This window comes from Psychromonas sp. KJ10-5, assembly GCF_055808325.1.
Genome location: NZ_CM147864.1, coordinates 57,672 through 288,357 on the forward strand (window position 1 = coordinate 57,672; position 230,686 = coordinate 288,357).

The following is a 230,686-nucleotide window of genomic DNA, read 5'->3' on the forward strand; positions in this document are numbered from 1 at the left end:
AGCGGCAACAGGCTGGTTATATTGCTTGGCGATAAACACTTGTTTAGGAGTCGCGTCACCTAATAACTGATTGTCGACAACGGTAAAGCAACTTTCAATGATGTTATTATCATAACGATCAGGTTTGATTAATTCATTAATATTGTTTTGTAAGGCAATTTGTTCCTGTTGTTGAATCACAGGTTGCGTTAATACATTTACTAGGGCGATTGCACCTGTACAAAGTACTGCAAATATACCGAGTAATAGCGCGTTACGGCTAATTGCTGGCATCATCATGAGCGTCTTCTCCCATAAACTTTAGGTTTGGTGTAATAATCAATTAATGGCACACATATGTTTGCTAATAAAACTGCAAAAGCTACTGCGTCAGGGTAACCACCAAAATCACGAATAATCACCACTAATAATGCACATAATAAACCATAGGCGATGCGTCCTTTCACTGTTGTGCTGGCGGTGACAGGGTCGGTTAAAATGAAGAAGGCACCTAACATGGTCGCCCCTGAGAATAAATGATAAAGCGGAGAAGGGAACAACTCAGGATCCGTTGCAAAAGGAATGAAAGAGAAAACAATCATACCCACTAAGAAACTCGCTGGAATGTACCATAAAATCACTTGTTTTTTGAGCAGGTAAAGTCCGCCTACTAAGAAGGCTAAGTTAACCCATTGACTCCCTTGTAATGAATCTGGACTGAATAATGTGGTTTTCAGTGTTTCAGAAATCGTGTCACCTACGTGTAGGGCATTACGGATAGTTTCTAATGGCGTCGCTAAGGTAAAACCATCAATTGATGTCTTAATTTGCGTGACGCTATACCCATCAATACTGTAACCAGTGAAGATTAAACTCAATGTATCCTTGATGGTCACTGGAAATGCTTGCATTGATTCAATAGGCAACCAAGCTGTCATTTGTACTGGAAATGAAATTAATAATAAGACATAACCAGCCATGGCTGGGTTAAAAATATTTTGCCCAAGCCCACCGTAGAGTTGTTTTACTATGATAATAGAAAAGGCTGTACCAATAACGATCACCCACCATGGTGCAAGCGAAGGGATAGAGATCGCTAATAACATGGCGGTGACAATCGCTGTATAATCCTTAATGCTATTAATAAAAGGGCGCTTACGTAATGTAAGAAAAATAGCTTCTGATGCAACGGCTGTCGCAATAGCCAGCGCGATCTGCACATAGATACCTAACCCAAACAAGTAACTATGCACAAGGACGCCAGGCAATAAGGCCAACACAACCATTTTCATGATTTCAGGCGTACGGCGTTTTATGCGCTGGTGTGGTGAGGTCGAACTGAAAAATGCCATAACTTATTGATCCTTCTCTGCCTGTTTTTTCGCTTTTGCTTTGGCAATGGCTGCCGCTATTCTGGATTTTTTGTCGTCCACAGTTTTTTCTTCTGCTGACTCTGTTGGTACAGAGTCCCTTTGTGATGCGGCTTCTGCTGCCGCCTGTTTCTTGGCTTTAGCACGAGCAACTGCTGCAGCGATTGCGGCTTTTTTGGGATCGACTTCTGCTTCAACTTTAACGTCATTTTCTGGCGCATCGGTTGTGACTTGTTGATCTTTAGTTTCTGCTGCTTGTTTTTTAGCTTTAGCACGAGCAACTGCTGCAGCGATTGCGGCTTTTTTGGGATCGGCTTCTGCTTCAACTTTAACGTCATTTTCTGGCGCATCTGTTGTTACTTGTTGTTCTTTAGCTTCTGCTGCTTGTTTTTTAGCTTTAGCGCGAGCAACTGCTGCCGCGATTGCAGCTTTTTTTGGATCGGCTTCTGCTTCAACTTTAACATCATTTTCTGGCGCATCTGTTGTCACTTGTTGATCTTTAGTTTCTGCTGCTTGTTTTTTAGCTTTAGCGCGAGCAACTGCTGCCGCGATTGCAGCTTTTTTCGGATCTACTTCAGTTTCTGTTGCTGTAGATTCTGTAGCAGCTTGTTTCTTGGCTTTAGCGCGAGCAATGGCTGCGGCAACTGCTGCTTTTTTCGGATCTGCTTCAGCTTCTGTTGCTGTAGATTCTGCAGCAGCTTGTTTCTTGGCTTTAGCGCGCTCAATGGCCGCGGCAACTGCAGCTTTTTTCGGATCTGCTTCAGTTTCAGCAGGTGTTGATTCTGCAGCGGCTTGTTTTTTAGCTTTAGCGCGGGCAATGGCTGCTGCCACTTGACTATTAGCTGCCGTCGGTTTGCTGCTTGACTCTGCTGAAGCTTCATTATTCGCTTGTTTTTTGGCTTTAGCACGGGCTAGGGCTGCGGCTACTAAGTCTTCGCCACCAGTCTTATCTTGCATTTGTTGTTTACGTTTTTCAGCTGCTAATTTGTGTTTTAATTGACGTTGCTGTTTTTCAGTCTCTAAACGTAACTCTCTATCTTCATGGCGTTTACGTGCAATAGCAGCCTTTTCTGCTTCGAACTTAGCGGCTTTAATTTGTGATTTAGAGACGCGGTAATATTCAACTAATGGAATATGACTTGGGCAAACAAAAGCACAGGCTCCACATTCGATACAGGCAGATAAATCATATTCTTCTAACTTTTTATGGTCTTCGCTCTGTGAGTACCAAAGTAACTGCTGTGGTAATAGTTCTACTGGGCAGGCTTCAGCACATTCACTACAACGAATACAGTTCATTTCAGGCTCTGGCTGAGGTAACTCTTTCTCAGTAGGAGCAAGAATGCAGTTACAGGTTTTTGACACTGGCATACCTGGATCGCTGACGGTAAAGCCCATCATCGGGCCGCCAATGATCAGTTGTTGATGATGCAGTGCATTCAACCAGTAAGTATCTAGCAAATGTTGAATTGGTGTACCAATGCGCACGCTAGCATTGCCTTTACGTGCAAAAGCATCGCCGGTAATGGTGACAATACGAGAAACGAGTGGTTTACCATTGATGATCGCTTCTTTAACGGCAAAGGCTGTTCCTACGTTAAACATAGAGATGCCTAACTCTGAAGAGTGTTTATTGATTGGCGTTTGCTCTCCCGTTAACACTTCAATCAGTTGTTTAGCACTACCCGATGGATAGCGAGTTGGAATAACACGTAATAGGATATTATCAGCAGCACCGGGTATGCTCTGCAATGACTTAGTGAATGCTTCAATGGCTTCCGGTTTATTATCTTCCACTGCAAATATCGTTAATTTAGGCTGCAATATGTGTTGCAGTATATTAATGCCTTCAATTATTTCGTCAGCATGTTCTTGAATTAAACGATCATCGGCAGTGATGTAAGGTTCACATTCAATGGCATTGATGATTAACAGGCGATTTTCACTGTGTGCTAATTTTAAATGTGTAGCAAAACCTGCACCACCCAAGCCAACAATACCGGCTTGTTGAGTTGCTTCGATTAAGGTTGCTGCCATCTCTTGGCGATAGTCACTAAATCCTTGAGTAGGGAAAGGTCTATCTAAACCATCGGTCTCAATCACTATTGATAACACAGGCAGACCAGAAGGGTGGCAGTCAGTTCTTGGTTCAATGGCTTTGACCACACCAGAGCTACTAGCATGTTGTACTACTAACGCGCCGTATACTTTAGTTAAGGGTTGGCCTTTTAATACCGTATCGCCTATTTCTACTAGTAATTGGGGAATATGACCTTTTTGCTCAACAGCAATGATCAACTCTTCAGGAATACCTGCGTCGGTAATTGCACTTTGGTTACTTTGTAATTTGTTTTGTTCAGGGTGCACACCACCATGAAAGTCCCACATTTTACCAGCCGCAATCTGCTCTAATTTTTTGTCACTTAATAAATTGCTTTTTTGTGTCATGTTACGGCTCGTTGCTACTGTCGGTTGAGATAGTTTTTGTTGGGATAGTTTGTAAATTCCACTGCCAGTTTTGTGTGGTAATTTGGATAGGTAGCATATCAATACAATCTGTTGGGCATGGTGCAACACACAACTCACAGCCGGTACATTCGTCTGTGATTACTGTGTGCATTTGTCGAGTTGCCCCTAAAATGGCGTCAACAGGGCACGCTTGAATACACTTGGTACAGCCGATACATTCATCTTCACGAATAAATGCGATCATTTTAGGCTTTTCTTCGCCTTCTAATTGCTTAGGCTCAATCCCCATGCGATCTGCAAGTTGTTGCATAACGGCTTCACCACCAGGAGGACATTTATTAATATCGTCGCCTTCTGCGATGGCTTTGGCATAAGGCTTACAACCAGGGTAACCACATTGTCCACATTGTGTTTGTGGCAGCATGGCATCCAACTCTTCTACAATTGGATCTTCTTTTACTTTAAAGCGAATCGATGAGTAGCCCAAAAGAGAACCAAAAATGAGCCCTAAAACACCTAAGGTTACAATGGCAATAATAATACTGATGATCATTTAATTAACCCAGTAAAGCCCATGAATGCTAACGACATTAAACCTGCTGTAATCATAGCGATAGATGCTCCTTTAAAAGGTAATGGAATATCCGCGGCGCTGAGACGCTCACGAATAGAAGAAAATAAAATAAGCACTAAGGAAAAACCTACGCCTGCACCTAATCCATAAATTACTGACTGCGCAAAATTATGTTGCTCAGTTAAGTTTAATAAAGCTAAGCCTAAAATGGCACAGTTAGTGGTGATTAGCGGCAGGAATATGCCCAGCAAACGATATAGTGTTGGGCTGGTTTTATTCATGACCATTTCGGTAAATTGTACTACTACGGCGATAACTAAGATAAAGCTCAATGTTTGCAAATAATGTAAGCCTAGTGGCTCAAGTAAGTAATTATTTACAATATAAGAAAGTGCCGCTGTTAAGGTTAAAACAAAAGTGGTTGCCAAAGACATACCAACGGCTGTTTCAATTTTATTAGATACCCCTAAGAATGGGCATAGACCTAAAAACTTTACTAGCACAAAGTTGTTCACTAATACTGTGCCAAAAAAGAGTAAAAAGTAATCGCTCATAAATAATAATTCCACTACTGACCGTAGGTTATTTTATGCATAAAAAAAGAGAGGTATTGTAACAACAAAATCAGCCTATTTCAGTGTGAAAATGAAGTCAATTTTGGTGATTTATTCATTTATCTTACGATTCAAGTCAGCAAAAGGTTTTTTTGTTGCTTAATCTTCTACTTTTTTACTATTGTCGATGCTCCTTTTACAAACTTGATTTGCATCAATAATCTATATCTGGTGTTAAGTATAGTAATTTATCACTATATATTGTGTTTTGGAGTGGTTAATGAAACCTGTTGTGATCAAGCGAGATGGTAGCCAAGTTCCCTTTGACGGATCGCGTATTAAAGCGGCGATAAGTAAAGCTGCATTGGTAATTAAAGATAATAAAATACAACCTGATCTTATTGTAAAGGAAGTAAGTAAGTCCTTGTCAATGTTGGAAGAAGTAGACATTCACCATATTCAAGATGCAGTTGAAGCCAGTTTAATGAAAAATGGTCATATTGAATTGGCGCGGATTTATATTGAATATCGCCATGATAGAGATATTGCACGTGAACGAAAAAGTCAGTTAAACCATGAAATAAACGGGTTAATTGAACAGAGTAATGCCTCTTTGTTGAATGAAAATGCTAATAAGGACGGCAAAGTCATCCCCACTCAACGTGATTTATTAGCCGGCATTATTGCTAAGCATTATGCTAAATCTTATATGTTGCCACGAGAGGTAGTGCAAGCGCATGATCGTGGTGAAATTCATTATCATGACTTAGATTATGCACCATTTTTTCCGATGTTTAATTGCATGTTGATCGATATTAAGGGGATGTTTACCCAGGGCTTTAAAATGGGAAATGCGGAAATTGAAGAGCCCAAGTCAATTTCAACGGCAACCGCAGTGACCGCTCAAATCATTGCACAGGTGGCCAGTCATATTTATGGTGGAACCACGATTAATGCTATCGATACTATTTTGGCGCCCTATGTGACAAAAAGCTTTGAAAAGCATTTATTGACTGCGAAACAGTGGGGGATCGAAGATGCTCACGCCTATGCAACACAACAAACAGAAATTGAATGTTACAACGCATTTCAATCATTAGAATACGAAGTGAATACTCTACATACCGCTAATGGGCAGACTCCTTTTGTCACTTTTGGTTTTGGTTTAGGAGTTGATTGGCAGTCGCGTTTGATTCAACGCGCTATTTTAAAAAACCGTATTGCTGGATTAGGGAAAAATAGAAAAACGGCTATATTTCCGAAGTTGGTATTTGCTATTAAAGACGGCATCAATTTAAAAGAAGATGACCAAAACTACGATATTAAGCAATTGGCTTTACGTTGTGCATCAAAGCGAATGTATCCTGATATTTTAAATTATGACAAAGTGGTTGAGGTGACTGGCTCCTTTAAAACCCCAATGGGGTGTCGAAGCTTTCTCGACCGTTATCAACAGACTTCTGTTACTGATGATGGCGAAATAGATTCAGAATTGATTCATGATGGCAGAGGTAATTTAGGGGTTGTAAGTATTAACTTACCTCGAATCGCCTTGCAAGCAAAGGGTGAGCAAAAGGTGTTTGATGAATTATTAGCTGAACGGCTACATTTACTTAAAAAAGCCTTAGATACCCGTATTGAGCGATTGAGTGACGTTAAAGCAAGTGTGGCACCTATTTTATATATGGAAGGCGCTTGTGGGGTCAGATTAAAAGCAGATGATTGTGTGGCTGATGTATTTAAGCATGGCCGTGCTTCAATCTCTCTGGGCTATATTGGCTTGCATGAAACGGTAAATGCTTTATTTGGTCATGATCAGCATATTTTTGATAATGAAGTTAAGCAACAAAAGTCTCAACAAATACTCCAGGTATTAAAACAAGCTGTGCAAGACTGGTCTACGCAATCTGGTTATGCCTTTAGTTTATATTCCACTCCTTCTGAAAATTTATGTGATCGTTTTTGTCGATTAGATACAAAGGAGTTTGGTGTGATTAGCGGTGTAACAGACAAAGGTTATTACACTAATTCATTTCATTTAGATGTTGAAAAGTCGGTAAACCCTTACGATAAAATTGATTTTGAAATGGTTTACCCTGCCATTAGTAACGGTGGTTTTATCTGTTATGGCGAATACCCGAATATGCAACATAACTTAAAAGCCTTAGAAAATGTTTGGGACTATAGCTACAACAGGGTTCCCTATTATGGGACAAACACGCCTATTGATGAGTGTTATGAGTGTGGTTTCACAGGCGAGTTTGATTGTACCAGTAAAGGTTTTGTGTGCCCGAGTTGTGGTAATTCCGATCCTGAAAAAGTCGCTGTGACACGCCGTGTTTGTGGGTATTTAGGTAGTCCAGATGCCAGACCTTTTAATCAAGGAAAACAAGAAGAGGTAAAGCGCAGAGTGAAGCATTTATAACAATTTATAATTACCACTGAGGCATCAGTTATGCATTATTCTAAATATTACCCAGTCGACGTGGTTAATGGCGAAGGTACTCGTTGTACCTTATTTGTTTCTGGTTGTGTACATCAGTGTAAAGGCTGTTATAACCAATCAACTTGGTCTTTAACTGCGGGGCAGTTATTTACCGAGCAGCTTGAACAGCAGATTATTGATGATTTAAATGATCAACGTATTGTAAAGCAGGGGCTTACCTTGTCTGGGGGAGACCCCTTACACCCTGCGAACGTTGATCAAGTTTTAGCACTTTTAAAACGGGTCAAACGTGAATGTGAAGGTAAGGATATTTGGATGTGGACTGGATATTTGTTAGCGGAGCTTAATGTTAAACAGAAACAAGTTATTGAGCTGGTGGATGTATTGATCGATGGTAAGTTTGAAAAAGATCTTGCTGATCCTTCATTGGCTTGGCGCGGCAGTTCGAACCAAGTTATTCATTATTTATAAGTCATTCAGCAGCAAAAACAAAAGAAGAGCTTAATAAGCTCTTCTTTTTCATTTAATCTGGCTAAATGGTTAATTACTGTAGTTTGAATTGTTTAACTATATCAGCAAGATGCAAATTTGCATCGGCGAGGTTGATGGCTTCGTGATTTACATCGTCACCACTGGTTGCAATTCGCTCCACCATCTCGCTAATTTTTGCCATATTCTTATTTATCTCATGGGATACGGCGCTTTGCTCTTCTGCTGCTGTAGCTATTTGCACATTAATCGCGTTTAACTCTTCAACGGACAAGCTAATATCATCTAGATCTGTAACCACTAAGTTGATCTGTAATGAGGTTTCTTCACAACTGGTTCGTGTTGCTTTCATGGTCTGCGTCACTGTGTTACCGCTGGTGGTGAGTCGGTTAATGGTGTGTTGAATTTCCGTAGTACTTTGTTGTGTTCTTGAAGCCAACGCACGTACTTCATCGGCAACGACCGCAAACCCTCGACCATGCTCGCCTGCTCTAGCTGCTTCAATCGCCGCATTCAAGGCAAGCAGATTAGTTTGGTCGGCTATTTCACCAATAATCCCTAATACTTTTGAGATTTCAGATATTTGTAATCCCATTTCAGAGATGTTTTTAGATACATCATCAACACTTTTAACGAGTTCTGTTACTGTTTGTGTTGCGTTACGAACTACTACTTTCGACTGTTCTGTTTGGGTATTGGTTTTACTGGTAAATTCAACGGCACCTGATGTATTTTTAGCGACATCTTGGGAAGTGGCATTCATCTCTTCCAAGGCTGTAACGGCTTGCTCTGTTTCAATTTTATGTTGATTAAAGGTCTGTTTGTTCTCTTCGGTTAATGTTTGTAAACCATGGATGCTCGAGTCAATACGAGAAGATGCTTTAGCGATATCTAGCATCATATGTTGGAGGTTATCAATAAAGGTATTAATGTTTGCTGATATTTGCCCTAGGTCGTCCTGGCTCGTCACAGGTAAACGTTTAGTTAAATCACCGTGGCCACTTGAGAGTGCTTGTACGGTATTCTTTAGTGCAATCATAGGTCTGTAGGTGTAACTCAGTAATAAGTATATGACCAATGAACCAATCAGAATTAAGGCAATAGTGCTAAGCAAGCTGGTTTTTAAAGACTGATCTACAACTTGGTAAACCACTGATTCATCCAATGTGATTAATAGGTGCCAATGGGTATTGTCATCAATCTTAATTGATTCAAAGTAATTAACGTTATTTTGGCCATTACCACGGTATGAGAAAGACCCTTGTTGTTCATTCAATAACTGATTTTTAAAAGGTAATAAGGCTTTAGTATCTGCAATGCGACTTTTACCTGAGATTAAAGTGCGATTAGAAGAAGCTAATACTAATCCTTTATCAGTATAAAGTGTTGCTGTCGCGTCTGAAAATACGGTGTTATCAACCATTAGCTGTAATCCGTTCAGCTCAACGTCAGCCAGTAATACACCTTGCATCACATTGTTACTGTAAAAAGGTGCTGCAATACTGACCATTAAACGGCCTGTACTACTGCCTGTATAAATATCTGTGATAATCGTCGTGCCTTTACGTTTTGCTTGTTGATACCAGCCACGAGTGCGAGGGTCATAACTGGCCGCATATTTTCCTTTATTACTGTTAAAAGCTAAGCCATCTTCATATCCCACTACGATGGCAGAGGCTTCTGTGGAACGTTGTAATAACATTAGACTAGTAATGGTATTAATATCATCACTTCTTGTTGAAAAAAGTTCTGCAGAGGTACTGATGCTTCTATTAATTCTATCGATAAACTCATGAATTTTATCACCGTTACTGGATAGGTTTAGCATAGAGTAACGATCAACATTGTCTATGGTGATGTTTGATTGTTGAGTGTAGGAGATAAAAGAGAGTGTGGCTGTTGCAACGGTTAACATTATAATCGCAGCAGAAACGATTCGACCTTTGAAGTTAAGATACATGTAATGGCTCTTGAGTGGGTTGAAGATTAAAATTGGTATTAATAAAAATAAGTTATCAATACTAGTATCTACCTTAGTAAGGTAGATAAAGAATGCGCGGGATAGTAACATTGTTATAAGTCTCTTTTCTATCTCTAATGAGGTGTTTTTTGCGTGGTTTTTTGGTTTAATAGGGTGATAGTGGAGTGGTAGATAAAAAACAGGTTTGTATTGGTCTAGGAGATGCTGACTTTACTTTTGCTGTGTATATTCAAAATCAACCGAATATGCCGCAATGGCAAGCGTTAAGTAGAGTGACTCCTTTGCAATCCACTGATGTTGATAGCATTGGTAAAGTATGTGGAAATGGTTGGAGGAAGGTGTTTAATGTTTACGCCAAATTACTTTATGCCTTAAACCCAGAGCACTTTAAGTTTTCTTTATCTGCACCAACTTGGCAATCTTATCGAGATCAATATTTATTGCAGGAAGGGAGCCAAACAGCGTTACTATTTAATGCATCAAGTTTAGTGATTGATAATGACTATGATGGTAAAAGAAGATCTCAAACTGTACATATTATCTGTGGTAGAACTTATGCAAAGCAGTTAATAAAAACAGAGCAATTAAAAGACCCGTTATTGTGGCTAGATGAAGAGTTTGCAATCAATGTAAGTCAACGAGTGATCGTTTGTCCTTACTTTGATTACAGGCAGTTATCGAACATAAAAATTCAGCGATTATCTACTTTGTTAAGTGGGTTATCAAAGGGCAACATATAATATAAACAGCTGTGTTGACATGATAAGGTGCTGAATAGCAGCCACTTTGATCCATCGCCGCTATAATTATTGTAATTGGTATAAGTAGACCGTTTATTATCTCAGTATTTTAGTGATTATATTAAACGTGATAATGATTAAATACACGACTTGTTTTATAGGGATATAAATATGACTAACTTATTGGAAAATATCGATAAGCGCACCAATCTAGTGGGTGAAAACCGTTTAGAGTTATTACTGTTTCATTTGTCTGGGCGACAGCTTTTTGCACTGAATGTGTTTAAGGTAAAAGAGGTCGTTAAGTTGCCTCGCTTCAATAAACTACCCAATTCTCACCCGCATATTGATGGTGTTGTTGCTATCCGTGGTGAGTCCATTCCTGTGATTAATTTAAAAGCAGCCATTGGTTTGCAGCCTTTAGTGCCTGATAGCGAATCTAATCTTATTATTACTGAATACAACCGAACCATTCAGGGGTTTTTAGTAGGTAAGGTTGAGCATATTGTTAACATGACTTGGGGCGAAATAATGGAGCCTCCTTCAACGGTTGGTCGATACCATTACTTAACGGCTATTACCAAACTTAAAGAAGAAACAAGATCCGATTTAACTGGGTTAATTGAAATTATTGATGTCGAAAAGGTGCTTGCAGAGATCCTCAATTATAAGGTTGATATTTCTGAAGGTATTGTAGACCCGGATATTTTGCCAGAATTTGTTGGACAACGTATCTTACATGTCGACGATTCATATACGGCACGTAAACAAGTTGCGAATACACTAGAGCAACTTGGTGTTGAGATTATCCCTGCCAAGAATGGCCTTGAAGCATTAAATCTATTAAAGGGGTGGTTAGACCAAGGGAAGTGTATCGAAGATGAGATCCTAATGGTGATCACCGATGCTGAAATGCCTATGATGGATGGTTATAAACTCACCTCAGAGATTCGTAATGACCCTCGTATGTCAGATATGTTTGTAGTGCTTAATACTTCTTTGAGTGGTGACTTTAATAAAGCCATGGTAGAAAAAGTAGGGTGTAATGAATTTTTATCTAAATTCCAGCCTGACCGTTTAGTTGAAGTCGTACAAAGCCGTTTGAAAGCAAAAATCGAATCATAAATACGTACAGTTGATCAATCTAGTTATCACAGTCGTATAGAGTAAAAGTAATATATTAGTGTTTTAGGCACTGCTGTTTGCACTCTACAGGATTAAGCTTTACTCTAAGGTTTGTTAGTATAATAAGAGGTGATAACTGCTTCTTATATCAGCAGATTACATAGTAGGAAAATATTTTTCTTCCCTAGTTATTATGTACTGCGTATATTTAATATGGTTAGTGTGACATATAAATGACTAGCTTTATGTCTTCCTATATGATTAATATTGAGAAGCTCATAACGTTATTTGAATAAAAAGACTAATTATTTCAACAACCTTAATAATGAAGACTAGACTAAAAAATGAGTGATAAAAATTCTCCAAAAACTGGCAATGAATCGGCAACAATTGAGTCTGAACAAACAAAGTTAGTGCCGCCGTCTATGTATAATGTGTTATTACATAATGATGATTATTCGCCAATGGACTTCGTTATTGATGTGTTACAACGTTTTTTTCGATTAGATCATGAAGCAGCCACAGAAGTGATGTTGAACGTTCACTATAAAGGGATTGGTATTTGTGGGACCTTTACAGCTGAAATTGCTGAGACAAAAGTGATGCAAGTTGTTCAATATGCTAAAGACAATCAACACCCACTAAAATGTACAATGGAAAAAGAGAGTTAACAATTTTACGAGATTATTCATTTACACTCTCATAAGGAGTCTCCATGCTAGATAAACCTTTAGAACATAGCCTTGATTTAGCTTTCCGAATTGCTTATGAAAAATATCATGAGTTCATGACATTAGAGCATCTATTATTAGCCTTATTAGAAAATGAAGAAGTAAAGAAAATTCTACAGGCTTGCTCTGTCGATATCGTCTCTTTACACATTGAATTAACTAACTTTTTAGAGACTAACCCTAGCCTGTCTGAAGTAAAAACAGAGAAACTAGAAGTTCAGCCTACTATTGCCTTTGAGCGAGTTTTACAACGCGCTATTTTCCATGTTCAATCTTCAGGTAAATCAGAAGTTAGTGCATCTAATGTGCTGGTGGCTATTTTTAGTGAACAAGAGTCACAGGCTACTTTCCTACTTAAAAAATCTAACTTATCTCGCTTAGATGTTGTTAATTATTTATCCCATGGTACTGAAAAGCATCCAGATAGCATTACTTTCCATGAGCCTGAACAAGCTGAAATGACTGAAGAGGAAAGCAATGAAATGCCTTTCACTGTCAACCTTAATGAACAGGTTGTTGCAGGGAGCATTGACCCTCTAATTGGGCGTGAAAAAGAGGTGGAACGTTGTGTTCAAATTCTTTGTCGCCGTCGTAAAAATAATCCGCTGTTAGTGGGGGAGTCTGGTGTTGGTAAAACGGCTATTGCCGAAGGCTTAGCGTATCAAATAGTACATAATAATGTGCCCGACGTTATTGAAGACCATATTATCTATTCATTGGATATGGGAGCATTGCTTGCTGGTACAAAATACCGTGGAGAGTTTGAGCAACGCTTTAAAGATGTATTAAATAAATTGCAGTCACAGGACAATGCGATTCTATTTATCGATGAAATTCACACCATCATAGGTGCGGGTGCTGCAACGGGGGGACAACTTGATGCTGCTAACCTATTAAAACCTTTGTTGAGTAGCGGCAAATTACGTTGTATTGGCTCTACAACTTATAAAGAGTTTGGACAAATATTTGAAAAAGAACATGCCTTAGCGCGCCGTTTCCAAAAAATTGATGTACTTGAGCCGTCTATTAAAGAAACGGGGCAAATTCTATTAGGGTTACGCACTCGTTATGAAGAACATCATAATATTCGTTATACCAACAAAGCTTTGATTGCTGCGGCAGAGTTGAGTGCTAAATATATCAATGATCGACACTTACCGGATAAAGCGATCGATGTTATTGACGAAGCAGGTTCGCAAATGCGTTTGTTGCCAGTTAGCAAACGTAAGAAAACCATTGGTGTGACTGAAATTGAAAACATCATTGCTAAAATTGCCCGTATCCCACAAAAATCAGTTTCTAGCTCAGACAAAGATGCACTAGCTAAGCTACATCAACGTCTGAAGATGACGGTGTTTGGACAAGATAGCGCGATCGAAGCATTAACCGATGCAATTCATTTAAATCGCTCTGGCTTATCCGACGAGTTGAAACCGATTGGATCATTCCTCTTTGCCGGTCCAACAGGGGTAGGTAAAACAGAAGTAACACAACAACTAGCCAAAGCACTAGGTATTGAACTATTACGTTTTGATATGTCTGAATACATGGAAAAACATACGGTATCACGTTTAATTGGTGCTCCACCTGGTTATGTAGGTTATGAGCAAGCAGGGCTATTAACCGATGCGGTTGTGAAACATCCTTACTCTGTGGTGTTATTGGATGAAATAGAAAAAGCACATAGTGATGTCTATAACATCTTGTTACAAGTTATGGACCACGGTACGTTAACCGATAGCAATGGTCGTAAAGTTGACTTTAGAAATGTTATTTTGGTGATGACAACGAATGCTGGTGTTCAAGAAACAGTGAAACAAAGCATTGGTTTCAAAGAGCAAAAAGAGGGCGCTAAAGCGATGGATGAGATCAATAAGATTTTCTCTCCTGAGTTTAGAAACCGCCTTGATAATATTATTTGGTTCAATCACTTGGATCTTAACGTTATTAGTCAAGTTGTTGATAAGTTTATTGTCCAGTTACAAGTACAATTGGATAAAAAACAAGTGTCACTTGAAGTGGGTAGCGATGCTAGAAACTGGTTAGCTGAGCATGGCTATGATAAAGCAATGGGCGCTCGACCAATGGGACGATTAATTCAAGAGAAACTGAAAAAGCCATTAGCAAACGAGATCTTATTTGGTAGTTTACAGGACGGTGGTAGTGTTCGCGTGATACTAAATAGTAACGGCGATGGTATTGAGTTTAATTACGAGAAAAAACTAGAGATGAGTAATTAATACCAACCATACTAATTAACTGATCATTTTTCCTACGTGAAATTGAGATTAGTTATTTAATATAATGATCATCTTTTTACAAAGATAAAAAAACCAGCGTTAAGCTGGTTTTTTTATGGCTAATGAAAGCCTGGTTTGTTACCGGCTAGTAATTAACGAGCACGGAAAACAATACGACCTTTAGATAAGTCATAAGGTGTAAGCTGAACTGTCACTTTATCGCCAGTTAGAATACGGATGTAGTTTTTACGCATTTTTCCTGAGATATGTGCAGTAACAACGTGACCGTTCTCTAATTCCACACGGAACATTGTATTAGGCAGCGTATCTAAGATAGTGCCTTGCATTTCAATACTGTCTTCTTTTGCCATTGGCGATGGATCCTTTGTAATAGGTAAGTAGTGCTAATTTCAATCGGCGCATAATGCCAGAATAATTGAGAGTGGTAAAGGATTGTTGTTCATAATTCACACTAAAAAGCTAATCAAAGTCCTTCCACTGCTGGTTTATGAAACGTTGGTGCGGATTAAATTGATTTTTATAATTCATTTTTTGACAGTTTTTTATGTAATAGCCTAAGTATAAAAAATCAATATTGTGTTTTTTAGCCAGATCTAACTGCTGTAAAACTGCATATTTTCCTAATGAAGCATAATGGTAGTCGGGATCATAAAAGCAATAAAAAGCACTCCATACACTCGATTGACCACTCGTTAATACATCGGTCACACTCACTGAAATAAGTTTTTCCCCATCATAGACTTCAATAAATAAAATATCTCCCCAGGTACAGGCAACAAAAGAGTCAAATTGAGCTTGTGTGGCTGGGAACATAACTCCATCAGGGTGAACCTGATTAATGTATCTTTCGTATAAAGGATAGTAGGATTCAGAGATGGTATTGGAAATGGCTATTGTGAAATGTTTATTTTTATTGATTAAGCGTTTTTGACTTTTAGATAACTTAAATTGTTGGCTGTTAATACGCAATGATTCACACCCATTACAAGCAGGGCAATGGGGGCGGTATACTTGTTCACCGCTACGCCTAAAGCCTATAGCCATTAAAGAGGCATAATGTTGTTTAGCGTTTTCTTCAGGATCTAGCAACATAATTAACTGTTCTTCTTTATCTGCTAAGTACGAGCAGGGGAAAGTAGCTGTCATGCCAACTTTTAGTTCTGAAGTTTGGGACACAATTTACCTTTATAATTTTTGGATGTTAGTTAAATGTATAGGCTCAGAAACAATGGTTAAGGCCTCGTTTCTATTAGGGTAATAATATTCGACTTGCTTGTCTATCGGCGAGTTTGCTTATCTCTTATGGAGAGCTAAGCGTCGGTTGTATTATGGTGATAATAGCTGATAAAAAAATGTAAATTATTGGCTGAATATTAAAAAGTAAATTAAATGTTAAAATTCTGGAAAAAAAGCTGAAAAATACGGTAACATATGCGTCCCATCTAATTAAGTTGTACGAATTTAGCTTTCCCTAAGCCAATGTACACCGTCAATAGAGGTAATATGATCGTTCAAAAAACTATCCAAGATAAGTTGGTAGCGCGTTTCCAAGCGGATTACCTGCAAGTTATAAACGAAAGTCATAATCATTCTGTACCACCAAATTCTGAGACTCATTTTAAGGTTACTATTGTTTGTGAGGAATTTGAGGGGCTTCGTTTAATTATGCGCCACCGTTTAATTAATGAATTACTTGCTGAAGAAATTGCTGGCCCTGTCCATGCATTAGCTTTACATACTTACACACCTACTCAATGGGCTGAAAAAAATCAGTTGTCACCTGAATCAGCAAAATGTTTAGGCGGTGGAAAGTAAGAAATAACAACAAGAGACGGTCTGTTCGATAAATCAACTAATCACAATTTAAAATGTGAATGCTTTTTGCAAACTTTGTTTTCTTTTTTTATTTAAATTTGAACTAACTGCAGTAAGCTTTTTGATTTGATATAGCAATTAACCCCTCTCTAATGTTAATATTTCACCGAATTTTTTAGTGTACATGTTAATCAATTGTTAACCTCAATTTATTGCGTGTAATGTTTTATCGCCGAAAGGCATTTAACTTTTTCCTCCCGTAACATAGTGCAAGAGAATATGATTACTATAAAAAAAGGACTGGACCTCCCGATTTCAGGAGCGCCAGAGCAAGTCATTCAAAATGGTCCTGCCATTTCTGAAGTTGCTATACTGGGTGAAGAATATGTTGGAATGCGCCCGTCAATGGCTGTTAAAGTCGGAGACGTGGTGAAGAAAGGACAAACTTTATTTTCTGATAAGAAAAATGAAGGTGTGCTTTTTACCGCTCCAGCATCTGGTGTAGTTAAAGAAGTCAACCGTGGTGCTAAACGTGTGCTGCAATCTGTGGTTATTTCAATACAAGGCAATGATAGTGTGCAATTTGCTAAGTATGAAAGCCAGCAACTAGCTAGCATTGAGCGTAGCAAAGTCGTTGAAAACCTAGTTGCATCAGGCGCTTGGACTGCATTACGCACTCGCCCATTTAGTAAAGTGCCAGCAATTGATGCTCAGCCCGCTTCTATTTTCGTTACTGCAATGGATACTAATCCATTAGCAGCCGACGCAAGTCTTATCATTAATGATAACCAAGAAGCATTCACTGACGGTTTGGCTATTTTATCTCAGCTAACTGAAGGTAAGGTTTATGTTTGTAAAGATCAAACGACATTGCCTACTTCTGATGTTGCTAGCGTTGAAGAAAAAGTCTTCACTGGCGTGCATCCTGCTGGATTAGCGGGAACTCACATACATTTCATTGACCCTGTGTCTGCTACTAAGCAAGTTTGGTCAATTAACTACCAAGATGTGATCGCATTCGGTAAGTTATTTGTAACGGGTGAAGTTTACAGTGAAAAAGTGATCTCTTTAGCTGGTCCTGCTGTAACAAAACCACGTTTAGTGCGAACAGTTCTAGGTGCTTCTACTGCTCAATTAACTGCTGATCAACTTATCGCTGGTCAAGTGCGTGTTATTTCGGGTTCAGTGCTGTGTGGTGTTACTGCTACAGGGCCTCATGCTTATTTAGGTCGTTACCATAATCAAGTATCTGCATTAATTGAAGGTTACGATAAAGAGTTATTTGGTTGGGGCGCTCCTGGCTTAAATAAACACTCAGTTTCTCGTGCGTTCTTATCTGCGTTAAGTAGTGCTAAAAAGTTTGCGTTCACTACAACTACAGGTGGTAGTAAGCGTGCAATGGTGCCAATCGGTCAATATGAACGAGTAATGCCATTAGATATCTTACCGACTGTATTATTACGTGACTTAATCGTAGGTGATACAGATGGTGCACAAACGTTAGGCTGCTTAGAGCTAGATGAAGAAGATTTAGCTTTATGTACTTACGCTTGCCCAGGTAAATACGAATACGGTTCAATCTTGCGTGATTGTCTAAGTAAAATTGAGAAGGAAGGCTAATAATGAGTCTTAAGAACTTAATTGAAAAAATGGAACCGCACTTCGAAGCAGGGGGCCGTTATGAAAAATGGTACGCTCTGTATGAAGCTGCTGCGACATTTTTCTATACTCCTGGTTATGTGACCAAAGGTATTACGCACGTACGTGACAGTATTGACCTTAAACGCATGATGATTTTTGTTTGGTTAGCAACGTTTCCTGCGATGTTCTACGGTATGTATAACACAGGTGTGCAAGCTAATGATGCAATTGTTGCGGGTTATTCTGCATTAGAAGATTGGCGTGTAGCCTTGTTAAATACATTTGGTGTGACTTTAGGGTCTGGCGCTAGTGTATTTGATAACTTCTTATTCGGTGCTGCTTACTTCTTACCAATTTATGCTGTGACATTTGTCGTAGGTGGTTTCTGGGAAGTGTTATTTGCAAGTGTACGTAAACATGAAGTAAATGAAGGTTTCTTCGTTTCTTCTGTACTGTTTGCATTGATTGTACCGGCAACGATTCCACTATGGCAAGTCGCTCTAGGTATTACTTTCGGTGTCGTTGTTGCCAAAGAAATCTTTGGTGGAACAGGTCGTAACTTCTTAAACCCTGCATTAGCTGGCCGTGCTTTCCTATTCTTTGCTTACCCAACAGATATCTCTGGTGATGCAGTGTGGACAGCAGTAGATGGCTTCTCTGGTGCGACTTCATTAAGTGTGATGTCTCAAGGTGGTCTAGATGCAGTTCACGCACAATTAACTTGGGTAGATGCTTTCCTAGGTAACATGCAAGGTAGTATCGGTGAGGTTTCTACATTAGCTATCTTAATCGGTGGTGCTTTCATTGTAATTACTGGTATTGCATCGTGGCGTATCATTTCTGGTGTGATGATCGGTATGATTGCAACATCATTACTATTTAATGTGATTGGTAGCGATACTAACCATATGTTCCAATTACCTTGGTATTGGCATTTAGTAATGGGTGGCTTTGCATTTGGTATGATCTTCATGGCAACTGATCCCGTATCGGCTTCATTTACTAACAAAGGTAAATGGTATTACGGTATTTTGATTGGTTTGATGGTGGTATTGATTCGTGTTGTAAATCCAGCCTTCCCAGAAGGTATGATGTTAGCAATTCTATTCGCTAACTTATTTGCACCGTTATTCGATTACTTCGTCGTTCAAGGTAACATCAAACGGAGGCTAGCTCGTAATGTCTAACCAACAAGAAACATTTGGCAAAACGATGATTGTCGTACTAGCAGTTTGTCTAGTATGTTCAATTATTGTAGCAGGCGCAGCCGTTGGCTTACGTCCACTACAGATCGAAAATAAAGCGATTGATAAGCAAAATAAAATTCTTGATGTTGCTGGTTTAACAACTAATAAAACAGTGTCTGAAATTTTTAATTCTAACATTGAAACAAAGTTAGTTGATTTAGCAACTGGTGAGTTTGTTTCAACTGCTGATCCAATTACTTATGACCAACGTAAAGCAGCTAAAGACCCTGAAACGAGCATTAAGCTTAGTGCAGAAGATAATATTGCTAAAATTGGTCGTCGTGCAAACCTTGCTACGGTTTATCTAGTGTCTAATGACCAAGGTGAGCTACAACGTATTATCTTACCTGTACACGGTGCTGGTTTATGGTCAACGATGTATGCATTTGTTGCAATACAACCTGACGGTAATACGATTGAAGCGATTACTTATTACGAGCAAGGTGAAACACCTGGGTTAGGTGGTGAAGTTCAAAACCCTCGTTGGACCAACTTGTTTAAAGGTAAAGAGTTGTTCGATGAGAATGGTGACCCTGCTATTGAAATCGTTAAAGGTCAAGCACCTGCTGGCTCTAAACATAAAATTGATGGTCTATCAGGCGCAACACTAACTAGTGTTGGGGTTGAGCATACCTTTACTTTCTGGTTAGGTGAGCAAGGGTTTGGTCCATTTCTTAGCAAAGTTCGTGAAGGAGCGCTAAACAATGGCTAAATCAACTGAATTAAAAGAAGTACTTACCTCTCCGGTTGTAAGTAATAACCCGATTGCATTGCAAATTCTTGGTGTCTGTTCTGCGTTAGCGGTAACGGCAACATTACAAACTGCTGTAGTAATGACATTAGCGGTATTATTTGTAACGGCTTTCTCTAACTTGTTCATTTCGATGATTCGTAACTACATTCCAAATAGTGTACGTATCATTGTACAAATGGCGATTATCGCTTCATTGGTAATCGTTGTTGACCAAGTATTAAGAGCTTATGCATATGGACTGTCTACACAGTTATCGGTTTATGTTGGTCTTATTATTACTAACTGTATCGTTATGGGACGTGCAGAAGCATTTGCTATGAAGAATGCGCCATTCCCAAGCTTTATGGATGGTATCGGTAATGGTTTAGGTTACGGCTTAATCCTTGTTTTAGTTGGTGGTTTCCGTGAGTTGTTCGGTTCAGGTGCTTTATTTGGATTCGAAATCTTACCGTTAATCTCTAATGGTGGTTGGTACCAAAGTAATGGTCTATTGCTATTACCTCCTAGTGCTTTCTTTATTATTGGTGGCATTATCTGGGCTATTCGCGTTATTAAACCAGAACAAGTTGAGCCAAAGGAGTAATTTGAATGGAACATTATCTTAGTTTATTTGTGCGTTCTATTTTCATGGAAAATATGGCACTGGCTTTCTTCTTAGGCATGTGTACTTTCCTTGCTGTTTCTAAGAAAGTGAAAACGTCAATCGGTCTAGGTATTGCGGTAATCGTGGTATTAGGTATTTCGGTACCTGTTAACCAAGTTATCTACTTTAACCTACTAGCACCTGGTGCGCTTGGTTGGGCAGGATTTCCAGACGCTGATTTAAGCTTCTTAGGCTTTATCACTTTCATTGGTGTTATTGCTGCGTTAGTACAAATCTTGGAAATGATTTTAGATAAATATTTTCCAGCGTTATACCAAGCACTTGGTATCTTCCTACCACTTATTACTGTTAACTGTGCCATCTTCGGTGGTGTATCGTTTATGGTTCAACGTGAATACAACTTATTAGAGTCTGTTGTTTACGGTGTGGGTAGTGGTGTTGGTTGGACATTAGCAATTGTCGCATTAGCGGGTATCCGTGAAAAAATGAAATACTCTGACGTACCAGATGGTTTACGTGGTTTAGGTATTACATTTGTAACGGCTGGATTAATGGCATTAGGTTTTATGTCATTCTCTGGTATCCAGCTGTAGTTGTTACTGTTTTAGCTTAGATGAATTCGAGGGAATTTATTTCCCTCCCAAAACAAGGAAAAAGTCGATGGAAATCTTTCTCGGCGTTGCCATGTTTACAATTATCGTTTTAGCTCTAGTCGTTATTATTTTATCGGCAAAAGCAAAACTTGTAAGCACGGGTGATATTACAATTTCTATTAATGATGATGCAGACAAAAGCATCAAAACCCAAGCGGGTGGTAAGTTATTAGGTGCATTAGCAAATGCTGGTGTATTTGTCTCTTCTGCTTGTGGCGGTGGTGGTACTTGTGGCCAGTGTCGTGTGAAAATCAAATCAGGTGGTGGTGATATCCTACCGACAGAGCTTGACCACATTACTAAACGTGAAGCAAAAGAAGGCGAACGTTTATCATGTCAGGTTAATGTTAAAGAAGACATGGATATCGAACTTCCAGAAGAGATATTTGGCGTTAAGAAGTGGGAATGTACCGTTATCTCTAACGGCAATGAAGCTACATTCATTAAAGAGCTTAAACTACAAATTCCTGATGGTGAGTCTGTACCGTTTAAAGCCGGTGGTTACATTCAAATCGAAGCACCTGCACACCATATCAAATATAAAGATTTTGATATTGAAGAGCAGTACCGTGGCGATTGGGAACACTTCAAGTTCTTTGATCTAGAGTCAAAAGTTGATGAAGAGACTATTCGTGCTTACTCAATGGCTAACTACCCAGGTGAAGAAGGTATCATCATGTTGAATGTGCGTATCGCTACGCCACCGCCACGTGATCTATCATTACCTTGTGGTAAAATGTCATCGTTTATCTTTAGCCTGAAAGAGGGTGATAAAGTAACGATTTCAGGTCCATTTGGTGAGTTTTTTGCTAAAGAAACTGAAAACGAAATGGTATTTGTTGGTGGTGGTGCGGGTATGGCGCCAATGCGTTCTCATATCTTCGATCAATTCCGTCGTTTAAAAACTAAACGTAAAGCAAGCTTCTGGTATGGTGCTCGTTCTAAACGTGAAATGTTCTACGTTGAAGATTTTGATGCTATTGCAGCTGAAAATGAAAACTTTGAATGGCATGTTGCACTAAGTGACCCTCAGCCTGAAGATGATTGGGATGGCTACACTGGATTTATTCATAACGTATTGTATGAAAACTACCTGAAAGATCATGAGGCTCCAGAGGATTGTGAGTTCTACATGTGTGGTCCACCAGTGATGAATGCTGCGGTTATTGCTATGCTTAAAGATTTAGGTGTAGAAGACGAAAACATCTTACTTGATGACTTCGGTGGTTAACCCCGATGATTAACGCATCGATTAAATGGCTAGCCTTAATAGGGCTAGCCTTTTTTATTTCATCGTGCACTAAACCTGAGCCTGCATTATTAAAAGTTCAGGGACAAACCATGGGCACTTATTATCAAGTGACTTATGTATTGTCGAGTGAACAAACGTCTAACAAACAACTATTAAGTAATGCACTAAAAGAGTTAATTGATCAGCAACTAGAATTAGTGAATGATCAAATGTCGACTTACCGACCTAATTCTGAATTGTCTTTATTTAACAAAAGTGAATCTTCACAAGAAGTATCAGACGCAACAATAAAAGTAGTTTCTGAAGCACTTAAGATATATCAGCAAAGCGGTGGTGCTTTTGACGTCACAGTAGGGCCTTTAGTTAATTTATGGGGATTTGGTCCAGATAAAAAACCTAATAAGATTCCTGATGCTGAACTAATTGAAAAAACTAAGCAAAATATTGGTAGTCAATATTTGTCTATTGAAGGCAATAAACTGATTAAAACCAAACCGGGTTTATATGTCGACTTATCATCGATTGCTAAAGGTTATGGTGTTGATGCCATTGCTGAGTTTATGGAAGCAAAAGGCATCAATAATTACTTGGTGGATATTGGTGGTGAGTTAAGAGCCAGTGGAACTAAGTTAAACCAACAGCCTTGGACTTTAGCCATTGAACGCCCTGGATTAGGTCAAAACGTACAGCGTTTATTGCATATTGGTGATAGTGCCATTGCCACTTCAGGTGATTACCGCAATTACTTTGAAGCAGATGGTATACGTTATTCCCATACGATTGATCCAAAAACTGGTCGTCCTATCAATCATAAGTTAGTATCTGTTACTGTGATTGACGAAAGTAGTATGGTTGCAGACGGATTAGCTACTGCGATTACTGTATTAGGACCTAAAGACGGCTTAGAATTTGCAACTAAATTAAAACAGCCTGTTTTTTTATTGACCAAGCAGGGCGATGGATTTATTGAATCTTTCACTCCTGAGTTTGAACAATACCTTGTAGAGGAAAAATAATGATCTATTTTATTGCTACCTTTGTTGTTTTCTTATTAGTTATCGTTGCGATGGCAATTGGTTACATTGTTAATCAAAAAACCATTGGCGGTAGCTGTGGTGGACTTGCATCTGTAGGCATCGATAAAGAGTGTGACTGCCCAGATCCTTGTGATACACGTAAGAAGAAGGAAGCAGAAGAACTTAGATTAAAGAAATTACAAGCTGAAACTCGTATTATCTAATACCAATTATATAAATGATTGGTATGAGTTTAAGCTTATAAGATTTCTTTTATTACAAAGGTAAGTCAAGGCTTACCTTTTTGCTTTTTGAAGCCATTTATCTAATGAGTTTGCAAAGTTTTGTTTATCTTTATCTGAAAACTTATTAGGCCCGCCACTAATTTGCCCTATACTTCTTAATTCTTCAGCCATATTACGCATTGCTAGGCGTTGTCTTACGTTATCTGGGGTATAAAGTTCACCTCTAGGATTAAGTGCTATTATTCCTTTCTCAACTAGTTCCGCGGCGAGGGGGATATCCTGAGTCACGACTAAATCTTTTAACTCTACATGTTGACTAATGTAGTTGTCGGCTACATCAAAACCTTGTGAAACTTGTACTGTTTTTACTAGAGGTGTTCTACGAACTGGTAATGGAGAGTTCGCAACAAATACCAAGGGTGTTTGGGTCCTTGTGCTTGCTCTTAATACCATTTCTCTTACTGCCACTGGGCAGGCATCTGCATCAATCCAAATTGTCATATTTACCTCGATTTTTAAAGGCTAAATATAACAAATATTAAAGTGTTAATTAATCGTTAAATTCTAAAGTAGTTATAACTAATTGAAAAATATATGGATGCTTAAAAGTTGATGTCTAAATTAATATTTTTTTTATATTAAAGTTAAATAGCTGTTGACAGCGAAATAAACCTATATATAATATTTTTTAGCTTGAAAGTTCGTTTGATATTTATGTTCTTTGTTCCGTATTTATGTACCGAATCCTATACATCATAAGTAATAGCAACACTTCTAGCCAACTGCCTTAATTTTTAAGGTTAAATTACTCAAATATATTAGGATATACACATGTCTACTACTACTGGTACAGTTAAATGGTTCAACGAATCTAAAGGTTTTGGTTTCATCGAGCAAGAAAACGGTCCTGACGTTTTCGCACATTTCTCTGCTATCGCAAGCACTGGTTTTAAAACTCTTGCTGAAGGCCAAAAAGTACAGTTCACTGTAACTCAAGGTCAAAAAGGTCCTCAAGCAGAAAACATCGTAGCTCTTTAATATTGCTTCGATGAGCATGTAAGTGCTCATTCTGATTGAAAAAAAGGTAGGTTATGACTTGCCTTTTTTTATGCGTTTATAAAAAATATATTTGTAGATTTACCCTAGTAACAACTCTCCTAAGCTACACCCAAATCAAATCATCCTAATTACATGCTTGTGTTATGTGTTAAAACATATAATCAGTAAAGCTATTGCTGCTCATTAGGATGATAGTGATTTATCACTCACTTCACTATCCAATTCAATTTTAACTTCTTTTATCATTTCTAACATTACAGATAACACAATTAATAGTGTTATACGTTTTAATTTAAACTAGCTTTTGGTTTCTCAAAAGGAAGGATTACAGTAAACACACTGCCATGGCCTATTTCACTAGATACCTTAATGTGACCTTGGTGTTGATGAATAATCGAGTAACTAATCGATAGCCCTAATCCAGTCCCTTTTCCTAGTGGTTTAGTCGTGTAAAACGGGGTGAAAATATCGTTGACTTTACTAGGATCAATACCTGTTCCTGAATCGGAAATTTGAATATACAGTTTATGATCTTGAGCGTGGGCTTTGAAAAAAACGACCTTTCTTTCCGAGGTTTCAACAGAATCCTTAGCATTAATTAAGAGGTTAACTAATACTTGCTCTATTTGTGTTTTATTACAAAATAGTAGGGGAAGCGAACTAGGGATAACTTGTCTAAGTTCTACTTGGTCCTGTTTGTATTGGTTAATAACGATTGAAATAACGTTGTTAAAGAGTCGGTTCGGCTCTTCATGCTGATAATTGTCCAATTCACTGTCACGTCCAAAACTACCTACTTGTTTAACGATATTTTCAATGCGCTCACTTTGTGTAGTGATGGCTTTAAAGCTCTTTTCAATTAAATGATAATTGCCATTTTTAATATTTTCTTGGCAAATATCGGTATGGATACAAATAACCTGTAAAGGTTGATTAATTTCATGCGCGATTCCTGCTGCAATCTCACCCAATGAAGCCAGCTTATTTGATTGGATAAGCTTAGCTTGACTGCTTTTACATTCATCATCTACCTGTCTAATTAAATGCTTATTTTTAAGATCATTTTTATACAAAGTATGGTTTAACATACCCAGCTTAACGACAATAGCTGCAAGTAAAGAAACGAGTAATGATAGAATTAAAAAGAGGCCTTTTTCTTGGTGGATTATATTAGACCAAACCATTAATTTCCAAGTGTGTCCAAAAACATGAATGGTAGACTCTTTGGTAATGTTATTGATGTGCAATCTTTCAGGTAGATAATTAAATAATACAGTACCATTTTCCGATATCGCAAAAGGCTTGGTAATTTGGTAAGTGTCAAGTTTATGGTTCAATAACATACCTAATTGCATTGGGACTTCAACATAGGCGATAAGTTGGTCATTAATCACAATTGGAAACTGTAGTTTTAACTCAATATTATTATCTGGCAGATAAGATGCACGGGTAGTATAAACAAAATTCGATACCACCTGGTTTGCGTTTTTAGGTAGGTGGTCACGAGCTCGTAACTGCCTTCTTTTTTCTATCTCATTAGCGGCTTTAATTAAAGTTTGTGGAGGTAAATCAAACAGAGATTCATCGACCATGGGAAATAGCTTAATGGTTGTAAGAAATCGATTTCTATTAATCAGTAGGTTGGTGTCCATTTCCCAATGACCATTGAGATCTTCAATCGAAGTCCAATGGCTAATTAATAGCTGGATTTGTTCGGCGTTACTTTCAATGCTGTTACGAATATTAAAAGCAATGCTCTTACTTTCAAGCAATATATTTTGTTGTTGCTGTATTTTTTCTTTTTCTGTCAGGTGTACAGAAATGAAGTAAGAAAACGCTAACCCCAATAAAAAAACCAAAACACTGTATATATTTGACTTCAATTTATTTCCTTAATACACCTAATGCTAAATCCGTCTAGATTAGGCATAATACGTTAAATTTACGACATTTTAGATCAAAGCGATCATTATTGAGAATAAAAGCAAGGAATTTAAATGACAGCGTTAGGTTTTACCACAAAAATAGTGCATTCAGATCATCAGTTGGGCCTAGAAGCAGGTGCCGTTCATGCTCCAATACATAATTCTGTGCCATACGGGTTTAAAGATGTACAAGGATTGATCGATGTTTTCCAAGGGCAACCTGGCCACGCGTACGCACGATCTTCAACGCCAACCCTAGATGCTTTATGTAAAAAAATTCAAAAAATGGATAATGGTGTTGCAACCGCTGTTTTCTCTTGTGGCATGTCAGCTATCGTCGCTACGTTTTTAACTTTATTAAAATCTGGCGATCACCTTATTTGTAGCCGCTTTTTATTTGGTAATACCACTTCTTTATTAGGCACATTAGAAGGTTACGGTATTGAAGTGACTTTAGTTGATGCTACTGATGTTAATGATGTAACGGCTGCTTTAAAAAGTAATACTAAAATGGTCTTCGTAGAAACCATCGCCAACCCTGTAACTCAAGTAAGTGCACTAGATGAAATTGGCGAGTTCTGTTCAGAAAATGAGCTTGTTTATGTGATTGATAATACCATTACTTCGAGCTATTTATTCGATGCTAAAGATGTTAAAGCGAGTTTAATTGTTACTTCACTCTCTAAATATGTAGCGGGTCATGGTAATGCCATGGGCGGTTCAGTAACCGATACTGGTTTGTTTAACTGGGAAAAATACCCAAATATCTATGAAGGTTATCGTAAAGGTGACAGTAACCTATGGGGTATTAGTCAGATTAAGAAAAAAGGCTTACGTGATATGGGCGCTTGTTTAAGTTCTCAAGGAGCACACCTTATCTCTGTTGGTAGTGAAACAATGGAACTACGTATGGAGCGTCAAGCGGTGAACAGCATGGCTTTAGCTGAGTTATTACAAGCGCACCCTAAAGTCGCTAAAGTTTATTACCCTGGCTTAAGTGAGCACCCACAGCATCAACGTGCAAAATCATTATTCAGGGGGTTCGGTGCTCTTTTAAGTTTTGATTTAGTTGATGGAATTGATTGCTGCGAGTTTTTAAATAAATTAAATCTAGTGATTAGTGCAACCCATTTAGGTGATAACCGTACATTGGCATTACCTGTTGCACCTACTATCTACTTTGAAATGGGGTTACAGCTACGCCAGGAGATGGGGATTAGTGAAAACATGATCCGTTGCTCGATTGGTATTGAAAATACGGCGGATCTCATTGCTGACTTTGAACAAGCTTTAGCTTAAGTAATCAAGGGGAAACTCCTTGTTGTTTGGTGTTAATGTCGATGAAATATTCCATTGTATTGTTATTTTCTTTATTTAGCTTCTTTGCTTTGGCAAAGGAGCAACCCGTATTGCCGAATCAAGAAACTTTAAAAAGTATTGGCGATGCGTTAGCTAACTATGAGAAATGTCAGGGTTTAGCTGAGAGTGAAGGTGACTCTGTGATGGCTTATTATTATCAAGATATCAAACAAACGACATTAGCCGAAAATACTGCTTATAGTGAGGCTGAACTGGCTTATATTAACAGTGAATATGAGAAAGGGACTTTGTTGTTAAGTTATATAAACAGTGCTGGTTTATACCAGCTCTGTTTAAATCGATTCGACTCAGTATCTCGCCAATACTATAAAGCCAAGCTTAATAGCACTAAAGACTAGTAATCAGTGCTATTAAGTTCTTTGAGCTCAAAGCGAATATTTACATTATTCTTTTATTTCATCCTTTACTTCACCCCAGACTTTTGCCGGATCAACCATTTCAGCTGTTTCAATTGAGTCTGTCTCTGCAGTTTTCTTTACCGCCTCTGTTTTTGGTGCTGGAGTTTCCGGTGCTGCTTCTTTTTTTGTATCTGCTTTTTTAACTCGAATTAAATTACCCGCTAATTTATAGCTATTTAATTGTTTAATAGCCGCTTTCGCTTCACCTACTTTAGGCATCTCAACAAAAGCAAAACCTTTTGATGCACCTGTTTCTTTATCTAGAACAAGATTACAAGATTGAACGTTGCCGTACTCTTTAAATAAATTCAGTAATTTTTCTTCTGTTGTTGCTTTGGCAAGGTTACGTACTAATAATTTCATGGGAACTCACTTCATTGAATAATTTTCTATATTTTAACAGGAACTCGTATTGATTGCTGTTTAAAGGGGAAGGAATTAACAAATAGATAATAAAAATAAGCTATCAACTAATTATTAATTAATAAGAGTAGCTCATTAAGCAACTCTTGAAAAAATGGAATAGGTTGCTTTCCTCTCTTTTACTCATACTTAAGCCATTGTAGTGGTATATTCATCCCAATAAAAAGTTAAGGGAAAAGAATGGAAATATCATTACAGATCATCATGTTATTGGTTGCAGTTGCAACTCTAGCTGGCTTTATAGATGCGATGGCGGGTGGTGGAGGTTTATTAACCGTTCCTGCTTTGCTGGCTGCGGGGATTCCTCCTGCTCAAGCATTAGCCACTAATAAACTACAAAGCTCATTTGGGAGTTTTTCTGCAAGCTGGTACTTTATTCGTTCTGGAGCAGTACAGATAAAGTCGATGCGTCTATCCATTTTTTGTACTTTTACAGGAGCTGCCTTAGGTGCGATAACAGTTCAGCATGTTAATCCAGACCTGTTGATGAGTGTTATTCCAATTATGCTGATCGCCATCTCAAGTTATTTTCTTTTTTCTTCATCGATTACACCACACCCTGAAGATAAAGCGAAATTGTCAGAAGCTACTTTTGCTTTTGTGATTGGAGGAAGTATAGGCTTTTATGACGGTTTTCTCGGTCCCGGTACAGGTTCTATTTTCACTGTTTGTTTTGTTGCGATAGGCCGTTATGGTTTAGTTGCCGCAACTGCTCGTACTAAAGTATTGAATTTTACTTCTAATATTGCAGCACTGAGTTTTTTTATTTTTGCTGGGCTTCCTCTATGGGAACTGGGTTTAGCTATGGCTTGCGGTGGTTTTATTGGTGCAAGGATGGGGGCAAAAGTTGTATTAGGAAGAGGCCAAAAATTAATTCGACCTCTGGTCATCGTTATGTCAATGACGATGGCTATTAAATTACTTTGGGAATAACATTGGCAATGGCTTCAAGGAGCTTTTTAACTCGAGTATTATGATAAGTATTAGGGCGTAAGCAAAGATGGACGGGTCTGAATAGCGGCTGTAATTCAGTAAAGTTAAAGCAGTATTGCTCTTCTATTTTTAGAGTATTAACAATAGAAAGAGGCACTAAGGCTGCGGCAATACCATTTAGCGCTAGTTGAGCTGAAGCGGTATAGGAATCCATTTCCATTAGTGGCTCAATGCCAAGTGATGATAAAATATCTAACTGGTAACGGTTGGCAGGGTTAGTTAAGTCGTTTGTTAATATGTGAGTAGGTAGAGCTGATAGTGGTGTTTGACTAACTAATACAAAAGGCTCTTTCCATAGGAAAATAGCTTTAAGGCCATGATGTGGTGGTAAATGACCAGCACAAAAACCAATTGTAGCTTTACCTGATTGCACCTTTTCTATGATTCTTGGAGTGTGGTCTGTACTGATCTTTATTGATGAATCATGCTGAAAATAATCACCCATCATAGATGATAAATAACCTGCAACTAAAGTTTCTGAACAATTTAATGTGATAATAGTTTGGTCTTGTAATGCATGTTGCTCATAGATTCGTCCTTGTAATTCATGAAAAGTTGGCCCTACACTCGCGATTAATTCATTTGCTGCGGCAGTAAGACGAACATGTCGACCGTCTGGGACAATCAGCTTTTTACCTAACTTCTTTTCTAGTAATGCGATACGTTTACTGACCGCAGATTGGCTAATATATAACTGGCTGCCAACTCGGCTCATGGTTTTCTCATTGCTAAGTACCAATAATGTTTCAATCCCTTCTAGCAACATAGCTTAAAGCTTCTCCGTGGTGAATATGTTCGTTAGTTTTTATCATGCCATTAATTACGATAGTAACTTACCTTATTACAGCCGATTCAGGTAGTGACTATTTAATATGGTAAAAGCTATATTGGTAAGCGCTCGTTTATTTTTATTTATAAGCTCGTTTATCTGATTGATAATTTAAAGTGTTGATTGAAAACTATACATTAAGTAATGTCTAGATAAGAAGTGATAAACAGGTTAGATTATTTTAAGGGTAAGTATGAATATAGATTATAAGCTAAATACGGTTATCTCCGTTACGCAGTTTAAGGCGCTATTAAGTAATACTTCCTTAGGAGAAAGAAGACCCTTAGAAGATGAGGAGTGCCTACAAGGAATGCTTAATAATAGTAATCTTGTAATCAGTGCTTGGCAGGGTGAGCAGTTAATTGGCATTGCTAGAAGTGTGACCGATTTTCACTTTTGCTGTTATTTATCAGACTTGGCTGTTGATGAAAGCTTTCAACAACTTGGTATAGGCAAGCAATTACAAATTAAAACGCAACAACAGCTGGGAGCAAAATGTAAGCTAATTTTATTAGCAGCGCCAGCAGCTAACTTATATTACGAAAAAATTGGGTTTAATCATAACCCTCGCTGCTGGGTGCTAGAGCCCCATGAAACTATTGGTTAGTGCCAAAGTTTTAAATTTATTATTTTAATTTATTAATTATAACGAGTTATAAAATGGAGAAGTTAAATGGATTTAGGCGTTTGGAGTGTGTTCGTCGCGGCTTGTGTCATATTTAGTTTAGCGCCAGGCGCTGGTACTATTGCCTCAATTAATAACTCAATGATGGGGGGCTTGAAGTCTGCTTTACAAGGGCTTATTGGTTTACAGTTAGCACTAGCATTACACATCATTATCGTTTCATGTGGTCTGGGGGCTTTACTGGCTTCTTCAGCGGTGTTTTTTGAGGTTGTTAAATACACTGGTGCTGCTTATTTAATATATTTGGGTATAAAAAAGTGGCGTGATAAGGGAGTGCTCAATACTCAAGAGGTATCTAGGGGCAAAGGTTACAGCAAGTTAATAAAGCAAGGTTTTGTCGTCAACTTAATGAATCCAAAATCTATTGTTTTTCTTGCTGCATTTTTGCCTCAATTCATTAGCACACAGCAACCTTTATTTGAACAATATTCAATATTAGGCCTAACAGTAGTGAGTATCGATAGCCTAGTAATGCTTGGTTATGCTTTGTTGGGTGTTGTTATGAAACCCTATTTAACGAGCCAAAAAATAATGGAATTTGTAAATAAAGTGTTTGGTACTCTGTTCATAGGGATGGGGATCGCTTTATCTAGATCTGAAGCTTAGGTTTAAACAAAGCTAGATATCATTATTGGCAACTAGTCTATTCACAGTGAGTGATGGAGATTGGAGGGTGTTATGGTAGTAGGATATAAAATCAGTTCTGATACAAAGCAGATGGATTTATCTGTTATACATGGCTATTTATCTGACTCTTATTGGGCGAAAGGTGTTTCTTTATCGACAATGCAAACTGCGGTTAGTAACTCATTTTGCTTTGGTGTTTTTACTGATGCAGGGCAGCAAGTCGCTTTTGCGCGTATGATTACTGATTACGCAACTTTTGCTTATTTGGCTGATGTGTTTGTGTTACCCGAACATCGCGGTAAAGGGGTAAGTAAATGGCTTGTACAAACTATTATTGATGACCCAAAGTTACAGAAGTTACGTCAGGTACTACTCGCCACCAATGATGCACATAATTTATATAAACAATTTGGCTTTTCGGCCTTAGCATCACCGGCGCTTTTTATGGAATTACACCGACCTGATATTTATCAGAAAAAATGTAATACATGAAATAATATACTTAATAAAGAGTATAAAAAATCAAGTGATTAGATGATCTATTGGCAGCAATAATAAATTTGGATACGTTAGTATATTTAAAGGTAAAGCGTTAATTAAAGAGGGAATATGGAAGCATTTGGCGTAGTTAATTATATTACTTATTTTTTTGGGGCATTGTTTGTTATTTTATTACCAGGCCCGAATTCTTTATATGTTTTAGCATTGGCAGCACAACAGGGTAGACGTATAGGGTGGGCTGCAGTTGCCGCGGTATTAATTGGTGACTCGTTATTGATTATTGCTACTGCGTTAGGGGCGGTAACTATATTGACCTCTTACCCTGCTGTTTTTATGTTTATTAAATATGCGGGGGCTGGTTATCTTGTATATATAGGATATCAGTTAATTAGCGGGGCAATAAGATCTTGGCGCCAATTAGGTCAAGTTAATCTAGAGGAAACGGTTGAGATAAAAAAAACCAGTGCTTCACAAGCCTTTAGAAAAGCATTGTTAGTTAGTTTATTAAATCCCAAAGCGATTTTGTTCTTCTTATCGTTTTTTGCACAGTTTGTTGACCCCACTTACCCGCAACCTGTCGTACCTTTTTTAATACTTGCAGTCACCATTCAAGTATTTAGTTTACTGTACTTAGCGACCTTAATTTACGCGGGCTCAACATTGGCTGCTGGCTTTAGAAAACGTAAAAGAGTCAGTGCTGTTTCTGGTGGTACTGTAGGCGTCGGATTTGTTGGCTTTGCGGTTAAATTAGCGTTAGCCAGTGCCACCTGATTTTAGGGGGAAGGAGCTATACGGATTCAATATTCAATATTAAATGGTGTATCTTTTTGAACGAAATATAAACAACAAATTTATACTTAAGATAATAGGAAATGAATTCATCTAGGCAATTTGCTATAGTTCTGCCAAATTTATAAATCACTCATTTCGTAGAAAAAATATTGTGCGCAGTTTAATGCGCATATAAAGAGAAAACTAAATATGGCAGACGCTAAATTTCTAGAGGCAGTCAATTCTAGACGCACATTCGCAATCATCTCTCACCCTGATGCGGGTAAAACAACCATTACTGAGAAAGTATTATTATTCGGAAACGCGCTACAAAAAGCGGGTACAGTAAAAGGTAAAAAATCAGGTCAACATGCTAAGTCTGACTGGATGGAGATGGAAAAAGATCGTGGTATCTCGATCACTACATCGGTAATGCAGTTCCCATACAATGATGGTCTAGTAAACTTACTGGACACACCTGGACATGAAGATTTCTCGGAAGATACTTACCGTACGTTAACTGCTGTTGACTCTTGTTTAATGGTGATTGACGCCGCAAAAGGTGTTGAACAACGTACCATCAAGTTAATGGAAGTAACACGTCTACGTGATACACCTATTATTACTTTTATGAACAAATGTGACCGTGATACTCGTGACCCAATCGAATTGATGGATGAAGTTGAAGACGTCCTTAATATTGCTTGTGCGCCTATTACTTGGCCAATTGGCATGGGCAAAGAATTTAAAGGTGTTTACCACATTTTACGTGATGAAGTGATTTTATATGAATCAGGTCAAGGTCACACAATTCAAGAAGTTCGTATTATTAAAGGGCTAGATAACCCTGAATTAGATAAAGCCTTACCAAACCATGCCGACGATCTACGTGATGAGATGGAGTTAGTGGTAGGCGCTTCTAATGAATTTGATGAAGATATGTTTTTATCAGGTGAATTAACGCCCGTTTATTTTGGTACTGCATTAGGTAACTTTGGTGTCGACCATGTACTCGATGGATTAGTGGAATGGGCACCAAAACCATTACCACGAGCAACAGTACAGCGCGTTGTTGAGCCGACAGAAGAAGTTTTCTCTGGTTTTGTGTTTAAAATTCAAGCGAACATGGACCCAAAACATCGTGACCGTATTGCTTTCATGCGTATCTGTTCAGGTAAGTATGAAAAAGGCATGAAAATGCATCATGTGCGTACGGGTAAAATGGTCAGTATTTCTGATGCTGTAACCTTTATGGCTGGGGACAGAACAGCTTCTGATGAATCATTCTCTGGTGATATTATTGGTTTGCATAATCACGGCACGATTCAAATCGGTGATACTTTTACCGTAGGTGAAGACTTGAAATTTACTGGTATTCCTAACTTCGCACCAGAAATGTTCCGTCGTATCCGTTTAAAAGATCCGTTAAAACAAAAACAACTGTTGAAAGGGTTAATGCAGCTATCGGAAGAGGGGGCTGTACAAGTATTTCGTCCTTTACGTAGTAATGACCTGATTGTTGGTGCGGTTGGTGTTCTACAGTTTGAAGTGGTTGTACAACGTTTAAAATCTGAATACAAAGTAGATGCTATCTATGAAGGTATCAGTGTAGCAACAGCACTTTGGGTTGATTGTGAAGATCCAATTAAAATGGCTGAGTTTGAGAAAAAAGCTTACGATAACCTAGCATTAGATGGAAGTAACAATTTAACTTACGTAGCGCCTACTATGGTTAATTTAAATCTAGCGATGGAACGTTACCCAGACGTTAAGTTCCGTAAAACACGCGAACATTAATCGTTATTATTATGCGTTAAGTGTTTATAATTAAGCGTCTTCGGACGCTTTTTTTATATGCTTGGGATAATAATATGTTTATAGATAGCCATTGCCATTTAAATTTTGACTGCTTTAAAAAAGATCTTAACCATTTATTAGTTGATTTAAAGCAGGCTCATATCAATCACGTTATTATTCCTGCAACCGATGCGCAGCATTGGTCTGGTATCATTGCCCTTTGTGAACAATATCCTGAATTGTATTTTGCATTAGGCATTCATCCGCATTTTTTAACAAGTATTAAAGAGGGTGACCTTGCATTGCTTGAATCGACCCTTGATAACTTACAGCGGCAACCTGGGAGTCATTGTGTTGCTTTGGGAGAAATTGGGTTAGATAAGTTGATTGAAACTAGTATGGAAACCCAAGAGTCGCTGTTTTTAGCTCAGCTAGCCATTGCACAGCGTTTGCAACTGCCTGTTATTTTACATGTGGTAAAAACTCAATCTCGTATTTTACAGTTATTAAAACAAACAAAATTCTCATATGGTGGGGTTTACCATGCTTTCTCGGGCAGTGAAGAAATTGCTAATGAATTTATTAAATTAGGTTTTAAGTTAGGTATTGGTGGTGTGATCACTCACCCTACGGCTAAGAAAACTCAAAGTACGCTGAAAAACTTACCTTTAAGCAGTTTATTGTTAGAAACAGATGCGCCAGATATGCCTATTTATCAACAGCAAACTGTGTATAACTCACCTTTAAATATCCCCTTAATTTTTGATGCATTATGTGCTCTGCGTGAAGAGCCTCGAGACGTGATCGCACAGCAAATTTATAACAATAGCAAAAGCATTTTTTCTATAATAAATGACTAATGCCAGTAATTAGCGTAAAATAATCGCTTTTCCAAATATAGTTAGTGAAACATTTTTTCCAGAATAAGGTGATGGTTAATGACTCAATACCCAATGACAGCAAAAGGCGCTGAAATTTTACGTGCTGAATTAGAGCAGTTAAAAACAGTTAAGCGTCCAGAGATTGTACATGCTATTGCTGAAGCTCGTGAACATGGCGATTTAAAAGAAAATGCAGAGTACCATGCAGCTCGTGAGCAACAAGGTTTTTGTGAAGGTCGTATTCAAGATATCGAAGCTAAACTTTCAAATGCACAAATAATCGATGTGACTAAAATTGCCAACAACGGTAAAGTTATATTCGGTGCAACAGTGACAATTGTTAATGTTGATACTGAAGAAGAAGTGACATATCAAATTGTTGGTGATGATGAATCAGATATTAAGAGTAATCTTATCTCTATCAATTCACCGATTGCACGTGGCTTAATAGGTAAAAAATTAGACGATGAAATCTCAATTACGACACCTGGTGGCGTGATTGATTATGATATTACTAAAGTTGAATACATCGCTTAGTTCACAAAACTGAACAAAATCAAGATAATAAAAAGCCCAGATTTACTGGGCTTTTTATTTAAAATAAGATTAAAACGTAATTATTTACGTGGTAATTCTATTTTCTTAGCTTCGCTTGGGCGGTATAGAACAACAATATGACCGATTTTTGCAATCGCTAACGCTTCTGTTTCGCGTACGATAGCATCAATAATAAGTTGTTTAGTTTCACGGTCATCCGTTGCTACTTTTACTTTAATTAATTCGTGGAAGCTGATCGCATTTTCGATCTCAGCTAATACACCTTCGGTTAAGCCATTTTGTCCTAGTAGTACTACTGGTTTCAAAGGATGTGCTAAACCTTTTAAAAATTGTTTCTGTTTGTTTGATAATTTCATGCAAATATCTTTCATTAAGGGTTGAAAACGGTTCATTCTACCCTTAAATATTAACCTTTACTATTTAGATTATTATTTATCCTAATATTCGTTCGCTAAGGAAGTCATTGTGGCAAAACCAGACAGTACAAATCGTCTTAAAAAAAGTGCATCAGGCAGTTCAAAACGTTGGATGCAGGAACATGTGAATGATAAGTACGTGAAAGAAGCTAACAAGCAAGGACTTCGCTCTCGTGCCGTATTTAAACTCGATGAAATTAACGGTAAAGATAAATTGATCCGCCCTGGTATGACCGTGGTTGATTTAGGGGCTGCGCCGGGTAGTTGGTCACAATGGGCCGTTGATAAAGTAGGAATGAAAGGCAAAGTGATTGCTTGTGATATTTTACCTATGGATTCAATCGCTGGTGTGGACTTTTTACAAGGTGATTTCCGCGAGGAAGTGGTCTTAAATGCTTTATTGCAACGTATTGGGGATAATAAAGTTGATGTAGTGTTATCGGATATGGCTCCTAATATGAGTGGTAACGCAGGTATTGATCAACCTAAATCAATGTATTTGGTCGAGCTTGCTTTAGATATGTGTCGAGATGTTTTAGTGAAAGATGGCAGCTTTATCGTTAAAGTTTTCATGGGAGCAGAATACGAATCTTACCTAAGCGAAGTACGAAAATTATTCAAATCAGTTAAAACACGAAAACCCGATTCTTCAAGAGCGAGATCTCGCGAAGTTTATTTAGTGGCGACCGGTTTTAAACTGTAGTAATCTGATTTACTATTATATTCTATTCATTTTAAACATGAGGTTTACATCTTGAACGATATGGCAAAAAACCTGATATTGTGGTTAGTCATCGCAGTAGTCTTAATGTCTTTATTCCAAGGCTTTGGATCAGACGATACGAATAAATCACAAATCGACTATACCAGTTTTAACAAAGAAGTAAGCCAAGGGCTGATCCAACAAGTACAAATTAATGGTCAAGAAATTAAGGGGTTAAAAAGTAATCAAACACCATTTGTTACATATATCCCAGCACCAGACTTGGATTTAGTTAACTACCTTATTAAAAATGATGTAAAGGTAGAAGGTACGCCTCCAGAGGAAACTAGTTTCCTAGCGTCTATTTTTGTTTCATGGTTCCCAATGCTGCTATTAATCGGTGTTTGGATCTTCTTTATGCGTAATATGCAAGGTGGTGGTAAAGGCGGTGCTATGTCGTTTGGTAAGAGTAAAGCCAAATTGATGAGCGAAGACCAAATTAAAACAACGTTTGCAGATGTTGCAGGTTGTGATGAAGCTAAAGAAGATGTTGTTGAATTAGTTGATTACTTAAAAGATTCAAGCAAATTCCAAAAGCTTGGTGGACGTATTCCTACTGGTGTATTACTAGTGGGGCCTCCAGGTACAGGTAAAACATTATTAGCAAAAGCGATTGCTGGTGAAGCAAAAGTACCATTCTTCTCAATTTCCGGTTCTGATTTCGTAGAGATGTTTGTGGGTGTTGGTGCTTCACGTGTGCGTGATATGTTTGAACAAGCTAAAAAATCAGCTCCTTGTATTATCTTTATCGATGAAATCGATGCTGTAGGTCGCCAACGTGGCGCAGGTATGGGTGGTGGTAATGATGAGCGCGAACAAACATTAAACCAAATGCTAGTTGAAATGGATGGTTTCGAAGGCAATGAAGGTATTATCGTTATTGCTGCGACGAACCGCCCAGACGTACTTGATGCAGCACTACTTCGTCCTGGTCGTTTTGACCGTCAAGTTGTGGTTGGTTTGCCGGATGTACGTGGTCGTGAACAAATCTTAAAAGTACACATGCGTAAAATTCCATTGGACGACACTGTGAAAGCCTCTGTGTTAGCACGTGGTACACCTGGTTTCTCTGGTGCTGATTTATCAAACCTAGTGAATGAAGCTGCATTATTTGCTGCACGTGGCAATAAACGTACTGTATCAAGAGAAGACTTTGAGCAAGCGCGCGATAAAATCCTAATGGGGGCAGAGCGTCGTAGCTTAGTCATGACAGATAAAGATAAAGAGTCAACGGCTTACCATGAAGCAGGGCATGCCATTGTTGCTAAATTAGTACCACAGCATCACCCAATTCATAAAGTAACGATCATTCCGCGTGGGCGCGCTTTAGGTGTAACTCAGTTCTTGCCTGAAGGGGATCAGATTTCGCAAAATAAAGATGAGTTAGAAAGCAGTATTTCGGTTGCTTATGGTGGCCGTATTGCTGAAGAGCTTATTTATGGTGCACAAAAAGTATCAACTGGCGCATCGCAGGATATTAAACAAGCTTCGGCAATTGCCCGTGCAATGGTAACGGAATGGGGTTTCTCTGAAAAACTTGGTCCAATTCTATTAACTGGTGAGCAAGGTAGTTTACGTTCTAATGTTGTTTCGCACGAAACAGGTAAAGTTATCGATGATGAAGTAAAAGTCCTTATCGATACTAACTACAAACGTGCGTATCAGCTATTAACTGATAACATAGATATCTTACATGCAATGAAAGATGCATTGGTTAAATATGAAACCATTGATACTGATCAAGTTGACGATTTGATGGCTCGCGTTACTGTTCGTCCACCAAGTGATTGGGACGATGAGAAAGAGCTAGAGTCAGTTAAAGATCCTGTGACCGCTGACAAAGTTGAAGATTTTGTTGAGCAAGAGAAAACAGAAACGACAACGGAAACTGAATCGACAGAAAGTGAGCAAGACAAAGACAATAAATAATTATATTGTTTATACTCTCCCACTAAAAAAACCTAAGCTTGCTTAGGTTTTTTTTATTAACCAATTAAGTGTAAAGCCATGATATTAACCAGCCGACATAAACACCTCGATCTTAGCCAGCCACAAATTATGGGGATTTTAAATGTAACTCCAGATTCATTCTCAGATGGCGGTAAGTTTGCGCAAGTAGAGCAAGCAGTGGAACGTGCCAAGGTGATGCTAGAGCAAGGTGCCACCATTATTGACATTGGTGGTGAGTCGACACGTCCTGGTGCCGATGATGTCGTGTTAGCCGATGAATTAGGGAGAGTTATACCTGTTATTAAAGCGATCAAGCAACAGTTAGACTGCTGGATCTCTATTGATACTAGTAAAGCAGAAGTGATGCGTGAAGCAGTAAAAGCGGGTGCTAATATTATTAATGATGTGCGAGCGCTGCAAGAAGAGGGAGCATTGGCCGCAGCAGTTGAAGCTGATGTGCCCGTTTGTTTAATGCATATGCAAGGTCAACCAAGAAGTATGCAAAGCGCGCCAGACTATAAAGACGTTGTTGCAGAAGTAAAAGCGTTTTTAGTTGAACGTAGTGAACAGTGTATTGACCAAGGTATCAAGCGAGAAAATATTATTATTGACCTAGGTTTTGGTTTTGGTAAGTCCTTACAACATAATTTTGACCTACTGAATGCTACTCAAGGTTTCATAGACTTAGGATTTCCGGTGTTAACCGGTGTTTCTCGTAAATCAATGTTTGGTCAACTACTAAATCGTGATATAAATGACCGTTTAGCAGGAAGTTTAGCTGGGGCAATGATCGCCATGCAGCAAGGCTCAAAAATTATCCGTGTTCACGATGTCCGAGAAACTGTTGATGTCATGAAAGTATTACAGCAAATAAATACCTTCAAATAGTAAAGGTATCTCCGATGATGGTAAAAGTTATTTTATGAATAAAAAGTATTTTGGTACCGATGGTATTCGCGGCAAAGTAGGTGAGTCTTTAATTACACCTGAATTTGCTTTAAAGCTAGGTTGGGCTGCGGGCCGTGTATTAGCTAAATCGGGCAATAAACAAGTATTAATTGGTAAAGACCCACGTATATCTGGTTACATGTTAGAAGCTGCATTACAAGCTGGTTTAACTTCTGCCGGTATTATTCCTGTATTGATGGGGCCAATGCCAACACCTGCTATCGCTTATTTGACTCATACTTTCCGTGCAACGGCTGGTATCGTGATCAGTGCATCTCATAACCCGTATTACGATAACGGTATAAAATTCTTTTCACATGAAGGAATTAAATTATCTGAGAAAGTTGAATTAGAAATAGAAGCTGAAATAGATAAAGAATTGAAGTGTGTTGATAGTAGTGAAATGGGTAAAGCTTACCGTATCAATGATGCAGCAGGTCGTTATATAGAGTTTTGTAAGAGTACTTTCCCTTCTGAGTTTAGTCTTGCTGGTCTAAAGGTTGTTGTCGATTGTGCTAATGGTGCGACTTATCATATTGCTCCTTCAGTCATTAGTGAGTTAGGTGCTGAGGTCATTGCTATGGGCGTTGAGCCAAATGGTGTAAATATTAACCTTAATTGTGGTGCGACCAGTATGGACGCCATTTCAAAACGTGTTATTGAAGAAAAAGCGGACTTTGGTGTCGCTTTTGATGGTGATGGTGATCGAGTAATGATGGTCGATCACACTGGTTATGTCTTAGATGGTGATGAATTATTGTATATTATCGCCCGTGATAAACTACGTAAAGGTACCTTAAACGGTGGTGCGGTTGGGACTAAAATGTCTAACCTAGGTTTAGAGCAAGCACTTAAAACTTTAGGCATTCCATTTGACCGTTCTGATGTTGGTGATCGCCATGTAATGGAGTTAATGAAGAAAAATGGTTGGACGATTGGCGCTGAAAATTCAGGTCATGTTATTTGTGCAGAGCATTTAGCGACAGGTGACGGTATTGTGTCTGGTTTACAAGTAATGGGGGCAATGCAAGGTAGCCGTATGAATCTACACGATTTACGTCAAGGCATGAGAAAGTACCCTCAAATACTAGAAAGTATCCGTTATAATAATGAAATTGATCCACTGCAAGATGAAGATGTACTAAAAGAGTTAGCTCGAATAGAAGCTTTATTAGGTGAAAAAGGCCGTGTTTTACTACGTAAATCCGGCACTGAGCCAGTCTTTAGGGTTATGGTTGAAGCCGATGAAAGCGAAGAGAAGGTATTGGGTTATGCTAAATCTCTTGCAAGTAAAGTAAAGGTTTAAACTAGATTGTAGAGTAAGCCTGATGAAATGGTTTAATGCAGGCTTACTTTATATGTAAAACTATTTGATGTTTTTTTAAACGGTTTAGTCTGTTGTAATAACAAGTAATTAATTTGTATCAATATTCACTTGTGATCTGCACCAGCATTGGGTAGTATTCGTCCGCTTCTTTGTGGGAGCACAGGAAGTTTTAATAAGTTAAATTAGGTAATGTGAATATGTATGAAATACTGTTAGTTGTTTATTTAATTGTTTCAATTATTTTAGTTGGTTTTGTATTAATCCAACAAGGTAAAGGAGCAGGCATGGGCGCATCTTTTGGCTCTGGTGGTTCTAACACAGTATTTGGTGCAAGTGGTTCAGGCAACTTTATGACTCGTACTACTGGTATCTTAGCGTTAGTCTTCTTTGTATTAAGCTTAGTATTAGGTAACCTGTCATCACATCACGTATCAACAAACGAAGAGTTCTCAAACTTAGCAGTTGAACAAGTTGAACAAGCTTCAGAAGTACCTGTTGAAGTTGATACCTCTACTCAAATTCCTGAGTAATATTTTAAAGCGGATATGGTGGAATTGGTAGACACGCAGCCTTGAGGGGGCTGTGGCTTAGGCCGTGAGAGTTCAAGTCTCTCTATCCGCACCAAATTATGTTTTTTGATTGCGCTAATATGACTAATTCGCTATAATGTGCGCGTTTTCAAGGCAATCAATTAAACAAAAAGTAAGACTCTTTGTTTAAGCCTCAAATAAAAGATTTTAGTTTAAATGTTTTTAACAACATTTAAACAATAGTTCGGACGCGAGATGGAGCAGCTTGGTAGAAGTTAGTCGGGCTCTTTCTTAGCGGTAAAAAGGCGAAGGTCGTTGGTTCAAATCCTGCTTTCGTAACAAGTAATTCATTACTTAATTAAAGTTTCAGTTTGAATGTTATTATAATGTTTAAACAATAGTTCGGACGCGAGATGGAGCAGCTTGGTAGCTCGTCGGGCTCATAACCCGAAGGTCGTTGGTTCAAATCCAGCTCTCGCAACCACATTCAAGTGTATGTTTTAAGAAAAGCTCGTCGGGCTCAACTCTTAATAAAACACTGGCGAAGGTCGTTGGTTCAAATCCAGCTCTCGCAACCACATTCAAGTGTATGTTTTAAGAAAAGCTTATCGGGCTCAACTCTTAATAAAACACTGGCGAAGGTCGTTGGTTTAAATTCAGCTCTCGCAACCACTTTCTACAAGGTAATTTATAATTAGCTTGTTAAGGTGAATAAAGTGATTTTTACTTTATTACTACATTCGATATTGCAGTGCTCAATAGCAATATCTTGTTTGATTTAATCAAACAAAAAGAATGAAGCTCCAATTTATTGGGGCTTTTTTGTTATTTGCGTATTTGATTTTTTAAATTGGTACGCTTTCTAACAACTTATGTTTATGAAAAATAAACATAAGTTGTTATTTAAATAGGGCTATATGCCCTTTTTTTGTTTCTGAAAGGGGATAGATTTGGCAAGTTTAGAAGAGCGTCTAACGGAAATGTTAGCGCCAAGTGTGGAAGATCTTGGCTACGAATTGGTTGGTATTGAATATGTTCGTGCGGGTAAGCACTCAACATTACGTATTTATATTGATCAAGAAGAAGGTATTTTAGTTGATGACTGTGCCGCGGTAAGTCGTCAGGTAAGTGCGATTATGGATGTTGAAGATCCAATCACCAATGAATACACATTAGAAGTATCATCTCCAGGTATGGAAAGACCCTTATTTAATGCTGCTCAATATGCTGCATTTATAGGTGAAGAAGTGAAAATCCAATTGCGTATGCCGATACAAAATCGCCGCAGATGGAAAGGTGTAATTAGTAATGTGGATGGAGAAATTGTTTCCATCTCTGTTGAGGGTAAAGAAGAGCGCTTCGCGCTGAGTAATATCCAGAAAGCGAATATAGTTCCAAAATTTGATTAATTAAGGCGTTAAAAATGAATAATAAAGAAATTTTATTGGTTGTTGAAGCGGTTTCAAATGAAAAAGGCTTACCGAGAGAAGCAATTTTTGAAGCATTAGAAAGTGCATTGTCTATCGCAACTAAAAAGAAATACGAATTAGAAATTGAAGTACGTGTTGATATTGATCGTGAAACGGGACATTTTGATACATACCGTCGTTGGTTAGTGCTTGAGTCTGATGCTGAAATGGAAAACCCAGCAAAAGAGATGACTTTTGAAGCTGCACAATATGATAACCCAGAAATTCAAGTGGGCGAATTTATTGAAGATGAAATCGATTCAGTAACATTTGACCGTATTACAACACAAACAGCAAAACAAGTTATCGTACAAAAAGTACGTGAAGCAGAACGTGCACAAGTTGTTGCACAGTATGCTGAAAAAGAAGGTGAGTTAATCACTGGTGTAGTTAAACGTATGACTCGTGATAGTATTTTATTAGATCTCGGTAACAATGCTGAAGCAGTTATTTTCCGTGATGAAATGTTACCACGTGAAAACTTCCGCCCAGGTGATCGTCTACGTGGTTTATTATTTAAGGTAAGCCCTGAAGCACGTGGAGCACAATTATTCATGACGCGTACACAGCCAGATGTATTGGTTGAATTGTTCCGTTTAGAAGTGCCTGAAATTGCTGAAGAGATGATTGACTTAATGGGTGCTGCTCGTGACCCAGGTTCTCGTGCGAAGATTGCTGTTAAATCAAACGACCAACGTATTGATCCAATCGGTGCATGTGTTGGTATGCGTGGTGCTCGTGTTCAAGCTGTATCAAATGAGCTAGGTGGTGAGCGTGTTGATATTATCCTATGGGATGAGAACCCAGCACAATTTGCTATTAACGCAATGGCACCTGCTGAAGTAGCTTCTATCGTTGTTGATGAAGACTCACACAGCATGGATATCGCAGTAGAAGAAGATAACCTAGCACAAGCTATTGGTCGTAATGGTCAAAACATTCGTTTAGCATCACAACTAACTGGTTGGGTATTAAATGTAATGACAGTTGCAGAGTTACAAGCTAAACATCAAGCTGAAACTGATAATGTAATTTCAGTGTTTACATCTGCATTAGAAATTGATGAAGACTTTGCTGGTGTATTGGTTGAGGAAGGGTTTAGTTCTCTAGAAGAGATTGCTTACGTTCCTGCTGAGGAGTTACTTGCTATCGACGGTCTTGATGAAGAGATGGTTGAAGAGTTACGTACTCGCGCGAAAGATGTATTAGCAACAAAAGCGCTTGCTGAAGAAGAAAGCCTTGAGGGTGTAAAACCAGCTGATGATTTATTAGCACTTGAAGGCTTAGAAGCTCACCTTGCATTTGTAATGGCAAGTAAAGGTGTAGTTACGTTAGAAGACTTAGCAGAACAAGCTGTTGATGATCTACTAGAGATTGATGAAAAACTAGATGCAGAAAAAGCAGCGGCACTGATCATGTCAGCTCGTAATATCTGTTGGTTTAGTGAAGATGCGTAATAGCGTCAGTATGGAGAAATAAATAATGTCAGAAATTCTATTAAAAGACCTCGCTAAAGACTTAAATAAATCTGAAGATGCGTTAGTTCAGCAGTTTGCGGCTGCCGGTATTACTAAAAAAGCTAGCGACACAGTAAGCGTTGAAGAAAAAGAGAAATTAACGACTCATCTACAAAAGCAACACGGTGGTGAGCAAAAACAAAAAATGACTTTACAACGTAAAACAAAAACGACGTTAAACGTAAAAGGTCAATCAAACGCAGTCAATGTAGAAGTGCGTAAAAAACGTACTTTTGTTAAGCGTACTGATGAAGAGATTCAAGCTGAAAAAGCGGCAGAGCAAGCAATCAAAGCAGAAGCTGAAGCAAAAATTCAAGCTGAGTTAGATGCGAAGAAAGAGCAAGCTGAAAAAGTACTAGCTGAAAAATTAGCGGCTAAGAAAGAAGCAGAAGCAAAAGCGAAAGCAGCAGCTGCAGCAAACAAACAAAAACAAGCTGCATCTAAATCAACTAAAACAGAAGAGCAACTTCAATTAGAAAAAGAAGCGGCTGACTTGCAGAAAAAAGCAGAAGCTGAAGCTTTAGCTAAAGTTGAGAAAGAAGCCGCATTACAAGCTGAAAACGCTAAAAAATTAGCTGAAGAAAATGCAGCGCGTTGGGCAAAAGAAGAAGCTGACCGTAAAGCAGCTGAAGGTGCTGATTACCACGTAACAACTTCTTCGGAAGCACGTGCAGCTGAAGATTCTGTTGATGCAAAAGCGGAAGGTCCAACTCACCGTAAAAAGAAAAAGAAAGCAGTAGCTGATAAGCCTCTTGAAACACCTTACTCTCGTCGCAATGGTCGTAACAACCGTCGTGGTAAGAAAGGCGCAACAGCAACTCCTTCTGCACTTCAACAAGCATTTGAAAAACCTGCTGCTAAAGTTGAACGTGACGTTAAAATTGGTGAAACAATTTCAGTTGCAGAGCTAGCAAGTAAAATGGCTGTAAAAGCAACTGAAGTCATTAAAGTGATGATGAAGATGGGCGCAATGGCAACCATCAACCAAGTGATCGACCAAGAAACAGCAACTATCGTTGCTGAAGAAATGGGTCACAAAGTTATCCTAACAAAAGAAAATGAGTTAGAAGAATCAGTACTAGCTGAAGCACAACAAGGTGGAGCGAAAACATCTCGTGCACCAGTGGTAACTATCATGGGTCATGTTGACCACGGTAAAACGTCACTACTTGATTACATTCGTCGTGCAAAAGTTGCTGACGGCGAAGCCGGCGGTATTACACAGCATATCGGTGCTTACCATGTAGACACAGATAAAGGTATGATTTCGTTCTTAGATACACCAGGACACGCGGCGTTTACGTCAATGCGTTCACGTGGTGCTAAAGCAACGGATATCGTTATCCTTGTAGTTGCAGCAGATGATGGTGTTATGCCACAAACTGTTGAAGCGATTCAACATGCTAAAGCAGCTGGTGTTCCGCTAATGGTTGCAGTGAACAAAATCGATAAAGAAGGTGTTGATTTTGACCGTGTTAAAACGGAACTTTCACAACATGACGTTATTTCAGAAGAATGGGGTGGTGAAAACATCTTCTCATACGTTTCTGCAAAAGTAGGTACTGGTGTTGATGAGTTATTAGATAGCATCTTACTTCAAGCTGAAATGCTAGATTTAGAAGCGGTTTCTACAGGCCCTGCGTCTGGTGTAGTTATTGAATCTCGTCTTGATAAAGGTCGTGGTCCAGTTGCTTCTATCTTGGTACAACAAGGTGAACTTAAACAAGGCGATATCGTATTATGTGGTCTTGAGTACGGACGTGTTCGTGCAATGCGTGATGAAAACGGTAAACCAATTGAGTCTGCTGGTCCATCTATTCCTGTTGAAGTACTTGGTTTATCAGGTGTTCCACAAGCGGGTGATGAAGCGACAGTTGTTAAAGATGAGAAAAAAGCGCGTGAAGTTGCATTATACCGTCAAGGTAAATTCCGTGATATCAAACTAGCTCGTCAACAGAAAGCGAAACTTGAAAACATGTTCTCTAACATGGAAGCGGGTGAAGTATCTGAACTTAACGTTGTACTTAAGTCTGACGTTCAAGGTTCACTTGAAGCAATTTGCGAATCATTAAACAAATTATCTACTGATGAAGTTAAAGTGAACATTATCGGTCGTGGTGTTGGTGGTATTACTGAAACTGATGCATCTCTTGCTTCAGCTTCTGGTGCAATCGTAATCGGCTTTAACGTACGTGCTGATGCATCTGCGCGTAAATTAATTGATAACGAAGCGGTTGAATTACGTTACTACAGCATCATCTATGATCTAATTGATGAAGTACGCTCTGCAATGAGTGGTTTATTAGCACCTGAGTTTAAACAAGAAATCACAGGTATTGCTGATGTACGTGAAGTATTTAAATCACCTAAGATTGGTGCAATCGCTGGTTGTATGGTGACTGAAGGTACGATTAAACGTAATAACCCAATTCGTGTATTACGTGAAAACGTGGTTATCTACGAAGGTGTACTTGAATCATTACGTCGCTTTAAAGATGACGCAAACGAAGTTCGTAACGGTGTTGAGTGTGGTATCGGTGTTAAGAACTACAACGATGTACGCGTAGGCGACCAAATCGAAGTATTTGAAACTATTGAAGTTAAACGTACTCTTTAGTTTTAATATCTGAATGATGATGACGAATGGGGGCTTTTGCCTCCATTCTTATTTAAACAGCACTTAAAAGGGTGCTGATTAGGAGTTAAAAATGGCAAAAGAATATAGCCGTACTTCTCGAGTTTCTCAGCAAGTACAAAAAGAACTTGCTCGAATTCTACAACAAGAAGTAAAAGATCCACGTATTGGCATGGTAACTATCTCTGGTGTTGATATCACTCGAGACCTTGCTTACGCAACCGTATTTGTTACCTTTTTAACCATTGGTGACCAAACGAATGAAGAATCGTTAAAAGGCTTAAACGCTGCTTCTGGTTACATTCGTCGTTTATTAGGTAAAGCAATGCGTTTACGTATTGTGCCGGAAATCCGTTTTACCTTTGATGAAACACTAACGGAAGGCTTACGTATTTCAGAATTAGTTAGTGGTGCAGTGAAAAACGATAAAGTTAAATTGAAAGAAGCGGGTCGTGAAGAAGAGCAAGAAGAGGATGCAAAGTAATGGCAAAACGTGGAAAGGGTCGCCCGATTAATGGCATCGTTTTATTAGATAAACCTACGGACATCAGTTCCAATCATGCATTACAACGTGTTAAACGTATCTTCTTTGCACAAAAAGCAGGACATACTGGTGCTTTAGACCCTCTAGCGACTGGTATGTTGCCTGTTTGTTTAGGAGAGGCTACTAAGTTTTCACAGTTTTTATTAGACTCTGATAAACGTTACACGGTAACGGCTACGCTGGGTGTTAGAACAGACACAAGTGACTCACAAGGTGACGTTGTGTGTGAAAAGCCTGTATCAGTGACGCAAAAACAGCTTGATGCAGCTTTGGATACATTCCGTGGTGATATTGAGCAAGTTCCTTCTATGTATTCAGCCTTGAAGTTTGAAGGTAAACCTCTATATAAATATGCACGTGAAGGGATTACCATCGATCGTCCTGCTCGTCCGATTACTGTTTATGAAATCAACCAATTGCGCTTTGAAGGCAATGAAGTTGATTTAGATATACATGTAAGCAAAGGTACTTATATTCGTACTATTGTAGATGATTTAGGGGAATTACTAGGCTGTGGCGCACATGTTTCTATGTTACGTCGTACGCAAGTTGCTGATTATCCATATCAACGTATGGTCACTATTGAAGAGCTTGAAGCATTGATTGTAAAAGCGAAAACTGAAGATATTAGCCCATACGACTTATTAGATCCGTTGTTATTAGAGATGGATACGGCAGTGAAAAACTATCCAGAAGTCAACATTTCAGATGAGATGGGGGCTTATGTATTGTACGGCCAACCGGTACAAGTCTTTGGCGCACCAGACAATACAATTGTTAGAATCACAGTAGGCGATCAAAAAACCTTTATTGGTGTCGGGCAAATGAACGATGATGGATTAATTGCTCCGAAACGATTAGCAAACTTAGATCTTTCTTAATTGTATTTCTAGTGAATGGGTATCAATATGACTAAAATAGACTTTTCTCAAATTAATAAAACTACTGCAGATTCCTTTAACGAGCAGCGTAACGTGATAAAACGCATTGCAAAAGGACAGACGGTACTTTGTGAAACCTGTGATAAGCCATTAACTTTAACGGTACTTAGCGAAGGCGAAAGTGGCGTACAATGCAGTAAAGGTTGTACCCAGATTAATTTAGAACTCGAACAATAAAAGTCCGAGTAAAGGTAATATATATGAGTTCAGAACTATATTTTATTTACGACTCTCATTGTCCATGGAGTTATGCAGCAACACCGTTAGTGTTTGCACTGGAAAATGCATTTCCTGATATGGAAATAAATGCATGGCACTGTGCGCATTATGATGGTGGTAATAGCGTTGGATTTAATACCCTTAAATCAGTAGAGCAAGAGAGTGATGTTGTTTTTTCACAGGATTATGTGCGTTTTGTAGATAGCCCTAAAAATAGCATAATCAGTGCAAATTTATTAACTTGGATTGCTGCTAAGCAACCAGAAAAGTTATTGCCTGTATTACAAGCGTTACAGCATGCTCATTTTGTTGAAGGTAATTCTTTAGGCAAAAAAATTGATTTTACAGAACTGGCTGAAACCCTAAAACTGTCGATACCCAATAAGGTATTTAAAGAAGAGCTAAGTAAAGATGCTATGTATGTTCAGTCAGACATCAGTGAATTACAAGGCTTTATGGGCACAGCTTCTTTCCCTGCTTTATTGTTGGTGCACAATGATAATGCCGTACTGTTAAATCATGCTCAATATTTGAGTAACCCACAAAGCATTGTGGTCGATGTAGAAAAACAGCTACAAGGTTAAGCTATATCAACCTGCTACTTTAAAGGGAATGTGCTAATACCAATCACATTCCCTTTTTATTTTGTTAACAGTTACTTATTGCACTTCCTAATACCTAAACGCATACTGTATTTTTATCAACTGTTTCAGTGAGAATACAAGATGGCCGATAGCTTCCTGCTTTTTGATATTGAACAAAAAGATCAGCTTGCTGATAATGTGTTGCCCTATTTTAAAGAAAGTGTGTTACCTCGAGCGTGGGACGGTCAAGCCTTAACCTTTTCCGAAGGGGCCCGTGTGTATGCTTATCTTAATGATCAGCAAGTACCTGCTTTGATTGAAGCTGCGATTGAAGGCAGCTGGCACTTGGCTATCTTACCTCATCCTGATGCTTTATATGCCAAGCGCGGATTTTGTGCTCAGAGTAATCTTAAAAAAGCGATTCAAGATGCTGAACAAAGTGAAGTAAAGAAAGTAGATATCGTCCGGTGTAATGGTGATATTCTATTATCTTCATTGGTGTTAGGGGAAAGCTTTAACTTAATTCCTACCGCTAAAAGCTTAGGCTTTATAGAAAGAGTCAAATTAGGCTGGCATAACATCACTAAAATTCGTCGTGCTTGCCCTAAAAAAATGACGTTTATTACTGCAAATGAAAGTACAGTGACCACAGCAGCGTTAGGCGTGGTGGTGGTCGGGCATGTACATGACTCTTGGTTATCAAAACATATTTTACCTAATAGCCATATTAATGATGGTATGTGCCATGCAATGATTATTGCACCTCGTAGTGTAATGGAGTTATTGCGCTTTTTTATTATGACGTCGGTGATTAAGTACTATTCCTTACCGAGTTTTCTAGGTTTAATAAAAAGCACTGCACTAACGATCACTAATGGCGATAAATTTGAATATTCAATTGACGGTCAAACTCGTGAAGCTCAAACGCTGGCCATTGAAACTGAGCCCGAACAATTAGCATTATTAGTGGGTGAATCATTACCTATCATAGATGCATCAAGTGCTCAAAAAGAGCAGGTTAAAACTACTCGTTTACCTTCAGGTGGTGCAGTGTCTGAGATTGCCTCTAAACCATTGGCATTTATTGCGCATGCTGCAACTGATGAGTTTAAAGATTTATATCAACTGCTAAGAGACAATGCGACCGCATCTTCTGCTTTTCTAACCTTGATGGCATTATCTACCTTATTGGCCAGCGTCGGGTTATTTGCTAGTTCTGCACCTGTCATTATTGGCGCGATGATTTTAGCGCCCTTAATGGCACCGATTATCTCTCTATCAATGGCACTTGCTCGACAGGATCCTTCGTTATTAACTGCCAGTGCGCGGACCCTAAGTATCGGTATATTAGTCTCGCTAGGTTTCTCCTCCGTCGCTAGTTTTATTATCCCAATGGAGATTACTACACCTGAAATTGCGGCACGATTAAGCCCCAGCTTATTAGATTTAGGGGTGGCGGTTATTTCAGGTATTGCTGGTGCTTATGCTCATGCAAGAGTCGATGCGGCTAAGAGTCTAGCGGGTGTTGCCATAGCCGTTGCTTTAGTGCCTCCATTATCGGTAACAGGTATTGGTATTGGTTGGATGGACTCACACGTTGCTTGGGGGGCCATGTTATTATTTCTTACTAACTTAGCTGGTATCGTTTTTGCTGCTGCTTTAACGTTTCTAGCACTTGGTTTTGCTCCCTTTACTCGCGCAAAAAAAGGCTTGATGATCGCTTTTATTGGCGTTGCTTTAGTGTCAATTCCTTTAGTATTTAGTTTCTTACGTTTATCGCAGGAAGCAAAAATAATGCAACAGTTAGAAGGTAAGGAGATAGGGCAAGTGGTACTCCGTGAAGTCTATGCAAGAGCCTTAGCCCCTATTGAAGTGTCATTGAAAATAGTGACACCAGAAACTCTAAATAGCGAAAAACTAGATAAAATTAAAGGCAGTATCGAATCCCAGTTACAACAAAAAGTGGTGATGGAAGCACAAGTAGTTATTCGCAGGGAATAAATAAAGTAAGTGTTTACTCGCCTCTAAAGCTTCTGATACTAAGCTAATTTAAAGGGCAGTAAATCATGTTAAACTTCTCTTTTATTAATGATTTATAACGGTTCTTTATGTTTACACTTCGTCCTTATCAGCAAGATGCTGTGAATGCGACTTTGCATTATTTTCGTCGCTTTAGTTCACCGGCTGTGTTGGCTTTATCTACAGGAGCAGGTAAGAGCCTGATCATTGCAGAGCTAGCAAGAATAGCCAAAGGACGTGTGTTAGTACTTGCTCACGTTAAAGAGCTGGTAGAGCAAAATCATGCTAAATACGAAAGCTATGGCGTTGAAGCTTCTATTTTCTCAGCTGGACTAGGACGTAAAGAAACCTCGCAACAAGTGGTCTTTGCATCGGTACAGTCGATAGTGAATAACTTGGATCTATTTGATGATGCTTTCTCACTTTTAGTAATTGATGAGTGCCATCGAGTGCCTATGCAAGGTGATTCAAGCTATCAAAAAGTGATTAAACACTTACAATCTATCAATCCAAACCTAAAGGTTTTAGGGTTAACTGCAACACCGTACCGATTAGGCTTGGGGTGGATTTATCAATACCATACTCGGGGCCAAGTACGCAGCGAAGCACCGCGTTTTTTCCGTGATTGCATTTTTGATTTACCGATTCGCTTCTTATTAGATGAAAAGTTTTTAACTGAACCCAAAGTGATGGATATGGCGGTATTAAGCTATGATTTCTCACAAATTTCTCCCGCTAATACAGGCGCATATAAAGAATCAGATTTAAATAAAGTCATCGAAAAATCCGGTCGAGCTACACCTGAAATTATTAAGTCTGTCATTGCACATGCTGAAGATCGTCAAGGGGTCATGATTTTTGCATCAACAGTAAAGCATGCACAGGAGATTATGGGCTATTTATCAGAGCAAAGCGCCGCTTTGATTATCGGTGATACTGCGAGCAAAGATCGCGACCAAATAATCCAAGACTTTAAACTTAAAAAGATTAAATACTTGGTAAATGTTTCCGTGTTAACCACAGGTTTTGATGCACCACATGTCGACCTCATCGCTATTTTACGGCCTACTGAATCAATTAGTTTATACCAGCAAATTGTTGGGCGAGGATTACGCTTATCAGAAGGTAAAACAGATTGTTTAGTGATGGAGTTTGCAGGGAATTGCTACGACTTATATCAACCTGAAGTAGGGCAAGAAAAACCAGAGAGTGGCAGTGAGATAGTGACTATTCCCTGTCCAGCTTGCCAGTTTAATAATAACTTTTGGGGAAAGCTTGATCCAGCCGGTTTTGTGATTGAGCATTATGGTCGTAAATGCCAAGGTTATTCCTTAAAAATAACCGAAGATGATCAGGGTAATAAGTTTGAAGAACGAGTACATTGTGATTATCGTTTTCGTGCTAAATTTTGTGACCAGTGCGGTTTAGATAATGATATTGCTGCTCGAGTATGCGGACACTGCGAAGCGGTATTAGTTGACCCCGATAAAAAATTACGTGAAGCGTTGAAGCTAAAAGATGCAATGATTATTCGTTGTGATGATATGCAACTCGAAGGTACAAAAAATAAACATGGTAAAAACCAGTTGAAGGTGACCTATCATGGTGGTCAAGGACAGATCAGTGAATTCTGGCAGTTAACCACGGCAAAACAAAAAGCGATGTTTTTACAGCGTTTTATTCAACCACATTTAATTGATCGTTTTCGTCCTTTTACCGATTCGTCGGTGACCAAAGTGATTCAAAATGAACATAGATTACAAGCGCCAGAAATCGTGATTGCCCATAAAGTAGGGCGATTTTGGCAAGTGAGAGATAAACTGTTCAATATCGAGCAGTTCCCCAAGGCAGTTGAAATTTTAGAGCAAATAGAGTCATAAAATAAGGGGGGGAGCGGTGATCTTTCAAGCATCAACACACATATTGAAATTTAAATATAGTTATCAAATAAGGTTAATATTATGAATAAGTTACTCTATATCCTGATTGCAATTGCTGTGATTATAGTTATCGCATTTTTTGTGTTGGGCATGATCTCTAAAAAAGGCCAAGCATTAGGGCTAAAAGAAGGGCATTTACAAGCTTGTATTAGCACTGAGAATTGTGTGATCAGTGAAGTTATTGATAACCACCCAGCGACCATTGAACCCTTAACTTTTAGCCAAGAAAAACCGGTGTTTATGGATAAACTTAAAACGGCTATTGAGGCAATGGGCGGAGAAATTGTAACGTCTGATTCATCCTATATCGCCAGCACTTTTACGTCGGGAGTGTTTGGTTTTGTGGATGACGTAGAGTTTAGAATTACCGATGACCAACAACTACATTTCAGATCGTCATCACGCGTAGGGCGTAAAGATTTTGGTGCAAATAAAAAACGTATTGAGCAACTTAAGGCTTTATTAGCTGACCAATAGTAGAGAAAAGGAACTATCTTGGATAAAAATATTGAGCAACTATTAACATTAGTGGCAGAAACAAACGATCAGCTAATAGATAAATATCCTGACTTATCGAGTACTGTTGGGTTGTTAGAGCAAAGCTTACAAGCTTCTAATGCAGTGACGATTAATAACATTAAACGTAATCTTAAATTGATGTTTATCATTTTAGATGCACACCCAGAGATAGTTGGTGTTGGGACAGGCGAAGCAGGCACTGAAGCGTTTACTTTTATTGACCAGTACTCGCTATCGAATCTATCTAATGAATTGGTCATGCAGCTAGCTGAAAAATATATCGTTTAATAATGCAGAAAGAACGACATTTTAATTACCTCATCATCGGAGAAGCACATGAATAGAAAGAAAATGACCTTACCAGTTTTTATGAGCGCGTTATTAGCAGGTGTGCTAACTAGTAGTTATGTTCATGCTGAATCTGAGCACCAACACGGCCCTGATGCTGAACATGGGCATCCTCCATCACCTGAAAATACCGCTGAAAATGCCGCGATACAGGCTCGTTTAGGTGATACTGGGACACTGATGGGGACTATTGCTATTCCTGAGTCCGTAGAAACCTGTGGCGACCAACCAGGTGTGACTCGATTACTTTGTTTAATTGATCTTTTGAAATCAAGCGTTTCCGATGATGCATTAGCATTAATGCAATTAGATTATTCTGTTGCCGAAGCTAAAAAGTGGAGCAATCTGCCTGCAGGGGCTTTTCCTTCTCGTCCTGGTATCTTTTTAGGTGAGTTAAAGGTTGAGCAACGTGGCGTGGTAAAAGCTATCTTAATGGAAGCAACAGGCATTGAAGAAAATGAAGGTTTTGATGAGTTATTACAAACGCTGAATGCAGATGATTATATCGGTACGGTGAGCGATGATTATAAAGCGGGTTATTCTTCGTTTAATAGTAAACTGGCCTTTTTAGGTACACCCTCTAAAACAGGTCTCTGGGAACTTTATTACGGAGGTCATCACTTAGCTTTATCAAACACATACAAAGATGGTGAGTTAATTGGTGCAACACCTTCGTTTAGAGGCATAGAGCCTTTCCATGCTTTTGAAATGAATGGAAGAACCAACATTCCGATGTTACAAGAAAGAGATACTTTTGCCGCTTTACTTAACTCGTTAACACCCGAGCAGCTTAAAGAAGCTGAATTAGAAGGTACTTACCGCGATATACTTGCCGGCCCGCAGGCTGATGATGCCATTCCTGATCAACAAGAAGGGATGAGTGTTAAAAAACTCAGTGACACTCAAAAGGTATTGTTGCTAAAAGCAATTGCCACCTATGTTGACGATATTAATGCAATCGATGCTAAAAAGTATATGGATAAATACCGTTCGGAAATGGATGGCACAGTAATCGGCTACTCAGGCACAACCGATTTAAACAGTGAAGATGATTACGTACGAGTTGATGGCCCATCTCTGTGGATTGAGTTTTCGTTACAATCTAATAAATCAACCAATGAAAAAGGTAACCATCCCCATTCTGTTTGGCGTGATAAAACGGATGATTACGGTGGTCAAACTGAATGATCTTGAGTAAAGCAATACACATTAATTTACTCGCATTATTGTGCTTATTTTGCGCCAGTGCGACACATGCTCATTCGCTACCTGGCAGTGTTGTAACCTTATCGGAACAAACAGACCAAGCGTTGAGTGTCAGTATTAGCTTTCCTTTGGAAGACTTGTTGATCGCAGCACCAGAGCTCAAGGCGTTAAGTCAGGTTGACGTCGATCAAAAGCTATCGGATAAGCTGTTAGAGGAACTAGCAGCTTATTTACAACAGCATCTATCTTTACAACGTGCTGGAGAAAAGTTACCGATCAAGGCGCAACAAGCTGAAGTTGATGTGGTTTACAATGAACACTTGGGTTACTTTAAGTCAGTATTTGTAACGCTGTTAGTTACCCATAAAGCACCGGAAAAATGGTTTCCATTACAACTTAGTTACGATGTAATAATGCATGAAATACGAAATCACAGAGCAACGGTATATTGGCAAGAAGCGGATAAAAGCTTAACTAAATTAACTAACTTTGGGTTTAAGAAGTCTCAGGGAAAACCTGTTGTTCATCGTCTAAATCACTAACAAATTTAGCTAACCAATTGTGTTAGTGAATAAAGTTAGTTAATTAAAGCAATAATTAATATTCAACTAAAAATAATAATAAAAAGAGAAGGTTAATATGAACGTAAATAAAATAGCATTAATCATCGGAATAATCTGTATTCTGCTTGGCACCACCGTTTCTGTATTAGGTATCTGGGGATATATTGGCGATTCAGGTCTGGTATGGCGCGCATTATCGACACTAGTCGTTGTATTACTAGGTGTCATCTTAACGGTCACCATCAATAATATGACTTCCGGAAAAGATAAGTAGTTTTCTTATCGCTTGAAACTAAGTAAATCAGAGAGCTGTATGGCTCTCTATTGTATTAATCCAGCTAAATAATATTTAACTAGCCCTTTATAATGAACTTCAAGGTTGGATAAAAACGCGAGTTAACATCACTATTTATTATAGGATTGCTCCATTAAATTATGTCTCTAACCAGTTACAGCTGCAATAATTTTCCTGAACTATGTACAACTAGCAATATTGTTTCATAAATGATTTAACTATCTCATTTTATATAATGTTTCGTTTCTATTAACCAGAACTGAGATTAAACAAGCTAGCTAAGGTGAAAACACTTAGCTAAAAATCTATACGTTATTGAAACCATGTAAGGGTAACGTCTTAGCCTGTAACCAATTCTCAGAGGCATACTCACTTTTACCGTCAGTCACATGTAGAGTAAATGCTTGTCGAGATTTTGCAGAGCGATTAGGCGCGCTGTAATGCGGTAAGCGTCCTTGAAATACCACTAAACTACCTGCTTTTACTTCAACACTTTGCCCGCTTTGTTCTGTTGGCCATGGTGTCTCATCTAAATTAACCATAGTAGTTTGTGTGCCATGTAAGTTAAAGCGTTCGCGTAAAGGCCCTAAATGACCAGTAGGCTCTACCCACAAACAGCCATTTTCAATGGTGGCATCTTCAATGGCAAACCACAGGGTAATAACACTTTGTGGCGTAGTAAAAAAGAAGCTCGCATCTTGATGCCAGTTAACCTCTCCACCGATATTTGGCTGCTTAAAAATATACATGGATTGACGAATTTGCGGGGATACCATACCAAGGTCAGTGACAATATCACCTAATACTTTTTGATGGCTAAACTCTCTAAAAACCGGATCGAGCTGATGTAAAGCATGGCCTATTTTATTGATGCACAGGGCGCGATCTTGTACTAGTTTACCTTGTTCATTAAATGCCTCTTCTTCAAAGAAACATCTTATTTTCTCTGCCGATTCCAAAAAGTAATTGTTATCGCTACGGTCGTTATCTTTGGTAGTAAAAACATGGTCAGGACTATCTTCAGCCCATTGCATTACTAATTTGTTAGCCTGTTGTTTAATACTTTCAATTTTATGTAAAGGAATAAGGTCGTTTAAGATAATGTAACCTTGTTGTTCATAGTGTTGTATTTGTTTAGCTGATAACATGATTATATTCCTTTACGTTGAATGTCCATCAATGATTATTTTTTAGTTGATAACGAGAGAATTATTAATATAAGGGGAACAATCAATAAAGTGAATTAAATAAACACTAAAAGTCTCTTTATCCTTTGTTAAATAAGAGATGTTTGAATCGTAAGATAGTTGTTCTTCCTAACTAAAAGCCTATACGAATAAGATGAGTTAACACAATGAATGAGTTTTACCCTGAAATAGAGCCTTATAATCACTTCTTAATTAATGTTGATAATCAACACCAAGTTTATGTTGAAGAGTGTGGTAACCCAAATGGGCAAGTTGTGTTATTTATTCACGGTGGTCCCGGTGGTGGTTGCTCTAAAAATGACAGGCGTTTCTTTGACCCTGAAAAGTACCGTATTGTTTTATTTGATCAACGAGGTTGCGGGCGTTCTTTACCTCACGGTTGTTTAGACAATAATGAAACAGGGCTTTTAGTCAGTGATATTGAGGTAATTCGTCAAGCATTAGGTATTCAATATTGGCATGTTTTTGGTGGTTCATGGGGATCGACCTTAGCATTAGTTTATGCTCAAACTCATCCTATTAGAGTCTTAAGTCTGGTCTTACGTGGTATTTTTTTAGGTCGAGCACAGGATACTGATTGGACTTTTTCTGGTGGTGGCGCAACACGTATCTACCCTGATTATTGGCAAGAATACCTCGATGTTTTACCTGATGGAAAAGCATCGGTACAAGCAGCTTACAATTTGATGCTCGGAGATGATAAGAAATTGGCGATGAGAGTAGCGAAAGCATGGTGTATTTGGGAAATTCGTTGTTGTACATTGATTCCTAATCAAGCCTTTGTTGATGCAGCAACAGCGGATGATCAGGCTTGGACTATGGCGCGCCATGAAGCTCATTTTATGATTAATAATTGTTTCTTATCAGACAACCAGATATTAGTAAACTGCCATCATATTAAAGATATTCCGGTCACAATCGTGCACGGAAGATTCGATATTGTTTGCCCATTTGATAACGCTTGGCAACTGCATCAAGCATTACCTCAATCAAAATTGGTTGTAAGCGAAGCCTCTGGTCATGCATCAATTGAAACGAATACCAAACATCATTTGATTGAAGCGACAAAGGAAATGCTATTGTTAAATTCATATAAGTGAATCAGGTAATGAGAGCGTCTCGACTACACGGATAACAAAAAATAAGTTTAATTGTATTACTTATCTTTATGGTAGGTTATTTTTATATTTAGCCTCTAGCTCAGATTCTTCTTTTCATTCTAAATTTTAATTGTTATTGGAATTACTTTTGTCTTTAAATTCAATATTTTATTTTATTTCTTTGTCTCCCTGTTCTGTTTTGTCTTGTTGTGCTGTCGATAATAAAAACACTTCCCTTGATTTTCCTCAATGAAAGCTTTAATTTATATTAATATAATACAAATAAATAAAGTGTTTGTTTTTGAGTTGAAATTCATACTAGAACTTATAGGGGAAACTAATGAAAGTATTAACATTTGGCGAAATGATGTTGCGCCTAAAACCAGTCGCATTTGAACGTATTTTACAAACTAATACCTTTGAAGCGGCTTATGGTGGTGCTGAGGCGAACGTTGCTGTCTCGCTTGCACAATTAGGGCACGACTCTGCTTATCTATCCAAGTTTCCTGAAAATGCCTTGGGAGAAGCTGCTGTTGGTACTTTAAGAAAGTTTGGCGTAGATACTAGTCGCTCTTTACGCGGTGGTCCAAGACTGGGATTATATTTCTTTGAAAAGGGTAACGGTGCACGTGGTACTGGCGTTGTTTATGACCGTGCAGGCAGCTCTATTGCAGAGGCAGAAACGGATGAATTCGACTGGGCTGTTATCTTAAAAGATGTCGAAGTCTTTTATTTCTCAGGTATTACTCCTGCCATTTCTAAAGCATTAGAGGCGGCATTAAAAAGCGCATTAGATTACTGTAAAGCTAATAACATTACAGTGGTATGTGATCTAAATTATCGCGGTAAAATGTGGAAACCAGAACAAGCTCAAGTTGTGATGCATGAGTTAATGCCATTTGTTGATGTTTGTATTGCAAACGATGAAGATTTTGAAGCAATGCTTGGCATTAAAGCATTTGATGGTGATCTTTCACATGGTATTGAACAGATAGATGATTTTCGTGAGGGTATGAAAGAGGTCACTAGACGCTACCCAAATTGTAAAGTCGTAGCGAGTGTTTTGCGTAATATTAACTCGGTTGAACAAAGCGATTGGATGGCTATTTTATACCAAGATGAGCAGTTCTATGACACACCTATACATAATGTTAATGTTATGGAAGGAGTTGCTGCAGGTGATGCGTTTGGTGCAGGTTTATTACATGGACTGATTAACAAATTTGAAGCACAAGAAACCATTGAGTTTGCCATTGCCGCAAGTGTATTAAAATTATCTATTAGCGGTGATTTAAATCTTGTGACTGAATCAGAGATTCGTACTGCGATGCAAAAAGGCAGTAATGCACGATTAAGTCGTTAAGCCTATAAAAATAGAGCCGGTTAAACTTAAATATTAATCGGCTCTATTTTCTAATCCTAATCTTGATGGTTATGTAGCACTTTGCGTTATCCTGAGTGTTATTGACAGTCTAAGCAATCTCTTCCAATCTCTTCTATTACAGACTCATCAACTACCTTAACCCTGAGTTACCCAGATCTAGGCAAGCTTTCCTATAGGGTCAACTGACCACTTTATTTCTACCGTTAGATTTAGCTTCATAAAGTAATGCATCGGCATTGCTAAACCAAGTATTAAAATGTGTAGGAGAGTCATCTTCAAATGCGTAAAGCCCAATACTTGCTGTGCATTGGATAGTCTTCTGCTGATACTCGATAACCACTGATTCAATTTGTTGACGAATGCTTTCTGCAATGTTTTCTGCTTGTGTTTTAGAGACGTTATGTAACCAAATTAGGAACTCTTCACCACCAATCCTCGCCGTCCAATCACTGTCTCGAACTTCAGATTTAATGCACTTTGCAATGGTTTGGATCACTACATCACCTGCTGCATGACCATAATTATCATTCACCTTCTTAAATTTATCGATATCAAGAATCAGGATAGCACCACTTACATTTCCTTCTATATTGTTAATTTTGTTGTACATGTTTCGTCTATTCATGCAGCCGGTCATCGGGTCAGTATTCGCTAATGTTTTAAGTTGTTTAGCTAAAAGGATTTGATGTCTAATGAAGATAAAGCAATAGAGGACTGTAATTACAGTCAAAAAGATTAATATGCTAAGCAACAATGCTTCATTGCTGGCATCTTTTAATTGTTGTTGAATATTCTTCTCAACAACTTGCGCGCCCATCAAATCACCGACTTTCCATTGCTCTGAACCAGTTAACCCTAGAATCTTATTATGGCAATTTACACAAGTGCTATCTTTGGCGTAAAACGGCCATACTGAGCGTAAGATAGTTTGTCCATCTCGGATGAACAGGCTAGTCTTCATCTTTTTATCTTTATGGGTTTGTAGCGCAGTCATTTGTTCACGCATTAGGTCGTCTTTAGGCTCCAACCTCACTGCTTTTCCCGGAAAACCAACGACCTCGGAAGCTAGTGAGCCACCAAATAGAGAGTTTAAGTCTGTTAATTTTAACGCATGTGCTCTAAAAAGAGCTGGGTTAGGTAGCAGCCCACTAGCGTATTGTGCTTCAAAATCTGAATAAGCACGGACAAAGCCATGGCTTAGCTTAATGACTAAACCACCTTCATTACTGGCAGCTGAGATGATTGTTTCTCGATGCTGTTGAGAAAATAAGTAGTAGGAGGAGATCGCAGAGAGTATTGCTAATATAAAAATAATAATGCTACATAATGGCGTTAAACAATTAATACGCTTTGTGATATTCCCTTCATCTTGTTCCACATTGGTATCCTTTCAATGGTGCTTATATTTGCTTATGCGCCTGTTTATATATTAGTTTATTTAAAATAGATTAAAATTATTAATATCATTTATCTTTGATGTTCCTTATATCACCTCTTAATGGGTGTTTTTGATAGGTGGTTAATGAGAAGTTGCTTTTACTTTTAACTTTAAACACGTAACATTTTGTGTACTTTATGTTTGTCACAGAGAAATAAGATGTTTAGTCAATATCAACAACAATGCAAAGCGTTTATTGTTGAGCATATGAAAACCGATTTAGCGCATGACCTTTTACATGTGCAGCGAGTGGTGAAATTAGCCACTGAAATAGCAGAAAGTGAACATGCCGAATTAAATGTAGTATTACCAGCTGCTTGGTTACATGATTGTTTGAGTTATCCTAAAAATCATGCTTTACGTGCTTTAAGTTCATTACATGCCGCCGATAAAGCGATAGTTTTCTTACGCTCTATCAATTATCCAGATCAATATTTATTAGCTATTCATCATGCTATTGCTGCACATAGCGTAAGCGGTGGAATTAAGGCTGAAAGTATTGAAGCTAAAATAGTACAAGATGCTGATCGTTTAGATGCATTAGGAGCGATTGGGGTAGCACGTTGTATTCAAGTGAGCAGCCAATTACAACGTCCTTTATATTCAGAGTTAGATACCTTTGCCGAACAACGTTTATTAGATGATCAGCAATTCACCATTGATCACTTCTATACCAAGCTGCTTAAATTAGTTGATACCATGAATACTAAAATGGGCAAGAAAATCGCCTTACAACGAACCCAATGGATGGAAGGTTACCTTGAGCAACTTGCCTTAGAAGTTTAATCTAATTATTCATCTTACTTCCATTAAGCCAACCAATATCATCATAGTATTAGATAAGACTGACTTTTTACCTAACAGGTAATGAGTTTTTACCTTGATATATGGCTCACTCGTTTATTAAATAATCACCTCATTATAAATTGACATTTTACTTGCCTAGGCAGTAAAATATTTTTGTCAATTAATTGCCTAGGCAATTAGTTTATTTGTATTAAAGCGAGCTATAGATGTTAACTATCCAACCAAAATCTCCAGGGATCCCATTAGCTAAATTAATTGGTTTAGCACATTTACATAAAGAGCAGTTAATGAATCAGTACTTAGCACCGATTGGGCTTAGTTCTGCACAATTTAAGGTGCTAGCTGCGATTCATTTTTATGATATGAATGCGCCAGTAGATATATGCAAATATTTGAGTATCAATGGTGGTTCGATGACGCGAATGGTAGATCGCTTAGTAAAGAAAGAGCTGCTTGAAAAGCAACCGAATCCAGAAGACAAACGTGGTGTATTACTGAACTTAACAAATACCGGTGAGTCTTTACTGCAACAATGTATGGATACAATGGAAAATCAAGTGGGGCCGCTTTTGTTAGGCGATCTTTCCGTACAAGAAGTAGAGCAGTTGAGCGGGTTATTGATGCGTTTATTACCTGCAGAGTCAGTCTAAATAACGGGTTATTATCGCCAGTTCATTTGGTTTGGTAGCAAGATTCAATTTAGCTCTTCACTTTTTCATGTTTTTTAAATAATGAGCAAACACAGCATGTCAAATACACAAACAAACAGTATTAATTCAAGCAGAAGTAAACGCAAAACGTCCTTTTTAGTTCTATTTATAATATTGCTGGTAATAGGCGGTGGCTGGTTTGCTTATTATGAGCTATACGCAAAGTTTTCTGAAGAAACCGATGATGCTTATGTTAATGGAGATCTTGTTACTTTATCGCCAGAAATATCAGGCACAGTTAGCAAGGTGGTGGTTGATGAAGGTGATTATGTAGAAAAAGGCCAAGTGTTAGTGACCTTAGATAATAGCGATGCCAAGGTCGCGCTGCAGGAAGCGGAGGCAAAATTAGGCGTTGCTGTCAGACAAGTACGTAGCTTATTTGCTATGTCTGATTATACAAAGGCAAAATTAGATACGAGTAAAGTTGAATATAATCAGGCGATTAATGATTATAAACGCCGTAAAGATATTGTGAGATCGGGGGCTATTTCAGAAGAAGATCTCACTCACTATAGTGACCAAGTAGAGACGACTAAAAGCCAGTATATTGCGGCACAAGAAGAGTTTAAAATGTCGACCTCGCTGGTGGATAATACAGTGATTGAAACACATCCAGCCATTAAAGCTGCTGTAGCAGGGGTACGTAAAAGCTACTTGAGTTATATGCGCACTCAAATCATCGCGCCAATTAGTGGTTATGTGGCAAAGCGTTCGGTGCAGTTAGGTAGCCGTGTTCAACCAAGTAGTCAATTAATGGTGATTGTACCGCTACACCAAGTGTGGGTTGATGCAAACTTTAAAGAAAGCCAAATGAAAGATATGCGCCTTGGACAGCCGGTTATTTTAACCTCAGACTTGTATGGTGAAGAAGTTGAATATAAAGGTGAAATTGAAAGTTTAGGTATTGGTACTGGTAGTGCTTTTTCACTTTTACCTGCGCAAAATGCGAGTGGTAACTGGATTAAAATCGTGCAACGTTTACCTGTTAAAATTCGTTTGCAACCTGATAACCAAGAACAGTATCCACTTCGTATTGGTTTATCCATGGTGGCTAAAGTTGATATTGAAGATACCAGCGGTAAAGTACTTGAGCAGGAACCACAAGTTGAAGCACGTTTCGATACGGATGTGTATCAGAATACCTTAAAAGATGCGGACCAATTGGTGGCCAAAATTCTTCGCGAAAACATCGGTACTAGCTTAACAGAAGCTAAGTAGAGGCGGTTATGCAGGATCAGACTTATACACCACCCAGTGTTGTATTAGCGACTATTGCTTTGGCAATGGCGACCTTTATGCAAGTGTTAGATAGCACCATTGCAAATGTTGCATTGCCTACTATTGCTGGTAACCTCGGAGTTAGTTCAGAGCAAAGTACTTGGATTATTACCTCATTTGCAGTGAGTAATGCGATTGCCTTGCCTTTAACTGGTTGGCTTTCTCGTCGATTTGGACAACTCAAGTTATTTATCATCTCGGTTTCTTTATTTACTTTTACCTCTTTTTTATGTGGTATTGCCACCAGTATGCCTGAGCTGATTACCTTTCGCGCCCTACAAGGTTTTTTTGCAGGGCCTATGTTTCCAATGTGCCAAACGCTATTACTGGCGATTTTCCCCACTGTAAAACGTGGTGCTGCATTAGCTTTGATCTCCATGGTGACTGTGGTTGCCCCGATTGTTGGTCCGATAACTGGAGGATGGATCACCGATAATTACTCATGGCCTTGGATCTTCTTTATCAATATTCCCATTGGTATTTTTTGTTGTGTGATTGTGTGGCAACAGCTGAAAGGGCGTATTGACACTACGGCTAAATTGCCTATCGATTTTATCGGTATTGCATTGTTAGTGTTAGGTGTTGGCATGCTACAGGTGGTTTTGGATCTTGGTAATAATGCCGATTGGTTTGAGTCTACGCAGATTGTGATCATGACGATTATCTCAGTGATTGCATTGATCTCCTTTGTTATTTGGGAGTTAACTGAAAAGAATCCGATTGTGAATTTATACTTGTTTAAAGATCGTAATTATACCTTTGGTACGATTGCTCTCGTAGTCAGTTATGCGGCATTTTTTGCAATTAATGTTATCTTGCCTCAATGGTTACAAATCTACATGGGATATACGGCTATTTGGGCTGGTTTAGCTTCTGCACCAATGGGCATTCTACCATTGATTTTAGCCCCTTTAATTGGTAACTATGCACACAAAACAGATTTACGATTATTAGCGAGTATCTCCTTTGTAGTGATTGGTGTGTCATGCTTCTTGCGTGCACACTTTAATAGCTTTGTTGATTTTGCGTCAGTGGCAGAAGTACAACTGTTTATGGGGATTGGTATTGCCTTTATGTTTATGCCATTAACCACCATCTTTTTATCCAATTTGGATCATAAGCAAGTCGCAGATGCATCGGGATTGACTACCTTTTTACGTGTATTAGGTTCAAGTTTTGCTTCATCATTAACGACTTGGATTTGGAATCGTCGTGCCGACTTCCATCATGCTAACTTAACAGAACATGTCAGCATTTATAATCCTGGTGCTGTAGAGTATTTGGATAAAATGGGCGGAGTAACTCAAGCTAACCTTTCTGCGGTGAATACCTTAACTAATTCACAGTCTTATTTAATGTCCTTAAACGATTACTTTTATATGCTAGGTTGGTTGTTCTTTGCATTAATTGTAGTGGTGTGGTTTGCCAAAGGGCCGTTTATAAAATCATCGAAATCGCCTGAAGCAGTAGGTGGGCATTAACCTAGATAACTTATTCAATGAATAATCCTAAATACAGGAATTAAAATATGACAGATTTACAGCAACAATTAGCCTTCATTATAGAAATTGATAAATTAAAAGCAGTGTATCGTCAAACGACGGTAAAGGAAGATAATGATCGCCAGGAAAATAGCGCGGAGCATAGCTGGCATATCACTTTAGTTGCTCAGCTATTACAAGATTATGCAGAGCAACCAATCGACATTACTCGAGTGGTTAAAATGCTGTTGATTCACGATATTATTGAAATTGATGCGGGTGATCTTTTTGCCTTTGCTGAAACAAAAGATCACCAACAACAAGCGCTAAAAGAAGAACAAGCGGCACAACGATTGTTTGGTTTATTACCTGAAGCACAACACCAAGAATATAAAAGCCTATGGTTTGAGTTTGAACAGGCCGAAACCAACGACGCACAGTTTGCCAAAGGCATGGACAGGATTTTACCACTGGTGCAAAACATGAATAATCAGGGGGGCAGTTGGGCTAAACATAAGATTAGTCGGTCTCAAGTCTTAGCGCGTAATAGCTATTTAGAAAAGAGTGCGCCCAAATTGTGGCAATATGTTGTTGAGCAAACTGAACTGGCCGTAGCTAACGGTTGGCTAAAATAACCTATTACTTGTCATAAATTTTAACGTTTAATGGTTAATTCAGTGGTCATTAAACGTTACTTACTTACTTTACTTACTTCCTAACATTCCTCATAACTTCTCTTATTTGGTAGCTTTCATTCTTGGTCCGCGTTATTGTTGTTTGTCGTTTTGCTACTTCATCATGAACAGCCTAAAAGAGAGAGAATATGACCCAGAAAGTCGACCTTGTGATCCCTACTGCTGCTATTAAGCCACATGTGCATGAAACTCACGGTCATCAACGTCAAGATAATTATTTTTGGTTACGTGATGACAACCGTAAAGATCCTGCTGTATTAGCTTATTTAGAAGAAGAGAATAGTTATACAGAAAAGGTGATGGCTCCATTATCTGATCTTCAAAAAATGTTATACGATGAAATGGTAGCGAAACAAGAGCCTGAATTAGCATCCGTTCCCTATTTTAAAAAAGGCTTTTGGTATACCTCCCGTTACGACGAAGGTGAAGATTATAGTGTTTACTCTCGTCAAAAAGGTAGCCAAGATGGCGAGGAGAAGGGCGAAGAAGAGATATTTTTCGATTGTAATCAGCGCGCGGAAGGTTTTGCCTATTATCAATTAGGGGCCTTGAGTTTACCCCCTAACTCAATGTTATTGGCGTTTACCGAAGATACTGTTAGTCGTCGCCAATATACATTGCGCTTTAAAAACTTAGCGACAAATGAACTGTTCGATGAAAGTATTGAAGATGTTACCGATGTAGTATGGGCAAACGATAACCAAACATTGTTTTATGTAAAACAAGATCAACAAACTTTATTGCCTTACCAAGTTTATCGCCATAAATTAGGCGATGATCCTCGGCATGATCAATTGATTTACGAAGAGCTAGATGACACCTTCTATTTGAATTTATATAAAACACGTTCTGAAGACTACTTAGTGATTTGTGCGGACAGCACGATGACCTCGGAATGTTTAATTTTAGATGCTAATACCCCAGAGCAAGCATTCACTTGTTTCTTACCAAGACAACGAGACCATGAATACAGCGTTGATCATTTCCAAGGAAAGTTCTTCATTCGCAGTAATATCAATGGTAAAAACTTCGCATTACATACGTTAACTTGTTCGGCAGAAAGCTTTATGGTGACTGAGCCAAGTGAGTGGCAAACCTTAGTGCCAGCAAGAGAAACTGTGCTATTGGAAGGGTACGAGTTAATGGATGATTGGCTGGTGGTTGAAGAGCGGGAACTAGGCTTACCTGTATTACGCCAAATTAGTTTTAAAACAGGTGAGTCTAAAGTATTAAGCTTTAATGATCCTGTTTACACAGTGTTTAGCCATTACAATCCACAATCAAATAGCAGTAAATTTCGTTATCAATATACCTCTTTCACTACTCCATCAACTGTGTATGAATTAGATTTAGAAACAGGTGAAACGACCCTATTAAAGCAAAGCCAAGTGATGGGGGATTTTGCGAGTGAAGATTATCAAAGTGAACGAGTTTGGGTAACTGCTCGTGATGGCGTAGAAGTACCAGTATCTTTGGTCTATAAGCGTGACTTATTTAATAAGCAAAACCCGTTATTAATTTATGCTTATGGATCTTATGGGCATAGTTTAGATATCGGCTTTAGTTCGGCTAATTTAAGCTTGCTAGACCGGGGTTTTGTATATGCAGTTGCACACGTCCGTGGTGGTGAAGAATTAGGTCGAGAATGGTATGAACAAGGTAAATTACTGCAAAAGAAAAACACCTTTAACGATTTTGTAGATGTGTCTAAAGCTCTTGTTGAAAAAGGCTATGGTGCAAAAGAGAAAGTCTTTGCCATGGGAGGCAGTGCTGGCGGCTTATTAATGGGAGGAATTATTAACCAAGCCCCTGAGTTATATAAAGGGGTTGTTGCTGCAGTGCCTTTTGTTGACGTAGTATCAACTATGTTGGATGACACTATTCCACTGACTACTGGTGAGTATGATGAATGGGGGAACCCTAATGATCCAAAATATTATGAGTATATTTTAAGTTATAGCCCTTATGATCAAGTGGTTGCTCAAGATTACCCGCATATGTTGGTCACTACGGGTTTACATGACTCACAGGTGCAGTATTGGGAGCCTGCTAAATGGGTTGCTAAGTTACGTGAATTAAAAATCGATGATAACCAGCTATTATTGTATACGGATATGGAAGCTGGACACGGTGGTAAATCAGGGCGATTTAAACACTTTGAAGATATCGCAAGAGAGTTTGCTTTTTTAATTAATCTCGCTGATTAAAAAGACAAATTAAACAAGAAAGTAGTAACGTTTATTGCATGTCGATGAAGGTTAGTAAAGCTGATTATTCATCATAAATAATCAGCTGTCTATTGTATCAATTTAGTGGTTATTATTGACCGTAAATATCAAAACTAAAGTATTTTGCAGCAATTTTATCGTAGGTGCCGTTAGCACGAATCTCAGCAATCGCTTTATTAAATTGCTCTGCTAGTTTCTTATCTTGCTTACGCAGTGCTAAGGCCGTCCCTTCACCCACATAAGCTTTATCAGTAACTAGTTTGCCTTTTAGTGCAAAGTTAGCGCCTGCTTGTTTTTCTAAGAAAGCTAATACTAGTTGATCAGAGTTTGCAAAAGCGGCATCTAGACGACCATTTTCTAAATCAATATAAACCTGATCTTGCCCTGTATAACGTTTTATTTCAGCAACATCTCCATACATATCTGTTACATAATTGTCGTGAATAGTACCTACTTGTACACCAATCACTTTATCTTTTAAGCCGGCTTTATCAATACTAAAAGTTGCATCTTTTGCTGCTACAAAACTAGCTGGTGTTTGGTAATACTTGTCTGTGAATAACACGCGTTTTTTACGCTCTTCTGTAATACGCATTGACGCCATGATCACATCTGACTTTCTCGATAGCAAACCTGGAATAAGACCATCCCAAGCTAAAGTCACCCACTCACAGTTTAACGCTGCTTGTGCACATAATGCATCGGCAATTTCAATATCAAAACCAACAGGCGTGCCCGTTGCATCTTTGTAGTTAAAAGGCGGGTAAGTAAAGTCAGAGGATAGACGTACTGTTTTTGAGCTAGCCGCATGTAGTGGTGCAATCAACATGGTTGATAATAATAGTGCCGCTATTTTTAATGATTTCATGATAAGTTCCTTTTAGTTATTTTAATGTTTTAAGCGCATTTAATGTTTCAAGCATGCTCTCTTTAGAGCCAATAGTAATTCGCACGCAATCCTTTAATATCTCTTCGTGTGCCTGATTTCTTGTCACAATACCTCGTGTAATAAGATGTTGATAGGTATCAAGATGATCCTTGAAGCGGATTAACACAAAATTTGTTTCGCTGCCAAATACATGTTGTACAGAGTCCAATAACATCAGTTGTGATTTAAACCATTCTCGTATTTGAATTAATTGATTTGTTTGTTTGTGCATAATCTCTAGTCCATTAGAAGATAGTGCCTTTAATGCTATCTCAGCCGTGGGATCTGCAATCGGGTAAGGAGCAATAAGGCGGTTAATATAAGTCATGACGCTACTATCTGCGAGTAAAAAACCGCAACGAATAGCGGCTAAACCAAAAGCCTTTGAAAGTGTTCTTATAACAATAAGATGTGGATATTTATGCATTAGATGTAAGGCACTTTGCTGCGATGAAAACTCAATATAAGCTTCATCAACTACTACCAATGTGGAATCCTTGCTCGCTTCTAATAGGCTGATAATATCTGTTTCATCAATGCTATTTCCCGTCGGGTTATTAGGCGAACATAAAAACAATAATGGGCTGCTAGGTAGTTGCTTTTTAATCTGTTCAACATCTAATTGGAAGTCTGCTAATAGTGGTATTTTATAAGTATCCACAGAAAACGAATCAGAGCAGAATTCATACATACCGTAGGTTGGAGGACAAATAATTATGCTGTCTTTTCCTGGGTGACAAAAAGTACGGATAAGCAGGTCGATAGCTTCATCTGCACCGCGCACTGTGACAGCCTCACAGTTTAGTGGGCCTGAACTTTGTTGACAGTATTCAAGGTATGCTTTTGCAGTATCGTGAGGCAGGAAATCAGGATAGCGATTGTAATGGCTATTATCACCTTCACTTAAATCACCATAGTGTACCGGTCGCTCTAATTCATTAGCATTTAACCATAGGTGGCCTTGCCCACCAATGCGGCGAGCAGATTGATAGGGAATAAGCTTTTCAACTGCTCTAGGGACTAATTTTGATGCGAGAGATTGCATTAACAAACTTCCATTTAATAAATTACAAAATGAATATTTAATCTTTAACTTAGAATAAATATGCATTTTTTATGTGAGGCGATTTAAGCAAATCTAATTTGAAAGGTGAAACGAAAAATAGGTATACTAGCTATGCTAAAAATTCATAGCTAAGTGCGTTACAATTTTTCACTTTAAATACGAGATATCGATGAGTATTCGTTTACCCTCTACCACTGAGATGCAAGCTTTTATCGTTACTGCTGATCACCTCAAATTCACCCTAGCGGCGCAACGTTTAAATGTGACGCAGGGGGCTGTTAGCCGACAAATTATCTCTTTGGAGAAAAAGCTGGATATCCAATTGTTTCACCGTCATGCTCGTGGGTTAAGCCTCACTGAAAAAGGCGAGCAATTTTTACCCCTAGTAAAGCAAGTGATTAATCAGATGAAGAGTGCAGTGGCTGAGGTATCCAGCGTTAACCCTGTGGTAAGATTAAAAGCACCTAGCTGTATTAGTAACTGGCTATTACCTAAAATCATGGCTTTTCAACAGACTTTTCCGGATATCACTGTTGAGTTAACATCTTCCATTAAACATGATATTAACTTTTCTTCAGAGGCTTTTGATGCTGCTATTTGTTATTGCGAACAGGTTAGCGATAAAAGTTTAACTAGCCAATGTCTATTTGAAGAAGTGCTAACACCGGTTTGCGCGCCTTCGCTATTACCAGAGGGGATTGCTGAGCTCAGTATTGAGGAGATGCGAAAGTTTCCTTGGTTGCACTCTACCCCACAACAACATGACTGGAAGCAATGGCTTGCGTTAGCTGGGAGCGACAATTTACCGGTTAAACATCAACAGCATTTTGCCACTTTAGATTTAGCTGTGAGTGCTGCGAAACAAGGGTTTGGTATTAGTATTGGAGATGTGGTGTTAGCGTCTTCTGATGTGCAATCAGGGCAACTAATAATGCCTCACGCAGTGCAGTTACGATCAGGAAAATCCTATTATTTAGTTTATCCCCAAAAGAGTAATCATTTACCATTACAAACACTATTAACTTGGTTAGCTTGATATAAGGGTAGGCACAAAAAAACCGAGAGAAGTAGTATGCTAGTCTCGGTTTTTTATATTTCTATTGAAATAAGTTATTCAGCAGTTTCTTTACGAGGAGCACGTTCGTTGGCTTCTCTTACTTTTAATGAACGTTCTTGGAACTCTTGTTCATTTAAAGCTTCAATTGCATTGGCTGCATCGCTTTCTGGCATTTCAACAAATCCAAATCCACGGCGTTTACCGGTATGTTTGTCTTTCATTAAGCGTACTGAAATTACTTTACCATGCTCTGCAAATAACGTACGAATAGCCATTTCGTTAGCACGGTACGGTAAGTTACCAACGTAAAGTGTTGTTGTTGCAAAATCAACTTCTGCAGCGCTTTCTGGTGAAGCACTTTTCGCTGAGTTTGCAAATTGGATAAGAAAACCACTTATTACAGCACCGGCTGCAAATAAAAGGGCGCCATCTAGGCTGATTTGGAGTAAAGCAATGGCAGCTGCACCAATAATAGCAACTACAACAGAAAGCAACACTGGAGTGTTTGACTTCATAATTTAATAACCTCAAAAATAAGAAAAGAATAGAAACGTAAGCGTAAATCCATTATCTATGAAAATAGCTCATGAAGCTTTTGAGAATGGGTGGCATAATCCTTGCCATTATCAATCCATTAAAAGCAAGGTCTATTGTATGTCAAAAAACAGTAATAGCGTTAATAGATTGCTTGATCCGCTTTGATCTTGTTTAAGAAAAGTTAAAAATGTGAAGCAAGCCTCGCTGTTTGTGCTTGAAATGTGAACGCTAGGTGCTCGTTTTTTATACTTAAAGTGTTTTTTTAAGTGAATGTTAAATTTTTCTTACCGTTAAAAATAACATTAAAAAACTGCGCAAAGATCCATTTGCTTGATAGCGCTATAAAGATGGAGATTAAAACAGAAATTCGCTAGAATGCACGGCAATTAATGTACTCAAAATAGACAAATTAACAACAAACATAAAAATTTAGCATTAAAGCGACTTAAAACCTCTTTCAAAAGGGCTTAAGTCAGCTGTGATAAAGACGATTAACCTGTATCACGATGCAAAGTGTAGTCACTAATAAGGTATTTAACGTATTCATGAAAAACATTCGTAACTTTTCAATCATTGCTCACATTGACCATGGTAAGTCGACATTGTCAGACCGTTTAATCAGCACCTGTGGAGGGCTGACTGAACGTGAAATGGCAGCACAAGTAACTGATTCTATGGATATAGAGCGTGAACGTGGTATTACCATCAAAGCACAAAGCGTTACCTTGGACTATAAAGCCAAAGATGGCGAAACCTATCAGTTAAACTTCATCGATACACCGGGACACGTGGATTTCTCTTACGAAGTATCGCGTTCTTTAGCTGCTTGTGAAGGAGCTTTATTGGTTGTTGATGCCGGTCAGGGCGTTGAAGCGCAAACATTAGCAAACTGTTACACCGCCCTAGAGATGGACTTAGAAGTTGTCCCGATCTTAAATAAAATTGATTTGCCTGCTGCTGAGCCTGAGCGTGTTGCTGAAGAGATCGAAGATATCGTAGGGATCGATGCAACTGAAGCGGTACGTTGTTCTGCTAAAACAGGTGTAGGTATTGACCTTGTGTTAGAAGAGATCGTGAAAATGATCCCACCGCCAGAAGGCAACCTTGATGGACCATTGCAGGCGCTAATCATTGATTCATGGTTTGATAACTACCAAGGCGTAGTGTCATTGGTGCGTATCAAACACGGTCAAATTAAAGTCGGTGATAAAATGAAAGTAATGACCACAGGTCAAGTTCATTTAGTGACTAAAGTGGGTTACTTTACACCTAAACAAAAAGAAACAGGTATCTTAAAAGCTGGCGAAGTAGGCTATGTTATTTCTGGTATTAAAGATATTTTAGGTGCACCTGTAGGTGATACCTTAACATTAGCTGATAATCCATCACCAGAAGTGTTACCTGGATTTAAACGCGTTCAACCGCAGGTTTATGCTGGTTTATTCCCAGTAAGTTCAGATGATTATGAAAACTTCCGTGATGCGCTAGGTAAATTAAGTATTAATGATGCATCATTATTGTATGAGCCAGAAAACTCATCTGCTTTAGGCTTTGGTTTCCGTTGTGGTTTCCTTGGTTTATTACACATGGAAATCATTCAAGAGCGTTTAGAGCGTGAATATGATATTGATTTAATTACCACTGCACCAACAGTAATCTACGAAGTAGAAAAAAATGGTGGAGAAATTGAATATGTAGATAGCCCAGCTAAATTGCCACCAACTAATGATATTAATGAAATTCGTGAACCCATCGCAGAATGTAATATTCTTGTTCCACAAGACTACCTAGGCAATGTTATTACCCTATGTATTAATAAGCGTGGTGTTCAAACTAAGATGGCTTATCACGGCAATCAAGTCGCATTGACTTACGAAATCCCAATGGGTGAAGTGGTAATGGATCTGTTTGACCGATTAAAATCAACCAGTCGTGGATACGCTTCACTTGAATATAACTTTGTTCGTTATGAAGCTTCTGACATGGTACGTGTAGACGTTATGATCAATGGTGATCGTGTTGATGCATTAGCATTAATTACGCACCGTGATAATTCAGAAAGTTACGGTCGTGACTTAGTTGAAAAAATGAAAGAACTGATCCCTCGTCAAATGTTTAACATTGCAATTCAAGCAGCGATAGGTAGCAAGATTATTGCGCGTTCAACGGTTAAGCAATTGACTAAGAACGTATTAGCAAAATGTTACGGTGGTGATATCAGCCGTAAGAAAAAACTACTGAAGAAACAGAAAGAAGGTAAAAAACGTATGAAATCTGTTGGTAATGTTGATGTACCACAGGAAGCGTTTTTAGCCGTGTTACACATAGGTAAAGATAAGTAGTTTTTGATTGCTATTTAGTCAGGAAAAGTAATCATTATTTAAGGGAATGCGCTGATTAACCGATCAGCGCATTTTGTATTTTAAACGAGTCATATTAGTTAAATACATTAATTAATATGATTTACATTTATTAGGAAAAAAAATGGCAAACTCATTTGCATTAATATTAGTCATCTTAACGTTAGTAACTGGGATTATTTGGGTTATTGATAAAATAAAATGGGCAAAAAAGCGTAAGCAAGCTTATGCAGAGTTACAGGCTAAATCTGAGATTAAATTAGACGATAAAAAGCTTGCTAAAATGTATCCAGAAAACCCAATTATTGAAAATGCACGTGGCCTTTTTCCAGTCATTGCAACGGTATTTATTCTGCGTTCATTTATTTATGAACCATTTCAAATCCCATCGGGGTCGATGATGCCAACTTTATTGGTGGGTGATTTTATCTTAGTTGAGAAATTCTCATACGGCATTAAAGAGCCAGTTTGGCAGAATACACTGATTCCAACAGGTCACCCTGAACGTGGTGATGTTGCAGTATTTAAATACCCAGAAGATCAACGTGTAGACTTTATCAAACGAGTGGTTGGTTTACCTGGTGACCGTATCGTTTATAAAGATAAAGCACTCTATATAGCCCCTGCTTGTGGTGATAATAGTTGTGGTGATTACAAAAAATTAGACACGTCTTTCTTAGGCGAGCAAGACTTTAAACATGAGAGTAATACAGTTAAAGTTTATTCTGAAGTATTAGGTGATGTGGAACACCAATTATTAATTAACCCTTTACGTAGAGAGCAAGTTGAAGCTTACTATCAACAAAAAGATGTATCGACTTATACCTATGAGTGGGTTGTACCTGAGGGTAATTATTTTGTGATGGGTGATAACCGCGATAACAGCCGTGATAGCCGTTTCTGGGGATTTGTTCCTGAGCGTAATCTGGTGGGGAAAGCCGTAGCAAAATGGATTAGTTTTGAGTTTGACCGAGGCGCAGAGGACTTTTTACCAAGTTGGGTACCAAGTAATGTGCGTTTTGAGCGTATAGGTAGTATTAAATGAAGATGAAAGAACAAGAGTTAAAACGTTTAGAGAAACGTATTGGTTACCAATTCTCAGATTTTGGATTATTAAAGCAAGCATTAACGCATAGAAGTGCGTTAGGGTTGCACAATGAACGCTTAGAGTTTCTAGGTGATTCAATTTTAAGTTTCGCTATTTCAACTGACTTATATAAACGTTTCCCAAAAGTTGATGAGGGTGATTTAAGCCGCATGCGTGCAACCTTAGTGTGTGGGAAAATGCTATCAGAAGTTGGCCGTGAATTTGTATTAAGTGACTGTTTAATTCTCGGTCCTGGTGAGCTAAAAAGTGGTGGTTTCCGCCGTGACTCTATTATTGCCGATGGCGTAGAAGCTATCATTGGTGCGGTATTCTTAGATTCAGATATCGATACGGTGAATAAATTAGTATTAAGCTGGTTTGATAGCCGATTAAAAACCATTAAACCTGGTATTACGCAGAAAGATCCTAAAACACGTCTACAGGAACACCTTCAATCTCGTAAGCAAGCATTACCTGTTTACGAAGTCTTAGATGTGAAAGGCGAAGCACATAACCAACAATTTACCATGAGTTGTCAAATTGAAGGTATGCAACCTGTACAAGGGAAAGGCACTAGTCGCCGTAAGGCTGAACAACTGGCTGCACAAACTATGTTAACTGCACTGTTAGGTGATCAATAATGTTACTTCACACTGCATTCTATATTTTACTATCATTAACCTTCTTAGGAGCTAAATAATGACTCAAAAATGTGGCTTAGTAGCCATCGTCGGACGCCCTAATGTAGGTAAGTCGACGTTAATCAATGCCTTACTTGGGCAAAAAGTAAGTATTACTTCACGCAAAGCGCAAACTACTCGTCACCGTATTTTAGGGATTGATACCGATGGTGATTATCAAACTATTTTTGTTGATACACCGGGGTTACATATTGAAGAAAAGCGCGCTATTAACCGTTTAATGAACCGTGCAGCATCAAGTTCAATCAATGATGTTGAAATGGTGGTTTTTGTTGTTGAAGGTACTAACTGGAACGATGATGATGAGATGGTGCTAAAGAAACTAACACATCAAAAATGCCCAGTTATTTTGGCTGTTAATAAAATTGATAATGTCGAAGATAAAGAACTGTTACTACCGCATCTTCAACAATTAGGTGAGCGTTTTAACTTTGCTCATATCTTACCTATGTCAGCTAAATCTGGCGATAACGTAGAAAAAATTAGACAGTGGGCTAAAGATATTTTACCTGAGTCTGAATTCTATTTTCCAGATGATTACATTACTGATCGCTCTTCACGCTTTATGGCTTCAGAGATCGTTCGTGAAAAGCTGATGCGCTTTTTAGGTGACGAGTTACCTTATTCAGTAACTGTTGAGATTGAGCAGTTCAAACAGAAAGCTAATGGTGTATTACATATCAATGCGCTTATTTTGGTGGAACGAGATGGCCAAAAACGCATGGTAATTGGTAACAAAGGTGAAAAGTTAAAAGCCATTGGTAAACAAGCTCGAATCGATATGGAAGAGTTATTCGATTCAAAAGTATTCTTAGAAATCTGGGTGAAAGTGAAGTCAGGTTGGGCTGACGATGATCGTGCATTGCGCTCATTGGGTTATGGTGATGATTACAGCGGCTAATAGTCGTGAGCATGTTGCTTATAGGGGTTTTTGAATGTCTATTGAGTGTCACAATGCGTTTATATTGCATCGTCGTCCCTATGGAGAAACAAGTCAAATCGTTGACTTGTTTTGCCAAGATATAGGTAAAGTTAGTCTTATTTTCAAAGGGGGCAGAAGTAGTACACGTATGAGACGTGGCATGGCTCAACCCTTTACTTTATTGCTTGCTAGTTATTTTGGACGTGGCAGCTTAAAAACTGTTAAGTCACTCGAAGCGCAAACTCAAGTGGTTCCACTACACGGTCAACGTCTTTACATTGCCATGTATATCAACGAGCTATTATATCGTTTGTTGCAAGCTGAAACCGCCTGTGATGGTCTTTTTGAATGCTATCAACGTACCCTAATTAGTGTTGCCCGAGATGAAGACCCACAAAAGTCATTACGTTTGTTTGAACTAACTCTATTAGAGACATTAGGATACGGCGTTAATTTTGAACAAGATGTATATAGCGAAGAGTTAATTGAAGCTGGCTTTCAATATCAATACCAGCAACAACTTGGTTTTTTTGCTAAGCAGGCAATTTGTAAACCCGAACAAGTTTATGATGGCCAAGATATTATTAATCTATCGCAACGCAAGCTCGATAGTGAAGCCACGCTTAAGATGGCAAAACGCTTTTGCCGTCAAGCATTAGCTAATTTATTAGGTGACAAGCCATTACATAGCCGCAGTTTATTTGCCGCTAAGTAATACAGTACAGATAAAGGAAAGAAGATGAGCAAAATATTATTAGGTGTGAACATTGACCACGTAGCAACACTGCGTAATGCACGTGGTACTTGTTACCCTGAACCTGCACATTTAGCAGCAGTGGCTGAAACCTCTGGTGCAGATGGTATTACTATTCACCTACGTGAAGATCGTCGTCATATTCATGATCGTGATGTAGCGGTATTAGCGCAAACATTACAGACTCGCATGAATTTAGAAATGGCAGTGACTGATGAAATGGTTGAGATCGCCTTAAAAACGAAACCTGCTTTTGTTTGTTTAGTACCAGAAAAGCGCGAAGAGTTAACCACTGAAGGTGGGTTAGATGTGGTCGGTAATTACGATAAAATTGCTGATGCAGTGAGCCGTTTAAACGCAGCTAATATTCAAGTTAGTTTATTTATTGACCCTGAAGCTGCGCAAATCGATGCAGCTGTGAAAATGAAAGCCGCTTATGTGGAGCTTCATACTGGGCAGTATGCAGACGCTGAAAGTGATGCGATTCAAGAAGCTGAGTTAGCACGTGTTGCTAAAGCGGCGACTTATGGTCAACAAGCAGGCATTAAAGTGAATGCGGGTCATGGTTTGAATTACCATAATGTTAAACCGATTGCTGCTTTACCTGAAATCATCGAACTAAACATTGGGCATGCGATTGTAGCTCGTGCATTAGTAGATGGCTTTGCTGTCGCGGTAAGTGAAATGAAACGTTTAATGGTTGAAGGGCGCAATCAAAGTCTATAAATAACCCATTAACGGCAATTAAACGCGTTAATTGTATTAGCGATTAACGCGTTGTTTTATGTTATGCGGTATCACCTTGAGTTCAGATCCCTATATTGAACAACTTCGCAATCAATTCCCCATTCTAAAGCAACGAGTTAATCAACATTCTTTGGTCTATTTTGATCATGCTGCGACTACCTAAAAACCACAGTCGGTGATCGATGCTATTTGTGATTATTATCAAACTAGTAATGCCAACGTACATCGAGCGAGCCATGCCTTAAGTAATCAAGCAACAGAATTATTTGAAGCCAGTCGTTTGAAAGTACAACAGCTCCTTAATGCACAGTATTCAGAAGAAATTATTTGGACAAAAGGCACCACTGAGGGAATTAATCTATTAGCGAATATTGTGCCTTGGCAAATGATTGCTCAACGTACTGGTGCTGTATTAAAAGTAGTTCCATTAACTGCTGAGTTCACTTTAGATATTGATGCGTTTAAAGCACTTTTATCAGAGCGTACTAAAATCGTTTCAATCGCACATGTTTCTAACGCTTTAGGTATTGTTAATCCAATACAAAGCATGACCAAACTCGCACATTAGTTTGATGCGAAAGTCATCATTAATGGTGCGCAAGCTATTGCTCATCTTGAAGTTGATGTGCAAGTATTAGATTGTGACTTTTACCTATTTTCCGGCCATAAACTATTTGGTCCGACGCGCATTGGTGTGTTGTACGGGAAGAAAACGCTGCTAGAGACTTTACCTCCATGGCAAGGCGGTGGTGAAATGATTGACACGGTAAAAGTACCTTTCACCAACTCCCCTTTAAGTTTGAAGCTGGTACACCAAATATAGCAGGTGCTATTGGGTTAGGCGCTGCGTTAGACTTTATAAACAGCTTAGACCAAACGCGTTGTCTGCAACATGAACAACAACTTATCAACTATACACAACAAGCCTTACAGCAAATACCGGATATAACTGTGTTTGCTAGTGAAACGCAGAAATCTGGATCGAACAGCCTTGTTGTAAAAGGTGAGCATAATAGTGATATTGCTATGTTATTAGATGCGCAAGGAATTGCTGTGCGAAGTGGGACGCATTGCGCCATGCCCTTGATGTCGAGTTTACAATGCAATGGTACGATTAGAGCTTCGTTTTCAATATACAATACGCTTGAAGAAGCCGCTGCATTTATTACGGCATTAAAAAACGTTATTCTTATGCTACAAGAATAACGTTTTATCCCACCATCTAGCCATTAAGTATTCTTAAAATACCGGGTGGTGGGTTCTTACTGTCTATGAGTAGATTGATTTGTGACTTGTTTAGGACTTAATTTAAATGCCTTATTAATCTCTTTTTTATCACCTAACAAGCGCGACGTAATTGTCTCTGCTGTCATTGCTCTACTCACGTTCAACGCTGTTCGTGCCATATCAATTAAAGGTTCAATTGAAATAAGCAAAGCTGCTATCGTTACTGGTAAACCCATTGCCGGTAATACAATTAAAGCAGCGAAAGTCGCACCGCCACCCACGCCTGCGATACCAAATGAGCTAATCGCCATAATCACTACTAATTTATTAAACAAACTTTATGTTTTTTGCCTATTTTAGTTAAAGCTTGGTATAAATATAGTTGATATGATTACTTAATAAATTTATTTTTATCATTTTGGGGGGCTTTCATGTCAGCAAACTTAACGCAATTACTTTCTATTATGCAGCAACTTCGTACGCCAGAAACAGGCTGCCCTTGGGACCTAAAACAAACTTTTGATAGCGTTGTACCACATACTATAGAAGAAGCCTATGAAGTGGCGGATGCGATTGCCAATAAAGACTTTGATGATCTAAAAGGCGAACTAGGAGACTTACTGTTTCAAGTAGTGTTCTATGCACAAATGGCCAAAGAGCAGGGGTTATTTGAATTTGATGATATTTTAGCGGTATTAAACGAGAAATTAATTCGTCGTCATCCTCATGTTTTTGCTAACTCAGAGCTAAAAACTGATGCTGAAATTAATGCAAACTGGGAAGCTGAAAAAGAGAAAGAGCGTCAGAAAAAAGCACAATCTCAAAATAAACAAGAGAGTATTTTAGACAATATTCCTCTTGCATTACCTGCGTTAACGCGAGCTTACAAAATTCAAAAGCGCGCTGCTAGTGTTGGGTTTGATTGGGCTGAGTTAGGGCCTGTAGTCGCCAAAATCCATGAAGAAATTGATGAAGTTATGGTGGAAGTTAAGCGTACAGACCTCAATGAAACTGAACAAAAAGAACGTATTGTCGATGAGTTAGGCGATCTGTTATTTGCTAACGTTAATCTTATTCGTCATCTTAAGGCAAACCCAGAGCAAGTATTAACTCAAGCAAATAATAAGTTTTCATCTCGTTTTAAGCGTGTTGAAGCACATGTTAAATCTCTAGGAAAAGAGATGGGAGATTGCACATTGAATGAGTTAGATGCCATTTGGAATGATATTAAGCATTTGCCTAAATAGATAAAAATTGGATAAAGCAACATGGTTTTGATTAAATTTTAAACATGTTAGCTGCTTTTTATGCCTTTTTAGAATTTTATTTTAATAAATTTTTAATGACAGCTTACGGCTTTAATTTGTTCATTTATTTTCTTCCCTTTAAATTCAGGAGGAGCCTATTACCATAGGCTTCTTTGCGTGTTAACTCCTCTGTCAAAATACATTTCTATTAGTGAATAATTTACGGTATTTAATGTGTTAATTGTTGAGCAAAAGGTGTTGATGTTTTGTACAACTAAGAATCGCTGATTTATTTATGATATGTTAATAAATATGCAAATATGCATTTGGGTATTAGATTCGAACACCCAAAATACTGAACAAGTTCAATAACAGCTGTTAATTGATGTGGCAGTATAAAATTTATTGTTTGTAAAACTCACGGAGGAAGTATGAAGTTAGTTAAGAAAATCTCGATGGTTGTTGCTTCAATGGCGGCATTAGGTGCTTTATCAACAGCCAATGCAGATGCCTTAGATACGGTGATTGAGAGAGGCGCACTAAATTGTGGTGTCGTGCTTGATTTCCCACCTATGGGCTACACTGATAAAGACAACCAACCAGCAGGTTTTGATGTTGATTACTGTAATGATTTAGCAGAAGCATTAGGCGTAAAATCTAACGTTATTAATTTAACCTGGGCAGACAGAATCCCTTCTTTAATCTCTTCAAAAACCGATGTAGTTATCGGTTCGACTTCAGACACATTAGAGCGTGCTAAGTCAGTTGGTTTCACTTATCCTTACTTTGTTTTTAAATTCCAAGTGTTATCTAAAAAAGGCGTGAAAATCGATTCTTTCGATGACCTTAAAAACGTTAAAGTGGGTGCTGCGATTGGTACCACTTACGAAACAGAGTACTTTAAATATGCCGATGAAAAAGGCTGGGGAAGAGACAATTACACCTCTTTTAAATCTGAAAATGATGCATTCCTAGGATTATACCAAGGTAAAATCGATGCACTTGTTTCTACTAATACTAACATTGCCACTAAATTAGCCTCTGGCCAATTTGATGACTTTGTTGCTGGTCCTTATGTACCTAACTACGATGATGTAGTTGGTATTATTGCTAAGCGTGATGAGTTAGCTTGGATCAATTACTTAAATCTATTCTTAATCCACCAAGTGCGTGATGGTAAGTTAAACGACTTACATGTTAAACATTTCGGTTCTCCTGTATCAGAAGATATGGTGAAAGCGTTAATTGAAAATCGATAATCTTTAATATCATTGTGTAATGGTCTACTTTTATTTTAAATAAAGTAGGCCATTTGTTTTTATGGTATAGAGACCCTATGTACAGGGCAGTTTTTCACTTTCGTAATATCAAAAATTCAAACAGATCTTAATAGAACGCTTATTAGGAGATGGATAAAGTAGCGTTTGAGTCTGGCTCACTGCAGTTTGAATTATTTAAAGAGGGTATATGGATAGTTATAACTTTCATTGGAATGTGGTATTTGATGCTTTCCCGCAATTATTAGGCGGCGCATTTACCACATTACACGTCTCTGTTTTATCAATGTTAGTGGGGATCGTTGCGGCGGTTTTCTTGGCATTAGGTAAAATGTCTAACTCTAAGATTTTATCTTTTTTATCCAGTGTATGGATTGAGCTTTCAAGAAATACGCCGGCATTATTCCTCATTTATATGGCATATTTTGGCTTAGGTGCTTACGGTATCCATTTAAGCCCTTACTTATCTGTTTTTGCTGCCTTGGTCTTTGTAAATGGTGGGTACTTAGCAGAAACATTTCGTGGTGGTTTTCAATCTATCCCGCCTACACAATACAACGCGGCACGGTCTTTGGGCATGAATAGTGTGCAGGCATATCGCCACATTATCTTACCGCAAATGTTCAGACGAATTTACCACCCAATGACCAATCAATTTATCTGGTCAATTTTAATGAGTTCATTAGGAATATTAGTGGGAATGAATGATTTGTCTGGCGAAACACAGCGTTTGCAATCCAGCTCTTTTAGAACTTTAGAATTCTTTATTGTTGCCGCTGCCATGTACTACGTTATTGCCAAATTAGTGTTATTTGCCGCACATTTTGTGTCGAAGCGCGTCTTTAAAGGGGAGTTATCATAATGAACTTATTTACCCCTATATCTTGGAACGATGCAGGTTTCATTCTAACTGGTGTATTAAACACCGTTTATATCTCAGTGATTGCTATTTTCTTCGGTACTGTTCTAGGTTTAATACTGGGCTTTGCTAGAGCGGAGTCTAACAAGATAGTGAATATGTGTTTAGGTGGTGTACTCGACATTTTAAAATCAGTTCCATTAATCATTCAACTTATCTTATTCAGTACTTTTATAGGCGCAATGGGTTACCCACTTGATCCGTTTGTTGCTGGCTCGATTATTTTATCACTGTATACCATGGCCTTTATGGTTGAGGTGTTTAGAAGTGGTTTTGATAATGTTCCTCATGCCACCAAAAAAGCAGCACGTTCATTAGGTATGAGTTATTGGCAAACAGTACGACATATCAGTATTCCGATTGGTATGAGATCGGTCTTACCATCATGGATAGGCGTTGGTTTGAGTGTTATTAAAGACTCCGCGTTAGTGTCGGTGATTGGTTATATGGAGTTGTTAAGAACTGCAGAGCAGTTGATATCACGCTCACAACAGGCCGTGATGATTTTAGTCGGCGTAGGGTTATTTTATTTTTTGATCTCTTACCCATTGTCGCTTTATGGTAAATACATAGAAAGGAAAATGACAAGATGATAGAAATCAAAGGTGTTCATAAATCTTTTGGTGATTTAGAAGTATTAAAAGGCATTGACCTAGACGTTAAAAAAGGCGAAGTGGTCAGTATTATTGGTGCCAGTGGTAGTGGTAAATCAACGCTTTTATATTGTATTAATGCTATTGAAGCGATTAATGGTGGACAAATACTAGTGGATGGCGTGGATGTTCATGATAAAAATACCGATAAAAACCAACTAAGACAAAATTTAGGTATGGTATTCCAACAATGGAACTCTTTTCCACACTTAACGGTATTGGAAAATGCGGCATTAGCACCACAAGTGGTGAAAGGCTTTAGTAAAGAAAAAGCCGAAGAGATAGCAACAAAAGAGCTCACCCATGTTGGTTTAGGGGATAAGTTACATGAGTACCCAACTAAAATGTCCGGTGGCCAGCAGCAACGTTTAGCGATTGCTCGTGCGTTAGCGATGGATCCTCCCTATATGTTGTTTGATGAAGTGACTTCTGCATTAGACCCTGAACTAGTGGGGGAGGTGTTGGATACTCTCAGGTTATTACGTGATGATGGCATGACCATGATTTGTGTAACTCATGAAATCGCCTTTGCCAAAGAGGTTTCTGATAAGGTTGCCTTTTTCCATAAAGGTTTAATTGAAGAGATGGGCACACCACAACAAGTGTTAGAGAACCCACAAAAAGAGCGTACTAAGCAGTTTTTAAGTAAAGTGCTTTAATTAGTTCAACGAAAACGGCGCAAATAGCGCCTTTTTTTATATCTGGATTTGAAAGTTAAATCATTTAATGAAGCAGCTTAATGTGCAGAGAGAGTAAGGGTAATGGGTCTGAAAGGGTCTATAGACCCATACCAAGTGAAAATTGCAACGATAGCTTTACCCTCAAAAAAATACCATTTATGCATTAAAGTGCTTTTATCGTTTGTCGGGAATAGCGGTACTTGTTATACTGCTGTCCCATCTAAATGTTCAATTTTCTTCCATTTTGATAAAGCAGTCACACTTTAAAAATCTTAACTTTAATAATTAACAAGTTAGGCTCTTTTAGCGTGTGATTTTTTTATTGGTGAATAAAATTAGCACTCTTTTTCTCTCTTAATGGCTCAGGGTTATTATGACAACAAAATATATATTCGTAACTGGTGGTGTTGTTTCATCGCTTGGTAAAGGTATTGCAGCAGGCTCTCTTGCAGCAATTTTAGAAGCGCGTGGTTTAGACGTAACGATTCTAAAACTTGACCCATATATTAACGTTGACCCGGGTACAATGAGCCCAATTCAGCACGGTGAAGTATTTGTGACTGACGACGGTGCGGAAACGGATCTTGACTTAGGTCACTACGAACGTTTCATTCGTACCAAAATGACTAAACGTAATAACTTTACAACGGGCCGTATCTATTCTGACGTACTAGCAAAAGAGCGTCGTGGTGATTACTTAGGTGCGACTATTCAAGTCATCCCTCATATCACAAATGAAATTCAAGCTCGTGTTATCGCTGGTGGTGAAGGACATGACGTTGCTATCGTTGAATTAGGTGGAACAGTTGGTGATATTGAATCACAACCATTCCTTGAAGCGATTCGTCAATTAGGGTTAAAAGTAGGCCGTGAAAATGCCATGTTTATGCATTTAACGTTATTACCTTATTTAAAAACAGCTGGTGAAGTAAAAACTAAACCAACACAACATTCTGTAAAAGAGTTACGTAGTTTAGGTATTCAACCAGATATTCTTGTTTGTCGTAGTGAAGTGAGCTTCCCTGCGAATGAGCGCGCTAAGATCGCATTATTCTGTAATGTACAAGAGAAATCAGTTATCTCATTACGCGATGTCGATTCTATCTATAAAATTCCTGCATTATTAAAACAACAGGGGTTAGATCAAATTTGTGTTGAGCGTTTTGGTTTAGATTGTCCTGAAGCTGATTTAAGTGAATGGTCAAAGGTTGTTGCAGAAGAAGCGAATACAACGAGTGAAGTTGTGATTGGTATGGTTGGTAAATACATTGAATTACCAGATGCATACAAATCAGTGAATGAAGCACTGAAACACGGTGGTTTGAAAAACGCAGCAACAGTGAAAATTAAATACATTGATTCACAAGATGTAGAGATTAAAGGCTTATCTCTACTTGAAGGGGTTGATGCTATCTTAATCCCTGGTGGATTTGGTGAACGTGGTGTTGAAGGTAAAATCCTTGCAGCACAATATGCACGTGAAAATAAGATCCCTTACTTAGGTATCTGTTTAGGTATGCAAGTAGCATTAATTGAGTTTGCTCGTAATGTAGCGGGTCTGAAAAATGCACATTCAACAGAATTTGATGAGAAATCCGAAAACCCAGTCGTTGGTTTAATTACTGAGTGGATTGACAAATCAGGTGAAGTTGAACAACGTACTGAAGATTCTGACTTAGGTGGTACAATGCGCGTAGGTTCGCAGAAGTGTCATTTAGCGAACAACTCTAAAGTATTGGAAATGTACGGTAGCAAGGAAATATTTGAGCGCCACCGTCATCGTTATGAAGTAAATAACAACCTATTACCAGCAATTAAGAAAGCGGGTTTACTGATCACTGGTTTATCAGAAGATAAGAAACTAGTAGAAATCATTGAAAACCCAAATCATCCTTGGTTTGTTGCAGCGCAATTCCATCCAGAATTCACTTCAACACCTCGCGATGGTCACCCTTTATTTAAAGGGTTTATAAAAGCTGCGATAGATCATCAACAAGGTCGTTTTTCATAGTTTTTGTTGACCCGATCGCATTAGTTTGTTAAAAAATTACACATTAAAAGGCTGTGGTCACAAATCTCAGCTTGTAATGAAGAATTTTTAAAATTTATTTTTATTAAAACAAAGGAAAAATCATGTCAAACATCGTTAAAGTACTTGGTCGTGAAATCATGGATTCACGTGGTAACCCAACTGTAGAAGCTGAAGTTCATCTAGCAGACGGTTCTATCGGTATGGCTGCTGCTCCATCTGGCGCATCTACTGGTTCTCGTGAAGCACTTGAATTACGTGACGGCGACAAAGCACGTTACCTAGGTAAAGGTGTACTTAAAGCTGTTGAAGCTGTAAACGGTCCAATCGCTGAAGCACTAGCTGGTAAAGATGCACTAGCACAAGCTGAGCTTGACCAAATCATGATCGACCTAGACGGAACAGAAAACAAAGCTAAATTTGGCGCAAACGCTATCCTAGCTGTTTCTCTAGCTGCTGCTAAAGCTGCTGCAATCTCTAAAAAAGTACCTTTATACGCCCACATCGCTGACCTAAACGGTACTTCTGGTGTTTACTCTATGCCTCTTCCAATGATGAACATCATCAATGGTGGTGAGCATGCAGATAACTCTGTAGATATCCAAGAATTCATGATCCAACCTGTTGGCGCTGCAAACTTCCGTGAAGGTCTACGTATGGGTGCTGAAGTATTCCATAGCCTTGCTAAAGTACTTAAAGCTGACGGTCATTCAACTGCTGTTGGTGACGAAGGTGGTTTCGCACCAAACCTTGCATCTAACGAAGCTGCACTTGCTGCAATCAAAGTTGCTGTTGCAAACGCTGGTTACGAGCTAGGTAAAGACATCACATTAGCGATGGACTGTGCAGCATCTGAGTTCTACGACAAAGAAGCAAACATCTACGACCTTAAAGGTGAAGGCAAAAAATTCACTTCAGAAGAGTTCAACTTCTTCCTTAAAGATCTTACTGAACAGTACCCAATCGTTTCTATCGAAGATGGTCTTGACGAGTCTGACTGGGATGGTTTCGCACACCAAACTAAACTAATGGGTGATAAAATCCAATTAGTTGGTGACGATCTATTCGTAACAAACACTAAGATTCTTAAGCGTGGTATCGACAACGGTATTGCTAACTCAATCTTAATCAAATTCAACCAAATCGGTTCTTTAACTGAAACTTTAGCTGCAATCAAAATGGCTAAAGATGCTGGTTTCACAGTTGTTATCTCTCACCGTTCAGGTGAAACTGAAGATGCAACTATCGCTGACTTAGCTGTTGGTACAGCTGCTGGCCAAATCAAAACTGGTTCTTTAAGCCGTTCTGATCGTGTTGCTAAGTACAACCAACTTCTACGTATCGAAGAAGCGCTAGGTTCAAAAGCACCTTACAACGGTCTTAAAGAAGTTAAAGGTCAGTAATATTATTTCTTAATTTCGGTTAAGGAAAGTATTCTACTTTGACTTATAAATCCTCACTTCGGTGGGGATTTTTTTTGCCTGTTATTTGGTGCAACGACAGATGCAAAGCACCTCCATAACTTCAGTCTTAAAGTAGTTAAAGGTCAGTAATTCTGATTTTTAAGTTTTAAGATTTAAATCCTCACTTCGGTGGGGATTTTTTTGCCTGTTATTTGGTGCAACGACAGATGCAAAGCACCTCCATAACTTCAGTCTTAAAGCAGTTAAAGGTCAGTAATTCTGATTTTTAAGTTTTAAGATTTAAATCCTCACTTCGGTGGGGATTTTTTTTGCCTGTTATTTGGTGCAACGACAGATGCAAAGCACCTCCATAACTTCAGTCTTAAAGAAGTTAAAGGTCTGTCATTTTTTAAATAGAATATGATTTTTAAACTTTAAGAATTACCCCCTCACTTTAGTGCTAATTTTCCCCTTATTATTAATGTGCTTTAATGGTGAAAAGGCTAATCCCCATAGCTACAAATAATCCTCCACTAATACGATGGAACCATTTCACATTATTAACATTAGATAAAAAACCTTTAGCTCGATTTGCTAAGTATCCATAAGTTGATAAAGATAAAAATGAAAAGCACATAAATATTAGCGTCATAATGAAGAACTGATTGAAAATTGGCTGATCAGTATTGAGAAATTGAGGGAACAAAGCTGTAAAAAATATAATAGGTTTGGGGTTAGTAACAGAGACAAAAAAACCTTCTTTAAAATATGAGAAAAGGTTTTTGTATCGGTTATTACCTTTTTCAGATTCCTTTACATTGTGATTATTGCTTGTGAGAATTTGTTTAATACCTAAATAGATTAGGTAGATTGCTCCAATGATTTTAACAACCATAAACAAAATTGATGAGGCTAATAAAATAGCACTCAAACCACTGATAGAAAGAGTTGATAGGAACATTAGACCAACAATGTTACCTAAAGCAGAAACTGTGACACATTTTAAGCCATTAACTGCACCATTATAAACTGCTAAAAAAATAGCAGGGCCAGGGCTTATGATGTAAAAGAATGAAACCAAAATATAGACTAACAAGGTATCGTAATTCATAACTTATAATTTCCTTATTTTATTTATGTAATCTTTAAGCCGACGAACAGCTTTTGGGAACGATTATATCCAGGTTAATTAAACAGTACTCTAAAGCTATACTTTAAATACATTTTTTTATTATTGATTATGTTTTTAACCTTAAGGTGATGAGCGAGCATTATTGCCTTATCTACTATTAAGCCACAATCATAGTTAAACCGTATCTTATTTACTTAACACAGCGTAAAATGCGCGTTTTTATTTAGTGTTTGGAATTATCATGCCTTTAATTATTGAGATCCTTGGTTGGACGAGTGTGTTCTTTTACATTTTTTTAATGGTGTTTAACGGCATGAAGAATATACGACTCGCTTCGTTTCTTTCTGTTATTAATGACGTATCTTGGGGGATTTTGATCGGTGTCATGCCGAAAGTCTTATTAAACCTAGTTGTTGGTAGTGTTACCCTTTATCGCTATTTATGTGATTTTACTGAGTTATCTACTCGAATAACTAAGCTTATCTTAGTTATCATGATTGCCTTTTTGACCTATGCGACTTATTTCTCAGTTAACGACTACCTTGCTAACCCATCTTTAGGTTTATTATTAACTTGGGTTGATTTTGCAGTTATTTTAACCGCATTAAGTGTTAAAAAAATACGCCTTTTTCAGGGCTTTATGTGGCTGTCTGCCTTTGTTGGTGGGTATGCTTATTATTTATTAGGCATCGATCAGATGGTGGTCATTAAAATGATTGTTGGGTTAATCATGACCCATAAATTATTCATTCATCCCTTATTCCCTCAAGTAGAGAGCAAGTTACTTTTCTGGAAAAGATAGTATTCACTTAAATTAAGGGCTAACAACCCAATTTAGCATGGTTGGGTTGATTTTAATTTTAAGCGTAATGTGGGATGATTAGCTTTTTATTATTGAGTCTACTTATCATGCGCTTATTGTTATTTGTGTTTGTTTTCCTCTTCTCTCTATTGCAGTATCATTTATGGTTCGGTAAAAATGGATTGCAAGATAATCGTGAATATAGAAAAGCCGTTGATCTCGCTACAGCAAGTAATACAGAGCTCACTACACGTAATCAAATGATGTTCTCTGAAATTGATAATTTAAAAACAGGTACTGAAGCAATAGAAGAGCGTGCCCGCAATGAACTAGGGCTAATTAAAGAAGGCGAAACATTTTTCCGTATCGTTCCTAAAGGCGGTGAGTTAGATGAATAAGCCATGTTTTTCTGTGGTGATACCTGCTGCCGGTATCGGAAAGCGTGTTGGTTCGGATATTCCTAAGCAATATTTAACTATTTTAAATAAAGCAATTATTGAATATAGCCTTGCCCCTTTTTTAGCACATCCTGACATTAATCAAGTCATTGTTTCAATTGCTGAGAATGACCAATGGTTCAACAACTTAAGTGTTGCTAAACATCCTAAATTGAGCATTGTTCAAGGCGGTAAAGAGCGTGTAGATTCAGTGTTAAGTGCATTAAAGTCTTTACCTGCCACTGATTATGTTTTGGTGCATGATGCTGCTCGTCCTTGTATACGAACAACTGATATTGATAAGCTGATCGATCATGCTCAACAACATGATAGTGGTGCAATGTTGGCTTATCGAGTGCGTGATACGATGAAACGTAGTGACCCTGAACAACAGATTAAACATACTGTAGATCGCGATAATTTGTGGCATGCATTAACGCCGCAGATGTTTCAAAACCAACAACTAATTAATGCCATCACAGGCATCGAAGCACAACACCTTATTACAGATGAAGCTTCTGCGATAGAGTTGTCTGGTGGGACTGTTTCAATTATTGAAGGCCGCAGTGATAATATTAAAGTCACACAAGCAGAAGACTTATTATTAGCGGAATTCTATCTCTCAAAAATTTAATACACACTGTTAATTTTAGACACATTGTTAAGGAAAATTTATGATCCGTATTGGGCATGGTTATGATGTACACAAATTTGGTGGCGAAGGGCCAATTACCATTGCAGGTGTGAAGATCCCTTATACTCAAGGTTTATTAGCTCACTCTGATGGCGACGTTGCGATTCATGCACTGTGTGATGCAATACTAGGTGCGTTAGCGTTAGGTGATATAGGCCGCCACTTTCCTGATAACGATGATGCTTTTAAAGGTATTGATAGTCGTGAATTATTGGTAAATGTATATGAACAGGCAAAACAGAAAGGTTATCGCTTAGGTAATGCAGATATTACTATTATAGCTCAAGCTCCTAAAATGGCGCCGCATATTGCAGATATGTGCGCAGAGCTAACTCGTTTACTTGAAACAGATTTAGGCAATATCAATGTTAAAGCGACAACAACAGAAAAGTTAGGACCGATGGGGCGTAAAGAAGGTATCTCTTCACATGCTGTGGTTATTCTATTAAAGGACTCAGAATGAGTGAGCTTCAGCCTGAAAAAAAGGTTTACCCGTTAGATTTTAGTTACCTTTATGGCAAACCAACTTGTACAGGTCGTTTTAAACAACATTGTGAAGATTTTCGTGTAGAAGAACAGTTAGACTTTGAATTAACTGGTGAAGGCGAGCATGTTTGTTTATGGGTAAAAAAAATAGGCGAAAATACTGATTACCTAGCCAGACAACTGGCAAAATTTGCTGGAATTGCTGCAAAGAATGTAAGCTATGCGGGTTTAAAAGATCGCCAAGCTGAGACTTACCAATGGTTCTCTTTGTATATTCCAGGAAAAGTAACACCCGACTTTAGTACCTTTGAGTCACCTGGTGTGAGTATTTTAAAAGTCATTCGCCATAATAAAAAACTGCGTACGGGCTGTTTATCTGGTAATAATTTTACGATTACTTTGCGTGATATTTCAGATAAAGCGCAATTACAGACGGTATTAGATCAAGTTCAACACGGGGTTCCTAACTACTTTGGTAACCAACGTTTTGGATTCGATGGGCATAATGTTAATGCGGCATTGCAAATGTTTAACGGTCGTAAAATAAAAGATAGATTCAAGCGAGGCATGTATATTAGCGCGGCTAGAAGTTACCTTTTTAATCGTGTTATATCACAACGCATTGATGATAACTTGCAAGCTTCTCCAATGCTTGGTGATTGTGTGCAATTCGTGGCTAACCGTTCTTTTTTCCCATTACCCGATTTATCGGAACAAACCTTGCAACGTTTATCTTGTAGAGAGGTCTGTTTAACCGCACCTTTATGGGGGAAAGGCGAACTAACCTCTAGCGATGATGCTCAACAATATGAGTTAAACTGTTTACAAGCTTACACTGACCTTCAATCTGGTTTAGCGAAAGAGGGCTTAAAACAAGAACGACGCCCATTGTTATTGATACCAGAGCAATTTAGTTATCAGTGGAATGACCAAACAACATTAACACTTTCATTCTATTTACCGTCTGGGTGTTACGCAACAAGTGTGATCCGAGAACTTATTGAGATAAATATATGATGCTATTACTGAGTAATGACGACGGTGTTCTAGCACCAGGTTTATCTGCGCTACATAAACACTTAAGTCAAATTGATGACACTGAAACGATGGTTGTTGCTCCTGAACGTAACCATAGTGGTGCCAGTAACTCGTTGACATTAGAGCAACCATTAAGAAAGAACTTATTAGATAACGGTTTTATATCAGTAAATGGTACGCCTACCGACTGCGTTCATTTAGCACTTAATAAACTTTGCTCAACACCACCTAAATTAGTGGTGTCAGGTATTAATGCTGGTGCGAACATGGGGGATGATGTTCTGTATTCAGGAACTGTTGCTGCTGCTATGGAAGGGCGCTTTTTAGGATTACCTGCTGTTGCTGTTTCATTAGATGGGACTGAGCATTATGAAAGTGCTGCTCGCTATGCTAAAAAATTAGTAGAACATTTGTTGGCTTCACCTTTAGCGCAACATCAAGTACTCAATATTAATGTGCCCGACTTACCCTTTGAGCAGATTAAAGGAATTAAAGTCACGCGTTTGGGTAAACGTCATCAAGCTGAGATGATAGAAGAAAGCATTGATCCACGAGGTCGCGAAATATTTTGGGTCGGTCCTCCTGGCCATATTGCAGACGCGGGTGAGGGGACTGACTTTCATGCTGTTGAGCACGGTTATGTTTCTATCACACCGATAAAAGTAGATTTAACTGCCATCGAACAATTGCCTATTGTAGATAAATGGTTAAACAATATTTAACTAAGTCATGTTTTATTAAACCAAATAGAATTAAGTTACATTTAATCAAAAAAACAAAGAGAAATTAAGTGAAAATATTTGCTCCCCTTTATGAAAAAGTAATGCTTTGGTCAAAACATAAACACGCTCCATTTTATCTTTATGTGACGGCATTTATTGAATCTATTTTTTGGCCTATTCCTGTGGATATTATGCTGGCACCAATGGCATTAGCTAAACGGGAAAAGGCGTGGCAGTTTGCTTTCGGGGCAACACTTTTTTCTGTATTAGGGGGCGCACTAGGTTATTACTTGGGGAGTGCATTATATGACCCTGTGGTACTGCCTTTTATTGAAGCAATGCATTACCAAGATAAAATGATCACAGCTCAGTCGTGGTTTAGTGAATGGGGGGTATTAGTGATTTTTATTGCGAGTTTTACACCTATTCCATTCAAAGTGTTTACCGTGACTGCTGGTGTTATGAGCATGGCATTTTGGCCATTTATGTTAACTGCATTAATAGGCCGTGCGATGCGTTTTTTCCTAGTCGCTGGTCTAATGGTTCTAGGGGGGGAGAAAATGGAAACTAAGTTAAGTAAATACATCGATGTATTAGGTTGGATAACCATTTTGGCTGCCGTTATTTTATATTTTACAATAAAGCATTAAATGACAGTGAAATATCTGTTATCTACCTCTTTTGTACTGTTAACGGCTTGCTCTAGCCACAGTGGTCGAGCGCCTATTTACGATGCGACTTCGACACCTAAGCCCTATGTGGCAACAGGACAGAGTATTACGCCGGGTCAAACAACGTATATAGTGGAGAAAGGCGATACGCTATATTCGATCGCTTGGCGTGCAAAAATGAACGTAAATACACTTATTAAGCGAAATAACCTCAAAAAACCTTATATAATTAGACAAGGAGAGGTATTAAAGCTCAAAAATAATACAGAAAAAGCCTCGACTGTTTCACAAAATAAGCAAAAAACAAGCTCAAACAGTTGTGCAACGCAAAGCTGTCAGCAAAACAGTAAAGTAAAGGTTGTCAAAAAATCAACAAAAGCATATCCTGCTAAAGTTGTTGATAAAAAAGTGACTAAAAAGCCTGTTTCACAACCAGTTGCTAAGAAAGTATCGGATTGGCGTTGGCCAAGTGAAGGGAAATTAATTAAAACATTTGCAAATTCAACACAGGGTATGAAAGGCATATCCATAGCAAATGATCGAGGCTCGTCAATTTATGCGGCGGCCAACGGTCAAGTTGTATACGCAGGGAGTGGTTTAAGAGGATATGGAAACCTCGTGATCATTAAGCATAACTACGATTATTTAAGTGCTTATGCGCATAATGACAAACTACTCGTTAAAGAGAATGAACAAGTTAAGATGGGCCAAAAAATAGCTGTTATGGGAGATAGTGGCACAGATAGTGTTTATTTACATTTTGATATTCGTTATCGAGGTAAGTCAGTGGACCCTTTGCGTTATCTACCAAAAAGGTGATGAGGCAAATATAAATACACGACAGCATTAGTTGTTTAAAGGTATAAACAATGAATGTGGAACATCTTAATTGAGTTCATCAATATTAAGCAGTAAAAGGAGTCTAACCATGGTAGGAACGGCCTCAGTTAATATAGATAAGCTTGAATATAATACTCATATGCACCAGGAAGGTGAACAGCTCGATAATAACGTGCAACATTTTTCTGGATCAGATAGCAAAGGAGCTACTACAGGTTCCTTTGAATCAAGCCAGAAATACAAAGTAATGGATGCCACACAGCTTTATTTAGGAGAGATCGGCTATTCCCCGTTATTAACAGCACCAGAAGAAGTTTATTACGCTCGCCGTTTACAACGAGGTGACCAAGTCGCTCGTAAACGTATGATCGAAAGTAACTTACGACTAGTGGTGAAAATATCTCGTCGCTATAACAATCGTGGATTATCACTTCTAGATCTTGTTGAAGAAGGTAATTTAGGATTGATCCGCGCAGTGGAAAAGTTCGATCCTGAAAAAGGTTTCCGTTTTTCAACTTACGCTACTTGGTGGGTACGCCAAACCATTGAGCGTGCCATTATGAACCAAACTCGCACTATTCGTTTACCTATTCATATCGTTAAAAAGCTCAATGTCTATTTACGTACAGCTCGTGAATTAACACACAAATTAGCCTATGAACCAACACCTGAAGATATCGCTAAAGAACTAGACGTGTCAGCTAAAGAAGTGGCTAAGATCTTAAAGCTAAATGAACGTATTAGCTCAGTTGATAGCCCGATTGGTAATACAGCAGATAAAGATTTATTAGACATTATCCCAGATAGCACCGACTCTACACCTGAAAATAGCTTACAGACCAGTGATATGAAGTTGCGCATTGTGGATTGGCTGGAAGATCTGCAACCTAAACAGCGTGAAGTATTAGCAAGACGTTTTGGACTGTTAGGTTATGAAGCAGATACCCTAGAAAACGTAGGTAAAGAGATAGGTTTAACGCGTGAAAGGGTGCGTCAAATCCAAGTCGAAGCCTTGAAGTCTTTGCATGATGTTTTATCGGCGCAGGGATTGTCTATAGACTCTTTATTCCAAGTATAAAATACCTTAACTCAGTAAAGACAACTTCTTCTCTCACCTAAATAAAAACGCATCCTAGGATGCGTTTTTTATGTTTATTATTACATTAATTCGGATTGGGAAAAGCTAAAGGAAGGGTCTATTTCTCGTAACTCTTTAGCTAATAAAAGTTGTGCTTTTGCATTTTCAATTTCACGCCATTTACGTGGTTTTGATTTACGCTTTGCTGGAGTTGCTAATAAACTATCTAGTGTCATTTCTGTATCGTTCAACTGAGCTTGCTGCATGTTATCTCCTTTACTTTCCAGTGTTTATTTCATGTTAAACACAATAATGTCGCTTCATTACGTTTTTATGACACAAATATTTTTATTTAAATAATAAAAATTACTCCTTTAGATAGAAGGTCAGAAGTTATTTTGTAACCTATGCTAGTTAGCTCACCTTAAAATAATCAAGGTGGCTGATACCAAGGAGAGGGTTATGATTATTCTAAAAGGTAAAGGATTTACCTTAGTAGAGTTGGTAGTTACGTTAGCATTATTAAGTATTGTGATTGCTATTTCTGCATCTTCATATCAAACGTTACTAGCGAATCAAGCCTTATCGAGTGCAGCTAGCAAGCTGTATTACACTTTACAGCTAGCGAAAACAGAAGCCATTAAACGTAATGTAAAAGTGTATGTTCAATTTTGTCAGCAAGGAGAGCAATGGTCAGTAGGAATGAGTGAGGCGTCTGGTTGTGACTGCTTTACCGCAAACTCTTGCCAGTTAGATGACGTGGATAATGTACAGCCCTTAGTTGACGGTGAAGAAGTGATGCTTAGCCAAGCCAATATGAAATTTAATGGTGACCAAGCATCCTATGGCGCATTACGATTTACGGTAAAAACCGGCTCAGTGACTTTAACCAATCAATATCAAGGTGCTTTATCTGTTATACAAAGTGCGATGCGTTTACGGGTTTGTTCTCCCGATAAAGCTGCATTAGGTTATAAAAAATGTTAGCCAAACATCACACTGAAAGTGGCTTTACCTTAGTCGAAATATTGATTTGCTTATTATTAGGTGCGTTATTACTAGCAATGGTGATTGGCTCATACGTATCTAATGTTGGGACAACTAACAAATCCTTAATCCATTCTCGTTTACGCACCGATTTACAGGCGTTGATTGCAATCATGGAGAATGATTTGCGTCGTGCTGGATTCGGTGGAAATGCATTTCTAGTAGGAGAGGAGAGCGATAAGGTGTTTGAACTTAGTCACAATGTTGACCAACAATGTGTTGTTTACGCTTATAATTTTGATCATTCAGCCACATCTCAAGCGCAGCATTTCATGGCATTTAGGTATTCCGTGAACAACCAAAGTATCCAATTTGGACGTAAAGTCGATAAGCAAGCGAGTAACTGCTTTTCTAGCGGTTATTGGGTTAATCTAACAGACCCTAACTTTTTAAAAATAACCTCATTAAGTTTTTCAGATAGTGATGTTGCTAACACGCAAATGGCTATGCGAAGTCTCGAAGTTAATATAAATGTCGAATGGGTGAAAGATACAGACTATAAGCATCAGGTCAGTACATTGATACAAACCAGACGTCCTGAGTAGCAGTCCTTCTTTGCATAATAAATAGCGGTCACCTTAGCGGGATACATAATGGATAACCTTGCTGTTACTCTAATAGCGATTAACTATTATTGTTAAACAAAAAAATAGACTATTTATAAACCTTTAATAAATATAAAATAATCCGTATATATCTATTATAAGGAAGTAATACGTTGAACTTACCAGCTAAATCATGGATAACCAGTTATTTTGCTTGCTTCTTCTTTATCTGGGGAATCTTCTTACCTTTTTGGGGAGTGTGGTTAGCTGATAAAGGAATTAGCCCAGAGCAAATTGGGACATTATTTTCATTAGGGTTAGTCTTACGCTTTGTGAGTAATATTAGCCTTTTGCCGCGACTTAAAACCGCTAACGCACCGATAACTATGGTCTGTTATCTAACCTTTTTTACTTTACTCTGTTTATTGTCGTTAATGTTTTTTCAAGGCTGGTATGTCTTGGCTGCAGCCACTTTGCTGCTTAATTTTTTATTAGCGCCCATGGTCCCTCTCGGGGACATAATCGGTACTCGATTAGTTAAACAGATACAGATGAATTATGGCAAGGTGCGCTTGTGGGGATCGGTTAGTTTTATTGTAGGATCAACCTTTGTCGGTTGGACAATTGGTGAATTTGGTCATGACAGTATTTTATGGCTAATCATTTTAGCCGTTTTTTTTAATTACAGCTTAAGCCTGATTAAGCTTAATCCGCAATTACAGGAGCAAAGTCGTCCTAATCCAGGTACTACAAATAACTTAATGACGTTATTGAAAAAGCCTAATGTTATTTACTTCATTTTAGTGATGGGCTTAATTCAAGGTAGTCATGCCGCTTATTACTCTTTTAGTGCTTTGTATTGGAAGTCTATGGGGATCACCGAGTTTAATATTGCTATTCTGTGGGGGCTCAGTGTTTTTGCTGAAGTGATACTGATGCGCTTCAATGACCGATTATTTAATAAATGGTCAGTAAAGCAGATGTGTTTATTAGCCGTATTAGCAGGCCTTGTTCGCTGGGGGACGCTATACCAAACTGCGGATTTCATGTGGTTACTTTTGGTACAAACCTTTCATGCCTTTACCTTTGCTTTAGCTCATCTAGCGGCGATGCGCTTTATTGCAATGCAAGATGAGCATTTAATGGTTGGTTATCAAACCCTGTATTCTGGTGTTGCACTGGGATTAGTGATGGCAGTATTAACCTTTATATCCGGCTGGATATATGCTCCCCAAGATAGCTCCTTATTTCTTTGGATGGCACTCATTCTCCTACCTGTTTTATTACTATTAAAGCAATGGAAATGCGATCCATCATCCCATTAGTTTAATGCTTAAGCCGTTGAGAAATAGATCTAATTTGAACTTCTCAACGTACTAAAGCTCTAATAACTTGAAATAAATAAAAGTATCCCCATATATAAAGTGTATTCATTATATTTATTGAGGTTCCTATGTTTGCTCGGTTATTTTTAATTTTCACTGGCGTATCGTTACTAGAAATATTTGTATTAGTGAAAGTAGGTGGCTTCATTGGGGCTTGGCCAACTATTTCATTGGTTATCTTAACGGCATTAATTGGCTCAGCTTTAGTGCGCAGCCAAGGTTTACAACTAATACAAAAAGTACAGCAACGTATGGCCGAAGGTGAAATGCCTGGTCAGCAGTTAATTGAAGGAATGATGTTAATTGTTACAGGGATCTTATTAGTAACACCTGGGTTTGTGACTGACATAACAGGTTTGCTGTTATTACAACCGACTATTCGCGGTAATATAGCCAAGTTAATTCTAGCGAATGTTAAATTTGCACCACAGGGAACAATGGGGGGCTTTTCAAGCCAAGGTTTTACTCGACAATCTGCTTCTGATGACACAATTATTGAGGGTGAATTCGAACGCAGAGAAGAGAAAAAACTAGATTAATTATTTTCAAGCACTCAGTGAGTCATAAAATTGTCATACAATGAAGGCATTATGTTGGCAGTTTTTATTACACGATACTAGAAACAGTAAAATAAGAATAAAAAGGGAGGCACGATGAAAATGAATCGTCCTAGCACGTTGAGAATTTTCAAAAAATATCAGCCACGACAAATTGCTAAATTTGCAAAAGGCTTCTTTAATGGGCGTATTTTTATTGCAGGTTTAGGTCGCTTTAGAGTAATAGAAGGCAAAGTGGTTGCTTATCAATGCTTAAAAGCAGAGCAAAAAGTACTTATCGCTGCTAGTGAAATCAACAAAATGGTTTCGGAATTATCTAACCCTAAAACCATTCCTGCATAACTTTTCCTGGTTTTAACGCTAAAGGCTTATTTGTAATCGGCAGTAATGTTGATAATGAATAAGCTTTTTTATTGCCTGTTTGAAACTATTTTCATTTTTTTTCATTGATTCTCTTGAATCGTACCTTTTTGACCCCATCACTTAATCAACCAATTCTGTTAACTATTACTATTAAAGGAAGTCACAATGTCTATTCGTCCTCTACACGATCGCGTTATTCTAAAACGTACTGAGCAAGAAACTAAATCTGCGGGCGGTATTGTTTTAACTGGAAGCGCTGCTGAAAAATCAACACGCGGAGAAGTTATTGCAGTAGGTAATGGCCGTATTCTAGAAAATGGTGAAGTAAGACCATTAGATGTAAAAGTAGGTGATACTGTTATCTTCAGTGAAGGTTACGGTCTAAAAACAGAAAAGATTGAAGGCGAAGAAGTGCTTATCTTAAGTGAGAATGACATTCTAGCGATCGTTGAATAATCGTTATTATTTTATTTTAAAGAACACAGTAAAAGGAAAATATAATGTCTGCTAAAGAAGTTCAATTTGGTAATGATGCACGAATTAAAATGCTTGAAGGTGTTAACGTATTAGCAAATGCTGTACGTGTAACACTAGGTCCTAAAGGCCGTAACGTTGTTATCGATAAAAGTTTTGGTGCACCGCACATCACTAAAGATGGTGTGACAGTGGCAAAAGAGATCGAACTTGCTGATAAGTTTGAAAACATGGGCGCACAAATGGTTAAAGAAGTAGCGTCTCAAACTAATGATGCTGCAGGTGACGGAACAACAACCGCAACTGTATTAGCACAATCAATCATCACTGAAGGTTTGAAAGCGGTTGCTGCGGGTATGAACCCAATGGACCTTAAACGTGGTATCGATAAAACAGTGAAAGCAGCGGTTGAAGAGCTTAAAAAACTATCAACACCATGTTCTGATTCAAAAGCAATCACACAAGTAGGGACTATCTCTGCTAACTCTGATGTTGAAATCGGTGAAATCATCGCGACTGCTATGCAAAAAGTAGGTAACGAAGGTGTTATCACAGTTGAAGAAGGTCAAGGTCTAGAAAACGAACTAGACGTAGTTGAAGGTATGCAGTTTGACCGTGGTTACCTATCTCCTTACTTCATGACTAACCAAGAAGCAGGTACGGTTGAGCTTGATAGCCCATTCATCCTAATCGTTGATAAAAAAATCGGTAACATCCGTGAACTACTACCAACATTAGAAGCAGTAGCAAAAGCATCAAAACCACTAATGATTATTGCTGAAGACGTTGAAGGCGAAGCACTAGCTACATTAGTAGTAAACAACATGCGTGGTATCGTGAAAGTAGCTGCTGTTAAAGCACCTGGCTTTGGTGACCGTCGTAAAGCAATGCTACAAGACATCGCAATCTTAACAGCTGGTACAGTTATCTCTGAAGAGATTGGCTTAGACCTAGAAAAAGTAACACTAGAAGATTTAGGTCAAGCAAAACGCGTTGTAATCAATAAAGATGAAACAACGATTATCGATGGTGCGGGTGAGCAACAAGCAATCCTAGCGCGTGTTGGTCAAATCAAACAACAAATCGAAGCATCTTCTTCAGACTACGATAAAGAAAAACTACAAGAGCGTTCTGCTAAATTAGCAGGCGGTGTAGCGGTAATTAAAGTAGGCGCATCAACAGAAGTTGAAATGAAAGAGAAAAAAGACCGTGTAGATGATGCATTACATGCGACTCGTGCGGCAGTTGAAGAAGGCGTTGTTGCTGGTGGTGGTGTTGCACTAGTTCGTGTAGCTGGTTTACTTAAAGGCTTAACTGGCGATAACGACGACCAAAACGTAGGTATTCGTGTTGCACTACGCGCAATGGAATCTCCATTACGTCAAATCGTATCAAACTGTGGTGAAGAAGCATCTGTGGTAGCAAACAATGTACAACAAGGTACTGCTAACTACGGTTACAACGCAACAACAGGCGAATACGGCGATATGTTAGAAATGGGTATTCTTGACCCAACTAAAGTAACACGTAGCGCACTACAATTTGCAGCATCTGTTGCAGGCTTAATGATCACAACTGAATGTATGATCACAGATTTACCAGTAGATGCACCAGCGTCTGCACCTATGCCTGATATGGGTGGGATGGGCGGAATGATGTAATTCTGGCTGCATAAATCGTCTACTTCAGCGTTGCATTGCCACTCGTTTAAGAAACACTAAACGTCGTGGCAAAGCGCCTGAATTAAACAATTTCTGCTATTCATAAAGCATCTAAAAAACTCACTTCGGTGAGTTTTTTTGTATCTGGTTAACTGTCACATAAATAATCTACTTCAGCGTTGGGTTGCCACTCGTTTAAGAAAACACTAAACGTCGTGGCAAAGCGCCTTCAATTAAGCAATTTCTGCTATCCAGAATGCTACTCATGAAGCATTTAAAAAAGCTCACTTCGATGAGTTTTTTGTTTTTGGAATTTATTAAATAAGTGCTTACTTGATCGTTTCGTTGTCATTTATTAAGAAACACTAAAGGTGGTAGCAAAGCGCCTTGAATTAAATGATTCTAGATAACACGTTTTATTTTTGAGGTGGGGTATCAGTAAAAATACTGCGTTTCTTGATTGATATATAGCGTACCAAGTAGGGGATTTTCACGCTCTTAGAGCGACATGTATTAATTATTGGGCTGAAAATCAGTTTAGAATCGTATTTTTTTATCACTTCATTAAAAAATTATTTTTAATATAGAATTTTTTGCATTTTCTTAAAATCAATACTTTCCGTTAGTTTTACAGTAAACCTTTAGTCATTACGCCTCATAATATTGCATAAATAAATTTTATTGCACATGTCTAGTGCATGTTTTTATTCATAGTTTTTTCCTTGTTAGTTGTAACAAATAACATGCTATACACTTTGAATAGTAGCTCTTAGACTAATTTTAACAATTAATTAGTCGTTAGTAGTTTTGACCAAAACCGACTAGGGAATGTCTTTATAACGCTACAGGAGTACTACCATGAAAAAGCTTGTTAATAACACATTAGCTGCAACTATCTCTGCAATATGTTTACTTTCTACTTCTCTTTCTGTGACTGCTGCACCTAAAAAAGTTGATATCTTAATATCACCTTCGGGTTCAGGTCCTTACCTTGCTTGGGCAACTATGCAAAATTATGCTGGTGATTATACAGATAAAATAGCACCTACTGCAGTAGAAACACCGGGGTTTACTTACAATGTTAGATATTTGGCCTCTTCACCTCACCTTTGGGAAAACACAATTATTGGTTCTGGGCAAGTCGTTGAGTGGGCAGCAAAAAAAGGGATATCTCCTTTCTTTCCTAAGCCAATGGAAGCGGTTAAAGATTTTAGAGCGTTAGGGGTAATGAGTAGAACAAGTAATATGTTTGTTACTTTAGACCCATCGATTAATAGTAAAGATGATTTTGTTGGCAAGCGTGTTGCTGTTGGTTTATTGAGTCAAAATGAATGGGGGATGCATCAACGCATGATGCTTGATGGTTGGGGGATGACTGAAAAGTTGAAGTCATTCGATGCGTTAGGTCCTGCTCAAAATATTAATGCAATCTTAGATGGCAAAGCTGATATTGGGACACTTGTAACCCATAGTAACCATGATTTTAGCGTTACCTTGGAAGCCGGCCCATTCAAAACATTAGAAAGCTCCGGTAGACCTTATGCGTATATCGATATCAATAAAGAAGATATCCAATCTTATATTGATAAAACAGGGGCTCCTTTTAGCGTACAAGTCTTACCTGCTAATACGGTTGCGAATCAACCAAAACCCGTCACTAGTTTTGGTAATTACACCTTATTGTCGGTACACAAATCTTTCCCTGAAGAAGATGCTTATGAGATGACCAAGTTATGGTTAAAAGCTGGGCTTGAATTAGGTAAATATAGTGCAGTAGCAAAAATATGGGACAAAGAAACTGTAGCGACAATTGCTAAAATTGGACCTGAAAATATCCATCCTGGCGCGTTACGAGCGTACAAAGAATTAGGCCTTATAGAATAGTTTTTTGTAAATGTTGTTCGATTAAAGACAAGCTAAAGGAATGGATATGTTAGAAAACAAATCAAAAATCATGAGCATTAGCCATTGGGCTTTATGTTTGGTAGGTGGCTGTCTTCTCATCTATCACATGATCACTCTCTGGGCGAGTGTTCATGGCGCAATGAAGCACTACACTATGCACCTTACTGCGGTACTGATCATTGGTGCTTTATTGATCATGGGGAATCGCTCAGCAGATAAGTCATCGAGCTCTAGACTGATCGATATTATTACCTCCCTTGTAAGTTTAGTGTTAGCAACTGGAGCAGGTATTTATCTCTACGCAAATGCAGAAATATTAGAGGTTACTCAACCTTTTGTTGAGAATGATGCTTTGATTGCTGGAGCCTGCATTATTGCTGCCGTTATTTTAATTACATGGCGTATGTGGGGAGCAACTATTGCTGTTGTTTGCCTTGTGGGTGCGGCTTATATGACATTTGGTCATTTACTACCAGAGTCTTTGGCATCACGCCAACAACCCCTTAATGTCGCAATTAGCTTTCTGGGAGGGATTGGTGGTCCGCGTGGAGTACTTAATTACATGCCGCTATCTGCAGATATGATTTTCTTATTGCTAGTTTACGGCGGTTTACTTCATGGAACACGTGTTATTGATACCTTTGGTGAGCTAGGCCAAGCGATTGGATTGTTGGTTAAAGGTGGTGTTGCTTATTCCGCTGTTGTTGCTAGTACATTGATAGGTATGGTGACAGGTCAAGCAATTAGTAATATTGCCTTATCGGGTGTCATGACTATCCCTACAATGAAAAAGAATGGATTTACTGCGGATGAAGCAGGGGCCATTGAAGTGATGTCTTCAACTGGAAGCCAATTATTACCGCCTATTATGGGGTTAGGTGCCTTTTTAATGGCAGTAATATTGGGTGTTTCTTATATTGAAGTTGTTGTTGCCGGGCTTATTCCGGGCTTACTTTATATGTTTGCCATTAGTATTGCTCTTTATAGTTTAGTAGGCCATAAACCGCGTAATCTTTCACAAAAATATAAAATTAACTGGCAAAAGATTAAATGGACACTGCCGTCATTTATCTTATCTTTTACCGTGCTAATCGTATTATTGGTACTGCGCTATTCTCCTGCTATGGCTGGCTTTTGGGGAGGACTCATTGTTGTTTTACTTTCTTTTGTTCGTCCTGCTAAATACCGTCCAAACTTTAAAGAGTTGTGGAAAGGTTGTTTAACAGGTTTAGAAACAGCGGTGCAATTGACTGTAGTGCTAGCTGCCATTGGACTGGTTGTGCAAACCCTTACAACAACAGGTCTTGGTGTATCAGCGGGGCATCTGATCTCAGTTTACACTGACGGTAATATTGTTATTGCGCTGATGATTGGGATGGCAGTGTCTCTGATCGTAGGGATGGGGCTACCTACTCCTGCCGCTTATGCACTGATTGCTATCATTGTTGTACCTGGTTTAATTGATGCTGGATTACCACCTATTGCAGCAAATATGTATGGCTTTTATTTTGCAATCTTCTCAGCTCTTACTCCCCCTGTTGCTGTCGGTATTTTAGTGGCCGTTAGAATATCTGGAGGTAGTTTTATACGCAGTGCACTTGAAGCAGCGAAATTGGGATGCTGTGCTTTGCTTGTACCCTTTGTATTTGTTTCTATTCCTAGTGTATTGGACCCTGAAAATATTACTTCACAAGCGGTGCTTGGGATTGTCGTTTTCTTATGTGCATCTATTTTAACCGCTGGTGTTGTTTACGGGGCTATTGGTCGAAAACTAAGTTCATGTGAGCGTCTAGTGTATTTGTTCGCAGGGCCATTATCGCTAATCGTTTATTTATTAACTCATAATGTTTGGGTAGGGCTAGTGCCAATTCTCACCATAATTATTCGAGTGGTATTAACGCGTCGTGACAAGGTTAAAAGCAAAAAGGTAACGGAGTCAAAAACATCTAATGATAACGAACCTGTTCTTCAAAATTAATTTATCGACCTAATACCGATATTTAATAGAAAAATTATTTAATTTTAAAATTTAAGAATATGAGAAGGAAAGTCCTATGACTTCAAGTACTAACAAAAATAATACCGTCCGAGTGGCTGCTGCACATGTTTCTTCAGAGTTTTTTGATCCTGAAGCGGGGGTAAGAAAAGCAATTAAATATCTAACTGAAGCGGCTAAAGCAGGTGTTGACCTTATTGTTTTTCCGGAGAGTTTTATTCCTGGTTTTCCAATCTGGAATGCATTATCAAGCCCAATAAAGGGACATGAAAATTTTGTTAAATTTGCTGCTTCATCGCTGCGTGTTGATGGACCTGAAATTAAGGCGATTGCTAGCGCTGCTGCACAACAGAAAATATCAGTTTCGCTTGGTTTTTCAGAAGTGGCTTCATACTCCGCAGGGTGTTTATGGAACTCCATGGTATTGATTAACGCACAAGGTATTATTGTTAATCACCACCGTAAACTAGTACCAACTTTTTATGAAAAGTTAACGTGGAGCCGTGGTGATGGAGCTGGGTTAACGGTTGTTGATATGCCGTTCGGTCGAGTGGGTGGCTTGATTTGTGGAGAAAATGGTAATCCTTTATCACGCTATGCTCTTATGGCGCAAGGTGAAGAGATTCACTGTGCTAACTATCCGCCAATTTGGCCATTTAAAGATCCTCGCAATTCAGAACCTTATGATTTAGCTGATGCAATTCGTGTACGTGCTGCTGCGCATTGTTTTGAAGCGAAAGTGTTTTCTATTGTTTCAGCAGGTTTTATAACAGATGAAAATATCGCTTTGTTGTGTGATGACGATGAAGCTAGAGCAATTTTAGAAGGCTCTCCAAGGTCTGCTTCTATGATTGTCACTCCTAGCGGAACAACATTAGGTGAAACGTTATCTGACCGTGAAGGGCTTGTAATAGCTGATATAGATGTTAGCAGCCTCGTAGAATTAAAGCAGCATCATGATATGGCTGGTTATTATAATAGACATGATGTGTTTAATGTATCGGTTAATCGCTCTCGACAAAAACCATTGCATGACATAGTCATTAATAGTGCGTCAAATTCTGTATCAGATGTTAATACAACATTAGAAGAGAGTTTGGAGCTGATTAATTATACTTAAAGTTTTTTAAGCAGTTTATGAGGCTGCTTCAAAAAAAGATTCAATATGGGCTGAAAATATATCTGCAATGCGTCGAGGTTCTAATCGACTGTAATGTACCAACACAATATTGAGTGGATCGACCTTATCTTTGATCGGTTTAATCACGACCTGATTACCATTATAGGTGACTGGAGATTTTGGTTTTAAGTTTAATACTGATACACCTAAACCACTCGCAACAAAGGTGCGAACAGTCTCAAATGAGTTAGTACGGTAACGTATATTGGGAGATAACTTATGTTTTGCAAAAAGCGAAATAAAGTAATCATTAGTATAAGGTAAATCCATTAAAATATAAGGACGCTGTACCAGGTCTTTTAGCTCAACTTCCTCTTGTTGAGCAAGCGGATCGTCGAGTGGTAACAGCGCATAGGGCTCTCTAGTTGCGATATATTTTGCTTTCATTGATTTGGGGATATTTAAATCAAATGTTAATGCTAGTTCTACTTTCCCGCTACTGAGTGCATCGAAAATAGCTGCTTGATCTAAGTCGTGAATATGAACATTAATATCGGGATATTTTTCTTTAAAGGTTCGAATAATTTCAGATAAATAATTGGATCCTAAGTTCATAAAGAAAGCGATAGAAATATTACCGATTAGTTGTGATTTAACAGCGCTTGTTGCCACGCGAAATGATTCTGCATGTCTTATCAGGATTCTTGCTTCTTCTAAGACTTTCATGCCCTGAGTGGTTAATCGGATACCTTTAGATGGATAGCGTACAAACAATTGAAGATCGAGTGTTTTCTCTATTTCTATAATTGCAGCAGAAATACTCGGTTGTGATATGTGGAGTTTATTAGCTGCCTCAGATAAGCTGCCACATTCTGCCGCCGCTATAAAATAACGAATAGGTCGTAGTTTTATATCCATGGTTTTTATCCTAATTATTGACGGGAATATAGCTAAATCCTATATGAAATGTTATTTAGTATAAACAACAATCACAATATATTGATTAAAGTTGAGATGTTTTGTGAGTTTTAGAAATAGCTGATTTAAGGTAGTAAATTCTGCTATTCATAACACTACTCATATGTACCAAAAGCTGAGAGCATTAAACTCATGCTTATTATACGAAAGCGTTTGATTTTAGACGATTTCTTACATATCACTCTGATCTTTAGTCAGGCGATATTATGGGTAAAAAATAAACTATTTACTTTTAATTTTTTAATTGAGTTTTTATGAATGATGTTTCTTTATGGCTTCTGTTAGCCTTTATCGTCGCAAGTTACGTACAAAGCATAACAGGGTTTGCGTTTGGCTTAATCGCAATGAGTATTGCAGGTGTATTCTCCTTAGTACCGATAGAAATTGCAGCATTTTCTGTGAGTGTGTTAAGTATGGTGAATGCGGGCACAAGTTTGTATGGTGGAGTGTGGAGGCAGGTAAATGCAAAGAATTTTTTGATCTTTTTTATTGGCTCTACTCCAATGATTGCCGTTGGTGTTTATCTATTAACTTTTTTTGGCGAAAACGCACTGCATTGGTTGCAACTCTTATTGGGAGTAAGCATTATTTTGGCGTGTCTAATGAGCTTAGTAAAGCCTAAGAAAGACGTTAAACCTTCCAGGTCTTGGGTGTATTTTGTATTTGGTGGTATTTCTGGAGTCTTTGGTGGTTTATTTGCTACTTCTGGGCCTCCTATCTCTTATTTAATGTACCGTCAGCCAATAGCTTTAAGTGTCATCCGAGCGACATTACTCAGTGTTTTCTTTCTTTCCTCTCTATTACGAATTGTTATTATGGGCGTGAGTAATCAAATTACAACACCAATGGTATGGTGTAGTTTAGCTGGGTTACCTTGTGTTTTTATTGTCGCAATGTTGGCTAAACGTTACCCACCTAATATTTCTCCACAAGTGATCAAGCGTATTGCACTTATATTATTGTTTTTATCCGGAGTTAGCTTGTCGTTAAAAGCATTACTTTAATAACTTATTTAAAAATATTGAAAAAACTTGGATATTAGCTTGGAAAAGTAGGGGACTAGAGCCACTATTTAATAATAAAGGAGAGGCTCACTTTCAAAAATAAGTTAGATTATTTTTCATGAATACTGAGAGCCATCTAGTTTATCTACTTTTCTAATCAAAGGTCGTGGACACCCATAAACTTTTATAATTATTTGGCTGCCCATAAACAAGGTTAAGCGACTCACGGTTATTTAGGATAAAGGCTCATACCTATTGTAAGCATGTGGCACATAAACACGACAGAGGTCAGTACAAAACGCATCTTTTGATAATCTTTGTGATAGGTTTTCCATTGCGCTGTGGTCTTTTCAAATATAAGTACCAACCAAAAGCTTGCTCCTAACCAAGCAAGCGTCCATTCAACAGGCAAAAATGATAAAAATGGTACCGGAATAACGGGGGCTACTGCTTTTATCGCACCGCTATAACTTTGTTCACCAGCGCGCCACAGATTACCAGCCATAAAAGCAAGTATGGCAATACTATAAAAAGTAAAAAATGCTAAGTTCGCACTATTACTTCCAAACATTATCGGCCAGGCTACGCAGCCTAAAAATGGCAATAATCCTAAATAGCCAAGTTGAATATGGTTAATGAATTTTCTCATTGTGGCATGCCTTATGTGTAAGTGTTTTAAGCTGGGGATTGTAGTAGCGATTTGAAAATATGAATAAAGTAACGATTTATAAGTTAGTTACGAAAAGTACTAATGAATAGTTCAATCTCCGAAATTGATTGTTTTAATCTAAACAATCAATTTTATTTAACTTCTTTGGGTTCTGGCTGTATTAATCAGCTAACGAGAAAACCCATATATTTAGGCTGTTTGAGTTACTTTGATAAATATTTTTAAAACAAATGATGAATACTATGAGCACTGCATTAATCAGTACAAAAGCTCAAGGTTTCAACGCAATTGCATACCACAATGATAAAGGTAGTGAATAGCCACTAACTTTTATAGTTATTTGCCTGTCTAGCGATTTCACAGCTATTTTACTAAATTATCTAGGTTGATTTTTGCTCCTAGGCACGCGAAAAGATCAATACGTCTCTACCCTGATGGCGGCTTACTACCGCTGAACAAGTCAATAGGACTTGTGGCTACTTGGGGAAAATAAAGATAACAAAGGTTACATTCAGTAGCCTTTCATTTAATTGTGTTTAATAGGAAGTATGATTTGTCGTTTAGTCACTCAGCAACTAATATAAACTTAAAAAATAGCTTTAAGGCACTTTGCATTACAAAGTGAGCTAGAACAGGCTAACTTATATCTACAACCAGAAGTGCTGTTTCGAGTAACTTCTTTACTTAATTTTAATAGATCAATATTAATAATATTTCACAGAATTATGTGATGAAGAAATAGTATGACTCCTCAGTAAAACTTAAGTCTTGTAGTGCATAATTTAATTTTACAAAAACACGAGACTATTTATATGAAATTACTCTTAGTTGAAGACTCTGAATCACTTAGAAATAGCCTAAAAGTGGGCTTAGGAAATTTAGGTTTTACTGTTGATGCAACTGGTGATGGAGCTGAGGGGTTAACCATGGCGACAATGGGAAACTATGATCTTATGATTTTAGACCTTATGTTGCCTAGTGTTGATGGTTTAACGGTATTAAAAACAATTAGGCGTAAAAAAAGTGAATTAAAAGTGCTTATTCTATCAGCTAAGGGCGAGACGGAAGATCGAATTGAAGGCTTAGTCTCAGGCGCTGATGATTATCTAGCGAAACCTTTCTCTTTTGATGAGTTACACGTTCGTTTACAAGCTCTATCTAGAAGAGGCGCTTTGCTAATAGATGAAAATATTATTGAGGTTAATGATTTTATTTTAAATACTCAATTATTTACTCTTTCATTTCATGGAAAAAATATTAATTTAACACCAAATGAATATAAGTTAATTGAATGTATTTTTAAGCAAAGAAAACTGGTTTTTTCTCCAGAAAAATTGAGTGAGTACCTGGCTGGGCAATATGATTCTATGTCTAAAAATACAATAGAGGCTCATTTATCCTCAGCGAGAAAAAAAGCAAAAGCAGCTGGAGGAATATTACCAATTATTAATAAACGTGGTTTTGGTTACATGGTTGATCAAACTTTATGATGTCTATCAGAAATAATTTAGTTAAAAGCCTATCGATTTCACTTTCGCTTGTTTTTGCTTTAGTGATGCTAATTATAGATGTCGTACTCGATAATTGGGTCGATAAAGAATTTGAACAGTCACTTATGAGTAAAGCTTCATTATTAGTTGCTTTAGTATCAGAAGATGAGCGCGGTGTTGAGTTTGAATTTTCTGGTGAGTTTATGCCTGAATTTGAGAGGCAAAATAACGCGGAATATTTTCAATTATGGATAGGTGATGAAGTCTATGAAAAATCAGATTCATTAGATTTTCAATTAAATAATAGTTTGCCTTTTGTACCTTTATTGGAAGGTAAAAAGAAAATTATTGAGACTCGCTTACCCGATGGGCGTGACGGGTTAATTATTTATTACTCTTTTAAGGCACAAGTCGATACTGCCAAAAGATCTGGGTTTTACACACATTTAAAAGAGGCTGGTGTAACTCAACCTACAATGCTCTTAGCTTATGCGGCTTCTACAGAAGATACAGAGGGGATACTAGTTTTTCTAGACTTTTTGTTTGTTCTGGCGACGTTTATTGTTGTTTTTTTAGTTGTATATGTGGTGAGAAATAAGGTTGATCTAGGGTTAATTCCACTGAATGAATTAAATAATGAGCTTAAAAAAATTAAAATAAGCGATGAAAATTTAAAGCTATCAAATAAAAACTTGTCGCTAGAATTAGTGCCTTTTATAGATAGTATTAATAGCTTTATTGATCAGAATAAAACGTTATATGAAAAAGAAAAACGGTTAACTTCAGACATTGCACATGAATTAAAAACCCCTATTACAGAGTTGATTAACCTTACTGAAGTTGTTATCAAATTCCCTCAAGATAAAATATCCAAAGCTGATTACCCACAGCAAGTGTTAGGTATTTCTTGGCGCTTAAAAAATGTTATCTCAAATCTTTTATTGTTAAATAAGTTATCTGGTAATGGACTTCCTAAGGATGATATTTTTGATTATCAACAAATTATTCATGCACTATATGCTCCTTATGAAAGTCGCATCATTTTGAATTTTCAAACTGAGCTTCCTCCTTTAGAAAATAATTTATTTGCAGTAGAAACCGTTTTGAAAAACTTAATCAATAATGCTATTCAATATAGTCCTAAGGAGTCTGTGATATTGCTTACTTTAGAGTCAGTGGGCGAGTTACCTCATGTCTCAATCTCTAATGAAGTATCTGAAGCATTATCTGTTGAAGATTTAGAGAATATGTTTGAGCCTATGTGGCAAAAAGATATTTCTCGTAGCTCTAGTGAAAATTTTGGCCTGGGGTTGGCCATTGTTGCTTCTCTTTGTGATGCCATTGATGCAGACATTAAAGTTACATTAACTCAAAAAACGATTACGTTTGATGTGCTATTTAACTAGCGGCTAGATAGCGGTATTTTAATTATCTATATTAAACATTCAGTTTATATTAAGTGAACCTTAAGTCTTCCATGAAATAGTGTTTCCTATCTTAACTTAGGAAACTTTATATGATCTTACATACCTCTAATGATACTACGCAGAAAAATGCAGGGGCTTGCTCTATTGTTGTCCCAATTTATAACGAAGAAAATGTAATTCCCCAATTCCATTCTAGATTAAATCGTGTTGTAAAGTTATTGGATATGCAAGTCCATGTTATTTATGTGAATGACGGAAGCTATGATAAAAGCACTCAAATAATTGAAAACTTAACCAATTTAGAATACGACTTTACATTAATTAATTTAAGTCGAAACTTTGGTAAAGAGGCTGCTATGTCAGCTGGGTTAAGTAAAGCGGAGGGTGATTTCACTATTATTCTTGATGTAGATCTGCAAGATCCACCTGAGTTGATTCCTTCTATGATTGATAAATGGAAAGAGGGGGCGGATATTGTTTGCATGCAGCGTAATAAAAGATATGGGGAGTCATGGTTTAAAAAAGTCTCTGCCTTTTTGTTTTATAAAATAATTAATCGTTTAGCTGATTGCGATATTCCAGAAAACGTTGGCGACTTTAGGTTGTTAGATAAAAAAGTCGTGAGGGAGTTAATTCAATTACGAGAAAAAAATATATACATGAAAGGCTTATTGGCCTGGCCGGGGTTTAATCAAGTTATTTTAAGTTTTGATAGAGATCAGCGGTTTAGCGGAGAGTCAAAATGGCCGTTACAAAAATTACTCGCTTTGGCGATGGATGGTATAACTTCGTTTAGTACAAAACCATTACAAATAGCGACCTACCTTGGGGCTGCAATTGCTAGTGGATCATTCTTTTATGCTGTTTTTACTGTTTTAAAAACATTCATCTTAGGTGAAACGGTGACAGGATTCCCTACCATTATTGTTGCTATTACTGGGTTAGGGGGAGTGCAGTTACTGTCGATTGGCTTAATAGGTGCATATGTAGGGAGAATTTATAATGAGGTTAAGAATCGACCTCGATTTATTGTTGCGTCTGAAGTGAATAAAGCAGCAGCAGAAACGAGTAAGGTCATTTCAATCTCATGCTCTCGAAAGGAGGTCATATAATGCAGAAGTTACCTATCCGCATTACCATTTTTATCTCCGTTATCATGCTTATTCGGTTAGCTTCACTTCAATTATATCCTTTAATGGATACCACAGAGGCCAGGTATGGAGAAATGGCTCGTTTGATGGTGGAAACCAATAATTGGATCACTCCTTTATTTAACTATGATGTGCCTTTTTGGGGTAAGCCTCCTATGCAGACGTGGGTAAGTGCATTATCAGGAAAAATATTAGGAATAAGTGAGTTTTCATTACGTTTTCCTCATTTTATCAGTGGCATACTAACCATCTTTATTGTTGGGTATTTTGCTTATAGAAAACGTATGTCGCCATCACTGAGTATGTTTGTGTTACTTACTTGCGCTGGGTTTTATATCGCAAGTGGTGCGATTATGACTGATTCATTGTTAACACTTTCAATGACCTTATCTATGTTTGGTTTTTATTTTGGATGGCAAAACCATAGTAAAAAATATGCTTATTTAGGGTTCGTTGGAATAGGTCTTGGTCTATTGATTAAAGGACCACTTATTATTGTGTTGATTGGCTTATCTATTCTTCCTTGGATCATTATTAATTATGGAGTGTTAGAAGGGGCGAAACAATTTTGGTTGCGTATTCCCATTTTTTCAGGGTTCTTACTATCGTTAATAATTGCTGGTCCATGGTATATAGTTGCAGAACAAACAACGCCAGGTTTTCTTCATTACTTCTTAGTTGGTGAGCATTGGTCACGATTTACTGTTAGTGGTTGGAATGGAGACCTTTATGGTAATGCACATGACGAGCCTAGAGGAATGATCTGGTTGTTTTGGCTATACACCGCATTTCCTTGGTCTTTGGTTCTCTTATATCGACTAATCAAAAGCTCAAAACAGAGAATGCTTTTTACAGATAGTGAAAGTAAAAACTGGCATACTTTTTTGCTCTGTTGGTTAATTTCTCCCATGTTATTATTTACATTTTCGGGCAATATTTTACCTATGTATGTATTACCTGGTTTACCTGCATTGGCTTTGTTATTAACTTCGAGAAAGCAAACATTGAGTCGAGGTGAAATATCCATTGGTTGTTTTGCACCTGTTGTTGTCGTCTGCTTACTAATATTTGGAAAACCAATCTTTGAAGCAAAAAGTGATGCTGTTTTAATAGAAGCAACAAATAAAAAATTTCCAGTCTATTATATTAATAACTACAGTTTTTCTGGAAGATTTTACACCCAAGGACAAGCTAAAATCTGGAGGGAAGAGAATCAAAAAACTACGTTACCCTACTACATTGTGACAGCTGATAATCAAATCAAAAATAATATGAAAATATTAAATAACTGTAGTTTCAAAACTAAAAATAGAAAGCGCTCTCTGTATTTTTGTTCGAATAACCAAAATGAATAAAAAACTCTGCTTTTTAACCGTTGGGGCAATTGCGTTCTGTATTGACGCCAGTGTTTTTTGGTTCTTATTTGACGTAGTGAGTATTGAAATGTATTGCTCTAGAATTACAGCATTTATTTTTGCTGTGTTAGTTACTTGGTATGGGAACCGAACATTTACTTTTCAAGAGCGAAAGCAATTACCAATATATAAACAACTTAGAAGAGCTTTTGTTAGCTCTCTTTGCTCGCTATTACCAAATATAACGTTTTTTTATCTTTTAACTTCCGTTTTACCACAACCTAATTTTATTCATATAGCATTTATAGGAGGAGTGATTGCAGGAACAATTAGTAATTTTATATTCAGTGATAAGTTCGTTTACAAGGAATGCTAACTCTTGGTGTTCACTTATTTACCAGACTATCTGATTAATATTTCTATATCAGTTCGTACCTGGATTGAGTTATTGAAGTTCTGTGAAGTTCTGGACGCCCAATAGTTAATTGCAATAAAATCAAAATTTTGCGATTTAAAACCTTTGGGTGTTCTGTCATTCTATATTAAAACCTCAACAAAGTACGAGGGTGTCGGTTAAACTCTCTAGTCATAATGCTAATTGGATCAAACACATGACTCTCAACTATATGCCTACCGTTAAAGACTGGCTTTCTCTGCTGTTACTCATTCTGTTGTGGGGAACATCATTTATGTTTACCGCTGTCTCACTTCAAAGCTTTAGTCCTGTGGCTATCGTCTCTCTTAGAGTTTTGATTGCAGCGATTATTCTCACTCTCTTTATGTATGGCAAGGGGTGGCGTTTGCCTGTGGAGCCCTTGGCTTGGGCGATCTTTTTACTGTTAGGTATCATGGGTAATTTGTTGCCTTTTTTTCTTATCTCAACAGGCCAGAAAGATATTAGCTCGGGCATTACGGGGTTATTGATGGCATTTATGCCGTTAGCGACAATGATTTTGGCGCATTATTTTGTGTCTGGAGAAAGCCTTAATCGCTTTAAAGTTTTTGGTTTTATATTAGGCATTACTGGTGTGGTGATTGTGCTTTGGCCGTCACTTGTAGGTGCCCACAGTAGTTTGCTGAGTGGTCTATTGATTTTATTCGCAACTTTTAGTTATGCGATAAATGCCATTTTAGTGAGACGATTACCCTCCTATAATCCTGTTGTTACGGCAGCGGGTGTGATGATTATTTCTAGTATCGTTATAGTGCCATTGTGGTTGTGGCAAGATTTACCGTGGCAACAAAGTTATTCTTTAAAAGCCTCGTTATCCATGTTGTGGTTAGGTGTTGGCCCGACTGCATTTGCCACCATTCTTTTGTTTGCCGTTATTGGTTCGGCAGGTCCTACATTTCTTTCCTATATAAATTATGTGATTCCTGTTGTGGCGTATTTTACTGGCGCACTTCTTTTAGGCGAAACTATTGATTGGCACAGCCTGGTAGCAATGTTATTTATTATTTCTGGAATAGCACTAACGCGCAAACGGGTAGCTAATTGAATAACTACAGAGTTCTGACGGGCCATTATTGTTTTCTACCTTTGAGTATGCGGTTTTATATGCGAAGAGGTCGTTGTTATAACACCGTTTCGCCAACCTTGAGTATTGTTTCCGATACGCCTTATTAACTAATGAAGAAGTATGTGAACGATGTTGTCAGTTATATTCTAAATCTGTTTTAGTGGAAAGGCGGCAAAGCTTACAAACAAGCTCAATCATAAAAAATAAAGCGGTGTTAGCGGTTATTAATGAGTATTAATAACCAGTAAGCTTATCTACTTTTTATGATCTTTTGTTGTGCCAAGATTTTGCTCTGCACGAAGGGCTTTTTGTGCGCGTTCATCAAGTGGTACGCAACAGCGTTTATTTTCTGGGGTTAACCCCATTTCATCTAGCCAATTACAGTAGTGTTGCCACGTTTTAGTGATTATGTTCATGAAACCTCGATTCTTGTTGATAATCTAGTTATTAGCGAGATACATACTGCAAGACAGTTTATGAATACTCGACAAAGAGGCTATCATACTCTGCTGACTTTATAGCTCACCATTTTTAACTGCTTAACGAGATTTTAAGGTTAAGTGGCGCGCCTACTCAGTAAATCCATTTATAAATTGACTGCTCAACCTCGAAGATATATTAATATCTTCGAGTTTTTTTATATCTATTGAATATTGAGATAAGCATCGGAGTAAGCTATGAGTACACAGCAGCTAGAGCAACTGATTGCATTAATTGATGATGCAAATAATCAAGATCCTAATATAGTTTCGCTTGAAGGTGTTGAATGGCCTAAAGAGCGATTGTATTCACAGCGAATGACTGAGATGTTGTCTCGCTTTAAACCTGATGCCAGTGACATAATACAGATCGCCGTGCGAGGGCAGCATATTCAACGCTGGCAATCATTACGTAGCGATTACCCAGAAGGTAAGCAAGGATATCACCAGTGGCGAACTAACCTTTATACGTTTCATGCCAACCGTGTGGCTGAACTAATGCAACAAGCTGGTTATCAAGCAGATACAATAGAGCAAGTTAAAAATGCAGTGGGGAAAAAGTCTATTAAGCGTAACCCTGATAGTCAATTACTTGAAGATATAGCTGGCTTAGTGTTTGTTGAATACTACATGCTTGAGTTTGCCAATAAGCATCCTGAATACAGCGAAGAAAAGTGGATGGGGATTATCCTTAAAACTTGGAAGAAAATGTCTGATGATGCCCACCAGTTTGCATTAGCAGGAGGCATTACTTTACCCGTGCCTCTACAAAGCTTAATTGTTAAAGCCATTAGTTAATTTGTAATCCTTTATAATTTTTTTTCTAGTTTTTCGTTGGGCTTAGAAAAGCTATAAATAAACTAGGCTCAAACCTCAAACCTCAAACCTCAAACCTCAAACTAAGCAATTAAGTTACTTTCTATCTATGAGTGATTTTGCATCAAAATCATAACTCACTTTAATAGGGACAGATCTATTCTTACCTACTACCGTATTTATAAATCGCCCCTCTTCAATATTAATCCTAATTATTATGTCTACTTTATTTTTTTAATTAATCTTATTTAACTTCATTTGTGCTGTATTTTAATTTTATTGTCTTCTATGTTGACACTTTTGTTGGGGTGTTTTAATGTGTTTACAGCTGATAAGGAGTAGTCAATTGAATAAGCAACCTAATAATATTACCAATGAGTTAGTTCACCTCGGCCGAGATAGTGTCACCAATGGGCGCTCGGTGAATTTACCTGTTCATCAAACCTCTACGATTCTTTTTAATTCACTGGAAGAGTTTGAAGCAGCACGAAATGATCGCTATGAAAAAGGGACCCTTTATTACGGTCGCTATGGCAATCCAGCTACTTTTGAACTTGAAAATATGATCAGTGAACTAGAAGAAGGCGCTGGCTGTGTGGCGGTTTCTTCTGGATTAACTGCTTGTGCTGTATCGCTGATGACCTTTGTTTCTGCAGGTTCGCATATTTTAATTGCAGACACAGTTTATGGTCCAACCCGTATGTTTTGCGAAAATGTATTAAAAACCTATGGGGTGGCTGTTACCTATTTTGATCCGATGATTGGAACTGGTATTGAGCAGCTAGTACAGGAAAATACCAGTGTCATTTTCTTGGAAGCCCCTGGTTCAGGTACTTTTGAAGTGCCAGATATCCCCGCTATTACTAAAGTAGCCAAGGACAAGGGGCTGACTTCTATCATTGATGGTACATGGTCAACGCCTTTGTTTTGTAAGCCAATAACCTTAGGCGTTGATGTGGTTGTGCATTCTGGATCTAAATATATCAGTGGTCATTCTGATGCGATGTTAGGGTTTATTGTGACGGCAACAGAAGCGCAGTATAACCAAGCTCGGAAAATGAGTTTAGCCTTTGGTGACCGAGCGGGAGCGAATGATGTTTTCCTTGCTTTGAGAGGGTTACGCACCTTAGAAATAAGGTTAAAGCAACACCAAGAAAGCACCTTAAAGATCATTGATTGGTTAAAAGCACAGCCATCGGTTTCACGTGTTCTACATCCAGCTTCATCTGATTGTCCTGGTCATGAATTTTGGTGTCGAGATTTCAAAGGTGCTGCAGGTCTATTCAGTATTGAATTAACTAACATTCCAGAGCAAAAAGTCAGAAACATGATTAATAGCTTATCGCTATTTGCTATTGGATTGAGTTGGGGTGGCTTTGAAAGTCTTATTTTACCTGTTGATCCTGCTGCATTCCGTGTAGCCACTGAATGGAAAGAGCGAGGGCCATTAATCAGGTTAAATATTGGTTTAGAGAATACTCAGTCTTTAATTGATGATTTAGCAGCCGGCTTTAGTCATCTTAATGAATAATTATTTAAAGGAATAATCATGACAGTTAAAAATAAAATAGATCACATTGTGATCGGTGCTAATGACCTAGAACAGGGTGTTGCTTTCATTAAAGAAAAGTTGAATGTGATACTCCCTAAAGCCAGTAAACATGCAGACATGAGTACTCATAACTGCGTTGCACCCACAGGTAATGACTCTTTCATTGAGATTTTATCGGTAGATCCCGAGGCTCCAACACCACCAAGAGCTCGTTGGTTCGATATGGATAATCCTACTATTGCTGAGAAGTTTAAACAGTCACCTTGTGCTTATCATTGGGTTGTTGGTACAACAGATTTAGATGTGGTTATTGCAAATAGTCCGATACCGCTCGGAGAGGTGGTTAAATTCACTCGTGGAGATCGCAGTTGGCGATTGACTATTCCCACTGACGGCAGCTTACAAGAAAATGGCTTGATCCCTACCTTTATTGAATGGTCTCCTGGTGCACATCCATCGTCGGGTATGGCGGATTTAGGGCTTGAGTTACAAGAAGTGATGTTGACGCATCCAAAACCTGCTTGGTTAATAGATATTTTACTAAAATTGAATGTTGCCCATTTAGCGACGGTTATTGCTGGTGAAGATAAAGCGATTACTTTCAATATTGCTGTTAATAACCAAGCCCCAGTTCAAATCAGTTAATCCCACTTATTATTCAAAAATACTGTTTATGTTGTTATCTCCTTGTAACAACATAATTTTTTCATGCCTGCCTGTTTGTTTATTTCTTTCTGTCATTAAATTTTATTTTAAATATTTATTAATTAGCTTCTGGATCTTTATTTTATTTTCGTATAATGTTTTATTATATAAAACATTAATACCGTAATTCAGCACAAAGTTTTGTTGTAATTTAAAGAGGGATTTGAAATGACTAGTAAGAGTGGGTCTATATCTTCGCAAGAAGAAATATCGTTATGGGATATCTCTGCTCCTGAAGCGATTGAATATGCGCCATTAGATGGTGATGTTGAGACTGAGGTTGCCATTATTGGTGCTGGATTTAGCGGGCTTTCAACTGCTTTGCACCTAGCTGAAAAAGGTATTAGCTGTCGTGTATTAGATGCTAACAAGGTTGGGTTTGGTGGTTCAGGTAGAAACTGTGGCATGGTTAACCCTGGTATTTGGTTACCTCCTCAAGATGTACGCAAAGTACTCGGTGAAGATAATGCAACAACATTCCTTAATGCGATGGGCGATGCTCCTGATTACATTTTTTCATTAATCGAAAGGTTTAATATCGATTGTGAAGCGACTAGAAACGGCACAATCCACGCAGCTCATTCTAAGTCTGGCTTTAAAGAATTAACGGGACGTGCTGCAGAATGGATCCGTCGTGGACGTTCTGTTGAACTGCTTGATGCTAACAAAGCAAAAGAGATGATCGGGACAGCACGTTTCCATGGTGGTTTATTAGATTGCCAAGCAGGTACGGTAAACCCAATGGGCTATGCAAGAGGGCTAGCTGCTGCCGCTGACAGTACTGGCGCGATGATTCATGAAAAAACCGAAGTGACTAAGTTAACTCAACAGGGTGACAAATGGTTGGTGAAAACGAATCAAGGTGATGTGCTAGCGAATAAAGTCTTACTTGCTACGAATGCTTATAGCGGTGACCTATGGCCTGGTCTTAAACAAACACTGACACATATTCACTTCTATCAAGTTGCTACAGAGCCACTAGGTCGTTTAGCCGACAAAATCCTACCTGGCGGTCAAAGTGTGTGGGATACAGGTTTAGTGATGTTTTCTGTGCGTAAAGATAAGTTTGGACGACTGATTGTTGGCAGCATGGGCAAATTAGCTGGCAAGAACGATTGTGGCTCTGAATATTGGGCACAAAAACAGTTAACAAAAATGTTCCCTGAGCTAGGCCAAGTTAAGTTTGAGAAATCATGGCATGGCGTGATTGGCTTAACACCGGATCACTTACCAAGAATTCATAACCCTGCACCTAATTTATATGCATTGGCTGGTTTTAATGGTCGAGGCATTACTACTGGAACCATCTTTGGGAAGTCAATGGCTGACTTTTTCACAGGCATGCCTGAGGGCGATTTATTAGTCCCTATCACCAAGATTAAACCCGATAAAGGTGCGCTGATTAGAGAGCCTGTTTACGAAGGTTGTTTTAAAGCATGGCGTTTTTATAAAAGTATTTAATACAAGATAAACAAATTGGAGAGTTGAAATGACACAGAAGAATGCTCGGATTGGTGTAGACATTGGCGGTACGTTTACTGATGTTGCCTTAGATCTTGATGGTACCTTATTCACCGGTAAGGTTTTAACAAATTACGCTCAACCAGAACAAGCTATTATTGATGGCATTAACGTGGTGTGCGAAAAAGCAGGGATTGACCCTAAAGAGGTGACCACGGTTATTCATGGCACCACATTAGTGACTAACTCATTAATCGAAAGACGTGGAGCGAACACTGCTTTTATTACTACGGAAGGGTTTCGTGATGTTGTTGAAATGCGTACCGAAAACCGTTTTGAACAATATGATTTAAACCTGACATTACCGACGCCATTAGTCAGTAGAACCTCTCGTTACGCGCTTAATGAAAGAATAGGGGCTTCTGGTGAAATATTAACACCCTTGGATAAAGAAGAGTTATACGCGCTGGTTAAAAAAGTAGTGGCAGCCGGTTATGAAGCGGTAGCAGTTGGTTTTATTCATTCTTACACAAATGACGCACATGAAGTGCAAGTTGCAAAGGCATTCGCTGAGATTGCTCCTGAGTTATCAGTGTCAATTTCTAGCCATGTATCACCACAGATTCGTGAGTTTCAACGCTTTAATACGGTGATCGCTAATGCTTATGTTCGTCCACAAGTGTCTGACTACCTAGGTCGATTACTATCACGTTTAAATGAAATGGGCATTAATTGCCCTGTCTTTATGATGCACTCGGCAGGTGGGTTGATCAGTGTGGAAACTGCCTCTGAATTTCCAGTTCGTTTACTAGAGTCGGGCCCTGCTGGCGGTGCTATTTTTGCCGCTAAATTGGCAACAAGTTATGGCGAGGATCAAGTGGTTTCATTTGATATGGGTGGAACGACTGCAAAAATCTGTCTCATTGAAAATGGTAAACCAAAAACAGCAAATACCTTTGAAGTAGCACGCACCTACCGTTTTGCTAAAGGGTCTGGTATGCCGTTATCAACACCGGTTGTTGAAATGGTTGAGATTGGTGCTGGTGGTGGATCTATTGCTCATGTTGATGATATGAAACAAATTCGAGTTGGTCCTAAATCAGCAGCTTCTGAGCCGGGTCCTGCATGTTATATGCGTGGTGGTGAAAACCCAACGGTAACAGATGCTAACTTGTTACTTGGTCGTTTAGATCCTGACTTTTTTGCGGGTGGAGCAATTCCTTTATCTGTCGATTTCGCTACTCAAGCAATGCATAACAAAGTCGCTGAAAAAGTGGCCCTAGATGAGAAACAAGCGGCATTTGGTGTTACCGAAGTTGTTGATGAAAACATGGCAAACGCTGCGCGTGTTCATACGGTAGAAAACGGTAAAGAAATTGCTAAATTCACCATGATAGCTTTTGGTGGTGGTGCACCGTTACATGCTTGTCGTTTATGTGAAAAATTAAGTATTAATTCATTACTTATTCCTTCTGGTGCTGGTGTTGGTTCGGCGATTGGATTCTTAAACGCTCCATTCTCTTATGAAGCAACCTTAGGCATGTATCAGCGTTTAAACAGTTTTGATGCTAGCAAGGTGAATGACGTCTTAGATGCATTAAGAAAAGAAGCCATTGCCTTTGTTCAAAAGGGCGCAGGGGAAGTAGAAACGACTACTCAAGTTCAAGCCTTTATGCGTTACACAGGCCAAGGTGCAGAAGTGGCGGTGGATATTCCTTACCAAGCCTATACAGATGCCGATGTGGCAATGTTTAAAGAGAAATTTGAAGCAAGCTATAACGAATTATTCGGGCGTGTGATTGATGGATTAGCTATTGAAATCACTAACTGGTCAATTACGGTTGCATCAAAACTGGAAGCAGCTACTCGTATTAATCTACGTCATAAGGGCAACGCCGTTGAGGTAACTAAAACACGTGAGTTCTTTGATGCAGCATTACGTGAAACGGTTACCGCGAGTGAGGTTGAGCGAAAATCGCTGAACGCCGGTGATTTAATTGCTGGACCAGCGGTGATAGTAGAAGAAGAAACATCGATTGTAGTGACATCTGGATATGCGGCAATTGCACAGGACGATAAGTCAATATTGCTGGTAAATAAACAAACAATGGAGACGGAATAATGAAACTGAATAATGTTGATTATCAAATTATGTGGGCTCGTTTGGTAGCCGTTGTTGAAGAGCAAGCGACGACCTTAATTCGTACGGCTTTTTCAACGTCAGTTCGTGAAGCTGGTGATTTATCGGCGGGGGTGTTTGACCATCAAGGACGAATGATTGCTCAAGCTGTGACTGGTACACCTGGACATGTTAACGCGATGGCAGAATCGGTCACGCATTTCATTAATGAGATTGGCCAAGATAATATTAAAGAGGGTGATGTTTATTTAACCAATGATCCTTGGAAAGGAACGGGTCATCTCCATGACTTTACCATGGTGTCACCTTCATTTTATCAAGGTAAACATATTGGTTTCTTTGCTGCAACAGCGCACGTGGTTGATATCGGTGGTCGTGGGTTCGGGCCTGATGCGAATGAAGTATATGAAGAAGGGTTATTAATCCCTATCATGAAGTTTGTTGTTGAAGGTGAAGTGAATAAAGGGCTAGTTAATATTATTCGTAACAATGTACGTGAACAAGACCAAGTGATTGGTGATTTATATTCATTGGCCGCGTGTAATGCCACTGGTGATGACCGATTAATGAGTATGATGGCCGAGTTTTCATTAACCGAATTGGATGACCTGTCTGACTTTATTATCGATAGCAGCCGAGCAGCGACTCTAGCTCGTATTGCTGACTTACCTGATGGTACTTACCATAATGCAATGAGTGTTGATGGCTACGAAAAACAAGTTGATATGAAGGTTGCTTTAACTATTAAAGATGACACCTTGTTAGCTGACTTTGATGGCACTTCAGGCCTGAGTAAATTTGGTGTGAATGTACCTATGGTGTATACCCGAGCTTATGCTTGTTATGGATTGAAGTGTGCCATTGCACCTGATATTCCAAATAATACTGGTTCATTATTACCTTTCTCTGTTACGGCTCCCGAAGGTTGTATTTTAAATGCGCCACACCCAGCACCGGTTTCAGTGCGTCATGTAATAGGACACTTGATCCCAGATGTGGTGTTAGGTGCATTACATCATTGTATTCCAGGTGTATCACCTGCTGAAGGATCAAGTGCTTTATGGAATGTATTGATCAGTGCTAGACCGGTTGATCCTGCATCGGGTCTACCGCCAGCAGAAATTTTAATGTTTAACTCTGGTGGCATGGGCGCTCGCGCAACCTTAGACGGGTTAAGTGCAACTGCATTCCCTTCTGGCGTAAGTACTATGTCTAGTGAAGCTACAGAGCATGTAGGGCCGCTGACAGTATGGCGTAAAGAGTTACGTGGAGGCTCTGGTGGTAGTGGTGAGTTCCGTGGCGGGTTAGGGCAAACCATTGAAATTAGCGCGACGCAAGGATATGAGCTGTATTTTAATGCGATGTTTGACCGTATTAAGTTCCCTGCGCGAGGGCTAAATGGTGGTGGCAGTGGTGGGGCAGGTTGTGCTTCATTAGATGATGGCACTGTGCTTAAAGGCAAAGGGCGTCAAAAAGTGCCTACTGGTGTTAAGTTAATTCTTCAGTTGCCTGGCGGTGGTGGATATGGAGACCCTAAAAAACGTAACCGTGATGCGGTGAAAGCAGATTTAGCGGCAGGATATATTACAGAGAAACAAGCCATTGAAGATTATGGTTTAGCTATCTAAGTAGCTGTTTATCTAAATAACTTTTTTATGGCATTTAAAGCTGGTACGTAACCAGCTTTATTAATTATATTAAATAATTGATGGTTAACTTTCTGCTATTTTAGCTGACACAATAATACCTGCATCACGAACGGCAATACATATCTTCTCTAGGTCGCCATCTTTTAAGTTGATGTCTGGAATAGACACACCTAACGCCCCTAATACTTCGCCATTGGGCGCCTTAATCGCTGCACCAAAACTCATGATACGTTCACGGTATTCGCCTGTATCAATAGAATAACCACGCTCAAGGGTTGCGGCCATATCTTTATCTAACTGTTGCAGAGTAGTGATGGTTTTATCCGTATATTGCACCAACTCGCCTTTGAGTTGCTCGCGGAGTAACTTGTATTGTTCCGCTAAAATTGCCTTACCTGGACCAACACAATACAGTGGAGCCATACCGCCTTTTAAAGACCATGAGCGGATAGGTTGTGTACTATCTATTTTATCAATGTATAAAACAGATAAACCATCGCGTACAGCAAGATAAATAGTTGCGCCGGTTACTTGAGATAACTTACGCATTTGTGAAGCTGCGATAGCAGGTAAGTCTAGGTGGTCCATAATACGTTGGCCTAATTGCCACGCTTTCATGGTACAAGAGTAGTTTTTACCATCAGGCTGATGAACATAACCTAAAATACTTAATGAGCGCAGTAATCGGAAGGTATTCGACTTGGTCATTTCACATTCTAGTGATAATTCTGTTACGCCTTTTTCTGTTGGGGAGTTTGCTAATGTTTCAAGAATCTTTAGCCCTTTTAAAAGTGTAGAGTCTACTTTTACGGCTGCTTTGCTTTTTTCGTCTTCATTTTTCATTGAGGTAAACTTCTTATTTTTAAAATGGTTTATATTTAAAAAAGTGTACCTATATACTAATATAATGCAAAGATATTATTGATTTAATGTGCCATTTATTGGCACATGTATCATTTATAATGAATAATTTATGTTGTCTTGTTTTTATTTATGATTCTATAATTTCTTTGAGTTTAGTTTCTCTTCTTTCCATGCGAATTAACAGTAAAATTAACAGAGCCCCAAAGCTTAAAATCCCCCCAGCTATATATAACCCTTGGTCATAACTACCGGCATTTTGTGCCATCACACCAGTTAACGCAGGAGCAATAATTTGTGCAAAACCATAGGTTAAGGTGAGTTTGCCCATTAATTTCGCTGGTTTACCTGGGTAAAAACGGCCTGCCATGGTTAATACTAGGCTGACGCAGCCAATGAAGGTGCTACCGTATAATAATGCACTGATAATCGCGCCTGTTAAACTATGATTAAACACGGGTAAGGTAATGCCAACAACCTGTATAGCGTAAGCGAGAAAGATAGCGTTAAGGTAACCCCATCGGTGTGCAATTCTGTCCCAAATAAGTGCGGCAGGTAATGCTGCTAAACCAACTAGCATAAAGACCATTGGCCCTTGCCCTTGCAGTGAGGCTTGGCTTTCAATGATGTCGACCATAAAAGTGGCGCTAATAACGTAGCCATAACCAGCACAGAAATAAGCTGCAAGCATGATCCATAAAAAGGGTTTACTTGGTGGGTTATCTTTAACATGCTCGGGCTTTATGGCATTCGTTGCTTCTTTAGTGCTAGGGAACCACAGCCAAGCTGGAATACTTAGTATTAGCGCAACAACAGCAAACCATATCCATTGTTCCTGCCAAGTGAACAGATAATGAAGCATTAATTCTACTAACGCAGAGGCTAAAATAATACCAAGCCCCATGCCTGCAAAGTGGATGCCTAACTCGCCTCGGTGGCCATTTTTCATCAACCAATTTAGGATGATCCCTGACGCAATTAGCATTCCACCTGAGCTACTTAACCCAGATAAAAAGCGCAATATAGACCAAATTATTACATTCTCAGTCCAGGCCATTGCTAAGGTTGTGAGGACGGCTAGGACTAAGTAAACACGGTATAAAATGCCCTTTAATGCGAGGTTATTGATAGAAGCGACCAAAATGGCACCACACATATAACCTGCATAGTTAGCGGCTGCTAGCCAACCGCCACCTGATTCAGAGAGTGCAGTTTGGCTTTGCATCAAAGGGAGGAGAGGAGTGTAAGAAAAGCGAGCAATACCAAGAGTTACAATCATACTGAATATACCAGCTGCCAATACTTTATAGCGTTGCAGATCTGTTGCCATGTTCACTGTTTGAGTTCCTTGAATTGCCATGGTTTCTATTCCTCTCTTTTAGCTTAACAGGTGTAGTTCATGCCTAATCTACCGCCATCTACATAGATGGTTTCGCCTGTAATATAACTTGCTTTATCACTGGCAAGAAACGCCACTACACTACCAATTTCACTTGGTTTACCAACGCGTTTTAAAGGAGTACGCGACATAACCATTTGCATCGCTTTTGGATTGGCATTTACCCCAGCCATCATCTCTGTATTAATAGAGCCTGGGCCAACAGCATTCACTCGAATGTTATTAGGCGCTAACGATAAAGCCATTGCTTTAGTTAACTGCATAACGCCACCTTTAGAGGCACAATAAGCTGAAATAGTAGGGATTGCGACTTGGGCATTAACAGAGCTCATATTAATAATGGAACCGGCTATGCCTTTATCAACCATGGTTTGGGCAACGCGTTGAGAAGCGATAAAGGTTCCAGTTAAGTTGACGTTAATCACTGAAGTGAACTGCTCAATAGTGGTATCTAAAAAATTACCAGGACTAGCAAAACCTGCATTGTTGACTAATACAGAAACAGGGCCGTATTCAGCTTCAACAATATCAAAGGTATTTAGTATGGCTTTGCTATCACCCATATCACAAGGTAAAAAAACAGCATCATTAGCAAGTTCTTTAGCGGCTTGCTCACCAGCTTTAGTATCAATATCAGTAATAACAATGCGGAATCCATCTTCAGCTAACGCCTGCGCACAAGCTAAGCCAATGCCTTTAGCACCACCAGTAATTAATGCGATTAATTTGTCACTCATAATTTCTCCTTGGTATATTTTTGTTAAATAGTGATTGGTTTTGTTTCAAACATCATGCCTAAGTTAATATTTTGAGTCAATATGTAAAACAATTGTTTTGTATTTTGGCACTTTGTTGTTGGTTTAGTTGGTGGCTGTGTTGTTAATTTGATTGGTAGTTGTGTTGCTGCTTGTATTAATAGTTGGCTGGTGGAATGATGGCAATCAAAAATAAAATGTGATTGATTGCCATTTATGGAAGCTAAAATGTTTATTAGTTTGTTAGTTCATTAATTGGCAATAGGCGAATCAAATGCTGTGATGCTTGGTGCTACTTCTGTAAATCTTTCAACATTAACCAAGGTGCTATGTGCCGCTGTTCCCTGTGATAATCGAGATGTTCGACCATCATGGGTTAATACATTAGGGTTGCCGTGTTTATCTAATGAGCCTACTTTTCCGGGTTGTTCTGGGTCATACCAAGCTCCTGTCCATAAAAAGATAACCTGCTCTCTTACATCATTAGTTACGACTGCACCAGCGAGGCAAGTGCCACGTTGATTATGTAACTTAATAATATCGCCATCCTTAATACCTAGTTTTTCAGCATCAATAGGGTTGATTAACGCGGGTTCTCGCCCTTGTACTTTTTTACTTCGGCTATATTCACCTGGGTCTAATTGGCTATGTAACCTGGTTTTAGGCTGTCCTGAAATCAAATGGAATTGATATTGGTTAGATTTCTCACCTCCTAACCACTCCTTAGGTTTTAACCAGGTCGCGTGTCCAGGGCAGTCTTGATAATTAAAACTCGCTATTTTTTCCGAGTAGATTTCTATTTTGCCACTGGGTGTCGGCAGTGCATTAGCAACGGGGTCTGAACGAAACTCACTTAAAAAAACATGCTCAGGATCGGGATCATGAAATTCAATAATGTCACCCGATAAGAAACTGTCTAAGTTGGGCAGGGTATAATTAAATTGGGATGCGGTATCCTGCATTTGTAACCACATTTTCTCCAACCATTGTCTAGAGGTGCGGCCTTCGGTGAATTGTTCTTTAAAGCCGAGCTTTTCAGAAAGTGCGGTGAAAATATCGTATTCATCACGTGCTTCGCCTATTGGCGACAAAACTCTGGGCATAGGAATAATACTGGTATCCTGTGTTCCTGCGCCAATATCTTCCCGCTCTAACGTTGAGGTTGCAGGTAGAACGATATCAGCGTGTTTTGCCGTTGCTGTCCAATATATTTCATTAACGATAATAGTTTCAGGCTGTTGGAATGCTTTTAATAATTGGTTTAAGTCCTGATGATGGTGAAAAGGATTACCACCAGCCCACCAAACTAAACGTATTTCGGGGTAAGTTAAGGTTTGACCATTGTACTCATACTGAGTATTAGGCTTGAGTAACATATCGGTTATTGTTGCTACAGGGATAAAGGTATCAACTGGGTTTTTACCCTGTGGGAAAGAAGGCCAACGCATTGGGCGATCTGTGGTGCCTATACTCGCATCTCCACCATAACCAATACCGTAACCACCACCAGGTGTACCTATTTGTCCTAAAATAGCCGCTAAGGTGACTGTCATCCAAAGTGGTTGCTCGCCATACTCCGCACGTTGTAAACCAACGGCGGTACAAATAATGGTTGAAGATTTAGCCATACGACGTGATAAATCCTGAATAGTATCAGCAGGTACACCTGATAATTCACTGGCCCAACAAGCATCCTTCACAATACTGTCCTTGTCACCCATCAAATAAGCTTTAAAACGATCAAACCCTGTGGTGTATTGGTCTAAAAAAGCTTGGTCATGCAAACCTTCATCAAGCAAGGTATGTGCAATCCCCATCATGATCGCGGTATCTGAACCTGGTTTTGCTGCTATCCATTGCGCATCTAACTCTGCTAATGAATCAGTCTTTAAGGGGCTAAAGTTAACAAAATTAACACCGGCTTCTTTACAGGAAATAAGGTCATCACGTAATCGATGGCGAGATAAACCACCACCACCCACTTGCCCGTTTCTCACTGGGATACCACCAAACATCACTACAAGCTCACCATGTTTGGCGATTGAACTCCAGCGTGTTGCTTGTTTAACATGGTCTCTGAAATTTCCTACTATATAAGGTAATAAAGTCAGTGCCGCGTTATAACTATAATTACCTTCGCTTCTCACAAAACCACCAGCACAATTTAAAAAGCGTTTTAATTGGCTTTGAGCATGATGAAATCGACCTGCGCTACTCCATCCATAAGAACCACCAAAAATAGCTTCATTACCATAGTTATCTCGTACTCGGTTCATCTCTTTAGCGATTAACTCGAGCGCCGTTTCCCATGACACCTCTACAAAAGGGTCTTCTCCTCGTGGTGAGCCTCCACTTTGATAGCTATTTTCTAAGTAACTTTTACGTACTGCTGGACTGCGGATACGTGTTTTTCCATCTACCACACCAATCAGGTTGTTATTGATTTTAGAGGGATCATTATCATTGGGGTGCCCTTTAACCGTGGTGATTTTATCGTTTGAAGTTTCTATTACTGAAGCACCCCAATGGTTCGCCGTAATAAACTGACTAGATTGTTTTGTTTTTTCTGAAGGCATGACCAATATTCCTTTTTAATCGATAACTAATAAATTGACTGTATTGATATGTGGTTCTAGTGTTTCATATAGAAGCATTTTATTTTAAAGGTGTCCACTGCATTATAGTTTCTTCATCTTGTTGTTTGTTATTTTTTACAAGCAATATTATGACCAGTCTGGACAAGGTAAAAATGTATAGCCGGCGGTTTAGTCAGTACAGCTTAACCGCTTACTTTTGGTGCGAATTTATTGATTTAGATCAATTGTGGTGCATTCCTGTGCTATGTGATGTGTTGATAATAAAGCAGTCTTGTATTGCTTATGAAGGTTTTTTAAAAATCTTAAAAGCGAATCACTAGGCTAGGCATGCGCTTACGGTGATTTACTGATTGCCATTAATATCATTTCAATAGCTTGGCATAAAAAATGCTATATATTAAACACCTTGTGCCGAATTAAGATACAAGCGTGCTGAAAAATAAACTAACGTAAAATGGAGTGTTACGATGATTAAACCACTAAAACTTCTTGTAGCGGCAGCGACAACTACCTGTGCTCTTTCTTTTTCTCAAATGGCAATGGCAAAAAGTCCAACTGTACAAGCTATTCAAGATCGCGGTTCACTACTATGTAGTGGTCATAACGGTAGTTATTTCGGATTTGTTGAGGTTAATGACAAAAACGAATGGAAAGGGTTAGATATTGATTTATGTAAAGCATTAACGACGGCGATCCTTGGGTCCCCTGACAAAGTAAAAATTATCCCTTTAAGTTGGGCTCAACGCTTTACTTCATTGCAATCAGGTGATGTTGATATCGTGATTAAAGCAACGGGTTGGACAATGGGGCGCGATACAGAGCTAGGTTTACAGTTTAGCTTGCCTTACTTTTTTGCAGGTGCACAGCTGATGGCTCACAAAGAGTTGGGTATTACCGATGCAACTGGTTTAGAAGGTGGAACTGTTTGTGTTGAAGCAGGTACAACGATTGAAAGGGTAGTTGCCGATTACCTAAAAACTAAAAATGTGAAACACACTATGGTGGCTTATGAAAAAGCATCGGAATTACGTGCAGCTTACTTAGCTGAACGCTGTGATGCTTTTGCTGCTTGGGGACCAAGTTTAGCCGTATTACGTGCTACGGGTGTAGATGATGCTGATAAGCATGTCATTTTAAACGATGTACTTTCTAGCGAGCCTATTGCTGCTGCAATGCGTCAGGGTGATGAAGAGTTTGTCGATGTGATGAACTGGGCGCTAGCGAGTTTGTTATTGGCTGAAGAGTACGGCGTTACTAAGGCGAATATTGAGGAGATGGTAGCAAATCCACCGAACCCAACGGTAGCAAGATTATTAGGTGTGACACCAGGTATCGGTAAACGTTTAGGTTTACGTGAAACATGGGCGCGCGAAATGATTGCGGAAGTAGGTAATTATAGCGAAATTTACGAACGTAACTTAGGCAAAGAATCCCCTTATAAATTAGCTCGTGGGTTAAATAATTTATGGAGTCATGGTGGTGTGTTGTATTCACCAATCCTTGATTAAGCCTATTTATTAGATAACGACGGAGACTGTAGTATGGAACAGACTAAACCACCAAGTGAGCTCGATATTAAAGGTATTATCATTCAAGCTCTTTTTTTGATTGCTGTCGCAGTGCTTATTACTAGCGCTTACTCTAGTGGACAGACTAACTTGAGTAAAATGGGGCTCACTAATGGCTTTAGCTTTTTAGAGCGAGCAACGGGATGGTCATATTCATTTAGCATGATTGATCACTCTACCGATGACCCATACTACAGGACTCTATTTTCAGGGTTTTTAAATACCTTTGTATTAGGTATTGCTGCCATTGTTTTTTCGACTATTTTTGGCTTTGCTATTGGTACTGCAAGGGATGCGAAAAATTTGGCAGTTCAGGGCTCTGCAGCTATTTTTATCCAAATATTTCGTAACATTCCGCTTATTTTACAATTGATATTTTGGTATGCCGTATTAATCCATTTACCTAGTCCGAGACAAGCAATGGGCTTTTATGACACCATTTTTATGTCTAATAGAGGGGTCATGATACCCACTTTAAATATGTCCCTTTATACCTGGTTAATGGTGGTTGCTATTGCTATCGGGGCTTATTTTGCCATCAATAAATTTTGTAAACAAAAAAAGCCTATTAAGCTTTTGGCTTGGGTAACGATTGTGGCGGTGAGTGTGTTGCTACTAGGTAATCTATTTGTACCTGAAAATGAACATCTCTTATCAGTTCCTGAATTAAAAGGGTTACGCTTTGTCGGTGGCGTGACATTGAATATCGAATTGGTCGCTATGTTGATTGCCATTATTTTATATGGCAGTTCATACATTGCAGAAGTTGTCCGAGGCGGTCTTCAAGAGGTGCCAAAAGGGCTGGCTGAAGCGGGTAACTCGCTTGGTTTAAGTGACCGTCAAATTTGGTTCAAAATTAAAATGCCGATGGCCTTGCGTACTATTATCCCACCATTAGGCAACCAATGGATATTTCTAATCAAAGCTACCACGATCGGTGTTGCTATTGGCTATAGCGACCTATTTATGATTATTTCAACTTCTATTACACAGTCAGGCCAAACACTAGAGTTAATCGGCATCTTAATGGGCGCGTTTTTATTGATTAACTTCTCTCTTGCGCGATTAATTAATCTGTTGAATAAAAAGCTACAACTAAAGGGACATTAGTATGACTACGACGACTATACCTATCAACTCAAAACCAAGAGCAGTTAAACCAGTGATGAAATATGCTTGGTTTAAAGAACGCGCTTTTTCTACTTCCTTAGACACCTTAATGACCTTAGTTTTTTTAAGTGTGATCTGTTATTTAGGGTATTTAATTGTTGATTGGGCATTTCTTAACGCTGTTTGGACAGAAGAGAATGTTGCCATGTGCCAAGAAGCAGCGGGAGCTTGTTGGTCGGTTGTTGATGCTCGCCATCGCTTAATATTATTTGGCTTGTATCCATACGAGTTGCAATGGCGTGCGACACTGGCTTGTGCCTCAATCATTTTAGCTATTGTGCTGTCTTGCTTTTCATTCTTTTGGACTATTTGGCGATTAAGCTGGTTATGGTTAGTTGGCTTTGCTAGTTATTACTTATTAATGGAAGGCAGTTTATTAGGGTTACAACAAGTGACAACCGATGAGTGGGGCGGATTAGCGTTAACCTTGTTTCTGTTTTCATCTGTGGTACTTGCTGGGATCCCAACCGGCTTACTTTTTGCGATGTTAAGACGCTCTAAGTTGCCCGTTATCTCCTATGGCATCTCTATTTTTATCGATGTGATTCGTTCACTACCTTTATTAGCGACCTTATTTACCGCTGCTGTTGTTATACCTATTTTACTGCCTGAATGGTTGCATGGAGATAAAATTTGGCGAGTGATTGTTGCCTTTACTTTGTTCTTTGCTTGTTATCAGGCTGAAGTGTTTCGCGGTGGTTTTCAAGGCGTGCCTAAAGGTCAATTAGAAGCAGGGCAAGCGCTTGGTTTGTCATCTTGGCACATCTTTACTCGTATCGTTTTACCGCAAGTGTTCCGTCATTCATTACCAGGCACCATCAATATGGTGGTGATGACCTTTAAAGAAACTGCGATTGTGATCATTATTGGTTTCTTTGATGTGATTGCTTCTGCAAATGCGGCTATCGGTACTGCTCAGTGGGCGCCATATTATATGGAGGTTTACGCATTTGTTGGCTTTATCTATTGGGGCTTTATTTTCTTACTTGGCCAATATGGCTCTTACTTAAAACGTCGTTTGAGTAATACCAGCCACTAATTATGTGATGTATTGAAATAGGGGATATTGGTGAATTTTGGATTACCCGATAACCCTATTAAATTATAACGTTATAAAAGGGATTATATAAGATGAGTTTAACAACTAATGACCAAAATAGTGCAGATGAAGTTGCTATTCAAATTACTGATATGAATAAGTGGTATGGCGATTTTCATGTTTTAAAAGGCATTGACTTAACAGTGAAAAGAGGTGAAAAAATTGTTGTCTGTGGTCCGTCTGGATCAGGTAAGTCAACCATGATCCGTTGTATTAACGACCTAGAAAAACATCAGTCCGGTAAAATAGAAGTGTTAGGCACCATACTCGATCGCAACCCTAAAAACATACAGGCGATCAGAAAAGATGTTGGCATGTGCTTTCAACACTTCAACCTATTTCCACATATGACGGTGTTAGAGAATTGCATGTTAGCACCGACCTTGGTGCAAGGTGCATCTGAAAGCAAAGCGAAAGAGACTGCATTAAAATATTTAGATAAAGTGAAAATACGTAATCAAGCGGATAAATATCCAGGGCAATTATCCGGTGGACAGCAGCAGCGTGTGGCAATCGCTCGCTCACTTTGTATGAATCCATCTGTGATGTTATTTGATGAACCCACTTCCGCTTTAGATCCTGAAGTAATTGCAGAAGTATTAGATGTCATGGTGAGTTTAGCTGAGATGGGGATGACCATGATATGTGTTACTCATGAAATGGGCTTTGCTCGCAAAGTGGCAGATAGAATTATCTTTATGGATGCAGGAGAAATTATCGAAGATGATGAGCCTAATTCATTTTTTGATAACCCTAAATCCGAGCGAACTAAGTTGTTTTTAAGCCAAGTATTGGAACACTAGTCAGGCTATTGGCCAAGCTTATTGTTTAGCGCATGTGCTGTTTAATTAACAGCGCATGACTTGTTTATTTAAATAGAGTTTTATAGCCGTTTTTTAAACTGGTTTTATCTCACTTTAATGCTATTCAGAAACTCCATTAATATATTAAAAAGCGTTAGTTAATATTCAATGATCTGTGATTAATGTAATTTAATATTTCAACTTCCTGTCTGTATCTTCATCAGTAAAAAGTGGCTTCACAATTTCATCCAATTAATTACCATATTTAGTGATTTTTTGTGTGCTAATAAGCGCTTCTTAATTTATTGTATTGTTTATTTAATTCTTTTTACTTAGCCTTAAGTTATGTAGTTACTCTTCAATAGTAGGTAGGTGTACATGAATAGCAAAATGAGCCAAAAGTTAGACATTCTCGAGCAAGTATTCACTCAATTAAAAGCACACTTCCCGGTGCGAGAACAACCTTTATTAGAAAATTTTATTTCCGGTATTTATCGTGATGTTAGCATTGTAGATTTAGCTACTATTAGTCCTGACGATTTAGCGGGCCTAACGGTTTCATTATGGAGAGAGGTGCACGTTTGGAAAGGGCAAGCGGCAAAGGTTAAAGTATTCAATCCAGATGTAGAGCAAGACGAGTGGCAATCCACTCATACCATTATCAGTATTCTAAGCCGTAACATTCCCTTTGTTATTGATACTATCAAAATAACTTTAAACAAATTAAATACTAAATTACACCGAATTTTTTACAGTGAAATATGTAGTGAGCGTACCGTCAGTGGTAAATTAAAAAAACTCAATACCGATGATATTAAAGTTAATGATTTAAATACTGAGTTACTGTTATATATTGAAATCGACCAAACTAGTTCTGCTACTGAGCGCGCTAAAATTCAAAGTAGTTTAGAGCAAGCTTTAGCTAATGTGTCATTAGTGGTTGATGATTACCTAACTATTCAAAGCAAAGTAAAGTCAGCTATTCAAAAAAGTAAAAAAGAAAGCGCAGTTATCACGGAAAAAGATGGTTTTGACGAGCAGCAAACTTATTTGAGTTGGATGTTAGATGATCATTTTACTTTTTTAGCGTGTGATGAATTTAAAGTTAAAGATGATGTGATCAGTATTACAGAAGGCAGTGCGTTAGGGTTATTTAAACATAATAAGTTTATGTCTGATCAAGAGCACTTTGATTGTTTACATGAGCTGAAAAATAGCTCGCTTCTGCATTTTAGTAAAGTATCGCAGCGAGCATTAGTTCATCGTATTGCTTATCCTGATGTGGTCTATATTAAACAATTCGATAAGCAGGGTAATTTGATTGGTGGGATTCGTTTAATCGGTCTTTACACATCTTCTGTATACAGTGGCAGCCCATTAGGTATTCCGGTTATTCGCCATAAAATAAGCAATATCTTAGCGCAATCAGGTTTAAGTTTAGGCAGTCATTACTACAAAGAGCTCTCACAAATATTATCCACTTATGCGGTGGAGGATTTATTGCTATGTGATGAGGAGACCTTGCTTAACAATGTGATTGAAGTGTTACATGCCCAAGAAAGAAAGCAGCTTAAATTATTCCTAAGAACAGACGGTAATAAACGTTTTGTGACCGCTCTGTTATACGTACCACGCGACCTATACAATACAGAAGTAAGATTGAAATTTGTTGAGCTGTTGTCGCGCACTATGGATATTGCGGATAGTGACTTTCAAACTTACTTAAGTGAGTCCAATCTAGCTCGTCTGCGTTTGGTGATTCATCTAGATAAGCCTTATCAAGGTGACTTAGAAACTAACGCTATTCAATTACGTATGCAGCAGATAACTAAAGCGTGGAGTGAGGAACTACAAGAGTCGTTAATTGAAAACTACGGTGAAGAAACAGCTGTGAAACTGGCTCGTAAGTATGCATCAGCTTTTCCTACTAGCTACCAAGATAGCTTTAGTTCTCGTGTTGCGGTAACCGACATTGCACGTATTGAGTCGTTATTTAAATCCCCTGAACGTTCAATGGGATTACGTTTCTACCGTTCTATTGAAGCGAATAACAGTGGTTTAAAACTAAAACTATTCCACCAAGACGGCGCATTGCTGCTATCCGATTTAATCCCTATTTTAGAAAATTTAGGATTAAAAGTGGCGCAAGAATACCCATTCCAAGTTTGTCCAGCTGGTGAAAGTACCTTCTGGTTATATGACTTTACTTTATTGTATGGAGATGATGCCGGTTTTGACCCTGAAAGTTACCGTCATTTGTTCTCCGATGCTTTTTTAGCAATTTGGTATGCACAAACCGATAATGACCCATTTAATAAACTTATCTTAGGGGCTGGTATCGCTTGGCGTGATATTGCGATGTTGCGTGCATATGCTAAATATTTAAAACAGATCCGCTTTGGTTTCAGCCATTATGCTATCGCTAAAATTCTGCTAGATCACAGTGGCTTTGTTAAACAAATTGTTGAGTTATTCCATGCGCGCTTTAATCCTGAAAAGCAGATGAGTCTCGAAAAACAAACCGCAATGGAAAATAATATTTTAGAAGGGCTAAACGAAGTGAGTAACCTCAATGAAGATCGAGTGTTACGCAAATATGTTGAGCTAATTATGGCGACGATTCGTAGTAATTATTTCCAACAACAAGATGGACAATTTAAAGAATATATTAGCTTTAAATTTGATCACAAAAAAATAAGCGAAATACCACTGCCCCGTTTAAGTTACGAGGTGTTTGTTTATTCACCACGTTTTGAAGGTGTGCATCTTCGTGGCGGTAATGTTGCTCGTGGAGGTTTACGTTGGTCTGACCGTGGTGAAGATTACCGTACAGAGGTCTTAGGTTTAGTAAAAGCACAACAAGTAAAAAACTCGGTGATTGTACCGGTAGGTGCTAAAGGAGGCTTTGTTGCTAAGCACCTTAACCCTTCAATGGATAGAGATACCTTCATGCAAGAAGGGATTACTTGTTACAAAATGTTCATCAGTGCGCTATTGGATATTACTGATAATTTAGAAGCCGGTAATCTATTACCGCCACAACAAGTGGTGCGTTACGACAATGATGACCCATATTTAGTGGTTGCAGCTGACAAAGGGACAGCGACCTTCTCTGACATTGCTAATGAGTTAGCAACGGATCGTAATTTCTGGCTAAACGATGCTTTTGCATCGGGAGGCAGTAATGGTTATGACCATAAGAAAATGGGGATTACCGCTAAAGGTGCGTGGATAAGTGTTCAGCGTCACTTCAGAGAATTAGGTATTGATGTTCAAGCGCAACCTATTTCAGTGATTGGTATTGGTGATATGGCTGGAGATGTATTCGGTAACGGAATGCTGTGTTCTAAGAAGATTAAGTTAATGGCTGCATTTAACCATTTACACATCTTCATCGATCCAAATCCAAGTAATTTAGATGCATGCTTTGAAGAGCGTCAACGTCTATTTGATACTCCAAGAACGAGTTGGGCGGATTATAACACTAAGTTAATTTCTGCTGGTGGCGGTATCTTTGAGCGCTCTGCTAAGTCGATAGCCGTTTCGCCGGAAATGGCAAAAGCCTTTGATATTAAAAAAGCAAAGGTTACACCAACAGAGCTGATTTCATTATTGCTTAAAGCACAAGTTGATCTACTGTGGAATGGCGGCATTGGTACTTATGTTAAGAGCAGTAAAGAGAGCCATGCTGATGTTGGCGATAAAGCGAATGACATCTTACGTGTTAATGGTAAGGAGTTGCGTTGTAAAGTGATTGGTGAAGGCGGTAATTTGGGGATGACTCAGAGTGCCCGTATTGAGTTTGCTAATCATGGAGGTCAATGTTTCACTGATGCGATTGACAATGCTGCTGGCGTAAACTGTTCAGATTTAGAAGTGAATATTAAAATCCTCCTGGATAAACTAGTTTCAAAGGGAGATTTAACCGTTAAGCAGCGTAATGTTTGGTTACAGAATATGACCGATCAAGTTTCTGATTTAGTGTTGCATAACAATTACCGCCAAGCGCAAAGTATTAGCTTATCTTTCCTTCAAGGACATAAAAGTATTGAGTCGTTACGTGGCTTAATTAATAGCCAAGAAGAAAAAGGCAAGTTAAATAGAAGCTTAGAGTTTATCCCAAGCGATGAGGAAATCACGGAACGCAAAAATGCTGGCTTAGGGCTAACACGCCCAGTTATTTCAGTGATGATCTCTTATGCTAAAAATGAGATGAAAGAAGAATTAGCTAAAGCACGTATTGCAGAAGATGGCTATTTAGCTAAAGAGGCTGAAAAGGTTTTTCCTGCTGAGTTAGTTAAAGCGTACAAAGCTGAAATTCATGAGCACTCTTTATTGTCAGAACTTGTTGCGACTAAAGTAAGTAATGATCTCTTTAATATTATGGGCGCTTCTTTTGCTTATCGTATTATGTCCAGTACTGGTTGTTCATTCCTAGAGCTAGCAAAAGCTTGGGTTGCTGCGCGTGATATCTTTGATTTACCTGAGTTGTTAGCTGAAATTGAGTCATTAGACAATAAGATAGCCAGTGCCGTACAAGCGGAGTTAATTAATAAGTTAAAACGTATGGTGCGCCATGCTTCACGCTGGATAATTAGAAGTCATAGAGAGCAGTTGGATTGTGCTTCTTTAATTAAGAAATACCGTACGTCATTGCAAGAAGTGAAGGCTAATTTACCTAAACTATTAAGTGAGCAAAGCTTAAAACAACGTCAAGCTGAGTTAGACAAGGCTGAAAAAGAGGGGGTACCTGCGATACTTGCAGAAAAACTCTGTAATACAGAGCAATCTTATGCGTTGCTTAATATTATTGATGTTGCGAGTAAATTAAAACTAGACCCACAACTTGCTGCGAGTGTTTATTTTTACTCAGAAGAGAATCTCAAGCTAGCAGATATTTCTGCACAGCTAAACTTGTTACCTGTTGATAGTCATTGGCAGTTATTAGCGAGAGAAGCGATGCGAGATGACTTAGAGTGGCAACAAAAACGCATTACCAGAGCAATCTTATTAATGATTGAAGGTAAAGAGTTTGTAAAAGCTTATGACGATTGGTTAGAGCTACATAAAAATCTAGCTACTCGCTGGCACAAGATGACAGAGGCTTTATCAGCAGTGAGCACGCCCGAGTTTAGTATGTGTCAAGTTGCGCTAAGAGAGTTACTTGACCTATCTAAGAGTTAAATAATCGTTGATATTTAAACCTAAAAAGCGATGTTAGTTATAGCATCGCTTTTTTATTAGCTGTGATTTAATCGTGAGGTGCTGTATTAAATTTATGAGGATGCTTTTTCTGCTATCTTCTTCAGCATAAATGCAGTACCTACAAACGCAAAGCTTGCAGTGACCATGGTAGACGCGCCAAAACCACTGGCGCAATCCATCTTCATATTACCGTCTGATTCTGCTTTCTCTTTACATACTTCACCGTTTAAATCTGGGTAGCTGAGCTGCTCTGTAGAAAACACGCAGTTAATTCTAAATTTACGTTTAGGGTTGGTAGTAAAATTAAAGTGCCGACGTAGTTCAGAGCGCACTTTAGCAGCTAGTGGATCTTGAATGGTGCGTGCTAAATCAGTGACTTGGATTTGTGTCGGATCTAATTGTCCACCAGCGCCTCCGCAGGTAAGTAAAGGGTATTTATTACGTTTACAATGTGCGACTAAAGCCACTTTTGCATGGATACTATCGATGGCATCAAAGATATAATCCATATCACTAGACAGATAATCAAAACAATTTTGTTTATCGATAAAGTCATCAATACAATTAACGATGATCTCTGGATTAATTTGTTTACAACGCGCCGCCATCACTTCAATCTTTTGTTGTCCAACCGTGTCGGCTAAAGCATGTACCTGACGATTAGTGTTGGTGACACATAAGTCATCCATATCGATTAAAGTAAGTTGACCAATACCTGATCGAGCTAATGATTCAACTACCCAAGAGCCCACGCCACCAATACCTACAACGCAGACATGGCTATCTTTAAATTTTTTTAATGCGGTCGTGCCATATAAGCGTTTAATACCACCAAAGCGGTTTTCATATTGTTCGTTCATGGGCTAACTCATGTTGATTTTGGAAGCAGGATTATACTGTCTGATAATAAATATGCAAAAACACAGATGAGATTTTTTCTAGTTTGTGATTATTCATTTTGAATTAATTTGAACTGTTAGTAAAAGGATAACAATGCGAACACTTCAGAATAAAATAGTGAATATTACGTGATAAGTTCGTGAGATCTCCCCGCCATACTCTCCACATCAACTAATTACAGCACAATAACTTAACTAAGATAAAAGGGAGTTTCTACATGTCAAACAAGCACCTAATTGCCGCAGGCCTATTTGGTTTATTTTCCGCAACGGCTCAAGCACAAGACTTAACACTTACTTTAACTAACTTAACTCATAATATTTATTTTACACCAGTTGTTGCTGGTGCACATGATTCAAGCACTGAAATATTTGAAACAACGGTTGCAGCATCTGAAGAGCTAGAAGTTTTAGCGGAAGAAGGGGACTTCACTGGTGTAAGTGGCTTATTAGGTAATGCAGGTGCGGATGTTGTTGATAACCCTGCTGGTGGTTTATTAGCATCAGGTGAATCAACAAGTTTTACATTAACCAATGCTAGCGGTAACGATTACCTATCAATTGCAGCAATGATGTTACCTACTAATGATGCTTTTATTGGTTTAGATAGCTGGGAAATTCCAAGTGAAGCGGGCACCTACACTGTCTACCTTAATGCATATGATGCAGGTACAGAAGCAAATGATGAACTAGCAGCAAGCATTCCAGCCTTCCCTGGTGGTGATGCTGGAACAGGTGGTTCAGGGGTAACGACAGAAATCAGTAATGCAACCGTACACATTCACCCTGGTGTGGTTGGAGATGCTGACTTAGAAGGTGGTATTAGTGATTTAAACAATAGTACACATCGTTGGTTAAATCCTGTGGCTAAATTGACTGTTGTTGTTGAATAGGGGGCTTTATGATTAAATTTTCTAAAGTCGCTATTGCTACCGTTGGCGCGTTAACGTTAGCGGCATGTAATGATGATTCTGACACAGTGACTGTCATCGAAACTCCAGTTGAGTACGAAGTTGTACTGAAAAATTTAACTAACGGACAGCCTATTTCACCACCGTCATTACTATTACATGATACAGGTGCTCTGTTTACTGTTGGTGAGTCTGCTTCTGAGGCATTAGAACTATTAGCAGAGTCAGGAGATGCAAGTGGCATATTAAGTGACACTCGTTTTATTCTCAGTTCAGCTAGTGCTAGTGGCGGTATTACTTATGGGACATCTACGACAATTACAGTGAGTTATACTGATAATGTAAAATATTTGTCATTTGTGAGCATGTTAGGAAATAGTAATGATGCTTTCACCGGTCTCAACCAAGTGGACTTAACAGATTTAGCGCTGAATGATTCTGTAACTTATCAAACAGTTGCTTATGATGCAGGTACTGAAGCAAATACAGAAACTGTAGATACTGTTCCTGGTCCCGCTTCTAATGCAGCCTCTCCTGATGGTACTGCTGGCGAAGCCTTTAATGCTGAGCGAGATGATATAGATATAGTGACAATGCACCCAGGGATTGTGAGTAGTGATGATGGCCTAAGTACATCAGCGTTAACCTACCAACAAAAGTTCGATAACCCTGTTATGTCCGTTACTATCACTCGTACCAGATAAACTAGTATGACTTATTGATTGTTATAAGCTTAATTGGTGATTAGCCTTCAATAAGTCTTTTTCTTAGAGAGTTGAAAATGGCAGATAGTATTTTAATTGTAGAAGATGACCAAGATATTGCAGAGTTAATCAAGGTCAATATGCAAGACCTTGGGTTAGAAGTAACACATTGTGATAATGGCGAAGACGCGATTCAACAAGCTTTAGAAAATGACTACTCATTATTGATGTTAGACCTTAATTTACCTGGCTGTAGTGGCTTAGATGTCTGTCGTAAAGTAAGGGAAGCAAAGCAAGAGCAAGCTATTTTAATGCTCACCGCTAGAACCTCTGAATTAGACCGTGTATTAGGCCTCGAATTAGGAGCCGATGATTACATGGCAAAACCCTTCAGCGTGAGAGAGTTACAAGCTCGAGTACATGCCTTATTACGCCGTGTTCATCTATTACAAAATAATCAAGCGCAAGATCCAGTGGTAGAAAGCAGTGTAATTTGTCATGGTCAGTTGATGATAAATCAACGCACTCATGAAGTGGTGTTGCGGGAACAGAGTTTAGATCTTACTTCTACAGAATTTGACCTATTAAGCTTTATGGCTCAACACCCTGGGCAAGTTTTTTCCCGTACTCAATTGTTGGATAAAGTGTGGGGATATCAACACAGTGGTTATGAACACACAGTGAATTCACATATTAACCGACTACGTAATAAATTAGTGGCTGGGCAACCCAACTCAAACAACAAAGTGTTTCCGCATATCATCCAAACTGTTTTTGGTGTCGGTTATAAATTTAGTCCGGAAGGTGTCGCTTAATGAAGGTGTCACTTTATCAACGCATGACCCTTGCTTTGGTACTGCTGTTTATTGCGATCACTTGTGTGGTTTCTTGGTGGTCTGCTACATTAGAAAAAACCTCTCACCATGAAGCTGAACAGCGCCTTCACTTAGAGCTTGCCGAACATCTAGGTCATGATAACCCGTTGTTAAAAGAGGGAGTTTATGACCAAGATGCTTTAAAAAACCTATTTCATAGTTTAATGATTTTAGGGCCTAGCTTTGAATTTTATTTCATTTCTCCAAGTGGCCAGTTAGTTAGTTATTCTGCTGAAAAGAGTGCCATTAAGCGTCAGAATATTAATGTCGCGCCGTTAGTGGATTTTATAAATCGTAAAAAATCATTGCCTATCTATGGTGATGATCCCCGTGATAGTGAACAACAAAAAATATTCTCAGCCGCACCGATTTATAACGGTGAAAATCTACAAGGGTATTTATATGTGATCATCGGCGGTCAAGCCTATGACTCAGCTTTTGCAGATGTAGAGTCTGACTTACTTCGCTCACAATCTGTAATTTTTATATTAGGTGTAGTGGTTTCTTTCTTTTTAGTCTCGATTATTTTATTACGTATTTTAACTAATCCTTTGAAACAATTAACCAATAACATTCGTGCTTTTAAAAAAGCCGGTTTTGAAAAGAACAAAGTAGAGTTACAGCAATGGCCAGCAGCAAAGCATAATGAGATCCATGAACTTGGTGATGCCTTTAACGAGATGGCTGAGCAAATTAATTATCAATTTGTGCAGCTGCAGTCCATTGATAAAACCCGAAGAGAGATGCTAACGGATCTTTCCCACGATTTACGTACGCCATTAGCAGCTTTGCAAGGTTACTTAGAAACCATTCAGTTACGCGGTGATACGTTAGATAAAGAACAACATCAGCGCTTTATTGATATTGCGTTTAAAAATGCCAATCAACTAAAAAAGTTGGTTGATCAAATCTTTGAGTTAGCACATTTAGATGGTGGGCAGGTCACGTTGCAGTTAGAGAGTTTCCCGTTACCTGAATTGTTACATGATATTGTGGCTAAGTTTCAACATCGCTTGCAAGACAAACAATTGAAATTAACCATTGCGCCTGAGCAGTGTGATCATATGGTATATACGGATATTGGTAAATTAGAGCGTGTGTTAAGTAACTTGATTGATAATGCTATTCGCCATAGCCATCAAGGTGGTTGCATTAGTATTGAAGTCAGTGAAGAGGAAAATAATAAGCTACACCTTGCTGTGATCGATAATGGTACAGGGATTCATGAGCATGAATTAGCTTATATTTTTGATGCACGTTATCGAGCAAGTAATGCCATCTTTGATAAAAAAGAACATGGTGGTTTAGGGTTAGCAATCACCCAAAAGTTATTACGTTTATTGCACTCTGAAATTAGTGTAGAAAGCCAAATCGGCAAAGGTACTTCTTTCCACTTCAGTTTAAATAGAAGTTAATACGCTTAATTAACTCCTACTTTCCTACCAGTGCTTACGTTTATATTTGGCGTAAGCACTGTTATTTTGTGTGGATTAATTATTCTGAACGAATATTCTCATTAAAGTGTTCAATAGCTTCAACTACTCGAATTGCCCCATTTTGTATATCAACAATAGTCACACCTGCCTCTGTTGAGAACTCTAAAGCATTACTTGCTTCTCTTTTACATTGTTCGATTAAAGCGACGGCTTCAGCCATTTGTTGCACATTATCATTGACCACTTTGCTGATCTCTTCTGTGGTCGCATTGGTACGTGAAGCAAGGCTTCTTACTTCATCTGCAACTACCGCAAACCCACGCCCTTGTTCACCAGCTCTAGCTGCTTCTATCGCTGCATTAAGTGCTAATAAGTTGGTTTGTTCTGCAATGCCTTTTACACTACCTGCTAGGTTACTAATATGCTCTGAATGTACATTTAAAAACTTGATGTTCTCACTCACTTTTTCCATTTGAGCCGTTAATTGTTGCATGCCGTTAATGGTATCTTGGATGATTTCTTTACATTTTTCAGATTGCTCTTGTGTTTCACCAGAGACTTGATGAGCGATTTGTGAAGCTTCAATTGCAGCTTGTTCTTGTTCTATTTGCGAAGTAATTAAAGTCGCAAATTTAATGATTTTGTAAAGTTCACCACGGTCATTATGAATTGGATTATAAGAAGCTTCTAACCAGATTTCTCGACCGCCACTATCTATTCGTTTAAAGCGATTAGAGACAGCTTCACCACTACCTAATTTTTCCCAGAATAAACGATATTGCTCCGTGTTTGTTTCTGCAGGATCACAAAACATACGGTGGTGATGACCTTTAATATCTTCTAGTCGGTATCCCATACCTTGTAAGAAGTTACTATTGGCTGTGATCACTTCTCCATTAGGGGTAAATTCGATAGTCGACATAGAGCGATTAATGGCTGCTAAAGTATCTTGCTGTTGGCGTGAGTGTTCAATGGTACGTGTCAGTTCAGTACAGAATACTACAAATGAAGATAAGTTATTTTGTTCATCGACAATGGGCTCAACCATAGATCTCAGCCAAGTTAATTCACCATTGTTTTTATCGGCCTGTACTGCTCCGTGCCATTTACTACCAGTCTGCAATGCCGCTTTTAAAGCTTGAAAGTGACCTGTATCTCGGTAGTACTCGGGGACCATTTCGGTAAAATGCTTACCATGAATATCATTTTTATTAAAGCCAAGTTCTTTCTCAGCCATCTGGTTGATAGAAGTTATTTTTCCACTTTTATCTAATGAAAAATGAATCATGTCTTTTTCAAGGCTTTGACCAACTTGTTTAAGAACAAAAAGTTCATCCTTGAGTTTTTGATTTTCTTCCTTTAATGCTTTGCTCTTAAACATTTAGCTTCTCTCTATAATATTTGTTTCAACGAATAGGTTATAAAAATATACAGTAAGTAATAGTGTAGTTAAATTAATTAAAAGGTGGTAGTTAAATGAGGATAAATTAGTGTTTTTGTGCGGGGCTTATAAATTAAAGACAGTCTTGAAGGTGTCATCGCAACACAGGTTGTTTTTTAGGTGCTTTGTAAGGGAGGTAAAGCGTATTCATTTTTTATTTAATACTTTAATGGTTATAGAGACAAAAAAGCCAAGCAAATGCTTGGCTTATATTAAAAGTTATCAAAGCGACTTTTAGTTAGACGCTTCAACGATAGTTTTCATGTCCTTCGTGATTTCATCTGGCACGTATTTTCTTAGCTCATCGCAGGTACAAAAAAGCCAAGCAAATGCTTGGCTTATATTAAACTTATCAAAGCGACTTTTAGTTAGACGCTTCAACGATAGTTTTCATGTCCTTCGTGTTTTCATCTGGCACGTATTTTCTTAGCTCATCGCAGGTACAAAAAAGCCAAGCAAATGCTTGGCTTATATTAAACTTATCAAAGCGACTTTTAGTTAGACGCTTCAACGATAGTTTTCATGTCCTTCGTGTTTTCATCTGGCACGTAGTTTCTTAGCTAATCGCAGGTATAAAAAAGCCAAGCAAATGCTTGGCTTATATTAAAACTTATCAAAGCGACTTTTAGTTAGATGCTTCAACGATAGTTTTCATGTCTTTCATGTAGCCGCGTAGTTTCTTACCTACGATTTCTACAGGGTGGTTACGAATTTCTTCGTTGATTTCGATTAAGCGAGCGTTATCAACAGAGTTAGACTTAACTGTTAATGGCTTACCTAGGAACTCAGGGCTCATTGCTTTAACGAAGTCTGCAAGTAATGGTTTTGCAGCGTGGTCGAATAGGTAACAACCGTATTCAGCTGTATCAGAGATAACAACATTCATTTCGTAAAGTTTCTTACGAGCGATTGTGTTAGCAATTAGTGGTGTTTCATGTAGAGACTCGTAGTATGCAGACTCTTCGATGATACCTGATGCAGTCATTGCTTCAAACGCAAGCTCAACACCCGCTTTAACCATTGCAACTAAGAAGATACCGTGGTCGTAGAACTCTTGCTCGTCAATTTCCATGTCGCCAGCTGGTTGCTTTTCAAAACCAGTTTCAGCTGTTGCTGCACGCCATTTAAGTAGGTTAACGTCATCGTTTGCCCAGTCAGCCATCATAGTTGCAGAAAACTCGCCTTCGATGATGTCATCCATGTGCTTGTTGAATAGCGGACGTAAGATATCTTTAAGTTCTAAAGACATATCGAATGCTTTGATTTTAGCTGGATTAGATAGACGATCCATCATGTTGGTGATGCCGCCGTATTTAAGACCTTCAGTTACTGTTTCCCAACCGTATTGGATAAGTTTAACTGCGTAAGATGGCTCTAAACCGTCAGCAACCATTTTTTCATAGCCTAAGATAGCACCTGTTTGTAACATACCACATAGGATAGTTTGCTCACCCATTAGGTCAGATTTAACTTCGGCTACGAAAGAAGACATAAGTACACCAGCACGGTCACCACCAGTTGCAGATGCATATGCTTTAGCCCATGCTAAACCGTGGTTTTGCGGGTCATTTGCAGGGTGAACAGCGATTAGTGTTGGTACACCGAAACCACGTTTGTATTCTTCACGTACTTCTGAACCAGGACATTTAGGTGCACACATGATAACAGTGATATCTTCACGTACTTGCATACCTTCTTCAACGATGTTGAAACCGTGAGAGTAAGCTAGTGTAGAACCTTCTTTCATTAATGGCATTACTGCGCCAACAACTGCTGTGTGTTGTTTGTCAGGTGTTAGGTTACATAGTAAATCTGCTTGTGGAATTAGTTCTTCGTAAGTACCTACTGTAAAACCGTTTTCCGTTGCGTTTTTCCAAGATTGACGTTTTTCAGCAATGGCTTCAGCACGTAATGTGTAAGAAACGTCAAGACCTGAATCACGCATGTTAAGACCTTGGTTAAGACCTTGCGCACCACAACCGATGATAACTACTTTTTTGCCTTTTAATGCTTCACAACCGTCAGCAAATTCGCTGCGATCCATAAAACGACATTGACCTAGTTGATGTAACTTCTCACGTAGAGGAAGAGTATTAAAGTAGTTAGCCATGTTAGCTGCACTCCGAAATAAATTAATAGGGAAAATGACATTTTAATAAGTGGTCATTTGAATTCGGGAGTCACTATAACGCATAAGGCGTATTGCGCAAAATGATATATTAGCAATGTTACGTTGCGTAAAATGAAATGATACAATAACTATATTGCGTTTATTGAAAGTGAGAATCACTTTTATCATACAAATGTGAGCATCACGATATTATGACAAATGATTTACTATTATGATGTGCTTTATGATGGTAATTCTATTTTTACCTATAGTTGTTAACTTATTGTATATAAAGGAGCTTTTATGCCTTCACTGGTATTGCCAGGAGAGTTAGTCTCTAGCCAATGGTTAGCCGAGCATAGGGACCATCCGGAGTTAATCTTACTAGATGCCAGTTGGCACATGCCATTAACACAACGCAATGGTTATCAAGAATGGTTAAATGAACGTATCGATAATGCGCGTTTTTTTGACTTTGATCGTGAAGTTTGTGATCAAGAGTCAGCTTTTCCGCACATGATGCCGACGCCACAACATTTTGAGCTCTCTGCTCAGCTACTTGGTATTAACAATAATAGCGTGATTGTGGTTTATGACAGCTTAGGTATTTTTTCTAGCCCACGTGTTTGGTGGATGTTTAAAACCATGGGCTTTACACAAGTTTCGGTTTTAGATGGAGGCTTACCAGCTTGGAAAGAAGCGGGGTTACCTTTAAATACGCAACCACCTGAGAAAGTTGCTCACCAAGGTGATTTTAAAGCGGTTTATCATGCTGATTTGATTAGCGATGCTAAGCAGGTTGTTGATGCAATAAATGATAAGCAGACTGCCATTATTGACGCAAGAGCAAGAAATCGCTTTTTAGGTGAGGTACCTGAAGCAAGAAAAGGTTTGCGATCTGGACATATGCCATCAGCAATTAACTTGCCTATTAGTGAAGTGTTACATAACCAAACAATGAAAAATGCTTATCAATTAGCACAAATTTTTGAAGCTCTAATGCCACAAAAGCAGCGTATGGTATTTAGTTGTGGATCTGGGGTAACTGCTTGTATTTTAGCACTAGCAGCTAAACTCGCCGGATATGATGCATTAAGTGTTTATGATGGTTCTTGGAGTGAATGGGGCGCGAATCAAACCTTACCTGTTGTGCAATCAAAATAAAGTAGGATCATGGATAATAAATCGTTACAAATATTTGTGCATCTCAGCCAGAGTTTACACTTTTCTAAAACCGCTTTGGCGATGCATGTTAGCCCCTCAACCCTAAGCCGTTTAATTCAACGATTGGAAGATGAATTAGGGGCAAGTTTATTGATTCGTGATAATCGTTCTGTGGTGTTAACCGATGCTGGTGTCGCTTTTAAGCAGTTTGCGTTACAGCAAATTGAGCAATGGGAATTATTAAAACATGCTATTTTGAAAGACACTAATGAGTTGGAAGGTGAAATTAACCTATATTGTTCAGTAACTGCTGCATACAGTCATTTACCTCCAATATTAGAGCGCTTTAGACGCAACCATCCTCATGTGGATATTAAATTAACGACCGGGGATAGTGCGGTGGCTATTGAGCAAGTGATGCAACATCAAGTGGACTTTGCAATCACAGCTTATCCTGATAACTTCCCTAATCGAATGCACTTTATTCCTTTGGCCGAAATTCCATTATCATTAATTGCGCCTACGATCCCTTGTGCCGTTACTAAATTAATTAGTCAAACGCCTATTGACTGGAAGAATATTCCCTTTATTTTACCTGAGCATGGAGCGATAAGACGACGCTTTGATACTTGGTTTCGTTCAAATAGAACAGGTAAACCCCATATTTATGCAAAAGTAGCCGGCCATGAAGCCTTAATTAGCATGGTGGCATTGGGTTGTGGCGTTGGCGTAGCCCCAGATGTTGTTGTGGAAAATAGTCCAGTGCGAGACCGGGTGCAAAGTTTGTCTTATAGCGGAGAACTTGCTTCTTTTAATCTCGGTGTGTGTTGTTATAAAAACCGATTAAATGAACCTTTGATTGAAGCCTTTTTAAAGTGTGTCGAAGCTTAATCATTTCCTAACAAAAACCAAGTTTGTTGATATTCCCATAGAATTTATTTGGGGTGCGGTTTACAATGCATTAATAATTGAAGGAGCTTTTTTATGTTAAATCCACAGAAGTTAGAAGAAATCGCAAAGCAAGTAAGTGACGCAATGCCTGAAGGTGTAAAAAGCTTTGGTAATGAAATAGATCGTAAAATCAAACAAGTATTACAAGCCCAATTAGGCAAGCTTGATATGGTGAGCCGCGAAGAGTTTGACGTTCAAACTCAAGTATTACTTCGTACTCGTGAGAAGCTTAATGCAATGGAAGAAAAGTTTGCAGAGCTAGAAAAGAAATTAGATGCAACGAGCGAAGACAAGTAGAGAACTTAATGAAAGAACAGTATTTAAAGAACGCAGAGTTATTTGTAGAGCAAGTAGCGGCACAGGGTGAGTTATTTGGTTTATTTGAAGAAAACCAAGGCTGGGCAAATTGCCACGCTCATGATAATAAAGATGCAACAGCTGTTTACTTATTTTGGTCTGATGCTAAACAAGCCGCTAAATTACAAAACGAAGAGTGGGCTGATTACCAAGTGCAAAGTATCGCATTGGATGTTTTTTTTGAATCTTGGTTAGATGGCATGCAAAAACAACAAGTGTTTGCAGGTGTGAATTGGGATCAAGAGTTGTGTGGTTTAGAAATTGAAGCAATGGTACTTAAAAACGCTTTAGTAGAAAACTTTCAACAAAAAGATGTTGAAACGGCTGAAGTTGAATAATATCAATCCTCTGTTTAGTAGACATAAAAAAACCAAGCTTTTAGCTTGGTTTTTTTATGTCATTTTTTCGTTTCTTATTTCTTTATTGTTGCGCAATTAAAGGAATAGATAAAACTATGATCATTCTGTAATAATTGTAGCTCTAGTGCTTTATTCCTGATGATATTCACGCCTTCAATCGTTTCAGGTTGATAATTAACTAAGAAAAACCGTTCACATACACGTGCTTTATCTTTTGCAGCGATCATTATGGATTGCCAAATAGAAGCATATTGTTGTGGAGTTGCATAGGATGAAAAATCAGAAATAGAAAAAGCATCAATTGAATTTGGATAGGTTTTTAAGCATTCGTCCAATGCCATTGTTACTGGTTGAATCTTACCAATGGATGCTTTGATAGTATCAAAATACTGCGCTTGCAAATGTAGCGGTAAAAACTGCTCGTTGTATTTTCCAAAGATAATTAAATTCAAAAATGGGTTTTTATTTACCTTTTGCGTGCTGACAATATGCTCAAGACGCTGATCAAGGTAGTGCCCAATATGTAGTTCTGGATCAATTAAATCAATACCCGGTTCTTTTAGTAAATACTTCCAAATCCAACGCACGTTTAATATTTTGACAAACTGCTTCCATAAAAATCCATTCCATTGTGTTTTGAATAGCTTTTTCTGTGTTTGCAGTGAATCGGCATTAAAAAGCTGTTTGATTAGCTTGGAGCGATAACGAGTTAACCACGATAACTTTAAAAGGTAAGACTCCCAGACGCCGCAATATAGAATACCGTTAGCTATTTTCTTAGGCTCTGCTTGCCAATATCGTTGAGCTTCTTCTGTTAAATCACCTTTTAGTGTTCCATAAACTGTTAAACGTTGATTGCAGTTTTTAAGCCCAATAAATTTTTTAAAAGCTGGGTAGTTGAGGTTTTTATAAGCGCTACATTTTAATTCTAATAAAAAGTTTTGGGTTTTATTCATATCAACACTGATTATTTTTTTAGGATTGGCAATTAGTAAGTCCAATGCTCTTGCACCACTACCGGTAATAGTTAATACAGTATCGTCAGCGGTTAACTGTAAAGTTGTTAATTCAGAGTTAGGGTCTTCATTGGCAGCTGAGTAAATAATGGTAGAAAAAAAATTGTTCATTATAAAACCTACAATTTTAATGACGTTTGGTGAATTGAGGTAAGTAAACCATGTGCGGCTTGTTTGTTTTTGGCTTGTTCGCGTAATAGCTTTACTTGATAGCTGTAAATATCATAAGGAATAAATTGGCCGTTAAAGTGTGTCAATTTTGAAAGGTTGTTAGCCTGTAAAGCAACGATCTTTTTATCCTGTTTTAAGATAATAGGTAAAAAGCATTTAAGACCAAATCGAATAATAGGGTTGAAGCGTTTGAATTGACTGCTGACTTTAAAGAAAGCGCGCGTGGTGTGCGGGTCAATAGGACAGATGCTTATTTGCGTTCTAAAGTTGGTTTTATTTTTTTCAAATTGATATTGAATATCTACATGAGCTGGCGTTACAAAAATATCTTGATGGTGAATTGGATTATTTTGAGGATTAATAAACCAATTAAATGGTCCAAGTGATTCCTTACTTGGTAAATGATCGACGTACAGCGTTTGTTGTTTATCTAAATAAATAGCAATGTCGCGGACTTTTAATTTTTGTTGCTTTCGTATTAAGCCTGAATGAATAAAATTGGTATGTGGCGAGTCCATGAAGTTTTCAATCAAAGCTTGTTCATTACATTCAAACACTTCTGTTTTAATGAGATCTTTAGGCAAATATTGCCAGTGTGGTTGTGTGCTTTTATTAATCTCTGCATTGGGCGTATTTCCATTTGGAAAGAACCAAACAAGTTGACCTTCAACCTTTGATGGAATTGTTAATAATTGTTTATTGCTACAATCGCTCGGATCATTAGAGTAGGGAATATTGATACAAATACCTTGATGATCAAATTGCCAGCCATGATAAGGGCAAGTTAATGTTTCTTTTGCCAAATGTCCGACACTGAGTGGGGATTGTTTATGGATGCAGGTATCTAAAAATACACTAACCTTACCTTGCTCATTTTTCCAGACAAGGTAATTAACATTAAAGGCTTGTACCTTGGTGATTGATTTTTTATCTAAGGTTTTCACTTCAATCAACGGATACCAGTAATCAACTAAATGTCCCCATTGAGCATTCATTCTTTGTTGATAAGCCTCTTTGATGTTCATAGATTAACCTTTTTGACGATATAAATTAATAACTCGTCTTTTTTTACTATTTAAGTCCCATTTAGGGGCTGTTTTCTGAATAAAGATAGTATGCTTAATACCTTGTTTTAAAAAGAGGGTTGATAAACCTTGTTTAATTTCTTCAAACCAATGTTCCGTTTCAATTTCAATAGTATTTGAGTTCGTCTGTGTCACTTTATAATCGATCAATTCATCGCTTATGTAACTCACGGTGCGATAGATTAAGTCTGGTAATATCGAGGCAGATTGATTGCCTTCTTGTAAATGTAAAATATCAGAACTGCGGCCCATAATACTTTTGATAGGTTCAAAAACACCTTTTTCATCACCCACTTCGATAATATCATCAAGTAGGTAACGTACTACAGGCTGTGTTTTACGCCTAAAATCAGTGATGATTGGTGAGAAGAGTGTTTTTTCTGCATTTAACCAATGATGCTCTATGTAGATATTATCTTCATTCCAACGCATGACATTGTTGGCATCACTGCACGCTAAAAAACCTTCTGTACATTGATAAACTTGCTTAACTGGGCGATTAAAGGCTTGTTCAATAAAGTGTTCATCCTCTTTTGTTAGCACTTCTGCGGCAGAGATAATTGTGCGGGGTGTTAAACCTTGATGATGTGCTGCGCAAAGTTGAATCGCTTGTGCGCTACCAATAAGTATTGTTGGGTTAAACGCTTTTAATTCATTTAACCATTGATCTGTTGATTGTGTAATATCTGCATAATGAAATTGAATGCGCCCTTTATTAGCCGTTTGATACAAAGGACTATCGGCTCTTAATAACAGTGCAATACGATGTTTTTGTGTAATGCAGGGTAATAGTTTTGCAAGAATAGTACCTGTCCAAGTAACACGCTCATTTTTTGACGCGAGAAATAGACCTCGTTGCCCTGAAGTACCAGTAGATAAACCGACGGCGATATTGTTGATACTCGATTGCTCAAACTGTCTTGTTTCTTCAGCTGTTAAGGCGAGTTTGAATAAGGTGTCACGATCTAAATTTTCAGTATTTAAAGCGTTAAAGTTTTCCATCATTAATGATTTATTCATGATCGGAAATTCACTTAAGGGTTTACCTTGATAGCTTTTATAAAAATCGGAATGTTGACATAACCATGTTAAATGTCGCTTTAACTGTTTCTGTTGCCACCTCAATAGCTTTTCTCTTGAAGAAAAGCGACGACATTTAGTTTGTAAAAAATAAAAGAGTATCAGTAACCTTTCCATTAACTGATCCATTTTTGTGAGATCAATTGTTCAATGGTTTCTTCACAATGAGAGGGCACAAAGGTCACTGATTCATTGCTTAATTCAAAGCAACGCCTTAGTTTTTGTAAGGTGTCTTTATAGGCTTTATGATCATCACTTAGTATATTGGCAATCCAATGTTGATCTCGCTTTTCACTTAAACTGCTTTTTAACCAGCAAGCATCGGCTAATAAAAAAATGAAGGTGTTTTCGAGACGAATTAATAAGCCAATATGCCCTGCTGCATGACCGGGTAAATTTACAATAAAAATAGATTGATCAGCAAACCAATCTTTAGCATATAAACCGATCTTCTCTGGTAATCCTAATATATCTGCAATATCTAGTGTGAAAGTATCAATGAATGAAAATTGTTTATGTGCTTGCTCTGGCACGAGTTTATTTAAGTAACCTTTTCTAATACGATTGATGCGGTTGGATTGTTGCATGTAATTTAAACCTGCACGATGGCAGTGAATAATTGAGTCAGGGAAGTCAACCATACCTGCAATATGGTCTGCATGGAAATGTGATAATAGTAAATGCTTAATCTCACTTTTGTCGATACTGAGTGCATTGATTTGGTCGAAAATAGTGTCACCTTGTTCTAAATGGCAAGGTGTTAACATGGCATAAAATCGTTCAGGGAAAGGGCGTGTACTTTTATGAAAGTCAGGGTGATAGCCTGTATCAAATAAAATATAACCTTCTGTTAGGTGTTTTATTAACGCAATACCTGCGGGAAATTTTTGAGGTTTGATGCCAGCTCCGGGTTGTACAATAAACCCAGGATGAGTACAAAAGCCTGCTTTAAATAGTCGGATTTTTATGCCATTTCGCATAACGTATAATCCCTTCTTCAATGGTTATTTTAGGTTGATAGCCAAGCTCTTTTTGAGCTTTTGTTATGTCCAGTGTTTGATCATAATGTAATAGTGCGGCGCTGTAGTCGGTTAATCTAGGCTCTTTATTATTTAATATAAATCGATGTACTCGCTGATTGAGTTTTACTAATACGCTTACTGCGTAATAATTTAATCCTTTAATCTTGGTATTTGGCGCTAGTGCATCTAATAAAACTGTTAATAGACTTTGGATATGTGCAGGTTGTCCATTAGTAATATTAAAGATTGAACCACTTTTACAGTTAGACTTTATGGCTAATATAATTGCGTCGGCAACGTTATCAACATAGGTTAAATCAACTAACGGATCTCTTGTCGAAGGTAACATCAAGGTCTTATTTTTAATGAAGTTTAATAAGCGAGGTGCGATAGCCCGATCTTGTGGTCCAAAAATACCCCTGGGTCTTAAAATAACTGATGTTAAGGAGCTATTTAGTACGCATTGTTCAGCTTGTGCTTTAGTTGTAGCATAGTCATTACAAAATGTATTTGGTAGTGGTTGCGTTTCTTTAATCGCTATGTGGCTTTTAAAATCAAAGTACAGACTGGGGGTTGAGATATGTATAAACTTTTTTACCTTGGCTTTTTCTGCCGCTAATAATATGTTTTGAGTACCTTTAACATTAGCTATTTCAAAGTCTGATTTTTTACCCCATGGACTTGATAAGGCAGCACAATGCACCACAACATCTATGTGTTGGCAGCTTGTTTTTAATGCTTCAATATCTGATAAATCAATCGCTAAAAAAGTGGCGTTATATTGTTTAGCAATTTGCTCGCCTAAGGTTTGGTTTCTGCCTAAAAAAAGGATGTCGTATTGTGAGGAGTACAAACGAATAAGGGCTTGGCCTAACATGCCTGTTCCACCAGTGATAAGCATGTTTTTCAAATCGATAATACCGCCATACCTAAGGATAATCCTGCTCCAGTACCTAAAATCATAATTTTATTGCCTTGCTCAATAGTATGATTTTTTAATAGATAATCTAAGGTAATAGGTATTGATGTGGCTATTTGATTGCCCATTTTTGCAATGATGTTAATCATCTGCGTTTTTTCGAAACCTAAACGTGTTTCTATATGTTTTAAGGCTAAGTAACTGGCTTGATGTGGCACGATAAATTGGATGTCATTTTTATGTGCTTTTGCTTTCTCTAATCCTTCATCGACAAAGCCTGAAATAAGTGAAGAGACTTGTTTGAATATTTTACGCCCATTCATTTGAAAGTAACTGCCAGCCATAAAAGTCTCTAAATTTGTTTTTGAAGGGTGCAAAAAACTCCCTCCAGATTTAATTTGGCAATATTCGTAACCTTTAGGGTAAGTTTTAAAGTGACTTGAAATGAGACCTAATGAATTAGAGTCTGCTTCTAGAATAAAAGCGGCTGCACCATCTGCAAATAAAGAAGATATTTCTGGGTTATCGTAAGTAATACCCACACGAGAGACTTCACTTGAAACAATTAAAATACGTTGATAACGACCTGTTGATAAAGCGCAGTGTGCCATTTCTAGGGCAGATAAAAAAGATAAACAACTACTGTTAATATCCATGCTAGCAATATGGTTGGGATCATCTAACTCAGCTAATATGCTAGCTGCATTGTAGGGTAAAACTTGATGGCTGGTGGCACTGGCATTGATCAATAAATCAATATCCGCTAAACATAGTTCTGCATCATTTAATGCTTTTTTAATGGTTTCGCAAGCCATGTAAACAGAGCTTTCTTTTTCATTTGCAAAATGACGATACTCCACACCATATCTTTTTGAACAAGTGCCTTGTTTTAAATTTAGACGCTTATCTAGCTCAGAGGCAGACACGGTTGATTCTGGTAAGTAGGTGGCACTGGAAATGATTTTAAATGCCATGCAGTTTCTCTTTATAAAAGTAATGTTATAGTTTAAGTAAGTTATTGACGCATAAGAATATAATAGGAATGTTATTTTTTATATCAATAATGTGAATTTTATCTATGTTTACATCTGTTGTACTAATTAATTTATCTGTTTTTTTTGTTAAAAAAACCTATCCCTTTGTTATAAATTTCGTAGAGAAAGCGGTTTTTTTACGTTAATTTCACCTTGAATTAGATTATTCTTTCTACGTAAAGCTTAGATAACATATTTAGTGGAATTGGTATTATTTTATACTTGCCATAAAAAAGCCAAGCCAAGCTTGGTTTTTATGGTTGTGCTTGTATGTTTGTCTTGACTACTCTTCTGGGTAAGTACCCCAACCGTCGTAATCAATGCCAAAAGATTGCGCCAAAGTTAGCAGCCTTTCTACATCTTCATAAATTGCTTCTTCATCTAGGTTCATTTCAACAACCACGTCAAAACTTAAGATGATTGAGCCATCCTCTAATTCTAGTTCTTCTGGATCGGTAACTTCATATCCTTTTTTGAAACAAGCCACTGCCGCTTTTTCCAATACGTCGAAATTGTCGCAAGAAAGGTGGTGCTCGATCATATAAATTGCATCTGGATTACTGCCATCTTCTAAGATCGCTTCTACGATATCCGCAGTTTCTTCAGCAAATTCAGCTAATAGATCTTCAAATGTAAGTTCTTCTGACATGTTTATCTCTTCTATATCAAGGTTTACGGTTTTGACTGGAATTTTGCTCAGCCACTCGTATTTTATGTGTTGTGATTAATCGCAACAACCTAGGTTGTTATCTGGGCGATTAACTTCTTTATTAAGTTGCTTATATTTCGCTAGCATGATCTCGTGAGAGTCATTCATTAAACGGCGAATTTCACGTTTTTTGTATTGTGTAATATCAATTGGCTCTAACATCTCAACAATTACTTCACCGTTGTCCCAACGATTTAGTTTCACTTGCTCATGTGTGTTTGAAATAACTGTAGGTACGACGTTAACACCTGCTTGCAGTGCCGTATGGAAAGCTCCCATTTTAAATGGCATTAAACCACGGCCTCGGCTACGGGTTCCCTCGGGGAAAATCCATACCGCTAGGTCTTTTGCACGCATCTGATTAACCACGTCAGTAATAGTGTTTTTTGATTTATCTTTATTATCGCGGTCAATTAAGATGTTACCGGTTAACCAGTAGATAATGCCAAAGAAAGGCACTAATACTAAACTCTTTTTACCAATAGTCACAGAGCCAGGCTGAACTGCGCCTGTTGTGGTCACCATATCGTAGTTATTTTGGTGGTTAGCAATATAAACTACTGAACCGTTATTTTTAGCACTCTCAGGTATTCTAATCGTGACTTTTAAACCCACTAAACGCGACATCTTACTGAATAGCATTGCAAAGTGATAAGTATTCTTAGGGTTACGCGGACTCAAAATACAATAAAATAGTGAGTAAACACTCATTAAAATAACGACAGCAACGATTAAAATTGCTCTGATAATAAATAACATAGTTTATGAATTCTCTTCTTGTTCAGGTTCAGAATTGATGATTTCAATATTATCAACGCGTTGTAGGCCTCGTGGTAATTTATTGCCACGACGACCACGTTCACCTTGATAATGAGCTAAATCATTTGGTTTAAGGGTGAGCTTGCGTTTTCCTGCATGGAGGGTGACAGCACTCTCAGGCGATATAATTTTCAGCATAGTAACAAACTCTTCTCGTTTAGTCGCTTTTGCTGTCATGATGTTAATCATCTTGTTGCCTTTACCTTTACTTAAACTTGGAAGGCTAGCAACAGGGAAGATCAACATACGGCCTTCATTACTGATGGTTAAACATAAATCATCTTTATTATTAGACAGTTTCTGTGGCGCGATAAGCTGTGCGTTAGTGGTTAAGTTGATTAACGCTTTACCATTTTTGTTACGGCTATTAATGTCGCTTAGATTAGCAATAAAACCATAACCGTGGTCACTGCTGATAATATAACGGTCTGTTTCGTCACCCATTAATACACAGGCAAAAGGCACGTTTTCATTTTGATTAAAGCGGCCAGTAAGTGGCTCACCTTGAGTACGTGCGGAAGGTAATGAATGCGCATCAAGCGAATATACTCGCCCAGAAGTATCAATGAATAAACAGCTTTGATTACTCTTACCTTGGCAGCTGGTTAAATACTCGTCACCCGCTTTAAAGCTTAATGCTTGTGGGTCAACATCATGACCTTTTGCACTTCGCACCCAACCTTGGGTTGATAAGACGACGGTTACCGACTCGCTTGGCATTAACTCTTTTTCAGTTAAGGCTTTCGCTTCTTCTCTTTCTACCATAGGAGAGCGGCGATCATCCCCGTATTTCTCAGCGTCAGCTTTGATCTCTTTTTTCACTAAGGTATTAAGACGACGGTCTGAGCCAAGTAATAACTCTAGCTTTTTCTGCTCTTCCGATAACTCCGCCATTTCACCACGAATTTGAATCTCTTCAAGCTTAGCTAATTGACGTAGTTTAATTTCTAAAATAGCGTGTGCTTGTGTTTCAGATAAATCATAGCGTGATATTAATTCTGCTTTTGCATCATCATAGGTACGGATGATTTCAATGACTTCATCAATATTTAAGTAAGCAACTAATAAACCTTCTAAAATATGCACACGAGCCAAAATTTTATCTAAACGATGTTGTAAACGGCGACGCACGGTGTTACGGCGATAGATTAACCATTCATTGAGAATGGTAACCAAGCCTTTGACACTTGGGCGCTGGTTTAGGCCTAACATGTTTAAGTTAACTTTATGGCTCACTTCTAAATCAGTAGAAGCAAATAGATGATTCATTAACGCTTCTATATCAATACGATTTGAGCGTGGAATGATAACCAAACGAGTTGGGTTTTCATGATCAGATTCATCTCGTAGATCAGCAACCATCGGCAGTTTTTTATCCTGCATCTGCTTGGCAATATCTTTTAATATTTTACCGCCTGACACACGATGAGGTAATGCAGTAACTACTATTTCACCATTTTCTACTGTAAACACCGCTCGACTTTTAAAGCTACCACGACCCGTTTTGTAGATGTTGATAATCTCTTTACGTGGAGTAATGATTTCGGCTTCAGTAGGGTAGTCTGGGCCTTGTACAAATTCCATTAACTCTTCAAGTTGTGCTTTCGGATTATCGATTAGGTGTAAACAAGCTGCAGCTACTTCACGCGCATTATGCGGTGGGATATCCGTTGCCATACCAACGGCAATACCTGTGATTCCATTTAATAGGATATGTGGTAAACGTGCAGGTAATAATTCTGGTTCTTTTAAGGTGCCGTCGAAGTTAGGTTTCCAATCGGTAGTCCCTTGTCCAATTTCTGATAACAGTAGCTCAGAAAATGCAGATAAGCGGGATTCCGTATAACGCATCGCAGCAAATGATTTTGGATCGTCCGGTGCACCCCAGTTACCTTGACCATCAATTAATGGATAACGGTAAGAGAAGGGCTGAGCCATTAATACCATGGCTTCATAACAGGCACTATCGCCATGTGGGTGGTATTTACCTAATACGTCACCGACGGTACGTGCTGATTTTTTATATTTGGCTAAAGCAGATAACCCCAATTCAGACATCGCATACACGATACGTCGTTGAACAGGTTTTAAACCGTCACTGATATGCGGTAAGGCACGATCCATGATCACATACATGGAGTAGTTAAGGTAGGCATCTTCAGTAAATTTAGCGAGCGATAATTGCTCTATGCCTTCTAAACTCATGTCTATGACTTCACTCATATTTTACAACCCTGTAATTAAAAATAACTAGTTAAAGGTAGAGTATACAGTAGTTGTATTGTAAGACAGAAATAGAAATGAATTTGTGTGTATGAAATATGGTATTTTTTGATCAAAAACTGCGTGAAAGATAAAAAGTCGCGATTTTCTAACAGCATAAAGCAGATTAATCACCACACTTCTGTGGGTGACCAATCTACTGTCATATGTATTGAAAGTTTACAGTTGTGCGAAGGCTTTTTTAGCTGCGGTAATCGTATTGCTAATATCTTGGTCAGTATGCGCTAACGATAAGAAGCCTGCTTCAAAAGCAGAAGGCGCTAGATAAACACCTTCTTCTAACATTAAGTGGAAGAATTTTTTGAACTTTTCTACGTCACAAGCACAAACTTGTTGGAAGTTAGTAACTTCTGCTTCTTCAGTAAAGAAGAAACCAAACATACCACCTGCATAGTTAACGCTTAATGCCACACCTTCTTCTTTTGCTGCTTGTTTAAGGCCTTCTGCTAGTTGTTTCGTTTTGATTGCCAGTTGTTGGTATTCTGGTGAATCAAGCGCCGTTAATGAGGCTAACCCTGCGTGCATTGCGATTGGGTTACCCGATAAAGTACCTGCTTGGTAAACAGGCCCGGTTGGTGCGATAAATTGCATCACTTCCTGGCGACCACCAAAGGCTCCCACAGGCATACCACCACCAATCACTTTACCTAATGTCGTTAGGTCAGGTTTGATGTTGTAATGAGCTTGTGCGCCACCCAATGCAACACGGAAACCTGTCATAACTTCATCAAAGATCAATAATGCTTGGTGTTGATCACAAAGGTCACGTAATCCTTGTAGGAAACCATCAGCAGGAGGAATACAGTTCATGTTGCCTGCTACCGGTTCAACAATGATACAAGCAATTTGCTCTGGATATTCTTCAAACAGTGCTTTGACTGAAGTAAGGTCGTTAAAATTAGCGGTTAATGTATGTTTAGCAAAATCCGCAGGGATGCCTGGTGAACTTGGTTGACCTAATGTTAAGGCGCCAGAGCCAGCTTTTACTAATAAAGAGTCGGCATGACCGTGGTAACAGCCTTCAAACTTTAGAATTTTATCTCGATTTGTGTAGCCACGAGCAAGGCGAATAGCACTCATGGTTGCTTCTGTGCCTGAGCTTACCATACGCACTTGTTGCATCGAAGGTACAAGTTGCTGCACTTTTTCTGCCATGGCGATTTCTATTTCAGTAGGCGCACCAAAACTTAAACCAAATTCTGCTGCATCAATGACTGCTTTTTTAATAGCAGGGTGGTTGTGACCTAAAATCATTGGTCCCCATGAGCCTACATAATCAATATATTGTTTATCATCGACGTCATAAATATAAGCGTCTTGTGCTTTTTGAATAAATAATGGGCCTCCACCAACGCCATTAAATGCGCGAACCGGTGAATTTACGCCACCAGGAATAATAGATTGTGCTCGGTTAAATAACTCTGATGATTTACTCATAATTTCCCATTAATGATTTATTAAATGACTAAAACAGCAATATACCCATGAAAAAACAAGATGCAACTGAGAAAGTAGTTAGATCAATGCTTTTTAACAGGGTTTCTTTGTAAAATCTTTGCTAACATATGAGAAATAAAGTCTATGAATGATTAATCTTTTATAATACTGGTTTTGTACCTCTTTTTTGCTTTAGGTTGTATCGCAATTATGAAAATAGCAGTGCCCTTAGTGTTTATTAATGGAATCAAAAATTTCATTGAGCGTTTTTTTACCCGTAAAAGTAGTGCGTTATTAATTTGGTTATCTGTTTTTATCGGGTTGCTTGCTGGTAGTGTCTCTGCTTTATTCGACCATGGTATTATTTTAGTGTCTGAAATGCGCTTAGATTTTATTCACCGTTATGGTGAAGGCGATATTCCACTATGGATAATTGCTATTCCTATCTCTTCCTTAATGGCTGCTACGGCTTTTTATATTACTCACCGTTTTGCTCCTGAAGCAGGTGGCAGTGGTATTCCTGAAATTGAAGGCGCGATGGAAGGAATGCGTCCAGTACGTTGGAAACGCGTTATCCCAGTTAAATTTATGGGCGGTTTACTGGCGTTAGGTAGTGGCATGGCATTAGGACGTGAGGGCCCATCGGTACAGCTTGGCGCTAATGTCGGTCGCATGATTTCGGATATTTTTAAAGTGAATAAAGTAGATGCTCAAGCGCTTCTTGCTGCCGGTGCGGCAGGTGGTTTAGCGGCTGCATTTAATGCACCACTTGCTGGCATTATGTTTGTTATTGAAGAGATGCGTTCGCAGTTTAATTACAGTTTAACCTCTACAAAAAGTGTATTTTTAAGTGCAGTAATGGCGACCATAGTGATGCGCCTATTCACAGACCAAGACGCCGTTGTTACTGTGACTCAATATTCTCACCCTGATTTACATACGCTTGGCTTTTACCTTATTTTGGGTTTCTGCTTTGGTGTGATTGGTATCTATTTTAATAAGATGATTCTAGCAACACAGGATATTTATCTCTCTATTCATAAAGGTCGTCGCTGGTATTTTGTTGGTATAGGTGCATTTCTTGGCGCTATCTTTGGCGCATTATCGATTGTTGCACCAGATGTCGCTTTTAGTGGTATTGAGTTAATTCCTCATGTGGAAGGTGGACACTTCTTAGCGGGAGGGTTGTTACTATTATTCTTAGTACGTACTTTTACCACATTAATTAGTTTTGGCTCGGGGGCACCTGGTGGTGTATTTGCTCCGACTCTCGCACTGGGTACATTATTTGGCATGTTATTTGGGGTTATAGCCCAAGCTTTATTTCCTGACTTAATTACTGAACCAGGTGCTTTTGCGATTGCGGGTATGGGCGGGTTATTTGCGGCCACTGTACGAGCACCGATCACTGGTATTTTATTGGTGATTGAGATGACTAGTAACTATGAAATGATTCTGCCATTGATTGTGACGTGTTTGGGCGCGACTATGGTTGCTCAGACGTTAGGTGGACGTCCTATCTATACACAATTATTAGAAAGAACTCTTAAACTAGCTATGCGTGCTAAACGTCAAGAAACCACTGATAAAGCGATGGATCGTATCTCTGGTAAATATACTAAACATGATAAGCAAGAAGAAAAGTCATGAAGCAATTTAAAATAAGCTTTTTAAAATGGTTAGTGATTAGCTTAATCTGTATCTATTTTGGCTTTATGGTGGGTAAATTTAAACAAGATATTCTTCAACATAAGGTGCAATCGTTAGCGTTGGATGTAGAAAGTTTAACATTGGAAAATACACAGTTAACAGAGCGCCTTAATTTAACCCAAGCAGAGTATCAATCTGAAAAGCAAGTTCATAAAGTGTTAGAAGAAGACAACTTAGCTCTTAACAATGCCTTAGATGCAAGTAACAACAAATTGTATTTTTATGAACAAGTGGTGGCACCTGAATTGTCAAAAGCAGGGCTTAATATTTACTCATTCGATGTTACCGCAGGCGAAGAGCAGGGGACATGGTTGTTTGAGCTTGTTTTAATGCAAGGGCAAAAAGGTCGTCATGATTTAAAGGGTAATGTTGAAATTACTTTTGCAAGTGCAGATGATAATAAAAAGGTGACTTTAAAAGAGCTTAAGAGTAGCTTTGAATCTAGCTTCAAATTTAAGTATTTCCAACATCTTAAAGGGAGTTTTACGCTACCTGAAGATGCTAATATTGATCAGGTTTTTATAGTGGCTGAAGCTGATGGGTCGAAATGGATCCACTCACAACGTATTGAGAAAATATATGATTGGAAAAACTTCATTGAAGATGGAGCAACCACTTTAGAAGAGCTAGCAACTCAATCGGAATAATTGATTGGGTCTATATCGAATCAAGATAAAATCTGCTAATACTTGAACAAATTAGTCAAGCATTAGATAATAGCGCTGGGCACATTAATAGGATTACAAAGTAACATGACAAGTGAAGTGGAAATGGCATTACCGATTTATTTCAGTGATAGTGCAGCAAATCGAGTGAAAGCATTGATTGCAGAAGAGAATAATCCTGACCTTAAGTTACGCGTTTATGTTACTGGTGGTGGTTGTTCTGGCTTTTCATATGGTTTTACCTTCGATGAAAAAACCAATGATGATGATACCTTAATTGAAAATTGTGGCGTTACTTTATCAGTTGACCCAATGAGTTTACAATATTTAGTGGGCGGCACTGTCGATTTTATCGATGGATTAGAAGGTTCTCGCTTTTTAGTAAACAACCCAAATGCAACTTCAACTTGTGGTTGTGGCTCATCATTCTCTATTTAATATAATTGTTCTGATTATTAGACTGGTGCTTACTTTATTCCCCCCTGTAAAGTAAGCATTGATTATCTACTCTACCTGCTTTAATTATATTGATTAACCTCCCTATTGTGCTTTTACTAATATTTATTGTTTTATTGCAACCTCTTAATCAGTCATTATTCTAGCTAAATATTTATCGATAAATACCATCATTTAGGTCAGCTATTAAAGTTATTTTCATGCACTAAATAGCATACTTATATTTAATATAATCACGACAAGTTATTTAGTGTGATTGATATTATATTTGTTATAACATGCGTAAAAATTTAATCATTGACCTAGGAATTAACAATCATATGCTAGAAAATTTCATTTATATTTCAGATTTAATCGGGGTGATAACCTGTGCTATTTCTGGTGTATTAGTGGCAACCAGACTAAGAATGGATCCTTTTGGTATTATTGTACTCGCTGGTGTGACAGGTATTGGTGGTGGAACGTTACGCGATATGATGATGGGGGCCACGCCTGTGTTTTGGATTGTTGATAATACTTATATCTATGTGATTATCTTAACCGCATTGTTGAGTGTGTTATGGTTACATCGCATTCACCGTTTTCCTGCGTATTTACTACCGATTTTTGATGCTTTTGGTTTAGCTATTTTTACCATTGTGGGGGCACAAAAAGCATTGATGTTAGGGTTCAGTGGGCCAGTTGCTATTGTCATGGGCTGTATCACTGGTGTGGTGGGCGGCATGATTCGGGATATTTTAAGCGGACAAATTCCTTTTGTATTACAGAAAGAGATCTATGCAACTGCATCCATTCTAGGGGCTGCTTTGTATGTGCTATGTGATTATATTGAGCTTGGGCCTATTTTCTCGATGGCCATTGCAATGCTAGGTACATTATCTTTAAGGTTGTGTGCTATTTATTATCATTTATCGTTACCTGTTTTTAGCAATGATAGAGAGGCATAAAGCAAAGGTTATACCAATTAGACTAATTAACTGATCTATTTTAGTTGTTAAAATAACTTATTTATTCGTTGTAATTTTCGTAAATAGAATAACTATTTAACTTAAATTACGCCTTGAACTCAGTCATTTTTCCTGCGCAAAATTTAGATCACTTACTTAATATAATTGGTATTGATATTTTCTCGTTTATTTAACATTCTTTAAACAATTGTTTTGCAAACATAAACTTCAAATTGATAAACTCTATCATCTAGTATGTATTATCAATTGTTGTGATCAATAGGTAGGGAAATGGAAGCAGTAACAAATTCAACACAACTGATTAATTGGTTTCGTAATTCAGCGCCATATATTAATGCGCATCGCCATAAAACCTTTGTATTAATGATCGGTGGTGAAGCCTTAGAAACAGATAATTTCCAATATATTATCAATGATATAGCACTTCTTAATAGCTTAGGCGTTAAGCTGGTATTAGTGCATGGTGTTCGCCCGCAAATTCAGAAACAGTTAGAGATGAATGGTCATAGTAGTGAATTCTATCAAGACGTGCGGATCACTGACGACCGAAGTTTAGCGTTAATTAAGCAAGCAATAGGGCGGGTACAGATAGAGTTGCAAGCCGGTTTGTCAATGGGATTGGTGAATTCTCCTATGCAAGGTGCTGCTATTCGTACAGTAATCAGTAATGTGGTGACGGCACAACCGATTGGTGTGAAAGACGGTATAGATTTATGTCATGCTGGAAAGGTCAGACGTATCGATGTTGAGGGATTACGTACTCAGCTTTCTTCTGGTGCTATTCCGATTATTTCTCCTATTGGTTACTCGGTTACTGGTGAAGTCTTTAATTTGTTAGCAGAAGAAGTTGCGACGCAGGTGGCGATTGCTTTAAAAGCTGACAAACTTATCGGTTTCTGCTCTAACCAAGGTGTGTTAGATGAACAAGGCAATGTGATTTCCGAGCTATTACCAGAACAAGCGCAAGAGCATATTGACAAAAACGAACAATTGTCAGGGCAGGCATCGGGCACGTTACGATTTTTACGCGCTGCCGTTGCTGCTTGCCAAGCAGACGTTACTCGTTGTCATTTAATTAGTTACCATCAAGATGGCGCTTTATTAAAAGAGCTCTTTACCCGTGATGGAACAGGCTCTCAAATAGTTAAAGAGAGTTATGAGCAAATCCGCCCAGCTACCATTGATGATATTGGTGGTTTATTGCAATTAATTGAACCACTTGAAAAGCAAGGCATATTGGTTAAACGTTCTCGTGAGCTATTAGAAAATGAGATTGAATCTTTCTTTATCGTTGAACGAGATGGGATGGTAATCGGCTGCGCTGCCTTGTATCCGTTTGCCGATGATAAAACTGGCGAATTAGCCTGTTTAGTGAGTCACCCTAAATACCGAAGAGCTGCACGTGCGGATAATCTAGTGGCTCATGTTGAACGTAAAGCTCGACAGTTAGGGTTAGAGTCTATTTTTGTATTAACCACACAAAGCATTCATTGGTTTAGAGAGCGTGGTTTTGTCTTCGCAGAAATAGAACACTTACCGAATGCAAAAAAAGAGATGTATAACTTAAAACGTAATTCTAAGGTACTAGTCAAAAAAATAATATGAACAATATAACTGCTAAGCAAAAGGGAATTTTCTCTAGTAATTTGGTGAACAGCAATCGCTTTTTGAAAGCGCTCGCTTTTCCAATTAATTTCTTTATTGTGGGGATCATGCTTTGTGTGTCATCTTCCAGTGCAGTGGCTCAAGATAAATATGTTTCAATAGGCACTGGTGGCATTAGTGGAGTGTATTACCCAACGGGTGGTGCAATCTGCTTTTTACTAAACCAAGTAAGAGGTCTCGATAATATCCATTGTGATATTAAAAGCACACCGGGGTCTATTTATAACTTAGAAGCATTAAAGCAAAAGCAAATAGATGTGGTGGTTGTACAGTCCGATTGGCAATTTCATGTTTATAACGGTAGTTCTTTATTTAAGAAAGAAGGCAAGTTCAGTGATCTACGTTCTCTTTTCTCCGTGCATTCAGAACCTTTTACCGTTTTAGCTCGAGAAGATGCAAATATTCAACGCTTTGAAGATCTTAAAGGTAAGCGGGTTAATATTGGTGCCGCTAACTCAGGGCAGCGCGCAACAATGGAAATGTTATTAGACCTTTACCATTGGCAAGCATCAGACTTTGAAGCATTAACTTCATTAACCCCTAGTGAGCAAGCTCAGGCGCTTTGTGATCAAAAAATCGACGCTATTGTATATGTGGTAGGCCATCCAAATAGCTCTATTAAAGAGGCGACTAGTGCGTGTAAAACGCAGTTAGTGAATATTACCGGTGAAAAAATATCAACGCTGATTGATACGCATCGTTATTATGAAAGTGCCAATATAGCTGCTGGTATGTATCGTGGTAGCCCAGATAAGACAGAAACCTTTGGTGTAGGGGCAACAATTGTGACTACTGCTAGTTTACCTGACCATATCGCTTATGAAATGGTTAAAGCTGTTTTTGAGCATCACCAAGAATTTATTCAATTGCATCCTTCCTTTAAAGGCTTAACTAAGCAGGAAATGGTTTCACAGTACTTGACTGCGCCATTACACCCTGGTGCATTGCGTTATTATAAGGAAGTTGGGTTAGTACCTTAAGGGGCTTTACCTACCTAATAAATTTAGGATATAAAAAAGCCTGTTATAAAACAGGCTTTCTATCAAGCGTTAGGCGTACAGTGCAAAACTACTTATGTTTACACTCATCATCAACTGGTTCACCGTAAAGGTATAAACTGTGGTTAGTTAATTTTATACCATATTTTTCAGCAATTAGCATTTGACGCTCTTCAATGATTGGATCATTAAATTCGATTACTTCACCACACTTAAGACACACAAGATGGTCATGGTGCTCTTTATGGGTTAGCTCAAAAACAGATTTTCCGCCTTCAAAATGGTGACGAGTAACAATGCCCGCATCATCAAATTGGTTTAATACACGGTATACTGTTGCTACACCTACTTCATCACCTTGATCTAGTAATTTTTTATACAGATCTTCTGCGCTTAAATGTTGATTTTCTGGCAATTGTAATAAGCTTAAAATCTTTAAACGTGGTGATGTTACTTTTAAACCTGCTTCTTTAAGGGCTAAATTTTCATTACTCATGTTGTATCCTAACTGCTGTCTGTGGAATTTAGTCGGCTAATTCTGCTAAGCACATTTCGTTATAAATTTGTTCAGACCAAGCTTTTACACGTGATGCTGTTAATTCAGGTTGACGGTCTTCATCAATCCCTAAACCAATAAAGTGGTTATCATCGACCATTGCTTTTGATGCTTCAAAGTCATAACTTTCTGATGGCCAATTACCTACAATAATAGCACCTTTACTTTCAACTATATCGCCTAATTGTCCCATTGCATCTAAAAAGTATTCTGCATAATCTTCTTGGTCACCACACCCAAAAATAGCGACTAACTTATCTGTAAAGTCGATATCTTCTAGATCTGGGAAGAAATCATCCCAATCACATTGAGCTTCGCCGTAGTACCAAGTAGGGATACCAAATAAAATAAGGCTGAATTCAGCAATATCTTCTTTACTGCTTTTGGCAATATCTTTTACTTCTACTAACTTGTTACCTAATTCTTTTTGTATCATTTTTGCAACAGCTTCAGTGTTACCTGTATCGCTACCAAAGAAAATACCTACGCTAGACATACTTTATACCTTAATTTATTTGATTTAACTGTGCGTGAAGTAGTTGATTAATTAACTCTGCACGACTTATTGATTGTGTATCCGATAGTGCATTCAGTTTATCAAATAATGCACTATCTACTTTTAATTCGATTCTTTTTAAACCGTTTTGTTTATCTCTTAACGTCTGTTTCTGCTTATTTATTTTTAGCTGAACTTGACGCGAATGAGGATTACTTTTAGGTCTGCCTCGGCGTACCTCGTTTGCAAATAGATCGCTAGTAATGCGATCAAATGATTCCTTTGCCATTATGTTACCTAACAATTCTTACTTAACTACACTTACCTAACAATACAATCATTGAATTATTTAACCAATGCCTGAATTAACCCACACAATTTCAATCATTGCTTTTGCAATAAAGCCAATACAACTCAAAATATCACTGTTTCAGCATCAACATAGGTTGCTCATTACTTGAATCCAGTATTGGTAAACTCAATTTGATCTGTTTATTGAGATTACCCTACAACCTGCTTTTACTGCTTTAAAAATGTATATGTGCCATACCTACCTAACTAGTACTGTGTTAAACAGTACTTAACATGAAATACAACCTAAGGTGATAACACCTTTTTGTTAATTGTAGTAGTTAGTTGGTTTTTGAGCTAACGACTTGCATGACAAGTGTTGAGGCAAACATTTTAGTTGTTTTTGAGTGATTAACTTTAGTTAATCCTCTAGTTAATCCTGATTAATGATATATTCATTATCAAGATTAGAAAGTCCATTTCGGTTTCTAGGCCACTATAAAGCCACCTAGAAAACTGAGTTTTTGACTTGCTTGAATTTTGCACCTCGAATGATAACGGGTATCGACATCAGATGCCATCTAAAATAGATAAATATGTTCTTAAAATGGTGATTTATTGAGCAAAAAAGTTAATCGCTAAGCGGTTAAAGGTTTTTGGTTTTTCAGCATGTAGCCAATGTCCTGTTGCATTAATCACTTTTAGTTTTGCATTCGGAAAGAGTTTTACGATTGCCGGTTGGCTAGCTTCTTCAATGTAATCTGACAACTCACCTTTAATGAATAAGGTAGGGTTTGAATAGATATTGCTTTGTTCAGGCCAATCTATGATTGAAGTGTAGTTGTTGTACAAATTTTCTAAGTCATAAACAAATTGAAAACCATCACTAGTGCGTTGGTAAGACTTCAATAAAAATTGTCTAATTTCAGGAGTATCAACATACTCTGCTAACACTTTATCTGCTTCAGATCTGCTTTGTACATTCGATGCTTTTACCGCTTTTAAACCTGCAAATACATCACTGTGTTTATTGGCATGTGGCAAAGGTGCAATATCAGCAACAATGAGGCGTTGAATACGTTGTGGCTTTGTTAATGCACAGCTCATGGCAATTTTACCACCCATTGAGTGGCCCAAAATTGAAAAATGCTCAACTTGTAAATGATCCGCGAGTTTAAAAATATCATCAGCCATTTCAGCATAACTCATTGACGCATTACGCTCACTTTGGCCATGATTTCGGACATCAACTAAGACCACGTCATAATCATTTTGTAACTCTTTTCCAAGGCTAGATAGGTTAGATAAACTACCAAATAAGCCATGAATTAAAAAAATAACTTGTTTTTTATCTGACGATTGGTCACGAGTAGATGGTTTTAATTGGTAATTTAGTAGCATAACGGCTCATTTTAAGTAAAAATAAATAAAGTGTTAAAGAATAACAAATTATGCATCAAAGCTGAACGCGTTTACAGTGTACTTATTACATAAATAGTAAGCACTTTGGTGGATAAATAAGTCATGTCATGGGGATATAATGAAGACGATTGAAATAGAAGATGATCTATATAAGCATATTTTAAACAATATTGAAGCTTTCGGCGAAACTCCCTCGCAAATTCTTCGTCGTTTATTGGCGCTACCTAAAGAAAACAATTTAGTTGAAATAGAGGCAAGCCCAATTCAGCCTCCTAAAGTCGAAACTGTCACGTCTGATTCAACATCTACTGAGAAAATAAGTACAGCAGAACAAGAGACGGATAACACCAAAGGTGTATTTGTACATAAAGGGGTTAGTGAATTATTTAATGATCCTACCTTCAAAGCTGAAACGGTGATCACTAATAAGTTTATGATGATGTTAACCACCATGTACTTTGAAAAAAAGGCAGAGTTTATTGAAGCTGCTGAAACAACTAAAGGGCGCACTCGAGCCTATCTAGGAACGCAACTTGAAGAGCTATTAAATTCGGATAATGAAGAAGAGTTAGCTCAGTTCAAAGCCAGCAAGCCTAGAGCCATTCCAAACACGCCATACTGGGTGATTACGAATGCGAATACAGGACGTAAACGTATTATTTTGACACAAATGATGGCATCAATGGGTTATCCACATCATTTGATCGGACGAATAAAAGAAGAAATTTAATTTATTCCAATAACAAATCTGAGGCACTTATGGCAATTCATCCACGCGCTGGTAAACCAGCACAAGCAAATGATTTAGTTAATATTCCAAAGTTAGTTTCTGCATATTATGTAAACCTACCGGACGTTGAAGTCCCAGAGCAACAAGTTGCTTTTGGTACTTCTGGCCATCGCGGTAGCTCATTTAAGTATGCATTTACCGAGTTACATATTCTCGCTATTACCCAAGCACTTGCTGAGTATCGTAAAGAGCAAGGTTACACTGGACCAATGTTTATTGGTAAGGATACGCATGCTTTGTCTGAGCCTGCATTTATATCTGCAGTACAAGTGCTAGTTGAAAATGGCATTAAAGTCGTTGTTCAACAAGGTGGAGGTTACACTCCAACGCCGGTTATTTCTCACGCAATCTTACAATATAATCAAGCTAACCCTGATTCATTGGCTGATGGTATTGTTATCACACCGTCACATAACCCACCGGAAGATGGCGGTTTTAAATATAATCCTCCAAATGGCGGCCCAGCTGACAGTGATGTTACTAAAATTATTCAAGATCGCGCAAATGAAATACTGAATGATAATTACGATGATATTTTACAAGCTGATTTTGATGAAGCAATGCAGTCAGATTTAGTTGAAGAGTATGATTATATTAAGCCTTATGTTGACGATTTAAAAAATGTTTTAGATTTAGAAGCCATTGCAAAATCGGGCATTACTATTGGTGTTGATACATTAGGTGGGTCAGGGGTGGCTTACTGGCCTGTTATTGCTGAAACCTATGGCATTAATATTGAAGTAGTAAATGATCGTGTTGATCCAACATTCTCATTCATGACATTAGATAAAGATGGCAAAATCCGTATGGATTGTTCATCACCTTATGCAATGGCTGGATTAATTGAGTTAAAAGATAAATTCGACGTCGCTGTCGCTAATGATCCTGATTATGACCGTCATGGTATTGTGACTAAATCTTCTGGCCTATTAAACCCAAATCATTACCTTGCGGTTGCTATTAATTACTTATTTACACACCGTAGTGAATGGTCTGACAAGGCGATTGTTGGTAAAACACTGGTTTCAAGTTCAATGATTGACCGTGTTGTTAACGATTTAGGTCGTGAAATGTCGGAAGTGCCGGTTGGTTTTAAATGGTTTGTTGATGGCTTATTTGATGGTAGCTTTGGGTTTGGCGGTGAAGAAAGTGCTGGCGCTTCTTTCTTACGTAAAGACGGTACTGTTTGGAGCACAGATAAAGACGGCATCATCTTAGCATTGTTAGCTGCTGAAATTATTGCGGTTACCAAGAAAGATCCTGGTGAACATTATGCTGAGTTTGTTGCTAAATTCGGCGCTCCTGTTTACCAGCGTTTTGATGCACCTGCATCACCTGAACAAAAGAAAGTATTAGCTAATCTAAGTCCTGATATGGTGGAAGCGGAAACTTTAGCGGGTGAAAAAATTACTGCTAAATTAACGCATGCTCCAGGTAACGGTGCAGCTATCGGTGGTTTAAAAGTCACCACTGAAAATGGTTGGTTTGCTGCACGTCCATCGGGCACTGAAAATATTTATAAAATTTATTCAGAGTCTTTCTTGGGCGAAGAGCATATTGCATTAATTCAAACAGAAGCACAGCAAATCGTCGCACAAGCGTTTGCAAAAGCAGGTTTATAAAAGTAAACGTGTATTCCATGAATTAAGTATCAATTAAAGTTAAACTACTGTTTTTAGGCGAGGTTTCTACCTCGCCTTTTTTATACCTTATTTCCAGGCCTAATATCTCCAGTCACTCTTTTCAATATAATTTTTATTAAAGTTGTTTTTTGATGGTTTTTTTAGTATTACTTTATTTGTACGAAGAATAATCTGTTTTATTCGACTGTATTGCTCTTTTGGGCTCATTATTTATACAAGAAAGTTTTACACGCGATAGAACTGATACCGATTACATAAAATAAGTAATCATTTCATTGGTGTGATTGGTATTACTTTAACTATTTATTAAATTAATGGGTATATCATGGCGACTAAACAAAAAACATCAGTTGCAGTTCCATCAGTCAACTGTGCTGAAATGCAACAAGCGATTATCGACCGCCTTCATAAAGGGCTGGGTACAGATAAAAATAAGGCAAACAATAAAGCTTGGTGGAACGCAACTTGCCAAGCAGTCAATGAGCTCGTTTTTGAAAAATTGACACAAACACATCAAAATCATGCCGATAAAGATACACGCGCAGTTAACTACTTATCACTTGAATTTTTAATGGGAAGGCTATTATCAAATAACCTACAAAATCTAGAGGTCTTTGATGTTACACAGGAAGCATTAAAAGCATTAGGCAAAGACCTCTACGAAATATGTGATGAAGAGCCTGATATGGCTTTAGGCAATGGCGGTCTAGGACGTTTAGCGGCTTGTTTTATCGATTCCTTAGCGACGTTAGGTTACCCTGCAATAGGTTATGGTATCCACTATGAGCATGGTTTATTTAAGCAAGAATTCCAAGATGGTCGTCAAATAGAACGTCCAGATACGTGGCGTGAATACGGTAATCCTTGGGAAATTTGCCGTCCAGAATCGATTCAATTTGTACCGTTATATGGTTACGTTGAAACTGTCTATGAACAAGGTAAAGGCTCTCGTAAAGTTTGGCATGCAGGCCAAAAACTAAAAGGGGTACCTTGGGATATCCCCATTGTTGGCTATGGTGCAAAAACCGTTAATATTTTACGTTTATGGGAAAGTCGTTCCCATGAAGCATTTGATTGGGATGTATTTAATGCGGGTGGTTATGTTGATGCACAGGCTGAGAAGTCAAAAGCAGAGACAGTATCTAAAGTGCTTTATCCAAACGACTCAACAGATGCAGGTAAAGAGTTACGTTTAATTCAGCAATACTTTTTCTGTGCTTGTTCAGTAAAAGATATTTTACGTCGTTTTAAACGCGCGAATAAAGAAGAGTGGTCATTGCTGCCTGAAAAGGTCGCTATTCAATTAAACGATACGCATCCAACCATTGCAATCCCGGAATTAATGCGCATTTTAATTGATGAAGAAGCTTTAGAATGGCCTGAAGCATGGGAGATTTGTCAAAAAACCTTTGCTTATACTAATCATACTTTATTGCCAGAAGCTTTAGAAAAATGGTCGGTCGCATTATTTGAAAAAGTATTACCTCGTCATTTAGAGATTATCTATGAAATCAACTCTCAATTTTTAACTAAAGTAGTTGAGAAAAAATGGCCTGGTGACGATGCCAAAAAATCCAAATTGTCGGTTATTGAGGAGTCTCAACCGCGCATGGTACGCATGGCTAATTTATGTGTTATTACCGCTTACAAGGTAAATGGGGTCGCGGCAGTTCATTCTGAATTAGTAAAAACGGATCTGTTTCCTGAGTTCCACGAGTTATTCCCAACCAAGCTAGTGAATGTAACCAATGGTGTTACACCACGTCGCTGGTTAAAAGCTTGTAATCCTGGCTTAGCCACTTTGTTAGATGAGACTATTGGTGATGACTGGGTACTTAACTTAGATAAACTCAAAGGTATCTTACCTAAAGCGAGTGACAGTGCTTTTCAACAACGCTTTATGGATATTAAAAAAGAAAATAAAGTGGTCATGGCTAAAATAATTAAAGAAGAAACGGGGGTAGATGTTTCTGTGGATGCGATTTTTGATGTGCAAATTAAACGTTTGCACGAATACAAGCGTCAGCAGTTAAACCTGATCCATATTCTTACCTTATATAAACGTTTATTAGAAGATCCTGACTACGATATGGTGCCACGTGTTTTTTTATTCGGGGCAAAAGCTGCACCGGGCTATCACATGGCAAAAGAGATTATTTTTGCTCTGAATAAAATCGCTGACAAAGTTAATAATGATGTTCGTATTGAAGATAAATTGAAGGTCGTGTTCTTACCAAATTACCGTGTTTCTCTAGCAGAAAAAATGTTTCCTGCTGCAGACGTTTCTGAGCAAATATCAACCGCAGGGTTGGAGGCATCAGGCACTGGTAACATGAAGTTCTCTTTAAATGGTGCGTTGACCATCGGCACGATGGATGGTGCAAATATAGAGATGGCCGAAGAGATTGGCGCAGAGCATATGTTTATCTTCGGGTTAAGTGTTGATGAAGTGAAGGCGTTAAAAGCAGAAGGTTATAACCCATACGATTATTACTACAATAATCCAGAGTTAAAATCAGTCTTGGATTGGTTAGACAGCGACTTCTTCACTCCTAGTCATCCAGGTTTATTGTCAGATATTAAACGTAGTTTATTAGAGTGGGGCGATGAATACCTCTGTCTTGCTGACTATGAGTCTTATGTTAATGCGCATCAAGCTATTGATACCTTATATCGAGATCAGTCTGCTTGGGCTGAAAAAGCGATCTTAAATGCAGGGGCGATGGGTAAGTTTAATTCGGATAGATCAATCGAAGATTATGCAACCAAAATTTGGAATTTGAAGAAATTTCCCATTGCTTAATGATGTAAATCATTAAAAGGTGAAAGGGCGACCCTCAGGTGTCGCCTTTTTTATTTAAAGCGAGTTACAATTAAGCATGATGTATAACGAGTTAAGAGGTCATTATGTTTACACAAGAAACGGCACTACAAAAAAACAATCAAGAGAATAATATCTGCGAAGCCTGCGGTACTTTTGTTGAACTTGGCTCAGTGATTACAGAGGATGATACGCTACTTATTCTGCCTTTTAGCGGTCCAGACAAAGCTAGTGTTGAACAATTAGCTGATAAGTATATTCAATCTGCACAAACTCGCTTTCCGGAAGTGCAGGTTTCAGTCGACTATAAAGAAGTGGAATATGCAGTTGAAAGTAAAGTGAGCCTGAAATTTGAATGTACCGCAGAAAAGCTAATATTTGAAATGGGGTTGAGTAGTATCTAACGCATTTAAATTGAACAACCGAATAAGCTCCCTACACCTATTTTCTGATGTTATGGAGCGCTTATTGCCCTTTGTTTTAATATTCTGGCTGCTAAAATCAGTTTTTTTCTTCGCAATTGCAAACTTCATTTCTTAATTTTATGCTTAATCGTTATACTTAACCTTTAACTAATTATTTTGACTGTTTTGGAGCATACATTGCTAATTAAAGATTTACCCATTGATCAGCGTTTGATCACTTCTGTTTCACATTTAGGTTTTAAAGAAACAACACAAATTCAAGCTGATTCCATTCCGGTGGCAATTGCAGGGAAAGATCTTTTAGCATCCTCTAAAACAGGCTCAGGTAAAACACTTGCGTACTTATTACCTGCCATGCAGCGTGTTTTGAAAAGTCGTGCTCTTACGCGACGTGATCCTCGTGTACTAATCCTAACGCCAACGCGTGAGTTAGCTAAACAGGTTTATGCGCAATTGCGTTTATTAGTATCTAACACCAGTGTGAAATCTATTTTAGTTTTAGGTGGTGAAAACTTTAATGATCAAGTAAAAGCCATTGATAAAGACCCGCATTTTATTGTTGGCACACCGGGGCGAATTGTGGACCATGTTAAAAAAGGGCTGCTACATTTACCGGGGTTAGAACTATTAATTTTAGATGAAGCTGACCGTATGTTGGACTTAGGTTTTGCTGAGCAGTTAACAGCAATTAACGAAGCGGCAAATCACCGTTTACGTCAGACATTAATGTTTTCAGCAACGTTGGGTCATGGCGAAGTAAATGAGTTTGCGGGGCATTTATTAAAGTCACCTATTCGCATTACAGTGGGTGAAGAAAACCAACAACATAGTGAGATTACGCAGCGTTTTTACTTGGCTGATAATTTGAATCAAAAAGAGAAGTTATTATTTCATTTTTTAAAAGAAGAACAGATTGATCAAGCTATTATCTTCACTGCAACACGTGCTGATACCGAGCGCTTAAGTGCTATTTTAATTGAAAAAGGAATGTCGGCAGTAGCATTGCATGGAGAGTTATCTCAAGCGAACCGTAATAAAATTATGGATTCATTCTCTCGCGGTAAACAAAAAATATTAGTAACAACTGATATCGCTTCACGCGGTTTAGACTTAGTGCATGTAAGCCACGTTTTAAACTTTGATATTCCAAAGCATACTGAAGAATATATTCATCGTATTGGTCGAACTGGGCGTGCAGGTGAGTTGGGTGATGCTATTTCTATTATTGGTCCAAAAGATTGGGATAATTTTAAAAAAGTAGAAAGCTTTGTTGCTCAAAAAATTAGCTTTGATAAGGTGGAGGGGATTAATCCTAAGTTTAAAGGATTAAAACCAGCACCTAAGAAGCTTTTTAAAGAGAAAAAAGTAGTGGCTGATAAGAAGAAGCCAGCGGTTAAAAAAGCCAGAGTAAGTAATAAAAAACAAGAGAATGTTTTCCATGAATCAATCGATGTTGGAGCAGCTCCAATGCGTCGTAAAAAACGCGTTATTATTGATGATTCTGAAGATTAATCATTAGCTTACCATTAATTATTATTCTGCCCCGCTGAGCAATCACCGGGGCTTTTTTTGATCTTTTTATCTGCCATTGCGTATTAATAAATAATACTCATAACAGTATTTATTGTAATGGGTATCAATACTAAAAAGGTGAAATGATGGATATTAATAAAATGAAAAAACGCCATTTATTACAAGTATTTGAATTAATTACTAGTAAAGGTGTTAAGTCCGAAGGTGTGTATCAATATCAGGACATCACCGCTTCACATGACTTTGATGGTTATACATGTTGGCTAGCCTTTAAGGATTTAACCGTGACGTTACTATTCCACGGTGCTTATGACTTAGATTATGACAATGAAGAAACGCTAAAGATCTTCTTTAAAAAAGTCGCGAAGTTATTAGACGATTAAGTATTAACAGATAAGTTGATCATGATGAATACATTGAATCCAGACGAAGTTAAAAAATTCCAAGCTATGGCTAGCGAGTGGTGGGATCCGCAAGGAAAATTTAAACCATTACATAAATTAAACCCAACGCGTCTTGCCTACATCACTCAACAGGTAGCCTCACACTACCGTAGAGATAGTCAATCAACACTGCCATTCAACGGCTTACGTTTGTTAGATATTGGTTGTGGTGGCGGTTTATTAAGCGAGCCAATGGCCGCACTCGGTGCTGATGTATTGGGAGCAGATGCTGCTCCCAATAATATACCTGTTGCACAATTGCATGCTCAACAGTCTGGTTTAAAGATTGATTATCGAAACACATTAGCTGAAAATTTGTTGGAGCAAGACGAGTTATTTGATGTGATATTGAATATGGAAGTGATAGAACATGTTGCTAATCCTAGTGACTTTTTGGAAGCTTGTGGTCGCATGCTAAAGCCTGGCGGATTAATGATTTGTTCCACAATTAATCGTAATATAAAAAGTTATATTGTTGCTATTTTCGGCGCTGAAAGGGTGATGCGTTGGTTGCCAATTGGTACTCATCAATGGAGTAAGTTTATTAAGCCTGTTGAGTTACAAAAAATGATTAATCAAGCTCAGTTAAATATCCAAGATCAGCAAGGCTTTGTGTTTAATCCACTAAAATGGAGTTGGTCTGTATCAGAAAAAGATTTATCTGTTAATTATGCTATGTGCATTGTAAAACCAATGGACTCAATAGATAAAAAAGATTATTCCTTAAACGTTGAATGAGCTATATTTCAACTAGTTATTTAAGTTTTTAAGGTTATTTAAACTCACTAATATTGCATATTAAAAACTAATTAAATAGTTTACAAGGTCTTTGATATTAGTTATTTAACATTGATCTACACTAATGCCACTCGAGTACATAACTTTATACTATTATTTTTAATGCTCAACAAAGGAGCTTAATGTGTCGCGTTTCTCTGGTATCACTGATAATCCTCACGAAGGTCGCTTTCATCAAAAAACAGGTATTTTACTAACAAATTTAGGTAGTCCAGATGAGCCTTCTACTAAAGCAGTTCGTATTTATTTGCGAGAATTTTTATCGGATCGACGTATTGTCGAAATACCACGTCTTATTTGGATGATAATTCTGCATGGTATTGTTCTGCGAGTAAGACCTAAAAAGTCGGCTAAGTTATATAACAGTATTTGGACTGAAAATGGCTCACCTTTAACTCATATTACCGAGTTACAGCGTGATAAGCTAAGCTTGCTATTAAAAGAAAAAGGTTACCAAGATACAGAAGTAGTGATGAGTATGCGTTATGGCAACCCATCCATTGAGTCTGGTTTGAAAACGTTACGTGAGAAAGGCTTTACACGTATTGTCGTATTGCCTCTTTACCCTCAATACTCTAGCCCTACCACCGGCTCAACCTTCGATGCTGTTGCTAGAGTATTACAGACTTGGCGCTGGGTGTCAGAATTGCACTTTATTAACGGTTATCATAAAAATACTAGCTATATTGAATCGTTAGCTAATAGTGTTGCAGAAGATTTAGAAAAGAATGGCACACCGCAAAAAATTGTTTTTTCATACCATGGGATGCCAAAGCTATTTTTAAAAAACGGCGATCCTTATTATTGTTTATGCTTGCAAACAACACGTTTAGTGATGGAAAAGTTAAATTTAGACAAAGACTTAGTGATCAGTACTTTTCAGAGTCGTTTTGGTAAAGCAGAGTGGTTAAAACCTTACACCGATGCAACCTTAGAAAGCTTTCCGGCACAAGGTATCAAAGACGTTGCAATTATTAGCCCGGCTTTCAGCGCTGATTGTCTGGAAACATTAGAAGAATTAGAGTCTGAGAATAGAGAGATATTTGAAGAAGCTGGTGGCGAAAAATATCGTTATATTGCAGCGTTAAATGATCGCGATGATCACATTGAAGCCATGTTTGAGGTATTAAAACCTAATCTATAAAGTGTTAATGAGTGTTAATATATACAAAAATGCCCCGTTAAGTGATGCTTATACGGGGCATTTTTTATTCACCAGTTGGTATTTTATAGCGTGTCTTGTGACTCTTTCTGTGGTGTTACAGCTGCCTTTTCTTGATAAGCATCTGTGCCCCATAGCGGTACAGTTGATAAACTATGTTTGAAGCTACCCGATGTTTCTTTTGTTGAGTAAGAAACATACATTAAGGTTTGGTTCTCCGTATCAAAAATACGACGGATTTTCATATTTTTAAAGAAGATACTTTTCGACTTCTTAAAGACAACTTCACCAGATTTACTTTTATCAATCTTAGCTATCATTGCTAATGTAACCTCACCGGTTTGACGACATGAAATAGCGCTATCACTAGGATCAGAAAAGCTTAAATCAGCTTCTATTGATGCAATATGACAGGTTACACCCGGCACTAGAGGATCTTTTAAAATATTGAGTTTAATATCTTGAGTGGTAAATAAACCTAAGCTGACATCGCCTACTTCATCCTGAGAGCAGCCTCTTAATACAAAGAAGCCGATAATCAACAATATTAATACCATAATGATGATTTTTATTTTTTTTAACATGGTTATATCCTATTTTTTAAAGTCCCACGAAAGGTTGGAGACAAGTTGGCATTGGTCACACTTAAAGTCAAAAATATCGAATAAGGGTTCATTTAATTTCCAGTCACCACCACAGCTTGGGCAAGGTCTATTTTGCTCTTCTTGTAATGATTTACCAGCGACTCGATATAAATAATAATAAGTAGGGACTTTGGTTATATATTGAATGCGTTTGCACAGATTAGTTCCACGATAAAAGAATTTACTGTCAACTTCACCTAACTCTTTTAATGCGGCACTTGATACTGCTGAGCCATTCATCTGTAATTCATCTAAGTTAACCCACTCTTCTTGCCACTTAATTGCACTTTTACGGTCACCATTACTTATCTCTTCTGGTGTACGGTAAAGCGGAATAGGTGCTAAGGTTTCACCGCAACGTATTGGTGAGCAAGTATCTAAAAATGTAGTGTATAAGATCTGCCAGCTTGGGTTAAAATTGGTAGCACATTGTTGTGAGTTAAGATCTTCCGCGATAGTCTTTATTTTTGGAGCTAATAAGCCTGCATTGGTTAATCCTTGCAAAGCATGTGTTACCTGTGGACTGTTAAAACGTGCATGCAAACTATGTTCTTCTGGGCAAACTAAACGCGTCGTGAAAATAGCCCCTTGCATTGCCACTGGGAACTCCCTACCAAGTATCTGTCCATTGTAACGCAGCATATCTAAATAGTTGTTAATGGCACGCTCTACGGCGGCATATTGTGTATCTTGGTAGCACTCAAAGCTCAATTCTTTAATATACACAGTTAGTCTTCCGCCGGGTGCGTTGTCGCTATTTTATTTTCTAATGTTTGTATCTGCATTTTTAAGACTTTAATCTCTTCTTGTAGTGGGATGATTGCTTGTGTAATCCGGTTATTAATTAGCTCATCAATACTGCTATTTTCCTGGCTTATACTTGCACCTGTGAGTGCAGGCTCAGTTGGCGTATTAATTTGTTTTGTTGGATTGTCTTGCCACATTTTCAAGCCTTGAATAATCGTCGGGAGTGGCGTATTTTTAGGTAAACGCGCTTTGATTAAGCTAGTAGTTGGCGTTTTTCCTTCTTTAATTAATTGCTGGGCAATTAAGATAATACGATCCATAAATGACCTCTAATGAAAAGTCTGCTGATCGTCAACAACACGATAAGCAGGTAATTGGAAACGTGGCTTAATTAATCCGTTTAAAGTTAAGCCGCCTTGGTAGTTATTGTCACCGTCACTGCTAAACTCAAATACAAAACTAGCCTGCAAGAAATCACTGCCTAATGTAAAGTTGAAGCGAGATCGTGAAAAAGACAATAGTTGTAAGCTGAGCTTATGGCAGTGTGCTTCAGTTAGTTTTTTAGCTAACTCCGATTGTTGGCGCAACTTCCAAATAGTAGTACCCACTAAAACCATCAGCAGAATAAATAACAGATCCCAAATAATCATAATGATTGCCCTTAGGTAGTTGGTTTTAGGCCAGAAAATAGCAAACCTATGGCTTGTGATAAGGCAGGAGAACGCGCAGTTAAACGTAACTGCTTTAATACTTTATCACGTAATGCTGGAATCGCTACTAGGTCAGCAAATAACTGTGGGAATAATGCCTGTTGATGTGTTGCTAACGCTTCAAAATAACGATTCAATAAGGTTTCATCTTGTAATTGTGTCCAGCAACGGCCTGCAATCGTAATATACCAATCTGCATCATGTAATAGTTCTGAGGAAAACTGCAACTCTAATAGCTGTTTACCTTGAGTATTAGTGCTTGCCAATGCTCTTAATAATAAGATAGCGGTGGTAGTTTGGCCAAGTTGTAAACGCTGTATTGCTTGCTCTATTATTTTTTCTGCTAGTGATGCACTGATAGTGGTTTGGTTTTCAAGGCATAAGCATAAGGTTTGTAAAGGTTGCTCCGGCAGAGTCGGTAAAGCGGCAATTATTTTTTGTTGGTTATCATCATGATTTAAGCGTGCAGCGAGATCGGCAAAACCTTGAAAGCCAAGTGTTTGCCAGTCTTGATTATCTATTGAACCTGAAAAATAAGCTTGGACTGCTGGATAAAACGAAGAAGCAGGGCGTACAAAAACACTATTAATATTGGCATTAAAAATAGCTAATTTTTCAGCACTTGGTTTAAATACAAATGGATTACTGGCTAGACGTTCTTGGGTTTTATCACTGACATCGGCGGTTAAGTTTTCTCCCATAGCTTCTACGACCATGCGAATAAAGCTAGTTTGCGCGGTAATTTTCATTAAACCTTGTTCGTCCAATGGCATTTTTAAAAACCACACAAAATGCTCTTTTTGAGCTGCGACTTGCCAGAAGGTAATGGCGAGAAAAGCATGTTGTTGAATAGGGTAAGGATAAGCCTGTTCATTATTGGCCACTTTTTGGAATTTGCTATTATCTATTTTTTGCACAATACGCCCTAAATCATATACGCGAAATTGGCATTGGGCTTGTTCTAAAAAATCGGTCAGGGTGTTCATGCTCATGAAAAACTATCTTTATTTATTAATGGTATGGCGATTATATACAGGTATCAGCAAGACCTCTATGTTGTGATTCAAACTCTCTTGTATTTATCGCCAAACTTGGGGGCATTCAGTTAATTACTGAGAGTGGTGTTATTTAGCGAATAATTCCAGACTTTATAGAAGTAGAAGGCGTAACCTAGCCCTAAGGTCAAAATAGAGATGATCATCCATAAAATAACATGGCCAATATTGCCAAAAAGGTCAGTGTTACATGACATCTTTCTCGCCTTACCTTGGTCATCAATTAACTCTGAACGGTTAATTACAAATTTAGAAAATGAGTAAGGGTAAAAGAAAGCGGCAATGCCCAAGGTCACCATGATTAATAAAAACCACAGTATGATATGGCCTAAGATATCGATTGTTCCTACATCTGCTTGAATCTTCATATATTTCCTTAGTAAATTTGGTTAAACCAAAGTTAACGTATCTAGTGCAGGAATGCCATTATTTGATGTCTAGGTTGTTAATTCAGGAAGTCTAGATACAAAAAAGCCCTGAAAAGTCAGGGCTTAGAGATTATGTTATTAGACCATCACAGTCTAATCATTGGATTATACTAAGTCGAAGCGGTCTGCATTCATTACTTTAACCCAAGCTGCGACGAAGTCTTTAACAAATTTATCTTTGTTATCGTCTTGTGCATAAACTTCAGCATATGAACGAAGAATCGAGTTTGAACCGAATACTAGGTCTACTCGTGTTGCTGTCCATTTCACTGCTTTTGTTGCTGTATCTTGAATCTCATAAGAGTTACGGCCAGTAGCTACCCATGAGTTACTCATATCAGTTAGGTTAACAAAGAAGTCATTAGTTAATGCGCCTTCGTTATCAGTAAATACACCATGCTTAGTGCCACCGTAGTTAGTACCGATTACACGTAGACCACCGATTAGCACTGTCATTTCTGGTGCCGTTAGATTTAGCAGTTGCGCTTTATCCAATAGCATCTCTTCTGGTGTTACTGTGTAATGTTTTTTCTGCCAGTTACGGAATCCATCATGAACAGGCTCAAGTACTTCAAAAGCTTCATCATCGGTCATTTCTTGTGATGCATCACCACGACCAGGTGCAAATGGTACTGTAATGTCAAAGCCAGCTTCTTTTGCTGATTTTTCAATACCTACGCTACCTGCTAGTACGATAACATCGGCTAGACTTGCGCCACTTTCAGCTGCGATTGCTTCAAATACTGTTAATACTTTAGCTAAACGCTCTGGTTCGTTACCTTCCCAGTTTCTTTGTTGCTCAAGACGAATACGAGCACCGTTAGCACCGCCACGTTTATCTGAGTTACGGTAAGTTCTTGCACTATCCCATGCCGTTGCAACTAGTTCACTTACTGTTAAGTCAGACATTGCGATTTTAGCTTTAACTGCATCAACATCGTAGTTAGTGTTACCAGCTGGTACAGGGTCTTGCCAGATTAACTCTTCTTGCGGTACATCTGGACCAATGTAACGTGCTTTAGGACCTAAATCACGGTGCGTTAGTTTGAACCAAGCTCTTGCAAATACTTCTGAGAAGTATTCTTGATCGTTAGCAAATTTCTCAGAAATTTTACGGTATTCAGGGTCAACCTTCATTGCCATATCGGCATCAGTCATCATTGGGTTATAACGTGTTGTTAAATCTTCAACATCAACTGGTTTTTTCTCTTCTGGTAAATCAATTGGTTCCCATTGAGTTGCGCCTGCTGGGCTTTTTTTCAGTTCCCAATCGTAGTTAAGTAATAAATCAAAGAAACCATTATCCCACTTGGTAGGATTAGATGTCCAAGCACCTTCAATACCACTTGTTACTGTGTCACGGCCAATACCACGTTTAGTTTTGTTCAACCAACCGAAACCTTGATCTTCTAATTCAGCGCCTTCTGGATCTGCTTCTACTTGTGATGCATCACCATTACCATGTGCTTTACCTACAGTATGACCGCCAGCTGTTAAAGCTACTGTTTCTTCATCATCCATTGCCATGCGAGCAAAGGTAACGCGGATATCATCAGCTGTTTTTTGTGGGTTAGAAATACCGTCTACACCTTCAGGGTTAACATAGATAAGCCCCATCATTACTGCTGCTAGTGGGTTTTCTAGATCTCGCTCGCCAGAGTATCGAGAACCTTCACTACCACTTGGTGCTAACCATTCTCTTTCAGAACCCCAGTAGATGTCTTTTTCTGGATGCCAGATATCTTCACGACCAAAAGCAAAACCAAATGTTTTAAGCCCCATTGATTCATAAGCCATTGTACCAGCATAAGCGATTAAATCAGCCCAGCTTAATTTGTTACCATATTTCTTTTTGATAGGCCAAAGTAAACGACGTGCTTTATCAAGGTTAGCATTGTCAGGCCAAGAATTAAGAGGTGCAAAACGTTGGCTGCCAGATGCCGCGCCACCACGACCATCGGCAATACGGTAAGTACCCGCTGAGTGCCATGTCATACGAATCATTAGACCGCCGTAGTGACCCCAGTCAGCTGGCCACCATGGTTGGCTATCTGTCATTAAGTCTATCATATCTTTTTTAAGAGATTCTACATCTAATGTCTTAACGGCTTCACGGTAGTCGAAGTCTGCTTCTAATGGGTTAGTTTTTGTATCATATTGGTGAAGAATATCTAGGTTAAGCGCTTTAGGCCACCAAACTTTATTTGCCGTTGGTGTTGTCGCGGCACCATGCATTACTGGACACTTACTATCAGACATATGTAAATCCTCTTAAATTAAAATGGTAAACTTATTTACAGCACAGGTTGTTTTCGTTGAGTACTACTATTGCTTATTCAATTTTAAATGTGAAGTTGTTTGTCTCAATTAGATTGATAGCTGGAGGCGATTAATCTTTCATTTTTAATTGACGCTGTGTTTTGTTTATACTACTAACGATATAGAATATAGCTAAGATGTGGCGAATAATAAAGCGGTTGCTGTGAGGGAGGTCAATAAATAACATTTCATTTAGAAGTTGTTATGAAAGAGTACTTTATTTACTCAATAGGAAATATGAAAAGTATAAGTTTTTATGGGTATAAATAAAAAAACACTCACATTACCTTAAATAATTTAAAGTAATGTGAGTGTCATAGTATTATTTTAAGCCCACTTAAATTACTAGAACTAATGAGCTTTTAAAGCTACTTTTCAGTTACTTTTCTAATTTAGTAAAGTAATCAAAAATAACGGGTACATCGTGTTGGCCAAGACCAGCATCAACAGCAGCTTGTAAGTTAGCTGAAGTACCTTGAGCGATTAGAGACTCAGAGCCTAAGTCAGCAACCATTTGGTTAAAGTAACCAAGATCTTTGTTAGCATTAGCCACTGAGAAACCTAATTTTTCTTCGCCATCTACCGCGTAGAATTTAGTGAATTGCATAAATGGTGAGTTAGAAGGACCTGCTGACATGATATCAAACAGTTGTTGTCCATCAACACCTGCTGCTTTTGCTACAGCAAAGGCTTGAGACATAGCAGTTACTGTCGTCATGCCAATGAAGTTGTTGATCAGTTTAGTTGTATGACCGGCACCTAGTGCGCCAAGATGAAATACGTTTTCACCTTGTTCATCTAATACAGGTTTAACTTTGTTAAATGTTTCAATATCACCAGCTGCCATGATGTTTAATAAACCATCTTTAGCATGTGCAGGAGTACGACCTAGCGGTGCATCGATCATACCACAGCCTTTTTCTGCTAATGCAGCACCAATCTTACGAGTAGAGTCTGGAATAGAAGTGCCGAAGTCAATGAGTACTTTACCTTCAGACATACCAGCTAATATGCCGTCTTCTGCATAAACAACTAACTCAACTACTTTTGAAGTAGTTAGTGCTAGCATCACGATGTCACTTTTCTCAGCTAATTCTTTACCTGAAGCAACTTCAGTAGCATTACCACGTGCAATTACTTTCGCAACAGCATCTTTATTAAGATCCATTACATTTACTTGAAAACCACGTGTTTGTAAGTTTTCAACCATGTTGCCGCCCATAAGGCCAAGGCCGATGAAACCAATTACTGGTTTAGTCATATCTAACTCCTAAATGTCTTATTATATGTTTACGTTTTAAGTAGGATAACTGGCTCGCTATATTTAATCAATCTTTGATAGGAGGAAATCCTTTTGAGGTCACGATTACAGTTATTTAGGTATTGATATTGATTGCTATCTATCAGTTTTGTGAGCTACATAAAGTATTAATAAGTTAATTGCTGTTTAGCATTTTTGGGGGGGCTTTATTTTAAAATCTATATTTATCAGTTATTTATGTTTTTGTTTTTGATTTTTATTTTAATGCTAATAGGTTTTGCAGAGGATAAATAAAAAAAGAGGCTTAAAAAATAATTCATTATTTATCGTTCATGGGCAATGAAATGAGTCTTTAAATCTTTAAGAGAACGATAAGTGTGGCTTATTAATTGTTCTTTATATCGGAATTTATATTTGTTAACGTCGAAGCGAAAAATCAAATAGTCATACTAATTAAGTTTTCGTAGTATTTATTATATGACATAAAAAAGCCTCTGGTATCAGAGGCTAATAAATAACTTTGTTAAGTATGCAAAGGTTATTTATGCAACTTTTTTCTAGATAATCCTAAACCAACTAGCGCTAAACCAAATAAACCGAATAAAGCGGGTTCTGGTACTGTGCCGATAATTTTTACAGCCGCTGTGCCGTTGATTTTATACTTACCAGCTAAATTATCTGTTTGATAGTAGTGTGACCTGTATCCTGATTCTAATACTAAGAATTCAGACTCATCTAAGAAATCATGATGTTGTGCTAAATAGTAAGTTCCACTGCCTAGCGAGATAGTTAAATCAGATAGGAGAAAGTCAGTCACATCAATGCTATTTAGATTGTAAGTACTAGTAGTTGCTTTTTTTTGCCCACTATATAATGCTTCACCAAATGGATTATCGGCAGAAATGATCTTCCAGCTGGTTGATTGATAACTTTCAATCCCTAAACCTGTACCATCACCACCGTTACCGTTAATCTCATTATTGTCTGTCGCAAAGAACTCAAAACCAGTAATGTCCCAATTTGCGTCTGCAGTAAATTCAGAAATAATCCACCACTCTGTTGACCCTAAACAACCCTCTGCAACGCAACGTCCACTCGTATCTATAGGCTCACCCGAATCATATAAGGCTACTGCATTAGCTGCTGTACTTATTATTAGGGAAAATAATATACCTATGATTTTTTTCATTTGTAACTCCGACACTTAAGTCTTTAAATAGATATTAATTAATAGCGCTTAATTCTACTTCTAATGCAAGAAAAGGGCCATTGTAGTATCTGTTTGTTATTGAATGATTTTTTATCAGAGGTAAGTCTCTTTTTTTCTGCGTTGTAAAAGAAGCTGACGCTTATTTTTCCGACAGTGTTTGTTGGTAACGGTTTAACGCTTCTAGAAAGTAATAATCAGTAAAAATGGCGGGAACATCAATCGCGTTAGGTTTCGTATAGTAATGTACTGACTTATCAATGATGGGCGCTTTAGTGGTGTCTTTAATAAAGTAAGGCTCTGATATTAAAGAGTTAAGTATTAATTTGTACTCTTGTATATACCGTTCTTTCTGCTTTTTATTATCGATATAATCAGCCATTTCGATTAATGCAGAAGCAAATATGGCTGCAGCAGAGGTATCTCGTTGCAGAATTTTACTATTCAGGTCCCACATAGCAATACCGTCTTCAGGTAATTTTTTAATAAAATAGTCTGTTAATGTTTGAGCATATTGAAGATAAATGGATTGCTCAGTATAACGGTACATCACGACCATGCCATAAATCATCCAAGCATGGCCTCGCGCCCAAGTGGTTTCGTCTCCATCACCTTGTAATGTGCCTTTATTAATGACTTGTCCTGTTGTTTGGTCATAGCGAACGATGTGATAGCTGCTACCGTCAACACGTATAAAGTCTTCGTAGGTTTTTAAGGCATGATGTTTTGCTATTTCTGCCCATTGTTTATCACCGCCATTTTCTGCAGCCCACAACAATAGTTCTAAATTCATCATAATGTCGATTACTACCGGAATGGAATTTTCATAATACTTATCATCCCAGTCTGAACTAAGTAACTGTATATTAGGTTGATAACGTTTAGCTAAAGTACTCGCAGCGGCGAGCATTATTTTTTTATAAGCTACCATATCAATATCATTGCTAAGTATTAGTGCATTCCCATAGGTTGTCATAAATTTAAAGCCTAAGTCATGACTGCCTGCATCGTTTATTTGACCGGCTAAGGATTCTGTCCATTGTTTGGCCCATTGTTGAAAGCGTGAATCACCACTTAATTGATAACCTTGCCATAAGGCTCCTGGATAAAAACCTGCCGTCCATTTGTGTGCGGCATTGAGCTGCCAAGAAAGGTCTTTATTCGCGTAAGTTGGAAATTGATTTGGGTCTTTGATGAGTTGAACGCTGCTTTCTAAGTGCGCAAGAGAGTCTTCAATAGCAATATTAATGCGCTTATTAAAATTGGTTGTGGCCGCATTTACATTTGTGATGCCCAAGGCACTTACAATCATTGGTAAACTTAAAGTAACAACCTTTGATATTACTAGTAAGTGACGCATTGTTTTTCCTTTTACAAAATAGCGTGGTGTTTGTTGTTTGCTGATCAAGTCATTCAGGAAAACAGTCTATTCGCATTGTGTTGTTTAACCAATACAGACATGAAATTTTTGCTGTTTATTGTTATATTGGTCGCCTATTTTCAATGTTTATAGAATAAACGCCTCATCCATTTTTATGTAAGTGTCTACAGTTAATATGGTTGAATAGTAAGCGAGATTTATGATGCCACCAGAACAACAAACCACCGAGCCAGCACCTGATAACGATCTTGATAATCTTGAGTCAATGTTAGCTACCGTTGCAGAGCAGCAGGATATAGTGGTAGAAAGCAGCAGCCCAGAATTAGAGATCTTGTATCAAGATGAATATCTGGTAGCAATCAACAAACCCTCTGGTTTATTGGTACATCGTAGTTGGTTAGATACTAACGCGACAGAGTTTGCGGTTCAAAAACTACGTGATCAAATCGGACAACATGTTTATCCGGTACATCGTTTGGATAGACCAACATCTGGTGTATTGTTGTTTGTGTTAGATAAAGACAGTGCACGCCATTTAATGCAACAGTTTGTAGAGCATACCACTGAGAAGCATTATCTAGCTGTTGTAAGAGGGCATATCGGCCAAGGTCTTTTAGATTATCCTTTAAAATATCAATATGACAAAATCGCCGATAAAAAAGCGGATATGACAAAACCTGCTCAAGATGCAGTGACAGAGTACCGCTGTATATCACAAACTGAAGTGCCGATTGCTGTTGGCCCTTACGCTACTTCTCGTTATTCTCTAGTGGAGTTACAACCTAAAACCGGACGTAAACATCAATTACGCCGCCACATGAAACACCTTCGACACCCTATTGTTGGTGATACTTCACATGGTGATGGCAAACACAATACGATGTTTAGAGATAATTTTGATATTCATCGTTTATTATTACATGCAGCGTATTTAAGTTTTATCCATCCACATACCGAGAAAAAAATTGAAGTTCACGCACCTTTAACCGATGAGTTTGCACGTGTTTTAACAGAAATTAATTTATTAATAGAGAAATCAGATGAATAAAACTCTCAATAAAGTGTTATTAGCCATGTTGATTATCATAGGCCTAGTCTATTATTTTCAAGGTCGAAGCAATACTCAACAGAGCTGCATAACTGACCAAGGTTTTTGGAATGAAGCTAAGCAGGCCTGTGAAAAAAATACTGGAAAGATTATCTTTGAATCTTTATCGAATGCACATCCCACTTCTATTATTTACCCTGAAAATGAGCGGCCAGTATTATTAGATTCATTAGAAAAGGTTGAAGATAATAACTTTTTACATGGTCAATTTGATGTCTTAGTTGCCTCTGCTCAGGAGGATACTGGACCTGTCTATGATAGAGGGACGGCTTATTTGAACATATCTAAATTAGCTTTATTAAATGATAATAGAACTGGTATAGCCTATTTTGCTGCCCCATATATTATTAATAGAATGGGGCGTGGTGTTTTCACTTATGTCGGTCTGTTCTCTTATGACTTTCAGACGGAGCAAGCTCGCCATGTCAGTTCTGAACTATTAGGCAATCGGGTGCGTGATGCTTCAATTATAATTGAAGAAAAAAGTGTGGTGAAGGACAAAGTATTTGTACAAGAAGGCTTTATTAAGGTGAACTTTAAAACACATGGTGAAGAGCAAGCTGCAGCGGAGTTTCCAACACAAGAGAATACTATCAGTTTACAACTTGTTGCTTTAGACCCAAATAATGATGAAAACGCGGCTTTTAGGAAAATTACAGAATAGCTTTTTAACCTTTAAATAAAAAGAAGTGTATTGGTGGTGAGCCACCCCAATATACTTGCCTTCTTACTATCTACTTTGAGGGGGGGGGGTATGCTACTTTCTTCCCTTTAAGTTGCATCAATAAATAATCTTGTATTTCTTCATTTAGACAATTTTTACTGAGATATTGTTGTCCACCTTGTTGTAAATTCAACATAAAACCCACTTCTGTTTCTTGGTAGCTTTTAATCGATTCCCATGCTAATTGGCTATTGATATAAACGCTTTTATTCTCGATACCCTTTTCATCGAAAATAAGGGTGATTTTATTTCCTGCGTTTTTACTGATCATTTGGCGAGTTAGCCACCAAGCACGGCGGTATTTAAAACTAAAGTACTCAAGTATTGCAATGGCAAAGAAAAACCACGCGAATAGACCTTGAACCTCGGTTAAAAAAAGAAAAAACAAACCGGTAATCATCGCGCCGACAATAAATCCCCAACGTGGCTTTTGTGGTGCTTTTAACGCCATTGATTGATCAAAACATTCCGCATAGTGTTCACGGTTAAGGTGGAAGTATGTCTCTAACTGCATTACGAACCCATTCAAGCTGAAAAGTGTAAATAGCGATTATACCTATTTCTTTAGGTACTAAGCCATCTAATCAAGACTATCTTATGACAATTTTCTCGCTGTTTATCTATTTTTGAAGTGGTAATATGTTCTTTCTATATTCTGGATAGATTCTTCAGTGCTTTATTAATGATGGGATGGATGAGTGAAATGAAAAAAGAGACACAGATAGTAACACTAGGTCGCGATAAAAAATGGACTAAAGGGGTGATCAACCCGCCTGTGGTACGAGCTTCAACTATGGTCTTCGAAACCATGGAAGAGATGCGTTTTGCTTCAAAAAACAAAGCTAATGGGGAAATGTTTTATGGTCGTCGTGGCGGGCCAACACACTTTGCTTTTCAAGCTGCGATTGCTGAGTTAGAAGGAGGCGTTGGAACGGCTCTTTACCCATCAGGCTCGGCTGCTATTAGTAACTCATTAATGTCTTTCTTAAAAGCCGGCGATCACCTGTTAATGGTCGACAGTGCCTATGAACCTACGCGTGCATTATGTGATAGCTTATTAGCTGGCTTTGGTATCGAAACCACTTATTACGACCCAATGATCGGTGCAGGCATTAAAGATCTAATTCAAGACAATACTAAAGTATTATTTTTAGAGTCTCCAGGCTCAATCACTATGGAAATTCAAGATGTACCAACCTTAAGTAAAGTTGCACATGAGTATGGTTTAGTAGTGATGTTAGATAATACATGGGCGTCGCCAATTAACTCTCGGCCTTTTGAAATGGGAGTTGATATCTCGATTCAAGCGGCAACTAAATATATTGTTGGTCACTCTGATGTCATGATGGGAACCGCAACTTCAAACGAAGCACATTGGGAGCAACTACGTGAAAACAGTTACCTAATGGGGCAATGCACATCACCTGATGATGTGTATTTAGCAAGTCGAGGTTTACGTACTTTAGGTGTACGTATGGCGCAGCATGAGAAAAACGCGTTACAAGTTGCAAACTGGTTAGCAACTCGACCAGAAGTGGATCATATCCGTCACCCTGCATTTGAGTCATGCCCAGGGCATGAGTTTTTCAAACGTGATTTCAGTGCCGCAAATGGCCTATTTTCATTTGTATTAAAAGAAGGAAATAGTAAAGCATTAACTGCTTTAGTTGAAAATATGCATCATTTCAAAATGGGCTTTTCATGGGGCGGTTTCGAAAGCTTAATTTTAAGTGTATCGGGTATCGATAAAATCAGAACTGTGACTGAATGGGATAGCAGCAAACCATTAATTCGAGTGCATATCGGTTTAGAAAGCCCAGAAGACTTAATTGCAGATTTAGAAGCTGGCTTCGACCGTTTCAATGCCGCTCTTATTAAATAGGTTAAGTGCATCTAATTGACATAAAGAGGGGGCCAGTAGCCTCCTTTTTTATTTTTAAATACTTATTGTTGTTCTGAGCAACCTATTCATACAGCAAAACTGAGCCATGGATGATGACTTTTTATATTTTAGCCTTAGCGATTTTAGCCGTTTTTCCTTACTGTAAAATGACACTGTTCAAGCAGCCACTTTGGTATTTTTTGTTGTTAATTAGTGTCTGCTTTGCTTTCACTGAACAGTATATAAATTTAATAGGAGTCAGTAGTCTCTTGCTTTATTTTGCTTTGTATTATGCTGCGCTTAATATAAAGCTACCTTTCTTATCTAAGTTATTTACTAGCGTATTTATTGTTACTGGGGTAGCACTGGCATTGCATTTCTTACCTGGCTTTAATAACTTGCCCATTATTATTAATGAGCAAATCAGTAAGGATGCGATAACCTACACCCTTTATGCGAATGTTGATAAAGGCATTGCTGGCCTTTTATTGACAGCTTATTTCTTCAAAAAGTTGAATAAAAGTGATACTAGCCAAAGCTACATCAATACCTTATGTATCAATTGGCAAAGTGCTAAGCAACCAATCTTAGTTATTATCAGCACTATTGTTGTGACACTCACCCTTGCTTTGCTTTTAGAGCTGGTGGATTTTAACCCTAAGGTACCAGACTTTTGGTTTGAGTTTATCGCAATTAATTTGTTATTTACCTGTGTAGCAGAAGAAGCGTTATTTAGAGGGATTTTACAAACCAAACTTTCACAACGATTAAGCCATACGCGGCTATCTATTTTTTCGCCTATGTTGGTTGCATGTGTTTTTGCAGCTGCGCATTTCATGGGCGGGCTCAATTATGTATTAGTGTCTGCGGTAGCAGGGTTTGGTTACGGTTATATCTTTTATAAAACACAATGCTTAGAGTGGGCTATTTTGTGTCACTGGCTACTGAATATTTGTCATTTCTTTTTGTTTACCTATCCAATGCTTAAATAGTATTTGAGCTTAATTATTAGTGATCTTTATAGTGTTCACCTTTATCATAGAGGCCTATTTATCAATGTAACAGCCTTTTAAAAAGTTAAGGAATACTGGAAAAATGAAGAAAATTATATTCGCCTTAATAATATTGTTTTTCATTATAATATTACTTCTACCGCAATTTCTTTCTTTTGAGCGAACACCCTATCAAAAAAATTGGATTGCTTATAAAGAGCAGTTTATTACTGATGGCCAAGTTATTGATGGTGAAAATGACAATCTATCAAACAGTGAAGGGCAAGGCTTTGCATTACTATTTGCTGTTTTCTCAAATGACAGAAAACAATTTGAGAAAATTTGGGCTTGGACCCAACAACATATGCAGCGAGAAGATTACTTATTCCGCGAACAAGTTAGCTCCTCTGAACAGGCCTGTGATAAAGCCTGTATTTCATCCAAACCTAATGCAAGTAATGGCGATATTATTATTGCTTGGGCATTATTAGCAGCAGAAAATAAATGGGATCGTCAAATCTATTTGGTGGAAGGATTCCGAGTGCTAGATGCCATAAAAGCTAAGTTGATTGATAAAAAGTATGGTTACCAGTTGGTATTACCAACTGAAAAAGGTGTTGACGTTGGCGATCAATCTGAGCAAATCAATTTATCCTATTGGGTGTTCCCAGCTTTCAACTTATTTAGCGAAGTTACTGGAGATCCTATTTGGGCTGAAGTCTACCAATCGGGTATTTCATTGATGGAGTGGGCTCGTTTTGGACGTTGGAGCCTACCAGCAGATTGGATGATACTTTCAGAAGATAAAGTCACTCTAGAAGGTGCGAGTTCTTCAAAATACGGAGAAAGTGCTAATAGACTTCCTCTTTACCTGATGTTAGCAGGTGAATATCAAACTGAATTAACCGCGCCATTTATAGACTTTTGGGATCAAGAAAAAGTACCTGCATCAGTGGATTTATTAACAGAACAAGTTTCAACATTAACGGCTAACAGCGGTATGCAGGCTATTAAAAATGCTACTAAGGCTAAGATGAATGGTAGCACTGAGGTAACCTTTCCTGAGATAAATGCAGAAACTGACTATTATTCTGCGACCTTTATTTTATTATCGCAACTAGCCATGATAAAGCAGTAAAAAGAGAGAAAATAAATGACAAAAATTACTTCTAGATGTCCACATTGTCACTCAATGAACCGTTTACCGGTTGAGCGAATTGAATCAACACCTACTTGTGGGCGTTGTAAAAAAGAGTTACTACAGGGATCTCCTATCGAAGGAACCAATGCTAACTTATCTGCGTTAATCAATGGTGATAAGCCTGTTGTGATCGATTTTTGGGCACCATGGTGTGGCCCTTGTATTAATTTCGCTCCGACATTTACAGAAGTTGCTACACAAAATACGACAGCAAGATTTGTAAAGATAGATACTGAAGATCAACCGTTGTTAGGGGCACAATATAATATCCGCAGTATCCCCACTCTGATGGTATTTAAACAAGGTAAAGTGGTTGATACCCTAAATGGCGCTTTACCAGCTGGGCAATTCAAAGCATGGTTAGCACAGGCATTGTTAAAGTAGCTGCTAGAAAGTATGCCGGCATAGGGTAAAACCTCATGCCAAACAGATGAATACAGGTAGCTCATCTCAACATAGCTTTATAACTGCATAAGTGTTTAAAAGTATTTGACCTCACTTTAATAGATCATTGGTTTAGCTACTTTATCAGTCGTGCGCTACTTATTTGTAGCGTTTTCCTTACTAGAAATAACTTTTTTCTTTAATTCCCTCTATTAAACCATCACGGTTTTATTTTTCTCCTAGCCTTATATTTTACTTATTACACTCACTTTGTATAAAAATTGAATGTTTTAAGCGTTTTTTCGGGTCTCATTATTATTACTCCTATCAAGGACGAATATATTGAACACCTACCGGAGAAAACTATGAGTAAATGGAAAAAAATATCGTTGATTATTATCGGTATTCTAATATGTGTTTCATTCTTTTTTACTAGAATTGTAACTTATATCATACAAGGTGCAGAACAATCACAAGGCGAAACAGATTTACGTTTTATTGAAATTAGCACTGATTTTACACATCAATCTGATTTTGTTGTGGGGTTACCTTTTATGGCGCTATCTACTATCGACATAGATAATGACAATATCGATGAGATCTTTGTTGGTGGTGGCATTGGCCAGCAAGATAGCTTACAAAAATATGTAAATAATTCCTTGGTTAGTATGCCAATGCAGGGATGGTTTAATAAAGCCAAAGATGACCCTACCTATGGGGCTGCTTCGATTGATGCGAATAACGATGGTTGGGTAGATCTCTTTGTTGCTCGAAGCAGTGGGGTATACCTTTATGAAAACACAGGTGAAGGTTTTATTGGGAAAAAATTAGAATTTCCCTTAGACAAAAAATCATTGCCTTTATCTATTTCATTCGGTGATATTAATAATGATGGTGCTGTTGATTTATATGTCTCTAACTATATTCGTCCTGAATACGTAGAAGGTGAAACTATCTTTAATCAAGTTTATGGCGGCATTAGTAATTTACTTTTAAATAACGGTGATAATACTTTCGCTGATATTACTCAATCTTCAGGTGTATTTGAGCAACATAATACCTTCACAGCTGTTTTTGTTGATTTAAATAATAATGGGTTAAGTGATTTAGTTGTTGCTCAAGACACTGGGTTTGTCCGTGTATTTAAAAACAACGGCGATTTAACTTTTAATAATATCACTTTGCCTGTTACCTATAGTTACCCCATGGGTATTGCTGTTAGTGATTATAATAATGATGGATTCTTAGATTTATACTTCAGTAACGTAGGAAAAACCTTGCCTGACTTTTTAGTAGTAGGGGATTTAACTGAAGATCAAACCTTAAATAAAGATTACATCTTGCTAGAAAACCAAGGTGACTTTCAATTCAAGGACACTGCATTAGAAAACAATGCAGCAAAATATGGATTTGGCTGGGGGCTTGTCTCTTATGACTTTAATAACGATTCTTTAGCTGATTACCTTATAACTCAAAACTATATCCGTTTTCCTGCTGTTGAACACTTAGATCTCTATCCTGGAAACCTATTACAGCAATACCAGGAGAACACATTCAAACCCGTAGAGGAAGTCGCTGGCATTATCAATAAACACTTTGGTGTAACTACAGTTGTCTCTGATTTTAATCAAGATGGTTGGCCTGATGCAGTTATTGGTAATTTAAACGGTAAGTTACGTGCTTTTATTAACAATGGTGGTGAGCGTCATTGGTTAAAAGTACGATTTAAAGACGAAACTCACTCATTAGGTGCAATAGTGACACTCACTATGGAAAATGGCCAAACCTATACTAACCAGTTTTATAGTAGCGAAGGCTTGGGCTCTGATCAGACTAGTGACCTGTTTTTTGGTTTAAATAATCAAACTGAGATTAAGTCAATACAGGTTAATTATCAAAGTGGCAAAACAGTGAGTATTGATTCACCTCAAGTGGATTCCACGATTAACCTTGCTGATTATCAATAATCAACATTGATATTAAATAAAAGCCTAGCGCTTTAAATTATTAATAAGAGAGTATTTTTGTGGATAAAAAAACATATAACATACTACTGGTTACAGGTGTGGCTGGGTTTCTAGCCGCTTTGTTAGTAGGAATAGGAGAGTTTACTTTACAGTTCTCTCCACTTGGTGGCTATGAAGCTAAAGGGTATGGTTACTTCGCCAATGTGAGCAAAGAAAGGCTAACAATAGGACACTTTTTTAGTACCTTAGCGGCTCCATTATATATTTTAGGGTATTGGCACTTAGGGCAAATGTTTATTAAAGGCGGTAGTAAAGTACATGGTTGTATTATTACTTTACTGGGGGGGTATGCTTTTATGGTAGGAAATGCTTGGTTAGGAGGGCGTATTTATTTAGCGTTAACAGCCCATGAAATAACTAATACAACAGATCCAGACGTTGCTTTGCAATTACAACATTTATTAAGCGAATTTGGCGCGCATAATGAACCCTTGGTGAATGCTTTACGTTTAGCAGTGCTTATTGTCTCTATACTTTGGATATGGCGTATTGCAATAGGTAAAACCCTTTATCCTCGCTGGGTAGCTTTGTTTAGCCCTGCCGTTATTTTAGGTGGGATCTTTGCAACTTACTTCACTGGTCTAAGTATTGGAGTGTGGTTATTACCTGCAGCAATGAATGTCGTGCATCTGATTATATTTTCTATTTCAATTTATGCATTACACAGAACGTACAAAAATTTTTATAAAAGATGATTAGTATGCCAGCTAACGTAAATGATAGTTTAAAAAAATTGATTGTCGGAGTCATCACAGCAGCTTTATTAGTGTCGCTGAGTGTAGGGTTGTACAGCGGCGTTTCTGTATCTTATTTAACTGTAACAGGTATTGCCCTTTGCCCATCGGTTATCAATATACCGGCTTGTTATATTGTTAGCATAGGTTATTTTTTAATGTTGATAGCTACTTTATTTGAGCGCATAAAATATTCAAAGTGGCTATTTATCATAGGTTGGATCCCGGTTGTATTACTTGCTGTTGTAGGTAGCTTGTTGGAGTTTTTTCAAGGGGGAGTTTGCCCAAGAAGTGAAATGGGAACGCCGCTTTGTTATATATCATTGAGCTTTGGTGTGTTTGTGGCTCTTTTATATTGGCTAAAAATAACAAAGCTAAATAGGTAATTAAAATGAAACCAGCAAAGAGCTGGTTTCATTTTTTAAAAAACATATAAGTGGATGAAGAACTACTTAAGGTTGATAAGGTAACGAAGATTGATGCAAGATAATACGTACTTTGCCATCTTCACATATCTTAAATACAAAGCTCTTATTTACAAAAATATGACTGTCATCTTCACCGATGAAATGCACATTACATTGCACTATCGCTAAATCACCATGCAGTATAAAGTCTTCTTTGCTGTACCAAACTTTTACCCAAGGCTTAAGCTTAAAGCCGTTATCATTTGGAAACTCACTATTGCCACCAACAAAATATGAAAGTGCGCCTTCTTTAGTAGGGCGGAAAGTTTGTTGGCCAAATGTGAGGGTTGGCTTAAACAGTACGTGGCCGTTATCGTAGTCGTAACTTTCGGATAATACTTGAAGAGAAAATGCCTGTGCATCGCCACCTTCAGAGTGAACCTTTCCTACTTTAACAACATTGTCACACCAAGTTTGTAAGGCGGTATGTACCATTTCTTTAGTAAACATAATGTCTCCATTTCTCCTTTATGGCATTACTAGATATTATCATTAACTTAATGAGATATTGTAACGAGTTAAACTTAACTAATTGTAACTTAACCTAATATTGTTTTATAGGGTAGCGGCATCGTGCATTTTTAAATGGCCTTAAACATCGTTTGTTTACGACATTAATAAAATGACGTATCAAAGATAAACTAACCCTATGCTAAGACCACAAATATCAATCACTCCATCGACCTAATAACCAACAGTAAAGAGTATTACGCCTGAAATTGAAGTGTCGATCACCGCATTAAAGAGCTCCCATTCCATGGTAAGGCTAAACACAAAACAATGCCAGTTTAAGGTCCGGCATATAAACTTGTTGATGGTATTTTTAATAGAATTTGCATTAACCCAATTAAGATTAAAGCCTTAATTATGAACGTCGAACTTCCTTGTTTTGATTCTTTATTTTTCTCAGGCTTTCTTCACAAACTGTGCTGTTACCATCATTTCACCAATGCCATCTACTTTACAGTCAAGTTGATGATCTTTGCCTTCAATTACTCGTTTCACAATTGCTTTAGTACCAACCTTAATCACCGTAGAGCTACCCTTTACTTTAAGGTCTTTAATCATGGTGACCTTATCACCATCATTTAATGGCGTGCCGTTGCTATCTTTGACTTGTAAAAGCGCAGCTTCTGCAAGCAGTTCTGCAGGACTCCATTCGTATCCACATTCAGGGCAAATCAGTAGATTTTGATCTTCGTAAACAAACTCAGAATGACATTTTGGACAGGGGGGATTAGACATAAATTTCTCGTTTTTTATTTTTAATAATATCGCCTTTGAAACATGAGTTATATTACCACTAGTCATTTAAATGTTGTAATAAGTGCTAGGATGCACAATCCATTGAATTTTAGGTATAAAAAAACCAGCATATTAGCTGGTTTATTTATTTCTTAACCTGTGGTTAGAATGGTGCGGAAGGAGAGACTTGAGCTCTCAGAGCTTGCGCGTTCTTTGGGAGTTGCTGAGCCTAAATCTAGCGTGTCTTTCAATTCATTGAATTTTAGGTATAAAAAAACCAGCATATTAGCTGGTTTATTTATTTCTTAACGTGTGGTTAAGAATGGTGCGGAAGGAGAGACTTGAACTCTCAGAGCTTGCACGTTCTTTGGGAGTCGCTGAGCCTAAATCTAGCGCGTCTTTCAATTCATTGAATTTTAGGTATAAAAAAACCAGCATATTAGCTGGTTTATTTATTTCTTAACGTGTGGTTAAGCATGGTGCGGAAGGAGAGACTTGAACTCTCAGAGCTTGCGCGTTCTTTGGGAGTCGCTGAGCCTAAATCTAGCGCGTCTTTCAATTCATTGAATTTTAGGTATAAAAAAACCAGCATATTAGCTGGTTTATTTATTTCTTAACGTGTGGTTAAGCATGGTGCGGAAGGAGAGACTTGAACTCTCAGAGCTTGCGCGTTCTTTGGGGGTCGCTGAGCCTAAATCTAGCGCGTCTTTCAATTCATTGAATTTTAGGTATAAAAAAACCAGCAAATTAGCTGGTTTATTTATTTCTTAACGTGTGGTTAAGAATGGTGCGGAAGGAGAGACTTGAACTCTCAGAGCTTGCGCGTTCTTTGGGAGTCGCTGAGCCTAAATCTAGCGCGTCTTTCAATCCATTGAATTTTAGGTATAAAAAAACCAGCATATTAGCTGGTTTATTTATTTCTTAACGTGTGGTTAAGAATGGTGCGGAAGGAGAGACTTGAACTCTCACACCTTGCGATACTAGAACCTAAATCTAGCGCGTCTACCAATTCCGCCACTTCCGCGAATGTGGCTGGGATAAGAGGATTTGAACCTCTGAATGCCGAGATCAAAACCCGGTGCCTTACCGCTTGGCGATATCCCAGTTGTTATTTTAAGAGTTTACTTCTCTGTAATATTTTATAACTAAATAAAACATTATTTCAAGTTTAACCTTCTTCAAGGATTCTAATTCGTTAGAAACGCATTAGATAATGTGGCTGGGATAAGAGGATTTGAACCTCTGAATGCCGAGATCAAAACCCGGTGCCTTACCGCTTGGCGATATCCCAATTATTGATTTTAAAGAGTTGAACTTCTCTGATTGGATTCTTTATAAAATAAAGAATGGTGCGGAAGGAGAGACTTGAACTCTCACACCTTACGATACTAGAACCTAAATCTAGCGCGTCTACCAATTCCGCCACTTCCGCGTAAAGTAAATGGTGGCTACACCGGGATTTGAACCTGGGACCCCATCATTATGAGTGATGTGCTCTAACCAGCTGAGCTATGTAGCCATTTTTACTTTAATCTTAACTTGCTCTGTAAAACAGTGCGTCGTTTCGATGGGGCGCATTATGCGGATATCGACGTACCTCGTCAACTAATTTTTAAGAAAAAAAAGGTTTTTTTGTTTATTTGCCTAAATGCTAGTCAAGTTGTTTTTATTTTGTGCAAACATAACTAAAAACAGCCTTGTTGTAGAGTTTTCTATCAATGAAAAAGTTAAACTGAAGGTAATTAAACTCAATGATAGTGAACTATGAAGATATTACATACCTCAGATTGGCACCTTGGCCAGTATTTTATGATGAAAACACGTGAAAGCGAACATAAGGGATTCTTATCTTGGTTAATTGAGGTGGTCAATAAACAGGAAATTGATGCGGTTATTGTTGCTGGGGATATTTTTGATAGTGCGTCGCCTGCTTCCTATGCTCGAAAGTTATATGCAGACTTCGTTGTGCAGCTACAACAGAGTTTTTGTTCACAGTTAGTTATTGTGTCAGGTAATCACGATAGTGTTGCTGTATTAAATGAAAGTAAATCGTTGTTAAGTGCATTAAATGTATCTGTTCTCGCGGGATTAAGTGATGATTTATCTGAACACCTTATTACGTTAAAAGATCAGGAAGGTAAACAGCAGGCATTAATGTGTGCTTTACCCTTTTTACGCGCTAACGATGTCATGCTCAGTGAGCAGGGCAGTTCTGCAGAGCAAAAGCAACAATCATTACAACAAGGTATTGCTGATACTTATCAGTCACTTTACGATTTAGCAGAAAATAAGATTAAAAATGACAAGTTGCCTGTTGATACTGCAATTATTGCCAGTGGTCATTTAACCACTGTGGGATGTTCGGTATCTGATTCGGTACGTGAGATTTACATTGGTACTTTAACTGCGTTCCCTGCGGCTTTATTTCCTAAGTTCGATTACATTGCATTGGGGCACTTACATAAAGCGCAACGAGTACAAAAATCTGATGTGATCCGTTACTGCGGGTCACCTATCCCATTAAGTTTTGACGAAAGTAAACACACCAAGAAAGTCAATATTATTGAGTTTACAGATAAAAACGATTTACAAGTAAGTGAGCTTGATATTCCGTCTTTTCAGCAGCTACATATAATTAGCGGTGATTTAGAATCGATCTCAGAGCAAATAAATGACCTTAAAGCTTCGCTAAAAGATGAGACGGTTTGGGTGGAAGTAAAATTAAAACAAGCACAATATATGTCTGATTTACACACTCATTTAAGTCAATTAGTGGAAGGAACTGCGATTGATATTTTAAAAGTAAGTTGCCCGCAAATTAATGAAACTAATCAATGGCAAGAAAACGATAAAAAAAGCTTAGAAAATGTAACACCTGCGCAGTTGTTTGAACATCGCTTGGATATTGAAGACAATATAAGTGATGAACAAAAGCATCAACTTAAAGGGCTGTTTGCTGAGGTGTTATCAGCAGTGGAGCATCAATCATGAAAATTTTATCGCTGCGTTTTAAAAACTTAAACTCCTTGAAGGGTGAATGGAAAATAGATTTCCAAGATCAAGCCTTTCAAGATAACGCATTGTTCGTCATTACTGGGCAAACAGGCGCAGGTAAAAGTACAATTTTAGATGCGATATGTTTAGCTTTATATCAACAAACACCACGTTTGGATAAATTAACACAAAGCAAAAATGAGTTGATGACACGCGGAACTGGCGATTGTTTAGCGGAAGTTGAGTTTGCTGTTAAAAATAAAGCCTATCGTGTTTATTGGTCGCAAAAACGTGCGCGTAATCATGCAGATGGCAATCTACAAGCTCCTTTGTGCGAGTTAAGTGAAGTAACAGGGCAAGTGTTAGCGACAAAAAGCAGTGATGTATTAAAACAAGTTACTGAACTAACTGGACTTGATTTCTCTCGTTTTACTAAATCTATGCTGTTAGCGCAGGGTGGTTTTGCTGCATTCTTAAATGCATCTAGTGGTGAGCGCGCTGAGCTATTAGAGGAGTTAACAGGGACAGAGATCTATTGCGAAATAGCACAATATGTTTATCAGCAAAATAAACAGATACAAGCAGAGTTAACTCTATTAACAGAGCAAGCAAAAGTGTTGAGTGTATTAGATGAAGCTGACCGAGAAGCCTTAGCAGAAGAGGTCAAGCAACTTGCAGCACAACAGAAAAGCTTAACTAAGGAAGCACAAACCTTAGACAAAGCATTAAGTTGGTTACAAGAAAATGCTAAATACGACCAGGCGATTGTCGATCAAAAACAAAAGATTGAAAGTATTGAAGCTCAAAAAAATGCTTTCAAAAGCAAAGAAATAAGCTTAGTCAACGCTGAGAAAGCTGAAAAACTGACGCCTATTTATGAATCGCAACAATACGCATTGGAACAACATACAAAAATTAAAGCACAACTAGCCAATATTATTGAAAAAGAAAAACAAAACAGTGTTGCTATCGACTCTTTACAGAAAAAACAGTTACAACAATCAAGTAGTGTGTCGCTTCAACAGGAAGAAACAATACAAGCAATTGATGAGATAAATAAAGTATTAGTACCTTTAGATATTGCGATTACTGATAAAAAAACGCAACACCAAAGTTTACAATTAGAGTTGACTAGTAAACAAAAACAAGTTGATTTGAGTCAGCATGAGCTAGGTTTAATACAGGAAAAGGTCGAAGATTATCAAGCGCAGTTAAAAGAGATCCAAGTGCTGTTGCAGGATCAGGCTTATATACCCACCCTGAGTGAGAGCCTCTCTAGTGTTACGTTACAATTAAACCAATTGGATGAAACAAAAACTAAAGCTGTCAGTCTATCGGAGTCTTTAATTGAAGCTGAACAGGCCAAACAGTTATTTGTATCGAATAATCAGAAAGCGAATCAAGAGCTACAAACACTTCTAACAAGTACTGCCCCTTTACAGGAAAAATTACAGCAATTAAGTCATGATATAAGTACAGCAAACGATACTTTACCAGGGAGTTCTTTGGAGGGAGCTAATCAGCGACTGACATTATTGCAAAGTGAATTAAAACAAATACACAGTGGGTTGCCTATATCGGAGAAATTAGATCTGATTGAAGCGGAGCTATTTAAAAAGCACAGTGATCTAACCCGTTTAGAAAACAGTATTAATGATGACAGAATTCAGTTAAACAGTTTGAAGGACCAAGGTAAGCAATTAGCGGCTGATGTAACGAATACTGAAAAGCTATTAGAACAAGAACAAATTATTCAAAGCTTAACTGAGTTGCAGTTAAAGGTACAAAAAGACCAACCATGTCCTTTATGTGGATCATTAACTCACCCTGCACTAGTGAGTTATCAAAAAATTGATGTGCCTGAGCATCAATTACGTCTACAGCAGTTACAACAGGCATTGATCAAAGCGCGATCTGCTTACAGTGAATTAAATGGTCAGTTAAAATCTAAGCTTCAGCAGTTCACTGAATTGCAAGCCTCACAACAATTACTGTTAAATGATAAAAATGAAAAACAGCAGCTTTGGTTAAATCATGAGTATTTAAAAAGTCGCTCACATGATCCAAGCAGCAGCCAGCAGTTAATTGAATTGAGTAATGAGCTTGAAAGTCAACATGCTGCTATTCAACAACAGGTTGAAAATATAAGAGCATTGCAACAAAGTCATATTGAGGTAGAGAAACAGTTACAAAGCATCTCTGAGCAGCAGCATCAACTGTCACTAAAACAGCAGCAAAATAGCTATGAAGAAAATAGACTGGTAGAACAAATTTCGTCCCTATCACAAGAGTTTACAAAAGCTAAACAGAAAGTTGAAACATTACACTCAGCGATTACTGATGCTCTACCTGAGCAGGCGATTACAGATAAAGTCTTAGGTAAATTGTTATTTGATGCACCACAACAATGGATTGAACAAGCGACACAACAAGTAGAACAATATAAAACACAATTGCAACACGAACAGAAGATAGCAACAGCACTAAACGAGTTAACCCAACAAATAAAGTTACAGGCTCAAGTGGTGCAGCAACAAACACTGGCCTTAGATGAAGTTAAGGTAAAAACGACAGCATTAACAGAACAGATAGATCACTTACAATTGCAAAGAGCAGAGCAGTTTGGCGATCAAAGCGAACAGCTGTTGCGTGACAATGCTAATGCTAAATTAGTCGCTAGCCAAGCACAGCTCGAACAGGTCAATAAAGCATTACAAGTACAATTAGATGTAGCGCAAGCAATGAAAGGTGAGATAGTGCAAATAACTGCTTCTGAAAAGCAGTACGCAGCCCAGAGTAAAACAAAATCAGCACAGTTTGAAAAAGCATTAGTAGCCTCTGCATTTACCGATCAAGCTGAATACATTAAGGCTCGTTTGGCGCCAGAAGAGATCAAAGTATTGCTTTTACAACGTCAGCAACTTCAAGATGATGTATTGAAAGAAAATACACGATTGGAGACGTTATTGAATCAACAGCTTGAGTTGAAAGCCATTAAATTGACAGATAAATCATTACATCAAGTGAAAGATGAAATCTTGGCATTACAGCAACAGATGCAATTACATCAAACCACTTATGCGACTAAATTTGGCTTATTACAATCCGATGATGCTAATAAATTAAAACAGCAAGGTATTGTAAAACAGCAACAAGAAAAGCAACAAACAGCGCTCCATTGGGAGATGCTGAATAAGCTCATCGGGTCGGCTGACGGAGCGAAGTTTAGAACCTTTGCACAAGGGGTAACATTAGATAACTTGGTGTACCTAGCCAATAAAGAGATGGCTAATTTACATCAACGTTATCAGCTACAACGTAATATCCATCAACCTTTAGCATTACAGGTAATTGATTTATGGCAGGCTAATGCGGTTCGCGATGTGAAAACCTTATCCGGTGGTGAAAGCTTCTTAGTGAGCCTTGGTTTAGCACTCGCATTATCGAATTTAGTGAGCCATAAAACACAAATTGAATCTCTATTTTTAGATGAAGGTTTTGGCACGTTAGATGCTAGTACTTTAGAAGTAGCTTTAGAAGCGTTAGAGCGTCTAAATGCTAGCGGTAAGTTAATTGGTATCATTTCACATGTAGATGCTTTAAAAGAACGGATTAATCATCAAATTCATGTGAGCAAAGGGGCTTCTGCTGGCTTTAGTCGGTTAGCAGACTGTTATCAATTTAAAGCTGCAGAAATCATTTAAGTATCTGAATTTAAAATACGAAATAATGAGACTCGGTGCAAAGCCACTGTATTTAAAAGTAGATATTAGTTGTTGCTTTAGTAAAATCAGAGAAAAAGTGTAAGGTAAATTATGTTACAGCAGGAAAGGCACAGTAAAATCTTAGCGTTACTCAGCCAATTAGGCCGAGTTTATGCGGCAGAGTTAAGTGTTCAATTAGGCGTTTCTGAAGATACGGTTCGCAGAGATTTAAAAACACTGGATGAACTCAAGCAGCTAAGACGTGTTCATGGCGGGGCATTGCCTTTACAGCATGAGAATCAAGAGTATCGTCAACGTCATGAAGAGATTGACCCGTTAAAGCAGCGCGTTGCGCTAGCGGCAATTCCATTAATCAAAGAAGGGCATACTATTCTTATTGATTCTGGAAGCACCTGCCTTCAGTTGGCTATGAATTTACCAACAGACTTTAGCTTTACGGTTGTCACGCCTAGTCCGCTAGTGGCAACTAAACTAATCCATCATAATAATATTGAACTCATTTTATTAGGCGGAAAAATATTTAAACCAGCTGTGATGGCATTAGGGGCAACTACCAATGCAATGCTCAGAAAGATTCATTTCGACACTTGCTTCTTAGGGGTCTGTGCACTTCACCCTAGTCAAGGCTTGAGTATTAATCATATTGATGAAGCTGAAACGTTAGCAACTATCATTGAACAGTCAGAACAAGTGGTGACCTTAGCTTCACATTTGAAACTTGGAAAAATGAGTACCTACAAAGTATGTGGTACACATAAAATTAACTATCTGGTAACCGATCCTAAGTCAGATCCTAAACTACTCAGTTTGTTTGCTGAGCAAGGGCTAGATATTCAACTTTGTGCAGAATAGAAATATAAAGCAATAGATAGCTTATCTATTGCTGTTAATTGGTTAAAAGGGAGTTATTACATAATGTCTAATAAGCAAATGGTGCTGATAGTTGATGACTCGCCCAGTATCTTAAAAATGTTAGCCTCATGCATCAAAGGCCTATGCGAAATGAAAACTGCGCATAGTGGACAAGAATGTCTAGAGGTAGCGGCACAAATTCCACAACCCGATTTAATTTTATTGGATGTATCTATGCCTGAAATGGATGGATATGAAGTGTGTGAATTATTAAAAGCAAATCCTGTGACTGCAGCTATTCCTGTGATTTTTGTGACAGGATTGCAAGGTGAAAAAGATGAAGAGAAAGGTCTGATGGTTGGTGCTGTGGATTACATCACTAAGCCATTTCGCCCTGCTATTGTCGCTGCACGTGTGAACACCCATTTAACTATTAAGTTACAACAAGATAAGCTAAATCAATTAGCTTTTTATGATCAGTTAACGGGTTTATATAATAGACATTATTTGATGGATGTTGCGAAGCAAAAAATACAGGCTGCACAACAAGAACAGCATCCATTATGGGTACTAATGATTGATGTCGATCACTTTAAATCGATCAATGATAATCACGGCCACTCTGTGGGTGATATTGTTTTACAACAAGTCGGCGAAGCACTAGCTGCAAGTGGAGAGCAAAGCGATGTCACCGCTAGATCGGGCGGCGAAGAGTTCGTAATTCTATTTGATTTGTGTGAGGATGAAGAAGCGTTTAATAAGGCGATTTCTGTTCTAGATGCGATTGAGAGTCTTAACCCACATGGCATAAATGTAACAATCAGTATTGGTATGGCAAAAATATCTGATCAAGATAAAGATTTTGATAGTTTGCTCAAACGTGCTGATATTGCATTATATAAAGCAAAAGAGAATGGTCGGAATAGGTTGGAATTAGCTTTTTAATCGCGTAAGCACTTTTTACAAAATAAAAAAACGGCAAACTAGGTTGCCGTTTTTTATCATTAACGTTGTATCAATTATACGAATTAAACGTTAAAGCGGAAGTGAATCACATCACCATCTTGTGTGATGTATGATTTTCCTTCTAAACGCCATTTACCAGCTTCTTTTGCTCCTGCTTCACCTTTGCATTCAACGAAGTCGTCAAAACCAATAATTTCAGCACGGATAAAGCCACGTTCAAAATCAGTGTGAATTTTACCAGCTGCTTGTGGTGCTGTTGCACCTACAGGCACTGTCCAAGCACGTACTTCTTTTACGCCAGCTGTGAAGTAAGTTTGTAAGTGCAATAGCTCATAACCACTATAGATAACACGGTTTAGACCAGGCTCTTCTTGGCCAATACCTTCTAAGAATTCTGCTTTATCTTCATCGTCTAATTCAGCTATTTCAGATTCAATAGAAGCACAAACAGGCACAACAACTGCATTTTCTTTCGCTGCAATTTCACGTACTTTGTCCAAGAATGGGTTATCTTCAAAACCATCTTCAGCTACGTTAGCAATGTACATTGTTGGTTTCAGAGTTAAAAAGCTTAGGTATTGAATAGCCGCTAGCTCTTCTTTTTCGAAGTCTAAACCACGAACCATGCCATCTGCTTCTAAATGTGCCTTGATGCGTTCTAAAATAGGTAATTCAAATTTAGCATCTTTATCGCCGCCTTTTGCTTTCTTACCTAAACGTAAGATAGCACGATCACAGCTTTCTAAATCAGCTAATGCTAACTCAGTATTGATGATATCAATATCTTCTTGTGGATCGATTTTGCCTGCTACGTGAACGATATTTTCATCTTGGAAACAACGCACAACATGGCCGATTGCGTCAGTTTCACGGATGTTAGCTAGGAATTTATTACCTAAACCTTCACCTTTTGATGCACCTTCAACTAACCCTGCAATATCAACAAACTCCATTGTTGTTGGTATTACTTTCTGTGGGTTTACGATGTCAGAAAGTTGGTCTAAACGTGGATCAGGTACAGGTACAATGCCAGTGTTAGGCTCGATAGTACAAAAAGGGAAGTTAGCCGCTTCAATGCCTGCTTTGGTTAATGCATTAAAAAGGGTTGATTTACCAACGTTGGGTAAACCTACAATACCACATTTAAAACCCATGATTTTATCCTATTAATTTACTGTTATTGTGCTTTGAAGCTATGTAAGCGATTCATCGCTTTTTCGATACCATCGACACCTAAAATATGGGTGCAACGGGCTGCTTCATCGATACTTTGCTCGATCAAATTTTGTTCTGTACTCGTTGCTTTACCAAGTACATAACCGCTAACACGATTTTTATCGCCTGGGTGGCCAATACCAATACGTAAACGGTAAAAATTTTTGTTATTGCCTAGTTTTGAAATGATATCACGTAAACCATTATGCCCGCCATGACCACCACCGAGTTTAAATTTAGCGATACCTGGGACGATATCTAGCTCATCATGAGCGACTAAAATTTCTTCAGGTTTAATTTGGTAGTATTTTGCCATTGCGCTAACCGCTTTACCACTGAGGTTCATAAAGGTAGTTGGGACTAATAAGCGAATGTCATTTCCAGCAAACTGAATACGACCAGTGTGGCCAAAAAATTTAGCTTCTGGTTTTAGCTGGATATTTTCTTGAGAGGCGAGTTGTTGTATGTACCATTGTCCGGCATTGTGTCGAGTATTTGCATATTCGGGGCCTGGATTAGCCAGGCCCACAAGCAATTTAATCGTAGTTGACACGATTACTCAGCAGCGTCAGCTTCTGTTGCTTCTTCAGTTTCTTCTTCAACAGCCGCTGTTTTCTTAACAGTGATTGCTAATAGTGGTAAATCATGCTCTTCGCCTTTGCTAAGCTCAACAGATTCAACACCTTTTGGAAGTGTAACATCAGAAATATGAACAGTTTGACCAATTTCAACATTTGCAATATCAACTTCGATAAATGCAGGAAGATCAGCTGGTAAACAAGTTACTTCTAATTCATTTGCTAAGTGAGCAACTACGCCGCCGTTTTTAACAGCTTCTGCAGTTTCTTCGTTTAAGTAATGAAGAGGAACTGTAGTTGTGATTGCTTGAGTTGCATCAACACGTAAAAGGTCTAAATGTTGGATGCGTTCTTTGAAAGAGTGACGTTGAATATCTTTAAGCAACACTTGCTCTGCAACACCGTCAACTTCTAGGCTTAATACTGAAGAGTAAAATGCTTCGATACCTTCAACTTTCATTAATTCTTTGTGTTCGAAAGTTAGAGAAACAGGATCTTTTCCTGCACCGTATACAACACCAGGTGTTTGGTCTGTGTGACGTAGGCGGCGGCTCGCACCTTTCCCTAAGTCTGTACGGCTTGTAGCTACTAATTTAATTACTGACATGGTAAAACTCCATTAATGAGGATATTAATATTAATTCCTCAAATTAAAATAGATTATCGTTTGCGACCAGCGATAACCACCTTCCCCTTATTAAAAGGGTGTATAAAAAAGGCGCGCCATAGTAACTCAGTAAGTTGTTTTGTACAAATTAAATACGAAAAAAAAGCGCTTATTTCTGAGAAATAAACGCTTTTCTAAAAACTCACTAAGACCTTATAGCTATCTTATTGTTTTTTAGTAATGAAACATCGCTGAAATAGATTCTTCATTACTTACACGACGAATTGCTTCAGCCAGCATGCCACTTAATGTGAGTTGCTTCACTTTACCTGTCGCCATAATTTCATCTGTTAATGGAATTGAATCCGTTACGATGAACTCATCAATCACAGAGTTTTTGATATTTTCTAATGCAGAACCAGAGAATACTGCATGAGTTGCGTAAGCATAGACAGATAAAGCACCACGCTCTTTAAGAGCCGCTGCTGCTTGGCATAATGTACCGCCAGTATCGATCATGTCATCAACAATGATACAGTTACGGCCTTCAACGTCACCGATTAAGTGCATTACTTGTGCAACATTTGCTTTAGGGCGACGTTTATCAATGATTGCCAGATCTGCATCATCTAATAGTTTAGCGTGTGCTCGAGCACGAACTACACCACCGATATCTGGTGATACAATCATTGGGTTTTCTAATTTTTTCTCTAACATATCTTCAAGTAGTACAGAGCTACCGAATACGTTATCAACAGGTACATCAAAGAAACCTTGGATTTGTTCTGCGTGTAAATCGACAGTCATAACGCGGTCAACACCTACGTTAGATAGGAAATCAGCGACTACTTTTGCAGTGATCGGAACACGACTTGAGCGTACACGTCGATCTTGACGAGCATAACCAAAGTAAGGGATTACCGCTGTAATTCGTCCTGCTGAAGCACGACGAAGTGCATCAATCATTACGATTAGTTCCATTAAGTTGTCGTTAGTTGGAGCACAAGTCGATTGCACGATGAAAATATCATCACCACGAACATTTTCATTAATTTGAACATGTATCTCACCATCACTAAAACGGCCTACATCAGCACTTCCTAATTTGATGAAAAGACGATCAGCAATTTTTTGGGCTAAATCGGGTGTAGCGTTACCTGCAAATAATTTCATGTTTGGCACTATGAGGACCTCTGTCATCCTGTTGATTTGGCTAATGGCAATTTGCCATTAACAAGTGTGATTAATCCAAAATCAATTAATCTAGTTTGGTAGTTAATAATTCACGTAATGGTGAAATATTTACGCCTTTAGTGGTGAAGCAATTTAACCAACTTGGCGATTTTTTTGCTAATAATTCAGCATCATCAGCGTGTTCAAATGTACTAAAAACACATGCACCTGTTCCGGTCATTTGAGTCGGAGCGTATTCTAGCAACCAGTCGATAGTCTTAGCAACCTCGGGATAATTTTTTTTAACACAAGGTTGGCAGTCATTTGTCCATTTATTGCTCATAAGTTGTTCATGTGAAAGCTTTTTTGTGTCTCTTTTTAAAGATGGATTTTTAAATACGTCGGGCGTGGAAATATGGCAACTAGGTACTGCAATAAGATAGTAAGGTTGCGCAGGGGAAACTGCTGTCAGTTTTTCACCAACGCCTTCGGCAATAGCGGCTTTTCCATGCACAAAAATTGGCACATCAGCACCCAATTTAACACCTAGGGCTGCTAAGGTTTGATCGCTTAAGTTAAGTTGCCAATGATAATTTAAAGCAACCAAAGTGGTGGCTGCATCCGATGAACCGCCTCCTAATCCTCCCCCCATAGGTAGATTCTTTTCTAATTCGATATGTGCACCAAGGGAGCAGTGTGTGTGCTCTTGAAGTAAACGAGCTGCTCTATAAATAAGATTGCTTTCGAGTGGTACGCCTTGAATTTCTGGCGTTATGGTGATTTTTCCACTTTTATTTGCGCTAATGGTTAAGAAGTCGCAGTGCTCAATAAATTGAAATAGGGTTTGTAAATTATGGTAACCATCAGAGCGTTGTCCAGTGATATATAAAAATAGGTTTAGTTTCGCTGGTGCTGGCCAACGAATTTTTTCAATATGCATGATGAAACTCTATTGTTGTTGGGTATTCCATTGGCTAACCGCTATTTTAAGTTTGATATCATCGCGATTAAGGTCAATTTTTCGAGGTAGATAAAAGCCGGAAAAGTCTTGGTATTGTTGATATCTAATTTCCCATTGATTGCCACTGCTATCTGTACCCAATAAGTTACTCACTTGTTGTTGATCATTAAGTTGATAAGGAGCCTTTTCCGGGTTGCCTTTGATCCACTGTTGCAATGCTTGAATGGGGAGATCAAGCCCTGGAGCAAGCTGTTTAATTAAAGCATTTGTATCTTGCCCTGTATAAATTTGGTCGTCATTATCAATAATTTCAACACCTTGTTCATTTTTAGTGATTTGCAAAATTCGAGTGCCGATGAAAGTCGTTAATTGAATGGCATAATTATCACCTTGTTGTCGCCAGTAAATATTTGCTGTTTGGCGCTCTGATTCAAGGAAAATAGCCAACTTACCCGTTAAGATCCAATCATCCAGTTGTTGTAACTGTTTTTGGTGTTGTTGCCATGTAAGGTTGCTTGGCACGCTAATATCTTCTGATGTATTGAATTGCGAACACCCTGTTAAGGTGATCATTAAGAGTAGTGTTACTATTTTTTTCATTATTTAAAGCCTATCTATACAAATGCCCTCAATATAGCAAAATATTTTATTGATAGCTTTTATTCAGCAGTAAAAACCTAACAAATATATCTTGAGTGAGGTAATAAGAAATACTGGTAGTTTATAGAGAAATGAATGGACTAATTTAATTCTTCTACTATTTTAATAGGTATCATTTTCACCATTTATTTGAATTTTGTAAAAATATGGCTATAAAGTCACTTATCAAGTAAATAAAATTACTCTTTAGGAGTAATTTTGTGTCAATCATAAGCTGAATCGTTATAAACTATGTTGATTAAAAGAAAAGTAAAATTTTAACTCGTTCACTGATTTATTTATATGAAGCATATCTTTTTACTGTTTCTTTCAAAATATTAAAAGATGAAGGTTGATTAAGGGTTATTGCCATGGACTTATTGGATAAATTTTTAACTTTACAGCAATCTTTAACAAAGCTTGGAGTGGAAAATAGTGATCCAGAAAAAGATGATTCTGAATGTCGAATAAAGGCTATATTAAAATCTTGTTGTGAATTGTTAAATGTTGCTCGTGCTAGTGTGTGGTTATTTAATAACAATAAAAGTAGCATTATTTGTCAGTTTCTCTATATCAAAAAGAATGACCTATTTGAAAGTGGGTTACAAATTGCAGAATCTTCTTGTCCTATGTATTTTAAGTCATTGAATACAAGCAGAGTCATCAACGCAGATAATGCTCGAACCGATCTGAGAACTAAAGAGTTTTTAGAAGGTTACCTCACCCCACTTAATATTATGTCAATGCTAGATGCACCAATCTTTAAAGATGGCCAGTTATCTGGCGTATTGTGTATTGAGCAAACAGAGACATTCCAGTATTGGGATATGGCTGAAATATCCTATGCTGTTTCAGTAGCGGACTGTATCTCATTGGTATATGCCCAATCTAAATGGCTTTCTGAAAAACAAAGAATACGTTACATGGAAAGAGTGGATCCATTAACCTGTTTGGAGAATCGTCTATTTTTTCAAAAAAGGATAGCCCAGAATATTGAACACTCATCGCTCAATGATAAATGTGCGGTTATATTAATAGGTTTAGATCAGTTTACTGGTATCAATAAGCGTTTTAGTTACGACTTCGCTAATAAATTATTGTGTGAAATAGCTCGTCGTTTAGAATCTATCTCAGCTAGTTCACCCTATAGTTTATCGCGAGTCGGTGGTGACTTATTTGCTTTGTGGTTAATTAATTTTAAGGAGCAAAACGAATTAGAGAGTGTGATATTAAAGATCCAAGCACAATTTACCGATGAATTTAAAACCTTTACTAATGAAGTCATTAACTTAACTGCTAGTCTGGGCGTATATAGTTGTTATATAAAAGAGTTAGTAGATAAAGATCCTCTACGTAAAGCCGAAATTGCTATGTTAAAAGCTAAAAATGCAGGTAACGGCACAATCTCTTATTTCAACCCAGTATGGTTAATCGAGTATCAAGAGGAAGCGTCACTAGAGCATGAATTTGTTGATGCCTTAAATAATGGTGACATCGTTCCCTTCTATCAGCCTATTGTAAAACAAGATTATCAGAGTTCTGGTTTTGCACTGGAAGCGTTAGTACGTTGGATACATCCAACTAAGGGGATTATTTCACCTTATATTATTTTACCTATTGCAAAGCGATTAGGGTTAATGGGGGAGTTAGGCAATGCTATATTTGAGCAAACCTGTACTGATATTAATGGATTTTTAAATGCAGGATTAGACCTACAGAGGATATCCGTCAATATTTCTTCCGAACAACTTTTTTCTTCTCAGTTAGTAAATAAAATTGATGACTGTTTAAAAGCACATCAAGTTGCAGCCTCTTTAGTTGAGTTTGAAATAGTAGAAGAGTTGATGGCAGGGGACTTTCAAGTGTTATCAACACAAATAGAAAAGCTAACTGACTTAGGTATTCAATTATCGATTGATGACTTTGGTACAGGCTATTCCTCACTTTCTCGCTTAAAGAACTTAAATGTTTCTAAACTAAAAATAGATAAGTCCTTTGTTGATGGTTTACCAAATGGAGAGGAAGATATCTGTATTGTTAAATCTATTATTGGTCTGGCTAAAGGAATGGGCTTAGATTTGGTAGCAGAAGGGGTTGAAACACAAGAGCAAGCTAATTGGTTATTTGAAAATGGTTGTGACTATTTACAGGGGTATTTAATTTCTAAGCCGATACATGCAACAGATATTATTAAGCTAATGTCGCAAAAGAATCACTTTTTTAATGTGGAAAATAGACCTTAAGAGAAGGGCTTTAGTTTGTTAATAAATGAATTGAAATAGTCTTTTTTATCTTGGCTTACTCTGTAAATACTTATTATTCCTATTGCCATTAGGGCCATGCTTAGCATTACTGGGCTTTAATTAGCAATAAGCTCTATTACAAGTAATGCTAACCAAATTTATCTGTAATCTTAATCATTTTCTTATATCAATTATCAACATGTTAAGTCTCTCATTATAGCCTGGAGACTTAACTGCAACTTGTTTCAATATTCTCAAACAATTAATAGCTCTTTCGCATTTGCTAAAGTGTGCTCTGTAATACTGTCGCCACCCAACAGTCTTGCTAATTCTCGAATACGCTGTGTTTCATCTAATAACTGCATATTGGTGTTAGTACTTTTACCGTCACTTTGCTTATTCACTATCATTTGTTGATGACCATTGCCTGCTACTTGTGGTAAATGCGTTACACAGAATATTTGTGTGCTTTCCCCTAGTTGACGTAATAGGTTACCAACAACAGCAGCCGTTGCACCACTAATACCCACATCCACTTCATCAAAGATTAAGGTAGGAGTGGAAACACGTTGACTGATGATCACTTGAATGGCTAAACTAATGCGCGATAGCTCACCACCAGATGCTACCTTTCCTAAATTTTGTAAACCTTGCCCTGCATTTGCTGCAACTTGAAATTCGATTCCGTCAATGCCTAATGGGCTCAGGCTATCACTTTCATGTTGTGTCATCACAACTTCGAACTGGCCATCTTCCATATTCAATTTTTGGATGCTTTTAGTAATCTTTTTACTTAACTCTTTAGCGTAACGTTGACGGCTTTGGCTAAGTTTTTGAGCATGTTTAACGTAATCTTGTTTTGCTGTATTTAACTCTGCAGTGAGTTGTTCAATTTGTGCTTCACTGTTATTGAGTTGTTGATACTCTTTACTTAATTTTTGATGAAAATCATACAGCAGTTCAGGTTGTACTTGGTGTTTTCTAGATAATGTCATCGCCTCACTTAAGCGTGATTCAAGCTGCTCAAATTGTTCTGGATCTAGCTCCAGTTTTTCGCTGTATTGGCGTAATTCATAACCCGCTTCTTCTACCTGGATGACTGCTTCTTGTAATGCACTAACAATTGGCTCTAGTTGGTTATCATGTTGAACCTGTGACTCTAGTAGAGAAATACTTTTTTGTAATAAAGTGAGTGCATCCACCTCATCGGAATCAGCTAATAAGTTTAAACTTACTTGGGTACTTTCTAATAATGCACCACTGTTTGCTAATTTTTTATGCTCACTTTCAATTTCACTGAATTCACCTTCACCTAGTGCAAATTCATCTAGCTCAATAATTTGGTACTCGAGTAATTGTTTACGCGCTTGTTTTTCTTGTTGGCTTAATTGTTGTTGCTGTAACTGCTTTTTGAGAAAGTGACAGCCTTGATAAGTGTCTTTTACCTTTTGCAGTAATTGCTGGTGATTTGCATATTCGTCAATAATGGATAACTGTATATCAGTGCGTAATAAACTTTGGTGTGCATGTTGCCCATGTATATTAACTAATAACTGTCCTAAGCTTTTTAGTTGTGACAAAGGAACTGGAACGGCATTAATATAAGCACGAGAACGGCCTTCGCGGGTGATTACGCGGCGTAACAAGCATTCATTCGGATTATCACTCAGAGTATTTTCAAGGTCGTTGTTTTTTAACCAAGCTAAAGCATTAGGCGTATCAATTAAGTTAAAGCGTGCACTGACTTCTGCTTTATCAGTGCCTTGTCTAATCATGCTTGCATCAGCACGAGCGCCAAGACATAGCCCTAATGCATCGATAGCAATGGATTTACCCGCACCTGTTTCACCTGTAATAGTGGTCATACCTTGGTGGAAATCAAGTTCTAAGAATTTTACGATGGCAAAGTGCTGAACAGTTAATTGGCTTAGCATAAAATGGTTATCCTATGATGATATTAACAACGACAAAACTACTGTTTAAAAAAACAGTTTAGTACTGTTTATTTAAACAGTAAAGTGCTGTTTATCTTTTTTATGCTAATTATTTCATTTTATGCTGATTGCTCAATCACTTGGTGAGTGCCTAGAAAAGCTTGTTACCCCAACCAAATTTAGTGTGTAGTACATGGAAATAGTTGTAATTTTGTGGGTGTAATAAGGTTAACTGGTGCTTCGTTTTTTTTATAATCACTTCATCACCAGGTAATACAGACAAGTTTACATGGCTATCACAGCTGATTTGCATCTCTGTAACATTGCTTTGTGCCACTTTTAAGCGCACTGTACTATTAGCGTCAATTACAATCGGGCGGCTATTTAAAGTATGGGGAAACATGGGTAATAAGCTGATCGCATCCAGTTTCGGTGTCAGAATTGGGCCACCACCGGATAATGAATAAGCTGTAGAACCAGTTGGTGTTGATAAAATTAAACCATCGGCACGTTGATTGATCATGAAATTATCATTTACATAGATTTCAAATTCAATCATGTGAGCAATTTTATCTGGATGTAATACTGCTTCGTTAACTGCGGTACTGCTGCTTCTTAGATGTCCATGACTGTATACTTGTGCTTCTAGTAAAAAGCGATGCTCAGTTTGGTAGGTACCTTCTAATACTTCACTTAATGGCTTTTCAAAGTCATCTGGATCTAAGTCAGTTAAAAACCCTAGGTTACCTCTATTTACTCCAATAACCGGTAGATCAAATCGGGCTAATACTCTCGCGGCACCTAACATGTAACCATCACCACCAACGACAATGGCTAAATCACATTTTTGACCGATGCCCACTAAATCTTCGTGACGAACTTCTGGTAACTGTAGATCATCGGCAAGACGAATATCGATGATAATTGCATGGCCACGTGCCTTCAGAAAAAAGTACAGACTAGTAAGGGTTTGTAACGCTTCACTATGTTGAGGTTTACCAATGAGTCCAATGGTTTTAAATTGACTTTGTTTCTGATTGTCTTGCGTCATAAAATACATACTCGATAAAATGTGATGAATTTCAGTATACCTCTTAAAAATGTTTTTATTAACAGCCTTGAAACTATTATTACTATCCCCATAATAGAGCGTATATTATTGACCAAAATAAAATTAAGTAGGATTGAGCTATGAGCGAAGAACAGAAAAACACAGTTGAAGAAGCAATTGAAACGGTTTTAGGTGAGGAAGCTGTTGAACAAGAAGCGGTAGAAGGCACTCTTGAAACAGGCGATGAGCAATCAGCTTTAATTGAAGAGTTAACTAAAAAGCTAGCTGCAGCTGAAGAAGAGATTAAAGAGCAGAAAGATTTAGTGATCCGTGCTCAAGCTTTTTCTCAAAACGAAATCCGTAAAGCGGGTATCGATGCAGAAAACCGCCGTAAATCAGTACTAAAAACGTTTGCGAATGCGTTAACACCTGTAGTTGATCACCTTGAGTTAGCAATTCAACATGCAGATAAAGAGAATGAAACACTCAAACCTATGGTTGATGGTGTAGAAATGACCTTAACTGAGTTACTAAAAGCAATCTCAAGCATTGGTATTCAACAAATTGACCCTATGGGGGAAACATTAAACCCAGAAAAGCATCAAGCAATGAGCATGCAAGTGGTTGAAGGCGTTCCAGCTAACCAAGTTGTTGCTGTAATGCAAAAAGGTTACGAATTAAGTGGCGGTCAAATTATTCGTCCGGCAATGGTTGTTGTGTCAAAAGAGGCATAGTTCTCAACATCAACATGACTTAATTAATCTGTTGATTGATTATTAAAAGGCACTTCGGTGCCTTTTTTGTATTTACAGGAATGTAAGGAAATCGGTTTTAGGGAGGTATATTCACCAAGCCATTAATAATAGACGCATAAAGGGCAAGATAATTCGCTGAACTGGCTCACCTTTTGAAATTAATTTTAAAAAAAATGATTTTTTTTGCTTGTTGCCCTTGAAACCTAAAAATAGCCCCTTATATATGAAGTATGAAACGGACACTGCAATGCTGCAGAGAGTCAACTAAACAAATAAAACATTAATAAATGTGGAGAAAGTAAAATGGGTAAAATTATTGGTATTGATTTAGGTACTACAAATTCATGTGTTTCTGTACTGGATGGTGATGTAGCTAAAATCATTGAAAACGCAGAAGGTGAACGTACTACTCCTTCAATCATTGCTTACACAGACGGCGAAACTCTAGTAGGTCAACCTGCTAAACGTCAATCTGTTACTAACCCAACAAACACTTTGTTTGCAATCAAACGTCTTATCGGTCGTCGTTTTGAAGATGAAGAAGTACAACGTGATATTAAAATCATGCCTTACAAAATTGTTAAAGCTGACAATGGCGATGCATGGGTTGAAGCACACGGTGAGAAAATGGCTCCACCGCAAATCTCTGCTGAAATTCTTAAAAAAATGAAGAAAACAGCTGAAGATTACTTAGGTGAGAAAGTATCTGGTGCAGTAATCACAGTACCTGCTTACTTTAACGATGCACAACGTCAAGCAACTAAAGATGCTGGTCGTATCGCTGGTCTTGATGTTAAACGTATCATCAATGAGCCTACAGCTGCTGCATTTGCTTACGGTGTTAACAATACTAAAGGTGATAGCACTGTTGCTGTATACGATTTAGGTGGTGGTACTTTCGATATCTCAATCATTGAAATTGATGAAGTAGATGGCGAGAAAACATTTGAAGTATTAGCTACAAACGGTGACACACACTTAGGTGGTGAAGATTTCGATAACCGTTTAATCAATTACATCGTTAAAGAATTTGAAAAAGAGCAAAGCTTCGATCTAACTAAAGATCCACTAGCAATGCAACGTGTTAAAGAAGCTGCTGAAAAAGCAAAAATTGAGCTTTCTTCTGCACAACAAACAGATATCAACCTGCCATACATCACAGCTGATGCATCAGGTCCTAAACACTTAAACATCAAAGTAACGCGTTCTAAACTAGAGTCTCTAGTTGAAGATATGGTTAAAGCAACACTTGAGCCATTACGCATTGCACTTAAAGATGCTGACCTTTCTGTTGGTGACATCGATGATGTTATCTTAGTAGGTGGTCAAACACGTATGCCATTAGTACAAGCTGCTGTTGCAGAGTTCTTTGGTAAAGCTGCACGTAAAGACGTTAACCCAGATGAAGCGGTTGCAATGGGGGCTGCGATTCAAGGTGCTGTACTTTCAGGTGACAAAACTGACGTTCTACTATTAGACGTTACACCGTTATCTTTAGGTATCGAAACAATGGGTGGCGTATTAACGAAAGTTATCGAGAAAAATACAACTATCCCAACGAAACAGTCACAAACATTCTCAACAGCTGAAGATAACCAAAGTGCGGTAACAATCCACATTCTTCAAGGTGAGCGTAAGCGTGCTGCAGACAACAAGTCTCTAGGTCAATTTAACTTAGAAGGTATTCGTGCAGCTACTCGTGGTACGCCACAAATCGAAGTAACTTTCGATATGGATGCGGACGGTATCTTACATGTATCTGCTAAAGATAAAGATACAAACCAAGAGCAAAAAATTACTATCAAATCAAGCTCAGGTCTATCTGACGAAGAGATTGAAAAAATGGTAAATGATGCTGAAGCGAATGCTGATGCGGATAAGAAATTTGAAGAAGTAGTAACAGCTCGTAACCAAGCAGATGCGATGGTTCATGGTACTAAGAAACAAATTGAAGAAGCAGGTGATGCATTACCAGCTGATGAGAAAGAGAAAATTGAAGCTGCAATTGCTGAAGTTGAAACTGCAAGCAAAGGCGAAGATAAAGCTGAAATCGAAGCTAAAACTCAAGCCTTAGCTGAAGCTTCTCAAAAACTAATGGAAATTGCTCAACAAAAAGCACAAGCAGGCGAAGCCGGTGAAGCACAGCCAGAAGCTGAAGCTAAACAAGATGATGACATCGTTGATGCTGAATTTGAAGAAGTAAAAGACGAGAAAAAATAATTGGGTAACCCCTAATTAGCAGTATCGTATCAGCTCGCGGGTTATGGATTTATCTATAATCCGCGCGTTTGTTTTGAACAATACCAATTTCAACAACATGAAGCGCCTCAATAACGGAATCTGAGTTGAACTGGGTATAAAAAAAGGTTTGAGAACTGACCATGTCTAAACGTGATTGTTATGAAGTACTTGGTATCGGCCAAGATGCTACAGAGAAAGAGATTAAAAAGGCTTATAAACGCCTGGCGATGAAGTACCACCCAGACCGTACTAAAGGTGATACTGCGCTAGAAGAAAAATTCAAGGAAGTAAAAGAAGCTTACGAAATTCTTAGCGATCCTCAAAAAAGAGCAGCATTTGACCAATACGGTCATGATGGCGTTAATCAACAAGGCCATGGCGGCGGCGGTGGTTTCGGCGGTGGCGGTTTTGACGATATATTCGGAGATATCTTTGGCGGTGGTCGTCGTGGTGGTGGCCAACGTGCACAGCAGGGCTCTGATCTACGCTACAACATGGAGCTGACTTTAGAAGAGGCTGTTAAAGGTATCTCTAAAGAGATCCAAATTCCAACGTTAGTGCATTGTGAACAGTGTAATGGTTCGGGTGCTAAAAAAGGCACTGATAGTAAAACCTGTGGTACTTGTCATGGCCAAGGCCAAGTACAAATGCGCCAAGGTTTCTTTGCTGTTAATCAGACATGTCCAACCTGTCGTGGTAAAGGTAAAATCATTACAGATCCATGTAACAAGTGTCATGGTGAAGGTCGTTACGAGCGCAGTAAAACATTATCAGTTAAGATTCCTGCTGGGGTTGATACGGGCGACCGCATCCGCTTAAGTGGTGAAGGTGAAGCTGGAGAGCACGGTGCACCTGCTGGTGATTTATATGTGCAAATGAATGTACGTCCACACGATGTATTTGAGCGTGATGGTAACGACTTATATTGCGAAGTGCCAATTAGCTTTACAGAAGCTGCATTAGGTGGCGAAATCGAAGTCCCTACTTTAGATGGGCGCGTAAAATTAAAAATACCAGCAGAAACACAAACGGGTCGTATGTTCCGTATGCGTAATAAAGGTGTTCAATCGGTACGTAGTCATTCTACTGGTGACTTGATGTGTAAAGTAACTGTGGAAACACCTGTGAAACTTTCTATCAAGCAAAAAGAGTTATTAAAGGAGTTTGAAAACTCTCTGTGTTCAAGCAGTAGTAAAAAACATAAACCTAAGTCAGAAGGTTTTTTGAATAGCTTAAAAACATTTTTTGACGATATCAGTAAATAATATCGGTCATATTTGAATGTAATCGATACTATTTTTCGTATTTTTAAAAAAGGTCACTTTCGAGTGACCTTTTTTTTTGTATTTTATTGGAAATAGTTTGCTATGATGTCGCGCTAGCTAAATTGTATTATGAAAGATAAATGCTTTAAATTTGCATTTTTATTCATTTCATATGCATTGTAAGCATAAAAACTGGCAGAGAGTGGCAATAGTTTACTCTGGCTCTATAAGTGAGATAAAAAATTAGGTAGAGTTGCTCGTTGCAAAATTGATGCTCAACAATATTAGTAAGTTATTCAGGATATTATGTTTGTTAACAAAGTACATGAACAACAGAAAGTGGCAGTATCAAACATATTAGTATTAACCTGTTTAATTTATGAGTTAAATTTTACTCATACGGAGAAGTTTAGTGATAAATATCCTGCTGGTCGATGACCATGAATTAGTACGTACAGGGATAAGCCGTATCATTGATGATGTTCGAGGCATGAAAGTAATTGGCGAAGCTGAAAGCGGAGAAGAAGCTGTAAAGTGGTGCCGTAGTAATGAACCAGACGTAATTTTAATGGATATTAATATGCCTGGTATCGGTGGATTGGATGCAATGAATAAGATTTTACGTATCAACGAAGATATTAAAATCATTATGTTAACCATGCATACTGAAAATCCATTTCCAACAAAAGTAATGCAAGCAGGTGCTGCTGGTTACCTCAGCAAAGCAGCTTGCCCAGAGGAAGTATTAAATGCGATCCGTGCGGTTAATTCAGGGCAGCGTTATTTAACGCCTGAAATTGCACAACAGATGGCATTATCACAACTTGCACCAAGCAACGAAGATCCATTCCGAGTGTTATCGGAGCGTGAGTTGCAGATCATGATTATGATCACTAAGGGGCAACGTGTTGTCGATATATCTGAGCAATTAAGTTTAAGCTCTAAAACGGTAAACAGCTACCGTTACCGTTTATTTGATAAATTAGGGGTTCAGGGAGATGTTGAATTAACACATCTTGCCATCCGTTACGGCATGTTAGATGCTGATACGCTTTAAACTTTCCATTTTGAAATGATATATTAGGCATCTATTTAGATGCCTTTTTATTATATGCAGTGATCTCACTTATGACTAAATTCGATTCAGACGCTTTTCTAAAAACCGTGACCACCGAACCTGGTGTATATCGGATGTTTGACGATAAAGATGAAATTATCTATATCGGGAAAGCTAAAAACCTTAAAAAACGTCTGAGCAGTTATTTTAGCCTGACTCAAAAGCATCCTAAAACCCTAGCTTTAGTTAGTCATATTGTACGTATCGAAGTGACGATTACGCATACAGAAACCGAAGCTTTGATTCTTGAACACAACTTCATCAAGCAACACAAGCCTAAATACAATGTTTTACTGCGCGATGATAAATCTTATCCTTATCTATTCTTAAGTGACCATAAGCACCCGCAGTTGACCTTAGTTCGCTCACAAAACAAAAAACGTAAAGGCACCTATTTTGGCCCTTATCCAAGTGGCGGTGCAGTTCGTGAAAGCTTGCATTTAATGCAGAAATTATTTCCTATCCGTCAATGTGAAGATAGTTATTATAAAAATCGTTCTCGACCTTGTTTGCAGTACCAACTAAAACGTTGTTTAGGACCTTGTGTTAATGCAATGCCTGAACAGGAATATACACACCAAGTTGAGTTGGCGACGGCATTTTTGCAGGGCAAAAGCCAAGGTGTTATTGAGCAACTAGTAACCGAGATGGAAGATGCTAGTGTAAGTCTAGAGTTTGAAAAAGCCGCGGTAAGGCGAGATCAAATTCAATCCTTGAAAAAAGTACAAGAACAACAATGGGTGAGTGGTGAGGTAGAGCAGCTAGATGTATTAGGTTTTGCTTATCAACATGGTGTCGCCAGTATTCACATGTTGTTTATTCGACAAGGTCGAGTGTTAGGCAGTCGTAATTACTTTCCTAAGGTACCTAAAAACTCGACTCAAGAAGAGGTGTTAAGTAGCTTTTTAAGCCAATTCTATTTATCGGGCCAAAATGGCCGAGCTATACCACGAGAAATACTGTTAACCGATGACTTTGCAGACCGTGAAATATTCGAAGAATTATTTTCGGAGCACAGTGGTTATAAAACTAAATTAAAAATAGTAATGCGTGGTGAGCGTTTACGCTTTACTAAGTTAGCTAAAACCAATGCTACAGTCGCGTTAAGCACGCATTTAAGCCAACAGAAGTCGATTCTACAACGTTATAACCTCCTAGAAGAAAAGCTAGAGTTAACTTCTCCTATTCAACGTATGGAGTGTTATGACATCTCTCATATGATGGGCGAAAAAACCGTAGCGTCTTGTGTTGTGTTTAATCGAGAAGGCGCCAAAAAATCTGATTACCGTCGCTTTAATATCACCGGTATCACACCCGGCGATGATTATGCTGCAATGGGACAAGTTTTAGCTCGCCGATTTAAAGACGTGCAAACTGCAGAAACCACTCCTGATATCATTTTTATCGATGGCGGGTTAGGGCAGTTAAGCCAGGCAGAGACTATTATTAGCTCTTTAGAGCATAATTTTCCTGAGAAGTACCCATTACTTATTGGTATTGCCAAAGGCGTTGCCCGTAAAGCAGGTGAAGAAACATTAATACTTGCTGATAGTCATGAAATATTAGAAGTTGAAAGTGACTCTCCGGCATTACACCTTATTCAACAAATTCGTGATGAGTCACATCGCTTTGCGATTATGGGACATAGACAGCAGCGAGATAAAGTTAGACGTACGAGTACGTTAGAAGGGATTGCTGGCGTTGGCGCGAAACGCCGGCAAATGTTGCTAAACCACTTTGGGGGCTTACAAGGTGTGAAGTCGGCGAGTATTGATGAATTATGTAAATTAAATGGTATTAGTAAAAGTTTAGCTGAAACTATTCATGAAGCTTTACATCATTAATCACATTTAAAAGCTGGTTTTAAATAATCATCGGCTAATAAAATATAAATTATATTTCTCATAACAAGTAGTGAGTTCATTTTATTACTTATTTTATGAGTTAAGCATTTGCAAAAGCTAAGCATAAAGTGCCAAAATAAGCAGGCATAG

Annotated in this window: 210 protein-coding genes, 7 tRNA genes and 3 pseudogenes (1 of these 220 running past the window's edge); 148 read left to right on the forward strand and 72 right to left on the reverse strand. The window is 38.1% G+C overall.

Going from position 1 to position 230,686, the window contains the following annotated elements; genetic code table 11:
• The 5 genes in view from rsxG to rsxA are tightly spaced (at most 3 nt apart) and all read right to left on the reverse strand, a layout consistent with a single transcriptional unit that may run on beyond the window.
• A protein-coding gene (gene rsxG, locus AC0L3W_RS00320) for an electron transport complex subunit RsxG (RefSeq protein WP_290040021.1) crosses the window boundary here: on the reverse strand, positions 1-279 show its beginning. Its footprint begins 357 nt before the window's first position; only the first 279 of its 636 coding nucleotides appear in the window; the start codon lies at positions 277-279; its stop codon lies off the left edge, out of view.
• Complete coding sequence (rsxD, locus tag AC0L3W_RS00325) at positions 276-1,331, reverse strand: electron transport complex subunit RsxD (protein WP_409439938.1); 1,056 nt, start codon at positions 1,329-1,331, stop codon at positions 276-278. The genes rsxG and rsxD overlap by 4 nt, the downstream gene beginning before the upstream one ends.
• Positions 1,332-1,334: 3 nt before the next feature.
• Positions 1,335-3,797 carry an electron transport complex subunit RsxC gene (gene rsxC, locus AC0L3W_RS00330; protein WP_409439937.1) on the reverse strand — a complete coding sequence of 821 codons (2,463 nt, stop codon included), beginning with the start codon at positions 3,795-3,797 and terminating at the stop codon, positions 1,335-1,337.
• 1 nt (position 3,798) lies between these two features.
• Positions 3,799-4,371 carry an electron transport complex subunit RsxB gene (gene rsxB / locus AC0L3W_RS00335; RefSeq protein WP_290040018.1) on the reverse strand — a complete coding sequence of 191 codons (573 nt, stop codon included), beginning with the start codon at positions 4,369-4,371 and terminating at the stop codon, positions 3,799-3,801.
• A complete protein-coding gene (gene rsxA / locus AC0L3W_RS00340) occupies positions 4,368-4,946 on the reverse strand; it encodes an electron transport complex subunit RsxA (protein ID WP_290040017.1) in 579 nt (192 codons plus the stop codon). Before rsxA ends, rsxB begins: the two co-directional genes overlap by 4 nt.
• A 280-nt stretch (positions 4,947-5,226) precedes the next feature.
• Here rsxA and nrdD point away from each other — a divergent pair, with 280 nt between their 5' ends.
• Together nrdD and nrdG are read left to right on the forward strand one after the other, a co-directional pair.
• Entirely contained in the window at positions 5,227-7,371 is a 2,145-nt protein-coding gene (gene nrdD, locus AC0L3W_RS00345; protein WP_290040016.1) for an anaerobic ribonucleoside-triphosphate reductase, read from the forward strand.
• 30 nt (positions 7,372-7,401) lie between these two features.
• A complete protein-coding gene (gene nrdG / locus AC0L3W_RS00350) occupies positions 7,402-7,863 on the forward strand; it encodes an anaerobic ribonucleoside-triphosphate reductase-activating protein (RefSeq protein ID WP_290040015.1) in 462 nt (153 codons plus the stop codon).
• Between the two features lie 73 nt (positions 7,864-7,936).
• Here the strand turns inward: nrdG and AC0L3W_RS00355 are convergent, their stop codons facing one another.
• Positions 7,937-9,952, reverse strand: a complete 2,016-nt coding sequence (locus AC0L3W_RS00355) for a methyl-accepting chemotaxis protein (protein ID WP_409439936.1) — start codon at positions 9,950-9,952, stop codon at positions 7,937-7,939.
• A 74-nt stretch (positions 9,953-10,026) separates the two neighbouring features.
• Between AC0L3W_RS00355 and AC0L3W_RS00360 the strand changes: the two genes are divergently transcribed.
• From AC0L3W_RS00360 to clpA, 4 genes are all read left to right on the forward strand, one after another.
• Positions 10,027-10,602: a DUF6942 family protein gene (locus tag AC0L3W_RS00360; protein WP_290040013.1), complete on the forward strand. Its 576-nt coding sequence runs from the start codon at positions 10,027-10,029 to the stop codon at positions 10,600-10,602.
• 171 nt (positions 10,603-10,773) lie between these two features.
• The gene (locus AC0L3W_RS00365; RefSeq protein WP_290040012.1) at positions 10,774-11,727 is read left to right on the forward strand and encodes a chemotaxis protein CheV; all 954 of its coding nucleotides are present in this window, start codon (positions 10,774-10,776) and stop codon (positions 11,725-11,727) included.
• A 344-nt stretch (positions 11,728-12,071) separates the two neighbouring features.
• A complete protein-coding gene (gene clpS, locus AC0L3W_RS00370) occupies positions 12,072-12,398 on the forward strand; it encodes an ATP-dependent Clp protease adapter ClpS (protein ID WP_290040011.1) in 327 nt (108 codons plus the stop codon).
• A gap of 44 nt (positions 12,399-12,442) precedes the next feature.
• Complete coding sequence (clpA, locus tag AC0L3W_RS00375; protein WP_409439935.1) at positions 12,443-14,698, forward strand: ATP-dependent Clp protease ATP-binding subunit ClpA; 2,256 nt, start codon at positions 12,443-12,445, stop codon at positions 14,696-14,698.
• 152 nt (positions 14,699-14,850) lie between these two features.
• Here clpA and infA read toward each other — a convergent pair whose 3' ends face one another.
• Positions 14,851-15,069, reverse strand: coding sequence for a translation initiation factor IF-1 (gene infA / locus AC0L3W_RS00380; protein WP_007419779.1), 219 nt, complete (start codon positions 15,067-15,069; stop codon positions 14,851-14,853).
• Positions 15,070-15,178: 109 nt separating this feature from the next.
• Positions 15,179-15,895, reverse strand: coding sequence for an arginyltransferase (locus tag AC0L3W_RS00385; RefSeq protein WP_409439934.1), 717 nt, complete (start codon positions 15,893-15,895; stop codon positions 15,179-15,181).
• A 327-nt stretch (positions 15,896-16,222) separates the two neighbouring features.
• Between AC0L3W_RS00385 and AC0L3W_RS00390 the strand changes: the two genes are divergently transcribed.
• From AC0L3W_RS00390 to nqrM, 9 genes are all read left to right on the forward strand, one after another.
• A complete protein-coding gene (locus AC0L3W_RS00390) occupies positions 16,223-16,534 on the forward strand; it encodes a BolA family protein (RefSeq protein WP_290040008.1) in 312 nt (103 codons plus the stop codon).
• Between the two features lie 279 nt (positions 16,535-16,813).
• Positions 16,814-18,154 (forward strand): Na(+)-translocating NADH-quinone reductase subunit A, encoded by a 1,341-nt coding sequence (locus AC0L3W_RS00395; protein WP_290040007.1) that lies wholly within the window; start codon positions 16,814-16,816, stop codon positions 18,152-18,154.
• A 2-nt stretch (positions 18,155-18,156) separates the two neighbouring features.
• Positions 18,157-19,362, forward strand: a complete 1,206-nt coding sequence (locus AC0L3W_RS00400) for an NADH:ubiquinone reductase (Na(+)-transporting) subunit B (RefSeq protein WP_290040006.1) — start codon at positions 18,157-18,159, stop codon at positions 19,360-19,362.
• Positions 19,355-20,134 (forward strand): Na(+)-translocating NADH-quinone reductase subunit C, encoded by a 780-nt coding sequence (locus AC0L3W_RS00405; RefSeq protein ID WP_290040005.1) that lies wholly within the window; start codon positions 19,355-19,357, stop codon positions 20,132-20,134. Before AC0L3W_RS00400 ends, AC0L3W_RS00405 begins: the two co-directional genes overlap by 8 nt.
• Positions 20,127-20,759, forward strand: a complete 633-nt coding sequence (locus tag AC0L3W_RS00410; protein WP_113820159.1) for an NADH:ubiquinone reductase (Na(+)-transporting) subunit D — start codon at positions 20,127-20,129, stop codon at positions 20,757-20,759. Before AC0L3W_RS00405 ends, AC0L3W_RS00410 begins: the two co-directional genes overlap by 8 nt.
• Before the next feature lie 5 nt (positions 20,760-20,764).
• The gene (gene nqrE / locus AC0L3W_RS00415; RefSeq protein ID WP_113820158.1) at positions 20,765-21,373 is read left to right on the forward strand and encodes an NADH:ubiquinone reductase (Na(+)-transporting) subunit E; all 609 of its coding nucleotides are present in this window, start codon (positions 20,765-20,767) and stop codon (positions 21,371-21,373) included.
• A 67-nt stretch (positions 21,374-21,440) separates the two neighbouring features.
• Positions 21,441-22,664, forward strand: a complete 1,224-nt coding sequence (gene nqrF / locus AC0L3W_RS00420) for an NADH:ubiquinone reductase (Na(+)-transporting) subunit F (protein WP_290040004.1) — start codon at positions 21,441-21,443, stop codon at positions 22,662-22,664.
• A 5-nt stretch (positions 22,665-22,669) separates the two neighbouring features.
• A complete protein-coding gene (locus AC0L3W_RS00425; protein ID WP_290040003.1) occupies positions 22,670-23,701 on the forward strand; it encodes an FAD:protein FMN transferase in 1,032 nt (343 codons plus the stop codon).
• On the forward strand, positions 23,701-23,925 hold the full coding sequence (gene nqrM / locus AC0L3W_RS00430) for a (Na+)-NQR maturation NqrM (protein ID WP_113820155.1): 225 nt from the start codon (positions 23,701-23,703) through the stop codon (positions 23,923-23,925). Before AC0L3W_RS00425 ends, nqrM begins: the two co-directional genes overlap by 1 nt.
• 72 nt (positions 23,926-23,997) lie before the next feature.
• Here the strand turns inward: nqrM and AC0L3W_RS00435 are convergent, their stop codons facing one another.
• The gene (locus AC0L3W_RS00435; protein WP_290040002.1) at positions 23,998-24,447 is read right to left on the reverse strand and encodes a YaiI/YqxD family protein; all 450 of its coding nucleotides are present in this window, start codon (positions 24,445-24,447) and stop codon (positions 23,998-24,000) included.
• 330 nt (positions 24,448-24,777) lie between these two features.
• Here AC0L3W_RS00435 and cspE point away from each other — a divergent pair, with 330 nt between their 5' ends.
• Complete coding sequence (gene cspE / locus AC0L3W_RS00440; RefSeq protein ID WP_019613006.1) at positions 24,778-24,984, forward strand: transcription antiterminator/RNA stability regulator CspE; 207 nt, start codon at positions 24,778-24,780, stop codon at positions 24,982-24,984.
• A 308-nt stretch (positions 24,985-25,292) separates the two neighbouring features.
• Here cspE and AC0L3W_RS00445 read toward each other — a convergent pair whose 3' ends face one another.
• Positions 25,293-26,888, reverse strand: a complete 1,596-nt coding sequence (locus AC0L3W_RS00445; protein WP_290040001.1) for a sensor histidine kinase — start codon at positions 26,886-26,888, stop codon at positions 25,293-25,295.
• A gap of 114 nt (positions 26,889-27,002) precedes the next feature.
• On the opposite strand from AC0L3W_RS00445, the gene AC0L3W_RS00450 reads away from it, so the two are divergent.
• Positions 27,003-28,229 carry a cystathionine gamma-synthase family protein gene (locus tag AC0L3W_RS00450; RefSeq protein WP_290040000.1) on the forward strand — a complete coding sequence of 409 codons (1,227 nt, stop codon included), beginning with the start codon at positions 27,003-27,005 and terminating at the stop codon, positions 28,227-28,229.
• 41 nt (positions 28,230-28,270) lie between these two features.
• Positions 28,271-28,648: a hypothetical protein gene (locus AC0L3W_RS00455; protein WP_290039999.1), complete on the forward strand. Its 378-nt coding sequence runs from the start codon at positions 28,271-28,273 to the stop codon at positions 28,646-28,648.
• A 45-nt stretch (positions 28,649-28,693) separates the two neighbouring features.
• Here AC0L3W_RS00455 and AC0L3W_RS00460 read toward each other — a convergent pair whose 3' ends face one another.
• Positions 28,694-29,071, reverse strand: a complete 378-nt coding sequence (locus AC0L3W_RS00460; protein WP_409439933.1) for an RNA recognition motif domain-containing protein — start codon at positions 29,069-29,071, stop codon at positions 28,694-28,696.
• 240 nt (positions 29,072-29,311) lie between these two features.
• Between AC0L3W_RS00460 and AC0L3W_RS00465 the strand changes: the two genes are divergently transcribed.
• Entirely contained in the window at positions 29,312-30,064 is a 753-nt protein-coding gene (locus AC0L3W_RS00465) for a TSUP family transporter (protein WP_409439932.1), read from the forward strand.
• Here AC0L3W_RS00465 and AC0L3W_RS00470 read toward each other — a convergent pair.
• Positions 30,045-30,890 carry a LysR family transcriptional regulator gene (locus AC0L3W_RS00470; protein ID WP_409439931.1) on the reverse strand — a complete coding sequence of 282 codons (846 nt, stop codon included), beginning with the start codon at positions 30,888-30,890 and terminating at the stop codon, positions 30,045-30,047. The two genes, AC0L3W_RS00465 and AC0L3W_RS00470, sit on opposite strands and share 20 nt — an antisense overlap.
• Positions 30,891-31,146: 256 nt before the next feature.
• On the opposite strand from AC0L3W_RS00470, the gene AC0L3W_RS00475 reads away from it, so the two are divergent.
• The 7 genes from AC0L3W_RS00475 (at position 31,147) to greA (ending at position 36,752) form a co-directional block, all read left to right on the forward strand.
• The gene (locus tag AC0L3W_RS00475; RefSeq protein ID WP_290039996.1) at positions 31,147-31,560 is read left to right on the forward strand and encodes a GNAT family N-acetyltransferase; all 414 of its coding nucleotides are present in this window, start codon (positions 31,147-31,149) and stop codon (positions 31,558-31,560) included.
• A gap of 66 nt (positions 31,561-31,626) precedes the next feature.
• Positions 31,627-32,244, forward strand: a complete 618-nt coding sequence (gene rhtB / locus AC0L3W_RS00480) for a homoserine/homoserine lactone efflux protein (protein ID WP_290039995.1) — start codon at positions 31,627-31,629, stop codon at positions 32,242-32,244.
• Positions 32,245-32,316: 72 nt separating this feature from the next.
• Positions 32,317-32,757 (forward strand): GNAT family N-acetyltransferase, encoded by a 441-nt coding sequence (locus AC0L3W_RS00485; RefSeq protein ID WP_409439930.1) that lies wholly within the window; start codon positions 32,317-32,319, stop codon positions 32,755-32,757.
• Positions 32,758-32,874: 117 nt separating this feature from the next.
• Positions 32,875-33,537, forward strand: a complete 663-nt coding sequence (gene leuE, locus AC0L3W_RS00490; RefSeq protein ID WP_290039993.1) for a leucine efflux protein LeuE — start codon at positions 32,875-32,877, stop codon at positions 33,535-33,537.
• A gap of 210 nt (positions 33,538-33,747) precedes the next feature.
• The gene (prfC, locus tag AC0L3W_RS00495; protein WP_290039992.1) at positions 33,748-35,334 is read left to right on the forward strand and encodes a peptide chain release factor 3; all 1,587 of its coding nucleotides are present in this window, start codon (positions 33,748-33,750) and stop codon (positions 35,332-35,334) included.
• 74 nt (positions 35,335-35,408) lie between these two features.
• Entirely contained in the window at positions 35,409-36,194 is a 786-nt protein-coding gene (locus AC0L3W_RS00500) for a TatD family hydrolase (protein WP_290039991.1), read from the forward strand.
• 78 nt (positions 36,195-36,272) lie between these two features.
• Positions 36,273-36,752 carry a transcription elongation factor GreA gene (gene greA / locus AC0L3W_RS00505; RefSeq protein ID WP_290039990.1) on the forward strand — a complete coding sequence of 160 codons (480 nt, stop codon included), beginning with the start codon at positions 36,273-36,275 and terminating at the stop codon, positions 36,750-36,752.
• Positions 36,753-36,832: 80 nt separating this feature from the next.
• Here greA and yhbY read toward each other — a convergent pair whose 3' ends face one another.
• Positions 36,833-37,129 carry a ribosome assembly RNA-binding protein YhbY gene (yhbY, locus tag AC0L3W_RS00510; RefSeq protein ID WP_113818288.1) on the reverse strand — a complete coding sequence of 99 codons (297 nt, stop codon included), beginning with the start codon at positions 37,127-37,129 and terminating at the stop codon, positions 36,833-36,835.
• Between the two features lie 109 nt (positions 37,130-37,238).
• Between yhbY and rlmE the strand changes: the two genes are divergently transcribed.
• The 21 genes from rlmE to AC0L3W_RS00615 all read left to right on the forward strand — a co-directional run bounded on the left by rlmE (position 37,239) and on the right by AC0L3W_RS00615 (position 57,485).
• Positions 37,239-37,892 carry a 23S rRNA (uridine(2552)-2'-O)-methyltransferase RlmE gene (rlmE, locus tag AC0L3W_RS00515; protein ID WP_113818231.1) on the forward strand — a complete coding sequence of 218 codons (654 nt, stop codon included), beginning with the start codon at positions 37,239-37,241 and terminating at the stop codon, positions 37,890-37,892.
• A 60-nt stretch (positions 37,893-37,952) separates the two neighbouring features.
• Positions 37,953-39,881 carry an ATP-dependent zinc metalloprotease FtsH gene (gene ftsH, locus AC0L3W_RS00520; RefSeq protein WP_473575040.1) on the forward strand — a complete coding sequence of 643 codons (1,929 nt, stop codon included), beginning with the start codon at positions 37,953-37,955 and terminating at the stop codon, positions 39,879-39,881.
• 78 nt (positions 39,882-39,959) lie between these two features.
• Positions 39,960-40,790, forward strand: a complete 831-nt coding sequence (gene folP, locus AC0L3W_RS00525) for a dihydropteroate synthase (protein WP_290039988.1) — start codon at positions 39,960-39,962, stop codon at positions 40,788-40,790.
• A gap of 34 nt (positions 40,791-40,824) precedes the next feature.
• Positions 40,825-42,156, forward strand: a complete 1,332-nt coding sequence (glmM, locus tag AC0L3W_RS00530) for a phosphoglucosamine mutase (RefSeq protein ID WP_290039987.1) — start codon at positions 40,825-40,827, stop codon at positions 42,154-42,156.
• Between the two features lie 218 nt (positions 42,157-42,374).
• A complete protein-coding gene (gene secG, locus AC0L3W_RS00535) occupies positions 42,375-42,707 on the forward strand; it encodes a preprotein translocase subunit SecG (RefSeq protein ID WP_409439929.1) in 333 nt (110 codons plus the stop codon).
• Between the two features lie 9 nt (positions 42,708-42,716).
• Positions 42,717-42,801, forward strand: a tRNA-Leu gene (locus tag AC0L3W_RS00540).
• Between the two features lie 313 nt (positions 42,802-43,114).
• A tRNA-Met gene (locus tag AC0L3W_RS00545) sits at positions 43,115-43,191 on the forward strand.
• A gap of 466 nt (positions 43,192-43,657) precedes the next feature.
• Positions 43,658-44,116, forward strand: coding sequence for a ribosome maturation factor RimP (rimP, locus tag AC0L3W_RS00550; RefSeq protein WP_290039985.1), 459 nt, complete (start codon positions 43,658-43,660; stop codon positions 44,114-44,116).
• Between the two features lie 14 nt (positions 44,117-44,130).
• On the forward strand, positions 44,131-45,633 hold the full coding sequence (nusA, locus tag AC0L3W_RS00555) for a transcription termination factor NusA (RefSeq protein ID WP_409439928.1): 1,503 nt from the start codon (positions 44,131-44,133) through the stop codon (positions 45,631-45,633).
• A 25-nt stretch (positions 45,634-45,658) separates the two neighbouring features.
• Entirely contained in the window at positions 45,659-48,310 is a 2,652-nt protein-coding gene (infB, locus tag AC0L3W_RS00560; RefSeq protein ID WP_290039983.1) for a translation initiation factor IF-2, read from the forward strand.
• 91 nt (positions 48,311-48,401) lie between these two features.
• Entirely contained in the window at positions 48,402-48,812 is a 411-nt protein-coding gene (rbfA, locus tag AC0L3W_RS00565; RefSeq protein ID WP_290039982.1) for a 30S ribosome-binding factor RbfA, read from the forward strand.
• On the forward strand, positions 48,812-49,753 hold the full coding sequence (gene truB / locus AC0L3W_RS00570) for a tRNA pseudouridine(55) synthase TruB (protein ID WP_409439927.1): 942 nt from the start codon (positions 48,812-48,814) through the stop codon (positions 49,751-49,753). Before rbfA ends, truB begins: the two co-directional genes overlap by 1 nt.
• 27 nt (positions 49,754-49,780) lie before the next feature.
• Positions 49,781-49,990 (forward strand): hypothetical protein, encoded by a 210-nt coding sequence (locus AC0L3W_RS00575; RefSeq protein WP_290039980.1) that lies wholly within the window; start codon positions 49,781-49,783, stop codon positions 49,988-49,990.
• Positions 49,991-50,013: 23 nt separating this feature from the next.
• Positions 50,014-50,616 carry a protein-disulfide isomerase gene (locus AC0L3W_RS00580; protein ID WP_409439926.1) on the forward strand — a complete coding sequence of 201 codons (603 nt, stop codon included), beginning with the start codon at positions 50,014-50,016 and terminating at the stop codon, positions 50,614-50,616.
• A gap of 141 nt (positions 50,617-50,757) precedes the next feature.
• The gene (locus AC0L3W_RS00585) at positions 50,758-52,617 is read left to right on the forward strand and encodes a TIGR00341 family protein (protein ID WP_290039978.1); all 1,860 of its coding nucleotides are present in this window, start codon (positions 50,758-50,760) and stop codon (positions 52,615-52,617) included.
• Positions 52,618-52,724: 107 nt separating this feature from the next.
• Complete coding sequence (gene radD / locus AC0L3W_RS00590) at positions 52,725-54,515, forward strand: DNA repair helicase RadD (protein ID WP_409439925.1); 1,791 nt, start codon at positions 52,725-52,727, stop codon at positions 54,513-54,515.
• 81 nt (positions 54,516-54,596) lie between these two features.
• Positions 54,597-55,052, forward strand: a complete 456-nt coding sequence (locus tag AC0L3W_RS00595) for a DUF1499 domain-containing protein (protein WP_409439924.1) — start codon at positions 54,597-54,599, stop codon at positions 55,050-55,052.
• Positions 55,053-55,070: 18 nt separating this feature from the next.
• Positions 55,071-55,382 carry a hypothetical protein gene (locus tag AC0L3W_RS00600; RefSeq protein ID WP_409439923.1) on the forward strand — a complete coding sequence of 104 codons (312 nt, stop codon included), beginning with the start codon at positions 55,071-55,073 and terminating at the stop codon, positions 55,380-55,382.
• 48 nt (positions 55,383-55,430) lie between these two features.
• Complete coding sequence (locus tag AC0L3W_RS00605; RefSeq protein ID WP_409439922.1) at positions 55,431-56,630, forward strand: DUF3500 domain-containing protein; 1,200 nt, start codon at positions 55,431-55,433, stop codon at positions 56,628-56,630.
• Entirely contained in the window at positions 56,627-57,190 is a 564-nt protein-coding gene (locus tag AC0L3W_RS00610) for a hypothetical protein (protein ID WP_409439921.1), read from the forward strand. Before AC0L3W_RS00605 ends, AC0L3W_RS00610 begins: the two co-directional genes overlap by 4 nt.
• Positions 57,191-57,287: 97 nt before the next feature.
• On the forward strand, positions 57,288-57,485 hold the full coding sequence (locus AC0L3W_RS00615) for a hypothetical protein (RefSeq protein ID WP_290039972.1): 198 nt from the start codon (positions 57,288-57,290) through the stop codon (positions 57,483-57,485).
• Between the two features lie 326 nt (positions 57,486-57,811).
• Here AC0L3W_RS00615 and AC0L3W_RS00620 read toward each other — a convergent pair whose 3' ends face one another.
• On the reverse strand, positions 57,812-58,654 hold the full coding sequence (locus AC0L3W_RS00620; RefSeq protein WP_409439920.1) for a phytanoyl-CoA dioxygenase family protein: 843 nt from the start codon (positions 58,652-58,654) through the stop codon (positions 57,812-57,814).
• Positions 58,655-58,860: 206 nt separating this feature from the next.
• Here AC0L3W_RS00620 and pip point away from each other — a divergent pair, with 206 nt between their 5' ends.
• Both pip and AC0L3W_RS00630 read left to right on the forward strand, forming a co-directional pair.
• A complete protein-coding gene (gene pip / locus AC0L3W_RS00625) occupies positions 58,861-59,814 on the forward strand; it encodes a prolyl aminopeptidase (protein ID WP_409439919.1) in 954 nt (317 codons plus the stop codon).
• Positions 59,815-60,154: 340 nt separating this feature from the next.
• Positions 60,155-61,177 carry a sugar kinase gene (locus AC0L3W_RS00630; protein ID WP_290039969.1) on the forward strand — a complete coding sequence of 341 codons (1,023 nt, stop codon included), beginning with the start codon at positions 60,155-60,157 and terminating at the stop codon, positions 61,175-61,177.
• A 199-nt stretch (positions 61,178-61,376) separates the two neighbouring features.
• On the opposite strand, the gene AC0L3W_RS00635 is transcribed toward AC0L3W_RS00630, so the two are convergent.
• On the reverse strand, positions 61,377-62,576 hold the full coding sequence (locus AC0L3W_RS00635) for a diguanylate cyclase (RefSeq protein ID WP_409439918.1): 1,200 nt from the start codon (positions 62,574-62,576) through the stop codon (positions 61,377-61,379).
• Positions 62,577-62,795: 219 nt separating this feature from the next.
• On the opposite strand from AC0L3W_RS00635, the gene AC0L3W_RS00640 reads away from it, so the two are divergent.
• From AC0L3W_RS00640 to AC0L3W_RS00665, 6 genes are all read left to right on the forward strand, one after another.
• Complete coding sequence (locus AC0L3W_RS00640; protein WP_409439917.1) at positions 62,796-63,422, forward strand: HD domain-containing protein; 627 nt, start codon at positions 62,796-62,798, stop codon at positions 63,420-63,422.
• 227 nt (positions 63,423-63,649) lie between these two features.
• Positions 63,650-64,093 carry a MarR family transcriptional regulator gene (locus AC0L3W_RS00645; RefSeq protein ID WP_290039966.1) on the forward strand — a complete coding sequence of 148 codons (444 nt, stop codon included), beginning with the start codon at positions 63,650-63,652 and terminating at the stop codon, positions 64,091-64,093.
• Between the two features lie 96 nt (positions 64,094-64,189).
• Positions 64,190-65,371, forward strand: coding sequence for an HlyD/EmrA/EmrK family protein (locus AC0L3W_RS00650; protein WP_290039965.1), 1,182 nt, complete (start codon positions 64,190-64,192; stop codon positions 65,369-65,371).
• 8 nt (positions 65,372-65,379) lie between these two features.
• A complete protein-coding gene (locus tag AC0L3W_RS00655) occupies positions 65,380-66,912 on the forward strand; it encodes a DHA2 family efflux MFS transporter permease subunit (RefSeq protein WP_290039964.1) in 1,533 nt (510 codons plus the stop codon).
• Positions 66,913-66,959: 47 nt separating this feature from the next.
• Positions 66,960-67,547, forward strand: coding sequence for an HD domain-containing protein (locus AC0L3W_RS00660; RefSeq protein ID WP_290039963.1), 588 nt, complete (start codon positions 66,960-66,962; stop codon positions 67,545-67,547).
• Between the two features lie 188 nt (positions 67,548-67,735).
• On the forward strand, positions 67,736-69,814 hold the full coding sequence (locus tag AC0L3W_RS00665) for a S9 family peptidase (RefSeq protein WP_409439916.1): 2,079 nt from the start codon (positions 67,736-67,738) through the stop codon (positions 69,812-69,814).
• Positions 69,815-69,926: 112 nt separating this feature from the next.
• Here AC0L3W_RS00665 and AC0L3W_RS00670 read toward each other — a convergent pair whose 3' ends face one another.
• Positions 69,927-70,703, reverse strand: a complete 777-nt coding sequence (locus AC0L3W_RS00670; RefSeq protein WP_290039961.1) for a transporter substrate-binding domain-containing protein — start codon at positions 70,701-70,703, stop codon at positions 69,927-69,929.
• Between the two features lie 16 nt (positions 70,704-70,719).
• Positions 70,720-71,808, reverse strand: coding sequence for a histidinol-phosphate transaminase (gene hisC, locus AC0L3W_RS00675; RefSeq protein WP_409439915.1), 1,089 nt, complete (start codon positions 71,806-71,808; stop codon positions 70,720-70,722).
• Positions 71,809-71,998: 190 nt separating this feature from the next.
• Between hisC and AC0L3W_RS00680 the strand changes: the two genes are divergently transcribed.
• Entirely contained in the window at positions 71,999-72,865 is an 867-nt protein-coding gene (locus tag AC0L3W_RS00680) for a LysR substrate-binding domain-containing protein (RefSeq protein WP_290039959.1), read from the forward strand.
• Between the two features lie 74 nt (positions 72,866-72,939).
• Here the strand turns inward: AC0L3W_RS00680 and AC0L3W_RS00685 are convergent, their stop codons facing one another.
• Positions 72,940-73,401, reverse strand: a complete 462-nt coding sequence (locus AC0L3W_RS00685) for an RNA recognition motif domain-containing protein (RefSeq protein WP_290039958.1) — start codon at positions 73,399-73,401, stop codon at positions 72,940-72,942.
• Positions 73,402-73,968: 567 nt separating this feature from the next.
• Here AC0L3W_RS00685 and lepA point away from each other — a divergent pair.
• The 7 genes and pseudogenes from lepA (at position 73,969) to AC0L3W_RS00720 (ending at position 81,200) form a co-directional block, all read left to right on the forward strand.
• Entirely contained in the window at positions 73,969-75,765 is a 1,797-nt protein-coding gene (lepA, locus tag AC0L3W_RS00690; protein WP_290039957.1) for a translation elongation factor 4, read from the forward strand.
• Positions 75,766-75,907: 142 nt separating this feature from the next.
• Entirely contained in the window at positions 75,908-76,828 is a 921-nt protein-coding gene (gene lepB / locus AC0L3W_RS00695) for a signal peptidase I (RefSeq protein ID WP_409439914.1), read from the forward strand.
• Positions 76,825-77,511: a ribonuclease III gene (rnc, locus tag AC0L3W_RS00700; RefSeq protein ID WP_290039955.1), complete on the forward strand. Its 687-nt coding sequence runs from the start codon at positions 76,825-76,827 to the stop codon at positions 77,509-77,511. Before lepB ends, rnc begins: the two co-directional genes overlap by 4 nt.
• 58 nt (positions 77,512-77,569) lie before the next feature.
• A complete protein-coding gene (gene era / locus AC0L3W_RS00705; protein WP_290039954.1) occupies positions 77,570-78,472 on the forward strand; it encodes a GTPase Era in 903 nt (300 codons plus the stop codon).
• Positions 78,473-78,506: 34 nt separating this feature from the next.
• Complete coding sequence (gene recO, locus AC0L3W_RS00710; protein WP_290039953.1) at positions 78,507-79,208, forward strand: DNA repair protein RecO; 702 nt, start codon at positions 78,507-78,509, stop codon at positions 79,206-79,208.
• 24 nt (positions 79,209-79,232) lie between these two features.
• The gene (gene pdxJ / locus AC0L3W_RS00715) at positions 79,233-79,973 is read left to right on the forward strand and encodes a pyridoxine 5'-phosphate synthase (protein WP_409439913.1); all 741 of its coding nucleotides are present in this window, start codon (positions 79,233-79,235) and stop codon (positions 79,971-79,973) included.
• A gap of 196 nt (positions 79,974-80,169) precedes the next feature.
• Positions 80,170-81,200: pseudogene (locus AC0L3W_RS00720) on the forward strand (cysteine desulfurase).
• A gap of 56 nt (positions 81,201-81,256) precedes the next feature.
• Here the strand turns inward: AC0L3W_RS00720 and AC0L3W_RS00725 are convergent.
• Positions 81,257-81,544 (reverse strand): annotated as a pseudogene (locus AC0L3W_RS00725) (cation:dicarboxylate symporter family transporter); the annotation flags it as partial.
• 108 nt (positions 81,545-81,652) lie between these two features.
• Here AC0L3W_RS00725 and mazG point away from each other — a divergent pair.
• From mazG to eno, 7 genes are all read left to right on the forward strand, one after another.
• A complete protein-coding gene (gene mazG, locus AC0L3W_RS00730; RefSeq protein ID WP_409439912.1) occupies positions 81,653-82,468 on the forward strand; it encodes a nucleoside triphosphate pyrophosphohydrolase in 816 nt (271 codons plus the stop codon).
• 431 nt (positions 82,469-82,899) lie between these two features.
• Positions 82,900-83,727 carry a transporter substrate-binding domain-containing protein gene (locus AC0L3W_RS00735; protein ID WP_409439911.1) on the forward strand — a complete coding sequence of 276 codons (828 nt, stop codon included), beginning with the start codon at positions 82,900-82,902 and terminating at the stop codon, positions 83,725-83,727.
• Between the two features lie 208 nt (positions 83,728-83,935).
• Positions 83,936-84,607 carry an amino acid ABC transporter permease gene (locus AC0L3W_RS00740; RefSeq protein WP_409439910.1) on the forward strand — a complete coding sequence of 224 codons (672 nt, stop codon included), beginning with the start codon at positions 83,936-83,938 and terminating at the stop codon, positions 84,605-84,607.
• Positions 84,607-85,257 carry an amino acid ABC transporter permease gene (locus AC0L3W_RS00745; protein WP_409439909.1) on the forward strand — a complete coding sequence of 217 codons (651 nt, stop codon included), beginning with the start codon at positions 84,607-84,609 and terminating at the stop codon, positions 85,255-85,257. Before AC0L3W_RS00740 ends, AC0L3W_RS00745 begins: the two co-directional genes overlap by 1 nt.
• The gene (locus tag AC0L3W_RS00750) at positions 85,254-85,976 is read left to right on the forward strand and encodes an amino acid ABC transporter ATP-binding protein (RefSeq protein ID WP_290039946.1); all 723 of its coding nucleotides are present in this window, start codon (positions 85,254-85,256) and stop codon (positions 85,974-85,976) included. The genes AC0L3W_RS00745 and AC0L3W_RS00750 overlap by 4 nt, the downstream gene beginning before the upstream one ends.
• Before the next feature lie 394 nt (positions 85,977-86,370).
• Positions 86,371-88,008, forward strand: a complete 1,638-nt coding sequence (locus AC0L3W_RS00755; RefSeq protein ID WP_409439908.1) for a CTP synthase — start codon at positions 86,371-86,373, stop codon at positions 88,006-88,008.
• Positions 88,009-88,130: 122 nt separating this feature from the next.
• A complete protein-coding gene (eno, locus tag AC0L3W_RS00760) occupies positions 88,131-89,429 on the forward strand; it encodes a phosphopyruvate hydratase (RefSeq protein WP_290039944.1) in 1,299 nt (432 codons plus the stop codon).
• A gap of 478 nt (positions 89,430-89,907) precedes the next feature.
• On the opposite strand, the gene AC0L3W_RS00765 is transcribed toward eno, so the two are convergent.
• Positions 89,908-90,540: a LysE family translocator gene (locus AC0L3W_RS00765; protein ID WP_290039943.1), complete on the reverse strand. Its 633-nt coding sequence runs from the start codon at positions 90,538-90,540 to the stop codon at positions 89,908-89,910.
• A gap of 262 nt (positions 90,541-90,802) precedes the next feature.
• On the opposite strand from AC0L3W_RS00765, the gene AC0L3W_RS00770 reads away from it, so the two are divergent.
• The 9 genes from AC0L3W_RS00770 (at position 90,803) to rpoS (ending at position 97,329) form a co-directional block, all read left to right on the forward strand.
• A complete protein-coding gene (locus AC0L3W_RS00770) occupies positions 90,803-91,363 on the forward strand; it encodes a phosphopyruvate hydratase (RefSeq protein ID WP_290039942.1) in 561 nt (186 codons plus the stop codon).
• A gap of 107 nt (positions 91,364-91,470) precedes the next feature.
• Entirely contained in the window at positions 91,471-91,761 is a 291-nt protein-coding gene (ftsB, locus tag AC0L3W_RS00775) for a cell division protein FtsB (protein WP_181817696.1), read from the forward strand.
• Positions 91,754-92,434 (forward strand): 2-C-methyl-D-erythritol 4-phosphate cytidylyltransferase, encoded by a 681-nt coding sequence (gene ispD, locus AC0L3W_RS00780; protein ID WP_409439907.1) that lies wholly within the window; start codon positions 91,754-91,756, stop codon positions 92,432-92,434. Before ftsB ends, ispD begins: the two co-directional genes overlap by 8 nt.
• Before the next feature lie 40 nt (positions 92,435-92,474).
• On the forward strand, positions 92,475-92,957 hold the full coding sequence (ispF, locus tag AC0L3W_RS00785) for a 2-C-methyl-D-erythritol 2,4-cyclodiphosphate synthase (RefSeq protein ID WP_290039940.1): 483 nt from the start codon (positions 92,475-92,477) through the stop codon (positions 92,955-92,957).
• Positions 92,954-93,997: a tRNA pseudouridine(13) synthase TruD gene (gene truD, locus AC0L3W_RS00790; RefSeq protein WP_290039939.1), complete on the forward strand. Its 1,044-nt coding sequence runs from the start codon at positions 92,954-92,956 to the stop codon at positions 93,995-93,997. Before ispF ends, truD begins: the two co-directional genes overlap by 4 nt.
• On the forward strand, positions 93,994-94,740 hold the full coding sequence (gene surE, locus AC0L3W_RS00795) for a 5'/3'-nucleotidase SurE (RefSeq protein WP_290039938.1): 747 nt from the start codon (positions 93,994-93,996) through the stop codon (positions 94,738-94,740). Before truD ends, surE begins: the two co-directional genes overlap by 4 nt.
• A 68-nt stretch (positions 94,741-94,808) precedes the next feature.
• The gene (locus tag AC0L3W_RS00800) at positions 94,809-95,390 is read left to right on the forward strand and encodes a YqaA family protein (protein WP_290039937.1); all 582 of its coding nucleotides are present in this window, start codon (positions 94,809-94,811) and stop codon (positions 95,388-95,390) included.
• Positions 95,391-96,230: a peptidoglycan DD-metalloendopeptidase family protein gene (locus AC0L3W_RS00805; protein WP_290039936.1), complete on the forward strand. Its 840-nt coding sequence runs from the start codon at positions 95,391-95,393 to the stop codon at positions 96,228-96,230. It begins immediately after the preceding gene.
• Between the two features lie 109 nt (positions 96,231-96,339).
• Positions 96,340-97,329, forward strand: coding sequence for an RNA polymerase sigma factor RpoS (gene rpoS, locus AC0L3W_RS00810; RefSeq protein ID WP_290039935.1), 990 nt, complete (start codon positions 96,340-96,342; stop codon positions 97,327-97,329).
• A gap of 80 nt (positions 97,330-97,409) precedes the next feature.
• Here the strand turns inward: rpoS and AC0L3W_RS00815 are convergent, their stop codons facing one another.
• Positions 97,410-97,595, reverse strand: coding sequence for a DUF3545 family protein (locus AC0L3W_RS00815; RefSeq protein WP_409439906.1), 186 nt, complete (start codon positions 97,593-97,595; stop codon positions 97,410-97,412).
• Positions 97,596-97,791: 196 nt separating this feature from the next.
• On the opposite strand from AC0L3W_RS00815, the gene AC0L3W_RS00820 reads away from it, so the two are divergent.
• From AC0L3W_RS00820 to AC0L3W_RS00865, 10 genes are all read left to right on the forward strand, one after another.
• Complete coding sequence (locus AC0L3W_RS00820) at positions 97,792-98,316, forward strand: GspH/FimT family pseudopilin (protein ID WP_409439905.1); 525 nt, start codon at positions 97,792-97,794, stop codon at positions 98,314-98,316.
• Positions 98,310-98,921 carry a prepilin-type N-terminal cleavage/methylation domain-containing protein gene (locus AC0L3W_RS00825; RefSeq protein ID WP_409439904.1) on the forward strand — a complete coding sequence of 204 codons (612 nt, stop codon included), beginning with the start codon at positions 98,310-98,312 and terminating at the stop codon, positions 98,919-98,921. Before AC0L3W_RS00820 ends, AC0L3W_RS00825 begins: the two co-directional genes overlap by 7 nt.
• A gap of 173 nt (positions 98,922-99,094) precedes the next feature.
• Positions 99,095-100,246, forward strand: a complete 1,152-nt coding sequence (locus AC0L3W_RS00830) for a 3-phenylpropionate MFS transporter (RefSeq protein WP_409439903.1) — start codon at positions 99,095-99,097, stop codon at positions 100,244-100,246.
• 128 nt (positions 100,247-100,374) lie between these two features.
• Positions 100,375-100,845 carry an FxsA family protein gene (locus AC0L3W_RS00835; RefSeq protein ID WP_290039930.1) on the forward strand — a complete coding sequence of 157 codons (471 nt, stop codon included), beginning with the start codon at positions 100,375-100,377 and terminating at the stop codon, positions 100,843-100,845.
• A 114-nt stretch (positions 100,846-100,959) separates the two neighbouring features.
• Positions 100,960-101,205, forward strand: a complete 246-nt coding sequence (locus AC0L3W_RS00840; protein WP_290039929.1) for a DUF1107 domain-containing protein — start codon at positions 100,960-100,962, stop codon at positions 101,203-101,205.
• 186 nt (positions 101,206-101,391) lie between these two features.
• Positions 101,392-101,682 carry a co-chaperone GroES gene (locus tag AC0L3W_RS00845; RefSeq protein WP_113819130.1) on the forward strand — a complete coding sequence of 97 codons (291 nt, stop codon included), beginning with the start codon at positions 101,392-101,394 and terminating at the stop codon, positions 101,680-101,682.
• A 44-nt stretch (positions 101,683-101,726) separates the two neighbouring features.
• Positions 101,727-103,361 carry a chaperonin GroEL gene (groL, locus tag AC0L3W_RS00850; RefSeq protein ID WP_290039928.1) on the forward strand — a complete coding sequence of 545 codons (1,635 nt, stop codon included), beginning with the start codon at positions 101,727-101,729 and terminating at the stop codon, positions 103,359-103,361.
• Positions 103,362-104,219: 858 nt separating this feature from the next.
• On the forward strand, positions 104,220-105,245 hold the full coding sequence (locus AC0L3W_RS00855; protein ID WP_409439902.1) for a TAXI family TRAP transporter solute-binding subunit: 1,026 nt from the start codon (positions 104,220-104,222) through the stop codon (positions 105,243-105,245).
• Between the two features lie 46 nt (positions 105,246-105,291).
• Positions 105,292-107,244, forward strand: coding sequence for a TRAP transporter permease (locus AC0L3W_RS00860; RefSeq protein WP_290039926.1), 1,953 nt, complete (start codon positions 105,292-105,294; stop codon positions 107,242-107,244).
• A 76-nt stretch (positions 107,245-107,320) separates the two neighbouring features.
• Positions 107,321-108,382 (forward strand): carbon-nitrogen hydrolase family protein, encoded by a 1,062-nt coding sequence (locus AC0L3W_RS00865; protein WP_290039925.1) that lies wholly within the window; start codon positions 107,321-107,323, stop codon positions 108,380-108,382.
• 15 nt (positions 108,383-108,397) lie between these two features.
• Here AC0L3W_RS00865 and AC0L3W_RS00870 read toward each other — a convergent pair whose 3' ends face one another.
• Positions 108,398-109,300 carry a LysR family transcriptional regulator gene (locus AC0L3W_RS00870; RefSeq protein WP_290039924.1) on the reverse strand — a complete coding sequence of 301 codons (903 nt, stop codon included), beginning with the start codon at positions 109,298-109,300 and terminating at the stop codon, positions 108,398-108,400.
• A 314-nt stretch (positions 109,301-109,614) separates the two neighbouring features.
• Here AC0L3W_RS00870 and AC0L3W_RS00875 point away from each other — a divergent pair, with 314 nt between their 5' ends.
• Positions 109,615-110,364 (forward strand): sulfite exporter TauE/SafE family protein, encoded by a 750-nt coding sequence (locus AC0L3W_RS00875; protein ID WP_290039923.1) that lies wholly within the window; start codon positions 109,615-109,617, stop codon positions 110,362-110,364.
• A 229-nt stretch (positions 110,365-110,593) separates the two neighbouring features.
• On the opposite strand, the gene AC0L3W_RS00880 is transcribed toward AC0L3W_RS00875, so the two are convergent.
• Positions 110,594-111,013 carry a DUF3429 domain-containing protein gene (locus AC0L3W_RS00880; protein ID WP_409439901.1) on the reverse strand — a complete coding sequence of 140 codons (420 nt, stop codon included), beginning with the start codon at positions 111,011-111,013 and terminating at the stop codon, positions 110,594-110,596.
• Positions 111,014-111,846: 833 nt separating this feature from the next.
• Here AC0L3W_RS00880 and AC0L3W_RS00885 point away from each other — a divergent pair.
• The 6 genes from AC0L3W_RS00885 to AC0L3W_RS00910 all read left to right on the forward strand — a co-directional run bounded on the left by AC0L3W_RS00885 (position 111,847) and on the right by AC0L3W_RS00910 (position 117,956).
• On the forward strand, positions 111,847-112,524 hold the full coding sequence (locus AC0L3W_RS00885; protein WP_290039921.1) for a response regulator transcription factor: 678 nt from the start codon (positions 111,847-111,849) through the stop codon (positions 112,522-112,524).
• Positions 112,521-113,930: a sensor histidine kinase gene (locus AC0L3W_RS00890; RefSeq protein WP_290039920.1), complete on the forward strand. Its 1,410-nt coding sequence runs from the start codon at positions 112,521-112,523 to the stop codon at positions 113,928-113,930. The genes AC0L3W_RS00885 and AC0L3W_RS00890 overlap by 4 nt, the downstream gene beginning before the upstream one ends.
• A 110-nt stretch (positions 113,931-114,040) precedes the next feature.
• The gene (locus AC0L3W_RS00895) at positions 114,041-115,063 is read left to right on the forward strand and encodes a glycosyltransferase family 2 protein (protein WP_290039919.1); all 1,023 of its coding nucleotides are present in this window, start codon (positions 114,041-114,043) and stop codon (positions 115,061-115,063) included.
• Positions 115,063-116,457: an ArnT family glycosyltransferase gene (locus AC0L3W_RS00900; RefSeq protein WP_409439900.1), complete on the forward strand. Its 1,395-nt coding sequence runs from the start codon at positions 115,063-115,065 to the stop codon at positions 116,455-116,457. Before AC0L3W_RS00895 ends, AC0L3W_RS00900 begins: the two co-directional genes overlap by 1 nt.
• On the forward strand, positions 116,450-116,833 hold the full coding sequence (locus AC0L3W_RS00905; RefSeq protein ID WP_409439899.1) for a GtrA family protein: 384 nt from the start codon (positions 116,450-116,452) through the stop codon (positions 116,831-116,833). The genes AC0L3W_RS00900 and AC0L3W_RS00905 overlap by 8 nt, the downstream gene beginning before the upstream one ends.
• A 235-nt stretch (positions 116,834-117,068) precedes the next feature.
• Entirely contained in the window at positions 117,069-117,956 is an 888-nt protein-coding gene (locus AC0L3W_RS00910; protein WP_409439898.1) for a DMT family transporter, read from the forward strand.
• Positions 117,957-118,231: 275 nt separating this feature from the next.
• On the opposite strand, the gene AC0L3W_RS00915 is transcribed toward AC0L3W_RS00910, so the two are convergent.
• Positions 118,232-118,393, reverse strand: a complete 162-nt coding sequence (locus AC0L3W_RS00915) for a hypothetical protein (protein WP_409439897.1) — start codon at positions 118,391-118,393, stop codon at positions 118,232-118,234.
• A gap of 261 nt (positions 118,394-118,654) precedes the next feature.
• On the opposite strand from AC0L3W_RS00915, the gene AC0L3W_RS00920 reads away from it, so the two are divergent.
• From AC0L3W_RS00920 to AC0L3W_RS00945, 6 genes are all read left to right on the forward strand, one after another.
• Complete coding sequence (locus AC0L3W_RS00920) at positions 118,655-119,254, forward strand: DUF4202 domain-containing protein (RefSeq protein ID WP_409439896.1); 600 nt, start codon at positions 118,655-118,657, stop codon at positions 119,252-119,254.
• Positions 119,255-119,618: 364 nt separating this feature from the next.
• Positions 119,619-120,803 (forward strand): cystathionine beta-lyase, encoded by a 1,185-nt coding sequence (gene metC / locus AC0L3W_RS00925; RefSeq protein ID WP_409439895.1) that lies wholly within the window; start codon positions 119,619-119,621, stop codon positions 120,801-120,803.
• A gap of 18 nt (positions 120,804-120,821) precedes the next feature.
• Positions 120,822-121,469: a VOC family protein gene (locus AC0L3W_RS00930; RefSeq protein WP_409439894.1), complete on the forward strand. Its 648-nt coding sequence runs from the start codon at positions 120,822-120,824 to the stop codon at positions 121,467-121,469.
• Positions 121,470-121,697: 228 nt separating this feature from the next.
• Positions 121,698-122,990, forward strand: a complete 1,293-nt coding sequence (locus tag AC0L3W_RS00935) for an NAD(P)/FAD-dependent oxidoreductase (RefSeq protein ID WP_409439893.1) — start codon at positions 121,698-121,700, stop codon at positions 122,988-122,990.
• Between the two features lie 28 nt (positions 122,991-123,018).
• A complete protein-coding gene (locus AC0L3W_RS00940) occupies positions 123,019-125,112 on the forward strand; it encodes a hydantoinase/oxoprolinase family protein (protein WP_409439892.1) in 2,094 nt (697 codons plus the stop codon).
• On the forward strand, positions 125,112-126,758 hold the full coding sequence (locus tag AC0L3W_RS00945; protein ID WP_409439891.1) for a hydantoinase B/oxoprolinase family protein: 1,647 nt from the start codon (positions 125,112-125,114) through the stop codon (positions 126,756-126,758). The genes AC0L3W_RS00940 and AC0L3W_RS00945 overlap by 1 nt, the downstream gene beginning before the upstream one ends.
• An 84-nt stretch (positions 126,759-126,842) precedes the next feature.
• Here the strand turns inward: AC0L3W_RS00945 and AC0L3W_RS00950 are convergent, their stop codons facing one another.
• The 4 genes from AC0L3W_RS00950 to AC0L3W_RS00965 form a co-directional block, all read right to left on the reverse strand.
• On the reverse strand, positions 126,843-127,622 hold the full coding sequence (locus AC0L3W_RS00950) for an IclR family transcriptional regulator (protein WP_409439890.1): 780 nt from the start codon (positions 127,620-127,622) through the stop codon (positions 126,843-126,845).
• Between the two features lie 148 nt (positions 127,623-127,770).
• Positions 127,771-129,000 (reverse strand): YbfB/YjiJ family MFS transporter, encoded by a 1,230-nt coding sequence (locus AC0L3W_RS00955; RefSeq protein ID WP_409439889.1) that lies wholly within the window; start codon positions 128,998-129,000, stop codon positions 127,771-127,773.
• Positions 129,001-129,023: 23 nt separating this feature from the next.
• Entirely contained in the window at positions 129,024-129,776 is a 753-nt protein-coding gene (locus AC0L3W_RS00960) for an SDR family NAD(P)-dependent oxidoreductase (RefSeq protein WP_409439888.1), read from the reverse strand.
• A 269-nt stretch (positions 129,777-130,045) separates the two neighbouring features.
• Complete coding sequence (locus tag AC0L3W_RS00965) at positions 130,046-132,370, reverse strand: molybdopterin-dependent oxidoreductase (protein WP_409439887.1); 2,325 nt, start codon at positions 132,368-132,370, stop codon at positions 130,046-130,048.
• 488 nt (positions 132,371-132,858) lie between these two features.
• Between AC0L3W_RS00965 and AC0L3W_RS00970 the strand changes: the two genes are divergently transcribed.
• The 5 genes from AC0L3W_RS00970 to AC0L3W_RS00990 all read left to right on the forward strand — a co-directional run bounded on the left by AC0L3W_RS00970 (position 132,859) and on the right by AC0L3W_RS00990 (position 142,215).
• Positions 132,859-133,899 (forward strand): amino acid ABC transporter substrate-binding protein, encoded by a 1,041-nt coding sequence (locus AC0L3W_RS00970; protein WP_409439886.1) that lies wholly within the window; start codon positions 132,859-132,861, stop codon positions 133,897-133,899.
• 33 nt (positions 133,900-133,932) lie between these two features.
• Positions 133,933-135,069 carry an ABC transporter permease subunit gene (locus AC0L3W_RS00975; RefSeq protein ID WP_409439885.1) on the forward strand — a complete coding sequence of 379 codons (1,137 nt, stop codon included), beginning with the start codon at positions 133,933-133,935 and terminating at the stop codon, positions 135,067-135,069.
• Position 135,070: 1 nt separating this feature from the next.
• Complete coding sequence (locus AC0L3W_RS00980; protein ID WP_409439884.1) at positions 135,071-136,168, forward strand: amino acid ABC transporter permease; 1,098 nt, start codon at positions 135,071-135,073, stop codon at positions 136,166-136,168.
• Positions 136,169-136,260: 92 nt separating this feature from the next.
• Entirely contained in the window at positions 136,261-137,031 is a 771-nt protein-coding gene (locus tag AC0L3W_RS00985; RefSeq protein WP_409439883.1) for an amino acid ABC transporter ATP-binding protein, read from the forward strand.
• A 378-nt stretch (positions 137,032-137,409) separates the two neighbouring features.
• Positions 137,410-142,215, forward strand: coding sequence for an NAD-glutamate dehydrogenase (locus AC0L3W_RS00990; RefSeq protein WP_290039914.1), 4,806 nt, complete (start codon positions 137,410-137,412; stop codon positions 142,213-142,215).
• Between the two features lie 92 nt (positions 142,216-142,307).
• On the opposite strand, the gene tcdA is transcribed toward AC0L3W_RS00990, so the two are convergent.
• Entirely contained in the window at positions 142,308-143,096 is a 789-nt protein-coding gene (gene tcdA / locus AC0L3W_RS00995) for a tRNA cyclic N6-threonylcarbamoyladenosine(37) synthase TcdA (RefSeq protein ID WP_290039913.1), read from the reverse strand.
• A gap of 257 nt (positions 143,097-143,353) precedes the next feature.
• Between tcdA and AC0L3W_RS01000 the strand changes: the two genes are divergently transcribed.
• From AC0L3W_RS01000 to AC0L3W_RS01015, 4 genes are all read left to right on the forward strand, one after another.
• Positions 143,354-144,028 carry a spondin domain-containing protein gene (locus AC0L3W_RS01000; protein WP_409439882.1) on the forward strand — a complete coding sequence of 225 codons (675 nt, stop codon included), beginning with the start codon at positions 143,354-143,356 and terminating at the stop codon, positions 144,026-144,028.
• 8 nt (positions 144,029-144,036) lie between these two features.
• Entirely contained in the window at positions 144,037-144,750 is a 714-nt protein-coding gene (locus AC0L3W_RS01005) for a spondin domain-containing protein (protein ID WP_409439881.1), read from the forward strand.
• A gap of 77 nt (positions 144,751-144,827) precedes the next feature.
• Positions 144,828-145,565 carry a response regulator transcription factor gene (locus AC0L3W_RS01010; RefSeq protein ID WP_409439880.1) on the forward strand — a complete coding sequence of 246 codons (738 nt, stop codon included), beginning with the start codon at positions 144,828-144,830 and terminating at the stop codon, positions 145,563-145,565.
• A complete protein-coding gene (locus AC0L3W_RS01015) occupies positions 145,565-147,040 on the forward strand; it encodes a sensor histidine kinase (RefSeq protein ID WP_290039909.1) in 1,476 nt (491 codons plus the stop codon). The genes AC0L3W_RS01010 and AC0L3W_RS01015 overlap by 1 nt, the downstream gene beginning before the upstream one ends.
• A 79-nt stretch (positions 147,041-147,119) precedes the next feature.
• On the opposite strand, the gene AC0L3W_RS01020 is transcribed toward AC0L3W_RS01015, so the two are convergent.
• The 3 genes and pseudogenes from AC0L3W_RS01020 to ilvC all read right to left on the reverse strand — a co-directional run bounded on the left by AC0L3W_RS01020 (position 147,120) and on the right by ilvC (position 150,612).
• Positions 147,120-147,554 (reverse strand): methyl-accepting chemotaxis protein, encoded by a 435-nt coding sequence (locus tag AC0L3W_RS01020; protein WP_473575044.1) that lies wholly within the window; start codon positions 147,552-147,554, stop codon positions 147,120-147,122.
• Between the two features lie 108 nt (positions 147,555-147,662).
• Positions 147,663-148,442: pseudogene (locus AC0L3W_RS01025) on the reverse strand (PAS domain-containing protein); the annotation flags it as partial.
• Positions 148,443-149,127: 685 nt separating this feature from the next.
• Complete coding sequence (ilvC, locus tag AC0L3W_RS01030) at positions 149,128-150,612, reverse strand: ketol-acid reductoisomerase (RefSeq protein WP_290039907.1); 1,485 nt, start codon at positions 150,610-150,612, stop codon at positions 149,128-149,130.
• Positions 150,613-150,915: 303 nt separating this feature from the next.
• On the opposite strand from ilvC, the gene AC0L3W_RS01035 reads away from it, so the two are divergent.
• The 4 genes from AC0L3W_RS01035 (at position 150,916) to AC0L3W_RS01050 (ending at position 153,422) form a co-directional block, all read left to right on the forward strand.
• Entirely contained in the window at positions 150,916-151,776 is an 861-nt protein-coding gene (locus AC0L3W_RS01035) for a sulfurtransferase (RefSeq protein ID WP_409439879.1), read from the forward strand.
• 9 nt (positions 151,777-151,785) lie between these two features.
• A complete protein-coding gene (ilvY, locus tag AC0L3W_RS01040) occupies positions 151,786-152,667 on the forward strand; it encodes an HTH-type transcriptional activator IlvY (protein WP_290039905.1) in 882 nt (293 codons plus the stop codon).
• Between the two features lie 93 nt (positions 152,668-152,760).
• Positions 152,761-153,024 carry a ubiquinone biosynthesis accessory factor UbiK gene (gene ubiK, locus AC0L3W_RS01045; RefSeq protein WP_290039904.1) on the forward strand — a complete coding sequence of 88 codons (264 nt, stop codon included), beginning with the start codon at positions 152,761-152,763 and terminating at the stop codon, positions 153,022-153,024.
• A gap of 8 nt (positions 153,025-153,032) precedes the next feature.
• Complete coding sequence (locus tag AC0L3W_RS01050; RefSeq protein ID WP_409439878.1) at positions 153,033-153,422, forward strand: DUF2750 domain-containing protein; 390 nt, start codon at positions 153,033-153,035, stop codon at positions 153,420-153,422.
• Positions 153,423-153,496: 74 nt separating this feature from the next.
• On the opposite strand, the gene AC0L3W_RS01055 is transcribed toward AC0L3W_RS01050, so the two are convergent.
• The 10 genes from AC0L3W_RS01055 to hemL all read right to left on the reverse strand — a co-directional run bounded on the left by AC0L3W_RS01055 (position 153,497) and on the right by hemL (position 165,018).
• Positions 153,497-154,570: a DUF3419 family protein gene (locus tag AC0L3W_RS01055; RefSeq protein WP_409439877.1), complete on the reverse strand. Its 1,074-nt coding sequence runs from the start codon at positions 154,568-154,570 to the stop codon at positions 153,497-153,499.
• A gap of 8 nt (positions 154,571-154,578) precedes the next feature.
• Entirely contained in the window at positions 154,579-155,655 is a 1,077-nt protein-coding gene (locus tag AC0L3W_RS01060; protein WP_409439876.1) for a Rieske 2Fe-2S domain-containing protein, read from the reverse strand.
• Between the two features lie 3 nt (positions 155,656-155,658).
• Positions 155,659-156,912 carry a F390 synthetase-related protein gene (locus AC0L3W_RS01065; protein ID WP_409439875.1) on the reverse strand — a complete coding sequence of 418 codons (1,254 nt, stop codon included), beginning with the start codon at positions 156,910-156,912 and terminating at the stop codon, positions 155,659-155,661.
• Positions 156,912-157,775: an MBL fold metallo-hydrolase gene (locus AC0L3W_RS01070; protein ID WP_409439874.1), complete on the reverse strand. Its 864-nt coding sequence runs from the start codon at positions 157,773-157,775 to the stop codon at positions 156,912-156,914. Before AC0L3W_RS01070 ends, AC0L3W_RS01065 begins: the two co-directional genes overlap by 1 nt.
• Positions 157,744-158,718 (reverse strand): NAD-dependent epimerase/dehydratase family protein, encoded by a 975-nt coding sequence (locus tag AC0L3W_RS01075; protein WP_409440390.1) that lies wholly within the window; start codon positions 158,716-158,718, stop codon positions 157,744-157,746. Before AC0L3W_RS01075 ends, AC0L3W_RS01070 begins: the two co-directional genes overlap by 32 nt.
• Positions 158,719-158,723: 5 nt before the next feature.
• Positions 158,724-159,710 carry a 3-oxoacyl-[acyl-carrier-protein] synthase III C-terminal domain-containing protein gene (locus tag AC0L3W_RS01080; protein ID WP_409439873.1) on the reverse strand — a complete coding sequence of 329 codons (987 nt, stop codon included), beginning with the start codon at positions 159,708-159,710 and terminating at the stop codon, positions 158,724-158,726.
• 343 nt (positions 159,711-160,053) lie between these two features.
• Positions 160,054-160,419 carry a ribonuclease E inhibitor RraB gene (rraB, locus tag AC0L3W_RS01085; protein ID WP_290039902.1) on the reverse strand — a complete coding sequence of 122 codons (366 nt, stop codon included), beginning with the start codon at positions 160,417-160,419 and terminating at the stop codon, positions 160,054-160,056.
• 75 nt (positions 160,420-160,494) lie between these two features.
• Complete coding sequence (locus AC0L3W_RS01090) at positions 160,495-161,238, reverse strand: 1-acylglycerol-3-phosphate O-acyltransferase (protein ID WP_409439872.1); 744 nt, start codon at positions 161,236-161,238, stop codon at positions 160,495-160,497.
• Between the two features lie 3 nt (positions 161,239-161,241).
• The gene (gene parC / locus AC0L3W_RS01095; RefSeq protein WP_409439871.1) at positions 161,242-163,521 is read right to left on the reverse strand and encodes a DNA topoisomerase IV subunit A; all 2,280 of its coding nucleotides are present in this window, start codon (positions 163,519-163,521) and stop codon (positions 161,242-161,244) included.
• Between the two features lie 219 nt (positions 163,522-163,740).
• Positions 163,741-165,018, reverse strand: a complete 1,278-nt coding sequence (hemL, locus tag AC0L3W_RS01100; RefSeq protein WP_290039899.1) for a glutamate-1-semialdehyde 2,1-aminomutase — start codon at positions 165,016-165,018, stop codon at positions 163,741-163,743.
• Positions 165,019-165,228: 210 nt separating this feature from the next.
• Here hemL and clcA point away from each other — a divergent pair, with 210 nt between their 5' ends.
• The 6 genes from clcA to AC0L3W_RS01130 all read left to right on the forward strand — a co-directional run bounded on the left by clcA (position 165,229) and on the right by AC0L3W_RS01130 (position 171,462).
• A complete protein-coding gene (gene clcA / locus AC0L3W_RS01105; protein ID WP_290039898.1) occupies positions 165,229-166,668 on the forward strand; it encodes a H(+)/Cl(-) exchange transporter ClcA in 1,440 nt (479 codons plus the stop codon).
• Entirely contained in the window at positions 166,665-167,375 is a 711-nt protein-coding gene (locus tag AC0L3W_RS01110) for a DUF6776 family protein (protein ID WP_409439870.1), read from the forward strand. The genes clcA and AC0L3W_RS01110 overlap by 4 nt, the downstream gene beginning before the upstream one ends.
• A gap of 105 nt (positions 167,376-167,480) precedes the next feature.
• Complete coding sequence (gene erpA, locus AC0L3W_RS01115; protein ID WP_290039896.1) at positions 167,481-167,831, forward strand: iron-sulfur cluster insertion protein ErpA; 351 nt, start codon at positions 167,481-167,483, stop codon at positions 167,829-167,831.
• 338 nt (positions 167,832-168,169) lie between these two features.
• Complete coding sequence (locus AC0L3W_RS01120) at positions 168,170-168,796, forward strand: trimeric intracellular cation channel family protein (protein ID WP_290039895.1); 627 nt, start codon at positions 168,170-168,172, stop codon at positions 168,794-168,796.
• 291 nt (positions 168,797-169,087) lie between these two features.
• Complete coding sequence (argA, locus tag AC0L3W_RS01125) at positions 169,088-170,422, forward strand: amino-acid N-acetyltransferase (RefSeq protein ID WP_290039894.1); 1,335 nt, start codon at positions 169,088-169,090, stop codon at positions 170,420-170,422.
• A complete protein-coding gene (locus AC0L3W_RS01130; RefSeq protein ID WP_409439869.1) occupies positions 170,419-171,462 on the forward strand; it encodes a TAXI family TRAP transporter solute-binding subunit in 1,044 nt (347 codons plus the stop codon). Before argA ends, AC0L3W_RS01130 begins: the two co-directional genes overlap by 4 nt.
• An 88-nt stretch (positions 171,463-171,550) precedes the next feature.
• Here AC0L3W_RS01130 and fur read toward each other — a convergent pair whose 3' ends face one another.
• The 4 genes from fur to AC0L3W_RS01150 form a co-directional block, all read right to left on the reverse strand.
• Positions 171,551-171,976, reverse strand: a complete 426-nt coding sequence (fur, locus tag AC0L3W_RS01135; RefSeq protein WP_290039892.1) for a ferric iron uptake transcriptional regulator — start codon at positions 171,974-171,976, stop codon at positions 171,551-171,553.
• 28 nt (positions 171,977-172,004) lie between these two features.
• On the reverse strand, positions 172,005-172,532 hold the full coding sequence (gene fldA / locus AC0L3W_RS01140) for a flavodoxin FldA (protein ID WP_290039891.1): 528 nt from the start codon (positions 172,530-172,532) through the stop codon (positions 172,005-172,007).
• Positions 172,533-172,542: 10 nt separating this feature from the next.
• Complete coding sequence (gene ybfE / locus AC0L3W_RS01145) at positions 172,543-172,821, reverse strand: LexA regulated protein (protein WP_113820484.1); 279 nt, start codon at positions 172,819-172,821, stop codon at positions 172,543-172,545.
• Positions 172,822-173,438: 617 nt separating this feature from the next.
• A complete protein-coding gene (locus AC0L3W_RS01150; protein ID WP_409439868.1) occupies positions 173,439-174,224 on the reverse strand; it encodes an alpha/beta fold hydrolase in 786 nt (261 codons plus the stop codon).
• Positions 174,225-174,363: 139 nt separating this feature from the next.
• Between AC0L3W_RS01150 and AC0L3W_RS01155 the strand changes: the two genes are divergently transcribed.
• The 8 genes from AC0L3W_RS01155 to hemH all read left to right on the forward strand — a co-directional run bounded on the left by AC0L3W_RS01155 (position 174,364) and on the right by hemH (position 183,842).
• Positions 174,364-174,975, forward strand: a complete 612-nt coding sequence (locus tag AC0L3W_RS01155; RefSeq protein WP_290039889.1) for a replication initiation regulator SeqA — start codon at positions 174,364-174,366, stop codon at positions 174,973-174,975.
• Between the two features lie 29 nt (positions 174,976-175,004).
• On the forward strand, positions 175,005-176,657 hold the full coding sequence (gene pgm, locus AC0L3W_RS01160; protein WP_290039888.1) for a phosphoglucomutase (alpha-D-glucose-1,6-bisphosphate-dependent): 1,653 nt from the start codon (positions 175,005-175,007) through the stop codon (positions 176,655-176,657).
• 346 nt (positions 176,658-177,003) lie between these two features.
• Positions 177,004-179,481 carry a glycogen/starch/alpha-glucan phosphorylase gene (locus tag AC0L3W_RS01165; protein ID WP_409439867.1) on the forward strand — a complete coding sequence of 826 codons (2,478 nt, stop codon included), beginning with the start codon at positions 177,004-177,006 and terminating at the stop codon, positions 179,479-179,481.
• Positions 179,482-179,585: 104 nt separating this feature from the next.
• The gene (locus AC0L3W_RS01170) at positions 179,586-179,903 is read left to right on the forward strand and encodes a DUF406 family protein (protein WP_290039886.1); all 318 of its coding nucleotides are present in this window, start codon (positions 179,586-179,588) and stop codon (positions 179,901-179,903) included.
• Between the two features lie 198 nt (positions 179,904-180,101).
• Positions 180,102-181,436 (forward strand): DEAD/DEAH box helicase, encoded by a 1,335-nt coding sequence (locus tag AC0L3W_RS01175; protein WP_409439866.1) that lies wholly within the window; start codon positions 180,102-180,104, stop codon positions 181,434-181,436.
• Positions 181,437-181,582: 146 nt separating this feature from the next.
• Positions 181,583-181,840 carry a DUF3081 family protein gene (locus AC0L3W_RS01180; RefSeq protein ID WP_290039884.1) on the forward strand — a complete coding sequence of 86 codons (258 nt, stop codon included), beginning with the start codon at positions 181,583-181,585 and terminating at the stop codon, positions 181,838-181,840.
• Between the two features lie 21 nt (positions 181,841-181,861).
• Complete coding sequence (ubiG, locus tag AC0L3W_RS01185) at positions 181,862-182,638, forward strand: bifunctional 2-polyprenyl-6-hydroxyphenol methylase/3-demethylubiquinol 3-O-methyltransferase UbiG (RefSeq protein WP_290039883.1); 777 nt, start codon at positions 181,862-181,864, stop codon at positions 182,636-182,638.
• 184 nt (positions 182,639-182,822) lie between these two features.
• Positions 182,823-183,842, forward strand: a complete 1,020-nt coding sequence (gene hemH / locus AC0L3W_RS01190; protein ID WP_409439864.1) for a ferrochelatase — start codon at positions 182,823-182,825, stop codon at positions 183,840-183,842.
• Positions 183,843-183,925: 83 nt separating this feature from the next.
• Here hemH and AC0L3W_RS01195 read toward each other — a convergent pair whose 3' ends face one another.
• The 10 genes from AC0L3W_RS01195 to AC0L3W_RS01240 form a co-directional block, all read right to left on the reverse strand.
• Positions 183,926-184,417 (reverse strand): CreA family protein, encoded by a 492-nt coding sequence (locus AC0L3W_RS01195; protein ID WP_290040070.1) that lies wholly within the window; start codon positions 184,415-184,417, stop codon positions 183,926-183,928.
• A 36-nt stretch (positions 184,418-184,453) separates the two neighbouring features.
• A complete protein-coding gene (locus AC0L3W_RS01200) occupies positions 184,454-185,230 on the reverse strand; it encodes a Zn-ribbon-containing protein (RefSeq protein ID WP_290039881.1) in 777 nt (258 codons plus the stop codon).
• Positions 185,231-185,232: 2 nt separating this feature from the next.
• Positions 185,233-185,571, reverse strand: coding sequence for a hypothetical protein (locus tag AC0L3W_RS01205; protein WP_290039880.1), 339 nt, complete (start codon positions 185,569-185,571; stop codon positions 185,233-185,235).
• Positions 185,572-185,580: 9 nt separating this feature from the next.
• Complete coding sequence (locus AC0L3W_RS01210; protein ID WP_290039879.1) at positions 185,581-185,901, reverse strand: DUF3301 domain-containing protein; 321 nt, start codon at positions 185,899-185,901, stop codon at positions 185,581-185,583.
• A gap of 11 nt (positions 185,902-185,912) precedes the next feature.
• Positions 185,913-186,953, reverse strand: a complete 1,041-nt coding sequence (locus AC0L3W_RS01215) for a DUF3549 family protein (RefSeq protein ID WP_409439863.1) — start codon at positions 186,951-186,953, stop codon at positions 185,913-185,915.
• A 113-nt stretch (positions 186,954-187,066) separates the two neighbouring features.
• Complete coding sequence (locus AC0L3W_RS01220; RefSeq protein ID WP_290039877.1) at positions 187,067-187,384, reverse strand: DUF6693 family protein; 318 nt, start codon at positions 187,382-187,384, stop codon at positions 187,067-187,069.
• Positions 187,385-187,549: 165 nt separating this feature from the next.
• Positions 187,550-189,703, reverse strand: a complete 2,154-nt coding sequence (gene katG, locus AC0L3W_RS01225; protein WP_409439862.1) for a catalase/peroxidase HPI — start codon at positions 189,701-189,703, stop codon at positions 187,550-187,552.
• Positions 189,704-190,142: 439 nt separating this feature from the next.
• Complete coding sequence (locus tag AC0L3W_RS01230; RefSeq protein ID WP_113820498.1) at positions 190,143-191,024, reverse strand: NAD(P)-dependent oxidoreductase; 882 nt, start codon at positions 191,022-191,024, stop codon at positions 190,143-190,145.
• Between the two features lie 538 nt (positions 191,025-191,562).
• Positions 191,563-192,213 (reverse strand): PEP-CTERM sorting domain-containing protein, encoded by a 651-nt coding sequence (locus AC0L3W_RS01235; RefSeq protein ID WP_409439861.1) that lies wholly within the window; start codon positions 192,211-192,213, stop codon positions 191,563-191,565.
• Between the two features lie 160 nt (positions 192,214-192,373).
• Positions 192,374-193,591: a glycoside hydrolase family 88 protein gene (locus AC0L3W_RS01240; protein WP_409439860.1), complete on the reverse strand. Its 1,218-nt coding sequence runs from the start codon at positions 193,589-193,591 to the stop codon at positions 192,374-192,376.
• Between the two features lie 286 nt (positions 193,592-193,877).
• On the opposite strand from AC0L3W_RS01240, the gene truC reads away from it, so the two are divergent.
• Both truC and AC0L3W_RS01250 read left to right on the forward strand, forming a co-directional pair.
• Positions 193,878-194,660 carry a tRNA pseudouridine(65) synthase TruC gene (truC, locus tag AC0L3W_RS01245; RefSeq protein WP_409440389.1) on the forward strand — a complete coding sequence of 261 codons (783 nt, stop codon included), beginning with the start codon at positions 193,878-193,880 and terminating at the stop codon, positions 194,658-194,660.
• A complete protein-coding gene (locus AC0L3W_RS01250) occupies positions 194,653-195,384 on the forward strand; it encodes a hypothetical protein (protein ID WP_409439859.1) in 732 nt (243 codons plus the stop codon). Before truC ends, AC0L3W_RS01250 begins: the two co-directional genes overlap by 8 nt.
• A 70-nt stretch (positions 195,385-195,454) precedes the next feature.
• On the opposite strand, the gene AC0L3W_RS01255 is transcribed toward AC0L3W_RS01250, so the two are convergent.
• The gene (locus AC0L3W_RS01255) at positions 195,455-195,958 is read right to left on the reverse strand and encodes a YcxB family protein (protein WP_409439858.1); all 504 of its coding nucleotides are present in this window, start codon (positions 195,956-195,958) and stop codon (positions 195,455-195,457) included.
• 189 nt (positions 195,959-196,147) lie between these two features.
• Between AC0L3W_RS01255 and AC0L3W_RS01260 the strand changes: the two genes are divergently transcribed.
• From AC0L3W_RS01260 to AC0L3W_RS01290, 7 genes are all read left to right on the forward strand, one after another.
• A complete protein-coding gene (locus tag AC0L3W_RS01260) occupies positions 196,148-197,326 on the forward strand; it encodes a cystathionine beta-lyase (RefSeq protein WP_409439857.1) in 1,179 nt (392 codons plus the stop codon).
• 110 nt (positions 197,327-197,436) lie between these two features.
• Positions 197,437-198,318 (forward strand): CPBP family intramembrane glutamic endopeptidase, encoded by an 882-nt coding sequence (locus AC0L3W_RS01265; RefSeq protein WP_409439856.1) that lies wholly within the window; start codon positions 197,437-197,439, stop codon positions 198,316-198,318.
• Positions 198,319-198,421: 103 nt separating this feature from the next.
• Positions 198,422-199,456 (forward strand): family 8 glycosyl hydrolase, encoded by a 1,035-nt coding sequence (locus AC0L3W_RS01270; RefSeq protein ID WP_409439855.1) that lies wholly within the window; start codon positions 198,422-198,424, stop codon positions 199,454-199,456.
• A 15-nt stretch (positions 199,457-199,471) separates the two neighbouring features.
• Positions 199,472-199,903, forward strand: coding sequence for a thioredoxin TrxC (trxC, locus tag AC0L3W_RS01275; RefSeq protein WP_409439854.1), 432 nt, complete (start codon positions 199,472-199,474; stop codon positions 199,901-199,903).
• 365 nt (positions 199,904-200,268) lie between these two features.
• Positions 200,269-201,870, forward strand: a complete 1,602-nt coding sequence (locus AC0L3W_RS01280; protein ID WP_409439853.1) for a CRTAC1 family protein — start codon at positions 200,269-200,271, stop codon at positions 201,868-201,870.
• Positions 201,871-201,929: 59 nt separating this feature from the next.
• On the forward strand, positions 201,930-202,625 hold the full coding sequence (locus AC0L3W_RS01285) for a DUF6796 family protein (RefSeq protein WP_290039866.1): 696 nt from the start codon (positions 201,930-201,932) through the stop codon (positions 202,623-202,625).
• A 5-nt stretch (positions 202,626-202,630) separates the two neighbouring features.
• Positions 202,631-203,050, forward strand: coding sequence for a hypothetical protein (locus AC0L3W_RS01290; protein WP_409439852.1), 420 nt, complete (start codon positions 202,631-202,633; stop codon positions 203,048-203,050).
• A 66-nt stretch (positions 203,051-203,116) separates the two neighbouring features.
• On the opposite strand, the gene AC0L3W_RS01295 is transcribed toward AC0L3W_RS01290, so the two are convergent.
• The 7 genes from AC0L3W_RS01295 to AC0L3W_RS01325 all read right to left on the reverse strand — a co-directional run bounded on the left by AC0L3W_RS01295 (position 203,117) and on the right by AC0L3W_RS01325 (position 205,895).
• A complete protein-coding gene (locus AC0L3W_RS01295; protein ID WP_290039864.1) occupies positions 203,117-203,581 on the reverse strand; it encodes a hypothetical protein in 465 nt (154 codons plus the stop codon).
• Positions 203,582-204,037: 456 nt separating this feature from the next.
• Positions 204,038-204,376, reverse strand: coding sequence for a zinc ribbon domain-containing protein YjdM (locus AC0L3W_RS01300; RefSeq protein WP_409439851.1), 339 nt, complete (start codon positions 204,374-204,376; stop codon positions 204,038-204,040).
• Between the two features lie 939 nt (positions 204,377-205,315).
• A tRNA-Leu gene (locus AC0L3W_RS01305) sits at positions 205,316-205,400 on the reverse strand.
• Positions 205,401-205,405: 5 nt separating this feature from the next.
• A tRNA-Gln gene (locus AC0L3W_RS01310) sits at positions 205,406-205,480 on the reverse strand.
• 112 nt (positions 205,481-205,592) lie between these two features.
• Positions 205,593-205,667, reverse strand: a tRNA-Gln gene (locus tag AC0L3W_RS01315).
• Positions 205,668-205,723: 56 nt separating this feature from the next.
• Positions 205,724-205,808, reverse strand: a tRNA-Leu gene (locus AC0L3W_RS01320).
• A 10-nt stretch (positions 205,809-205,818) separates the two neighbouring features.
• A tRNA-Met gene (locus AC0L3W_RS01325) sits at positions 205,819-205,895 on the reverse strand.
• A gap of 245 nt (positions 205,896-206,140) precedes the next feature.
• On the opposite strand from AC0L3W_RS01325, the gene sbcD reads away from it, so the two are divergent.
• From sbcD to AC0L3W_RS01345, 4 genes are all read left to right on the forward strand, one after another.
• A complete protein-coding gene (sbcD, locus tag AC0L3W_RS01330; RefSeq protein ID WP_290041585.1) occupies positions 206,141-207,367 on the forward strand; it encodes an exonuclease subunit SbcD in 1,227 nt (408 codons plus the stop codon).
• On the forward strand, positions 207,364-211,074 hold the full coding sequence (locus AC0L3W_RS01335) for an SbcC/MukB-like Walker B domain-containing protein (RefSeq protein ID WP_409439850.1): 3,711 nt from the start codon (positions 207,364-207,366) through the stop codon (positions 211,072-211,074). The genes sbcD and AC0L3W_RS01335 overlap by 4 nt, the downstream gene beginning before the upstream one ends.
• 111 nt (positions 211,075-211,185) lie before the next feature.
• A complete protein-coding gene (locus AC0L3W_RS01340) occupies positions 211,186-211,947 on the forward strand; it encodes a DeoR/GlpR family DNA-binding transcription regulator (RefSeq protein ID WP_290041583.1) in 762 nt (253 codons plus the stop codon).
• A 63-nt stretch (positions 211,948-212,010) separates the two neighbouring features.
• The gene (locus AC0L3W_RS01345) at positions 212,011-212,892 is read left to right on the forward strand and encodes a diguanylate cyclase (RefSeq protein ID WP_290041582.1); all 882 of its coding nucleotides are present in this window, start codon (positions 212,011-212,013) and stop codon (positions 212,890-212,892) included.
• Between the two features lie 83 nt (positions 212,893-212,975).
• Here the strand turns inward: AC0L3W_RS01345 and ychF are convergent, their stop codons facing one another.
• From ychF to lolB, 6 genes are all read right to left on the reverse strand, one after another.
• Positions 212,976-214,067 (reverse strand): redox-regulated ATPase YchF, encoded by a 1,092-nt coding sequence (ychF, locus tag AC0L3W_RS01350; RefSeq protein ID WP_333383215.1) that lies wholly within the window; start codon positions 214,065-214,067, stop codon positions 212,976-212,978.
• A gap of 23 nt (positions 214,068-214,090) precedes the next feature.
• Entirely contained in the window at positions 214,091-214,681 is a 591-nt protein-coding gene (gene pth / locus AC0L3W_RS01355; RefSeq protein WP_113820207.1) for an aminoacyl-tRNA hydrolase, read from the reverse strand.
• Between the two features lie 2 nt (positions 214,682-214,683).
• Entirely contained in the window at positions 214,684-215,313 is a 630-nt protein-coding gene (locus AC0L3W_RS01360; protein WP_290041577.1) for a 50S ribosomal protein L25/general stress protein Ctc, read from the reverse strand.
• 234 nt (positions 215,314-215,547) lie between these two features.
• Entirely contained in the window at positions 215,548-216,495 is a 948-nt protein-coding gene (locus tag AC0L3W_RS01365) for a ribose-phosphate pyrophosphokinase (RefSeq protein ID WP_290041575.1), read from the reverse strand.
• A gap of 76 nt (positions 216,496-216,571) precedes the next feature.
• Positions 216,572-217,426, reverse strand: coding sequence for a 4-(cytidine 5'-diphospho)-2-C-methyl-D-erythritol kinase (gene ispE, locus AC0L3W_RS01370; protein ID WP_409439849.1), 855 nt, complete (start codon positions 217,424-217,426; stop codon positions 216,572-216,574).
• A 9-nt stretch (positions 217,427-217,435) separates the two neighbouring features.
• Positions 217,436-218,047, reverse strand: a complete 612-nt coding sequence (lolB, locus tag AC0L3W_RS01375) for a lipoprotein insertase outer membrane protein LolB (protein ID WP_290041571.1) — start codon at positions 218,045-218,047, stop codon at positions 217,436-217,438.
• A gap of 410 nt (positions 218,048-218,457) precedes the next feature.
• On the opposite strand from lolB, the gene AC0L3W_RS01380 reads away from it, so the two are divergent.
• Positions 218,458-220,329, forward strand: a complete 1,872-nt coding sequence (locus tag AC0L3W_RS01380; protein WP_409439848.1) for a sensor domain-containing phosphodiesterase — start codon at positions 218,458-218,460, stop codon at positions 220,327-220,329.
• 254 nt (positions 220,330-220,583) lie between these two features.
• Here the strand turns inward: AC0L3W_RS01380 and recN are convergent, their stop codons facing one another.
• Both recN and nadK read right to left on the reverse strand, forming a co-directional pair.
• The gene (gene recN / locus AC0L3W_RS01385; protein ID WP_290041567.1) at positions 220,584-222,263 is read right to left on the reverse strand and encodes a DNA repair protein RecN; all 1,680 of its coding nucleotides are present in this window, start codon (positions 222,261-222,263) and stop codon (positions 220,584-220,586) included.
• Positions 222,264-222,414: 151 nt separating this feature from the next.
• Positions 222,415-223,314, reverse strand: coding sequence for an NAD(+) kinase (gene nadK, locus AC0L3W_RS01390; protein ID WP_290041565.1), 900 nt, complete (start codon positions 223,312-223,314; stop codon positions 222,415-222,417).
• Between the two features lie 140 nt (positions 223,315-223,454).
• Between nadK and grpE the strand changes: the two genes are divergently transcribed.
• From grpE to uvrC, 5 genes are all read left to right on the forward strand, one after another.
• Entirely contained in the window at positions 223,455-224,048 is a 594-nt protein-coding gene (gene grpE / locus AC0L3W_RS01395) for a nucleotide exchange factor GrpE (RefSeq protein ID WP_290041563.1), read from the forward strand.
• A 324-nt stretch (positions 224,049-224,372) separates the two neighbouring features.
• Positions 224,373-226,289: a molecular chaperone DnaK gene (gene dnaK / locus AC0L3W_RS01400; protein WP_290041561.1), complete on the forward strand. Its 1,917-nt coding sequence runs from the start codon at positions 224,373-224,375 to the stop codon at positions 226,287-226,289.
• Positions 226,290-226,450: 161 nt separating this feature from the next.
• Entirely contained in the window at positions 226,451-227,575 is a 1,125-nt protein-coding gene (dnaJ, locus tag AC0L3W_RS01405; protein WP_290041559.1) for a molecular chaperone DnaJ, read from the forward strand.
• Positions 227,576-227,987: 412 nt separating this feature from the next.
• Entirely contained in the window at positions 227,988-228,632 is a 645-nt protein-coding gene (gene uvrY, locus AC0L3W_RS01410; protein ID WP_333383182.1) for a UvrY/SirA/GacA family response regulator transcription factor, read from the forward strand.
• A 71-nt stretch (positions 228,633-228,703) separates the two neighbouring features.
• Positions 228,704-230,536 (forward strand): excinuclease ABC subunit UvrC, encoded by a 1,833-nt coding sequence (gene uvrC, locus AC0L3W_RS01415; protein WP_290041555.1) that lies wholly within the window; start codon positions 228,704-228,706, stop codon positions 230,534-230,536.
• Positions 230,537-230,686: the final 150 nt, after the last annotated feature.

What these genes read in the sequence shown, in the direction of transcription:
- rsxD (WP_409439938.1), bottom strand. Translation starts at nt 1,331, where the DNA reads ATGGCATTTTTCAGTTCGACCTCACCACACCAGCGCATAAAACGCCGT.
- rsxC (WP_409439937.1), bottom strand. Translation starts at nt 3,797, where the DNA reads ATGACACAAAAAAGCAATTTATTAAGTGACAAAAAATTAGAGCAGATT.
- rsxB (WP_290040018.1), bottom strand. Translation starts at nt 4,371, where the DNA reads ATGATCATCAGTATTATTATTGCCATTGTAACCTTAGGTGTTTTAGGG.
- rsxA (WP_290040017.1), bottom strand. Translation starts at nt 4,946, where the DNA reads ATGAGCGATTACTTTTTACTCTTTTTTGGCACAGTATTAGTGAACAAC.
- nrdD (WP_290040016.1), top strand. Translation starts at nt 5,227, where the DNA reads ATGAAACCTGTTGTGATCAAGCGAGATGGTAGCCAAGTTCCCTTTGAC.
- nrdG (WP_290040015.1), top strand. Translation starts at nt 7,402, where the DNA reads ATGCATTATTCTAAATATTACCCAGTCGACGTGGTTAATGGCGAAGGT.
- AC0L3W_RS00355 (WP_409439936.1), bottom strand. Translation starts at nt 9,952, where the DNA reads ATGTTACTATCCCGCGCATTCTTTATCTACCTTACTAAGGTAGATACT.
- AC0L3W_RS00365 (WP_290040012.1), top strand. Translation starts at nt 10,774, where the DNA reads ATGACTAACTTATTGGAAAATATCGATAAGCGCACCAATCTAGTGGGT.
- clpS (WP_290040011.1), top strand. Translation starts at nt 12,072, where the DNA reads ATGAGTGATAAAAATTCTCCAAAAACTGGCAATGAATCGGCAACAATT.
- clpA (WP_409439935.1), top strand. Translation starts at nt 12,443, where the DNA reads ATGCTAGATAAACCTTTAGAACATAGCCTTGATTTAGCTTTCCGAATT.
- infA (WP_007419779.1), bottom strand. Translation starts at nt 15,069, where the DNA reads ATGGCAAAAGAAGACAGTATTGAAATGCAAGGCACTATCTTAGATACG.
- AC0L3W_RS00390 (WP_290040008.1), top strand. Translation starts at nt 16,223, where the DNA reads ATGATCGTTCAAAAAACTATCCAAGATAAGTTGGTAGCGCGTTTCCAA.
- AC0L3W_RS00395 (WP_290040007.1), top strand. Translation starts at nt 16,814, where the DNA reads ATGATTACTATAAAAAAAGGACTGGACCTCCCGATTTCAGGAGCGCCA.
- AC0L3W_RS00400 (WP_290040006.1), top strand. Translation starts at nt 18,157, where the DNA reads ATGAGTCTTAAGAACTTAATTGAAAAAATGGAACCGCACTTCGAAGCA.
- AC0L3W_RS00405 (WP_290040005.1), top strand. Translation starts at nt 19,355, where the DNA reads ATGTCTAACCAACAAGAAACATTTGGCAAAACGATGATTGTCGTACTA.
- AC0L3W_RS00410 (WP_113820159.1), top strand. Translation starts at nt 20,127, where the DNA reads ATGGCTAAATCAACTGAATTAAAAGAAGTACTTACCTCTCCGGTTGTA.
- nqrE (WP_113820158.1), top strand. Translation starts at nt 20,765, where the DNA reads ATGGAACATTATCTTAGTTTATTTGTGCGTTCTATTTTCATGGAAAAT.
- nqrF (WP_290040004.1), top strand. Translation starts at nt 21,441, where the DNA reads ATGGAAATCTTTCTCGGCGTTGCCATGTTTACAATTATCGTTTTAGCT.
- AC0L3W_RS00425 (WP_290040003.1), top strand. Translation starts at nt 22,670, where the DNA reads ATGATTAACGCATCGATTAAATGGCTAGCCTTAATAGGGCTAGCCTTT.
- nqrM (WP_113820155.1), top strand. Translation starts at nt 23,701, where the DNA reads ATGATCTATTTTATTGCTACCTTTGTTGTTTTCTTATTAGTTATCGTT.
- AC0L3W_RS00435 (WP_290040002.1), bottom strand. Translation starts at nt 24,447, where the DNA reads ATGACAATTTGGATTGATGCAGATGCCTGCCCAGTGGCAGTAAGAGAA.
- cspE (WP_019613006.1), top strand. Translation starts at nt 24,778, where the DNA reads ATGTCTACTACTACTGGTACAGTTAAATGGTTCAACGAATCTAAAGGT.
- AC0L3W_RS00450 (WP_290040000.1), top strand. Translation starts at nt 27,003, where the DNA reads ATGACAGCGTTAGGTTTTACCACAAAAATAGTGCATTCAGATCATCAG.
- AC0L3W_RS00455 (WP_290039999.1), top strand. Translation starts at nt 28,271, where the DNA reads ATGAAATATTCCATTGTATTGTTATTTTCTTTATTTAGCTTCTTTGCT.
- AC0L3W_RS00460 (WP_409439933.1), bottom strand. Translation starts at nt 29,071, where the DNA reads ATGAAATTATTAGTACGTAACCTTGCCAAAGCAACAACAGAAGAAAAA.
- AC0L3W_RS00465 (WP_409439932.1), top strand. Translation starts at nt 29,312, where the DNA reads ATGGAAATATCATTACAGATCATCATGTTATTGGTTGCAGTTGCAACT.
- AC0L3W_RS00470 (WP_409439931.1), bottom strand. Translation starts at nt 30,890, where the DNA reads ATGTTGCTAGAAGGGATTGAAACATTATTGGTACTTAGCAATGAGAAA.
- AC0L3W_RS00475 (WP_290039996.1), top strand. Translation starts at nt 31,147, where the DNA reads ATGAATATAGATTATAAGCTAAATACGGTTATCTCCGTTACGCAGTTT.
- rhtB (WP_290039995.1), top strand. Translation starts at nt 31,627, where the DNA reads ATGGATTTAGGCGTTTGGAGTGTGTTCGTCGCGGCTTGTGTCATATTT.
- AC0L3W_RS00485 (WP_409439930.1), top strand. Translation starts at nt 32,317, where the DNA reads ATGGTAGTAGGATATAAAATCAGTTCTGATACAAAGCAGATGGATTTA.
- leuE (WP_290039993.1), top strand. Translation starts at nt 32,875, where the DNA reads ATGGAAGCATTTGGCGTAGTTAATTATATTACTTATTTTTTTGGGGCA.
- prfC (WP_290039992.1), top strand. Translation starts at nt 33,748, where the DNA reads ATGGCAGACGCTAAATTTCTAGAGGCAGTCAATTCTAGACGCACATTC.
- AC0L3W_RS00500 (WP_290039991.1), top strand. Translation starts at nt 35,409, where the DNA reads ATGTTTATAGATAGCCATTGCCATTTAAATTTTGACTGCTTTAAAAAA.
- greA (WP_290039990.1), top strand. Translation starts at nt 36,273, where the DNA reads ATGACTCAATACCCAATGACAGCAAAAGGCGCTGAAATTTTACGTGCT.
- yhbY (WP_113818288.1), bottom strand. Translation starts at nt 37,129, where the DNA reads ATGAAATTATCAAACAAACAGAAACAATTTTTAAAAGGTTTAGCACAT.
- ftsH (WP_473575040.1), top strand. Translation starts at nt 37,953, where the DNA reads ATGGCAAAAAACCTGATATTGTGGTTAGTCATCGCAGTAGTCTTAATG.
- folP (WP_290039988.1), top strand. Translation starts at nt 39,960, where the DNA reads ATGATATTAACCAGCCGACATAAACACCTCGATCTTAGCCAGCCACAA.
- glmM (WP_290039987.1), top strand. Translation starts at nt 40,825, where the DNA reads ATGAATAAAAAGTATTTTGGTACCGATGGTATTCGCGGCAAAGTAGGT.
- secG (WP_409439929.1), top strand. Translation starts at nt 42,375, where the DNA reads ATGTATGAAATACTGTTAGTTGTTTATTTAATTGTTTCAATTATTTTA.
- nusA (WP_409439928.1), top strand. Translation starts at nt 44,131, where the DNA reads ATGAATAATAAAGAAATTTTATTGGTTGTTGAAGCGGTTTCAAATGAA.
- infB (WP_290039983.1), top strand. Translation starts at nt 45,659, where the DNA reads ATGTCAGAAATTCTATTAAAAGACCTCGCTAAAGACTTAAATAAATCT.
- rbfA (WP_290039982.1), top strand. Translation starts at nt 48,402, where the DNA reads ATGGCAAAAGAATATAGCCGTACTTCTCGAGTTTCTCAGCAAGTACAA.
- truB (WP_409439927.1), top strand. Translation starts at nt 48,812, where the DNA reads ATGGCAAAACGTGGAAAGGGTCGCCCGATTAATGGCATCGTTTTATTA.
- AC0L3W_RS00575 (WP_290039980.1), top strand. Translation starts at nt 49,781, where the DNA reads ATGACTAAAATAGACTTTTCTCAAATTAATAAAACTACTGCAGATTCC.
- AC0L3W_RS00580 (WP_409439926.1), top strand. Translation starts at nt 50,014, where the DNA reads ATGAGTTCAGAACTATATTTTATTTACGACTCTCATTGTCCATGGAGT.
- AC0L3W_RS00585 (WP_290039978.1), top strand. Translation starts at nt 50,758, where the DNA reads ATGGCCGATAGCTTCCTGCTTTTTGATATTGAACAAAAAGATCAGCTT.
- radD (WP_409439925.1), top strand. Translation starts at nt 52,725, where the DNA reads ATGTTTACACTTCGTCCTTATCAGCAAGATGCTGTGAATGCGACTTTG.
- AC0L3W_RS00595 (WP_409439924.1), top strand. Translation starts at nt 54,597, where the DNA reads ATGAATAAGTTACTCTATATCCTGATTGCAATTGCTGTGATTATAGTT.
- AC0L3W_RS00605 (WP_409439922.1), top strand. Translation starts at nt 55,431, where the DNA reads ATGAATAGAAAGAAAATGACCTTACCAGTTTTTATGAGCGCGTTATTA.
- AC0L3W_RS00610 (WP_409439921.1), top strand. Translation starts at nt 56,627, where the DNA reads ATGATCTTGAGTAAAGCAATACACATTAATTTACTCGCATTATTGTGC.
- AC0L3W_RS00615 (WP_290039972.1), top strand. Translation starts at nt 57,288, where the DNA reads ATGAACGTAAATAAAATAGCATTAATCATCGGAATAATCTGTATTCTG.
- AC0L3W_RS00620 (WP_409439920.1), bottom strand. Translation starts at nt 58,654, where the DNA reads ATGTTATCAGCTAAACAAATACAACACTATGAACAACAAGGTTACATT.
- pip (WP_409439919.1), top strand. Translation starts at nt 58,861, where the DNA reads ATGAATGAGTTTTACCCTGAAATAGAGCCTTATAATCACTTCTTAATT.
- AC0L3W_RS00630 (WP_290039969.1), top strand. Translation starts at nt 60,155, where the DNA reads ATGAAAGTATTAACATTTGGCGAAATGATGTTGCGCCTAAAACCAGTC.
- AC0L3W_RS00640 (WP_409439917.1), top strand. Translation starts at nt 62,796, where the DNA reads ATGTTTAGTCAATATCAACAACAATGCAAAGCGTTTATTGTTGAGCAT.
- AC0L3W_RS00645 (WP_290039966.1), top strand. Translation starts at nt 63,650, where the DNA reads ATGTTAACTATCCAACCAAAATCTCCAGGGATCCCATTAGCTAAATTA.
- AC0L3W_RS00650 (WP_290039965.1), top strand. Translation starts at nt 64,190, where the DNA reads ATGTCAAATACACAAACAAACAGTATTAATTCAAGCAGAAGTAAACGC.
- AC0L3W_RS00655 (WP_290039964.1), top strand. Translation starts at nt 65,380, where the DNA reads ATGCAGGATCAGACTTATACACCACCCAGTGTTGTATTAGCGACTATT.
- AC0L3W_RS00660 (WP_290039963.1), top strand. Translation starts at nt 66,960, where the DNA reads ATGACAGATTTACAGCAACAATTAGCCTTCATTATAGAAATTGATAAA.
- AC0L3W_RS00665 (WP_409439916.1), top strand. Translation starts at nt 67,736, where the DNA reads ATGACCCAGAAAGTCGACCTTGTGATCCCTACTGCTGCTATTAAGCCA.
- AC0L3W_RS00670 (WP_290039961.1), bottom strand. Translation starts at nt 70,703, where the DNA reads ATGAAATCATTAAAAATAGCGGCACTATTATTATCAACCATGTTGATT.
- hisC (WP_409439915.1), bottom strand. Translation starts at nt 71,808, where the DNA reads ATGCAATCTCTCGCATCAAAATTAGTCCCTAGAGCAGTTGAAAAGCTT.
- AC0L3W_RS00680 (WP_290039959.1), top strand. Translation starts at nt 71,999, where the DNA reads ATGAGTATTCGTTTACCCTCTACCACTGAGATGCAAGCTTTTATCGTT.
- AC0L3W_RS00685 (WP_290039958.1), bottom strand. Translation starts at nt 73,401, where the DNA reads ATGAAGTCAAACACTCCAGTGTTGCTTTCTGTTGTAGTTGCTATTATT.
- lepA (WP_290039957.1), top strand. Translation starts at nt 73,969, where the DNA reads ATGAAAAACATTCGTAACTTTTCAATCATTGCTCACATTGACCATGGT.
- lepB (WP_409439914.1), top strand. Translation starts at nt 75,908, where the DNA reads ATGGCAAACTCATTTGCATTAATATTAGTCATCTTAACGTTAGTAACT.
- rnc (WP_290039955.1), top strand. Translation starts at nt 76,825, where the DNA reads ATGAAGATGAAAGAACAAGAGTTAAAACGTTTAGAGAAACGTATTGGT.
- era (WP_290039954.1), top strand. Translation starts at nt 77,570, where the DNA reads ATGACTCAAAAATGTGGCTTAGTAGCCATCGTCGGACGCCCTAATGTA.
- recO (WP_290039953.1), top strand. Translation starts at nt 78,507, where the DNA reads ATGTCTATTGAGTGTCACAATGCGTTTATATTGCATCGTCGTCCCTAT.
- pdxJ (WP_409439913.1), top strand. Translation starts at nt 79,233, where the DNA reads ATGAGCAAAATATTATTAGGTGTGAACATTGACCACGTAGCAACACTG.
- mazG (WP_409439912.1), top strand. Translation starts at nt 81,653, where the DNA reads ATGTCAGCAAACTTAACGCAATTACTTTCTATTATGCAGCAACTTCGT.
- AC0L3W_RS00735 (WP_409439911.1), top strand. Translation starts at nt 82,900, where the DNA reads ATGAAGTTAGTTAAGAAAATCTCGATGGTTGTTGCTTCAATGGCGGCA.
- AC0L3W_RS00740 (WP_409439910.1), top strand. Translation starts at nt 83,936, where the DNA reads ATGGATAGTTATAACTTTCATTGGAATGTGGTATTTGATGCTTTCCCG.
- AC0L3W_RS00745 (WP_409439909.1), top strand. Translation starts at nt 84,607, where the DNA reads ATGAACTTATTTACCCCTATATCTTGGAACGATGCAGGTTTCATTCTA.
- AC0L3W_RS00750 (WP_290039946.1), top strand. Translation starts at nt 85,254, where the DNA reads ATGATAGAAATCAAAGGTGTTCATAAATCTTTTGGTGATTTAGAAGTA.
- AC0L3W_RS00755 (WP_409439908.1), top strand. Translation starts at nt 86,371, where the DNA reads ATGACAACAAAATATATATTCGTAACTGGTGGTGTTGTTTCATCGCTT.
- eno (WP_290039944.1), top strand. Translation starts at nt 88,131, where the DNA reads ATGTCAAACATCGTTAAAGTACTTGGTCGTGAAATCATGGATTCACGT.
- AC0L3W_RS00765 (WP_290039943.1), bottom strand. Translation starts at nt 90,540, where the DNA reads ATGAATTACGATACCTTGTTAGTCTATATTTTGGTTTCATTCTTTTAC.
- AC0L3W_RS00770 (WP_290039942.1), top strand. Translation starts at nt 90,803, where the DNA reads ATGCCTTTAATTATTGAGATCCTTGGTTGGACGAGTGTGTTCTTTTAC.
- ftsB (WP_181817696.1), top strand. Translation starts at nt 91,471, where the DNA reads ATGCGCTTATTGTTATTTGTGTTTGTTTTCCTCTTCTCTCTATTGCAG.
- ispD (WP_409439907.1), top strand. Translation starts at nt 91,754, where the DNA reads ATGAATAAGCCATGTTTTTCTGTGGTGATACCTGCTGCCGGTATCGGA.
- ispF (WP_290039940.1), top strand. Translation starts at nt 92,475, where the DNA reads ATGATCCGTATTGGGCATGGTTATGATGTACACAAATTTGGTGGCGAA.
- truD (WP_290039939.1), top strand. Translation starts at nt 92,954, where the DNA reads ATGAGTGAGCTTCAGCCTGAAAAAAAGGTTTACCCGTTAGATTTTAGT.
- surE (WP_290039938.1), top strand. Translation starts at nt 93,994, where the DNA reads ATGATGCTATTACTGAGTAATGACGACGGTGTTCTAGCACCAGGTTTA.
- AC0L3W_RS00805 (WP_290039936.1), top strand. Translation starts at nt 95,391, where the DNA reads ATGACAGTGAAATATCTGTTATCTACCTCTTTTGTACTGTTAACGGCT.
- rpoS (WP_290039935.1), top strand. Translation starts at nt 96,340, where the DNA reads ATGGTAGGAACGGCCTCAGTTAATATAGATAAGCTTGAATATAATACT.
- AC0L3W_RS00815 (WP_409439906.1), bottom strand. Translation starts at nt 97,595, where the DNA reads ATGCAGCAAGCTCAGTTGAACGATACAGAAATGACACTAGATAGTTTA.
- AC0L3W_RS00820 (WP_409439905.1), top strand. Translation starts at nt 97,792, where the DNA reads ATGATTATTCTAAAAGGTAAAGGATTTACCTTAGTAGAGTTGGTAGTT.
- AC0L3W_RS00825 (WP_409439904.1), top strand. Translation starts at nt 98,310, where the DNA reads ATGTTAGCCAAACATCACACTGAAAGTGGCTTTACCTTAGTCGAAATA.
- AC0L3W_RS00835 (WP_290039930.1), top strand. Translation starts at nt 100,375, where the DNA reads ATGTTTGCTCGGTTATTTTTAATTTTCACTGGCGTATCGTTACTAGAA.
- AC0L3W_RS00840 (WP_290039929.1), top strand. Translation starts at nt 100,960, where the DNA reads ATGAAAATGAATCGTCCTAGCACGTTGAGAATTTTCAAAAAATATCAG.
- AC0L3W_RS00845 (WP_113819130.1), top strand. Translation starts at nt 101,392, where the DNA reads ATGTCTATTCGTCCTCTACACGATCGCGTTATTCTAAAACGTACTGAG.
- groL (WP_290039928.1), top strand. Translation starts at nt 101,727, where the DNA reads ATGTCTGCTAAAGAAGTTCAATTTGGTAATGATGCACGAATTAAAATG.
- AC0L3W_RS00855 (WP_409439902.1), top strand. Translation starts at nt 104,220, where the DNA reads ATGAAAAAGCTTGTTAATAACACATTAGCTGCAACTATCTCTGCAATA.
- AC0L3W_RS00860 (WP_290039926.1), top strand. Translation starts at nt 105,292, where the DNA reads ATGTTAGAAAACAAATCAAAAATCATGAGCATTAGCCATTGGGCTTTA.
- AC0L3W_RS00865 (WP_290039925.1), top strand. Translation starts at nt 107,321, where the DNA reads ATGACTTCAAGTACTAACAAAAATAATACCGTCCGAGTGGCTGCTGCA.
- AC0L3W_RS00870 (WP_290039924.1), bottom strand. Translation starts at nt 109,300, where the DNA reads ATGGATATAAAACTACGACCTATTCGTTATTTTATAGCGGCGGCAGAA.
- AC0L3W_RS00875 (WP_290039923.1), top strand. Translation starts at nt 109,615, where the DNA reads ATGAATGATGTTTCTTTATGGCTTCTGTTAGCCTTTATCGTCGCAAGT.
- AC0L3W_RS00880 (WP_409439901.1), bottom strand. Translation starts at nt 111,013, where the DNA reads ATGAGAAAATTCATTAACCATATTCAACTTGGCTATTTAGGATTATTG.
- AC0L3W_RS00885 (WP_290039921.1), top strand. Translation starts at nt 111,847, where the DNA reads ATGAAATTACTCTTAGTTGAAGACTCTGAATCACTTAGAAATAGCCTA.
- AC0L3W_RS00890 (WP_290039920.1), top strand. Translation starts at nt 112,521, where the DNA reads ATGATGTCTATCAGAAATAATTTAGTTAAAAGCCTATCGATTTCACTT.
- AC0L3W_RS00895 (WP_290039919.1), top strand. Translation starts at nt 114,041, where the DNA reads ATGATCTTACATACCTCTAATGATACTACGCAGAAAAATGCAGGGGCT.
- AC0L3W_RS00900 (WP_409439900.1), top strand. Translation starts at nt 115,063, where the DNA reads ATGCAGAAGTTACCTATCCGCATTACCATTTTTATCTCCGTTATCATG.
- AC0L3W_RS00905 (WP_409439899.1), top strand. Translation starts at nt 116,450, where the DNA reads ATGAATAAAAAACTCTGCTTTTTAACCGTTGGGGCAATTGCGTTCTGT.
- AC0L3W_RS00910 (WP_409439898.1), top strand. Translation starts at nt 117,069, where the DNA reads ATGACTCTCAACTATATGCCTACCGTTAAAGACTGGCTTTCTCTGCTG.
- AC0L3W_RS00915 (WP_409439897.1), bottom strand. Translation starts at nt 118,393, where the DNA reads ATGAACATAATCACTAAAACGTGGCAACACTACTGTAATTGGCTAGAT.
- AC0L3W_RS00920 (WP_409439896.1), top strand. Translation starts at nt 118,655, where the DNA reads ATGAGTACACAGCAGCTAGAGCAACTGATTGCATTAATTGATGATGCA.
- AC0L3W_RS00930 (WP_409439894.1), top strand. Translation starts at nt 120,822, where the DNA reads ATGACAGTTAAAAATAAAATAGATCACATTGTGATCGGTGCTAATGAC.
- AC0L3W_RS00935 (WP_409439893.1), top strand. Translation starts at nt 121,698, where the DNA reads ATGACTAGTAAGAGTGGGTCTATATCTTCGCAAGAAGAAATATCGTTA.
- AC0L3W_RS00940 (WP_409439892.1), top strand. Translation starts at nt 123,019, where the DNA reads ATGACACAGAAGAATGCTCGGATTGGTGTAGACATTGGCGGTACGTTT.
- AC0L3W_RS00945 (WP_409439891.1), top strand. Translation starts at nt 125,112, where the DNA reads ATGAAACTGAATAATGTTGATTATCAAATTATGTGGGCTCGTTTGGTA.
- AC0L3W_RS00950 (WP_409439890.1), bottom strand. Translation starts at nt 127,622, where the DNA reads ATGAAAAATGAAGACGAAAAAAGCAAAGCAGCCGTAAAAGTAGACTCT.
- AC0L3W_RS00955 (WP_409439889.1), bottom strand. Translation starts at nt 129,000, where the DNA reads ATGGCAATTCAAGGAACTCAAACAGTGAACATGGCAACAGATCTGCAA.
- AC0L3W_RS00960 (WP_409439888.1), bottom strand. Translation starts at nt 129,776, where the DNA reads ATGAGTGACAAATTAATCGCATTAATTACTGGTGGTGCTAAAGGCATT.
- AC0L3W_RS00965 (WP_409439887.1), bottom strand. Translation starts at nt 132,370, where the DNA reads ATGCCTTCAGAAAAAACAAAACAATCTAGTCAGTTTATTACGGCGAAC.
- AC0L3W_RS00970 (WP_409439886.1), top strand. Translation starts at nt 132,859, where the DNA reads ATGATTAAACCACTAAAACTTCTTGTAGCGGCAGCGACAACTACCTGT.
- AC0L3W_RS00975 (WP_409439885.1), top strand. Translation starts at nt 133,933, where the DNA reads ATGGAACAGACTAAACCACCAAGTGAGCTCGATATTAAAGGTATTATC.
- AC0L3W_RS00980 (WP_409439884.1), top strand. Translation starts at nt 135,071, where the DNA reads ATGACTACGACGACTATACCTATCAACTCAAAACCAAGAGCAGTTAAA.
- AC0L3W_RS00985 (WP_409439883.1), top strand. Translation starts at nt 136,261, where the DNA reads ATGAGTTTAACAACTAATGACCAAAATAGTGCAGATGAAGTTGCTATT.
- AC0L3W_RS00990 (WP_290039914.1), top strand. Translation starts at nt 137,410, where the DNA reads ATGAATAGCAAAATGAGCCAAAAGTTAGACATTCTCGAGCAAGTATTC.
- tcdA (WP_290039913.1), bottom strand. Translation starts at nt 143,096, where the DNA reads ATGAACGAACAATATGAAAACCGCTTTGGTGGTATTAAACGCTTATAT.
- AC0L3W_RS01000 (WP_409439882.1), top strand. Translation starts at nt 143,354, where the DNA reads ATGTCAAACAAGCACCTAATTGCCGCAGGCCTATTTGGTTTATTTTCC.
- AC0L3W_RS01005 (WP_409439881.1), top strand. Translation starts at nt 144,037, where the DNA reads ATGATTAAATTTTCTAAAGTCGCTATTGCTACCGTTGGCGCGTTAACG.
- AC0L3W_RS01010 (WP_409439880.1), top strand. Translation starts at nt 144,828, where the DNA reads ATGGCAGATAGTATTTTAATTGTAGAAGATGACCAAGATATTGCAGAG.
- AC0L3W_RS01015 (WP_290039909.1), top strand. Translation starts at nt 145,565, where the DNA reads ATGAAGGTGTCACTTTATCAACGCATGACCCTTGCTTTGGTACTGCTG.
- AC0L3W_RS01020 (WP_473575044.1), bottom strand. Translation starts at nt 147,554, where the DNA reads ATGCAACAATTAACGGCTCAAATGGAAAAAGTGAGTGAGAACATCAAG.
- ilvC (WP_290039907.1), bottom strand. Translation starts at nt 150,612, where the DNA reads ATGGCTAACTACTTTAATACTCTTCCTCTACGTGAGAAGTTACATCAA.
- AC0L3W_RS01035 (WP_409439879.1), top strand. Translation starts at nt 150,916, where the DNA reads ATGCCTTCACTGGTATTGCCAGGAGAGTTAGTCTCTAGCCAATGGTTA.
- ilvY (WP_290039905.1), top strand. Translation starts at nt 151,786, where the DNA reads ATGGATAATAAATCGTTACAAATATTTGTGCATCTCAGCCAGAGTTTA.
- ubiK (WP_290039904.1), top strand. Translation starts at nt 152,761, where the DNA reads ATGTTAAATCCACAGAAGTTAGAAGAAATCGCAAAGCAAGTAAGTGAC.
- AC0L3W_RS01050 (WP_409439878.1), top strand. Translation starts at nt 153,033, where the DNA reads ATGAAAGAACAGTATTTAAAGAACGCAGAGTTATTTGTAGAGCAAGTA.
- AC0L3W_RS01055 (WP_409439877.1), bottom strand. Translation starts at nt 154,570, where the DNA reads ATGAACAATTTTTTTTCTACCATTATTTACTCAGCTGCCAATGAAGAC.
- AC0L3W_RS01060 (WP_409439876.1), bottom strand. Translation starts at nt 155,655, where the DNA reads ATGAACATCAAAGAGGCTTATCAACAAAGAATGAATGCTCAATGGGGA.
- AC0L3W_RS01065 (WP_409439875.1), bottom strand. Translation starts at nt 156,912, where the DNA reads ATGGAAAGGTTACTGATACTCTTTTATTTTTTACAAACTAAATGTCGT.
- AC0L3W_RS01070 (WP_409439874.1), bottom strand. Translation starts at nt 157,775, where the DNA reads ATGCGAAATGGCATAAAAATCCGACTATTTAAAGCAGGCTTTTGTACT.
- AC0L3W_RS01075 (WP_409440390.1), bottom strand. Translation starts at nt 158,718, where the DNA reads ATGCTTATCACTGGTGGAACAGGCATGTTAGGCCAAGCCCTTATTCGT.
- AC0L3W_RS01080 (WP_409439873.1), bottom strand. Translation starts at nt 159,710, where the DNA reads ATGGCATTTAAAATCATTTCCAGTGCCACCTACTTACCAGAATCAACC.
- rraB (WP_290039902.1), bottom strand. Translation starts at nt 160,419, where the DNA reads ATGTCAGAAGAACTTACATTTGAAGATCTATTAGCTGAATTTGCTGAA.
- AC0L3W_RS01090 (WP_409439872.1), bottom strand. Translation starts at nt 161,238, where the DNA reads ATGTTATTTATTATCAGAGCAATTTTAATCGTTGCTGTCGTTATTTTA.
- parC (WP_409439871.1), bottom strand. Translation starts at nt 163,521, where the DNA reads ATGAGTGAAGTCATAGACATGAGTTTAGAAGGCATAGAGCAATTATCG.
- hemL (WP_290039899.1), bottom strand. Translation starts at nt 165,018, where the DNA reads ATGAGTAAATCATCAGAGTTATTTAACCGAGCACAATCTATTATTCCT.
- clcA (WP_290039898.1), top strand. Translation starts at nt 165,229, where the DNA reads ATGAAAATAGCAGTGCCCTTAGTGTTTATTAATGGAATCAAAAATTTC.
- AC0L3W_RS01110 (WP_409439870.1), top strand. Translation starts at nt 166,665, where the DNA reads ATGAAGCAATTTAAAATAAGCTTTTTAAAATGGTTAGTGATTAGCTTA.
- erpA (WP_290039896.1), top strand. Translation starts at nt 167,481, where the DNA reads ATGACAAGTGAAGTGGAAATGGCATTACCGATTTATTTCAGTGATAGT.
- AC0L3W_RS01120 (WP_290039895.1), top strand. Translation starts at nt 168,170, where the DNA reads ATGCTAGAAAATTTCATTTATATTTCAGATTTAATCGGGGTGATAACC.
- argA (WP_290039894.1), top strand. Translation starts at nt 169,088, where the DNA reads ATGGAAGCAGTAACAAATTCAACACAACTGATTAATTGGTTTCGTAAT.
- AC0L3W_RS01130 (WP_409439869.1), top strand. Translation starts at nt 170,419, where the DNA reads ATGAACAATATAACTGCTAAGCAAAAGGGAATTTTCTCTAGTAATTTG.
- fur (WP_290039892.1), bottom strand. Translation starts at nt 171,976, where the DNA reads ATGAGTAATGAAAATTTAGCCCTTAAAGAAGCAGGTTTAAAAGTAACA.
- fldA (WP_290039891.1), bottom strand. Translation starts at nt 172,532, where the DNA reads ATGTCTAGCGTAGGTATTTTCTTTGGTAGCGATACAGGTAACACTGAA.
- ybfE (WP_113820484.1), bottom strand. Translation starts at nt 172,821, where the DNA reads ATGGCAAAGGAATCATTTGATCGCATTACTAGCGATCTATTTGCAAAC.
- AC0L3W_RS01150 (WP_409439868.1), bottom strand. Translation starts at nt 174,224, where the DNA reads ATGCTACTAAATTACCAATTAAAACCATCTACTCGTGACCAATCGTCA.
- AC0L3W_RS01155 (WP_290039889.1), top strand. Translation starts at nt 174,364, where the DNA reads ATGAAGACGATTGAAATAGAAGATGATCTATATAAGCATATTTTAAAC.
- pgm (WP_290039888.1), top strand. Translation starts at nt 175,005, where the DNA reads ATGGCAATTCATCCACGCGCTGGTAAACCAGCACAAGCAAATGATTTA.
- AC0L3W_RS01165 (WP_409439867.1), top strand. Translation starts at nt 177,004, where the DNA reads ATGGCGACTAAACAAAAAACATCAGTTGCAGTTCCATCAGTCAACTGT.
- AC0L3W_RS01170 (WP_290039886.1), top strand. Translation starts at nt 179,586, where the DNA reads ATGTTTACACAAGAAACGGCACTACAAAAAAACAATCAAGAGAATAAT.
- AC0L3W_RS01180 (WP_290039884.1), top strand. Translation starts at nt 181,583, where the DNA reads ATGGATATTAATAAAATGAAAAAACGCCATTTATTACAAGTATTTGAA.
- ubiG (WP_290039883.1), top strand. Translation starts at nt 181,862, where the DNA reads ATGATGAATACATTGAATCCAGACGAAGTTAAAAAATTCCAAGCTATG.
- AC0L3W_RS01195 (WP_290040070.1), bottom strand. Translation starts at nt 184,417, where the DNA reads ATGGTATTAATATTGTTGATTATCGGCTTCTTTGTATTAAGAGGCTGC.
- AC0L3W_RS01205 (WP_290039880.1), bottom strand. Translation starts at nt 185,571, where the DNA reads ATGGATCGTATTATCTTAATTGCCCAGCAATTAATTAAAGAAGGAAAA.
- AC0L3W_RS01210 (WP_290039879.1), bottom strand. Translation starts at nt 185,901, where the DNA reads ATGATTATTTGGGATCTGTTATTTATTCTGCTGATGGTTTTAGTGGGT.
- AC0L3W_RS01215 (WP_409439863.1), bottom strand. Translation starts at nt 186,953, where the DNA reads ATGAGCATGAACACCCTGACCGATTTTTTAGAACAAGCCCAATGCCAA.
- AC0L3W_RS01220 (WP_290039877.1), bottom strand. Translation starts at nt 187,384, where the DNA reads ATGAAGATTCAAGCAGATGTAGGAACAATCGATATCTTAGGCCATATC.
- katG (WP_409439862.1), bottom strand. Translation starts at nt 189,703, where the DNA reads ATGTCTGATAGTAAGTGTCCAGTAATGCATGGTGCCGCGACAACACCA.
- AC0L3W_RS01230 (WP_113820498.1), bottom strand. Translation starts at nt 191,024, where the DNA reads ATGACTAAACCAGTAATTGGTTTCATCGGCCTTGGCCTTATGGGCGGC.
- AC0L3W_RS01235 (WP_409439861.1), bottom strand. Translation starts at nt 192,213, where the DNA reads ATGAAAAAAATCATAGGTATATTATTTTCCCTAATAATAAGTACAGCA.
- AC0L3W_RS01240 (WP_409439860.1), bottom strand. Translation starts at nt 193,591, where the DNA reads ATGCGTCACTTACTAGTAATATCAAAGGTTGTTACTTTAAGTTTACCA.
- truC (WP_409440389.1), top strand. Translation starts at nt 193,878, where the DNA reads ATGTTAGCTACCGTTGCAGAGCAGCAGGATATAGTGGTAGAAAGCAGC.
- AC0L3W_RS01250 (WP_409439859.1), top strand. Translation starts at nt 194,653, where the DNA reads ATGAATAAAACTCTCAATAAAGTGTTATTAGCCATGTTGATTATCATA.
- AC0L3W_RS01255 (WP_409439858.1), bottom strand. Translation starts at nt 195,958, where the DNA reads ATGCAGTTAGAGACATACTTCCACCTTAACCGTGAACACTATGCGGAA.
- AC0L3W_RS01260 (WP_409439857.1), top strand. Translation starts at nt 196,148, where the DNA reads ATGAAAAAAGAGACACAGATAGTAACACTAGGTCGCGATAAAAAATGG.
- AC0L3W_RS01265 (WP_409439856.1), top strand. Translation starts at nt 197,437, where the DNA reads ATGATGACTTTTTATATTTTAGCCTTAGCGATTTTAGCCGTTTTTCCT.
- AC0L3W_RS01270 (WP_409439855.1), top strand. Translation starts at nt 198,422, where the DNA reads ATGAAGAAAATTATATTCGCCTTAATAATATTGTTTTTCATTATAATA.
- trxC (WP_409439854.1), top strand. Translation starts at nt 199,472, where the DNA reads ATGACAAAAATTACTTCTAGATGTCCACATTGTCACTCAATGAACCGT.
- AC0L3W_RS01280 (WP_409439853.1), top strand. Translation starts at nt 200,269, where the DNA reads ATGAGTAAATGGAAAAAAATATCGTTGATTATTATCGGTATTCTAATA.
- AC0L3W_RS01290 (WP_409439852.1), top strand. Translation starts at nt 202,631, where the DNA reads ATGCCAGCTAACGTAAATGATAGTTTAAAAAAATTGATTGTCGGAGTC.
- AC0L3W_RS01295 (WP_290039864.1), bottom strand. Translation starts at nt 203,581, where the DNA reads ATGTTTACTAAAGAAATGGTACATACCGCCTTACAAACTTGGTGTGAC.
- AC0L3W_RS01300 (WP_409439851.1), bottom strand. Translation starts at nt 204,376, where the DNA reads ATGTCTAATCCCCCCTGTCCAAAATGTCATTCTGAGTTTGTTTACGAA.
- sbcD (WP_290041585.1), top strand. Translation starts at nt 206,141, where the DNA reads ATGAAGATATTACATACCTCAGATTGGCACCTTGGCCAGTATTTTATG.
- AC0L3W_RS01335 (WP_409439850.1), top strand. Translation starts at nt 207,364, where the DNA reads ATGAAAATTTTATCGCTGCGTTTTAAAAACTTAAACTCCTTGAAGGGT.
- AC0L3W_RS01340 (WP_290041583.1), top strand. Translation starts at nt 211,186, where the DNA reads ATGTTACAGCAGGAAAGGCACAGTAAAATCTTAGCGTTACTCAGCCAA.
- AC0L3W_RS01345 (WP_290041582.1), top strand. Translation starts at nt 212,011, where the DNA reads ATGTCTAATAAGCAAATGGTGCTGATAGTTGATGACTCGCCCAGTATC.
- ychF (WP_333383215.1), bottom strand. Translation starts at nt 214,067, where the DNA reads ATGGGTTTTAAATGTGGTATTGTAGGTTTACCCAACGTTGGTAAATCA.
- AC0L3W_RS01360 (WP_290041577.1), bottom strand. Translation starts at nt 215,313, where the DNA reads ATGTCAGTAATTAAATTAGTAGCTACAAGCCGTACAGACTTAGGGAAA.
- ispE (WP_409439849.1), bottom strand. Translation starts at nt 217,426, where the DNA reads ATGCATATTGAAAAAATTCGTTGGCCAGCACCAGCGAAACTAAACCTA.
- lolB (WP_290041571.1), bottom strand. Translation starts at nt 218,047, where the DNA reads ATGAAAAAAATAGTAACACTACTCTTAATGATCACCTTAACAGGGTGT.
- AC0L3W_RS01380 (WP_409439848.1), top strand. Translation starts at nt 218,458, where the DNA reads ATGGACTTATTGGATAAATTTTTAACTTTACAGCAATCTTTAACAAAG.
- recN (WP_290041567.1), bottom strand. Translation starts at nt 222,263, where the DNA reads ATGCTAAGCCAATTAACTGTTCAGCACTTTGCCATCGTAAAATTCTTA.
- nadK (WP_290041565.1), bottom strand. Translation starts at nt 223,314, where the DNA reads ATGACGCAAGACAATCAGAAACAAAGTCAATTTAAAACCATTGGACTC.
- grpE (WP_290041563.1), top strand. Translation starts at nt 223,455, where the DNA reads ATGAGCGAAGAACAGAAAAACACAGTTGAAGAAGCAATTGAAACGGTT.
- dnaK (WP_290041561.1), top strand. Translation starts at nt 224,373, where the DNA reads ATGGGTAAAATTATTGGTATTGATTTAGGTACTACAAATTCATGTGTT.
- dnaJ (WP_290041559.1), top strand. Translation starts at nt 226,451, where the DNA reads ATGTCTAAACGTGATTGTTATGAAGTACTTGGTATCGGCCAAGATGCT.
- uvrC (WP_290041555.1), top strand. Translation starts at nt 228,704, where the DNA reads ATGACTAAATTCGATTCAGACGCTTTTCTAAAAACCGTGACCACCGAA.